This is a genomic window from Streptomyces sp. NPDC091271 (genome assembly GCF_044757505.1).
In the GTDB taxonomy this organism is placed as follows: domain Bacteria; phylum Actinomycetota; class Actinomycetes; order Streptomycetales; family Streptomycetaceae; genus Streptomyces.
Window position 1 is genome coordinate 227,876 of the sequence record NZ_JBIVVD010000008.1, and the last position, 224,613, is coordinate 452,488.

207 protein-coding genes, 7 tRNA genes, 5 pseudogenes and 1 riboswitch (2 of these 220 only partly in view) are annotated in these 224,613 nt (G+C 71.0%); of the genes and pseudogenes, 151 read left to right on the top strand and 68 right to left on the bottom strand.

The features are described from left to right. The 4 genes and pseudogenes from ACIQM3_RS30830 to ACIQM3_RS30845 form a co-directional block, all read right to left on the bottom strand. A protein-coding gene (locus tag ACIQM3_RS30830; protein ID WP_401630619.1) for an SPW repeat protein crosses the window boundary here: on the bottom strand, window positions 1-176 show its start. Its footprint begins 211 nt before the window's first position; the window shows 176 of its 387 coding nt (coding positions 1-176); its start codon is at window positions 174-176; its stop codon lies off the left edge, out of view. 192 nt (window positions 177-368) lie between these two features. Beyond that, window positions 369-1,372 (bottom strand): annotated as a pseudogene (locus ACIQM3_RS30835) (ADP-ribosylglycohydrolase family protein). Window positions 1,373-1,400: 28 nt separating this feature from the next. Then, window positions 1,401-2,042 carry a fasciclin domain-containing protein gene (locus tag ACIQM3_RS30840; protein WP_401630170.1) on the bottom strand — a complete coding sequence of 214 codons (642 nt, stop codon included), beginning with the start codon at window positions 2,040-2,042 and terminating at the stop codon, window positions 1,401-1,403. A gap of 58 nt (window positions 2,043-2,100) precedes the next feature. Next, window positions 2,101-3,639 carry a molybdopterin-dependent oxidoreductase gene (locus ACIQM3_RS30845; protein ID WP_401630621.1) on the bottom strand — a complete coding sequence of 513 codons (1,539 nt, stop codon included), beginning with the start codon at window positions 3,637-3,639 and terminating at the stop codon, window positions 2,101-2,103. A 213-nt stretch (window positions 3,640-3,852) separates the two neighbouring features. Between ACIQM3_RS30845 and ACIQM3_RS30850 the strand changes: the two are divergent. Continuing rightward, window positions 3,853-4,065 (top strand): annotated as a pseudogene (locus ACIQM3_RS30850) (amine oxidase); the annotation flags it as partial. Window positions 4,066-4,104: 39 nt separating this feature from the next. Here the strand turns inward: ACIQM3_RS30850 and ACIQM3_RS30855 are convergent. The 4 genes from ACIQM3_RS30855 to ACIQM3_RS30870 form a co-directional block, all read right to left on the bottom strand. Beyond that, on the bottom strand, window positions 4,105-4,860 hold the full coding sequence (locus ACIQM3_RS30855) for an anti-sigma factor domain-containing protein (protein ID WP_401630172.1): 756 nt from the start codon (window positions 4,858-4,860) through the stop codon (window positions 4,105-4,107). Further along, a complete protein-coding gene (locus tag ACIQM3_RS30860) occupies window positions 4,857-5,441 on the bottom strand; it encodes a sigma-70 family RNA polymerase sigma factor (RefSeq protein WP_401630174.1) in 585 nt (194 codons plus the stop codon). Before ACIQM3_RS30860 ends, ACIQM3_RS30855 begins: the two co-directional genes overlap by 4 nt. 77 nt (window positions 5,442-5,518) lie before the next feature. Further along, window positions 5,519-5,989 (bottom strand): ABA4-like family protein, encoded by a 471-nt coding sequence (locus tag ACIQM3_RS30865; RefSeq protein WP_401630176.1) that lies wholly within the window; start codon window positions 5,987-5,989, stop codon window positions 5,519-5,521. Then, on the bottom strand, window positions 5,986-6,948 hold the full coding sequence (locus ACIQM3_RS30870) for a hypothetical protein (RefSeq protein ID WP_401630178.1): 963 nt from the start codon (window positions 6,946-6,948) through the stop codon (window positions 5,986-5,988). Before ACIQM3_RS30870 ends, ACIQM3_RS30865 begins: the two co-directional genes overlap by 4 nt. A 143-nt stretch (window positions 6,949-7,091) precedes the next feature. Between ACIQM3_RS30870 and ACIQM3_RS30875 the strand changes: the two genes are divergently transcribed. Then, complete coding sequence (locus tag ACIQM3_RS30875) at window positions 7,092-7,718, top strand: MerR family transcriptional regulator (protein WP_401630180.1); 627 nt, start codon at window positions 7,092-7,094, stop codon at window positions 7,716-7,718. A 64-nt stretch (window positions 7,719-7,782) separates the two neighbouring features. On the opposite strand, the gene ACIQM3_RS30880 is transcribed toward ACIQM3_RS30875, so the two are convergent. Further along, window positions 7,783-8,625: a siderophore-interacting protein gene (locus ACIQM3_RS30880; RefSeq protein WP_401630182.1), complete on the bottom strand. Its 843-nt coding sequence runs from the start codon at window positions 8,623-8,625 to the stop codon at window positions 7,783-7,785. A gap of 82 nt (window positions 8,626-8,707) precedes the next feature. Continuing rightward, the gene (locus tag ACIQM3_RS30885; RefSeq protein ID WP_401630623.1) at window positions 8,708-9,616 is read right to left on the bottom strand and encodes a 5'-3' exonuclease H3TH domain-containing protein; all 909 of its coding nucleotides are present in this window, start codon (window positions 9,614-9,616) and stop codon (window positions 8,708-8,710) included. 264 nt (window positions 9,617-9,880) lie between these two features. Between ACIQM3_RS30885 and ACIQM3_RS30890 the strand changes: the two genes are divergently transcribed. From ACIQM3_RS30890 to ACIQM3_RS30905, 4 genes are all read left to right on the top strand, one after another. After that, window positions 9,881-10,984, top strand: a complete 1,104-nt coding sequence (locus ACIQM3_RS30890) for a glycine betaine/L-proline ABC transporter ATP-binding protein (RefSeq protein ID WP_401630184.1) — start codon at window positions 9,881-9,883, stop codon at window positions 10,982-10,984. After that, window positions 10,977-13,604: an ABC transporter permease/substrate binding protein gene (locus ACIQM3_RS30895; protein ID WP_401630186.1), complete on the top strand. Its 2,628-nt coding sequence runs from the start codon at window positions 10,977-10,979 to the stop codon at window positions 13,602-13,604. Before ACIQM3_RS30890 ends, ACIQM3_RS30895 begins: the two co-directional genes overlap by 8 nt. A gap of 186 nt (window positions 13,605-13,790) precedes the next feature. Continuing rightward, entirely contained in the window at window positions 13,791-14,336 is a 546-nt protein-coding gene (locus ACIQM3_RS30900; protein ID WP_401630188.1) for a helix-turn-helix domain-containing protein, read from the top strand. A gap of 13 nt (window positions 14,337-14,349) precedes the next feature. Next, on the top strand, window positions 14,350-15,054 hold the full coding sequence (locus ACIQM3_RS30905; RefSeq protein ID WP_401630190.1) for a helical backbone metal receptor: 705 nt from the start codon (window positions 14,350-14,352) through the stop codon (window positions 15,052-15,054). Here the strand turns inward: ACIQM3_RS30905 and ACIQM3_RS30910 are convergent. After that, window positions 14,993-16,147 (bottom strand): TDT family transporter, encoded by a 1,155-nt coding sequence (locus ACIQM3_RS30910; protein ID WP_401630192.1) that lies wholly within the window; start codon window positions 16,145-16,147, stop codon window positions 14,993-14,995. The two genes, ACIQM3_RS30905 and ACIQM3_RS30910, sit on opposite strands and share 62 nt — an antisense overlap. Before the next feature lie 70 nt (window positions 16,148-16,217). Between ACIQM3_RS30910 and ACIQM3_RS30915 the strand changes: the two genes are divergently transcribed. Beyond that, window positions 16,218-17,153, top strand: a complete 936-nt coding sequence (locus ACIQM3_RS30915) for a LysR family transcriptional regulator (protein WP_401630193.1) — start codon at window positions 16,218-16,220, stop codon at window positions 17,151-17,153. A 29-nt stretch (window positions 17,154-17,182) separates the two neighbouring features. On the opposite strand, the gene ACIQM3_RS30920 is transcribed toward ACIQM3_RS30915, so the two are convergent. Both ACIQM3_RS30920 and ACIQM3_RS30925 read right to left on the bottom strand, forming a co-directional pair. After that, window positions 17,183-17,896 carry a gamma-glutamyl-gamma-aminobutyrate hydrolase family protein gene (locus ACIQM3_RS30920; RefSeq protein ID WP_401630195.1) on the bottom strand — a complete coding sequence of 238 codons (714 nt, stop codon included), beginning with the start codon at window positions 17,894-17,896 and terminating at the stop codon, window positions 17,183-17,185. A gap of 112 nt (window positions 17,897-18,008) precedes the next feature. Then, window positions 18,009-18,782 carry a FadR/GntR family transcriptional regulator gene (locus tag ACIQM3_RS30925; protein ID WP_401630197.1) on the bottom strand — a complete coding sequence of 258 codons (774 nt, stop codon included), beginning with the start codon at window positions 18,780-18,782 and terminating at the stop codon, window positions 18,009-18,011. A gap of 38 nt (window positions 18,783-18,820) precedes the next feature. Between ACIQM3_RS30925 and ACIQM3_RS30930 the strand changes: the two genes are divergently transcribed. From ACIQM3_RS30930 to ACIQM3_RS30945, 4 genes are read left to right on the top strand one after another with little or no spacing between them, the layout of a single operon-like run. Then, entirely contained in the window at window positions 18,821-20,182 is a 1,362-nt protein-coding gene (locus ACIQM3_RS30930) for a glutamine synthetase family protein (protein ID WP_401630199.1), read from the top strand. 8 nt (window positions 20,183-20,190) lie between these two features. Then, the gene (locus tag ACIQM3_RS30935; RefSeq protein WP_401630200.1) at window positions 20,191-21,555 is read left to right on the top strand and encodes an aldehyde dehydrogenase family protein; all 1,365 of its coding nucleotides are present in this window, start codon (window positions 20,191-20,193) and stop codon (window positions 21,553-21,555) included. 6 nt (window positions 21,556-21,561) lie between these two features. After that, the gene (locus ACIQM3_RS30940) at window positions 21,562-22,353 is read left to right on the top strand and encodes a 3-oxoacyl-ACP reductase (protein WP_393758201.1); all 792 of its coding nucleotides are present in this window, start codon (window positions 21,562-21,564) and stop codon (window positions 22,351-22,353) included. Window positions 22,354-22,371: 18 nt separating this feature from the next. After that, window positions 22,372-23,280 carry a DUF2510 domain-containing protein gene (locus ACIQM3_RS30945; protein WP_401630203.1) on the top strand — a complete coding sequence of 303 codons (909 nt, stop codon included), beginning with the start codon at window positions 22,372-22,374 and terminating at the stop codon, window positions 23,278-23,280. A gap of 7 nt (window positions 23,281-23,287) precedes the next feature. On the opposite strand, the gene ACIQM3_RS30950 is transcribed toward ACIQM3_RS30945, so the two are convergent. Then, window positions 23,288-24,490 carry an amino acid deaminase/aldolase gene (locus ACIQM3_RS30950; protein ID WP_401630205.1) on the bottom strand — a complete coding sequence of 401 codons (1,203 nt, stop codon included), beginning with the start codon at window positions 24,488-24,490 and terminating at the stop codon, window positions 23,288-23,290. Window positions 24,491-24,948: 458 nt separating this feature from the next. Between ACIQM3_RS30950 and ACIQM3_RS30955 the strand changes: the two genes are divergently transcribed. Together ACIQM3_RS30955 and mycP are read left to right on the top strand one after the other, a co-directional pair. Further along, a complete protein-coding gene (locus tag ACIQM3_RS30955; protein ID WP_401630625.1) occupies window positions 24,949-25,812 on the top strand; it encodes a hypothetical protein in 864 nt (287 codons plus the stop codon). After that, a complete protein-coding gene (gene mycP / locus ACIQM3_RS30960; protein WP_401630207.1) occupies window positions 25,809-27,035 on the top strand; it encodes a type VII secretion-associated serine protease mycosin in 1,227 nt (408 codons plus the stop codon). Before ACIQM3_RS30955 ends, mycP begins: the two co-directional genes overlap by 4 nt. Window positions 27,036-27,053: 18 nt before the next feature. Here the strand turns inward: mycP and ACIQM3_RS30965 are convergent, their stop codons facing one another. Further along, complete coding sequence (locus ACIQM3_RS30965; RefSeq protein WP_401630209.1) at window positions 27,054-27,959, bottom strand: serine hydrolase; 906 nt, start codon at window positions 27,957-27,959, stop codon at window positions 27,054-27,056. Window positions 27,960-28,045: 86 nt separating this feature from the next. Between ACIQM3_RS30965 and ACIQM3_RS30970 the strand changes: the two genes are divergently transcribed. Next, the gene (locus tag ACIQM3_RS30970; RefSeq protein WP_401630211.1) at window positions 28,046-28,774 is read left to right on the top strand and encodes an SseB family protein; all 729 of its coding nucleotides are present in this window, start codon (window positions 28,046-28,048) and stop codon (window positions 28,772-28,774) included. 57 nt (window positions 28,775-28,831) lie between these two features. Here ACIQM3_RS30970 and ACIQM3_RS30975 read toward each other — a convergent pair whose 3' ends face one another. Further along, on the bottom strand, window positions 28,832-29,197 hold the full coding sequence (locus ACIQM3_RS30975; protein WP_031097477.1) for a DUF1844 domain-containing protein: 366 nt from the start codon (window positions 29,195-29,197) through the stop codon (window positions 28,832-28,834). A gap of 329 nt (window positions 29,198-29,526) precedes the next feature. Here ACIQM3_RS30975 and infC point away from each other — a divergent pair, with 329 nt between their 5' ends. The 9 genes from infC to ACIQM3_RS31020 all read left to right on the top strand — a co-directional run bounded on the left by infC (window position 29,527) and on the right by ACIQM3_RS31020 (window position 39,414). Next, a complete protein-coding gene (gene infC, locus ACIQM3_RS30980) occupies window positions 29,527-30,246 on the top strand; it encodes a translation initiation factor IF-3 (RefSeq protein ID WP_401630627.1) in 720 nt (239 codons plus the stop codon). A gap of 120 nt (window positions 30,247-30,366) precedes the next feature. After that, on the top strand, window positions 30,367-30,561 hold the full coding sequence (gene rpmI, locus ACIQM3_RS30985; protein ID WP_099176763.1) for a 50S ribosomal protein L35: 195 nt from the start codon (window positions 30,367-30,369) through the stop codon (window positions 30,559-30,561). 114 nt (window positions 30,562-30,675) lie between these two features. Continuing rightward, window positions 30,676-31,059 (top strand): 50S ribosomal protein L20, encoded by a 384-nt coding sequence (rplT, locus tag ACIQM3_RS30990; protein ID WP_003970214.1) that lies wholly within the window; start codon window positions 30,676-30,678, stop codon window positions 31,057-31,059. A gap of 162 nt (window positions 31,060-31,221) precedes the next feature. Next, entirely contained in the window at window positions 31,222-32,058 is an 837-nt protein-coding gene (locus tag ACIQM3_RS30995) for a TrmH family RNA methyltransferase (RefSeq protein ID WP_401630214.1), read from the top strand. A 136-nt stretch (window positions 32,059-32,194) separates the two neighbouring features. Continuing rightward, window positions 32,195-33,349, top strand: a complete 1,155-nt coding sequence (locus tag ACIQM3_RS31000) for an ATP-binding protein (protein ID WP_401630216.1) — start codon at window positions 32,195-32,197, stop codon at window positions 33,347-33,349. Window positions 33,350-33,462: 113 nt separating this feature from the next. Next, window positions 33,463-34,590, top strand: coding sequence for a phenylalanine--tRNA ligase subunit alpha (pheS, locus tag ACIQM3_RS31005; protein ID WP_033304472.1), 1,128 nt, complete (start codon window positions 33,463-33,465; stop codon window positions 34,588-34,590). Beyond that, complete coding sequence (gene pheT / locus ACIQM3_RS31010) at window positions 34,590-37,100, top strand: phenylalanine--tRNA ligase subunit beta (protein ID WP_401630218.1); 2,511 nt, start codon at window positions 34,590-34,592, stop codon at window positions 37,098-37,100. The genes pheS and pheT overlap by 1 nt, the downstream gene beginning before the upstream one ends. A gap of 358 nt (window positions 37,101-37,458) precedes the next feature. Next, window positions 37,459-38,796, top strand: coding sequence for a transcriptional regulator (locus tag ACIQM3_RS31015; RefSeq protein WP_401630219.1), 1,338 nt, complete (start codon window positions 37,459-37,461; stop codon window positions 38,794-38,796). 87 nt (window positions 38,797-38,883) lie between these two features. Continuing rightward, window positions 38,884-39,414, top strand: coding sequence for an NUDIX domain-containing protein (locus ACIQM3_RS31020; protein ID WP_401630221.1), 531 nt, complete (start codon window positions 38,884-38,886; stop codon window positions 39,412-39,414). Window positions 39,415-39,480: 66 nt separating this feature from the next. Here the strand turns inward: ACIQM3_RS31020 and ACIQM3_RS31025 are convergent, their stop codons facing one another. Further along, the gene (locus ACIQM3_RS31025; RefSeq protein WP_401630222.1) at window positions 39,481-40,341 is read right to left on the bottom strand and encodes a 3-hydroxybutyryl-CoA dehydrogenase; all 861 of its coding nucleotides are present in this window, start codon (window positions 40,339-40,341) and stop codon (window positions 39,481-39,483) included. Between the two features lie 196 nt (window positions 40,342-40,537). Here ACIQM3_RS31025 and ACIQM3_RS31030 point away from each other — a divergent pair, with 196 nt between their 5' ends. Beyond that, on the top strand, window positions 40,538-41,800 hold the full coding sequence (locus ACIQM3_RS31030) for a glycoside hydrolase family 10 protein (RefSeq protein ID WP_401630224.1): 1,263 nt from the start codon (window positions 40,538-40,540) through the stop codon (window positions 41,798-41,800). 79 nt (window positions 41,801-41,879) lie between these two features. Here ACIQM3_RS31030 and ACIQM3_RS31035 read toward each other — a convergent pair whose 3' ends face one another. Both ACIQM3_RS31035 and ACIQM3_RS31040 read right to left on the bottom strand, forming a co-directional pair. After that, complete coding sequence (locus ACIQM3_RS31035) at window positions 41,880-42,083, bottom strand: DUF1918 domain-containing protein (RefSeq protein ID WP_401630226.1); 204 nt, start codon at window positions 42,081-42,083, stop codon at window positions 41,880-41,882. Between the two features lie 42 nt (window positions 42,084-42,125). Then, complete coding sequence (locus ACIQM3_RS31040; RefSeq protein ID WP_401630227.1) at window positions 42,126-43,097, bottom strand: DMT family transporter; 972 nt, start codon at window positions 43,095-43,097, stop codon at window positions 42,126-42,128. Here ACIQM3_RS31040 and ACIQM3_RS31045 point away from each other — a divergent pair. From ACIQM3_RS31045 to ACIQM3_RS31060, 4 genes are all read left to right on the top strand, one after another. Continuing rightward, window positions 43,096-44,556, top strand: coding sequence for a PLP-dependent aminotransferase family protein (locus ACIQM3_RS31045; RefSeq protein ID WP_401630229.1), 1,461 nt, complete (start codon window positions 43,096-43,098; stop codon window positions 44,554-44,556). The genes ACIQM3_RS31040 and ACIQM3_RS31045 overlap by 2 nt on opposite strands. Further along, window positions 44,553-44,990, top strand: coding sequence for a GNAT family N-acetyltransferase (locus ACIQM3_RS31050; RefSeq protein WP_401630231.1), 438 nt, complete (start codon window positions 44,553-44,555; stop codon window positions 44,988-44,990). The genes ACIQM3_RS31045 and ACIQM3_RS31050 overlap by 4 nt, the downstream gene beginning before the upstream one ends. Before the next feature lie 70 nt (window positions 44,991-45,060). Then, window positions 45,061-45,636, top strand: a complete 576-nt coding sequence (locus tag ACIQM3_RS31055) for a histidine phosphatase family protein (protein WP_401630233.1) — start codon at window positions 45,061-45,063, stop codon at window positions 45,634-45,636. A 96-nt stretch (window positions 45,637-45,732) separates the two neighbouring features. Next, window positions 45,733-46,884, top strand: coding sequence for a serine hydrolase domain-containing protein (locus tag ACIQM3_RS31060; RefSeq protein WP_401630235.1), 1,152 nt, complete (start codon window positions 45,733-45,735; stop codon window positions 46,882-46,884). A 393-nt stretch (window positions 46,885-47,277) separates the two neighbouring features. On the opposite strand, the gene ACIQM3_RS31065 is transcribed toward ACIQM3_RS31060, so the two are convergent. Continuing rightward, window positions 47,278-48,057 carry a LysR family substrate-binding domain-containing protein gene (locus ACIQM3_RS31065; RefSeq protein WP_401630237.1) on the bottom strand — a complete coding sequence of 260 codons (780 nt, stop codon included), beginning with the start codon at window positions 48,055-48,057 and terminating at the stop codon, window positions 47,278-47,280. Between the two features lie 58 nt (window positions 48,058-48,115). Here ACIQM3_RS31065 and ACIQM3_RS31070 point away from each other — a divergent pair, with 58 nt between their 5' ends. Together ACIQM3_RS31070 and ACIQM3_RS31075 are read left to right on the top strand one after the other, a co-directional pair. Then, window positions 48,116-48,517 carry a DUF5997 family protein gene (locus ACIQM3_RS31070; protein ID WP_401630239.1) on the top strand — a complete coding sequence of 134 codons (402 nt, stop codon included), beginning with the start codon at window positions 48,116-48,118 and terminating at the stop codon, window positions 48,515-48,517. Window positions 48,518-48,576: 59 nt separating this feature from the next. Next, entirely contained in the window at window positions 48,577-48,858 is a 282-nt protein-coding gene (locus ACIQM3_RS31075; RefSeq protein WP_401630241.1) for a hypothetical protein, read from the top strand. 7 nt (window positions 48,859-48,865) lie between these two features. Here the strand turns inward: ACIQM3_RS31075 and ACIQM3_RS31080 are convergent, their stop codons facing one another. Together ACIQM3_RS31080 and ACIQM3_RS31085 are read right to left on the bottom strand one after the other, a co-directional pair. Continuing rightward, window positions 48,866-49,498, bottom strand: a complete 633-nt coding sequence (locus tag ACIQM3_RS31080; RefSeq protein WP_401630243.1) for an SRPBCC family protein — start codon at window positions 49,496-49,498, stop codon at window positions 48,866-48,868. A gap of 175 nt (window positions 49,499-49,673) precedes the next feature. Further along, entirely contained in the window at window positions 49,674-50,279 is a 606-nt protein-coding gene (locus ACIQM3_RS31085; protein ID WP_401630245.1) for a dihydrofolate reductase family protein, read from the bottom strand. Between the two features lie 163 nt (window positions 50,280-50,442). Here ACIQM3_RS31085 and argC point away from each other — a divergent pair, with 163 nt between their 5' ends. The 5 genes from argC to ACIQM3_RS31110 are packed head-to-tail and all read left to right on the top strand — an operon-like array spanning window position 50,443 to window position 55,312. Beyond that, entirely contained in the window at window positions 50,443-51,471 is a 1,029-nt protein-coding gene (argC, locus tag ACIQM3_RS31090) for an N-acetyl-gamma-glutamyl-phosphate reductase (RefSeq protein ID WP_401630247.1), read from the top strand. Continuing rightward, entirely contained in the window at window positions 51,468-52,622 is a 1,155-nt protein-coding gene (argJ, locus tag ACIQM3_RS31095) for a bifunctional glutamate N-acetyltransferase/amino-acid acetyltransferase ArgJ (protein ID WP_401630249.1), read from the top strand. The genes argC and argJ overlap by 4 nt, the downstream gene beginning before the upstream one ends. Further along, window positions 52,619-53,545 carry an acetylglutamate kinase gene (gene argB, locus ACIQM3_RS31100; RefSeq protein WP_401630251.1) on the top strand — a complete coding sequence of 309 codons (927 nt, stop codon included), beginning with the start codon at window positions 52,619-52,621 and terminating at the stop codon, window positions 53,543-53,545. The genes argJ and argB overlap by 4 nt, the downstream gene beginning before the upstream one ends. Continuing rightward, window positions 53,542-54,741 carry an acetylornithine transaminase gene (locus ACIQM3_RS31105; RefSeq protein WP_401630253.1) on the top strand — a complete coding sequence of 400 codons (1,200 nt, stop codon included), beginning with the start codon at window positions 53,542-53,544 and terminating at the stop codon, window positions 54,739-54,741. Before argB ends, ACIQM3_RS31105 begins: the two co-directional genes overlap by 4 nt. Before the next feature lie 25 nt (window positions 54,742-54,766). Then, complete coding sequence (locus ACIQM3_RS31110) at window positions 54,767-55,312, top strand: arginine repressor (RefSeq protein ID WP_362929380.1); 546 nt, start codon at window positions 54,767-54,769, stop codon at window positions 55,310-55,312. Here the strand turns inward: ACIQM3_RS31110 and ACIQM3_RS31115 are convergent. The 3 genes from ACIQM3_RS31115 to ACIQM3_RS31125 all read right to left on the bottom strand — a co-directional run bounded on the left by ACIQM3_RS31115 (window position 55,306) and on the right by ACIQM3_RS31125 (window position 57,936). Further along, the gene (locus ACIQM3_RS31115; RefSeq protein WP_401630255.1) at window positions 55,306-56,007 is read right to left on the bottom strand and encodes a L,D-transpeptidase; all 702 of its coding nucleotides are present in this window, start codon (window positions 56,005-56,007) and stop codon (window positions 55,306-55,308) included. The two genes, ACIQM3_RS31110 and ACIQM3_RS31115, sit on opposite strands and share 7 nt — an antisense overlap. 64 nt (window positions 56,008-56,071) lie before the next feature. Next, window positions 56,072-56,671: a pyridoxamine 5'-phosphate oxidase family protein gene (locus ACIQM3_RS31120; protein ID WP_401630257.1), complete on the bottom strand. Its 600-nt coding sequence runs from the start codon at window positions 56,669-56,671 to the stop codon at window positions 56,072-56,074. Between the two features lie 41 nt (window positions 56,672-56,712). Further along, window positions 56,713-57,936, bottom strand: coding sequence for a hypothetical protein (locus ACIQM3_RS31125; RefSeq protein WP_401630259.1), 1,224 nt, complete (start codon window positions 57,934-57,936; stop codon window positions 56,713-56,715). Window positions 57,937-58,144: 208 nt separating this feature from the next. On the opposite strand from ACIQM3_RS31125, the gene argH reads away from it, so the two are divergent. Next, window positions 58,145-59,578: an argininosuccinate lyase gene (argH, locus tag ACIQM3_RS31130; RefSeq protein WP_401630261.1), complete on the top strand. Its 1,434-nt coding sequence runs from the start codon at window positions 58,145-58,147 to the stop codon at window positions 59,576-59,578. Between the two features lie 63 nt (window positions 59,579-59,641). Further along, window positions 59,642-60,613 (top strand): aldo/keto reductase, encoded by a 972-nt coding sequence (locus ACIQM3_RS31135; RefSeq protein WP_401630263.1) that lies wholly within the window; start codon window positions 59,642-59,644, stop codon window positions 60,611-60,613. Between the two features lie 50 nt (window positions 60,614-60,663). Here the strand turns inward: ACIQM3_RS31135 and ACIQM3_RS31140 are convergent, their stop codons facing one another. After that, window positions 60,664-61,164: a hypothetical protein gene (locus tag ACIQM3_RS31140; RefSeq protein WP_401630265.1), complete on the bottom strand. Its 501-nt coding sequence runs from the start codon at window positions 61,162-61,164 to the stop codon at window positions 60,664-60,666. Between the two features lie 109 nt (window positions 61,165-61,273). Between ACIQM3_RS31140 and ACIQM3_RS31145 the strand changes: the two genes are divergently transcribed. Then, window positions 61,274-61,825 carry a TetR/AcrR family transcriptional regulator gene (locus ACIQM3_RS31145; protein ID WP_401630266.1) on the top strand — a complete coding sequence of 184 codons (552 nt, stop codon included), beginning with the start codon at window positions 61,274-61,276 and terminating at the stop codon, window positions 61,823-61,825. Further along, window positions 61,822-63,369: an MFS transporter gene (locus ACIQM3_RS31150; RefSeq protein ID WP_401630268.1), complete on the top strand. Its 1,548-nt coding sequence runs from the start codon at window positions 61,822-61,824 to the stop codon at window positions 63,367-63,369. Before ACIQM3_RS31145 ends, ACIQM3_RS31150 begins: the two co-directional genes overlap by 4 nt. Window positions 63,370-63,416: 47 nt before the next feature. Here the strand turns inward: ACIQM3_RS31150 and ACIQM3_RS31155 are convergent, their stop codons facing one another. Next, window positions 63,417-64,088, bottom strand: coding sequence for a lysophospholipid acyltransferase family protein (locus ACIQM3_RS31155; RefSeq protein ID WP_401630270.1), 672 nt, complete (start codon window positions 64,086-64,088; stop codon window positions 63,417-63,419). A gap of 233 nt (window positions 64,089-64,321) precedes the next feature. Between ACIQM3_RS31155 and ACIQM3_RS31160 the strand changes: the two genes are divergently transcribed. The 3 genes from ACIQM3_RS31160 (at window position 64,322) to ACIQM3_RS31170 (ending at window position 66,696) form a co-directional block, all read left to right on the top strand. Next, window positions 64,322-65,482, top strand: coding sequence for a glycerophosphodiester phosphodiesterase (locus ACIQM3_RS31160; RefSeq protein WP_401630272.1), 1,161 nt, complete (start codon window positions 64,322-64,324; stop codon window positions 65,480-65,482). A gap of 104 nt (window positions 65,483-65,586) precedes the next feature. Then, window positions 65,587-66,156: a sigma-70 family RNA polymerase sigma factor gene (locus ACIQM3_RS31165; protein WP_401630274.1), complete on the top strand. Its 570-nt coding sequence runs from the start codon at window positions 65,587-65,589 to the stop codon at window positions 66,154-66,156. 36 nt (window positions 66,157-66,192) lie between these two features. Continuing rightward, window positions 66,193-66,696, top strand: a complete 504-nt coding sequence (locus ACIQM3_RS31170; protein ID WP_401630276.1) for a GNAT family N-acetyltransferase — start codon at window positions 66,193-66,195, stop codon at window positions 66,694-66,696. Between the two features lie 33 nt (window positions 66,697-66,729). Here ACIQM3_RS31170 and ACIQM3_RS31175 read toward each other — a convergent pair whose 3' ends face one another. Together ACIQM3_RS31175 and ACIQM3_RS31180 are read right to left on the bottom strand one after the other, a co-directional pair. Then, complete coding sequence (locus ACIQM3_RS31175) at window positions 66,730-67,191, bottom strand: hypothetical protein (RefSeq protein ID WP_401630278.1); 462 nt, start codon at window positions 67,189-67,191, stop codon at window positions 66,730-66,732. 2 nt (window positions 67,192-67,193) lie between these two features. Further along, window positions 67,194-67,553, bottom strand: coding sequence for a hypothetical protein (locus tag ACIQM3_RS31180; RefSeq protein ID WP_401630280.1), 360 nt, complete (start codon window positions 67,551-67,553; stop codon window positions 67,194-67,196). A 575-nt stretch (window positions 67,554-68,128) separates the two neighbouring features. On the opposite strand from ACIQM3_RS31180, the gene ACIQM3_RS31185 reads away from it, so the two are divergent. From ACIQM3_RS31185 to ACIQM3_RS31220, 8 genes are all read left to right on the top strand, one after another. Next, window positions 68,129-69,199: a methionine ABC transporter ATP-binding protein gene (locus tag ACIQM3_RS31185; protein WP_401630282.1), complete on the top strand. Its 1,071-nt coding sequence runs from the start codon at window positions 68,129-68,131 to the stop codon at window positions 69,197-69,199. Next, window positions 69,196-69,867, top strand: a complete 672-nt coding sequence (locus tag ACIQM3_RS31190) for a methionine ABC transporter permease (RefSeq protein WP_104790347.1) — start codon at window positions 69,196-69,198, stop codon at window positions 69,865-69,867. Before ACIQM3_RS31185 ends, ACIQM3_RS31190 begins: the two co-directional genes overlap by 4 nt. Window positions 69,868-69,933: 66 nt before the next feature. Beyond that, a complete protein-coding gene (locus ACIQM3_RS31195) occupies window positions 69,934-70,800 on the top strand; it encodes a MetQ/NlpA family ABC transporter substrate-binding protein (RefSeq protein WP_401630284.1) in 867 nt (288 codons plus the stop codon). 142 nt (window positions 70,801-70,942) lie between these two features. Beyond that, window positions 70,943-71,581: a GNAT family N-acetyltransferase gene (locus ACIQM3_RS31200; protein WP_401630286.1), complete on the top strand. Its 639-nt coding sequence runs from the start codon at window positions 70,943-70,945 to the stop codon at window positions 71,579-71,581. A 145-nt stretch (window positions 71,582-71,726) separates the two neighbouring features. Beyond that, on the top strand, window positions 71,727-72,941 hold the full coding sequence (gene cbiE, locus ACIQM3_RS31205) for a precorrin-6y C5,15-methyltransferase (decarboxylating) subunit CbiE (protein ID WP_401630288.1): 1,215 nt from the start codon (window positions 71,727-71,729) through the stop codon (window positions 72,939-72,941). Window positions 72,942-73,273: 332 nt separating this feature from the next. Further along, the gene (cobT, locus tag ACIQM3_RS31210) at window positions 73,274-76,516 is read left to right on the top strand and encodes a nicotinate-nucleotide--dimethylbenzimidazole phosphoribosyltransferase (protein WP_401630290.1); all 3,243 of its coding nucleotides are present in this window, start codon (window positions 73,274-73,276) and stop codon (window positions 76,514-76,516) included. Between the two features lie 256 nt (window positions 76,517-76,772). Next, the gene (gene cobA / locus ACIQM3_RS31215) at window positions 76,773-78,026 is read left to right on the top strand and encodes a uroporphyrinogen-III C-methyltransferase (RefSeq protein WP_401630292.1); all 1,254 of its coding nucleotides are present in this window, start codon (window positions 76,773-76,775) and stop codon (window positions 78,024-78,026) included. A 63-nt stretch (window positions 78,027-78,089) separates the two neighbouring features. Then, window positions 78,090-78,914 (top strand): TrmH family RNA methyltransferase, encoded by an 825-nt coding sequence (locus ACIQM3_RS31220; protein WP_401630294.1) that lies wholly within the window; start codon window positions 78,090-78,092, stop codon window positions 78,912-78,914. On the opposite strand, the gene ACIQM3_RS31225 is transcribed toward ACIQM3_RS31220, so the two are convergent. Continuing rightward, window positions 78,887-80,233, bottom strand: a complete 1,347-nt coding sequence (locus tag ACIQM3_RS31225; RefSeq protein ID WP_401630296.1) for a serine/threonine-protein kinase — start codon at window positions 80,231-80,233, stop codon at window positions 78,887-78,889. The two genes, ACIQM3_RS31220 and ACIQM3_RS31225, sit on opposite strands and share 28 nt — an antisense overlap. 205 nt (window positions 80,234-80,438) lie before the next feature. Between ACIQM3_RS31225 and ACIQM3_RS31230 the strand changes: the two genes are divergently transcribed. The 5 genes from ACIQM3_RS31230 to ACIQM3_RS31250 all read left to right on the top strand — a co-directional run bounded on the left by ACIQM3_RS31230 (window position 80,439) and on the right by ACIQM3_RS31250 (window position 84,335). After that, window positions 80,439-80,684 carry a hypothetical protein gene (locus tag ACIQM3_RS31230; RefSeq protein WP_401630298.1) on the top strand — a complete coding sequence of 82 codons (246 nt, stop codon included), beginning with the start codon at window positions 80,439-80,441 and terminating at the stop codon, window positions 80,682-80,684. A gap of 389 nt (window positions 80,685-81,073) precedes the next feature. Continuing rightward, entirely contained in the window at window positions 81,074-81,280 is a 207-nt protein-coding gene (locus ACIQM3_RS31235; RefSeq protein WP_401630300.1) for a hypothetical protein, read from the top strand. Between the two features lie 241 nt (window positions 81,281-81,521). Continuing rightward, entirely contained in the window at window positions 81,522-82,484 is a 963-nt protein-coding gene (locus ACIQM3_RS31240; protein WP_401630302.1) for a phosphotransferase family protein, read from the top strand. 63 nt (window positions 82,485-82,547) lie between these two features. Further along, complete coding sequence (locus ACIQM3_RS31245; protein ID WP_362929328.1) at window positions 82,548-82,856, top strand: zf-TFIIB domain-containing protein; 309 nt, start codon at window positions 82,548-82,550, stop codon at window positions 82,854-82,856. Between the two features lie 129 nt (window positions 82,857-82,985). Next, the gene (locus tag ACIQM3_RS31250; protein WP_401630304.1) at window positions 82,986-84,335 is read left to right on the top strand and encodes an OFA family MFS transporter; all 1,350 of its coding nucleotides are present in this window, start codon (window positions 82,986-82,988) and stop codon (window positions 84,333-84,335) included. Between the two features lie 152 nt (window positions 84,336-84,487). Here the strand turns inward: ACIQM3_RS31250 and ACIQM3_RS31255 are convergent. From ACIQM3_RS31255 to ACIQM3_RS31275, 5 genes are all read right to left on the bottom strand, one after another. Further along, window positions 84,488-84,562: transfer RNA gene (locus ACIQM3_RS31255), tRNA-Val, on the bottom strand. 23 nt (window positions 84,563-84,585) lie between these two features. Further along, window positions 84,586-84,657, bottom strand: a tRNA-Val gene (locus tag ACIQM3_RS31260). Window positions 84,658-84,676: 19 nt separating this feature from the next. Next, window positions 84,677-84,748, bottom strand: a tRNA-Val gene (locus ACIQM3_RS31265). Window position 84,749: 1 nt separating this feature from the next. Next, a tRNA-Cys gene (locus ACIQM3_RS31270) sits at window positions 84,750-84,823 on the bottom strand. Between the two features lie 37 nt (window positions 84,824-84,860). Then, window positions 84,861-84,933, bottom strand: a tRNA-Gly gene (locus ACIQM3_RS31275). Between the two features lie 144 nt (window positions 84,934-85,077). Between ACIQM3_RS31275 and ACIQM3_RS31280 the strand changes: the two genes are divergently transcribed. From ACIQM3_RS31280 to ACIQM3_RS31290, 3 genes are read left to right on the top strand one after another with little or no spacing between them, the layout of a single operon-like run. Beyond that, the gene (locus tag ACIQM3_RS31280; RefSeq protein ID WP_401630306.1) at window positions 85,078-86,130 is read left to right on the top strand and encodes a chorismate-binding protein; all 1,053 of its coding nucleotides are present in this window, start codon (window positions 85,078-85,080) and stop codon (window positions 86,128-86,130) included. Beyond that, a complete protein-coding gene (locus tag ACIQM3_RS31285; RefSeq protein ID WP_401630308.1) occupies window positions 86,127-86,948 on the top strand; it encodes an aminotransferase class IV in 822 nt (273 codons plus the stop codon). The genes ACIQM3_RS31280 and ACIQM3_RS31285 overlap by 4 nt, the downstream gene beginning before the upstream one ends. A 60-nt stretch (window positions 86,949-87,008) precedes the next feature. Further along, the gene (locus ACIQM3_RS31290) at window positions 87,009-87,845 is read left to right on the top strand and encodes a GNAT family N-acetyltransferase (protein WP_401630310.1); all 837 of its coding nucleotides are present in this window, start codon (window positions 87,009-87,011) and stop codon (window positions 87,843-87,845) included. A gap of 38 nt (window positions 87,846-87,883) precedes the next feature. On the opposite strand, the gene ACIQM3_RS31295 is transcribed toward ACIQM3_RS31290, so the two are convergent. Further along, window positions 87,884-88,399, bottom strand: a complete 516-nt coding sequence (locus tag ACIQM3_RS31295; RefSeq protein WP_401630311.1) for a DsbA family protein — start codon at window positions 88,397-88,399, stop codon at window positions 87,884-87,886. Window positions 88,400-88,553: 154 nt separating this feature from the next. Between ACIQM3_RS31295 and ACIQM3_RS31300 the strand changes: the two genes are divergently transcribed. The 3 genes from ACIQM3_RS31300 (at window position 88,554) to ACIQM3_RS31310 (ending at window position 90,697) form a co-directional block, all read left to right on the top strand. Then, window positions 88,554-89,012 carry a hypothetical protein gene (locus ACIQM3_RS31300; RefSeq protein ID WP_401630313.1) on the top strand — a complete coding sequence of 153 codons (459 nt, stop codon included), beginning with the start codon at window positions 88,554-88,556 and terminating at the stop codon, window positions 89,010-89,012. A 322-nt stretch (window positions 89,013-89,334) separates the two neighbouring features. Further along, window positions 89,335-90,354, top strand: coding sequence for a LacI family DNA-binding transcriptional regulator (locus ACIQM3_RS31305; protein ID WP_401630315.1), 1,020 nt, complete (start codon window positions 89,335-89,337; stop codon window positions 90,352-90,354). A gap of 187 nt (window positions 90,355-90,541) precedes the next feature. After that, a complete protein-coding gene (locus ACIQM3_RS31310; protein ID WP_401630317.1) occupies window positions 90,542-90,697 on the top strand; it encodes a hypothetical protein in 156 nt (51 codons plus the stop codon). A gap of 109 nt (window positions 90,698-90,806) precedes the next feature. Here ACIQM3_RS31310 and ACIQM3_RS31315 read toward each other — a convergent pair whose 3' ends face one another. Together ACIQM3_RS31315 and ACIQM3_RS31320 are read right to left on the bottom strand one after the other, a co-directional pair. Next, window positions 90,807-91,364, bottom strand: coding sequence for a CGNR zinc finger domain-containing protein (locus tag ACIQM3_RS31315; RefSeq protein ID WP_401630318.1), 558 nt, complete (start codon window positions 91,362-91,364; stop codon window positions 90,807-90,809). 405 nt (window positions 91,365-91,769) lie between these two features. Then, complete coding sequence (locus ACIQM3_RS31320) at window positions 91,770-92,183, bottom strand: SsgA family sporulation/cell division regulator (RefSeq protein ID WP_003959770.1); 414 nt, start codon at window positions 92,181-92,183, stop codon at window positions 91,770-91,772. A 190-nt stretch (window positions 92,184-92,373) separates the two neighbouring features. Between ACIQM3_RS31320 and ACIQM3_RS31325 the strand changes: the two genes are divergently transcribed. From ACIQM3_RS31325 to ACIQM3_RS31355, 7 genes are all read left to right on the top strand, one after another. Further along, window positions 92,374-92,829: a TIGR02611 family protein gene (locus ACIQM3_RS31325; protein ID WP_401630320.1), complete on the top strand. Its 456-nt coding sequence runs from the start codon at window positions 92,374-92,376 to the stop codon at window positions 92,827-92,829. A gap of 54 nt (window positions 92,830-92,883) precedes the next feature. Beyond that, window positions 92,884-92,955, top strand: a tRNA-Val gene (locus tag ACIQM3_RS31330). Between the two features lie 209 nt (window positions 92,956-93,164). After that, window positions 93,165-94,451, top strand: a complete 1,287-nt coding sequence (locus ACIQM3_RS31335; RefSeq protein ID WP_401630322.1) for an ABC transporter substrate-binding protein — start codon at window positions 93,165-93,167, stop codon at window positions 94,449-94,451. 10 nt (window positions 94,452-94,461) lie between these two features. Continuing rightward, window positions 94,462-95,454, top strand: coding sequence for a carbohydrate ABC transporter permease (locus tag ACIQM3_RS31340; protein WP_401630324.1), 993 nt, complete (start codon window positions 94,462-94,464; stop codon window positions 95,452-95,454). Beyond that, entirely contained in the window at window positions 95,451-96,311 is an 861-nt protein-coding gene (locus tag ACIQM3_RS31345; protein WP_401630326.1) for a carbohydrate ABC transporter permease, read from the top strand. Before ACIQM3_RS31340 ends, ACIQM3_RS31345 begins: the two co-directional genes overlap by 4 nt. A 46-nt stretch (window positions 96,312-96,357) precedes the next feature. Then, a complete protein-coding gene (locus tag ACIQM3_RS31350) occupies window positions 96,358-96,906 on the top strand; it encodes a hypothetical protein (RefSeq protein ID WP_401630628.1) in 549 nt (182 codons plus the stop codon). A gap of 55 nt (window positions 96,907-96,961) precedes the next feature. Next, on the top strand, window positions 96,962-99,709 hold the full coding sequence (locus ACIQM3_RS31355; protein WP_401630328.1) for a Tat pathway signal sequence domain protein: 2,748 nt from the start codon (window positions 96,962-96,964) through the stop codon (window positions 99,707-99,709). Here ACIQM3_RS31355 and ACIQM3_RS31360 read toward each other — a convergent pair. Then, a complete protein-coding gene (locus ACIQM3_RS31360; protein ID WP_401630330.1) occupies window positions 99,706-102,129 on the bottom strand; it encodes an SCO7613 C-terminal domain-containing membrane protein in 2,424 nt (807 codons plus the stop codon). The two genes, ACIQM3_RS31355 and ACIQM3_RS31360, sit on opposite strands and share 4 nt — an antisense overlap. Window positions 102,130-102,220: 91 nt before the next feature. Here ACIQM3_RS31360 and ACIQM3_RS31365 point away from each other — a divergent pair, with 91 nt between their 5' ends. Both ACIQM3_RS31365 and ACIQM3_RS31370 read left to right on the top strand, forming a co-directional pair. Continuing rightward, the gene (locus ACIQM3_RS31365) at window positions 102,221-102,667 is read left to right on the top strand and encodes an SRPBCC family protein (RefSeq protein ID WP_401630332.1); all 447 of its coding nucleotides are present in this window, start codon (window positions 102,221-102,223) and stop codon (window positions 102,665-102,667) included. Between the two features lie 39 nt (window positions 102,668-102,706). After that, window positions 102,707-102,778 (top strand) — tRNA-Val (locus ACIQM3_RS31370). A gap of 61 nt (window positions 102,779-102,839) precedes the next feature. Here ACIQM3_RS31370 and ACIQM3_RS31375 read toward each other — a convergent pair. Next, window positions 102,840-103,565 (bottom strand): 3'-5' exonuclease, encoded by a 726-nt coding sequence (locus ACIQM3_RS31375; RefSeq protein WP_399234662.1) that lies wholly within the window; start codon window positions 103,563-103,565, stop codon window positions 102,840-102,842. 194 nt (window positions 103,566-103,759) lie between these two features. On the opposite strand from ACIQM3_RS31375, the gene ACIQM3_RS31380 reads away from it, so the two are divergent. From ACIQM3_RS31380 to thrS, 3 genes are all read left to right on the top strand, one after another. After that, on the top strand, window positions 103,760-104,359 hold the full coding sequence (locus ACIQM3_RS31380; RefSeq protein WP_401630334.1) for a DUF4365 domain-containing protein: 600 nt from the start codon (window positions 103,760-103,762) through the stop codon (window positions 104,357-104,359). Beyond that, a complete protein-coding gene (locus tag ACIQM3_RS31385; RefSeq protein WP_401630336.1) occupies window positions 104,359-105,600 on the top strand; it encodes a hypothetical protein in 1,242 nt (413 codons plus the stop codon). The genes ACIQM3_RS31380 and ACIQM3_RS31385 overlap by 1 nt, the downstream gene beginning before the upstream one ends. Before the next feature lie 101 nt (window positions 105,601-105,701). Further along, entirely contained in the window at window positions 105,702-107,678 is a 1,977-nt protein-coding gene (gene thrS / locus ACIQM3_RS31390) for a threonine--tRNA ligase (protein WP_401630338.1), read from the top strand. A 29-nt stretch (window positions 107,679-107,707) separates the two neighbouring features. On the opposite strand, the gene ACIQM3_RS31395 is transcribed toward thrS, so the two are convergent. Further along, the gene (locus tag ACIQM3_RS31395) at window positions 107,708-108,385 is read right to left on the bottom strand and encodes a potassium channel family protein (RefSeq protein ID WP_401630340.1); all 678 of its coding nucleotides are present in this window, start codon (window positions 108,383-108,385) and stop codon (window positions 107,708-107,710) included. Window positions 108,386-108,451: 66 nt separating this feature from the next. Here ACIQM3_RS31395 and ACIQM3_RS31400 point away from each other — a divergent pair, with 66 nt between their 5' ends. Then, a complete protein-coding gene (locus ACIQM3_RS31400; protein WP_401630342.1) occupies window positions 108,452-109,024 on the top strand; it encodes an HIT family protein in 573 nt (190 codons plus the stop codon). Window positions 109,025-109,051: 27 nt separating this feature from the next. On the opposite strand, the gene ACIQM3_RS31405 is transcribed toward ACIQM3_RS31400, so the two are convergent. Together ACIQM3_RS31405 and ACIQM3_RS31410 are read right to left on the bottom strand one after the other, a co-directional pair. Further along, complete coding sequence (locus ACIQM3_RS31405) at window positions 109,052-110,722, bottom strand: hypothetical protein (RefSeq protein WP_401630630.1); 1,671 nt, start codon at window positions 110,720-110,722, stop codon at window positions 109,052-109,054. Between the two features lie 156 nt (window positions 110,723-110,878). Further along, window positions 110,879-113,104, bottom strand: a complete 2,226-nt coding sequence (locus tag ACIQM3_RS31410; protein WP_401630344.1) for an elongation factor G-like protein EF-G2 — start codon at window positions 113,102-113,104, stop codon at window positions 110,879-110,881. Window positions 113,105-113,381: 277 nt separating this feature from the next. Here ACIQM3_RS31410 and pgsA point away from each other — a divergent pair, with 277 nt between their 5' ends. The 18 genes from pgsA (at window position 113,382) to ACIQM3_RS31500 (ending at window position 131,650) form a co-directional block, all read left to right on the top strand. Beyond that, a complete protein-coding gene (gene pgsA, locus ACIQM3_RS31415) occupies window positions 113,382-114,068 on the top strand; it encodes a phosphatidylinositol phosphate synthase (protein ID WP_401630346.1) in 687 nt (228 codons plus the stop codon). After that, window positions 114,065-114,988, top strand: coding sequence for a phosphatidylinositol mannoside acyltransferase (locus tag ACIQM3_RS31420; RefSeq protein ID WP_401630348.1), 924 nt, complete (start codon window positions 114,065-114,067; stop codon window positions 114,986-114,988). Before pgsA ends, ACIQM3_RS31420 begins: the two co-directional genes overlap by 4 nt. Next, on the top strand, window positions 114,985-116,145 hold the full coding sequence (locus ACIQM3_RS31425; protein ID WP_401630349.1) for a glycosyltransferase family 4 protein: 1,161 nt from the start codon (window positions 114,985-114,987) through the stop codon (window positions 116,143-116,145). Before ACIQM3_RS31420 ends, ACIQM3_RS31425 begins: the two co-directional genes overlap by 4 nt. A gap of 69 nt (window positions 116,146-116,214) precedes the next feature. Further along, entirely contained in the window at window positions 116,215-116,760 is a 546-nt protein-coding gene (locus tag ACIQM3_RS31430; protein WP_401630351.1) for a hypothetical protein, read from the top strand. A 184-nt stretch (window positions 116,761-116,944) separates the two neighbouring features. Then, window positions 116,945-117,865, top strand: a complete 921-nt coding sequence (gene pdxS, locus ACIQM3_RS31435; protein WP_104790385.1) for a pyridoxal 5'-phosphate synthase lyase subunit PdxS — start codon at window positions 116,945-116,947, stop codon at window positions 117,863-117,865. 6 nt (window positions 117,866-117,871) lie between these two features. Continuing rightward, window positions 117,872-118,465: a pyridoxal 5'-phosphate synthase glutaminase subunit PdxT gene (gene pdxT / locus ACIQM3_RS31440; RefSeq protein WP_401630353.1), complete on the top strand. Its 594-nt coding sequence runs from the start codon at window positions 117,872-117,874 to the stop codon at window positions 118,463-118,465. A gap of 61 nt (window positions 118,466-118,526) precedes the next feature. Next, entirely contained in the window at window positions 118,527-119,279 is a 753-nt protein-coding gene (locus tag ACIQM3_RS31445; protein ID WP_099176837.1) for a YebC/PmpR family DNA-binding transcriptional regulator, read from the top strand. Window positions 119,280-119,391: 112 nt separating this feature from the next. Beyond that, entirely contained in the window at window positions 119,392-119,925 is a 534-nt protein-coding gene (gene ruvC / locus ACIQM3_RS31450; protein WP_356712508.1) for a crossover junction endodeoxyribonuclease RuvC, read from the top strand. Next, a complete protein-coding gene (gene ruvA, locus ACIQM3_RS31455) occupies window positions 119,922-120,548 on the top strand; it encodes a Holliday junction branch migration protein RuvA (RefSeq protein WP_401630355.1) in 627 nt (208 codons plus the stop codon). Before ruvC ends, ruvA begins: the two co-directional genes overlap by 4 nt. 83 nt (window positions 120,549-120,631) lie before the next feature. After that, window positions 120,632-121,717: a Holliday junction branch migration DNA helicase RuvB gene (gene ruvB, locus ACIQM3_RS31460; RefSeq protein ID WP_401630357.1), complete on the top strand. Its 1,086-nt coding sequence runs from the start codon at window positions 120,632-120,634 to the stop codon at window positions 121,715-121,717. 168 nt (window positions 121,718-121,885) lie between these two features. Then, window positions 121,886-122,380 (top strand): preprotein translocase subunit YajC, encoded by a 495-nt coding sequence (gene yajC, locus ACIQM3_RS31465; RefSeq protein WP_401630359.1) that lies wholly within the window; start codon window positions 121,886-121,888, stop codon window positions 122,378-122,380. Window positions 122,381-122,527: 147 nt separating this feature from the next. Continuing rightward, window positions 122,528-124,282: a protein translocase subunit SecD gene (gene secD, locus ACIQM3_RS31470; RefSeq protein WP_401630361.1), complete on the top strand. Its 1,755-nt coding sequence runs from the start codon at window positions 122,528-122,530 to the stop codon at window positions 124,280-124,282. 1 nt (window position 124,283) lies between these two features. Beyond that, a complete protein-coding gene (gene secF / locus ACIQM3_RS31475) occupies window positions 124,284-125,405 on the top strand; it encodes a protein translocase subunit SecF (RefSeq protein WP_401630363.1) in 1,122 nt (373 codons plus the stop codon). Continuing rightward, a complete protein-coding gene (locus tag ACIQM3_RS31480) occupies window positions 125,402-125,956 on the top strand; it encodes an adenine phosphoribosyltransferase (RefSeq protein WP_401630365.1) in 555 nt (184 codons plus the stop codon). Before secF ends, ACIQM3_RS31480 begins: the two co-directional genes overlap by 4 nt. 168 nt (window positions 125,957-126,124) lie before the next feature. Then, window positions 126,125-128,791 (top strand): RelA/SpoT family protein, encoded by a 2,667-nt coding sequence (locus tag ACIQM3_RS31485; protein ID WP_401630367.1) that lies wholly within the window; start codon window positions 126,125-126,127, stop codon window positions 128,789-128,791. A 19-nt stretch (window positions 128,792-128,810) separates the two neighbouring features. After that, window positions 128,811-130,121 (top strand): serine/threonine-protein kinase, encoded by a 1,311-nt coding sequence (locus ACIQM3_RS31490; protein ID WP_401630369.1) that lies wholly within the window; start codon window positions 128,811-128,813, stop codon window positions 130,119-130,121. Then, window positions 130,114-130,524: a hypothetical protein gene (locus ACIQM3_RS31495; RefSeq protein ID WP_401630371.1), complete on the top strand. Its 411-nt coding sequence runs from the start codon at window positions 130,114-130,116 to the stop codon at window positions 130,522-130,524. Before ACIQM3_RS31490 ends, ACIQM3_RS31495 begins: the two co-directional genes overlap by 8 nt. Then, on the top strand, window positions 130,508-131,650 hold the full coding sequence (locus ACIQM3_RS31500; protein WP_401630372.1) for a caspase family protein: 1,143 nt from the start codon (window positions 130,508-130,510) through the stop codon (window positions 131,648-131,650). The genes ACIQM3_RS31495 and ACIQM3_RS31500 overlap by 17 nt, the downstream gene beginning before the upstream one ends. A gap of 125 nt (window positions 131,651-131,775) precedes the next feature. Here the strand turns inward: ACIQM3_RS31500 and ACIQM3_RS31505 are convergent, their stop codons facing one another. Further along, entirely contained in the window at window positions 131,776-133,005 is a 1,230-nt protein-coding gene (locus tag ACIQM3_RS31505; protein WP_401630374.1) for a DUF349 domain-containing protein, read from the bottom strand. 189 nt (window positions 133,006-133,194) lie between these two features. After that, window positions 133,195-133,983, bottom strand: a complete 789-nt coding sequence (locus tag ACIQM3_RS31510) for a peptidylprolyl isomerase (RefSeq protein ID WP_401630376.1) — start codon at window positions 133,981-133,983, stop codon at window positions 133,195-133,197. 147 nt (window positions 133,984-134,130) lie between these two features. On the opposite strand from ACIQM3_RS31510, the gene ACIQM3_RS31515 reads away from it, so the two are divergent. The 4 genes from ACIQM3_RS31515 (at window position 134,131) to ACIQM3_RS31530 (ending at window position 138,457) form a co-directional block, all read left to right on the top strand. Then, complete coding sequence (locus ACIQM3_RS31515) at window positions 134,131-134,817, top strand: MBL fold metallo-hydrolase (RefSeq protein WP_401630378.1); 687 nt, start codon at window positions 134,131-134,133, stop codon at window positions 134,815-134,817. A gap of 15 nt (window positions 134,818-134,832) precedes the next feature. After that, on the top strand, window positions 134,833-136,095 hold the full coding sequence (gene hisS, locus ACIQM3_RS31520; protein ID WP_401630380.1) for a histidine--tRNA ligase: 1,263 nt from the start codon (window positions 134,833-134,835) through the stop codon (window positions 136,093-136,095). A gap of 308 nt (window positions 136,096-136,403) precedes the next feature. Continuing rightward, complete coding sequence (locus ACIQM3_RS31525) at window positions 136,404-137,039, top strand: vitamin K epoxide reductase family protein (RefSeq protein WP_401630382.1); 636 nt, start codon at window positions 136,404-136,406, stop codon at window positions 137,037-137,039. Window positions 137,040-137,083: 44 nt separating this feature from the next. Further along, window positions 137,084-138,457 (top strand): replication-associated recombination protein A, encoded by a 1,374-nt coding sequence (locus ACIQM3_RS31530; RefSeq protein WP_401630384.1) that lies wholly within the window; start codon window positions 137,084-137,086, stop codon window positions 138,455-138,457. A 10-nt stretch (window positions 138,458-138,467) separates the two neighbouring features. On the opposite strand, the gene ACIQM3_RS31535 is transcribed toward ACIQM3_RS31530, so the two are convergent. After that, a complete protein-coding gene (locus ACIQM3_RS31535; RefSeq protein WP_401630386.1) occupies window positions 138,468-139,169 on the bottom strand; it encodes a DUF2470 domain-containing protein in 702 nt (233 codons plus the stop codon). 188 nt (window positions 139,170-139,357) lie between these two features. On the opposite strand from ACIQM3_RS31535, the gene rpsD reads away from it, so the two are divergent. Beyond that, window positions 139,358-139,972 (top strand): 30S ribosomal protein S4, encoded by a 615-nt coding sequence (gene rpsD / locus ACIQM3_RS31540; RefSeq protein ID WP_099176856.1) that lies wholly within the window; start codon window positions 139,358-139,360, stop codon window positions 139,970-139,972. A 14-nt stretch (window positions 139,973-139,986) separates the two neighbouring features. Here rpsD and ACIQM3_RS31545 read toward each other — a convergent pair whose 3' ends face one another. Continuing rightward, window positions 139,987-142,245, bottom strand: coding sequence for an ATP-binding protein (locus tag ACIQM3_RS31545; protein WP_401630388.1), 2,259 nt, complete (start codon window positions 142,243-142,245; stop codon window positions 139,987-139,989). Window positions 142,246-142,485: 240 nt separating this feature from the next. Between ACIQM3_RS31545 and ACIQM3_RS31550 the strand changes: the two genes are divergently transcribed. From ACIQM3_RS31550 to nusB, 13 genes are all read left to right on the top strand, one after another. Continuing rightward, window positions 142,486-142,941: a DUF948 domain-containing protein gene (locus tag ACIQM3_RS31550; RefSeq protein WP_401630632.1), complete on the top strand. Its 456-nt coding sequence runs from the start codon at window positions 142,486-142,488 to the stop codon at window positions 142,939-142,941. Window positions 142,942-142,948: 7 nt separating this feature from the next. Continuing rightward, complete coding sequence (locus tag ACIQM3_RS31555; RefSeq protein ID WP_401630390.1) at window positions 142,949-143,245, top strand: hypothetical protein; 297 nt, start codon at window positions 142,949-142,951, stop codon at window positions 143,243-143,245. Next, complete coding sequence (gene alaS / locus ACIQM3_RS31560) at window positions 143,245-145,914, top strand: alanine--tRNA ligase (protein WP_401630392.1); 2,670 nt, start codon at window positions 143,245-143,247, stop codon at window positions 145,912-145,914. Before ACIQM3_RS31555 ends, alaS begins: the two co-directional genes overlap by 1 nt. 8 nt (window positions 145,915-145,922) lie before the next feature. Further along, window positions 145,923-146,396 carry a Holliday junction resolvase RuvX gene (gene ruvX, locus ACIQM3_RS31565; protein WP_401630634.1) on the top strand — a complete coding sequence of 158 codons (474 nt, stop codon included), beginning with the start codon at window positions 145,923-145,925 and terminating at the stop codon, window positions 146,394-146,396. Window positions 146,397-146,496: 100 nt separating this feature from the next. Next, window positions 146,497-148,176: an endolytic transglycosylase MltG gene (gene mltG / locus ACIQM3_RS31570; RefSeq protein ID WP_401630393.1), complete on the top strand. Its 1,680-nt coding sequence runs from the start codon at window positions 146,497-146,499 to the stop codon at window positions 148,174-148,176. After that, window positions 148,163-149,005, top strand: coding sequence for a shikimate dehydrogenase (locus tag ACIQM3_RS31575; protein ID WP_401630394.1), 843 nt, complete (start codon window positions 148,163-148,165; stop codon window positions 149,003-149,005). The genes mltG and ACIQM3_RS31575 overlap by 14 nt, the downstream gene beginning before the upstream one ends. Window positions 149,006-149,152: 147 nt before the next feature. Further along, on the top strand, window positions 149,153-150,337 hold the full coding sequence (gene aroC, locus ACIQM3_RS31580) for a chorismate synthase (protein ID WP_393765791.1): 1,185 nt from the start codon (window positions 149,153-149,155) through the stop codon (window positions 150,335-150,337). Continuing rightward, window positions 150,334-151,980 carry a 3-dehydroquinate synthase gene (gene aroB, locus ACIQM3_RS31585; RefSeq protein WP_401630396.1) on the top strand — a complete coding sequence of 549 codons (1,647 nt, stop codon included), beginning with the start codon at window positions 150,334-150,336 and terminating at the stop codon, window positions 151,978-151,980. Before aroC ends, aroB begins: the two co-directional genes overlap by 4 nt. Beyond that, window positions 151,977-152,420: a type II 3-dehydroquinate dehydratase gene (gene aroQ / locus ACIQM3_RS31590; protein ID WP_401630398.1), complete on the top strand. Its 444-nt coding sequence runs from the start codon at window positions 151,977-151,979 to the stop codon at window positions 152,418-152,420. The genes aroB and aroQ overlap by 4 nt, the downstream gene beginning before the upstream one ends. 107 nt (window positions 152,421-152,527) lie before the next feature. Beyond that, a complete protein-coding gene (locus tag ACIQM3_RS31595) occupies window positions 152,528-153,349 on the top strand; it encodes a Pro-rich N-terminal domain-containing protein (protein WP_401630400.1) in 822 nt (273 codons plus the stop codon). A gap of 69 nt (window positions 153,350-153,418) precedes the next feature. Next, window positions 153,419-154,525 carry a M24 family metallopeptidase gene (locus ACIQM3_RS31600; protein WP_401630402.1) on the top strand — a complete coding sequence of 369 codons (1,107 nt, stop codon included), beginning with the start codon at window positions 153,419-153,421 and terminating at the stop codon, window positions 154,523-154,525. A gap of 75 nt (window positions 154,526-154,600) precedes the next feature. Then, complete coding sequence (gene efp / locus ACIQM3_RS31605; protein ID WP_014044814.1) at window positions 154,601-155,167, top strand: elongation factor P; 567 nt, start codon at window positions 154,601-154,603, stop codon at window positions 155,165-155,167. Between the two features lie 2 nt (window positions 155,168-155,169). After that, a complete protein-coding gene (nusB, locus tag ACIQM3_RS31610; protein WP_073751719.1) occupies window positions 155,170-155,601 on the top strand; it encodes a transcription antitermination factor NusB in 432 nt (143 codons plus the stop codon). A 167-nt stretch (window positions 155,602-155,768) separates the two neighbouring features. Here the strand turns inward: nusB and bldD are convergent, their stop codons facing one another. Further along, on the bottom strand, window positions 155,769-156,269 hold the full coding sequence (gene bldD, locus ACIQM3_RS31615) for a transcriptional regulator BldD (protein WP_014157378.1): 501 nt from the start codon (window positions 156,267-156,269) through the stop codon (window positions 155,769-155,771). Between the two features lie 221 nt (window positions 156,270-156,490). Here bldD and pyrR point away from each other — a divergent pair, with 221 nt between their 5' ends. The 14 genes from pyrR to ACIQM3_RS31685 all read left to right on the top strand — a co-directional run bounded on the left by pyrR (window position 156,491) and on the right by ACIQM3_RS31685 (window position 173,224). Then, window positions 156,491-157,075, top strand: coding sequence for a bifunctional pyr operon transcriptional regulator/uracil phosphoribosyltransferase PyrR (gene pyrR, locus ACIQM3_RS31620; protein ID WP_401630405.1), 585 nt, complete (start codon window positions 156,491-156,493; stop codon window positions 157,073-157,075). 90 nt (window positions 157,076-157,165) lie between these two features. After that, window positions 157,166-158,182: an aspartate carbamoyltransferase catalytic subunit gene (locus tag ACIQM3_RS31625; protein WP_401630406.1), complete on the top strand. Its 1,017-nt coding sequence runs from the start codon at window positions 157,166-157,168 to the stop codon at window positions 158,180-158,182. 2 nt (window positions 158,183-158,184) lie between these two features. After that, on the top strand, window positions 158,185-159,471 hold the full coding sequence (locus ACIQM3_RS31630) for a dihydroorotase (protein ID WP_401630408.1): 1,287 nt from the start codon (window positions 158,185-158,187) through the stop codon (window positions 159,469-159,471). Continuing rightward, on the top strand, window positions 159,468-160,082 hold the full coding sequence (locus tag ACIQM3_RS31635) for a hypothetical protein (RefSeq protein ID WP_401630410.1): 615 nt from the start codon (window positions 159,468-159,470) through the stop codon (window positions 160,080-160,082). The genes ACIQM3_RS31630 and ACIQM3_RS31635 overlap by 4 nt, the downstream gene beginning before the upstream one ends. Beyond that, window positions 160,079-161,221 (top strand): glutamine-hydrolyzing carbamoyl-phosphate synthase small subunit, encoded by a 1,143-nt coding sequence (carA, locus tag ACIQM3_RS31640; RefSeq protein WP_401630412.1) that lies wholly within the window; start codon window positions 160,079-160,081, stop codon window positions 161,219-161,221. The genes ACIQM3_RS31635 and carA overlap by 4 nt, the downstream gene beginning before the upstream one ends. Next, a complete protein-coding gene (carB, locus tag ACIQM3_RS31645; RefSeq protein WP_401630414.1) occupies window positions 161,214-164,522 on the top strand; it encodes a carbamoyl-phosphate synthase large subunit in 3,309 nt (1,102 codons plus the stop codon). The genes carA and carB overlap by 8 nt, the downstream gene beginning before the upstream one ends. A gap of 56 nt (window positions 164,523-164,578) precedes the next feature. Beyond that, a complete protein-coding gene (locus ACIQM3_RS31650; protein WP_401630416.1) occupies window positions 164,579-165,688 on the top strand; it encodes a quinone-dependent dihydroorotate dehydrogenase in 1,110 nt (369 codons plus the stop codon). Then, window positions 165,685-166,524, top strand: coding sequence for an orotidine-5'-phosphate decarboxylase (gene pyrF / locus ACIQM3_RS31655; RefSeq protein ID WP_401630418.1), 840 nt, complete (start codon window positions 165,685-165,687; stop codon window positions 166,522-166,524). The genes ACIQM3_RS31650 and pyrF overlap by 4 nt, the downstream gene beginning before the upstream one ends. A gap of 244 nt (window positions 166,525-166,768) precedes the next feature. Next, window positions 166,769-167,092 (top strand): integration host factor, encoded by a 324-nt coding sequence (locus tag ACIQM3_RS31660; RefSeq protein WP_014157387.1) that lies wholly within the window; start codon window positions 166,769-166,771, stop codon window positions 167,090-167,092. Window positions 167,093-167,130: 38 nt separating this feature from the next. Beyond that, the gene (gene gmk, locus ACIQM3_RS31665; RefSeq protein WP_104790425.1) at window positions 167,131-167,748 is read left to right on the top strand and encodes a guanylate kinase; all 618 of its coding nucleotides are present in this window, start codon (window positions 167,131-167,133) and stop codon (window positions 167,746-167,748) included. A 99-nt stretch (window positions 167,749-167,847) separates the two neighbouring features. Beyond that, window positions 167,848-168,120 (top strand): DNA-directed RNA polymerase subunit omega, encoded by a 273-nt coding sequence (gene rpoZ, locus ACIQM3_RS31670; protein WP_003970369.1) that lies wholly within the window; start codon window positions 167,848-167,850, stop codon window positions 168,118-168,120. A gap of 190 nt (window positions 168,121-168,310) precedes the next feature. Then, complete coding sequence (coaBC, locus tag ACIQM3_RS31675; RefSeq protein ID WP_401630420.1) at window positions 168,311-169,513, top strand: bifunctional phosphopantothenoylcysteine decarboxylase/phosphopantothenate--cysteine ligase CoaBC; 1,203 nt, start codon at window positions 168,311-168,313, stop codon at window positions 169,511-169,513. A gap of 238 nt (window positions 169,514-169,751) precedes the next feature. Beyond that, window positions 169,752-170,960, top strand: coding sequence for a methionine adenosyltransferase (metK, locus tag ACIQM3_RS31680; RefSeq protein ID WP_401630422.1), 1,209 nt, complete (start codon window positions 169,752-169,754; stop codon window positions 170,958-170,960). 119 nt (window positions 170,961-171,079) lie between these two features. Beyond that, a complete protein-coding gene (locus tag ACIQM3_RS31685; RefSeq protein WP_401630424.1) occupies window positions 171,080-173,224 on the top strand; it encodes a primosomal protein N' in 2,145 nt (714 codons plus the stop codon). A gap of 75 nt (window positions 173,225-173,299) precedes the next feature. On the opposite strand, the gene ACIQM3_RS31690 is transcribed toward ACIQM3_RS31685, so the two are convergent. Beyond that, complete coding sequence (locus ACIQM3_RS31690) at window positions 173,300-173,812, bottom strand: hypothetical protein (RefSeq protein WP_401630426.1); 513 nt, start codon at window positions 173,810-173,812, stop codon at window positions 173,300-173,302. A 259-nt stretch (window positions 173,813-174,071) separates the two neighbouring features. Between ACIQM3_RS31690 and fmt the strand changes: the two genes are divergently transcribed. Both fmt and ACIQM3_RS31700 read left to right on the top strand, forming a co-directional pair. Beyond that, entirely contained in the window at window positions 174,072-175,004 is a 933-nt protein-coding gene (fmt, locus tag ACIQM3_RS31695) for a methionyl-tRNA formyltransferase (RefSeq protein WP_401630428.1), read from the top strand. A 78-nt stretch (window positions 175,005-175,082) separates the two neighbouring features. After that, window positions 175,083-176,516: an RsmB/NOP family class I SAM-dependent RNA methyltransferase gene (locus tag ACIQM3_RS31700; RefSeq protein WP_401630430.1), complete on the top strand. Its 1,434-nt coding sequence runs from the start codon at window positions 175,083-175,085 to the stop codon at window positions 176,514-176,516. A gap of 65 nt (window positions 176,517-176,581) precedes the next feature. Here the strand turns inward: ACIQM3_RS31700 and ACIQM3_RS31705 are convergent, their stop codons facing one another. Beyond that, window positions 176,582-176,782, bottom strand: coding sequence for a hypothetical protein (locus ACIQM3_RS31705; protein ID WP_401630432.1), 201 nt, complete (start codon window positions 176,780-176,782; stop codon window positions 176,582-176,584). Between the two features lie 198 nt (window positions 176,783-176,980). Between ACIQM3_RS31705 and rpe the strand changes: the two genes are divergently transcribed. Beyond that, a complete protein-coding gene (gene rpe / locus ACIQM3_RS31710) occupies window positions 176,981-177,664 on the top strand; it encodes a ribulose-phosphate 3-epimerase (RefSeq protein WP_401630434.1) in 684 nt (227 codons plus the stop codon). 138 nt (window positions 177,665-177,802) lie between these two features. After that, window positions 177,803-178,789, top strand: a complete 987-nt coding sequence (locus tag ACIQM3_RS31715; protein ID WP_362929676.1) for a sugar-binding domain-containing protein — start codon at window positions 177,803-177,805, stop codon at window positions 178,787-178,789. A gap of 58 nt (window positions 178,790-178,847) precedes the next feature. Here the strand turns inward: ACIQM3_RS31715 and ACIQM3_RS31720 are convergent, their stop codons facing one another. Beyond that, on the bottom strand, window positions 178,848-179,900 hold the full coding sequence (locus ACIQM3_RS31720) for a terpene cyclase (RefSeq protein WP_401630436.1): 1,053 nt from the start codon (window positions 179,898-179,900) through the stop codon (window positions 178,848-178,850). Window positions 179,901-180,195: 295 nt separating this feature from the next. Here ACIQM3_RS31720 and ACIQM3_RS31725 point away from each other — a divergent pair, with 295 nt between their 5' ends. From ACIQM3_RS31725 to ACIQM3_RS31745, 5 genes are all read left to right on the top strand, one after another. Next, entirely contained in the window at window positions 180,196-181,662 is a 1,467-nt protein-coding gene (locus tag ACIQM3_RS31725) for a GuaB1 family IMP dehydrogenase-related protein (protein WP_401630438.1), read from the top strand. A gap of 204 nt (window positions 181,663-181,866) precedes the next feature. Further along, window positions 181,867-183,327, top strand: coding sequence for an aldehyde dehydrogenase family protein (locus ACIQM3_RS31730; protein WP_401630440.1), 1,461 nt, complete (start codon window positions 181,867-181,869; stop codon window positions 183,325-183,327). A gap of 121 nt (window positions 183,328-183,448) precedes the next feature. Further along, a complete protein-coding gene (locus ACIQM3_RS31735) occupies window positions 183,449-183,907 on the top strand; it encodes an Lrp/AsnC family transcriptional regulator (RefSeq protein WP_401630442.1) in 459 nt (152 codons plus the stop codon). A 232-nt stretch (window positions 183,908-184,139) separates the two neighbouring features. Further along, window positions 184,140-184,937, top strand: a complete 798-nt coding sequence (locus tag ACIQM3_RS31740; protein ID WP_401630443.1) for a carbon-nitrogen hydrolase family protein — start codon at window positions 184,140-184,142, stop codon at window positions 184,935-184,937. 47 nt (window positions 184,938-184,984) lie between these two features. Next, entirely contained in the window at window positions 184,985-186,676 is a 1,692-nt protein-coding gene (locus ACIQM3_RS31745; protein WP_401630445.1) for a flavin monoamine oxidase family protein, read from the top strand. Between the two features lie 12 nt (window positions 186,677-186,688). On the opposite strand, the gene ACIQM3_RS31750 is transcribed toward ACIQM3_RS31745, so the two are convergent. The 4 genes from ACIQM3_RS31750 to ACIQM3_RS31765 form a co-directional block, all read right to left on the bottom strand. Further along, window positions 186,689-187,399, bottom strand: a complete 711-nt coding sequence (locus ACIQM3_RS31750) for a DUF5995 family protein (protein WP_393765763.1) — start codon at window positions 187,397-187,399, stop codon at window positions 186,689-186,691. A gap of 198 nt (window positions 187,400-187,597) precedes the next feature. Continuing rightward, the gene (locus tag ACIQM3_RS31755; RefSeq protein WP_401630448.1) at window positions 187,598-189,862 is read right to left on the bottom strand and encodes a penicillin acylase family protein; all 2,265 of its coding nucleotides are present in this window, start codon (window positions 189,860-189,862) and stop codon (window positions 187,598-187,600) included. Window positions 189,863-190,175: 313 nt separating this feature from the next. Further along, entirely contained in the window at window positions 190,176-191,567 is a 1,392-nt protein-coding gene (locus ACIQM3_RS31760) for a uracil-xanthine permease family protein (RefSeq protein WP_401630450.1), read from the bottom strand. Window positions 191,568-191,718: 151 nt separating this feature from the next. Beyond that, window positions 191,719-192,948: an MFS transporter gene (locus ACIQM3_RS31765; RefSeq protein WP_401630452.1), complete on the bottom strand. Its 1,230-nt coding sequence runs from the start codon at window positions 192,946-192,948 to the stop codon at window positions 191,719-191,721. Between the two features lie 143 nt (window positions 192,949-193,091). Here ACIQM3_RS31765 and ACIQM3_RS31770 point away from each other — a divergent pair, with 143 nt between their 5' ends. After that, a complete protein-coding gene (locus tag ACIQM3_RS31770; RefSeq protein WP_401630454.1) occupies window positions 193,092-194,291 on the top strand; it encodes an ROK family transcriptional regulator in 1,200 nt (399 codons plus the stop codon). Between the two features lie 828 nt (window positions 194,292-195,119). Here ACIQM3_RS31770 and ACIQM3_RS31775 read toward each other — a convergent pair. The 6 genes and pseudogenes from ACIQM3_RS31775 to ACIQM3_RS31800 all read right to left on the bottom strand — a co-directional run. Beyond that, complete coding sequence (locus tag ACIQM3_RS31775) at window positions 195,120-195,560, bottom strand: hypothetical protein (RefSeq protein ID WP_401630456.1); 441 nt, start codon at window positions 195,558-195,560, stop codon at window positions 195,120-195,122. After that, a complete protein-coding gene (locus tag ACIQM3_RS31780) occupies window positions 195,557-200,167 on the bottom strand; it encodes a putative T7SS-secreted protein (RefSeq protein WP_401630458.1) in 4,611 nt (1,536 codons plus the stop codon). Before ACIQM3_RS31780 ends, ACIQM3_RS31775 begins: the two co-directional genes overlap by 4 nt. After that, window positions 200,167-200,814 (bottom strand): hypothetical protein, encoded by a 648-nt coding sequence (locus ACIQM3_RS31785; protein ID WP_401630460.1) that lies wholly within the window; start codon window positions 200,812-200,814, stop codon window positions 200,167-200,169. The genes ACIQM3_RS31780 and ACIQM3_RS31785 overlap by 1 nt, the downstream gene beginning before the upstream one ends. Then, window positions 200,811-201,314, bottom strand: coding sequence for an SseB family protein (locus ACIQM3_RS31790; protein WP_401630636.1), 504 nt, complete (start codon window positions 201,312-201,314; stop codon window positions 200,811-200,813). The genes ACIQM3_RS31785 and ACIQM3_RS31790 overlap by 4 nt, the downstream gene beginning before the upstream one ends. A gap of 36 nt (window positions 201,315-201,350) precedes the next feature. Then, window positions 201,351-201,836, bottom strand: coding sequence for an ATP-binding protein (locus ACIQM3_RS31795; RefSeq protein ID WP_401630462.1), 486 nt, complete (start codon window positions 201,834-201,836; stop codon window positions 201,351-201,353). A gap of 190 nt (window positions 201,837-202,026) precedes the next feature. Beyond that, window positions 202,027-202,265, bottom strand: a pseudogene (locus tag ACIQM3_RS31800) (VOC family protein); the annotation flags it as partial. Here ACIQM3_RS31800 and ACIQM3_RS31805 point away from each other — a divergent pair. Next, window positions 202,249-202,380 (top strand): hypothetical protein, encoded by a 132-nt coding sequence (locus ACIQM3_RS31805; protein ID WP_401630642.1) that lies wholly within the window; start codon window positions 202,249-202,251, stop codon window positions 202,378-202,380. The pseudogene ACIQM3_RS31800 and the gene ACIQM3_RS31805 overlap by 17 nt on opposite strands. Before the next feature lie 10 nt (window positions 202,381-202,390). Here ACIQM3_RS31805 and ACIQM3_RS31810 read toward each other — a convergent pair whose 3' ends face one another. Both ACIQM3_RS31810 and ACIQM3_RS31815 read right to left on the bottom strand, forming a co-directional pair. Continuing rightward, window positions 202,391-202,861, bottom strand: coding sequence for a hypothetical protein (locus ACIQM3_RS31810; protein WP_401630463.1), 471 nt, complete (start codon window positions 202,859-202,861; stop codon window positions 202,391-202,393). Window positions 202,862-203,310: 449 nt separating this feature from the next. Next, window positions 203,311-204,312 carry a MarR family transcriptional regulator gene (locus tag ACIQM3_RS31815; protein WP_401630465.1) on the bottom strand — a complete coding sequence of 334 codons (1,002 nt, stop codon included), beginning with the start codon at window positions 204,310-204,312 and terminating at the stop codon, window positions 203,311-203,313. A gap of 549 nt (window positions 204,313-204,861) precedes the next feature. Between ACIQM3_RS31815 and ACIQM3_RS31820 the strand changes: the two genes are divergently transcribed. The 12 genes from ACIQM3_RS31820 to ACIQM3_RS31875 all read left to right on the top strand — a co-directional run bounded on the left by ACIQM3_RS31820 (window position 204,862) and on the right by ACIQM3_RS31875 (window position 214,948). Further along, entirely contained in the window at window positions 204,862-205,731 is an 870-nt protein-coding gene (locus tag ACIQM3_RS31820) for a helix-turn-helix domain-containing protein (RefSeq protein ID WP_401630467.1), read from the top strand. 8 nt (window positions 205,732-205,739) lie between these two features. Next, on the top strand, window positions 205,740-205,985 hold the full coding sequence (locus tag ACIQM3_RS31825) for a DUF397 domain-containing protein (protein WP_401630469.1): 246 nt from the start codon (window positions 205,740-205,742) through the stop codon (window positions 205,983-205,985). Window positions 205,986-206,131: 146 nt separating this feature from the next. Beyond that, window positions 206,132-206,262, top strand: a riboswitch (FMN riboswitch). A 161-nt stretch (window positions 206,263-206,423) separates the two neighbouring features. Then, on the top strand, window positions 206,424-207,524 hold the full coding sequence (gene ribD / locus ACIQM3_RS31830) for a bifunctional diaminohydroxyphosphoribosylaminopyrimidine deaminase/5-amino-6-(5-phosphoribosylamino)uracil reductase RibD (protein ID WP_401630471.1): 1,101 nt from the start codon (window positions 206,424-206,426) through the stop codon (window positions 207,522-207,524). Continuing rightward, complete coding sequence (locus tag ACIQM3_RS31835) at window positions 207,525-208,145, top strand: riboflavin synthase (protein ID WP_401630473.1); 621 nt, start codon at window positions 207,525-207,527, stop codon at window positions 208,143-208,145. Beyond that, window positions 208,142-208,786, top strand: a complete 645-nt coding sequence (locus tag ACIQM3_RS31840; protein WP_401630475.1) for a nicotinamide riboside transporter PnuC — start codon at window positions 208,142-208,144, stop codon at window positions 208,784-208,786. The genes ACIQM3_RS31835 and ACIQM3_RS31840 overlap by 4 nt, the downstream gene beginning before the upstream one ends. Next, window positions 208,783-210,069: a bifunctional 3,4-dihydroxy-2-butanone-4-phosphate synthase/GTP cyclohydrolase II gene (locus ACIQM3_RS31845; RefSeq protein ID WP_401630476.1), complete on the top strand. Its 1,287-nt coding sequence runs from the start codon at window positions 208,783-208,785 to the stop codon at window positions 210,067-210,069. The genes ACIQM3_RS31840 and ACIQM3_RS31845 overlap by 4 nt, the downstream gene beginning before the upstream one ends. A gap of 25 nt (window positions 210,070-210,094) precedes the next feature. Beyond that, a complete protein-coding gene (ribH, locus tag ACIQM3_RS31850; protein WP_356712634.1) occupies window positions 210,095-210,580 on the top strand; it encodes a 6,7-dimethyl-8-ribityllumazine synthase in 486 nt (161 codons plus the stop codon). Between the two features lie 35 nt (window positions 210,581-210,615). Continuing rightward, window positions 210,616-210,888, top strand: coding sequence for a phosphoribosyl-ATP diphosphatase (locus tag ACIQM3_RS31855; protein ID WP_031097852.1), 273 nt, complete (start codon window positions 210,616-210,618; stop codon window positions 210,886-210,888). A gap of 54 nt (window positions 210,889-210,942) precedes the next feature. Continuing rightward, window positions 210,943-211,791: an ATP phosphoribosyltransferase gene (hisG, locus tag ACIQM3_RS31860; protein ID WP_104790454.1), complete on the top strand. Its 849-nt coding sequence runs from the start codon at window positions 210,943-210,945 to the stop codon at window positions 211,789-211,791. 40 nt (window positions 211,792-211,831) lie between these two features. Continuing rightward, window positions 211,832-212,311 carry a PH domain-containing protein gene (locus ACIQM3_RS31865; RefSeq protein WP_401630479.1) on the top strand — a complete coding sequence of 160 codons (480 nt, stop codon included), beginning with the start codon at window positions 211,832-211,834 and terminating at the stop codon, window positions 212,309-212,311. A gap of 187 nt (window positions 212,312-212,498) precedes the next feature. Next, window positions 212,499-213,866 carry a hemolysin family protein gene (locus tag ACIQM3_RS31870; protein WP_401630481.1) on the top strand — a complete coding sequence of 456 codons (1,368 nt, stop codon included), beginning with the start codon at window positions 212,499-212,501 and terminating at the stop codon, window positions 213,864-213,866. After that, window positions 213,863-214,948 carry a hemolysin family protein gene (locus tag ACIQM3_RS31875; RefSeq protein WP_401630483.1) on the top strand — a complete coding sequence of 362 codons (1,086 nt, stop codon included), beginning with the start codon at window positions 213,863-213,865 and terminating at the stop codon, window positions 214,946-214,948. The genes ACIQM3_RS31870 and ACIQM3_RS31875 overlap by 4 nt, the downstream gene beginning before the upstream one ends. 49 nt (window positions 214,949-214,997) lie before the next feature. Here the strand turns inward: ACIQM3_RS31875 and ACIQM3_RS31880 are convergent, their stop codons facing one another. Beyond that, window positions 214,998-216,905: an AAA family ATPase gene (locus ACIQM3_RS31880; protein WP_401630485.1), complete on the bottom strand. Its 1,908-nt coding sequence runs from the start codon at window positions 216,903-216,905 to the stop codon at window positions 214,998-215,000. A 373-nt stretch (window positions 216,906-217,278) separates the two neighbouring features. Then, window positions 217,279-217,887, bottom strand: a complete 609-nt coding sequence (locus ACIQM3_RS31885; protein ID WP_401630487.1) for a uridine kinase — start codon at window positions 217,885-217,887, stop codon at window positions 217,279-217,281. A 186-nt stretch (window positions 217,888-218,073) separates the two neighbouring features. Here ACIQM3_RS31885 and ACIQM3_RS31890 point away from each other — a divergent pair, with 186 nt between their 5' ends. Continuing rightward, window positions 218,074-219,435 (top strand): peptidase C39 family protein, encoded by a 1,362-nt coding sequence (locus ACIQM3_RS31890; RefSeq protein WP_401630489.1) that lies wholly within the window; start codon window positions 218,074-218,076, stop codon window positions 219,433-219,435. A gap of 98 nt (window positions 219,436-219,533) precedes the next feature. Beyond that, window positions 219,534-220,024 (top strand): annotated as a pseudogene (locus tag ACIQM3_RS31895) (SDR family oxidoreductase); the annotation flags it as partial. 20 nt (window positions 220,025-220,044) lie between these two features. Here ACIQM3_RS31895 and ACIQM3_RS31900 read toward each other — a convergent pair. The 3 genes from ACIQM3_RS31900 to ACIQM3_RS31910 are packed head-to-tail and all read right to left on the bottom strand — an operon-like array spanning window position 220,045 to window position 222,481. Then, window positions 220,045-220,398, bottom strand: a complete 354-nt coding sequence (locus tag ACIQM3_RS31900; RefSeq protein ID WP_401630491.1) for an STAS domain-containing protein — start codon at window positions 220,396-220,398, stop codon at window positions 220,045-220,047. Continuing rightward, on the bottom strand, window positions 220,395-221,681 hold the full coding sequence (locus tag ACIQM3_RS31905; protein ID WP_401630493.1) for a PP2C family protein-serine/threonine phosphatase: 1,287 nt from the start codon (window positions 221,679-221,681) through the stop codon (window positions 220,395-220,397). The genes ACIQM3_RS31900 and ACIQM3_RS31905 overlap by 4 nt, the downstream gene beginning before the upstream one ends. Continuing rightward, a complete protein-coding gene (locus tag ACIQM3_RS31910) occupies window positions 221,678-222,481 on the bottom strand; it encodes an alpha/beta fold hydrolase (protein WP_401630495.1) in 804 nt (267 codons plus the stop codon). Before ACIQM3_RS31910 ends, ACIQM3_RS31905 begins: the two co-directional genes overlap by 4 nt. A 614-nt stretch (window positions 222,482-223,095) precedes the next feature. Between ACIQM3_RS31910 and ACIQM3_RS31915 the strand changes: the two genes are divergently transcribed. Beyond that, entirely contained in the window at window positions 223,096-223,545 is a 450-nt protein-coding gene (locus ACIQM3_RS31915; RefSeq protein WP_401630497.1) for a hypothetical protein, read from the top strand. A gap of 741 nt (window positions 223,546-224,286) precedes the next feature. Beyond that, window positions 224,287-224,613, top strand: a pseudogene (gene ureA, locus ACIQM3_RS31920) (urease subunit gamma) (its annotated part continues 24 nt past the right edge of the window); the annotation flags it as partial.

Here is a 224,613-nt window from a genome sequence, read left to right on the forward strand (position 1 = left end):
AGCACGGCTATCGCGATGCCGATGACGAGGTTGTGCGTCACCAGGGAGGGCTGGCTCGCGGTGAAGTGAAGCACCCACGGCGAGACGGCGCAGTACAGACCGAGCAGGAACACCGGCGCGTCCGCGCCGGCCGTGGTGCGGCCGCCGCTCATCACGCGATCGTGGCGTGCCCGCATTTCATCGGCGTCGGGGTGCCCGGAGATGTCCCTTCCGGTGTGTCCGGAAACGTCTCTGGTGTTCCCGGAAACATCCCTTCCGGTGTGCGAGATGTTACTCATGAGGATGGTCTCCTTCGCACTTGCTGGAGCGACCGCGGTCAGAGGGTGCGGTCATCAGCTCTCCAGACCCAGTGTGCGCTTATATGCCCCTTATGTGTAGTTTTTCTGGCGGTCGAATCCTGCGGTTCCGTCGAGGCGGTGCGCCAGTGACACCAGGTCCGCCGTCCGCAGCACACGAGTCCCGTATCCCGGGAGCGGCACGTGCAGGGGGCGGGTCCAGCGTTCCGGGACGGCGTCGATCCCGTACACCGCGCCGGCCAGGCCGCCCGTGACCGCGGCCACCGTGTCGGTGTCCCCGCCCACGTCGACGGCCGCTCCCAGGGCGCGCTCGAAGTCGCCGGTGGTGCGCAGCGCCCAGAGTGCCGTACCGAGGCAGGGCCAGACCGCGCCGTTGAACTCCGTGGCGTCGTCCGGATGCCAGTCCGGGGCCAGAACGGCGGCCCAGCGGGCCCGATGGCCGGCGTGGACCAGGGCCAGTGTGTCCTCCACGGCCGCGAGCGGGTCGCCGCCTTCCAGCGCCACGCGTACGAGTTCATGGAAGACCGCGGTGCCTTCCCACGCCGCCCGGTCGCCATGCGTCAGGGCAGCGATCCGCCGGGCCGCGCCCATGGTGGCCGTCCGCCCCGCCCGGGCGAAGTAAACCGCCGACGTGGTGGCGCGCATCAGCGAACCGTTGCCCGCCGCACGCCCGTTGACCTGGAAATGGAGCGCGGCGGCCAGGTCCCACGGCGCACCGCTCGTGAGGACGTCCTCCGTCTGCAGACCGATGTCCTTCGGCTCGCCGCCCGCCCACCGGCGGAACCGGCCGAAGATGTCGGGGAGGTCCAGGCCCCGTTCTCCAGCAGTGATTCACCGACGAGGACGGCCATCTGCGTATCGTCCGTAGCCTCACCCGGATCCCAGCCGCCGCCCCCGCACATCGCGCCGACTCCGTCAGGGAACCGGGCGGAGTACACCCCTGGGAGACCGAACTCGAAGGGGGCGCCCAGGGCGTCACCCACCGCCGAGCCCACGACGGCGCCGACGGCGCGAGCCCCGCGGTCCGCGCCGCTCCGGTCGGGGCGGAGAGCGCGGTCCTCGGGGCTCGGTGTCATGCCGTCAGCGTACTGACGGGCTTTCGGCTCAGCTCGCCGGCATCAGGACGGTGTCCACGATGTAGACCGTCGCGTTGGCGGTCGGGACGTTGCCGCAGACGACCTTCGAGGAGTCGTTCACCGTGTAGGACATCTCCGACCCCGACGTCGTCAGCTTCGTCTTCGCCAGGGTGTCGAAGGAGCCCTTCTCCAGCTGCTTCGGCGTCAGCTTCTCGCCGACCACGTGCGAGGTGAGCACCTTCGTCAGTTCGGCCTTGTCCGCGAGCAGCTTGTCCAGGTCCGCCTTCGGGATCTTGGCGAAGGCGTCGTTGGTCGGGGCGAACACCGTGATGTTCTCCGCGCTGTTCAGGGTGTCGACGAGACCGGCCTGCTTGACCGCCGTCACCAGGGTGGACAGCGCCGGGTTGTTCGACGCGGCCGTGGCGACCGGGTCCTGCGCCATGCCGTCGAACGAGCCGGCGCCCTCCTTCGGGACCGTCGCGCAACCCGGGCCGAACGGCTCGTCCATGGGCTTGGTCTCCTTGGCCGGCGCGCTCGACGCGGCCTTGTCCGCACCGGAGTCGGAACCGGACGCGGAGGTGTCGTCGCTGGAGCAGGCGGTCAGCGCGAGCGGCAGCATGGCCGCGGCGGAGACGGTGACGGCGATGCGGCGAAGGTGACGGTTGTTCATGGTGTTCTCCTTGGTGGATCGTTGATCAAGGGATGGGAAGAGGGGGCGTTCTCGGTCGTCAGGTCACGTCGACCACCACCGAGTGCCACCCGGTCGCACCGTCGGGCACGGTGCCGACCCGCTTGTCGGTCTGAGTGGCGCCGGTGCGGTCCGTCGCGCGGACCTCGAGGGTGTGGTGGCCGGTCGTGGCGGGCCACTCCCACACCCACTGGCGCCAGGTGTCACGGCCGGCCTCCGCCGCCAGCCGCGCGGTGTGCCACTCCCCGCCGTCGACCCGCACCTCCACCCTGGCGATGCCCCGGTGCTGGGCCCAGGCGACACCGGCGACCGGCACGGTCCCCGCTCCGGGGGCGGCGAAGGGGCGCGGCGTGTCGATGCGGGACTGGGTCTTGACCGGGGCCTCGCGGGACCATTCGCGCTCGACCCAGTAGGCGTCGTACGCGTCGAACGTCGTGAGCTCGATGTCCTGGATCCACTTGCACGCCGAGACGTAGCCGTAGAGGCCGGGGACGACCATCCGGACCGGGAAGCCGTGGTCGAACGGCAGCGGTTCGCCGTTCATGCCGACCGCGAGCAGTGCCTCACGGCCGTCCATGACCTCCTCGACCGGAGTCCCGATCGTCATCCCGTCCACGGAGCGCGCCACGATCTGGTCCGCGGGCCCGCCCTTCGAAGGGGGCTTCACCCCGGCCTCACGCAGCAGATCGGCCAGTCGTACGCCGATCCACCGGGCCGTGCCCACATAGGGGCCGCCCACCTGGTTGGACACACACGTCAGCGTGATGTCCCGCTCCACGAGATCGCGGCCCAGGAGGTCCTGGAAGCCGAGGGTGACGGGTCGCGCCACCCCCTTGCCGTGGATCCGCAGCCGCCATGTGCCGGCGTCGACGCGCGGGACCACCAGAGCGGTGTCCACCCGGTAGAAGTCCTTGTTCGGGGTGGTGAAGGAGCTCAGGCCCCGGACGCCGAGATCGGCTCCGGTGGGTATCGGGGGTGCCGCCGAGGCCGGTGCCGGGAGGGCGATGTCGCCGCGTGAGGCGGAGACCCCGGCCAGCTGGGACGCCTGGAGCCGTCGGCCCAGGAGCCCCGCACCGGCCGAGGCCGCCGCGGCGGCGGTCGCCGCGATCACGAATCCGCGGCGGTCGAAGGCGCCTTGCGCCCCACCGTCCGTCTCCCCAGCCGCGGGAGACGGCGCGGTTTTCGGGACGCGCAGCCGTCCGGCCAGGAGATACAGCGCTCCTGCGGCCACCAGCGCGCCCACGACCGAGGGCAGTGCGTCACCCGGCCGGCCCTCCGGCCGGCCGGCCGCGGACACCGCCCCGACCACGCCGAAGACCAGGACGGCCGCAGCGCCGGTCCACCGGTGCCGCAGCGCGAGGACCCCCACCGCCATGGCGAAGACCGCCAGGAGGACGAGGATCCCGAGCTGCAGCACCAGCTTGTCGTCGGTGCCGAAGTTCCGTACGGCGAAGTCCTTGACGGCCGGGGGAGTGCGGTCGATGACCGCCCCGCCCACGGCCGTGACCGGACCCGCCTCGGGACGCACGGCAGCGGCGACGAGTTCGGCTACGCACAGGGCGGTGAACCCGGCGATCAGACCGCTGAGCGCGGCGAACGCGGCGCGTGCCCAGCGGGACCGCCGGGGCCCGGAGGCCCCCTGCTCCTGCGAAACATCTCGGTCTGTTCTCACACCAGGGGTTCGGCGCGGACCGCCCGGCGGATTGGTCGTTCACCCGATCGAAGTAATTCCGATCATCGGCCAATCCGTGGTGCCCGCTGCCCCGAATGACCTCTTAGGGGCATGCACCACCACCCGGCCCGCCACCTCTTCGCGTTCCTGGGACACCACGCGATGCTCACGATCGGCGACTCCCCGGTCTGGCGGACCGTCACCGGCGGATCGCGCGAGTACGTCGACCGCATCGCCGGGCAGGTGCACTCCGTGCGTACGTCCACCCCGGTCCGCACGGTGCGGCGGCTCGGCGGAGACGTGGAGATCGTCACCGAGGACGGCACCGCCGAGGCGCGCCCCCCGGCAAGGAGGCGCGCCCACTCGGGCATTTCAGGCGTCCTGGAACTCCATCAGGGCCACCGGGTCCGAGGTCGGCTGTTCGGATCCGCCCGCCGGTTCGACGGTGATGCCCATGCCGGACGCGCGGTCCACCGGACCGTCCAGGAGAACGGCGTCATCCGTGACGGCCGGGTTCATCAGACCGGCCGCACGCATGGTGCCCCCGTCGTCGAACCACAGCTGGTACACCTTGCCGCCGGGCGGCCGTGCCATGTCCGACGCGAGGAACACCGCCCGGTTCACGCTCTGCGAGACCACCACCGTGCCCCGAGCCCCGTCCCCGAGATCCGCGGCGCTGGTCCTGGCATCCGGTGCGGCCAGCACCCGCGCGACCTGCTCGTTGTGCTGTTCGGCCCGGGCGGTCTCCTGCCGGGCGTCCTGCGCGACCTGGTTCTGCCACACGGCGACCCCGCCGAAGGCGGCAGCGGCGGCGACGCAGGCGGCGAGGGCGTACGTCGACCAGCGGCCGGCCCGGCGCGCGGAGACCCCGGAGCCGGCGCTCCGGCCCCGGGCCGGCGGCTCCTGCCGTACGGTCGTGATGTCGCGCAGCACCCGGTCCCGGAGCCCCGGGGGAGGGGTGGCGGACACGGCGAGCCCGAGCCGGGCGGCGGTGGCGGACAGCTCCCGTACCTCCTGGGCACACGCCTCACAGGCACCCAGATGCCGTTCGAACGCGACGCGCTCCTCGTCCGGCAGCGCGTGCAGGGCATAGGCCCCGGTCAGTGTGTGCAGCTCGGCCGTGCTCATGCGTTCACCCCCAGGCAGTCGCGCAGCCGGATGAGCCCGTCGCGCAGCCGTGTCTTGATGGTTCCCAGTGGTACGGACAGCAGCTCGCCGACCTCGCGATAGGTCAGTCCGCGGTAGTACGCCAGCGTCACCGACTCCCGCTGGAGCTCGGAGAGCGTCCGCAGACAGCGCCGGACCTGTTCCTTCTCCAGCCGGCTCTCGACCTGCTCGGACACCTCGTCGAAGTCCGGGGTGCGGTCCAGCAGCGCCGCCTTGTGCTCCCGTGCCGCGGTCGCCTCGGCCGACCTGACCCGGTCCACCGCCCGGTGGTGGGCGAGCGTCAGCACCCAGTTCATGGCGCTGCCGCGGGACGCCTGGTAGCGGGGGGCGGTGCGCCACACCTCGACGAGGACCTCCTGGGCCACCTCCTCCGACTGGGCCGGGTCGCGGAGCACGCTCCGCACCAGGCCGAGGACCGGCCCGCTGACCTGGTCGTACACCTGGGTGAAGGCGGCCTGGTCGCCACGGGCGACCCGGCCGAGCAGCTCCTGCAGGCCGGGGCCCGACGAAGGGACCCCACTGATGTGTACGGCTTCTCTCACGCGGACGGTCCTCCCGGGGCACGCAACGGTTTCCTGGGTGATTCGGAGCCGGCGGCCCGGAGGATTGGTCGGACGCTTCAGGAATCGGCCGGTCCGCCCACCTTCTCGTACGCACGTCCGGCCGGCCGTGACCGGGTCCTCCTGGCCGCACGGACGACGAGGAGGACCACCAGCCCGATCGGTGAGAGCAGGATCGTCAGCACCAGGAGAGGCCCCGTCACCAGCGGGGACATCCCCAGCCTGCGCGACTCCAGGAACATCCACTGCCCCAGAAGCAGATCCCAGGCGATGATCTGTGCCCAGACGGCCCCGGCGCCGTTCGCCAGCGACGTCAGGTCGCGGAACGTGTCGATGTCCGGGCTGCTCACCGCGGCCCACAGCTCCGGGAACACCGGTGCGGCCATCACGGCCCAGAGGGTCAGCACCGGCAGGACGGTCAGCGGCGAGGACGCCGCGCGCGCGGTGGGGCGCCAGTTCGGCGCGAAGATCATGAGCAGCCAGAACGGGGCGGCCGCCATGAACGTCATCTCGAAGAGTGCACCGGTCATGACACGAGCTCCTTGTCCGGCGCGGAGGCCGATGAGGCGGGGGAGGCCGGGCGGAGTGCGGCGAGGACCCCGGCGGCCGTCGCGGTGACGATCAGCCCCGCGGCGGCGAGTGTCGGGCCGTCAGGGTGGACCAGTGGCAGGCCGCGCAGTGCCTGCCATGCCACCAGGGCGACGACCGCGGCGTACGCACCGGAGGTGACGAGCACCAGCCGCAGCCGCACACGCGGGTCGCGCAGCCGGGCGGCCCGGGGCGCGAGGAGGATCAGGGCGACCACGAACAGAGGGAGCGCCTGCAGGGCGTGCATGCCGACGAAGTGCGGGACGCGCAGGTCGCCGCCCGTCGTCGACCAGCCGGTCAGCGGCATCGAGGGCCCGCCGTCCGGCACACCGACCGCGTGGGCGCCGACCACGTCCGCGGTGTCGAGTCCGCCGGCCGCCCGCTGCCCGGCGGACGGCCGCGCCATCAGGAAGCCGAACCCCGCGCCCACCAGGGCGATCAGCACCCCCGAGCGCACGGCCCAGGCCGACGCGCGGTCGGCGATCCGTGCGCGGAGCAGCAGGAGCGCGATGACGAGCGTGCCGGCCCAGAGGACGACGACGGTGGCGGCCATCGCGTCGTACAGCGTCGAGTCGAGCGCGGTGCCGTGGTTGAAGTGGCTCCGCTTCCCCCTGATCACCTGGCCGGTGATGATCACCATCTCCCCCGCGCACGCCAGGGCGACCACGGTGCCGGCCCACCAGCCGACGCGCCGGCCCCGGGTCAGCAGCGTCAGCATCCACGCCAGGGCCAGCGCGTAGGCCACGAACGAGACGGCGAACTTGAACGGCTTCGCCCAGATCGGCGCACCCGCGAGGACCCGGCCGTCCACCAGGATCCCCACCGCTCCGACAAGGGACATCACGATCATCGAGGCGGCGAACAGAACTAACGGCCGGTGCCATGTGCGCCATGACTGCATAGGTCCCCCAGGGAAGATATGGATAGTGGAACTGCCTGCTATCCGATAGGGGAACTATCTATGATGGGAGTCGGCTCGGCAACCTCCTGGAGGGTGAACGCACAGTGCGCATCGGTGAATTGAGTCGCAGGTCCGGGGTCCCGGTGCCGACGATCAAGTACTACGTACGAGAGGGGCTGCTGCCCGCCGGCATTCTGACCAGCCCCAACCAGGCGCGCTACGACGACGGGCACGAGCGCAGGCTGCGGCTGATCCGCGCCCTCCTGGATGTCGGAGGGCTGTCGCTGTCCGCCATCGCGGAGGTCCTGGAGGCCGTCGACGATCCAGGCCAGCCGGTGCACAAGGTGCTCGGTGCGGCGGCCAGGCGCATCACGCCCGAGGAGCCCGAGAAGTACGAGGAGTCCGAGGAGGGGCCCGAGTCGGCCGAGGCGCGCGAGGAGGTCGCCGCGCTGCTGGCGCGGCGCGGCTGGTTCGTGCGCGCGGAGAGCCCGGCGGGACGGTCGCTGGCGGGTGTGCTGGCGGCCCTGCACAGGGCGGGACACGGCGGCTTCGTCGAACTGCTCGACGTCTACGCGGACGCGGCCGAGCCCATCGCCCACGCGGACCTCGACTACGTCCGGCGTCGGGTGGCGCGCGAGGACCTGGTGGAGAGCGTGGTGGTCGGCACGGTGCTCGGTGAGGCCATGTTCGGCGCCCTCAGGCGGCTCGCCCATGTGGACGCCTCCGCCCGCGCCTACGAGGGTGGAGCGGAGGAGGGGGCCGGGGAGTGAGGGCACACACGAAACCCGGTCACCGTCCGGGACGGCGACCGGGTCACGGGGAGGGCGGGGAGGATTACGAGGCGCTCTCCTGCTCGCGCTCCACCTGCTCGTTCCACTCGCGCTTGACCGCGCGCCACGCGTCGTCGTTCTGGCCGAGGCGCCAGTAGCCCGAGATCGACAGCTGCGGGAGCGGGATGCCGCGCTCCACGCGGAGGTGGCGCCGGATCTCCTTCACGAAGCCCGCCTCCCCGTGGACGAAGGCCTGCACCTCGCCGTCGGGGAACCGCAGCTCCTTCACCGCCGCGACGAGAGCCTCGCCGACCGGGCGGTCGCCGCGGTGCAGCCAGGTCACCGAGACGCCTTCCGGCTCCACGAGCTTCTGCTCCTCCGAGGCGTCGGACACCTCCACGAAGGCGTGCGCCACCGCGCCCTCGGGCAGGTGCTCCAGGGACGCGGCGATCGCGGGCAGGGCGCTCTCGTCGCCCGCCAGCAGATGCCAGTCGGCCGAGGCCTCCGGGACGTAACCGCCGCCGGGGCCCAGGAAGGTCACCTGGTCGCCGCGCTGTGCGCGCGCCGCCCAGGGGCCCGCCAGGCCCTCGTCGCCGTGCACCACGAAATCGACGGCGAGCTCGCGGGCGTCGGGGTCCCAGGAGCGCACGGTGTACGTCCGGGTGGTGGGCCACAGCTCGCGCGGGTACTCCTCGCGGATCCTGGCCATGTCGAAGGGGTGGCTGTAGTCCGCGCCCTCCGGGGCGAAGCACAGCTTGATGTAGTGGTCGGTGTACCCGGCGAGGGTGAAGCCGGCCAGGCCGTCGCCGCCGAGAATCACGCGCACCATGTGCGGGGTGATCTGCTCGGTGCGCAGGACCTGCGCCCCCTGCGCCTTCGGTGTCCGGCGTTGCGGCCGCTCTGCCACGGAGTGCTCCCTAGCTCTGGACCCGGATGTGGGCGGGTCCATATGAGGTTCTACGTACTTAGGCTTACCTAAGTTAGCACCTTCATGTCTGGAGTGTGAGGAGCAGGCGCTGCAGCGCGTTTCCCAGACCCCATCGGGTCGCGAGGGCCTCCAGGGCCGCGGGATCACGCGGTTCGCGGGGAAGCTCGGGGGTGAAATCGGGCAGCGGCACGTCATCGGCGACACGGACGACCTTCGGGGCGACCGCCACATAGTCCCGCGCCTCGTCGAGCCGCTTGCGCTGGGACGGGGTCAGCCGGGCCGCGGGATCGTCCACCGCGGCCATGATGCCGGCCAGATCGCCGAAGGCGTCCAGCAGCTTCGCCGCCGTCTTCTCGCCGATCCCGGGGACCCCGGGCAGCCCGTCGCTCGGATCGCCGCGCAGCAGGGCCAGGTCGACGTATCCGCTGCCGTCCACGCCGTACTTCCCGCGCAGCCAGGCCTCATCCGTCACCTGGAGCGTCCCCACGCCCTTCAGCGGGTAGAGCACCCGCACCCCGCGGGCGTCGTCGACCAGCTGATAGAGGTCGCGGTCCCCGGTCACGATGTCCACGGGGCCCGTGGCCCGCCCGGCCAGCGTGCCGATCACGTCGTCCGCCTCGTACGGCGCGACGCCCACCCGGGCGATCCCGAGCGCGTCCAGCACGGCCTCGATCACCGGGACCTGCGGGGAGAGGGTGTCCGGGACCTCCTCCTCGTCGGGGACGCCCTCGCTGGTCTCGACGGCCACCCGGTGCGCCTTGTAGGTCGGGATCAGGTCGACCCGCCACTGCGGGCGCCAGTCCGCGTCCATGCAGGCGACCAGGTCGTCCGGCCGGTGGTCCTGGACCAGCCTGGCGATGAAGTCGAGCAGTCCGCGCACGGCGTTGACCGGGGTGCCGTCCGGTGCGCGCACCGAGTCCGGAACGCCGAAGTAGGCGCGGAAGTAGAGGGAGGCGGTGTCGAGGAGCATCAGGCGTCGCGTCACACCCCGATGATGCCGTACCCCTGCGACAGTCGTGCCGGGTGGAGCGCGCGGTTCCCGCGACAGCGGTTTCTTATGAGTGATCTGAATCACACACGTGTTTGGGTCGCGTAAGTGAGGGCAGGCGCGGCATCGGAGCGGACCACGTCCATTTTTCAACAAAGTGCGCGTGCTCTGCGGACCGAATCCGCACCGCTCCACGGTCTGCCGACGGGGTGGCAGACCGTTTTCGGTTCAACGCGTGAGGTGTATGTGTCAAGGCTGCAAGCTGAGCACTTGTACAAGGTGTTCGGCAGACGACCCGATCAAGCTGTGCAGAAGCTCGAGGGCGGCACACACCGCGACGAGCTGCGCGCCGACGGAACGACCGCAGCGGTGATCGACGCCTCGTTCACCGTGGAACCTGGCCAGATCTTCGTCGTCATGGGACTCTCCGGTTCGGGGAAGTCCACATTGCTGCGGATGCTCAACGGCCTGCTGGAGCCCACCGCCGGCCGAGTGCTGTTCGACGGGCAGGACCTGACCGCCCTGAGCGCCCGTGACCTGCGCACCGTCCGCTCCAGGAAGATCAGCATGGTCTTCCAGCACTTCGCGCTCTTCCCCCACAGGAGCGTGCTCGAGAACGCCGCGTACGGCCTGGAGGTCCAGGGCGTCCCGCGTGCCGCGCGTGAGGCGCGCGCGGCCGAGGCGCTGGAGATGACCGGCCTCGCCGGCTGGGAGAAGTCCTGGCCCGACGAGCTGTCCGGCGGCATGCAGCAGCGTGTGGGGCTGGCCCGCGCGCTCGCCACCGACGCCGACCTGCTCCTGATGGACGAGTCCTTCAGCGCGCTCGACCCGCTGATCCGGCGAGACATGCAGGACCAGCTCCTCGAACTGCAGAAGCGTCTGAAGAAGACCATCGTCTTCATCACGCACGACCTCAACGAGGCCATGCGCCTCGGCGACCGTATCGCCGTGATGCGGGACGGCGAGATCGTCCAGCAGGGCACCGCCGAGGACATTCTCGTCCGGCCGTCCAACGACTACGTCGCGTCCTTCATCCAGGACGTCGACCGCTCCCGGGTGCTCACCGCCGGTTCGATCATGGAGGCGCCCGCGGCGGGCAGCTCCGACGCCGAGCTGAAGGCCGAGGCGCCCGCGACGGTGTCCGCCGAGACGCCCATCGCCGAGCTCTTCACCCCCTGCTCCACCAGCGGGGCGGCCGTCGCCGTCACCGATGAGGACGGCAAGGTCATAGGCATGGTCCCGCGCGCCAGGCTGCTCGCCGCGCTCGGCGAGGAACCGCAGGTCGACAGCCAGGCCGACGGCCAGGTCCCGGCCCCGCGTGAGGTCAAGAAGGTGATCGCCGGTGCCTAGGTTCACCTTCGGCGCGTGGGTCGAGGACGTGGTCGACTGGCTCCAGTCGAACCTCACCTGGATCTTCGACGCCATCAAGACGGTGCTGGGCGGGATGTACGACGGCGTCAACGCCGTGCTGAGCGGTGGTGAGCCGCTGCTGATGGCGGGTATCTTCGCCGTCCTCGCGTTCTGGCTGCGCGGGGTGGTGCCCGCCGTGCTCACCTTCGTAGGGTTCGCGCTCATCGACTCCCTCGCCCTCTGGGACGAGGCGATGGCCACCCTCTCGCTGGTCGTCGTGGCCGCGGTCATCACGATCGTCATCGCGGTGCCCATGGGTATCTGGGCGGCGCGCAACAACAGGGTCAGTGCCACGCTGCGGCCGGTGCTCGACGTCATGCAGACGATGCCCGCCTTCGTCTACCTGATCCCCGGCGTCATGTTCTTCGGCGTCGGCGTCACCCCCGGCGTGATCGCCACCATCGTCTTCGCGATGCCGCCCGGCGTCCGGATGACCGAGCTGGGCATCCGCCAGGTCGACGGCGAGCTGGTCGAGGCCGCAGCGGCCTTCGGCACCACGCCCAAGCACACCCTCACCCGGGTGCAGCTGCCGCTCGCGCTGCCGACGATCATGGCCGGAATCAACCAGGTCATCATGCTGTCCCTGTCGATGGTCGTCATCGGCGGCATGGCCGGCGCCGGCGGCCTCGGCGAGAAGGTGTACGCGGCCATCACGCAGCTCCAGGTCGGCCTCGCCGCCGAGAGCGGGATCGCCGTCGTCATCCTCGCCATGTACCTGGACCGGATGACCGGCGCGCTCAACGAGCGGGTCTCCCCGCTCGGCCGTCGCGCCGCCGCCAAGGTCGCCGCCGGTGCGCGTCGGCTGAGGTTCACCCACTACAAGCCGGGAACCGCCGTCGCGATGACCGGTGTCGTCGTCCTCGCGCTGGTCGCGGGCGGCCTCAACATCGTCGGTTCCGGCGACTCGAAGGCCGATCAGGCCGGCAGCGGGAACGTCGGCCAGGGCCAGAAGATCAACATGGGGTACATCCCCTGGGACGAGGGGATCGCCTCCACCTTCCTGTGGAAGGAGATCCTGGAGCAGCGCGGTTACGAGACCGGGATCACCCAGCTCGACGCCGGTCCGCTCTACTCCGGCGTCGCCCGCGGCGACATCGACTTCCAGACGGACTCCTGGCTGCCGACCACGCACAAGGACTACTGGGACAAGTACAGCGACCAGCTGGACGACCTGGGCTCCTGGTACGGGCCGACCTCGCTGGAGCTGACGGTTCCGTCGTACGTCAAGGGCATCGACTCGCTCGAGGACCTCAAGGGCCAGGGCAAGAAGTTCGACGGCAAGATCATCGGCATCGAGGCCAGCGCCGGGATGATGGGCACCCTGAACAAGAAGGTGCTCAAGGAGTACGGCCTGGAGGGCGAGTACGAGGTCGTCTCCTCCAGCACCTCCTCGATGCTCGCCGAGCTGAACGCCTCCATCAAGAAGAAGGAGCCGGTCGTGGTGACCCTGTGGTCGCCGCACTGGGCCTACGGCAAGCACGACCTGAAGAAGCTCAAGGACCCGAAGGGTGCCTGGGGCAAGGGTGAAGAGGTCCACACCGTCGCCCACAAGGGCTTCGCCGAGAAGGCTCCCGCCGTCTCCAAGTGGCTCAAGGACTTCAAGCTCACCGAGAAGCAGCTCACGAGCCTCGAGAACGAGATCCAGACCGCCGGCCAGGGCCAGGAGCAGGACGGCGTCCGTGCCTGGCTGAAGAAGAACCCCGGCCTGGTCGACAAGCTGGCCCCGGTGCCGGGCGGCGGCGGTGCGCAGCAGGGCAAGGACGCGGGCAAGACCGTCAACATGGGGTACTTCCCGTGGGACGAGGCCATCGCCTCCACCTACCTCTGGCAGAACATGCTGGAGGACCGGGGATACAAGACGACGGTCAAGCAGCTCGACCCGGGACCGCTCTACACGGGTCTCGCACAGGGGCAGCTCGACGTCCAGTTCGACTCCTGGCTGCCGACGACGCACAAGGACTACTGGGACCGGTACAAGGAGAACCTCGTCGATCTCGGCTCCTGGTACGGGCCGACCTCGCTGGAGCTGACGGTTCCGTCGTACGTCAAGGGCATCGACTCGCTCGAGGACCTCAAGGGCCAGGGCAAGAAGTTCAACGGCAAGATCATCGGCATCGAGTCGAGCGCCGGGATGATGGGCACCCTGAACAAGAAGGTGCTCAAGGAGTACGGCCTCGAAGGTGAGTACGAGGTGGTCTCCTCCAGCACCTCGTCGATGCTGGCCGAGCTGAACCGGTCGATCAAGAAGAAGGAGCCGGTCGTGGTGACCCTGTGGTCGCCGCACTGGGCCTACGGCAAGCACGACCTGAAGAAGCTCAAGGACCCGAAGGGTGCCTGGGGCAAGGGCGAGCAGATCCACACGGTCGCCAAGAAGGACTTCGCCAAGGACTTCCCGGAGCTGACCGGCTGGCTGAAGGACTTCAAGCTCACCGAGGCGCAGCTGGCCTCGCTCGAGGTGGAGCTCCAGAAGGGCGGCGCCGGCAAGGAGAAGGAGTCCGCCCGCCGCTGGATGGACGCCAACCCGGACGTGGTGGAGAAGCTGGCGCCCGTCGGCAGCTGATCCACTGGTCCACCCACGCGTCACCCTGAAGGGGACGGCCCCGGTCGCGAACCGGGACCGTCCCCTTCAGGCTGGTCGGAGGGGGTTCCCGAGGTTCTCTGTCCGTCGGTCTCCACTTCGTCGCGCAAACGACATGCGTAGGGTGCTGGCAACCGGGAGGATGGCGATCCGGGGAGGGAGCCGGACATGGACGACAAGGAAGCCCTTCGAGTGGGCGCGGCGGTCCGCCGACGCCGCAGGAGCCTCGGACTCACCCTGGCCGCGGTGGCCGGGCGCAGCGGTCTGTCCGTACCGTTCCTCAGCCAGATCGAGAACGAACGGGCCAGACCCAGCCCCCGCTCCCTGGACCGGGTGGCGGAGGCGCTGGAGACCACGACCGAGCGGCTGCGGGCCGCGGCGGACTCGGCGCGCGCCGTGGATGTCGTACGGGCGGACGACGAGGACGGCGTACGCAGGCTGGTGCGCGGAAGGCACCAGCTCAGCGCGCTGGAGTTCATCGGCGAGCAGGATCTCGGGCGCGAGTTCCAGCACCGCAACGACGAGGTGATGTACGTCGTGGAGGGTGCCGTCGAGGTCGAGGCCGAGGGCCGGGCCCACCGGCTGGGCCGGGGCGACACCCTCTTCCTCTCCGGCGGGGTGCGGCACCGGTGGCGGGCTACCGTGCCGGGCACCCGGCTGCTGGTCGTCTCGGTCGCCGAGCACATCGACGCCACGTACGACTCGCGCCGCTGACGGGGCGGTGCCGATGCGTGTCGTCTCCCTGGTCCCGTCGCTCACCGAGGCCGTCGCCGTCACCGCCCCCGGGCTGCTCGTCGGCGTCACCGACTGGTGCACCCGTCCCGCGGGGCTGACCGCCGCCCGGATCGGCGGCACGAAGAACCCCGACACCGCCGCCGTGGCGGCCCTGCGTCCCGACCTCGTCGTCGCCAACGAGGAGGAGAACCGGGAGGCGGACGTGGCCGCCCTTCGAGAGGCCGGGCTGAACGTCCTCGTCACCGAGGTCCGCACGCTCGGCCAGGCCTTCGCCGAAATGGAACGGGTCCTCACCGCCTGCGGGCTGCCCCGGCCGGACTGGCTGGAGGAGTCCCGGACCGCCTGGGCGGCGCTGCCGCCCCCTCCTGCCCCGCGCCCCGCGATCGTGCCGGTCTGGCGCAGGCCCTGGATGGTGCTGGGCCGCGACACCTTCGCCGGCGACCTGCTGGCCCGCCTCGGGGTACGGAACGTGTACGCCGGCCACCAGGACCGCTACCCCCGCGTCCCCCTGGCCGAGCTGAACGTGTCCGGTGCCGAGCTGGTCGTACTCCCGGACGAGCCGTACCGCTTCACCGCCGCCGACGGGCCCGAGGCCTTCCCCGGCCTGCCCGCCGTGCTCGTCGACGGGCGTCACCTCACGTGGTACGGACCGTCACTGGCCGAAGCGGCCGGGGCGCTGCGAGCAGCGCTCCGCTGAAGAGCCCGCCCAGCGTCCGGGCGCCGGCGACCGCCCAGGCGGTCACCAGCAGCGCGTAGAGCACCACGGCCAGCCAGGTGAACGCGTCCAGCCCGGTGTGCCGGGCCAGCCCCGCCGCGCCGGTGACACACGTGCCGACCGGGAAGGTGAACCCCCACCACGTCATCGTGAACCCCATGCCGCGCCGCATCGCGCGCACCACCAGCGCGACGGACAGGGCCAGCCACAGCAGGGCGAACCCCATCACCGGCACCCCGTACAGGACGGCGAACGCGCCGAACGCCGAGGCGTACGGCGCCGCGATCGCGCCCGGCGCCACATCGGCCAGCTGGTTCACGGCGGTCGTGGACTGGCCGAGCGGCCCGAGCACCAGGAACAGCGTCGGGGTCAGTGCCGGCGCCGGCGGGCCGTGGTGGACCAGCCGCGCGAAGACCAGCGGAACGACCACCAGGGTCGCCAGCAGGGACAGTCCGAACATCGCGTAACAGGCCAGCAGGAGCGCCTCTCGCGCCTGGCCGGGGGCCAGCTCGGGCACCAGCAGAGGCCCGACCGCGGCCGAGACCATCGGGGCCACCAGAGGCAGCAGCCAGACCGGCGACGCGGTGCCCGGGGCAGGACGGTGGCGTACGACCATGAGGTACGGGATCGCCACGGCGGCGGCGAGGCCCGCGACCGTGCCCGCCGTGAACAACAGCACGTCCACGGCGAGGGCGGCGGGACGGCCGATGACGTCCTGGCCCACCACGAGGGTGCCCGCCCCGACGGCGAGCAGCGCCATGGAGAGACAGCCGTGGAACGGGGCGACCGCGGGATCCAGGAGGTGGGCGCGGGCCTGGTCCCGGTGCAGGATCCAGTGCCCTGCACGGGCGGCCAGCACGGAGGCCAGTGCCACGGCGGACAGGGCCCACACCACGACGCAGACGGTCCGCAGACCCGGAACGTCCACGGGCAGCGCGGCGCCCGCCGTCGCGACGATGGCGGTCCCCATCACCGTCGCGTACCAGTTGGGGCCGAGGTACCGCAGGGCCGGGAGCCGGGGGACGACGGGCCGGGAGGGAGGGGTCCCGGTCTTGGTCTGCGGAAAGATGGCCATGCCACGATTCTCGCCGGGCGCACCGACGCCCACCAGGGAGCGCGCGGCTATGAGGTCATAGGCTGGGCTTATGTCCCGTCCTCTGTCCACGCCCTCCTCCCTGCCCCACCGCGTCCCCGACCTGGGAGCCATGGTGCTGCTGCTCGCCGTCGCGCGGCACGGGAGCCTGGGCAGGGCGGCGCGGGACGTCGGAATCAGCCAGCCCGCCGCCTCCGGCCGCATCCGGTCGATGGAGCGGCAGCTGGGCGTCGCGCTCCTGGACCGCTCACCGCGAGGCTCCCGGCTGACCGACGCGGGCGCCCTCGTCACCGACTGGGCGCGCAGGGTCGTCGAGGCCGCCGAGGCGTTCGACGCGGGAGCCCAGGCGCTGCGGGACCGGCGCGACTCCCGGCTGCGGGTCGCCGCGAGCATGACCATCGCGGAGTACCTGCTGCCAGGCTGGCTGATCGCCCTGCGGGCCGAACGCCCGGACACCGCCGTGTCCTTGCTCGCGGGCAACTCGGCGGCGGTCGCCCTGCGGCTGCTGGCCGGTGAGGCGGATCTGGGCTTCGTCGAGGGGCTCTCGATACCGGAAGGTCTCGACGGCACCGTCATCGCGCACGACCGGCTCGTCGTCGTGGTGGCGCCCTCCCATCCGTGGGCGGGCCGCGAGCGGCTGACGCCGGGGGAGCTCGCCGCGACGCCCCTGATCCTGCGTGAACACGGGTCCGGTACCCGCCAGGTCCTGGACGCCGCCCTCGCCGTGCACGGCGGGCTGGCGCGCCCCCTGCTCGAACTCTCCTCCACCACAGCGGTGAAGGGGGCCGCGGAGAGCGGAGCCGGCCCCTGCGTACTGAGCGAACTCGCGCTGGGCGAGGAGCTCTCCGCTCGGCGCCTGGTCAAGGTCCCGGTCGAGGGCGTACGGCTGCGCCGTCAGCTGCGCGCGGTCTGGCCGGCCGGCCACCGGCCCACCGGGCCGGCGCGCGACCTGCTCTCCCTGACCGCCCGCGAGGCCCGGGAGCGCTGACGCCCCCGGGCGCTGTCGGGTGGCGGGCCTCAGGCGGAGGGTACGGCCGCCCCCGCCCGGGCCGCCGCCACCAGGGCCCGCATGATCCGCAGGTCGTCGCCCATCTCCGGGTGCCACTGGACCCCGAGCACCCACCGGTCGCCCGGCAGCTCGATCGCCTCCACCGTGCCGTCCGCCGCGTGGGCGGAGGCGACCAGGCCCGGCGCGAGCCGGTCCACGGCCTGGTGGTGGTACGTGGGTACGGACGCCTCCTCGGGCACGAGCGAGGAGTACAGCGTCCCCGGGACCGGCGTCACCGGGTGCTCGCCGAGGATCCCGGCCTTGCCGAACGGCCCCGCGTGGCCGTCCAGATGCTGGGTCAGCGTGCCGCCCAGCGCCACGTTGAGCAGCTGCATGCCCCGGCAGATCCCGAGCACCGGAGTGCCGGCCTCCCTCGCCGCGCGGAGCAGGGCCACTTCCCAGGTGTCGCGCTCATGGGCCGGCGGCCCTGTCCTGAAGTCGCGCTCCGCGCCGTACAGTCCGGGGTCGACATCGGCGCCGCCCGCGATCACGAGGCCGTCCACCCGGGCCACGACGGCCGCGGCCTTCGACGGGTCGTCCGGCGGCAGCAGTGCGGCGAGCCCGCCGGAGCGCTGGACCAGCGCGGGGTAGGCGGCGGGGAGCACCGCCGCGGGGAGTTCCCAGACGCCCCAGCGAGCCGCCGGCTCCAGATAGGTCGTGACGCCGATGAGCGGTTCGTGCATGGTGCGGTCCCTCCGGCGGCCGGTCTGCCGGCCGGCCCGGTGCAATGGTGTTGCGTCATACCTTTGTTCGTACGGCGCCGTCACGCAAGAGCAGTGATCCGGAAGGGCTGGATCAAGCCAGGAAGCCGCGGAGCAGTGCGGCGGTCCCCGCGCAGTGCTCGCGCATCACCGCCCGTGCGCCCGTCTCGTCGCCGTCGAGCACCGCGGCGACGAGGGCCGTGTGCTGACGCTGCGAATGTTCGAGGTTCCGCACCAGCAGGGGGATGCAGTCCAGCAGGTCGTTGACGCCCGCCCTCACAGCCGCGTACCGGGCGGCCAGCGAGGGGGAGCCGGAGAGCTCGGCCAGCGTCAGATGGAAAAGGGTGTCGATCCTGCGGTAGTCGGGCAGAGGTGCCTCGTGTGTCGCCGCCAGAGCCGTACGCAGCCGGTCCGCCCCCTCGTCGTCGAGGCCGCGCGCCGCGCAGAGCCCGGCCGCCCCCGACTCCAGGACCTCGCGGAACAGCAGGATGTCCTCGATGTCGACGCCCCCCATCCGGCGGCGCAGCTCGTCACCGTCGGCAGGGCCGGTGCGGTGACGCACGAACGTACCGCCGTACCGGCCGCGCCGTGCCTCGATCAGACCCTGGTCCTGGAGGACCTTCAGGACCTCGCGCAGGGTGACGCGGCTGATCCCGAGGAGCCCGGCCAGCTCGCGCTCGGCCGGCAGCCGCCCGCCGCCGGGCACCAGGCCGAGCCGGACCACCTGGAGGATCTGCTCCAGCGCCTCCTCGAAACCGTTGCCCGCACGGACCGGCCGCAGTGCGGGCAGCAGCCGGCCGGAGGGCCAGGGCTCCCCGGTCTCTTCCGCCACGTCCCGATTCCCTTCCCCCCAATGGTTTTCTCCCATACCTTAAGCCTTCCGGCTGACCGAACGAGGAGCATCCCGTGGCAGACCGAACACCCCCGCTGGGGACCGACGAGCTGCGCGTGCTCGTCGAGCGCGGTGAGATCGACACCGTGGTCCTCGCCTTCACCGACATGCAGGGCAGGCTGCAGGGCAAACGGTTCGCGGCGTCCTTCTTCCTCGACGAGGTGCTGGAACACGGCACGGAGGGCTGCAACTACCTGCTCGCCGTCGACACGGACATGAACACCGTCGACGGGTTCGCCATGTCCTCCTGGTCCAACGGCTACGGCGACTTCGCGATGCGACCCGACCTCACGACCCTGCGCCTGATCCCCTGGCACGAGGGGACCGCCCTGGTCATGGCCGACCTCTCCTGGGACGACGGCTCGCCTGTCGTCGCCGCGCCCCGCCAGATCCTCCGGCGGCAGCTGGAGCGCCTCGCCGAGCACGGACTGACCGCCCACGTCGGCACGGAACTCGAATTCATCGTCTTCAAGGACACCTACGAGGAGGCGTGGGACCGCGACTACCGCGGCCTCACCCCGGCGAACCAGTACAACATCGACTACTCGGTCCTCGGCACGGGCCGCATCGAACCGCTGCTGCGCCGCATCCGCAACGAGATGGCGGCCGCCGGGCTGAGCGTCGAGTCCGCCAAGGGCGAGTGCAACCCCGGCCAGCACGAGATCGTCTTCCGCTACGACGAGGCCCTCGTCACCTGCGACCAGCACGCCGTCTACAAGACGGGCTCCAAGGAGATCGCCGCCCAGGAAGGCGTCTCGCTCACCTTCATGGCCAAGTTCAACGAGCGCGAGGGCAACTCCTGCCACATCCACCTCTCGCTCCAGGACACCGGAGGGCACAGCGTCATGGCGGGCGAGGGCGGCGCGATGTCCCCCGTGATGCGGCACTTCCTCGCCGGCCAGCTCTCCGCCCTGCGCGACTTCTCCCTGCTGTACGCGCCGAACATCAACTCCTACAAGCGATTCCAGCCCGGCTCCTTCGCGCCCACCGCCGTCGCCTGGGGCCACGACAACCGCACCTGCGCCCTGCGCGTCGTCGGCCACGGCCGCTCGATGCGCTTCGAGAACCGGCTGCCCGGCGGGGACGTCAACCCGTACCTCGCGGTCGCCGGCCTCGTCGCCGCAGGGCTCCACGGCATCGAGAACGAACTGGAACTCCCCGACGCCTGCGAGGGAAACGCCTACACCGCCGGATACGACCAGGTCCCCGCCAGTCTCCGCGAGGCCGCCGCCCTCTGGGAGGACAGCGAGGTGGCCCGGGAGGCCTTCGGCGACGACGTCGTCGCGCACTACCGCAACATGGCGCGCGTCGAACTGGAGGCCTTCGACGCAGCGGTGACCGACTGGGAGCTCCGCCGCTCCTTCGAACGTCTGTGAGGCACCCCGTGAACCACGAACACCGCGTCCTGAACCCGGCGACCGAGGAGCTCGTCGCCACCGTCCCCGCCACCACCGCCGCCGAGGTGGACACCGCAGTCACACGGGCCGCGGCCGCCCAGCGCACCTGGGCCGGCCTGGCGCCCGGCGACCGTGCCCGGCTGCTGCGCCGCTTCGCCGTCCTCGTCGACGAACACGCCGAGGAACTGGCCCTCCTGGAGGTCACCGAAGCGGGCCACACCCTGGGCAACGCGCGCTGGGAGGCCGCCAACGTCCGGGACCTGCTGGACTACGCGGCCGGGGGAGTGGAACGCCTGACGGGGCGCCAGATCCCCGTACCGGGCGGCATCGACCTCACGTTCCTCGAACCGCTGGGCGTCGTCGGCGTGATCGCCCCGTGGAACTTCCCCATGCCGGTCGCGGCCTGGGGCGCCGCCCCCGCCCTCGCCGCCGGCAACGCCGTCCTCCTCAAACCGGCCGAGACCACCCCGCTCACCGCCCTGCGGCTGGCCCGGCTCGGTCTCGACGCCGGCCTCCCCGAACACCTCTTCCAGGTACTGCCCGGCGCGGGGGACGTGGCGGGCAACGCCCTCGTCGAACACCCGGGCGTGGCCAAGATCGTCTTCACCGGGTCGACCCGCGTCGGCAAGCAGATCATGGCCAGGTGCGCGGACCGGGTGAAGCGGCTGACCCTCGAACTCGGCGGCAAGAGCCCCAACATCGTCTTCGCCGACGCCGACATCGAGGCCGCAGCGGCCGCCGCGCCCATGTCCTTCCTGGACAACGCGGGCCAGGACTGCTGCGCCCGCACCCGCATCCTGGTCCAGCGGTCCGCGTACGACCGCTTCCTGGAACTCCTCGTCCCGGCCGTGGCCTCCGTCGTCGTGGGGGACCCGTCGGACGAGAGGACGGCGATGGGCCCGCTGATCTCCCGGACCCAGCTGGAGCGCGTCCGCGCGTACGTACCCCCGGGCGCGGACGGCATCCGGGGCAGTGCGCCCACCGGCCCCGGCTTCTGGTTCCCCCCGACCGTCCTCACCGGGATCGCCCCCGACGCCCCCGTCGCCACCGAGGAGGTCTTCGGCCCGGTCGCCGTCGTCGTGCCCTTCGAGGACGAGGAGGACGCCGTACGGCTGGCCAACGCCACCGAACACGGACTGGCCGGCTCGATCTGGACCCGTGACGTGGGCCGCGCCCTGCGGGTCTCCCGGGCGGTCAGGGCCGGGAACCTCTCCGTCAACTCCCATTCAGCCGTCCGCTACTGGACCCCGTTCGGCGGGTACAAACAGTCCGGGCTCGGCCGTGAACTGGGGCCCGACGCCCTCGCGGCCTTCACCGAAACCAAGAACGTCTTCATCGGCACGGAGGCCTGAACACACATGACCACCGACACGGGGAACATCTGCCGCCGCCTGACCGGCCGCACCGCCGTCATCACCGGGGCGGGCAGCGGCATCGGCCTCGCCACCGCCCGCCGGCTGGCGTCGGAAGGGGCGCACGTCGTCTGCGGCGACATCGACGAGAGCGCGGGCAAGGCCGCCGCGAAGGAGGCGGGAGGCACCTTCGTACGCGTCGACGTCACCGACCCCGACCAGGTCGAGGCGCTCTTCGCCGCGGCGGACGACACCTACGGCTCCGTCGACATCGCCTTCAACAACGCGGGCATCTCGCCGCCCGACGACGACTCGATCCTCACCACCGGGCTGGAGGCCTGGAAACGCGTACAGGACGTCAACCTCACCTCCGTCTACCTCTGCTGCAAAGCCGCCCTCCCCTACATGAGGCGCCAGGGCCGCGGCTCGATCATCAACACCGCGTCCTTCGTGGCCCGGATGGGCGCGGCGACCTCCCAGATCTCGTACACCGCGTCCAAGGGCGGCGTCCTCGCCCTGTCCCGTGAACTCGGGGTGCAGTTCGCCCGCGAGGGGATCCGGGTCAACGCCCTGTGCCCCGGCCCGGTCAACACCCCTCTGCTCCAGGAGCTGTTCGCCACCGACCCGGAGCGTGCCGCCCGCAGGCTCGTCCACATTCCGCTCGGCCGGTTCGCCGAGGCCACGGAGATCGCGGCGGCCGTCGCGTTCCTGGCCAGCGACGACTCCTCGTTCGTCAACGCCACCGACTTCCTCGTCGACGGCGGAATCTCGGGGGCGTACGTGACCCCCCTCGACTGACACTTCTAGGGTGGCGGTATGAGCAACGCGACTCCGCCCGGCTGGTACCCGGACGTGCACGTGCCCGGCAGCGAGCGCTGGTGGGACGGCACGGCCTGGACCGGGTACACCCGCTCGACGGCCGTCACCCGGCCGGTCGGGCTCCAGCCGCAGGCCGCGCCCCGGGGAGCCGGCACCACCCGTGCCGTCGCCCTGACCGTGGCAGGCCTGCTCGTCGTCGCCGCCGCCGTCACCGGCTTCCTGGTGCTGGGCGATGACGGCGGTACGCAGCCGACGTCATCGCCCGGCACCAGCGCACCCCCCACCGCCACGGACAGCGCGAGCGCGCCCGGCCCGACGCCCGCCGAGGGCCCGGAGGACGACCCCACGGTGCTGGTCGACCAGCTCAACGGGGTCACGATCCCGGTTCCCGACGGCTGGGAGAAGCCGGAGAGCACCCTCGACGACGCCTCCACGATGCGTACGGTCGGCTCCTACAGCTGCCCGGGAGACTCGGGAAGCTTCTGCTACCACGGCACCGTCACGGTCCGGACGGCCGGCGGCACCGACCTCACGGACATGAAGGCGCTGGCCGAGGAGGACATCGGGACGGCGGCCGACCGCGCCTACGGCAAGGACGCCGTCGACGACCGCATCCACGGGGGCATCAGGTCCCACAAGGAGCTGGCGTCCAAGTCCGTGACCGTGGCGGGACGCACCGGATATCTGGTGCGCCGTCAGGTCACCACCGGGAAGGGCCCCGGCGGTTACGTGCAGTCGCTCGTCTTCCCCTCCGCGGTGGGCAGCGAGACGCCGGTCATCGTGCGCCTCGCGTTCGACGCGGGCCAGGACGACCTGCCGCTCTCCCTCATGGACACCATCACCCGGGGCATCCGCCCGATCGGCGACGCCACAAGCGGCGGCGTGGGCAGCACCGTCGGCCCCTGAGCGGGTACTACAGGAACGTGCGGCCCTCACCGCGGTACGTCGGCACGGTGGCCGTGATCCGGTCGCCCTCGATCAGCCGCAGTTCGTCGAAGCGCTCGCACAGCTCGCCCGCCTTGGCGTGGCGGAACCACACCTTGTCGCCGATCAGCAGATCGTCCGCCGGGGCGCCGAGCAACGGAGTCTGGACCTCGCCCGGGCCCTCCTGCGGGTCGTAGCGCAGGCCCTCGGGCAGATACGGCACCGGCAGGCGGTCCGCGCCCGCCGCCCCGGACGCCGGATAGCCGCCGCCGAGCACCGTCACCACGCCCACACCCGGCCGCCGCACCACGGGCTGCGCGAACAGCGCCGCCGGACGGCCCCTGAACGACGTGTAGTTGTCGAACAGCCTCGGCACGTAGAGGCCGGAACCCGCCGCGATCTCCGTCACCGCGGACTCGGCGGCGGTGTGCTGCACACTGCCGGTGCCGCCGCCGTTCACGAACTCCAGGCCGGGCGCCACCGCGCGGACCGCCCGCACGACCTCCGCGCGGCGGGCCGCCAGCTCCTTGCGGGCCGCCGCCTGCATCAGCCGGACCGCGCGCGAGCGCAGCGGCCGGCCGGCGATCGAGTCGCCCACCCCGGCGACGTGACCCTCGTACGCCATCAGGCCCACCAGCCGGAAGCCGGGCCTGCGGTCCACCGAGCGGGCCAGCTCGGCCAGTTGGGCGGAGGAGCGGAGAGGGGAGCGCAGAGCGCCGATCCTGACCCTGCCGCCGAGCAGCCGCAGCGAGGTGTCCAGCTCCAGGCAGACCCGGATCTCCTCGGTGCCGCCCGCCCGCGCCGCGTCGATCAGCTCCAGCTGCGCGGGATCGTCCACCATCACCGTCACGGCCGCCGCGAGCTTCGGATCGGCCGCCAGTTCGGCGTACGCGGACCGGTCGGCCGACGGATAGGCCAGCAGCACGTCGTCGAATCCGGCCCGGGCCAGCCACAGCGACTCCGCGAGCGTGAACGACATGATCCCCGCGAAGCCGGGACGCGCTAGCACCCGTTCCAGGAGGGTCCGGCAGCGTACCGACTTGCTCGCCACCCGGATGGGCTTCCCGGCCGCCCGGCGCACCAGGTCGTCGGCGTTGGCGTCGAAGGCATCGAGGTCGACGACGGCCACCGGGGCGTCGAGATGGGCGGTGGCCCGGTTGTAGCGGCTCCGGTCAGCGGTGCGGGCAGTCATGGCCGCAGCTTGCCAGACGGCCGTACCACTGGGTAGGGGACGTTCGGTGCAGATCGTCCCGCACCCTCCGTCCCGTTCCCACGGGGCGTCGTCCACCCCGTAGAGTGACCGTCACACGATCGACCGACGGGCCCGTGCGCAACGGCGGTCCGTGGGCGGTGCGGGGACGTGGACCAGGGGGACGGATGAGTACCGAGGCGCAGCGCGCTCCAGTGCCGCCCCGCCCGACCACCCCTCCGCCCGTACCCGGCCCCGCAGCCGCGCCGCCGGTCCCTGCACCGCCGACCCCGCGGGCCGAACCCGCGCCCCCGGCCCCGCGGGCCGGATCCGCACCGCCCGTGCCCGCCGGCCCGCCCGTGCCGCCGGTGGAGACGACCGCCCGGCTGCGCCCCGTCCCGCCCGCCCGCCCCGGTCCGCCGCCACCGCCCCCCGTCACCAGGCGCAGGCCCGTCGGCGCCGTGGACCTCACCCCGCGCCCCGGCGCCACCCCGGCCCCGCCCGGCGCCTACTACGCGTACGCCGAGACGCCCGCCGAGACCACCACCCGGCTCCGCCCGGTCAAGGCCAGGAACCCCGGCAGGACCGCGGCGGCCGCGGTCTGCGCCGTGCTCGGCCTCGGGCTCATCGGCGGCGCGATCACCGGCAGTTGGCTCACCGCTGACTCCGCCGCCGACCCCGGTGCCGGGAGTGCGTACTCCGTGGGCCGCTCCGCCTGGCACAGCGTGCCCGTCGACACCCTCTTCCCGGCCACCCTCAAGGGCGACGGCGCGGGCCCCGGAGCCACCGACCGCGTGTGGACCAGGGTCGCCGTCGCGAACGACAGCGGCTGCGGGGCGGGCCTGGACCCGCTGCTGCTCCAGACGCTCCGCCCCGTCGGCTGCGAACGCCTGGTGCGTGCCACCTACACCGACGCCACGCGCAGCAGCGTCACCACCGTCGGCATCGTCTTCACCGAGGGCGACACCGACGCCATGAGCGCGCTCGACACCCGGTTCACCACACAGCGCCTCGCCGGCCGCTCCGACCTGATGCCCCGCGCCTACCCGGTCAAGGGCACCGTCGCCGCGGGGTTCGGCGACCGGCAGCGCGCCAGCTGGACGGTCCACGTCCTGACCGAGCTGCCCGCCGTCGTGTTCGCCGTATCCGGCTTCGCCGACGGGCGCCCGGTCGCCGAGCCGCAGCCCGCCGCCGCGGCCATGGCCGCCGACGCCACGACCGCCCCGGCCCAGGCAGGTTTCGGCCACGAGGCGAAGGGCGTCGCCGACCGGGTCGAGCGCACCCTGCGCAGGACCGTCACCGACCTCACGGAGCAGCCGGAATGACCCGTCCCCGCCGGCTGCGGGCGCTCGCCGCCGTGGCCACGGCCACCGCCTTCGCGCTGCTGCCCGCCGTACCCGCCCAGGCGGACGCCATCCGCGACCAGCAGTGGGGCCTGGAGGCCCTCCACACCCGGACGGCGTGGGGGACCACCAAGGGCAAGGGCGTCACGGTCGCGGTCCTGGACACGGGGGTCGACGACGACCACCCCGACCTCGCCGGGCAGGTGCTTCCGGGCAAGGACCTCATCGGCTTCGGGGCCGAGCCTGGCGACCGCTCCTGGGCCCTGCACGGCACCGCCATGGCCGGCATCATCGCGGGCCGCGGAAACGGCCCCGGCCGGGGGGACGGCGTGCTCGGCGTCGCCCCGGAGGCGAAGATCCTGCCCGTGCGGGTGATCCTCGAATCCGGCGACCCGTCGCGCGCGAGGGCCCGCGAGTCACGCGGGACCGCGCTCGCCGACGGCATCCGCTGGGCGGCCGACCACGGCGCCGACGTCATCAACCTCTCCCTCGGCGACGACAGCGAGTCGGCACACCCGGAGCCCGGCGAGGACGCCGCCGTGCAGTACGCCCTCGGCAAGGGCGTCGCCGTCGTCGCCTCCGCCGGCAACAGCGGGGAGAAGGGCGACCGGATCTCCTACCCCGCCGCCTACCCCGGTGTGATCGCCGCGGCGGCCGTGGACGAGTACGGCACGCACGCCGCCTTCTCCACCCGCCGCTGGTACGCCACCGTCAGCGCGCCCGGCGTCGACATCGTCGTGGCCAACCCCGACCGGCACTACTACATCGAGTGGGGCACGTCCGCCGCGTCGGCGTTCGTCTCCGGCGCCGTCGCCCTCGTGCGCGCCGCGCACCCGGGCCTCTCGCCGGCACAGATCAAGACCCTGATCACCGACACCGCCGGCAACGCGCCCTCCGGCGGCCGCGACGACGCCAGGGGCTACGGCATGGTCGATCCCGCCGCGGCGATCGAGGCCGGCGCGAAGCTGCGCCCCGACGAGCTGAGCGCCCGGTCCGCGAAGGCCGGCTACCGCAAGGAGTACTTCGGCTCCGGGCCCGCCCCGCAGGGGGGCGACCAGGACCCCGCGGGCTGGCTGGCCCCCGCGGCGGGCGGCCTCGGAGCCGTGCTCCTCGCCCTGGCCGTCGTCCTGTGGCGCGGCAGGGGAGCCCGCGGCGGAGCGGCGTCTCCCGTGCGCAACCCGTTCCCCGCCCGGCCCCTCCGCTGAGCGAACGGCGGCCCGGTCTCATCCCGATCCGGTCACCGCACCGGTCACGCCCACCGCCTTCTTCGCGACGGACTCCACGAGAGCGATGCCCGCCTCCTTCGTGGCGTGTCCGCGCGACAGCACCGCCACCAGCACGGTGTGCCCGCCGTTCTCCACCCGCCCGATGCTGTTGACGTCCCACAGCCCGGTCGTCGTCCGGGGCATCCAGCCGTTCTTCAGCACCGCGTCGGTGCCCGCCGCGGACACCCCCCACCGCTGGTCCGCCTCGACCTGGCCCATCAGCTCCGTGATGTACGCCCGCGAGGCCGCCGACAGCTCCGAATCCGCCCTGGACACCGCCTCCAGCAGCCGCACCTGGTCGGCGGCGGTCGTCTGGGTCAGGCCCCACGCGTGAGCCGCCTCCGTCCCGGTCAGCCCCAGCCGCCCGTTGGCCGCGTCGAGGGCCCCCTCCCCGCCGATCACCTTGAGCAGCTCGGTGGCCGAGGTGTTGTCGCTGCGCCGGATCATGGCCTCCGCGTACGCCTGTTCGGCGCCGTTCAGCTCCCGGTCCTCGTCCTGCGCCTTGAGCAGCAGCGCCGCCAGGATGTCGACCTTCACGATGCTGGCGGCGTCGTACGCCCCGTCCCCGTACACGGCACCGGCGCCGCTCTCCGTGTCCAGCACGGCCACCGACACGTCGGCGCCGTCCGCCAGGGACGCCAGCGCCTCGGCCAGCTCCGCGTCGAGATCCACCTCGGGCTCCTCGCTCCGGCCCGCCGTGGCCGACGGGCTCGAGGCGGACGATACGGCGGCCACGGCCGCGTGCGCGTCATCCGGCGAGCGAGCCATGAGGTACGCACCTCCCGCGGTGGAACCGGCCAGCAGCACGACGGCTGCGGTCAGAAGGCCGGACAGCGCCGGCCCGCGCGTTCTGTGACGGGGCATGGCCCGGACGCTAGGCGGCCAGGCTGGCAGCAGCCTGTGCCCGACCTGTCGCCCAGGTGAGAGAGCCGACCCACTACGCTCGTCCTGTGGCGCTCAAGAACATCCCGGACCCCGGTTTCTCCGACGACGACGGCACTGCCTCGCCCGAACTGACGGCGGCCCTCGCGGCGTGGGCCGACGACAGGACGGCGGTCGGCCCGGTCCTCGCGGCGCTCCGCGGCGCCCGGCTCCTCGTGCCGGTCGTCGCCGTACTCGGCGAGGTCGAGGAGGACGAGAGGGGCCTGCGCCGTGAGAAGACCAGCGACATGGCGGTGCCGACCCTGCAGGCCGGGGACCGGCGCGCGCTGCCCGCCTTCACCTCCACCGCCTCGCTGGCCCGCTGGGACCCGCAGGCGCGCCCCGTCGCCGTACCCCTGCACCAGGCGCTGCAGGCCGCCGCGCACGAGAAGGCGGACACAGTGGTGCTCGACCTCGCGGGGCCCGTCGCCTTCGAGCTGACCGGCCCGGCACTGCTCGCTCTGGCCGAGAACCGCACCAGCACCGACCCGCTCGACGACCCGGCCGTCGTCGCCGCGGTGCGGGACGCGGTCGCCGCCGAGCCCGCGGTGCTGCGCGCCCACCTCGGTCCCGGCCGGGCCGACGGCACTCTCGCCCTGGTCCTCTCCCCGGACGCCGTGGTCGCCGACGCCGCCCGCCGGGTCGCCGACGCGTTGTCGGCCAGCGAGGTGCTGCGCGCCCGGCTGGTGCGCGGAATCGACCTGGCGCTGCTGCCGGCCGACGCCGACGCACCGGGCGAGCCGCTGTTCAGCCGCTGACGCACGCGAGCCCGCCGCCTGGGACAGGCGACGGGCCCGGAGAGGTGCAGAGGGGGACTAGCCGTAGACGGGACCGGTGTACTTCTCGCCCGGGCCCTGGCCCGGCTCGTCCGGCACGAGCGAGGCCTCACGGAAGGCCAGCTGGAGCGACTTCAGGCCGTCGCGCAGCGGCGAGGCGTGGAAGGTGCTGATCTCGGTGGCGCTCGCGTCGAGCAGCCCGGCCAGCGCCTGGACCAGCTTGCGCGCCTCGTCCAGGTCCTTGTGCTGCTCGCCCTCCTCGGTCAGGCCGAGCTTCACGGCTGCCGCGCTCATCAGATTGACGGCGACGGTCACGATCACCTCGACCGCGGGAACCTCCGCGATGTCGCGGGCCATGTCGTCGAAGCCGGGGTTCTCGGTGCTGGGAGTGGTCGCGTCGCTCATGCCCCACACGATAAGGCCACGTCCGCACGGCTCCTCCTGCGGGAGCCGTCCCGGCAGCGGGTTCGCCGTACCCCCGGGGAGCTGCTAACCTTGTGTAACGACCGGCCGGACACCTATGTGACCGGCCCACAAGTGGAGGCTCCGATCTCCCACCTGACCGTCCTCAGGGACGGCGGGTCACCGGTCAGGTGGCAACCATCGTTCCGTACGGACGATGGGGCCGCCCGATTGCGCCCCGCGGTTGCACGCGGCGGTGTTCCGGTAGTTCCTGGAGCCCCGCCTGTGTCCCGTCCGGGGCATTTCTGCTTTCCCGGCTCGGTTGGTCATACATAAGACGTTACGCGGCTGTCCGCCAGGCGGTCGCGTGGTGCTACCGAGGAGGATCCATCAGCGCCGAGCCCCGCATCAACGACCGGATTCGCGTTCCCGAGGTGCGACTTGTCGGTCCCAGCGGCGAGCAGGTCGGGATTGTTCCGCTTGCCAAGGCCCTGGAGCTCGCACAGGAGTACGACCTCGACCTGGTCGAGGTGGCGGCGACAGCCCGTCCCCCCGTGTGCAAGCTCATGGACTACGGGAAGTTCAAGTACGAGTCGGCCATGAAGGCCCGTGAGGCGCGCAAGAACCAGGCGCACACGGTCATCAAGGAAATGAAGCTCCGGCCGAAGATCGACCCGCACGACTACGACACCAAGAAGGGTCACGTCGTCCGGTTCCTCAAGCAGGGGGACAAGGTCAAGATCACGATCATGTTCCGTGGTCGTGAGCAGTCCCGCCCCGAACTGGGTTTCCGTCTGCTCCAGCGTCTCGCTTCGGACGTCGAGGACCTCGGGTTCATCGAGTCCAGCCCGAAGCAGGACGGCCGGAACATGATCATGGTTCTGGGCCCGCACAAGAAGAAGACCGAAGCCATGGCCGAAGCCCGCGAGGCCCAGGCCGCCCGCAAGGCGGAGCGTCAGGGATTCGCCCCCGACGCCGAGTCCGAGGGTGACACCGCTGAGGCCCCGGCCGCAGCGGCCGAGGCTCCGGCCGAGACACCTTCCGAGGCGTGACCTCCGGGGGCCGCCACCCAGGCGCCCCCGGGTCCCTCGGAAACCACCCAAAGATCTGACGCCCCTGCAGTCCGGTGCCCGCACCGAGAGGGGCGCCACTGACGAGGAGATAACGGCGCGATGCCGAAGAACAAGACGCACAGCGGTGCCAGCAAGCGCTTCAAGATCACGGGCTCCGGCAAGGTGCTGCGCGAGAAGGCCGGCAAGCGCCACCTGCTCGAGCACAAGTCCTCGAAGAAGACCCGCTCGCTGACCGGCACGGTCGTCGTGGCTCCGGCCGACGCCAAGAAGGTCAAGAAGCTTCTCGGCAAGTGAGGCGCCGCCTCCGGTGAACCCGGAGGCGCGACCTCGATCCGACCGGGACCAATTCGTTTCCGGGTCCGGTGAGTCCTCCCTTCGACCACCTGACCCCGCTGCAAGGAGTTAAAAGTGGCACGCGTCAAGCGGGCGGTAAACGCCCACAAGAAGCGCCGGGCGATCCTCGAGGCCGCCAGCGGTTACCGCGGTCAGCGTTCGCGCCTGTACCGCAAGGCCAAGGAGCAGGTCACCCACTCCCTGGTCTACAACTACAACGACCGCAAGAAGCGCAAGGGCGACTTCCGTCAGCTCTGGATCCAGCGCATCAACGCGGCCGCCCGCCAGAACGGCATGACGTACAACCGCCTCATCCAGGGTCTGAAGGCCGCCAACATCGAGGTGGACCGCAAGATCCTGGCCGAGCTCGCGGTCAACGACGCCAACGCGTTCGCCGCCCTCGTCGAGGTCGCCCAGAAGGCCCTCCCGAGCGACGTCAACGCCCCGAAGGCCGCCTGACCCAGGCAGCACTTCCGTCGTTCCAGCGTTTCGAGCCGGACCCGCAGGCGCGCGCCGTCTGCGGGTCCGGTGCGTTGCAGCACGTGTTGCGTACGTAGTCAGCCGTACGCAGAGAAACGTACGCAGAGAAGCTGACTTACGCAGAGAGGCTCGCCGCCGACCATGGGCACCCCCGAACTGATCTCCGCGCGGTCACCGCGAATCGCCGCCGCACGCCGGCTGGCCAGGCGCAACTTCCGCGGCAAGGAGCGCAGGTTCATCGCCGAGGGGCCGCAGGCCGTGCGGGAGGCCGCCGCGCACCGGGGTACCGACGGCGAACCCACGCTGACCGAGCTCTTCGCCACCGTCGAGGCGGCCGACCGGTACGCCGACATCATCGACGCCGCGCGCGGAGCCGGCGCCCGTGTGCACCTCGCGGACGGCGACGTGCTCGCCGACGTCTCGCAGACCGTCACCCCCCAGGGGCTGATCGGCGTCTGCCGGTTCCTGGACTCGCCCTTCGAGGACATCCTGGCGGCGAGGCCAACCCTGGTCGCCGTCCTCGCCCACGTACGCGACCCCGGGAACGCCGGCACGGTGCTGCGCTGCGCGGATGCCGCGGGCGCGGACGCGGTGGTGCTGACCGACGCCTCCGTGGACCTCTACAACCCCAAGTCGGTCCGTGCCTCCGTCGGCTCCCTCTTCCATCTGCCGGTGGCCGTAGGGGTGCCCGTGGAGCAGGCCGTGCAGGGGCTCCGGGACGCCGGTGTGCGCATCCTGGCGGCCGACGGCACGGGCGACGACCTCGACGACGAGCTCGACGCGGGCACCATGGGCGGGCCCACCGCCTGGGTGTTCGGCAACGAGGCGTGGGGCCTCCCCGAGGAGACCCGCGCACTGGCCGACGCCGTGGTCCGGGTCCCGATCCACGGAAAGGCCGAGAGCCTCAACCTCGCCACCGCCGCGGCCGTCTGCCTCTACGCCTCCGCGCGGGCCCAGCGCCCGCGGCGGGCCGGCTGACCCCCGGGACCCACCGGCCTGTACCGGCCACACCCCGCCGGCGGTGCCCCGGAGGGTGTCGCCCGGCCGCCACCGCCTAGTAGGGTGACGAACTCGGGGGCCCACTGCACCGGTTCGAGAGGTGGGGTACGGGAAGATGGCTGTCGGCATGAGCAGGCCGCGAGCGACACACACGGCCGCCGTGCGCGCCCTCTCCGACGGGGCCGGCGAAAGCCAGGCCGTCGGGGACCCCGCGACGGGCATCGACCCGGACGATCTGCCGGACGGTCTCGTCGTCGCCGACGAGAACCGCAAGGTCATCTGCTTCAACGCGGCCGCGGCCCGGATCACCGCCACACCCGCGGCCGAGGCGCTCGGCCGCTCCCTGGACCAGGCGCTGCCCCTCGAGGACCTCAAGGGACGCCGCTGGTGGGACCTGACCGACCCGTACGGCGGACTCGCCATCAGGGTCGGCCAGCCCGAGCAGAATCTGCTGCTCCCCGGCGGCCGTGAGGTCCTGGTCTCCGCGCGGTACGTGCGCGAGACCCCGACCGGACCCGTCCGCCGGTTCGTCGTGTCGCTGCGCGGCACCGAGGCGCGCCGCCGCACCGAGCTCAGCCACGCCGAGCTCATCGCCACCGTCGCCCATGAGCTGCGCTCCCCGCTGACCTCGGTCAAGGGCTTCACCGCCACACTGCTGGCCAAGTGGGAGAGGTTCACCGACGACCAGAAGCGGCTGATGCTGGAGACCGTCGACGCCGACGCCAACCGGGTCACCCGGCTCATCGCCGAGCTCCTCGACATCTCCCGTATCGACTCCGGCCGGCTCGAGCTGCGCCGCCAGCCCGTCGACATCGCCGCGGCCGTCGAGCGCCACATCCAGGCGCACACGGCGAACGGCCAGGCGCCCGACCGCTTCCTCGTGCGCACCCGGCAGCCGCTGCCCGCGCTCTGGGCGGACCCCGACAAGGTCGACCAGGTCCTGGGCAACCTCCTGGAAAACGCGGTGCGGCACGGCGAGGGAACCGTCACTATTGAGATCGCCCCTGCGCCCGCACCGGGCAAGGACGACGAGAGCGGAACGGCAGTCACCGTGAGCGACGAAGGCCCCGGCATCCCCGAGGAGTCGATGGGCCGCGTCTTCACCCGCTTCTGGCGGGGGAGCAAGCGCGGCGGGACCGGCCTGGGCCTGTACATCGTCAAGGGCATCGTCGAGGCGCACGGCGGGACGATCAGCGTCGCCCGGGCACCCGGCGGCGGCGCCGAATTCCGATTTATCCTGCCCGTGAGCATGCCGGCCTACCTGGTCTGAGCTGCCCACGGGCTTCTTCGCCTCCCGGCGGCCCGTAGACTCGACTTTTGGCACCTTTGCGTCCTCAGTCGTCGAGCCAGGTCGCCACCAGCCAATCGGAAGCACGGGAAGAGATGTCGGCACCGAACAAGTCGTACGACCCAGTCGAGGTCGAGGCACTGAAACCGGAAGAGATCGAGCGCATGCGGGACGAGGCGTTCGCCGCCTTCGCCGCCGCGGGCGACCTCGACGCGCTCGCCCAGGCGAAGACCGCGCACACCGGTGGTACCTCGCCCCTGTCGCTCGCCAACCGCGAGATCGGCGCCCTGCCGCCGCAGGCCAAGGCCGAGGCGGGCAAGCGCGTGGGCCAGGCCCGCGGCGCCGTGTCCAAGGCGCTGGCCGCCCGCCAGGCCGAGCTGGAGGCCGAGCGTGACGCCCGGGTGCTGGTCGAGGAGGCGGTGGACGTCACCCTGCCCTACGACCGCACCCCGGCCGGTGCGCGCCACCCTCTGACGACCATCATGGAGCGCGTCGCCGACGTCTTCGTCGCCATGGGCTACGAGATCGCCGAGGGCCCCGAGGTCGAGGCGGAGTGGTTCAACTTCGACGCCCTGAACTTCGTGCCGGACCACCCGGCGCGGCAGATGCAGGACACCTTCTTCGTCCAGGGCGCCGACGGCGCCAAGGGTGACGAGTCCGGTGTCGTGCTGCGGACGCACACCTCGCCCGTACAGGCCCGCTCGCTGCTCAGCCGTAAGCCCCCCGTCTACGTGGTCTGCCCCGGCCGGGTCTACCGCACCGACGAGCTCGACGCCACGCACACCCCGGTCTTCCACCAGATCGAGCTGCTCGCCGTCGACGAGGGCCTCACCATGGCCGACCTCAAGGGCACCCTCGACCACATGGTCCAGGCGCTCTTCGGCCCGGACATGAAGACCCGGCTGCGGCCGAACTTCTTCCCGTTCACCGAGCCGTCCGCCGAGATGGACATGGTCTGCTACGTCTGCCGCGGCGAGTCCGTCGGCAACCCGGACCGCCCCTGCCGCACCTGCGGCAGCGAGGGCTGGATCGAGCTCGGCGGCTGCGGCATGGTCAACCCCAAGGTGCTCGTCGCCTGTGGCGTCGACCCCGAGAAGTACAGCGGATTCGCCTTCGGGTTCGGCATCGAGCGGATGCTGATGTTCCGCCACAACGTAGAGGACATGCGAGACATGGTCGAGGGTGACGTCCGGTTCACCCGGCCGTTCGGGATGGAGATCTGATGCGCGTCCCGCTTTCCTGGCTGCGGGAATACGTCGACCTGCCGGCGACCGAGACCGGCCGTGACGTACAGGCCAAGCTCGTCACCGTCGGGCTCGAGGTCGAGACCGTGGAGCAGACCGGCGCCGGGCTCAAGGGCCCGCTGGTCGTCGGACAGGTCCTGACCATCGAGGAGCTGGAGGGCTTCAAGAAGCCCATCCGCTTCTGCACCGTCGACGTCGGCACCGCCAACGGCACCGGGGAGCCGCAGGAGATCGTCTGCGGCGCCCGTAACTTCTCCGTCGGCGACAAGGTCGTCGTGGTCCTCCCGGGCGCCGTGCTGCCCGGTGACTTCGCGATCGCCGCGCGCAAGACGTACGGCAAGACCTCGCACGGCATGATCTGCTCCACCGACGAGCTCGGCATGGGCGACGACGGCACGCACGGCATCATCGTGCTGCCGCCGGAGTTCGAGCCCGGCACCGACGCGATCGAGCTCCTCGAGCTCGTCGACGAGGTCCTCGACATCGCCGTCACGCCGGACCGGGGCTACTGCCTCTCGATGCGCGGCGTCGCCCGTGAGACCGCCATCGCGTACGGGCTCCCGCTGCGCGACCCGGCGCTCCTGGACGTGCCCCCGCCCAACGCGCACGGCTACCCGGTGAAGGTGTCCGACCCGTTCGGCTGCAGCAACTTCACCGCGCGTACGGTTACCGGCCTGCGGCCCGAGGCGCGCTCCCCGATCTGGATGCAGCGCAGGCTGCAGAAGGCCGGGATGCGCACCGTCTCGCTGGCCGTCGACATCACCAACTACGTGATGCTCGAGCTCGGCCAGCCGCTGCACGCCTACGACCGCACCCGCGTCGCGGGGACGATCGGGGTGCGCCGCGCGGAGCAGGGCGAGAAGCTCACCACGCTCGACGGCGCCAAGCGTGTCCTGGACGCCCAGGACCTGGTCATCACCGACGACCGCGGGCCGATCGGCCTCGCGGGCGTCATGGGCGGTGCCGACACGGAGATCGCGGACTCGGCCGAGGAGGCCGGGACCACCGAGGTCGTCATCGAGGCGGCGCACTTCGACGCGATCGCCATCGCCCGGACCGCACGTCGCCACAAGCTGAGCTCCGAGGCGTCCAAGCGCTTCGAGCGCGGGGTCGACCCGCAGGCCGCCGCCGCTGCCGCGCAGCGCACGGTCGACCTGCTGGTCCTCCTCGCGGGCGGTACGGCCGAGGCCGGCGTCACGGAGATCACCGCCCCGTCCGCCCCCCGCACCATCGCCATGCCGGCGAACCACCCGGACCGGGTGGCCGGTGTCGCGTACGGCCGCGAGACCGTCGTACGCCGTCTCCAGCAGGTCGGCTGCGACGTCTACGGTCAGGACGAGCTGATCGTCACGGTGCCGTCGTGGCGCCCCGACCTCGCCGAGCCGAACGACCTGGCCGAAGAGGTCATCCGGCTGGAGGGGTACGAGAACCTTCCGTCGACCCTGCCGACGCCTCCCTCCGGACGCGGGCTCACCGACCGCCAGCGGCTGCACCGCCGCGTCGGCCGTGCCCTCGCGGGCGCCGGTTACGTCGAGGCGCTGAGCTACCCGTTCATCGGCGACGCCGTCCTCGACCAGCTCGGCCTGGAGAAGGACGACGCCCGCCGCCGTACGGTCACCCTCGTCAACCCGCTCTCCGACGAGGAGCCCGCGCTGCGCACGACGCTGCTGCCGGGCCTGCTCGGCGCACTGCGGCGCAACGACGGCCGCGGCAGCCACGACCTGGCGCTCTTCGAGACCGGGCTGGTCTTCAGGCCGACCGGCGAGGAGACCAAGGCCGTCCGTCTGCCCGTCGACCGCCGGCCCACCGACGAGGAGATCGCCGGACTGGACGCGGCGCTCCCGCGTCAGCCGCGCCGTGCCGCCGTCGTCCTCGCGGGCGCCCGCGAGCAGGCCGGCTGGTGGGGCAAGGGCCGCCCCGCCGACTGGGCGGACTCCGTCGAGGCGGCGCGCTCCATCGCCCGTGAGGCGGGCGTCGAGGTGACGGTCCGCGCCGACCGGCACGCACCGTGGCACCCCGGCCGCTGCGCCGCGCTGTACGTCACGGTCGACGGCGAGGAGACCCTCTTCGGACACGCGGGCGAACTGCACCCGCGCGTCATCAAGGAGCTCCACCTGCCCGAGCGGACCTGTGCCATGGAGGTCGAGCTCGACGTCCTGGAGCAGGCGGTCGACGGTGCGCTCCAGGCGCCCCGCATCTCCACCTTCCCGGTGGCGACCCAGGACGTCGCGCTCGTCGTCGCCTCGGACGTGCCCGCCGACGCGGTGGAGAAGGCCCTGCGCGAAGGCGCCGGCGGTCTGCTCGAATCGCTGCGGCTGTTCGACGTCTTCACCGGCGAGCAGATCGGTGAGGGCAACAAGTCCCTGGCGTACGCGCTGCGGTTCCGTGCCCCGGACCGCACGCTGACCGTGGAGGAGGCCTCCGCGGCCCGCGACACCGCGGTCGCCCTGGCCACCGAGCGCACCGGCGCGGTGCTGCGCGGCGCGTAGGCGTACCGGAGTCGAGAAGGGGCGTATCCGGCCACCGGATACGCCCCTTCTGTGCTCGCCGGACGGCCCGGGGACCGCACACGGGCCTCCTGTCGTCGGGGCAGTGGGCTGTGCGGTCCGGCGCCGCCCGCCCTGCCACGGAGTGTCGGGCAGGCCGGCAGAACGAACGGCGCGGGGGCGGGTCGTCGAACTGTTACGAGGGGGAGCCGACGACCCGGCCGCCTCTTGCGAGGAGCTCATTCAACCGAGCGGCGCCCCGGCGCGGCAGAGCGCACAGCAGGATGGTTCGGGCATTCCGTTCACACCCCGTGTGAATCGTGCTCCACTAGGCTCATTGCGACGCGCACATGGGGGGGCAATGGAGCCCAACGTCCTGCTCGAATCCCTGATCGATGAGGCGGGTGTGTCCCGCGCCGGGCTCGCCGGTCATGTCAACCAGGCCGGCCGCGCCCGCGGGCTGTGCCTGCGCTACGAGCACACGGCGGTCGCCCGCTGGCTCAAGGGCCAGCGCCCCCGCGGGCAGGTCCCCGACCTGATCTGCGAAGTGCTGGCCGGCCGGCTGGGCCGGCCCGTCACGCTCGACGACATCGGCATGGGGGTCTCCGGCGTCAACACGGCGGCCCGCGCCGGCCTGTCCGGGTTCGTCGAGCACGCGACGGCCCTGTGGCGCTCCGACGAACAGCAGCGTCCCCACCTGACCACCGCCCCCGCCGTCACGGGCACGACAGCCGTGATGCCGGTCTGGGAGTGGGAGAACCCGCCCGAGGACACCGATGTCTCACGCCCCGGGCCGTCCCGCGTGAGCATGGCGGACATAGCGATGCTCCGCGCGGCCCGGGCGCACTACGAACAGATGTACCGAAAGGCGGGCGGCATCGCGACCAGGTCCCGCATCGTCGGCTTCCTCAACGCCGAGACCGCGCCGCTGCTGCGCGGCGGGTACAGCGACGCCATGGGCCGTCAGCTCCACCGCGCGACCGCAGGACTGGTGGCCGTCGCCGGCATCTGCGCCTACGACTCCGACGCCCATGGACTCGCCCAGCGCTACTTCCACCAGGCACTGCGCCTGGCCAAGGCCAGCGGGGACATCGGGCTCGGCGGCTATGTGATCGCGCTGCTCGTCAACCAGTCGCTGTACCTGGCCGAATTCCGCCGGTCCGTGGCCTTCGCCGAGGCCGCACTGCGCGCGGCGGGGTCGCACATCACCCCGGCGCTCGCCACCGATCTGCACGCGATGCAGGCCAAGGCCTACGCCCAGCTCGGCGACCACCGCAGCGCCCTGGAGTGCATCCGCCGGGCCGAGGCCGAGTCCGGCCGCATCCGCAGCGGAGGCGAGCCGGACGAGACGGGGTACGTCCAGCCGGGCCTCGTCAACGTCCAGGTGGCGGAGGCGCTCCTGTGCCTGGGGGATCTGGCAGGTGCCCGGGAGCACGCGGCGGCCGCCGTACGCTCCCCGGCGCACGACCGGGGGACCGTGCACCGGCTCGCCATGCTGACGCATCTCGAACTGCTCCAGGGCGAGGCGGACAAGGCGGCCTGCACCGCCTCGGAAATGGCGGAACGCGCCCGCGGCATGGAGTCCCAGCGGCTCCGGGACCGGCTCCGCTCCGTACGGAAACATCTGACCGCGAGCGGCAGCGCTGACGCCGCGGCGGCGGCCGGCCTCATCGACGGGGCGCTGCGCGTGCCCCTGTGAGCCTCGTCCCGGGAGCCTCCACACGTTCCCCTGCGGGGCGGACCCTGCTCCGATATTGCCATCGACCAGTCGGAAGGTGGCAGAACTGTGCAGTGGACGAACTTGAACGAACGAACTGTGTACGAGAACCGCTGGTTCCGGGTCAATCTGGCGGATGTCGTTCTCCCCGACGGCCGCCATCTCGACCACTTCCTCATCCGCCTCCGGGCCGTGGCCGCGGCGACCGTCGTCAACGAGGCCAATGAGGTCCTGCTCCTGTGGCGGCACCGGTTCATCACCGACAGCTGGGGCTGGGAGCTGGCCGCGGGTGTGGTCGAGGACGGCGAGGACATCGCCGCCGCGGCGGCACGGGAGATGGAGGAGGAGACCGGCTGGCGCCCCGGCGAGCTGCAACCGCTGATGACCGTGGAACCGGCCAACGGCCTCGTCGACGCCCGGCACCATCTCTTCTGGTCCCGGGAGGCGACGTACACCGGTCATCCGGCGGACGACTTCGAGTCCTCACGCCGCGAGTGGGTCCCGCTCAAGCTCGTGCCGGACATGGTCGCCCGCGGTGAGATACCGGCGGCCAACATGGCGGCCGGTCTGCTGATGCTCCATCACATGCGGCTGGGCTGACGCCACATGACGAAGCGGCGGGTGGTCCGGAAGGGCCCGGGCCACCCGCCGCTCCCACGAGGCGATTCACTCGTAGGGGTAGAACCCCGAGCCCGTCTTGCGGCCGAGCCGGCCCGCGTCGACCATGCGCTGGAGCAGCGGGGGAGCGGCGTACAGCGGCTCCTTGTACTCCGCGTACATCGAGTCGGCGACCGAGGCCACGGTGTCCAGGCCGATCAGGTCGGCGAGCTTGAGCGGCCCCATCGGGTGGGCGCAGCCCATCTCCATGCCGTTGTCGATGTCCTCGCGGCTGGCGATGCCCGACTCGAACATCCGGATCGCCGAGAGCAGATACGGGATCAGCAGGGCGTTGACGACGAAGCCCGACCGGTCCTGGGCGCGGATCGCGTGCTTGTCCAGCACGGTCTCCACGACGGCTTCCGCACGCTTTATGGTCTCGTCGGACGTCGTCAGCGCGGGGATCAGCTCGACGAGCCGCTGCACCGGGGCCGGGTTGAAGAAGTGGATGCCGATGACCTGGTCCGGCCGGGAGGTCGCCACGGCCAGCTTCACCAGCGGGATCGAGGAGGTGTTCGAGGCAAGGATCGCGTCCGGACGCGTCACCACCTGGTCGAGCACCTGGAAGATCTCCGTCTTGACCTGCTCGTTCTCGACGACGGCCTCGATCACGAGATCGCGGTCCGCGAATTCGCCGAGGTCCGTGGTGAAGCTGAGACGGGCGAGGGTCTCGTCGCGCTCCTCCGCGGTGATCTTGCCGCGTTCGGCGGCCTTGGAGAGGGAGTTGTGGAGCCGGGTGCGCCCTATCTCCAGGGCCTCACCGGTGGTCTCGGCCACCTTGACCTCGAGGCCGCTGCGAGCGCACACCTCCGCGATGCCTGCGCCCATCTGGCCACAGCCCACCACTCCGACGCGTGCAATGTCGGCCATAGAGTCCGTCACCTCGTGCCTTTCGCTGATCTTCGTGCGGCAGTCCCGTTTGATTCCGGTGCCCGCCTCGACCCCACGACGTTACTCCGCGATCCGCCTCCGGTGAGCTGCGGGTCCTGCGGTCCGTGAGCGGGCATGATCTGTGTCACGCACTGCCGACGTGACACACGGGAACAGAGAGACGAAAGGTACACAGATGCCTCGTATGGGCCGCAGGTCATTGGTGATGGGAGCGGTCGGCACGGCGGCCGCGCTGATGACAGGGGGTGATGCCGCCGCCGCGCGCGGACCCGGATCTCCCCGGCACGGAGGCCGGGGGCGCAGGGCGGGCGAGGGAGAGCTGCGCGGTGTGTGGATCGCCACGGTGGCCAACCTGGACTGGCCCTCGGCGCCGGGTCTGAGCGCCGCGGCCCAAAAGGCCGAGCTGATCGCCCACCTGGACCGAGCGGTCGCACTGCGGCTGAACGCCGTGGTCCTCCAGGTCCGGCCGAGCGCCGACGCCCTGTGGCCCTCGTCGTACGAGCCGTGGGCCCAGTGCCTCACCGGTGTCCAGGGCAAGGACCCCGGCTGGGACCCGCTGGGCACGGCGGTGCGCGAGGCGCACGCCCGCGGTCTGGAGCTGCACGCGTGGTTCAACCCGTACCGCGTCGCGAACCACACGGACCCCTCCCGTCTCGTCGCGTCCCACCCCGCACGGCTCCACCCGGACTGGGTCCTGCCGTACGGCGGGAAGCTCTACTACAACCCGGGGCTGCCCGAGGTCAGGGAGTTCGTCCAGGACGCGATGCTCGACGCGGTGAGCCGCTACGCCGTCGACGCGGTGCATTGGGACGACTACTTCTACCCCTACCCGGTGGCCGGCCAGGTCTTCGACGACGACGCCGCGTACGAGCGGTACGGCGAGGACTTCGCGGACAAGGCGGCCTGGCGCCGCGACAACACGGACCGGCTGGTGCGCGAGACGTCCGAGCGGATCAAGGAGGTCAGGAGCGGCGTCCGGTTCGGGATCAGCCCCTTCGCGGTGTGGCGCAACGCCGCGACCGATCCGCTGGGCTCCGACACCGCGGCCGGCGTGCAGACGTACGACGACCTGCACGCCGACACCCGGAAGTGGGTGAAGGAGGGCTGGATCGACTACATCTGCCCGCAGATCTACTGGAACATCGGCTTCTCCGCCGCCGACTACGCGAAGCTGCTGCCGTGGTGGGCCGAGACGGTCCGCGGCACCGGCGTCGGCCTGTACATCGGGGAGGCGCTCTACAAGGCCGGCGACCCCGCGCAGCCCGCCGCCTGGCAGGACCCCGCCGAGCTCTCCCGGCACCTCGACTTCGCCGCGGGCCATCCGGAGGTGGGCGGCCATGTCTACTTCTCGGCGCGGCAGGTGAAGTCGGACCCCATCGGGGCCATGGCCCGGGTGGTGGCCGACCACTACCAGGTCCGGGCCCGCACACCCCGCTGACCGGAACCTCCGGACTCGCGGACCGCACGGCCCGGACGCGTGGGCCGGGGACCACTCGTGCCCCCGGCCCACGCGCGCTCTAGCGGTCCCGGTCCTTTGGGGCGGTGTGCTGGACGACGCTGTCGGGTCCGGGGGATCTGATCGATTCGTGCCCGTCCTCGAAGCGCAGGCGGTACGGGGGACTGCCCCCGTCGCCGAGCACCTCGACGATCTCTGCGACCCGGTCGTGCTGTCCCACGGTCCTGCCGTGCGTCAGCAGCCGGTCGCCCGTGTGTGCCTCCATCGGGAGTGACCTCCTCACGGGTGGCGGTCCATGTCGACAAGTCTATGTCTCCATGGGTGCGTCGGTTCTGGCGCGGCCCGCCCTGCGGCTCCCCGCACGCTGGGTGACGGCGATGCAGACCAGGACGGCCACCGCAGCCACCGGTGCGGCGGCGGACACCCGCTCGCCGAGGGCGAGGAACGACCAGACCAGGGTGAGCAGGGGCTGCGCCAGCTGGAGCTGGCTGGCCCGCGGGACCCCGATCTCCGCCATCCCCCGGTACCAGACGTACAGCCCGAGGAAGGTCGACCCGGCTGCCACCCAGACCAGCCCGACGACTCCGTGCGTGGTGAGGTGCACCGGTTCGAAGGGCAGTGCCACGGCCGCGCCGGCCACCGCGAGCGGCAGACAGAGGACGAGGGCCCAGCCGATCACCTGCCAGCCCGGCATCACCCCGGCCAGCCTGCCGCCCTCGGTGTATCCCGCCGCGCAGACCAGCAGTGCCCCGAACAGATACAGGTCCCCGCCGGAGAGCATTCCGCCGCTCTGCTGGACCGTGAAGGCGATCACCACGGCCGCGCCGGCCAGTGCCGCGACCCAGAAGGCGCGCGGAGGGCGCGAGCCGGTGCGCAGGGCCGAGAAGAGCGCGGTCGTCAGCGGCAGCAGCCCCACCACGACGGCCGCGTGCGAACTGGTGGAGGTCTGCAGGGCCAGGGAGGTCAGCAGCGGGAATCCCACCACCACGCCGCCCGCGACGACCGCGAGCCCGGCCCAGTGGCGGCGCGCGGGCACCGGCACCCGGCCGGCGAGCAGTGCACATCCCGCGATCAGGGCCGCGAGCACGCTGCGCAGCGCGACGAGGGACCAGGGGCCGAAGCTCTCCAGGCCCCACATGGTCGAGGGGAAGGTCAGCGAGAAGGCGAGGACGCCGAGTCCGGCAAGCACGACGCCGCCTCCGGGGGAGCGGCGTACCAGGGGTGGTTCGACGGCGACCGCTATCGTCGTCTGCCCAGTAGCGCTATTCTGTGCTGTCATGCATGAGCGTAGCAGTGTGGCCGAACTGGTGACTTCCCTCAAGGGTGAGCTTGACCGCTACTCTCATGGTGGGAAGCTGCCGTCCAGCCGGGCACTCGTCGAGCGGTTCAAGGTGAGTCCGGTGACCGTCTCCCGGGCCGTCGCGCAACTCGCCGCCGAAGGTCTGGTCGTCACCCGCCCCGGATCCGGGGCCTTCCGGGCCGAGACCCGCACGGCCGCGCCCGCTCCGGGGGACACCTCCTGGCAGGAGGTCTCGCTGAGCGGGGACAGCGGACCCGAGGTCGTGCCGCGCACCGTCGACGCCTCCGGGGTGCTCGTGACCCTCGCCGCACCGCCGCCCGGCGTCATCGAATTCAACGGCGGTTACCTCCACCCCGGTCTCCAGCCCGAGCGGGCCCTGGCCGCCGCCCTGGCCCGCGCCGGCCGCCGGCCGGGGGCCTGGGGCAGGCCGCCCACCGACGGGCTGGCCGAGCTGCGCGCCTGGTTCGCCCGGGAGATCGGCGCCACGCTCACCGGGGCCGACGTCCTGATCACGGCGGGTGGGCAGAGCGCGCTGGCCACCGCGCTGCGGGCGCTCGCCCCGCCGGGAGCCCCCGTCCTCGTCGAATCACCCACCTACCCGGGCATGCTGGCCGCCGCCCGTGCCACCGGCCTGCGACCGGTACCCGTACCGGTGGATGGCGACGGAGTACGGCCCGACCTGCTGGAAGCGGCGTTCCGGGCCACCGGGGCCAGGGTCTTCGTCTGCCAGCCGCTCTTCCAGAACCCGACGGGCGTGACCCTGGCCCCGGAGCGGCGCGAACGGATCGTGCGGGCCGCCCGGGACGCGGGTGCCTTCGTCGTCGAGGACGACTTCGCCCGCCACCTCGTCCACGCGGACGCCGGCCCGCTGCCCGAGCCACTGGCGGCCCACGACCCGGACGGCGTCGTCGTCCATGTGCGCTCCCTCACCAAGATCACATCCCCCAGCCTCCGCGTCGGCGCGCTGGCCGCCCGTGGCCCCGTCCTGGAACGGCTGCGCGCCATCCAGGTCGTCGACAGCTTCTTCGTGCCCCGCCCGATCCAGGAGGCCGCGCTCGAACTCGTGGGCTCCCCGGCCTGGGAGCGCCATCTCCGTACCGTGGCCGCCGAGCTCGGCAGCCGCCGCACCGCGATGACGGCCGCCGTACGCGGCACGCTGCCCGAACTCGCCCTGACGCACGTGCCGTCGGGCGGTGGCATCATCTGGCTCCGGCTCCCCGGGCCGGGAGCCGAGGAGCCCGCCCTGGTCTCCGCCGCGCTGCGGGCCGGCGTCGCCGTCGCGCCCGGCCGCCCGTACCACTGCGCCGAGCCCCCCGCCGGTCACATCAGGCTGAGCTTCGCGGCCGTTTCGGGCCCGGCCGAGATCGCCGAGGGGATGCGCCGGCTGCGCACGGCCCTCGACGAACTGCCGATGCCTGGCGATAGCCTCCCCGGATGAATGACGACGACAACGCCGAGCAGCGCTACGAGATCTCCGACGACGCCTCGCGGCTGGACGCGGCCCGCATCCACCACTGGCTCTCCACGGACGCCTACTGGGCCCTGGGGCGCACCCGCGAACAGCAGGACCGGGCGATAGCGGGCTCACTCAACTTCGGTGCCTACGACCTCGCTTCGGGCGAGCAGACCGCCTACGCGCGCGTGGTCACCGACCACGCGTCCTTCGCGTGGGTGTGCGACGTGTACGTCGACCGAGCGGCCCGCGGCCACGGGCTCGGCACCCGGCTCGTCACCGCCGTCCGGGACGAGCTGGCCCCGCTGGGGGTGCGCAGGTTCCTCCTCGCCACCAAGGACGCCCACGGGGTGTACGCGAAGCTCGGATTCACCCCGCTCGCCGAACCGGACATGTGGATGTCCCTCCAGGTGGGCTGAGGCACAGACGTTCGCCCTGCGCCGCACCGCCCTCTTGACCGGCGCGGCGCAGGGCCCCACGATCGCGCGCATGAGTGTTCGGGTGTCCCTCGTCGCCGCAGCACGCAGCTCCGCCCTCCTCGCCGAGCGTTTCGACGACGACCGGCCGCTCGACCACGCCGGATGGCGCGAGGTCCACCTCGCCGCCCACACCCTGGTGCGGCTCGGCGCCGCCGAACTGCGCTACTGCTCACCCACCCCGCGCAGCCGCGCCACCGGCGACGCCCTGGGCTTCGCCCCACTCGTCCAGCCCGCGTTGCGCGACTGCGACATGGGCCGCTGGCGGGGGCTGACCCTGTCCGAGGTGGCCGCCCACGACCCGGCCGGTGTCGACGCCTGGCTCGCCGATCCGCGCTCCGCCCCGCACGGTGGCGAATCCCTTCTCGCCTTCATATCCCGCGTGGGGGGCTGGCTCGACACCCGTCCGGTCCGGGAGGGCGCCCTCGTAGCCGTCGCCGAACCCGCCGTCGTCCGCGCGGCCCTGGTGTACGCACTCAACGCCCCGCCGTCGACGTACTGGAACGTCGACGTCCGTCCGCTCGCCACCGTGACGATCACCGGGCTGCCCGGCCGCTGGAGCCTCAGCCTCGAAGCGGTTCCGCGCTGACCGGATCACCTGGTCGAAGGAATGCGGGGTACGGCGTCTTCCCGCCAGTCCGACCAGTCGGTATGGTGCGTGGCACCGAGACGAGGAGAGAGCCCCGTGCCGCAGATCCAAGGCCACTGTGACGACCGGTTCGCCGCGGTACGCGACGCGTTCGCGGCGAACTTCGCCGAGCGCGACGAGCTGGGCGCGGGGGTCACCGTCCTGCTCGACGGACACCCCGTGGTGGACCTCTGGGGCGGCTGGGCCGACGGGGAGCGGACCCGCCCGTGGCAGCGCGACACCGTGGTCAACGTCTGGTCCACGACGAAGGGCCCGACCGCGCTCTGCGCCCACATCCTGGTCGACCGAGGCCTCCTGGACCTGGACGCCCCGGTGGTCGCGTACTGGCCCGAATTCGCCGCCGCCGGCAAGGAGTCCGTGCGCGTACGCCACCTCCTCTCGCACCGCTCCGGGGTCGCCGGACTGCGCGACCCGCACACCCTGGCCGAGCTCTACGACTGGGAGCTGACAACGGCCCGCCTCGCGGCCACCGAGCCCTGGTGGGAGCCGGGCACCCGCTCCGGCTACCACGCGATCTCGTACGGATTCCTCGTCGGCGAGGTCGTCCGCCGGATCACCGGACTGCTGCCCGGGGAGTTCCTGCGGAAGGAGATCACCGGCCCGCTCTCCATCGACTTCACCGTGGGCCTCCCCGAGAAGGACGCCGGCCGGGTCGCCGAGCTCGTCCAGCCGAAGGCCGTGTCCCGCGAACAGGCCGCCCTGTTCGCCACGATGGAGCCGCTCGCCATCGCCTCCCTGCTCAACCCCGGCACGGGCACCGCCGCCGCCAACACCCCCGAGTGGCGCGCCGCCGAGATCCCCGCCGCCAACGGCCACGGCACCGCCCGCGCCGTCGCCTCCCTCTACGGCATCCTGGCCGGACGGGGCAGCCTCGACGGCCGCCGGATCCTCTCCGAGGAGGCGGCCGAGCGGGTCCGCGAGGGCCAGGGCGCCTGCCGGGACCTGGTGCTGGGAGCGGGCTTCGCCCATGAGACGGAGCTCGGTCTCGGCCTCTGGCTGAGCGGCCCGAACGCGTCGTACGGCCCCAACCCGCGCGCCGTCGGCCACGACGGGGCGGGCGGCTCCTGCGGTCTCGCCGACCCGGAGGCCGGGATCGCCCTCGGTTACGTCATGAACCGCATGGGCCCCCACATCGCCGACGACCCGCGCAAGACGGCGCTGGTCGACGCGGTGTACGGCGCACTGTGAGCCGCGGTCGGTAGCCTGCCGGGCGCACCAGCCCCGACTCGTAGAGACCTCCGCGCCAAGGCCGCCGTCACGCCCGTCGAACATCAGGAAGGTGCGCCCCTGGTCCGCCATCGCGGTGGGGGCGGCGGCCCGTCGCCGGTCGCGTACCTGGCCTGAAGCGCGGAGGGCCGCGCCCGACACCGGCAGCGCCACGGACGGACGCGGTGACGAGGGCGGCGAGCAGTGCGCGCCGGACGCGACTGTTCCGTGGGCGGGGCGCCATGGGGAGTCCTTCCGTACCGGGGGGCTCGTTGAATCCGGTACCGAAAATATGGACCGACCCGTGTGGTCGGCGTCCCGTTCGGGAGTGCCCCTGGCGCGTAGCTCCGTAGTACTACGGGTAGGGGGTGCCGCCTACCGCCCGCGGCGGGGCTTCCCGCGCTTGGCGCCGCCCTTGGGGTTCTTCGCGCCGCCGGAGCCGCCCCGGGAGGCCTTGCCCGCCGCCGGTTTGCGCGGGGCGCCGCCGCTCTTCCTGGCGGTCTTCTTCTCTGCGCGCTCGGCCTTGGGCTGCGGCGGCGTCGGGGCCCGGCCCCGGGTGCTGTTGACGGTCCGCCCACGGACGATCCCGATGAACTCCTCCACCAGGTCGGTCGTCTTCTCCTCCGGCCACGACAGGGCGATCCGTGACTCGGGGGCACCCGTCAGCGGCCGGTAGGTGAGGTCCTTGCGGTGGTGCAGCCGGGCCAGCGACTGCGGGACGACCAGCAGCCCCACCCCCGCCGCCACCAGCTCCACGGCGTCCGCGGTCGTGGCGGGCCGCTCGAACGCGGGCCTGCCGGGCGGACGCTCCCAGTCGAACGGGTCGTCGAGGGGGTGCAGCACGATCTCCTCGGCGAGATCCTCGGCCGACATCTCCTCGACGGCCGTCGCGGCGTGGTCCTTGGGGATCACGACCACGGTCGTCTCGGCGTAGAGGGGGATCGCGCTGAGGTCCGTACGGTCGACGGGCAGCCGCACGAAACCGGCGTCCGCGCCGCCCTCGCGCAGCAGAGCGGCGGCCTCGGCGGCGGGCACGCCGACAAGGGTCAGCGGGGTGTCGGGCAGCCGCTCGTTCCAGATCCGCACCCATTTGGTCGGGGTCACGCCCGGGACGTAGGCGAGCCGGAACGCAGGGGGTACTTCCGAGCCTGTCACCCCGCCAGGTTACCGGCCGTGGTCGGAGGCGGCGCACATGGTCGATACCCTGGACACCATGACGTCGCACCAGACCACCCAGACAATGAAGCCCGCCACCGCGGCGAAGAAGCTGGGTGTGTACCTCGAAGCCACCCCCGCCGAGTTCCAGGAGGGCGTCGTCTCGCGCGCCGAGCTGAACGCGCTGCAGACCGACCCGCCGGAGTGGCTGCAGGAGCTGCGCCGCAACGGCCCGCACCCCCGGCCGGTGGTCGCATCGAAGCTGGGCGTCTCCATCGCCGGTCTCGCGCGCGGCGGGGTCACGGAACCCCTCACCACCGAGCAGATCGACGCCCTGAAGCAGGACAGCCCCGAGTGGCTGCAGAAGGAGCGCGCCACCCAGGCCGACGTCCGCAAGGAAGCGGTCCGCATCAAGGAGCGGGACGCGGCCAGGGCTGCCGAGCAGGCCGACCGCGACTGACGTGCCCGCCGCGGGCTCCCGGCTCGTCGCCGCAGTGCGTCGACGGAACGGGTCCCGTCATGGACGCCGCCGCACACACGGAGCTCCTGGACCTTGCGCGGCAGTGGCACGGGACGGGCGCCGAGGCCGGACTCCGGGACCGGACGGGGGCCTCGGAACCCGTCGTGAGGGTCCAGGTCCGGGACGAGAACTACTTCCAGGACTACGAGCAGTTCACCCTCGGCGGTGTCACGGTGCGCGAAGGGCACGGGGAGATCCTCACCGGAGGAATGGCCCGACACCTGGACGGCGTCCGGCGGTACGAGGAGCGCCTACGGGACGGAACCGCACGGGAACTGTGAAGGCGGCCTATTCCCCTGTGTAGAACGCGATCGTCGCCACCGTCGTCGCGGTCACGGTCTCCGGGTCCGCGCCCGAAGCGGCGAACGCGTGTCCCCATTCCTCGCCGGAGCGGGCCACGAAGGCCTTCGCCTCGGGAGAGTTCTGCCACTCCACGGCGTCCTCCGGGCTGATCCCGCCACCCGTGAGGTGCCACCCGAGCCCCAGAAGAGCCAGGTCCCAGCCGATCCCGACCGCGCCCGGGCCGTACTGGCTCCGGAACTCCTCGGGAACGACGGACACGTGCTCCAGCTCGAACACCGTCCGGCTGGAGCCCTCCGGTGTGAGGCGGACCTCGACCTCGCTGAAGGCGGGGTCGGGACCGAACAGCCAGGACACACGCAGCCGCTCCGGGCGTACGCACTCCAGGATCTCGCCGCCGGCGTTCTCCTCCAGCTGGTAACCGCCGCCGACGTGGAAATCACCGGTCACCGGCAGGAACCACCGGGCGATCCGCTCCGGCGAGGTCACCGCGTCCCAGACCTCGTCGCGGCCCGCGTCGAAGGTGCGCCGCAACTGCACGGCGCCCGCCTCCTCGGACCCCACACGGCGTGTGCCGACCTCCCGGTGCACACGGCTGATCTCGTCGACGATCTCGCCCATGGCCGCTCACGTCCTTCCCTGTATCCGCGCTCCGTCGGCCCCGTGGACCATGTAACCGGTGTTCTGCCGCACCCGCCCACCGCGACCGAGCACTTCGGCCGGCCTCCGGGCGTGGATCCTCAGGCGGACTCAGCCGCCCCCACCGGCTTCCCACTTGCGCCGCCGCAGCACGTAGTCACGCAGGGACGCCGAGCGGCGGGTGATCGAGCACGCGGGGCTTGTACTCGACCAGCTGGATGCGGCCGTCGAAGGTGCGGTGCTCGATCATCTCGAGGGCAACGTCCGGATAGCCGTCGTAGATGCGTTCTTCGCCCGTGGCCCCGGTGATCACCGGGAACATCACGACCCGGAAGCGGTCGACGAGCCCGGCTCGTAGCAGGGACCGGCACAGGCTGAGGCTCCCGATCGTGCTGAGGAGCCCCGAGCCGCTCGACTTCATGGCGCGGACCGCCTCGACGGCGTCGTCGCGGACGAGCGTGGAGTTGGCCCACGTCAGTGGCTCCTCGAGTGAGGAGGAGAACACCACCTTGGACGCTTGCGTGAGCCCGTCGACGGACGCCTCTTCCTCCGGCCTGAACTCGTCCTGGCCATTCGGGACCTTGCCTGCGGCGAAGCCCGACATCTGGCGATAGGTGTTCGCTCCCATCAGGTGGGTGGCCTCGGGCTGCTCGCCGAGCCACGCGAGGTACTCCGGGCCCTCGAGGCCCCAGAACCCGGGCCACCCCTCGCTCGACGCATGGCCGTCGAGGGAGGTGATGAAGTCGACGAGAAGCTCCGACATGGCGGTCTCCTTTCCTCAGGTCTCACGAGTTCGGACCGGCCGGGAGCCACAAACTCATCGGCCGCGCTGTGGAGTACGGACATACGGCTCCTGAGCCGCCATGGTCTTTGCATAAAACTGCATAGCTGCGTATAGTCATGCCATCGATGAGGAGGAATTTCCGATGGTGGTACGTGCGGCAGTGGCAGGGGCGAGCGGATACGCCGGCGGGGAACTGCTCCGTCTGCTCCTCACCCACCCACAGGTCGAGATCGGGGCCCTCACCGGCCACTCCAACGCCGGGGAGAAGCTCGGCGCACTCCAGCCGCACCTGAGGCCGCTCGCGGACCGTGTTCTCCAGCCGACCACCGCGAAGGTCCTCGGCGGGCACGACGTCGTCTTCCTGGCCCTGCCGCACGGGCAGTCCGCCGCCGTGGCCGAACAGCTCGGTGACGAGGTGCTCGTGGTCGACATGGGCGCCGACTTCCGGCTCGAGAACGCCGCCGACTGGGAGAAGTTCTACGGATCGCCGCACGCCGGCACCTGGCCCTACGGCCTGCCCGAGCTCCCCGGGGCACGAGCGGCGCTGGAAGGCACCAAGCGTATCGCCGTGCCCGGCTGCTACCCGACCGCCGTCTCCCTCGCACTCTTCCCGGCGTACGCGGCCGGCCTCGCCGAACCCGAGGCCGTCGTCGTCGCCGCGTCCGGCACCTCCGGCGCGGGCAAGGCGGCCAAGCCGCACCTGCTCGGCTCCGAGGTCATGGGCAACATGTCCCCGTACGGCGTCGGCGGGGTCCACCGGCACACCCCCGAGATGATCCAGAACCTCGGTGCCGCCGCCGGCGAGCCCGTCTCCGTGTCCTTCACGCCGACCCTCGCACCCATGCCCCGCGGCATCCTCGCCACGTGCAGCGCCAAGGCGAAGCCCGGGGTCAGCGCCGAGGCGCTCCGGGCGGCGTACGAGAAGGCCTTCGCCGACGAGCCCTTCGTCGACCTGCTTCCCGAAGGACAGTGGCCCGCCACCGCGGCCGTATACGGGTCCAACGCCGTGCAGATCCAGGTCGCCCACGACGAGGCGGCCGGCCGGATCATCGTGATCAGCGCCATCGACAACCTCGCCAAGGGCACCGCCGGAGGCGCCCTGCAGAGCATGAACATCGCCCTCGGACTTCCCGAGGACACGGGTCTTTCCACGATCGGAGTCGCACCGTGAGCGTCACGGCAGCCAAGGGGTTCACGGCGGCGGGCATCGCCGCCGGGATCAAGGACAGCGGTAGTCCCGACCTGGCCCTGGTGGTCAACAACGGGCCCCGCCGCGCCGCCGCGGGCGTCTTCACCTCCAACCGCGTCAAGGCCGCACCCGTCCTCTGGTCGGAACAGGTGCTCAAGGGCGGCGAGGTGACCGCCGTCGTCCTCAACTCCGGTGGCGCCAACGCCTGTACGGGCCCTCAGGGGTTCCAGGACACCCATGCCACCGCGGAGAAGGCCGCCGAGGTCCTCGGCGGCCACAGCGCCGGGGAGATCGCGGTCGCGTCGACCGGGCTGATCGGCCTGCTCCTGCCCATGGACAAGCTCCTGCCCGGCATCGGGACGGCCGCCGCCGCCCTGAGCGAGCACGGCGGCGAGAAGGCCGCCATCGCGATCAAGACCACGGACACGGTCCACAAGACCGCCGTCGCGGGCGGCGAGGGCTGGTCCGTCGGCGGCATGGCCAAGGGCGCGGGCATGCTCGCCCCCGGCCTCGCCACCATGCTGGTCGTCCTCACCACCGACGCCGACGTCGAAGCGCCCGCGCTCGACTCCGCGCTGCGCGCCGCCACGCGCACCACCTTCGACCGGGTCGACTCCGACGGCTGCATGTCGACCAACGACACCGTGCTGCTGCTCGCCTCCGGAGCGAGCGGGATCACCCCCGCGCAGGCCGAGTTCGACCAGGCCGTGCAGAGCGTCTGCGCCGACCTCGCCCGGCAGCTGATCGGCGACGCCGAGGGCGCCTCCAAGGACATCCGGATCGAGGTGATCAACGCGGCCACCGAGGACGACGCCGTCGAGGTCGGCCGGTCCATCGCCCGTAACAACCTCCTCAAGTGCGCCATCCACGGTGAGGACCCCAACTGGGGCCGGGTCCTCTCCGCGATCGGCACCACGAAGGCCGCTTTCGAGCCCGACCGGCTGAACGTCGCCATCAACGACGTCTGGGTCTGCAAGAACGGCAGCGTCGGCGCTGACCGCGACCTGGTCGACATGCGCTACCGGGAGGTCAGGATCACCGCGGACCTCGCGGCAGGCGACGAGTCGGCCGTCATCTGGGCCAACGACCTGACCGCCGAGTACGTCCACGAGAACAGCGCGTACAGCTCATGAGCGCCGCGAGGAAGCACACCGCGCTGCCCAAGGCGCAGATCCTCATCGAGGCGCTGCCCTGGCTCACCCGGCACAACGGCAGGACCGTCGTCATCAAGTTCGGCGGCAACGCCATGATCGACGAGGAGTTGAAGGCCGCCTTCGCCCAGGACGTCGTCTTCCTGCGGCACGCCGGCCTCAAGCCGGTCGTGGTGCACGGCGGCGGCCCGCAGATCAGCGCCCAGCTCGACAAGCAGGGCCTGGTCAGCGAGTTCAAGGCCGGTCTCCGTGTCACCACGCCCGAGGCGATGGACGTCGTGCGGATGGTGCTGGCCGGACAGGTACAGCGCGAGCTCGTCGGGCTGCTGAACCAGCACGGACCGCTGGCCGTCGGCATGACCGGTGAGGACGCCCACACGATCACCGCCACCCAGCACCGCCCGATGATCGACGGTGAGGCGGTCGACATCGGCCGGGTCGGTGAGATCACCTCCATCGACACCGGGGCGATCCAGGCGCTGCTGGACGACGGCCGTATCCCGGTCATCTCCTCCATCGCCCGCTCCGCCGAGGACAACCACGTCTACAACGTCAACGCCGACACCGCGGCCGCCGCACTCGCGGCCGCGCTGAACGCCGAGACGCTGATGGTCCTCACCGACGTCGAGGGCCTCTACGAGGACTGGCCGAACAGCGACGACGTCATCAGCCGGCTCACGGCCACCGAGCTGGAGAAGCTGCTTCCCGACCTCTCCAGCGGCATGGTGCCGAAGATGCGGGGGTGCCTCCACGCCGTACGCAACGGTGTCGAGACCGCCCGCGTCATCGACGGCCGGGTCCAGCACTCGATCCTGCTGGAGATCTTCACCGACGAGGGAATCGGCACGATGGTCGTTCCCGACGCAACACCCGCCACGGAGTACGAGGCAGAGGGGGAGTCATGACCGGCAACGAGGAGTTCGCACAGCGCTGGCAGGGCGCGCTGATGGACAACTACGGCACCCCGCAGCTGCCTCTGGTACGCGGAGCGGGCGCCCGCGTGTGGGACGCGGACGGGAACGAGTACCTCGACTTCGTCGGCGGTATCGCGGTCAACGCGCTCGGCCACGCACACCCCGCGGTGGTCGAGGCCGTCTCCACGCAGATCGCCTCCCTCGGCCATGTCTCCAACCTCTACACCGCCGAGCCCCCCATCGCTCTCGCCGAGCGGCTCCTCCAGCTCTTCGGGCGGACGGGCAAGGTCTTCTTCTGCAACTCCGGCGCCGAGGCCAACGAGGCGGCTTTCAAGATCGGCCGGCTGACCGGGCGTACGCACATGGTCGCCACCGACGGCGGCTTCCACGGCCGGACCATGGGCAGCCTCGCCCTGACCGGACAGCCCGCGAAGCGCGAGCCGTTCCTGCCGCTGCCCGGCGACGTCACGCACGTGCCGTACGGCGACATCGAGGCGCTCCGGGCCGCGGTGACGACCGACACCGCGCTCCTGATCATCGAGCCCGTGCAGGGCGAGAACGGTGTCGTCGTACCGCCCAAGGGCTATCTGGAGGCGGCCAGGGAGATCACGCGGGCCACCGGCACGCTGCTCGTCCTGGACGAGGTGCAGACCGGTGTCGGCCGCTGCGGCCACTGGTTCGAGCACCAGGCCCACCAGGGCGTCGAGCCCGACCTGGTCACCCTCGCCAAGGGCCTGGGCGGCGGGCTGCCCATGGGTGCGACCGTGGCGTTCGGCGCCGCCGCCGACCTGCTGAAGCCCGGTCAGCACGGCACGACGTTCGGCGGCAACCCCGTCGCCTGCGCCGCCGGTCTCGCCGTGCTGGACACGCTCGCGGCCGACGGGGCCCTGGACACCGTGAAGCGGCTCGGTGAGAAGATCAGGGACGGCGTCGAGGGCCTCGGGCACCCGTTGGTCTCCCACGTCCGCGGCTCCGGACTGCTGCTGGGTATCGTGCTCACCGGGCCCCTCGCACCGAAGGTGCAGCAGGCGGCTCAGGGAGCCGGACTCCTGGTGAACGCGCCCGCCCCCGACGTCGTACGGCTCATGCCGCCGCTGATCATCGGTGACGCCGAGGTGGACGCGTTCCTGCGGATTCTGCCGGGAGCTCTCGACGCGGCTTACGGGGACGGACGATCCGGAGAGTGACCATCCGGAGAATGAGGCGACGACGATGACCGAGGCGCAGGAATCCGACCACGGAGGGCCGTCGGTGCCACAGACCCGCACGGCCCGCCACCGCAGGATCGTGGACATCCTGAACCGTCAGCCGGTGCGCTCGCAGAGCCAGCTGGCCAGGCTGCTGTCCGACGACGGGCTGAGCGTCACCCAGGCGACGCTCTCCCGCGACCTGGACGAGCTCGGCGCGGTGAAGATCCGCAACACCGGCGGCGAGCTGATCTACGCGGTGCCGAGCGAGGGCGGTTTCCGTACCCCGCAGGCGCCGCTGGGCGGGTCGGCCAAGGAGGAGCGGATGCGCCGGCTCTCCGCCGAGCTGCTCATCTCCGCGGAGGCCTCGGCCAACCTCGTGGTGCTGCGTACGCCTCCGGGCGCCGCCCAGTTCCTCGCCTCGGCCATCGACCAGGCCGAACTCCAGGCGATCCTCGGCACGATCGCGGGGGACGACACGCTGATGCTGATCAGCCGTGACCCGAACGGCGGGCAGGCGCTGGCCGACCATCTGCTGCGGCTGGCCCAGAACGACCGCGGTCCTCAGTAGCGGGTGATCGCGGTCGGGCCGGACTCCGTCCCGACCGCGATGTGCGGCCGGCGGGCCGGGTCCGCCCAGGCCAGGATCCGGTCCATGGCGGCCGCCGGCACGGACACACAGCCCGCGGTCGCGCCCTTGCCGTCCACGTGGAGGAAGATCCCGGCGCCCCTGCCGCGTACGGGCCGGTCGTAGTTGAAGCCGATGACGAGCGCACGGGCGTACTGGACGGTGTAGGTGACGAGGTGTTCGGCCTCGTCCGCGCGGCAGTCGGCGGGCCGCGGCTCCACCCAGCGGTTGTAGGCCCGGGACGCGTTGTCCTGGCACCACCACGCGTTCTCGCCGACCTCGCGGTACGGGTAGCGGGTCCCGGGCGGGGCCGCCTTGATGCCGAAGGCGTACGGCAGGCCGTACAGCCCGGTGGGCGTGGTGTTCGTGCCCTGGGTGCGTGTGGCGCCCTCGGCCAGTCCGTTCGCCCCGAAGCGCGCGGGCGCCGAACCCGCTGCCACCCAGCCGTCCGCGCGCCGGTCCCACCAGGTGACCGTGCCCCTGTCGGAGTCCGTGCCGGGGGCCTCGGCGGTGATCAGCTGCGTACCGCCGCCCGTGTCGGCCAGCCGCTCCGGAAGGGGCGACGGACCGGCGGGCCGCGCCGCGAGGGAACCGGCCAGGGCCAGCAGGACCGACGCGGTCACCAGGAATCTGCGCATGCTCCGGACCGTACGGCGCGCGGCCTCCCGCCCCCACCGCGCCTGCTCCGTACGGCCCAGTGGCTCACTCCGTGACGGGTGCGGGCAGCGCGGGCAACGGCAGGGGGAGCCCCGGCAGCCCGTCGATGCTGGTCGCGATGTGGTCCTTCTTCTCGAAGTACCTGCTCAGGCCTTCGTCGTCCTCGCGCCGGAAACGGCCGGCGTGCAGGGTGCGGTCCTCCTCGTACGACATGAACGGCACCGCGTAACCGCAGGAGTCCCGGATCAGATCGGCCGTCACCACGATGATCGCGCGCAGCCCGTGCGCGGTGGGGTCGATGCCCGGGAAGTGGCCCAGCAGCCCGGCGAAGCGCGCGTCGTCACGGAAGACCGGCTCACCACGCCCGTGCACACGGACGATGTTGGGCGGGCCCTGGAAGGCGCACCACATCAGTGTGATGCGCCCGTTCTCCCGGAGATGCGCGATGGTCTCGGCGGTGCTGCCGGCGAAGTCGAGGTAGGCCACGGTCCGTTCGTCGACGACGGCGAACGAGCCGCTCATCCCCTTGGGGGAGAGGTTGACCGTGCCGTCGCCGTCCAGGGGCGCGGTCGCGGTGAAGAAGAGGTGCTGTTCCTCGATGAAGGTCCTGAGCCGGCCGTCGATACGTTCGTACGTTTTTCCCATGTTCGCATTCTTGTGCCGCTCGCCGGTCGCCGCCGGGAATTTCACCGGACGACCGGCAGGCCTCGTGCCTGGGCGCGGTTCCGGACAGCCATGAGCCGCTGGGCCGCCAGACGTGTGGGGGCGGGAAGCCCCGGCGCCATCCGCGCCAGCAGCCAGTCCGATGGCAGCCCCGTGGCGTACGGCCGCAGAGCCCGGCCGGCGGCGCGGACCACAGGGGCGGCCTGATCGTCGATCAGCGGACGCATGCGTTCGGAACGTACGGCGTCGAGTGCGCACAGACCCGCCACGGCATGGGCGCGTACGGCGGGGACCGGATGAGCCGTCAGGGCCCACAGCGCTTCGGCGTCCGCACGCGAGCCGCACTCCCCGAGCCCCGCAGCCGCCGCCGGGTGTCTCGCGGGGTCGGCGCACATCGACCGGTACAGAGGAAGGGGGTCGGTGCCCGCCTGCCGCAGCACGTACCGGGCGCAGGCCCGCACCACGCCCGCCCGGTCCGCGAGGAACGCGGCCGCCTCGCTGTGCCGTCCGGCGCGCCTCAGCGCGGTCACGCCCGCGGAACGGACCTGGGGTGAGCGGGCGGCCAGCAGGGGATCCACCACGTCCTCGTGGTCGCCCTCGCCCATACCGGCGAGTGCCGCCTCCGCGCAGAGCGCCCGCACGCGTGTGTCGCCGGACGCGGTGGCGGCGGTGCGGGCGAGCTCGGCCGGGGTCAGCAGGCGCCGGTCGACGGCGATGCGGTAGCCGATTCGGCGTACCGCGCGGTCCTGACTCGTCAGCAAGGACTCGACGTCCGCCGCAGGCCCGTCACGCAGCGCACTGTCCAGCAGGCCCCGGGCGAAACCGCCTCGTTCACGCCGGGCCAGAAGCAGGATGAGCCCGGCCAGGGGGACCAGTCGCCGGCCGGAGACGTCCGCGAGCAGCTCCCGGGCCCTCAGACGCACCGGCGCGGCCCAGTCGGCGCAGCGCACCACCAGCAGCGGCCGCAGGGTGGCCACTCCGGACGCCGGCTCCAGGGCTGCTCCACGGACCCTTCCGTCGGGGTGGCAGAGGGCCAGGGCGATCCGGGCCACCTCGGTCGGGGTGGGCCCCCCGGCCGGTAGGCCCTGGAGCTCCTGGCGCGTCGGCAGCCGGCTCGCGGCGTGCGGTGCCAGGTCCCGGACCTCGGCATCCAACGCGACCCAGGACGCCGGAGAGTCGGTGTCGATCGTCTCGTGCACCGGCGCGCCGAGGGCGATCCGCCCGGCCGCCCCGTACCCGTCACTCATGCTGCCCCCCAGGAAGTCGCCCGTGCCCGATCATCGGGGGAGGTGCGGTGGATGCCGATCGTACGGGCGGGCCATGTTCGAGCCCAGCTATTTCAGGGACCCTGGCCAGCAGCTTTGACAAAACATACGGACCATTGCATAGTTATGCCATTCGTGATCGCGCGCCATGAGGCGGACGCACACCCCTTGCACTTCCGAGGAGCACGCAGTGAGCAACGGCACCGGCAACAGCGACGTACGCCTCTGGGGCGGCCGTTTCGCCGACGGCCCCGCCGAGGCGCTGGCCAAGCTGTCCGCCTCCGTCCACTTCGACTGGCGGCTCGCGCCGTACGACATCGCGGGCTCCCGCGCCCACGCCCGCGTGCTGAACAAGGCGGGGCTGCTCACCGACGACGAGCTCGCCCGCATGATCGAGGGCCTGGACTCGCTCGAAGCCGCGGTCGCCGACGGGTCGTTCACCGGCACCATCGCCGACGAGGACGTCCACACCGCACTGGAGCGGGGACTCCTGGAGCGCCTCGGTCCGGACCTCGGCGGGAAGCTGCGCGCCGGCCGGTCCCGCAACGACCAGGTGGCCACGCTCTTCCGCATGTACCTGCGCGACCACGCCCGGATCATCGGCGGACTGGTCGCCGAGCTCCAGGACGCCCTGGTCGGACTGGCCGAGGCGCACCCGGACGTGGCCATGCCCGGTCGTACGCACCTCCAGCACGCGCAGCCCGTCCTCTTCGCCCACCACGTCCTGGCGCACGCGCAGTCCCTGTCCAGGGACGCGGAGCGGCTGCGGCAGTGGGACGAGCGGACCGCGGTGTCGCCGTACGGCTCCGGCGCGCTGGCCGGGTCGTCCCTCGGGCTCGACCCGGAGGCGGTCGCGGCGGACCTCGGTTTCGAGCGCGGGTCGGTGGGCAACTCCATCGACGGCACCGCCTCGCGGGACTTCGTCGCCGAGTTCGCCTTCGTCACCGCGATGATCGGCGTCAACCTCTCCCGCATCGCCGAGGAGATCATCATCTGGAACACGAAGGAGTTCTCCTTCGTCACCCTCCACGACGCCTTCTCCACCGGCTCCTCGATCATGCCGCAGAAGAAGAACCCGGACATCGCCGAGCTGGCACGCGGCAAGTCCGGCCGCCTCATCGGCAACCTGACCGGTCTGATGGCGACCCTGAAGGCCCTCCCGCTCGCGTACAACCGTGACCTCCAGGAGGACAAGGAGCCGGTCTTCGACTCCTGCGACCAGCTCGAGGTCCTGCTCCCCGCCTTCACCGGCATGATGGCCACGCTCACCGTCAACCGGGAGCGCATGGAGGAGCTGGCCCCGGCCGGCTTCTCGCTCGCCACGGACATCGCCGAGTGGCTGGTCAAGCAGGGTGTCCCGTTCCGGGTGGCGCACGAGGTCGCGGGTGAGTGTGTGAAGGTGTGCGAGCAGCAGGGCATCGAGCTCGACGAGCTGACGGACGAGCAGTTCGCGAAGATCTCCGAGCATCTCACCCCGGAGGTGCGCACCGTCCTGAACGTGCCCGGCGCGCTCGCCTCCCGCGACGGCCGCGGCGGGACCGCCCCCTCGGCCGTCGCCGTCCAGCTGGCCGAGGTGAAGGCCGACCTGGTGACGCAGCACGCCTGGGCGACCGCGCGCGGGTGATTCGCAGGCATCGCGGGCTACGTTGACGGGAAGGCGTTCGGAACCGACCCAGAGGAGCCCGCGATGCCCTTCGCCCGCCTGAACCGAGCGACCACCCCGACCTACCGCATCGGGCTCGGCCTGGCCGCCGTCGGAAGGCCCGGCTACATCACCCCGCACCGTGACCGCGACCTGCCCGGCGACCGCGGCGTGGACGCCCTGCGCGCCCGCACCCACGAACTCCTGGACGCGGCCTATGCCCAGGGCGTGCGCTATTTCGACGCCGCCCGCTCCTACGGCCGCGCCGAGGAGTTCCTCGCCGAGTGGCTGACCGTCCGCCCCGATGTCACGGACGTGGTCATCGGGAGCAAATGGGGCTACACCTACACCGGCGACTGGCGTGTGGACGCCGAGGAGCACGAGGTCAAGGACCACTCACTCGCCACCTTCGAACGCCAGCACGCCGAGACGGCCGGGCTGCTCGGTGACCGGCTCGATCTCTACCAGATCCACTCCGTGACCGCCGACAGCCCGGTGCTCAGCGACAAGGACCTGCACGCGCGGCTCGCCGAGCTCGCCGCCGCAGGCACCACGGTCGGCTTCTCCACCAGCGGTCCGGACCAGGCCGGTGCCATCCGCGCCGCCCTCGCCCTGACCGTGGACGGCGAGCCCCTCTTCCGTACCGTCCAGGCCACCTACAACGCCCTGGAGACCTCCGCCGGAGCGGCGCTCGCCGACGCCCATGACGCCGGGGTGACCGTGATCGTCAAGGAGGCCATGGCCAACGGCCGGCTCGCCGGGACCGAGGCGCCCGCCGTCGTCCGGGAGATCGGCGCCGAAGCCGAACTGGACGCGGACGCCGTCGCCCTGGCGCTGGTGCTCCACCAGCCGTGGGCCGGAGTCGTCCTGTCCGGCGCGGCCACCGTCACCCAGCTGGCGGCGAACCTGCACGCGCCGCTGCTCGATCTGGACCCGGACAGGCTGGACCGGCTGGCCGCCCTGGTGGAGGAGCCGGAGGCGTACTGGCGCCACCGGGCGTCGCTGCCCTGGAGCTGAGCGGCCGGATCGCGGCGGCCGGTCCCCGCCGGACGCCGGCCGGAGCCCGTTCACGCCCAGTCGGCGAGCGCTTCGAAGTCCGCCCGCACCAGCCCCACCCAGGGGTCGACCCGCCGCAGCAGGGCCCGCCCCGGGTGGTGCGCGGCGACCCAGTCCGTGTCGAGGCCGGAGATCTCGTCGTCGATCCACGCGAACGGCCTGCCGTCCGCGTAGTCGACGACGTAGCGCGTCTTCCAGTACGTCCCGTCGGCCCTGGCCGCGTGCATCGCGGGCCAGTCGATGTACGGCAGCGGGGGCAGCCCGATGCGCGGGCCGACCCACTCGTTCGCCTCGTCCTTCCAGGTGGTCGCCCAGACGAGTTCGTACCGGTCGGCGAGGGCCAGCAGCTCGTCGCCGTGGCCGGGGCTGAGCAGGACGGGCAGCGGGATACCCGCCTTCCACCCCGTCGGCCGCATCCGATGGAGCGTATAGCCCTCCGGGACGGTGGGGCGGGACAACGCCGCATAGGGGTTGAGCGGACCGTCGATGTCGATCAGCAGCAGCGGCTTCATGGCGCCATGGTGCCCCTGGGCCGCCCGTCACCGGCGGACCGATTCCGGCTCCGTTCGAACGGGGCGAGTGAATGGGACGTCGATGTCTCATGTGAGTTAATGTTGTCTCATGACTCTCGATCGCGAGCAGGTTCTGCGGAGCGCGGCCGCCCTGCTGACCCGTAAATCCACGGCGACCATGGACGAGGTCGCCCGGGCGGCGGGCATCGGCCGCGCCACCCTGCACCGGCACTTCGCCGGGCGGGACGCCCTGGTCGGAGCGCTGGAGGACCTCGGGATCCGGGAGTTCGAGGCGGCCCTGGACTCGGCGGCGCTCGACGAGGGCACCGCGGAGGGCGGACTCCGGCGGCTGATCGCGGCCGTCGAGCCGAGCGCCGGGCTGCTGTCGTTCCTCGTCACCGAGAACCAGCTCTTCGAGGGCGACCACGTCAACGAGGGCTGGAGCCGCCTGGACGCCCGGGTCTCGGCCTTCTTCCGGCGCGGCCAGGAGCGAGGCGAGTTCCGGATCGACCTCACCCCCGCTTGGCTGACCGAGGCACTGTACGGCCTGATCGGGAGCTGCGCGTGGTCCGTGCAGACGGGCCGGGTGGCCGCGCAGGACTTCCCGTACATGATCGTCGAGTTGCTCCTGGGCGGAGCACGCCGGAGCGTGGAGAAATGAGCAGCACCTTTTCGAGGGCAGGCATCACGGGCGACGTGCGTCATCCCGGCCGGTGGATCGCCCTCACCGTCCTCGTCCTGGCCGTGCTGCTCGTCGCCGTCGACGCCACCGTCCTCGGGCTGGCGACACCGTTCCTCAGCGAGGACCTCGAACCGACCGGCACCCAGCTGCTCTGGATCGGCGATGTGTACTCCTTCGTCATCGCCGGACTCCTGGTCTCCATGGGCAGCCTCGGTGACCGCATCGGCCGGAAGAAGCTGCTGCTGACCGGCGCCGCCGCCTTCGGCGCGGTCTCCGTCCTGAACGCCTACGCGTCCAGCCCCGAGATGATGATCCTGGCCCGGGCGTTGCTCGGTGTCGCGGGCGCCACCCTGATGCCGTCCACGCTCGCCCTCATCCGCAACCTCTTCCACGACCCGCGCGAACGCAGCCTCGCCGTCGGTATCTGGGGCGCGATGGCCTCGGCGGGCGCCGCCGTCGGGCCGGTCGTGGGCGGACTCCTGCTGGAGCACTTCTGGTGGGGTTCGGTCTTCCTGATCAACCTGCCCGTGATGGCCGTCCTCGTCGTCGTGGGCATCAGGATGATCCCCGAGTCGAAGAACCCGGCACCCGGGCCCTGGGACCTGCTCAGTGTGGGACTCTCCCTGGTCGGCATGATCGGCGTCGTGTACGCCGTCAAGGAGGCCGCCGCACACGGCGTGAGCTGGGAGAACGGCGTGGCGGCCCTCGCTGGTGTGCTGGCACTCACCTGGTTCGTGCGCCGTCAGCTGAAGCTCCCCGCCCCACTGCTGGACATGCGGCTCTTCCACCACCGGGGGTTCTCCGGAGCGGTCCTCGCGGACCTGCTGACCATCCTCGGCCTGTCCGGGATCGTCTTCTTCCTCTCCCAGTTCCTGCAGCTGGTCCAGGGGCGGGGCCCGCTGGAGGCAGGCCTCGCCGAACTTCCCGCGGCCGTCGGCGCGGTGACCGCCGGCCTGCTGGCCGGGAGGGTGGCACGCCGCTACTCCGTGCGCTCCGTGGTCGCCGTCGGACTCGGTGCCATCGGCCTGTCGCTCGCCGTGGTCACGGTGATCCACAAGGAGACCGGCTATCCCCTGATCGGGGTCCTGCTCCTGGTGGTGGGCGTCGGCGCGGGATTCGCCTTCACCGTCACCTCCGACGTGATCCTCTCCAGCGTCCCGAAGGAACAGGCGGGCTCCGCGTCCGCGGTGTCCGAGACGGCGTACGAGCTCGGAGCGGCCCTCGGCATCGCGCTGCTCGGGTCCATCGTCACGGGCGTCTACAAGGGCTTCGGGACCCCAGTGGGCATCCCGGCCACCGCCGCGACGGCGGCACACGAGTCACTGGGCGGAGCCGTGGAGACCGCGGAGCACCTCCCGGCACACCAGGGGAGCGAGCTCGTCGTCGCGGCTCAGGAGGCCTTCGTCAACGGCCTGCGGGTGTCGGCGGCGGTCGGAGCCGTCGTGCTGCTCGCGACCGCGGTCGCCGCGTGGTTCCTGCTGCGCGGCCAGAAGCTGGAAGAGGGGATCATCCCCGACGAGTGAGTGGCCCGGCGCGCTCGCGCCGGGCCACTCGGATGCACTCGTACGGCTCAGGCGGCCTTCGCCTTGGTGGCGTACATGTCGACGTACTCCTGGCCGGACAGCTCCATCACCTCGGTCATCACGGAGTCCGTCACCGCCCGCAGGACGTAGCGGTCGCGGTCCATGCCCTCGTAGCGCGAGAACTCCAACGGCTCACCGAAGCGGACCGTGACCTTGCCCGGGCGGGGCAGGCCCGCGCCGCCCGGCTGCAGCTTGTCCGTGCCGATCATGGCGAACGGCACGACCGGCGCGCCGGTCATCAGGGTCAGCCTCGCGATGCCCGTACGGCCCCGGTAGAGCCGGCCGTCGGGGGAGCGGGTGCCTTCGGGGTAGATCGCGAAGGCCTTGCCCTCCTCCAGCACCCGGCGGCCCGTCATCAGCGCCGCGACACCGCCGCGGCCGCCGTCCCGGTCCACCGGGATCATGCCGCTGCCGGTGAAGAACCAGGCCATCAGCCGGCCCTTCAAGCCCTTGCCGGTGACGTACTCGTCCTTGCCGATGTAGAACACCGGCCGGTCGCAGCAGATCGGCATGATCATCGAGTCGATGAACGTCAGATGGTTCCCCGCGAGGATCACCGGGCCGTCACCCGGGATGTTCTCGGCGCCCTCCACCTGTGGCCGGAAGAGCAGGCGCAGGATCGGTCCGAGCACTGCCTTGATGACCGTGAGTCGGGACAACGCATCCTCCGGTGTCGTGGCCGGGCGGCCGGGGCGGGAATTCGCGAGGGTCTGTGCAGGTGAGGACGATACTCGCGGGTACCGCCTCTCCGCACATCGGGTTCACCCAGCGGATACGCAGTGTTGACGTGTGTTTCCGCCATGTTCGTCCACGGTCCGCCCCACCGATGGCGTAGCTGCCTACGATCAAGCCTCGCCCGAAGGTGCCGGACATCACATGCGAGGAGCATTTTATGACAGAGCGCGCGCAGACCGGGCCCGGCCGGCGGACACTCCTGGGGGCGGCCGTCCTCGGCGCCACGGCCCTCGGAGCCACCGGAACGGCGAACGCCGCCGGGCGTGGCGCCCCGGACGGGCGGGGCGGCAGAGGCGGCTACCGGGACCTGCCCGTGCCCACCGTCGTCGGCCACCGCGGTGCCAGCGGCTACCGCCCCGAGCACACCCTCGGCTCCTACCAGCTGGCCCTGGACATGGGCGCGCACATCGTCGAGCAGGACCTCGTGCCGACCAAGGACGGCCACCTGGTCTGCCGCCACGAGAACGACATCACCGGCACCACGGACGTGGCCGAGCACCCCGAGTTCGCGAGCCGCAAGGCCACCAAGCGGGTCGACGGCGTGTCGCTCACCGGCTGGTTCACCGAGGACTTCACCCTCGCCGAGCTGAAGACCCTCCGGGCCAAGGAGCGCATCCCCGGCAACCGCCAGGAGAACACGCTGTACGACGGCCGCTGGGAGATCCCCACCTTCGAAGAGGTCCTGCGCTGGGCGGACAAGGAGGGCCGCAGGCGGGGCGAGCCCGTCTGGCTCTACGTCGAGACCAAGCATCCCTCCTACTTCAGGGGACTCGGCCTCGGCCTGGAGGAGCCCCTGGCCAAGCTGCTGCGCCGCCACGGCCGGCACCGGGCGGAGTCCGCGCTGATCCTCCAGTCCTTCGAGCCCAGCTCGATGCAGCGGCTGTCGAAGCTCGTCGCCACCCCCCGTGTCGTCCTGCTGTCCGGCCCGAAGGAACGGCCGTGGGACTTCGTGGAGGCCGGCGACCCCCGTACGGTCGCCGACCTGGTGAAGCCCGCCGGGCTGAAGTGGATCGCGTCCTTCGCCCAGGGCATCGGCCCCACGCTGGACCTCGTCATCCCCAAGGACGGCGAAGGACGGCTGACGTCCCCCACCTCGCTGGTGGCGGACGCGCACGCGCGGGGCCTGGTCCTGCACCCGTACACGCTGCGCAACGAGAACACTTTCCTGCCGGCGGACTTCCGGCGCGGCACCGACCCGAACGCGTACGGCGACGCGTTCGGCGCTCTCCGGGCGTACTTCGAGACAGGGATCGACGGGATCTTCTCCGACAACCCGGACACCGCCCTGCTCGCGGCAGCCGACTTCGCCAAGGGCTGACGTACGGGGCCCGGGGGCGCGTCAGCCGCCCGGCCGTCATGCCCCGGTCGGGTGGAGCTCGCCGGGTGCGGCAACCCGCCGCGCACGGGGAGCGTTGACGGGGCATGACACTTCTTGATCATGTTCCGGCGGCCCCGGCCGAGACGGCGGGCGACGGCGGGCGGGCCCTGGTGCGTGCCCTGCACGCGCTGGTGCGCGCGGAGGCGGGGGCCGAGGCCCAGGCCGCCGGTGTCGAGGCCGCGGACCTGGAGCAGTCGGTGTGGCTGAAGCTGCTGGAACGCCGGCCCGGCCCGGGCGTGCCCGTCGACCGCGCCCGCTGGGTCCGCGCCGCCGTGCGGGCGGAAGCGCGCGTCGCCCGCCGCAGGATCCGGCGCGAGCGCGCCTACACCGCCGGTGAACCCCCGGGCGACTGGACGGACTGCCCCGAGCGGATCGCGGTGGGAGCCGACGAACGCCGGGCGCTGCGCACCGCGGTGAGCCGGCTGCCCGGCAGGTGCCCACGGTTACTCGAGGCGATGCTGGCTCCCCACGATCCGACGTACCGGGAAATCGCAGGGGAGTTGGGTATGTCACAGGGGAGTTTGGGCCCGATGCGTTCCCGATGCCTTGGATGTCTGCGCAGAATGCTGGCGGCGGAGGTTGCAGCTCCTGAACTGCGGGGAATGGAGCGGTAGACAACCGGCGGACAGGTGAGCGGGAGGCATGCACACATGGGCATGAGCGTGACCATCTCGGCGGCGACAGCACAGGACGTCGAGCAGATCTTCAGACTCCAGTACCTCTGTTTCCAGAGCGAGGCGGAGCTCTACGGCAACTACCGGATCGACCCACTCGTCCAGACGCTCGACTCGGTGCGGGACGAACTCGCCACGGACCTGGTGTTCGTGGCCCGGCTCGGCGACGAAGTCGTCGGCTCGGTACGCGGCTTCACCGACGCCGACGGCGCCGGCCGGATCGGCAAGCTCTGCGTCCACCCCCGGCTCCGCAACCACGGCCTCGGAACCCGTCTCCTGCGGGCCGCGGAATCCGGCCTTGCCGACGGGCGTTCGGCCACCCGCTTCCGTCTGCACACCGGGGAGCGCAGCGAAGGCAATCTGCGGCTCTACCGCAAGGCGGGCTATGCCCAGGTGGGCAACGCCACCGGAGGTGACGGCGTCCGGATGGTCCTGCTGGAGAAGGACGCCACCGCCCCCGCCTACGTGACCAGTGCCTGAACGAGGTGCCTGACGGCTCCCGTACGCCCCGTGTCAGGCGATGCGCGCACGGCGCAGCCAGATCATCCCGGTGACCGGCAGGATCACCGGGATGAGCAGGTAGCCCATGCCGAACCCCGACCACACCGTGCTGTCCGGGAAGGCGGAGGGCTCCAGGAGCGTCCAGGTGCCGACGATCAGCACACCGGCGAGCTCGGCGGCGCAGCACACCAGCGCCGCCCTGCGCGCCTTCTCCCCGCCCCGCACCAGCGAGTACGTGATGAAGCCGTACACGACGGCGGCGACCGCCGAGAGGACGTACGCGAGCGGTGCCTTGCCGAAGTCCAGGATCATCTCGACGATCGAGCGGGACGCGGCGGCCACGGTGAACACCCCGTAGAACCAGACCAGTACCCGGCCCGGCCCGGTGCCGAGGTCGAACTGCTGCTTCTGCTGCGGGGCGTTCCGCTGTGGGGCCGGGGACGCGGGCTTCCCCGCGCGGTCGGTGTCGCTCAAGGTCAGTTTCCCCAGATGTCGTAGAGCCGTACTTCGAGGACGGCGAGCACGACCGCGCCGGCCGCCACCGTCACCGAGCCCCAGCGGGTCCGCTCCGTCAGCGACAGGAAACCCGCCGCGGGCACGGCCGCGAAGGCGCCGATCAGATAGGCGATGAAGATCGTCATGCCCTGGTCGGGCCGCTCGCCACGCGCCAGCTGCACGATTCCCACGAGCAGCTGCGCGAGCGCCAGCGCGGACACGACCGCCATGCCGATGAAGTGCCAGTCCTTCGTGGGCTGGTCCCGGTAGGCGGCGAATCCGCACCAGGCGGCGAGGGCGAGCGCGGTCACGGCGACCGCGACCGTCAGGGCGTCGAGCATGAGGTGAGGGTATTACGGACGGGCGGAGCCGCCGCGTGGGGGCCCGGACGCCCCGCGGGCGCGGGCGGCTTCCGGGGAGCGTGGCCTTTGCCACAGGGTGCGCACAGCATGATCGTCCCGCCGACGGCGCGGCACGTGGCACTGTTCGCGTTTTTGCAGGTCAGGAAGGTGTGTGCGACGGTCCCGGCCGGGAGGGACACGTATCCACGGCCGTCCGCTATACGGACACGGGGGATCGCCGGAACGTTACGTCTGTTTTACTTGGGCCATGACCACGACGAGCTACCGCAGCCCTGCGACCGAGGCGATCCCGACGCCCGGTGCTCGTTGTATGTGTCGAATGCGCGCCTTCTGAGGGTCCCCGCCCGAGCCTCGCGCCCCGAAGCGAGACCGTGCCCGTGCCGTCCGCACCCAGCGGATCGAGCCGGCCCGCCCATGCCCCGCGCCCAGCGGCTCCGCCGCGGCCGGGCCATGCAGAGACTCCCACCGGTCGACCACTGAGAACAGTCTCATTCAGATGAATGCCCCGTGCCCGGCGGACACCGCGCCGTGCACTCGACAGTGACGGAAACCCTGTGATCACCACTTCGGGCCTCACGAAGGTCTACCAGTCACGCGGCCGAGAGGTCACCGCCCTGGACGGCGTGGACCTGCACGTCCGCGAAGGCGAGGTCTACGGCGTCATCGGACAGAGCGGCGCCGGCAAGTCCTCCCTCATCCGCTGCGTCAACCTCCTCGAACGCCCCACCTCGGGCACCGTGACGGTCGCCGGACAGGACCTCACCGCCCTCGCCGGCCGCGGCCGCCGCGCCGGCAAGGAACTCCGCCGGGCGCGCAACCGCATCGGCATGGTCTTCCAGCACTTCAACCTGCTGGACTCGCGCACCGTCCGCGACAACGTCGAGCTCCCCCTGGAGATCCTCGGGATCTCCGGACAGGAACGCACCCGCAAGGCGTTCGAACTCCTCGACCTCGTCGGTCTCGCCGACAAGGCGAAGGCCTACCCCGGCCAGCTGTCCGGGGGCCAGAAGCAGCGCGTCGGCATCGCCCGCGCCCTCGCGGGCGAACCGAAGGTGCTCCTCTCCGACGAGGCGACCTCCGCGCTCGACCCCGAGACCACCCGCTCCATCCTGCAGCTGCTGCGCGACCTCAACCAGGAGCTCGGACTCACCGTCCTGCTCATCACGCACGAGATGGACGTCGTCAAGACCGTCTGTGACTCCGCCGCGCTGATGAAGCAGGGCCGCATCGTCGAGTCGGGCACCGTCGGTGAACTGCTGTCCACCCCCGGCTCCGAGCTGGCCCACGAGCTGTTCCCCGTCGGAGGCATCGCCTCCGGCCCCGGCTCCACCGTCGTCGACGTCACCTTCCACGGCGAGGCCGCGGCCCAGCCGGTGATCTCGCAGCTCTCCCGGACGTACAACATCGACATCTCGATCCTCGGTGCCGCGATGGACACCGTCGGCGGCAAGCAGATCGGCCGCATGCGGATCGAGCTGCCCGGCCGCTTCGAGGAGAACGTCGTACCGATCGGCTTCCTGCGCGAGCAGGGCCTCCAGGCCGAGGTCGTGGACGGCGGCCCCGCCGGCGCCACCGACATCCCCTCCCAGACCCCCGCCGCGATCACCAAGGAGGTGGCGAAGTGACCTGGTCCGAAATGCAGCCGCTGCTCTCGCAGGGAACCATCGACACCCTCTACATGGTGCTCTGGTCCACGCTCGTCACCGTCGTCGGCGGACTGCCGCTCGGCATTCTGCTCGTCCTCACCGACAAGGGCGGACTGCTCCAGAACACGGTGGTGAACAAGGTCATCGGCGTGATCGTGAACATCGGCCGCTCGCTGCCGTTCATCATCCTGCTGATCGCCCTGATCCCCTTCACCACCTGGGTCGTCGGCACCTTCATCGGCCCGTCCGCGATGATCGTGCCGCTCGCCATCGGTGCCATCCCCTTCTTCGCGCGGCTCGTCGAGACGGCGGTGCGCGAGGTCGACCACGGGCTCGTCGAGGCCGTCCAGTCCATGGGCGGGTCCGTCCCGACGATCGTCCGCAAGGTCCTGCTGCCGCAGGCGCTGCCCTCGCTCGTCTCGGGCGTCACCACGACCGTGATCGTGCTCATCGGCTACTCCGCGATGGCGGGCGCGGTGGGCGGCGAAGGGCTCGGCTCCAAGGCCGTCACCTATGGATTCCAGCGCTTCGACAACCAGTTCATGCTCATCACCGTCGTGCTGCTGATCGTCATCGTGACCGTGGTCCAGCTGATCGGTGACGGAGCCGTACGCCTGCTGGCCCGCCGGGGCCGCACCTCCTCCTGACTTTCTCCTCCCCTGAAGCCCGAACTCCTTGTCCGGGCGCACCACCACCAGAAAGAGGCACTCTTCGTGCGTAAGAACATCAAGATCACCGCTGCCGCCGCCGCAGCCGCCGCCCTCGCTCTCGGCCTCAGCGCCTGCGGTACGGACTCCGACCCGGCCGCCAAGGGTGAGACCGGTGCCGACGCGGACACCTCCAAGGCCCTCGTCGTCGCCGCGTCCCCGACGCCGCACGCCGACATCCTGAACTACGTCAAGAAGAACCTGGCGGACAAGGCCGGCCTCAAGCTGGAGGTCAAGGAGTTCACGGACTACGTCCTGCCGAACACGGCCACCGAGAACGGCCAGGTCGACGCCAACTTCTTCCAGCACAAGCCCTACCTGGACGACTTCAACAAGAAGAACAAGACCCACATCGTCCCGGTGGTCGACGTCCACCTGGAGCCCCTCGGCCTCTACTCCAAGAAGGCCAAGGACGTGAAGGACATCAAGGCCGGCCAGACCGTCGCCGTCCCGAACGACACCACCAACGAGGGCCGCGCGCTCCAGCTCCTCGCCGAGAACGGGCTGATCACCATCAAGGACGGCGTGGGCACCAACGCCAAGCTCAGCGACATCACGGACAAGAAGGGCCTGGAGTTCAAGGAGATCGAGGCAGCAACCGTGCCCCGCGCCCTGGACGACGTCGACGCCGCCGTCATCAACGGCAACTACGCCATCGAGGCCGACCTCCAGCCGGGCAAGGACTCCCTGGTGCTGGAGAAGGCGGAGGGCAACCCGTACGCGAACATCCTGGCCGTCAAGGAGGGCAACGAGGAGGACCCCCGGGTCCAGAAGCTCGTGAAGCTCCTCAACTCCGACGAGGTCAAGAAGTTCATCGAGGACACCTACAAGGGCTCGATCGTTCCCGCCTTCGGCGAGCCCGCCAAGTCCTGACACCCAGGCACCACTTGTCCCACGAGCCCCGCACGCCCGCACCAGGGTGTGCGGGGCTCCGCCGTGCGGACCCGGCCATGCACATCCACGCCCCGATGCTGCATGCTGGTGGCTTTACACGGTCTTCGGCATGGAGCTGCGCATGACTACCACCTTCCCGTCCATCTCCATCAGCACGGACAGGTTGGTGCTGCGCCCCTTCGACATGGCGGACGTCCCGGCGTACGTCGAGATGATGAACGACGAGCTCGTCACCGCCTGGACCGAGGCCCCGTACCCCTACACCCAGGTCGACGCCGAACGCTGGGTCCGCAGGATCGCCCCGGCCGAACGCTCCCAGGGCAACGGCATCGTCTTCGCCGTCACCGAGTTCCTCACCCAGCGCCTCGTCGGCTCCGTGCGCCTCCTCAACACCGACCGGCGCACCCTGGCCACCGAGGTCCGCTACATCACCGCCCCCTGGGCGCGCGGCGAGGGATACGCAACCGAGTCCGTGCTGGCCCTCGCCGAGTGGCTCTTCCGTGACCAGGGCTTCGAACGGATCGAACTGCGCACCCCCGCCGGGAACACGGCCTCCCAGCAGGTCGCCCAGAAGCTGGGCTGCATCAGCGAGGGCGTCCTGCGGAACGCCCGCATAGCCAGGACCGCCACCGAGGACGGAGGCTGGACCGACATCAGGACCGACCTCATCGTGTGGGGACTCCTGCCCGAGGACCTGGAGGGCGTCGCCGAGCAGCTGGCCGACGCGGGCGGCTACGGCACGTACGACGACTGGAACTGACCTGGGGCCTGACCCGGATGAAAGACCCTGGCTCCCGGGGCGGGAGCCCCCGGCAGGGCGTTGGTACGGACCGGATACGCTCACCCTTGCTCCGCGCATCCCGCGGAGACACGCCGCCTGCTCACACCCCAGGAGACTGACGACGATGGCCGACCGGGTCACGGTGATCGGCTGGGACGGCTCGCCACTGACCGGCGCGGCCACAGCCGCGCTCTCGGCCGCCACGCTCGTCGCCGGCGCCGCGCACCACCTCGCGCTCCCCGAAGTGCCCGGGCGCGCGGAACGGATCCGTCTCGGCAGCGTCGACCTGGCCGCCCGCAGGATCGCCGGGCACCGAGGGAGCGCCGTGGTCCTCGCCGACGGCGACCCCGGCTTCTTCGGCGTCGTACGCACCCTGCGCAAGCCCGAACACGGGCTCGAGGTCGAGGTCGTCCCCGCCGTCTCGTCCGTCGCCACCGCGTTCGCCCGCGCCGGAATGCCGTGGGACGACGCGCAGATCGTCGTCGCCCACCCCCGCACCCTGCGCCGCGCGGTCAACGTCATCCGAGCCCACCACAAGGTGGCCGTACTCACATCCCCCGGAGCGGGCCCGGCCGAGCTCGCGCTGCTGCTCGAGAACGTCCACCGCACCTTCGTGATCTGCGAGGAGCTCGGCACCGTACGCGAGCGGGTCACCGTCCTCACCTCCGACAAGACGGCCGACCACACCTGGCGCGACCCCAATGTCGTCATCGTCATCGGCGGCGGTCCCGAGACGACCGCCGACAGTGCCTGGATCGCCGGCCGCCGTCCCGAGGGCCCCCGCGGCTGGGCCCTGCCGCCCGCGGTGTACGGCGGCGCGGGGGAGACCGGCGAAGGGGAGTTCCCCGGGCTGCGCGCAGCCCAGCTCGCCCGCCTCGGACCGCGCACCGGCGATCTCGTCTGGGACATCGGCTCCGGCAGCGGCGCACTCGCCGTGGAAGCGGCCCGCTTCGGCGCCGCGGTGCTCGCCGTGGACAGCGATCCGGACGCCTGCGCGCGTACGGCGGCCGCCGCCCGCGCCTTTCAGGTCGGCGTCCAGGTCGTCATGGGCACCGCCCCGCACGTCCTGGAAAGCCTGCCCGAACCCGACGTCGTACGGATCGGCGGCGGCGGGGTGCCCGTGGTCACGGCGGTCGCCGACCGGCGGCCGGAACGCATCGTCACCCATGCCTCGAACCGGGACGAGGCGGAGGCGCTGGGCGCGGCGCTCGGTGAGAACGGATACACGGTCGAATGCGCGCTGCTCCAGTCCGTCGAACTGGACACCTCCGTCTGGGCGGAACGCGAACGCTCCGTCGTGTTCATGCTCTCCGCGGTGCGTACCGACCTCGCCCCCTGAAGCGTTCGCGGGGGAGCGCGAGGTAGGCTGACCGATTGTTGTACCGCGCCTGGGTGTTCGACGGTTCGTTCGTCAATGTCCGGAAAAGTGGACCGTTTTGGTCCGCGATGTGGTACGGCGTAACCGGGGGACGCGCAACGTGGCGCAGTCCACAGCGAGCCGTGGCAGAAGTGTCTGTCGCGGCGGCGAACGGCCGCGAGAATGTATACCTCCGCGCGCGTTTCGTGCCGCGCGGGGAGCCCGCTCGTTCTTGTTGACGAGCACCGGCGTGCCGTGGTTCGGGCATCCCGGACGAAGGGCGAAGGAGCACTGACGATGGGCGAGGGGTACGCATGACTGACACCGGCCAGATCCCGGGCGAGGGACTGCCGGAGAACGCAGGCATGGTGGAGCAGCCGGGCGTCCCCGCCCCGGACGCCTACACCTACCTCGAACCCTCCGAGCACACACCAGAGGACGACGACCTCCTTCTGATGCCCGCGCCCCAGGGCGCCTGGAGCGACGCTCCGGCCGCACCGGCGGGCTTTCCCGAGCAGTTCCCGGCGTACGACGAGTCGGTGAACGGCACCCACGGGTCCGGCGCCGACCTCAACGGCGTACAGGTCCCGGCGCACGCACCCGCGCAGGTCCCGGTCGCGGCCGCGCCGGCCCGGCGCCCGCTGCACCGCGGTCCCGCTTCCACCGAGGCGCCCTCCTACGGGGGGTCGCCGACCGGGGGAGTCGTCCGCTCGCTCGCGGACCGGGGGCCGGCCGGCCCGCAGAACCCGATGCCCGTACGGCACGCGGGGCCGCCGACGACAGGACCCGAGTACTTCGACGTCCCGGCGGACGACGCTTCCATGCTGCCCGGCCCGCAGCTGGGTGAGATCCCGCCCCAGGGCGCGCCCGCGTGGGGCGCGCCGGAGCCCGCCGTGGCGCCCGAGACGGTGGTGGAGTCTCCGGTTGCGGAGCCTGTGGCACCCGCCGAGCAGCATGTCGCGCCTGCCGAACCGGTCGAACCCGACGAGGCTGTCGTGCCTGCCGAACCGGTCGAACCCGACGCTGCTGTCGCGCCTGCCGAACCGGTCGAACCCGTGGTGACTGCCGCCCCCGTCGCTTCCGTTGCTTTCGAAGAAACGGTCGCCCCGGATCCGGTGGCGGCCGTGCTTCCGGAGACTCCTGTCGAGCCGGTACCGCTGCCGGAGGCGACAGAGGAGCGTCCCGCGGAGGCCGAGGCCCCGGCCGCCGTACCGGTCGACGCTCCCGTCGAACTGCCCGTCGAGGCCGCCGCCCCGGCCGAGCCGGTGGGGCAGTTCGTGCCCGTGGAGGGCTCCGTACCGACGGCTCCGCACCTTGCCCCGACCCCCGCGGCCGGGACCGCCGTCCCCGTCGCCGAGCCCGAGCCGGCCATCGAGCCCGCGCCCCCCGTGGCGGAGCCAGCACCAGCCCTGCCCGAGGCCGTGGAGACGCCGGAGCCGGTCGCCGTCCAGCAGCCCGAGCCCGAGGCCGTGCCCGAGGCCGAGCGCGTCGCGGAACCCGAGGCAGCTGTCGAGCCCCTCGCCGTACCGCATGCCGGACCCCAGCTCCTGCCCGAGCCCGAGTCCGAGCCGGGCACCGGGCCCGAGATCATCGAGACCCCGGAAGCCGAGACCCCCGAGGCCGTGATCCCGGAGGCCCCGGAGCCCGGGGCTCCGGAGCCCGAGGCCCCGGAAGCTGAGCCCTTGGCGGCCCAGGCTCCGGCAGCCGAGGCCCCGGCCCCTGCCGAGGAAACCCTCCAGGAGACCCCGTCCCCTGTCCAGGCGCCGGAGGAGTCCGGAGAGGCCGTAGCCCCCACGGCTCCCGCCGAGGCCGAGGCCCCCGCCTCCCTCCCCGCCCCCGGCTACGACGACGCCGAGCGTGAAGCCGTCCTGCGGGTCATGCGTGAACGCCGCGACATCCGCAACGGTTTCCGCAGCGACCCGATCCCGCACGAGGTCCTCCTCCGCGTCCTGGAGGCCGCGCACACCGCGCCTAGCGTCGGCCACTCGCAGCCCTGGGACTTCGTCGTCATCCGCTCCGCGGAGACGCGCCGCTCCATGCACGAACTGGCCCAGCGTCAGCGTGAGGCGTACGCCAAGTCGCTGCCCAAGGCCCGGGCCAAGCAGTTCAAGGAACTGAAGATCGAGGCCATCCTCGACACGCCCGTGAACATCGTCGTCACCGCCGACCCCACCCGCGGCGGCCGCCACACCCTGGGGCGGCACACCCAGCCGCAGATGGCCCCGTACTCCTCGGCGCTCGCCGTGGAGAACCTGTGGCTGGCGGCCCGCGCGGAAGGCCTCGGTGTCGGCTGGGTCAGCTTCTTCGACGAGCGGGAGATGGTCCGGGCGCTCGGCCTGCCCGAACACCTCGAGGTCGTCGCCTACCTCTGCGTCGGATACGTCGACGAGTTCCCCGAGGAACCCGAACTGATGCAGGCGGGCTGGTCCAAGCGCCGCCCGCTGTCCTGGGTCGTCCACGAGGAGACGTACGGCCGCCGCGCCCTGCCGGGCGAGGAGCCGCACAACCTCCTCCAGGAGACCATCGCCGGCATCCGCCCGCTGGACGCGAAGGCGCTCGGAGAGGCGTGGGAACGCCAGAAGCGGATGACGAAGCCCGCCGGCGCGCTCGGCATGCTGGAGATCATCTCCGCGCAGCTCTCCGGGCTCTCCCGGCTCTGCCCTCCGCCGATCCCGGAGCCCGCCGCCGTCGCGATCTTCGCCGGTGACCACGGGGTGCACGCCCAGGGCGTCACGGCGTGGCCGCAGGAGGTCACCGGTCAGATGGTCGCCAACTTCCTCGGTGGCGGCGCCGTATGCAACGCCTTCGCCGCCCAGGTCGGCGCCGAGGTCTGCGTCGTCGACGTCGGTGTGGCGTCCGAACTCCCCGCGACGCCCGGCCTGCTGCCCAGGAAGGTCCGCGCCGGAACGGCCGACTTCACCACAGGCCCGGCCCTCACCCGCGAAGAGGTCCTCGCGGCCATCGAGGTGGGCATCGAGACCGCCCGCGACCTGGTGGCCGCAGGCAACAAGGGCCTGCTCACCGGCGAGATGGGCATCGCCAACACCACCGCGTCGGCCGCGCTGATCTGCGTCTACAGCGGCCTGGACCCGTCGGAGGTGACCGGGCGCGGCACCGGGATCAACGACGAGATGCACGCCCGCAAGGTCGATGTGGTGCGCCGCGCCCTGGACCTGCACCAGCCCGACCCGACGGACCCCATCGGCGTACTGGCAGCGGTCGGCGGTCTGGAGCACGCCGCCATGGCGGGCTTCCTGCTGGGCGGCGCCTCGCTCCGTACGCCGGTGATCCTGGACGGTGTGAGTGCCGGCGCCGCCGCGCTGGTCGCCCGGGCGATCGCCCCCGAGGCGCTCGCCGCGTGCATCGCGGGGCACCGCAGCGCGGAACCCGGCCATGTCGCCGCGCTCAACAAGCTGGGCCTGCGCCCGCTGGTCGACCTCGACCTCCGCCTCGGTGAGGGCACGGGCGCGCTGCTCGCGCTCCCCATCGTGCAGAGCGCCGCCCGCGCGATGCACGAGGTGGCGACGTTCGACTCCGCGGGCGTCACGGAGAAGTAGCCGCCACGTGCCCGGACGCGCCCGAACGGCCCGTCCGGGCACCACGCGGTCTCCCGCGCGGGCACAACCGGGCGCGGCGGTCCCACTCGGACCTCCGGGCCCGCCGAGGGCGGCCCGCCGCACAGCCCGGGTGCCGTGCCCACCACCCCGTATCGTGGTCCCACGCGTCACCGCCTCACCCAGCCCACGTCACAGCCGCTCCACCGCCGCAGCGGCCCGCAGCACACCGCACCCTGCACGAGGAGCCCCTACGACCATGGCCGAGCATGACGATCACCCTGCCTACCCCGTCGGACTGCGCCTGAACGGGCGCCGCGTCGTCGTCGTCGGCGGCGGCCAGGTCGCGCAGCGCCGGCTGCCCGCCCTCATCGCGGCCGGGGCCGACATCACCCTGGTGTCCCCGTCGGCTACGGCGTCCGTCGAGGCGATGGCCGACACCGGTGAGATCCGCTGGGAGCGCCGCAGGTACCAGGACGGCGACCTCGCCGACACCTGGTACGCCCTCGTCGCGTCGTCCGACGCCGCCGCCAACGACGCCGCGTCCGCCGAGGCCGAGCGCACCCGCACCTGGTGCGTGCGCAGCGACGACGCGGAGGCGGCCACCGCCTGGACACCGGCCACCGGCCGCAGCGAGGGCATCACGGTCGCCGTCCTCACCACCACCTCGCAGGGCCGGGACCCGCGGCACTCCGCCGCGGTCCGCGACGCGATCGTGGAGGGGCTGCGCGACGGCACCCTCGCCGCCCCGCACCACCGCACCCGCGCCCCCGGCGTCGCGCTGGTGGGCGGTGGCCCCGGCGACCCCGACCTGATCACGGTCCGCGGCCGCCGTCTCCTCGCCGAGGCCGACGTGGTCATCGCCGACCGGCTCGGCCCCCGCGACCTGCTCGACGAGCTCCCGCCGCACGTCGAGGTGATCGACGCCGCGAAGATCCCGTACGGCCGGTACATGGCGCAGGAGGCGATCAACCAGGCCCTGATCGACCACGCCAAGGCCGGCAGGTCCGTGGTCCGCCTCAAGGGCGGCGACCCGTTCGTCTTCGGCCGTGGCATGGAGGAGGCACAGGCGCTGGCCGCCGAGGGCATCGCCTGCACGGTCGTCCCCGGGATCTCCAGTTCGATCTCCGTGCCCGGCGCGGCCGGAATCCCCGTCACCCACCGAGGCGTCGCGCACGAGTTCACCGTGGTCAGCGGCCATGTGGCGCCCGACGACCCGCGCTCCCTGGTCGACTGGAAGGCGCTCGCCCAGCTGCGCGGCACCCTGGTCCTCCTGATGGCCGTCGACAAGATCGGCGCAATCTCCCAGGCCCTCATCGCCCACGGCAAGGCTCCCGACACCCCGGTGGCCCTGGTCCAGGAGGGCACCACGGCGGCCCAGCGCAGGGTCGACGCGACCCTCGCGGACGTCGGGGAGAGGGTCGTCGCGGAAGAGGTACGCCCCCCGGCCGTCATCGTCATCGGTGACGTCGTCGCCGTCGGCACGGACCCGGCCGGCCGGCTCGAAGGCTGAGCGGCCGAGCCTCCGCCGCACTCCCGCACCCCCACACCACCCCCGACAAGGCAGTAGCACCCCGTGGCTGAACTCATCACCGTCGACGACCCGGACGACCCGCGCCTGGGCGATTACACAGGCCTGACCGACGTCGAGCTCAGGCGACGGCGTGAACCCGCCGAGGGCCTCTTCATCGCCGAGGGCGAGAAGGTGATCAGGCGTGCCGGGAACGCCGGGTACGAGATGCGGTCCATGATGCTCTCCGCCAAGTGGACCGACGTCATGCGCGATGTGATCGACGAGGCCACCGCACCGGTCTACGCGGTCACACCGGCTCTCGCCGAGCGTGTCACCGGCTACCACGTGCACCGTGGGGCCCTCGCCTCCATGCAGCGCAAGCCGCTTGCCGACGTAGGCACGCTGCTGTCCCCGGAGCGGGGGGACCTGCGGCGGGTCGCCGTGTTCGAGGACATCGTCGACCACGCCAACGTCGGAGCGGCCTTCCGCAACGCCGCCGCACTCGGCGTCGACGCCGTCCTGCTCACTCCACGCTGCGCCGACCCGCTCTACCGGCGGGCGGTCAAGGTCTCCATGGGGTCCGTCTTCCACGTCCCCTGGACCCGCCTGACGTCGTGGCCCGACGACGTCGGCCTGTTGCGCGAGGCGGGCTTCACCACCGCCGCACTCTGCCTCAGCGACAGGTCGATCACCCTGGACGAGCTCGTCGCGCGGCAGCACGAGAAGCTGGCGCTCGTCCTCGGCACCGAGGGCGACGGCCTCACGCCCGGCGCGCTCGCCGCGGCCGACGCCCATGTACGTATCCCGATGGATGCCGGAGTCGACTCGCTCAACGTCGCCGCCGCCTCCGCCGTCGCCTTCTACGCGACCCGGGTCGGATCCGCCTGAGGCGGAGCCGCCCCGCGCGGGTGCGCGGGACCGGCCCCGTCGTACGTCTGTGACGGCGAGCCCCCGAGCCCGCGCGCCGGTCCCTGGCAGCCCTGGGCGGCCGCGATGCCCAGCGCGACGAGCAGCGTCACCACGACGAAGACGACGAGCCGCTGGCGCAGCAGCCGTGGGTTGGCCGGGCGCCGCTTCCCGCCCTTCCCCGCCGAGGTAGTCCGGACACCGGGCCTCGACGCCTGCCTGCCGTTCGTGCCCTTGGACCCGTTGGGGTGCTGACCGGAGCGCGGGCCGCCCCGCGCCGCCCGGGACTGCGATCCACCGGTGCGAGGGGCCGGGCGCGACGACGCGGGGCGCCGGACGCCCTGCGCGCGTGACTCCTGCGCGGGCCCCCCGGCCGTGTGCCGGGTCGCCTGTTCGGTGTACGGGCCCTCCATCCGGCCGGTCGGCCGGTCCAGCTCCTGCGCGCTCCGCTGAGCGGGAGGACGGCGTTCCTGCAGCCCCTGGGCCTCGCGGGCGGCGATCTCCTTGAGCCGCATGGAGAGCTGCAGGGTGCTCGGCCGCTCCTCCGGGTCCTTCGCCAGACAGGCCCGTACGAGGGGGGCGAGCGCGTCGTGCACATCGAACAGATGCGGTTCCTCGTGCACCACGCGGTAGAGCATCACCTCGGAACTTCCGTGCCCGAAGGGCGAGTCCGCCATCGCCGCGTAGGCGAGGGTGGCGCCCAGCGAGAACACGTCCGTCGCGGGGGTCACCGTCGCACCGCGCACCTGCTCGGGCGCCAGGAAGCCCGGCGAGCCGACAGCCGTCCCCACATGGGTGAGCGTGCTGGCCCCGGTCGCCCAGGCGATGCCGAAGTCGATGATCCGGGGGCCCTTGGGGGAGAGGAGGATGTTGGACGGCTTCAGGTCACGGTGGACGACCCCGGCCTCGTGCACCGCCACCAGGCCCTCCGAGAGCGCCGCCCCGATCGAGGCCACCTCGGCGGCCGACAGGGGGCCCTCCTCGACGACCTTGTCGTGCAGCGAGGGACCCGGCACGTACTGCGTCGCGAACCACGGGCGGTCCGCCTCCAGATCGGCGGCCACCAGCCGGGCAGTACAGCCGCCGCGGATCCTCCGGGCGGCGGACACCTCGCGCGCGAAACGCGAGCGGAACTCCTGGTCCTCCGCCAGATCAGGCCGGATCACCTTGAGGGCCACCCGCTGGCCCCGGCGGTCGGAACCCAGATAGACGACGCCCATGCCGCCCGCGCCCAGTCGCCGGTGCAGCCTGAACGAGCCGACGACACGCGGGTCCTCGCGCCGGAGCCGCATCATCGCCATCGTCTGCCCATCCCCGCTGCCGGTCCGCCTGACGAGGCACAGCTTACGTACCCGTGGCGCGGCGCGCTCAGAGGCCGCGCCCTCACCGGCCCATCGATTGTCAGTGCCCGGTGGGAGAATTGAGGAGTGGTCAGGGAGCCGGGGATCCAGGTTCCGTGGCCCGTGCGAGATCTCAAAGGGCCGTCGCATAAGGGGGATTGGATCAATGAAGGGCGATCGTGTGGAAATAGTCGTGGACGCGGGTGACACGACCAGGACGTACGAAGTGGTGGCCTCCAGGGCAGGCCGAAGGGTGGAGACAGCGGTCCGCCGGGGGGTGGTGGAAGTGAGTGAAGTCACCCGAAGTGGATCAGTTGTCCGTACCGCCCGGTTCATGGCGACCAGGGTGCTCGCCCTGGTGGAACAGCCGGTCCCTCGTGAGGACGCCTCCGAGCGCCCTCCGGACGCCTAGCGCGACGTTTCCGGGTCGTTCCGGCCCGGCCCCCCGCCTCCGGCCGGCCCGGACCGATGATCCTCTGTGTATCGCCCCGCAGCGCTGACCGCCCGGGAAGCGCGGCGGGGACACCAGGACCTCCGTCGTGTGAGCCGAGGCCTGACCCCGGAAAGCACCTCCGGCCGGAGCGAACCCCTAGGTGCCCGGTGCCGCGGCCATCACGGTTTCTCCACCCAGGGGAGTACACCGGAGGTGGTCGGCTCATCCTCCGGGAGGCCCGGCATTCGGTACGCGGGCATGACGCCGTGGGTCTTCCGCCTCCCTAATCTTGAAGTCAAGCGGCGGGCGTGGAACTCGTCCCCCGAGGCCAGACGCCCGCCGCTCCGGAACAGGTCAGGAGAGGAACCATGGCGGACACCGCTGCGCGGACGATCATCCGCACGCAGGGACGCAGGGCATACGCCTCGTTCGGCGTACGCACGTCCGGCACGCGCCACCCGCTGGTGGCGACAGCAATGGTTCTTCCCCTGGCGGCCCTGCTGGTCGTCGTCTTCGGCGGCTGGGACGCAGTGGTCACACAGGCGTCGTCCGTGGGCGTGATGCTGGGGCGCTGAGCGGCGCCCCGGGTCCGGAAGAGCGGTCCGGACCGGGACATCCGGCCAACAGCCCCGTGGGGACGGGGGTGCGGCGGACGGCAGCGTTTGTCCGGCCAGCTGGGGAGCTGGCCGGACATCGCGCTGTCCGGACCCGTTCCACCGCCGCAGCGGCCCGTCGCCCGCCACGGCACCGGCGGCCGCGTACGATCGCCGCCGGGACCGGCCGCGGGCCGGCCGATCACCTGCGGGAGCCGATCCGATGACCACCACCCCTGTCGTACGCGCGCTGGGCGAGCTCGCGCACGGCAGCGCCCACGCCGGCGCCACGCCATGCGTGTGCGCGCCGCCCCAGGTGCTCGCGGACCGGCCCGACGCCACGGTGGTCCGCAGCGGCCCGCACGTCGCCAAGGCGCACGCCCCGGACTCGGACCCCGCCGCCCTGGCGGCCCGCCTCTCCCTGGCCGCCTCACCCCGGCTGGCGGGGATCCTCCTCCCGCCGCTGCCCGCCCCGGGCGGGCCACCGGACGGGGCCGAGGGCCGCACCGTGAGCCTCTGGCCGTACGGCTCGCCCGTCGACCCCTCGGACCCCGACGCCGCCCCCTGGGAGGAAGCCGCCGCCCTCCTGGCCCGGCTGCACCGCACCCCGCCGCCCCATCGCCTCCCGCCGATGCGCGGACCGGTCAAGGCCGCCCGGGCCGTGGCGCGGCTACGCACCGCCCGCCCCGGCGACCCGGCTGCCGGCCCCGTGCTGGCCGCCTGGCGGGGGCTGCCCGGCTGGGCCCGCGCCGAGCAGCCGACGCCGGAGCACCGGGACGGCTTCCTCTGCCACGGCGATCTCCACCTCGGCCAGCTCGTGCGGCACCCCGCGCGGCGCGGCCCCTGGCTGCTGATCGACATCGACGACACGGGCCTGGGCGACCCCGCCTGGGACCTGGCGCGGCCCGCTGCCTGGTACGCCGCCGGGCTGCTGTCGCCCGAGATCTGGCTCCGCTTCCTCGACACCTACCGGGCGTCCGGCGGCCCCGCCGTACGGGCCGAAGGGGACCCGTGGCCCGAGCTGGACGTCGCGGCACGAGCGCTCACGGTGCAGACGGCGGCCCTCGCACTCGCCAAGTCCGCGGCGGAGGGCCGCAGTCCGGATGAGGTGGAACAGTTGATGATCGACGCATGTGTCCGAATTGCGTCCCTCCCGCCCGAGTTGGCGTCCGAATACGCGTCGTAGGGTGAAGCGTGCGCCGCCGGGCATGTATCCGGCGACGCCGCCACGACCTGAGGAGTCCACCCGATGATCCAGTGCCCCAAGTGTCATGCGCAGATGAACACGTACAACCGCAACGGCGTGCAGATCGAACAGTGCAGCGGCTGCCGCGGGATATTCCTCGACTACGGCGAGCTGGAGTCCCTGACCCGCCTGGAGTCGCAGTGGGCGCAGCAGGCCCCGCCCGCGCCGCCCGCCCCGCAGCAGGGTTACCCCGCCGCTCAGCAGCCGTACCCCGCGGCGCCGGCCCCCGCGTGGGGAGCGCCGCACCAGGGCGGTCACTACGGCGGCCACCACCGTCAGAAGAGCTTCGGCCGGATGCTGTTCAGCTCCTGACCGCGACTTCTGAGCGGGTAGTGCCGCAGGGCGGGCCCGGGCCGATGCCCGGGCCCGCATTGCATACGGTCGACCGACTTCCCCTCATGATCTAGTCATGGCCATGGCTGATGCCTAGAGTGCGGATCCATGAACTTCCTCGACAGGTCCCGGACTGTCGCGCCCCCGGGGTGGAGCCGCTGGCTCGTACCGCCCGCCGCGCTCGCCGTGCACCTCTCCATCGGACAGGCCTACGCCTGGAGCGTGTTCAAGCCCCCGCTCGAGTCCGCTCTCGACCTCTCGGGCACCGCCAGTGCTCTCCCGTTCCAGCTGGGCATCGTCATGCTCGGCCTCTCGGCCGCGTTCGGCGGCACCCTCGTCGAACGCAACGGCCCACGCTGGGCGATGTTCGTCTCCCTCGTCTGCTTCTCCTCCGGCTTCCTCGTCGCCGCGCTCGGCGCCTCCGCCGGCCAGTACTGGCTCGTCGTCCTCGGCTACGGATTCATAGGCGGCATAGGCCTCGGCATCGGCTACATCTCCCCGGTGTCCACCCTCATCAAGTGGTTCCCCGACCGCCCCGGCATGGCCACCGGCATCGCCATCATGGGATTCGGCGGCGGCGCTCTCATCGCCTCGCCCTGGTCCACCGGGATGCTGGAGAGCTTCGGGACGGACCGTTCCGGCATCGCCACGGCCTTCCTCGTCCACGGTGTCGTCTACGCCGCCTTCATGGCGCTCGGCGTCTTCCTCGTGCGGGTGCCGCCGGACGGCTGGCTCCCCGACGGCTGGGAGCCGAAGCAGGAGACCCGCAGGCTCGTCACCAACGCCCAGGTCTCCGCCCGCAACGCCCTGCGTACACCGCAGTTCTGGTGCCTGTGGGTGGTCCTCTGCATGAACGTCACCGCGGGCATCGGCATCCTCGAGAAGGCCGTGCCCATGATCCAGGACTTCTTCGCGGACACCTCCACCCCGGTCTCGGTCTCCGCGGCGGCGGGCTTCGTCGCCCTGCTCTCGCTGGCCAACATGGGCGGACGCCTCCTGTGGTCCTCCACCTCGGACCTGATCGGCCGTAAGAACATGTACCGGATCTACCTCGGCGTCGGCGCGCTCATGTACGTGGTCATCGCCCAGCTGGGCAACGACTCCAAGCCGCTCTTCATCTGCTGCGCCCTCGTGATCCTGTCCTTCTACGGCGGAGGCTTCGCGACCGCTCCCGCCTATCTGCGGGACCTCTTCGGCACGTACCAGGTGGGAGCCATCCACGGCCGCCTGCTCACCGCGTGGTCCACGGCCGGCGTCCTAGGCCCGCTGATCGTCAACCGGGTCGCCGACGCGGGGGAGCGTGCGGGGCACAGCGGACCCAGCCTCTACACGACCTCCCTGACGATCATGATCGGGCTGCTGATCGTCGGTTTCGTCGCCAACGAATGCATACGCCCGGTCAACGCGCGCTTCCACGAGGCACCGGAAGGGAGCCCCCGTGTCCACCAGCAGTCGTAAGCCCCTCATGGCGTTCGTCTGGCTCTGGGTCGCCCTGCCGTTCGCCTACGGACTGTACGAGCTCGTCCGCAAGGCCACCCAGCTCTTCACCGGCTGAACCCCCACCGCCCACGACGAAACCCCCGGTCGTCGAGACGACCGGGGGTTTCGGCTGGTGCGCGATACTGGGATTGAACCAGTGACCTCTTCCGTGTCAGGGAAGCGCTCTCCCGCTGAGCTAATCGCGCAGGGTGACCCTGCGTGTACTGCGTGCGCGATACTGGGATTGAACCAGTGACCTCTTCCGTGTCAGGGAAGCGCTCTCCCGCTGAGCTAATCGCGCGGGGGTCCTCGCGGACCGGTGGACGATACTGGGATTGAACCAGTGACCCCTTCCGTGTCAGGGAAGTGCTCTCCCGCTGAGCTAATCGTCCTTGGAGGTGGAGACGGGATTTGAACCCGTGTAGACGGCTTTGCAGGCCGTTGCCTCGCCTCTCGGCCACTCCACCAGGGATGGGGGTTCGGGAAGATCCCCCATCTACTGCGAGCGGACGACCAGGTTCGAACTGGCGACCTCAACCTTGGCAAGGTTGCGCTCTACCAACTGAGCTACGTCCGCTTGTCTTTCCCGGACCGCTTGCGCGTCCCGGCGACGTGTTGAACTCTAGCGGATTCCCGGGCCAGCACAAAAACGCGTTTGCGCAGCGTGCTGCGCCACCGCCACCCGCCGCAGGTCACCGCGTGCCGCCTTAGACTCGGTCACGTGCGCGACCTCACCCCCCTTGCCCGCTTCGGTGGCCTCGTCGCCTCCGGGCTGCTGGATGTCACTAGCGACCCAGCCGCTCTTGAATCGTCCGGTTTCTGGGCGGTATCTGTTGATTTCGAAGGCCGTCCGGTCTGTGCCCGCTTCGCCACGGTGCGGCCCGAAGAGGTTCCGCTCCCCGTGCGGGGGGCCTGGCGAGGCCCCTCCCCGGAGGAGTGGACGTCCTCACTCGACGAGCAGGCCTACATGGCCGGCGTGCGACGGATCCGTGAACACATCTCGGCCGGAGAGGTCTACCAGGCCAACCTCTGCCGGGTCCTGTCCGCGCCACTGCCCGGCCCCCGGACCGACGTGGACGCGCTCACGGCGCTGCTCGCCCGCGGCAACCCGGCGCCGTACGCGGGAACGATCCGGCTCCCGGAGCACGGCGTGGAGATCGCCACCGCCTCTCCAGAGCTCTTCCTCGCACGCGACGGCCGGAGCGTCGAATCCGGTCCGATCAAGGGCACCGGGCGCACCGAGGACGATCTGCTGGAGAAGGACCACGCGGAGAACGTCATGATCGTCGATCTGGTCCGCAACGACCTGGGCCGGGTCTGCGTACCCGGCAGCGTGAGCGTCCCCGACCTCTGCGCCGTGGAGAAGCACCCCGGCCTCGTCCACCTCGTCTCCACCGTGCGCGGACAGCTCGCCGACGGGGCCGGGTGGCCGGAGCTGCTCGCCGCCGCGTTCCCGCCCGGATCCGTCACCGGTGCGCCGAAGTCCAGCGCGCTGGGGATCATCGAAGCCCTGGAGACGGCACCCCGTGGCCCGTACTGCGGAGCGGTCGGCTGGGTGGACGCCGACCGGGGCACCGCGCAACTGGCCGTCGGCATACGGACCTTCTGGATCGACCGGACCGGGCCCGCCCCGCTTCTCCGCTTCGGCACCGGAGCCGGCATCACCTGGGGGTCCGACCCGGCGCGCGAATGGGCAGAGACCGAGCTCAAGGCATCCCGGCTGCTCGCTGTAGCGTCGGGAGCCTACGAGGAGACAGGGAGAACCGCGTCATGAGGATCTGGGTCAACGGCGGACTGCACGATGCCGATGACGCACGGCTGTCCGTGCTCGACCACGGGCTGACCGTGGGGGACGGCATCTTCGAGACCGTCAAGGTCGCCGGGGGCCGCCCCTTCGCCCTCACCCGGCATCTCGACCGGCTGACGCGCTCGGCCAGGGGCCTGGGCCTGGCAGACCCCGATCACGACGAGGTCCGCCACGCGGTGGCGGCGGTCGTCGAGGCGAACCCCATGGAGCTGAGCAGGCTCCGGATCACCTGCACCGGTGGTCTCTCACCGCTCGGCTCCGACCGCGGGGACGCCGGGCCCAGCCTGGTCGTCGCACTGAGTGAGGCGGCACGCCGCCCCGACAGCACCGCCGTGGTGACCGTCCCCTGGACGCGCAACGAACGCGGCGCGGTGACAGGGCTCAAGACCACCTCGTACGCCGAGAACGTCGTCGCTCTCGCGCGCGCCCACGAGGGGGGTGCCTCGGAGGCGCTCTTCCCCAACACCGTCGGGCAGCTCTGCGAGGGCACCGGCTCCAACGTCTTCGTCGTCCTCGACGGCCGGATCCACACGCCGCCCGTCACCTCGGGGTGCCTCGCGGGGATCACCCGCGCACTGGCCGTGGAGTGGACGGGTGCGCAGGAGACCGACCTCCCGCTGGACGTGCTCGAGCGGGCCGACGAGATCTTCCTGACCTCCACGCTCCGCGACATCCAGGCCGTCCACCGGGTCGACGCGCGTGAGCTGCCCGGGGCCCCGGGGCCCGTGACGGCGAAGGCCATGCGGGTCTTCGACGAGCGCGCGGCGGACGATCTCGACCCGTGAGTCCGGAACCGGAACCGAAAAAGGGGTGACGGCCCGCCGCCCAGCGGATAGAACGACCTGATGACCACGACCATCCGGCCGGCCGAGCCGGTCCAGCAAGGCGCCGACGGCGTGCGGACACGGACGTACGACGTGTGCGACAACGGGCGGCCCGTGGGCGCCGTCGCCATCTCCACCGACCCGGCGTTCGGCGCCTCGGCGGGCATACTCCGGTCGCTCGGCATCGACGAGGCGCACCGGAGGCGTGGCCGGGGGACCATCGCCGCGCTCGCCGCCGAGGAGGTGCTCCGCGGCTGGGGCTGTACGCAGGTCCGCCTGGTGGCCCCAGTGGACAACCATGCCGCCCGCGCCCTGGCGACCGTACTCGGCTACGACGAGCGCAGCCGCAACATGCTGAAGACCCTCCGGCGGACCGCCCCCGCACTGCCCGCCGGGGTCACCGGACGTCCCATGACGGAGCAGGAGTACGCCGCGTGGGCGGCGACCAGCGTCGACACGTACACGCAGGAGTGGGTGGAGCGCGGCGTCCCGGAGGAGCAGGCGCGGCGCAAGTCCGAGACGGACCACGCCACCAACCTGCCGGACGGCCTGGCCACCCCCGGCATGTACTTCCACGTCCTCGTCCACGACGGCGCCGTCCTCGGCTATGTCTGGGTGGCGCGGCGTGACGTGCCGGACGGTGACGACCTCGGATACGTCTTCGACGTGGAGGTGCGCGAGGAGTACCGGGGGCGCGGATACGGCCGGGCGCTGATGCACCTGGCGGAGGAGATCACGCTCGACGCCGGCCTCGGCCTCCTCGGCCTGCACGTCTTCGCGGACAACACACCCGCGCTGCGGCTGTACGAGTCGCTCGGTTACGAGGTGACGCAGTACAACCTGGCCAAGGCGCTGTGACCTAGCCGCAACGCCCGGCCGCCGACACCGCCGGCCTGTCAGCCCTGCCCGGCGAGCAGGCGGTCGGCGATCTCCTCGATGCGCGCGAGCAGCCCGTCCTGGCTCTTCCCGCCGTCCAGCCGCTCGTCACCGATGACGTACGTCGGGGTCCCCGTGACGCCGATCGCCTTGCCCTCGGCCTGGTCCGCGTCCACGATCAGCAGATGCCGTCCGTCGATCAGGGCGGTGTCGAACTCCTCGGCGTCCAGCCCCAGTTCGCCCGCCACCTCGAGCAGCAGGGGCTCGCCCGCGCGTGCGAGGTCGGCGGTGCGGGCCAGGACGGCCTCGATGTACGGCCATCCCTTCCCCTGGACGGCGGCCTCCTCGGCGGCCTGAGCCGCGGCGTACGCGTGCTTGTGCTTCTCCAGCGGGAAGTGGCGCAGCCGCACCTCCAGCCGGTCACCGTAGCGGGCGCGCAGCGCGTGGACGTCGGAGAGGGCCCGGTGGCAGTCGGGGCACTCGAGCTCGCACCAGAGGTCGAGGACGACCGGTGCGGCGGAGGGGGAATCGCTCATGAAACCAGTCTTCCAGGCCGGACCCGCGCTTCCCAATCGGGACCTGGGGAGGACCGCGGCCCTGAAATGTCCCTGATGTGGGCCCGCACCGTGGCCCGTGTGGCAGTGGCCGGTGCAGGATGGAAGGGACGTATCCCGATCGCTGGAGGCACCGATGCTTGCCGAGACCATCTGTTCCGCGGTGTCGGCGGCGGGTTTGGGCATCGCCGCGATCACCGCGTACCGAAAGCGGTTCCTCACGGCGACCCGGATCGCCGCCTACTCGCTCGTGCCCGTCGGGCTGGTGATGACCGGTGTCGTCGAGTGGGTGTCCGGCATCGTCTTCAAGCCGAGCGTCTGGATCGGCTTCGGGCTGCTGGCCGTGGCCTGGCTGCTCTTCGTGACCACGCGTGCGGTGGAGCGCCGAAGCGGCTCGACCCGCAAGGAGCGCAAGGCCGCGCGGGCGGCGGAGCAGGGTGCCGCGGTGGCACCGGGCGCGTCGTCACCCTCGCTGACCTCCGGGGCAGGGGCGACGGCCCCGCAGGCGCGGGAGAAGCAGAAGAAGCAGCAGGCCGCCGCGCCCGGTGAGGACTTCAGTGACATCGAGGCCATCCTGAAGAAGCACGGGATCTGACAGGCCGCCCGGGCCGTCCGTCCCGTCCGGAGAGGCCCGGTGGCATGCAGCCGGGGCACGCACGAGATCTGAATCGATTCATGGCCGACCCCGGGCGGCGGAATGCCGACGTCCGTCCCGGGTCTGGGTATTCTCGGGGTTGCGCCGCCCCGATCTTGACGGTATCCCGTGGATGCGGTTAGCGTCCCGAACGGATTGAAACAATTCAATCCGGTGGGCGCGGCCCGGGCGACGGCGCGACGGACCGTGCTGGACGTCCGTCCGAGGATCAGGGCCCGGCGCCGACGCGCGGCGGCCGGACGGCATCAGTGGGGCAGGGCAAGTGGGGCGTGTGGCAGGGATCAAGGATGTGGCCCGGCAGGCCGGAGTCTCGGTGGGCACGGTCTCCAATGTGATCAACCGTCCCGAGGCGGTGCTGCCCGACACCCGGGCCCGTGTGCTGGCGGCGATCGAGGAACTCGGATACGTACGCAGCGAGTCGGCCAGGCAGCTCCGGGCGGGCCGCAGCCGCATCATGGCCCTGCTCGTGCTGGACATGGGCAACCCGTTCTTCGTCGACGTCGCGCGCGGCGCCGAGCGCGCGGCCCGGGAGGCCGGTCTCGGCGTGATGGTCTGCAACAGCGGCCAGAGCCCGGAGGAGGAGGCCGAATATCTCGGGCTCTTCGCCGAGCAGCGGGTCTGCGGCGTGCTGGTCACCCCGGCCGACGCGACCGGCGGCAACCTCGAGGCCTTCGCCCGCCACCGGATCCCCTATGTGCTGGTCGACCGCGTGGCAGCCTCCACCGACAGCTGTGCCGTCTCCGTGGACGACGTGCGCGGCGGCACGCTCGCCGTGGGGCATCTGGTCTCGGCGGGCCACCGGTCCGTCGCCTATGTGAGCGGACCCGGTGATCTCCACCAGATCAGGGACCGCCGCGAAGGCGCCCTCGCGGCGCTCGCCGAGGCGGGGCTCGGCCCCGAGGCGCTCGTGGAGATCCCCTCCGACCGCCTGGACGTGGCGGCCGGCCGCGACGCGGGGGCCAGGCTGCTCGGCCTCGTGCCCAGGCCGACCGCCGTGTTCTGCGCCAACGACCTGCTGGCGCTCGGTGTCCTGCAGTCGCTGTACGCCGCCGGCGTGCGGGTGCCGCAGGACGTCGCCATCGTCGGCTACGACGACATCGAGTTCGCCGCGGCCGCCGCCGTGCCTCTCACCTCCGTCCGGCAGCCCGCCGTGGTGATGGGCAGGATGGCGGCGGAGCTCCTCCTGGAGGAGGCGGACGACGAGGGCGGCGGCCACCGGCACCGCAGCGTGGTCCTCCAGCCGGAACTCGTCGTACGCGCCTCCAGCGCCGCCCCGCGCTGACCCCGGGCACCGGGCCGGCGGCGTACGGGGCCGAGAAGTACACCGGCGTCGGGACGTGCGGAGCGAACGCATGCGGGATCTTCGGACGCGGGAGCGATTCCCGTTCATCCTGAAGTGTGTGAACTCGCCCTGCGAAAAGCTTTGTTGATCGCCAACAGGGTGCACTCTGCGTCATGATCACTACGAGATGGTGGACACATACCGGGGCGACGTCCCCGCACCCCCCGCCGAGGAGCCGCGTGGCTGCCTCTTCGCGCTTTCCCAGCCGCCGCTGATGATCTTCTTGACGGTCGTCGGCGGCCTGCTGCTGATGGCCGCACTGCACGATCTCTTCCTGCTGTGAGCGGCCGTCGCGCTCCTTGCGCCGGGGGCGGACACCGCGCCCGGGTGCCCACCGTCCCGCAGGGCCGCCCACCTCCCGGGGGCGCCCGGACGGCGCGCCTGCGGAGGGTTCAGCGGGCGGCTTCGCGGCGCCGGGCCCGGTACGCGGCGACGTGGAGCCGGTTGCCGCAGGTGCGGCTGGAGCAGTAGCGGCGGGAGCGGTTGCGCGACAGGTCTACGAAGGCGTCCCGGCAGTCCGGGGCCTCGCAGCGCCGCAGCCGGTCCTGCTCACCCGCCACGACGATGAAGGCCAGGGCCATGCCGCAGTCGGCCGCGAGGTGGTCCGCGATGGAGGCGTCCGGCGCGAAGTAGTGGACGTGCCAGTCGTAGCCGTCGTGATCCGTGAGCTGCGGGGTGGTGCCGGCGGCGGCCACCAGGCTGTTGACCAGGTCAGCGGCCGTGCGGGCGTCGGGCGCGGCGAATATCTCGGCGAACCGGTCCCGGACGTCCCGAACGGCACGCAGGTCCTTGTCGCCGAGGGTCCCGACGCCGCTGATGTGGTGGCGCTCCGCGAAGGCGTAGAGCGCGGTGAGCTCCGCGAGCCCGTCGCCCGATTCGCTCTCCGGCGCGGTGTTCACCAGATCGACCACCGTTTCGAGGGCGATCCGGGTGTCGTGTGGGATCAGCACGCTTCGCTCCCTGGCCTCCGGCGGACGGGCGTCCACCGATGCGGGCTGACTCTACTGGCTCGGTGAAGGTGCCCAGGGGCCGGTACGGGCCCGGCGGGGGAGGGCGGAGCCCGTTTTCCCGGCCGGGCGGCGCCGGGGAGCGCACGGGCCTCTTTGATGGCTCCGGAGGCGTTTCTGTGGCAGAGGTGAGGCGCCTGGTGCGGATGCCGCGGGTGTGGCGAGGGCCGCCCCCACCGCGCTCCGAGCCTGCTCCCCCCCGCTGTGCTGGTCCCGCCGCCCCCCGCGCACACCGGCGCCGCCGCCGCGGTGGGTTCCGCGGCGACGGCGCCGGTGCCTGCCCTATGAGGTTGTCCGCGCGACGCCGTCTCCCCGAGTCGGACGGCGTCCCGCAGCTCTCGGCCTGGCTCAGCTCTCGGCCAGGATGTGTGAGAGCTCCGTATCGAGGTCGAAGTGACGATGCTCGGTGCCGGGCGGGACCGCGGCGTCGGTCCTCTTCAGGAACGACTCCAGGGCCCGTGCCGGGGCTTCCAGCAGGGCTTCTCCCTCCGGGGAGCTCAGTGCGATGCAGACGACGCCTTGACCGTGACTACGTGATGGCCAGACGCGGACGTCTCCGGTGCCGGTGGGCCGGTGCAGCCCCTCGGCAAGGAGGTCACGGGCGAAAACCCATTCGACCGTCTCCTCCGCTCCGGTGTGGAAGGTGGCGTGCACGGCATAGGGATCGGCCGTGTCATACCGCAGGCCCGCGGGTACAGGCAGTGAGGACTCGCTCGACACAACGAGGCGCAGGTGCAGCTCGCAGCTGACCGTGGTGTTCATAAGCGCCAGGGCCTTTCGCTCAGTGTGCGCTCGGGGATTCGCACGTCGGCGAAATCGACATGCCACCTACGGTGCCGTTGTAAACCCCTCTGACCTATTTGTGATGCTTCGGGTCGCTCGTGCGGCGGTGTGTAACTTTGGGTCATGCGTCCATTCCGGTGACGATCGAGGTTCCGGTAGGTTGGGCTTCATGAACGCGGAGAGTGACGAGCGGAAAGAGGTCGCCGCGACGGTGGCCGACAGTTCCGCTGCGGGGGACGGACGGGCGGCGGAGCGTGAGCTGGGGTCGAGGGCGCCCGGGTTCATCAAGGGATCGAGGGTGCTCCACCTGAGCTGGCAGGTGGGGATCTTCGTCGTCGGTCTCGCCGTGGTCGGGGCGGGCATCGTGATGCTGCCGTTGCCGGGTCCGGGCTGGCTGGTGATCTTCGGCGGCATGGCTGTCTGGGCGACGGAATTCGTCTGGGCGCAGCTCGTCCTGCGCTGGACCCGGCGCAAGGTCACGGAGGCCGCGCAGCGTGCCCTCGACCCCAAGGTCCGGCGGCGCAACATCATCCTCACCACGGTGGGGCTCGTGATCATCGCGGTGCTGGTCGGGATCTACGTCTGGAAGTTCGGCATAGTGATGCCGTGGAAGATCGAGCAGTGACCCGGTAGTGGTCCGGAGGCGCCGCTGACATGGGGTAATGTTTGCGGTGCGCCGGGGCGATTAGCTCAGTGGGAGAGCGCTTCGTTCACACCGAAGAGGTCACTGGTTCGAACCCAGTATCGCCCACCCCGGACCGATGGCCCGGAAGCTTCTGAGAAGCTTCCGGGCCATCGGCGTTTCCGGGTGTGCCTGTCGCCGCCGCCCCGGCCGCTTGTTCGGCCCGTCGTCCGGGCGTCGAAATTTCGTCCTAACCGTTGACGCGCCCCCTGCCGCTCCCTACTTTGACCCAGCAAGCGCTTTCTAAAACGATTCAATGCGAACGGTGGGGGCGAGCTATGTCTCGGAACAACGGCATGGACCGGCGGCAGCTGCTGAAGCTGGCCGGCCTCTCTGCGGCCGGTCTCGGCCTGACCGCGGCCGGCTGCGGCTCGGGCAGCGGCGGTTCCGGTGGTCCGGTCACCATCCGGCACTCCTGGTGGGGCGCGGACGACCGCGCGAAGAAGGTCCAGCAGTGCGTCGCCCTCTTCGAGAAGAAGCACCCGAAGATCAAGGTGAAGACGGACTTCCAGCAGTACCCGGACTTCTGGAAGAAGTTCAACACCCAGGCGGCCGGCGGCAACCCCCCGGACGTCATCCAGAACGCCGTGACCTTCCTGCGCAAGTACGAGGCGAAGAACGTCCTCCTCGACCTCAAGCCCCAGGCGGAGAAGGGCAACCTCGACCTCGGCGGCTTCCGCTCCGGGCTGGAGAAGTTCGCCGAGATCGACGGCAAGCTGCTCGGCGTGCCGGTCGGCAGCAACTCGATGGCCCTGGTCATCGACGAGAAGGTGTACGAGAAGGCCGGCATCACCCCCGAGATCGGCTGGACGTGGGACGACTGGCTGGCCGGTCTGGAGAAGATCAAGCGCGGCCAGAAGATCGCCGGTGACGCCGGACCCCACGGCGTGATGTACCTGTACGACCTGATCCTCCGCCAGAACGGCAAGGCCTTCTTCACCGAGGACGGCATGGGCTTCGGCGAGGACGAACTGCTGCCGTACTGGACCGAGGCCCTCGAGCGGGTCAAGTCGGGGCTCTACGCCGACCCCAACAAGGTCGAGCAGATCAAGCCCGCGTCGGCCACCGCCAAGGGCCTGTCCGCCGGCGAGTTCACCTGGGACAACTTCTCGGTCCGTTACAGCGCCGAGGGCAAGAGCAGCTACGGTCTCGCGCCCATCCCGAGCACCGACGGCAAGAAGACCGGCCAGTACCTGGGCTCGCTGATGCTGAGCGGCACGGCGAGGACCAAGCACCCCGCCGAGGTGGCAACCTTCATCAGCTTCATGACCCATGACCCCGAGGTCGCCCGCATCATGGGATACGACCGCGGAGTGCCCGCCACCACCGCGCAGTTCGAGGCCTACGAGCCCGCCGACGCCCCCAGCAAGGCCATCGGCGCGTACGAGACCGCGATCGCCGACGCGGGTGTCCTGGAGCCGATCACCCCGCACCCGGCCGGCGCCGACGTCATCGAGGCGGCCTTCCTGCGCATCGGCGCCGACCTGTCCCTGGGCAAGACCTCGCCGAAGGACTCCGTGAAGCAGTTCTTCTCCGAGGCGAAGACCGCCCTCGGCTCGAACTGAGAGGACCGAGGTGACTCACATCCACACCTCCCCGGGCGTGCTCGCAGCCGGGGACGACCGCTCCGTCGCCAAGCGGAACGGTCCCGGAGGAATCGCGCCGCCCCCCGCACAGAAGCGGCGGGACCGAGGCGAGAACCTGGCCGGCTATCTGTTCATGTCGCCCTGGATCGCGGGCTTCCTGTTCCTGATCGCCGGGCCGATGGTGTTCTCGCTGTACCTGTCGTTCACCGAGTACAACCTGTTCGAGGCCCCGCGCTGGATCGGCCTCCAGAACTTCACCGACATGTTCGCGGACCCCCGCTGGCGCCAGTCGGTCAAGGTCACCTCCTGGTACGTGCTGATCGGCACCCCGGTCAAGCTGGCCGCGGCCCTCGCCGTCGCCATGCTGCTCGCGCAGAAGCGGTGGGGCCAGTCCTTCTACCGCGCGGCCTTCTACGCCCCGTCCCTCATCGGGGCGAGCGTCTCGGCGGCCATCGTCTGGCGCGCCCTGTTCTCGGACGACGCGATCGTCGACCGTACGCAGAAGGTGTTCGGCGTCGAGGTCGGCGGCTGGATCGGCGACCCCTCGATGATCATCTACGCGCTGATCGCCCTCACCGTCTGGCAGTTCGGCGCGCCGATGGTCATCTTCCTGGCCGGCCTCAAGCAGGTCCCGCGCGAACTGTACGAAGCGGCCGAGGTGGACGGAGCCGGCCCCTGGCGCCGGTTCTTCCACATCACGCTGCCGATGATCTCGCCGGTCCTGTTCTTCAACGTCCTGCTGGAGACCATCCACTCGTTCCAGATCTTCGGCTCGGCCTACATCGTCAGCAACGGCAGCTGCGGACCGGCCGACGCGACGCTCGTCTACACCTGTTACCTGTACGAACAAGGCTTCGTGAACAGCCGCATGGGCTTCGCCTCGGCCATGGGATGGCTGCTGCTGCTCGCCGTCGGCCTGGTCACCGCCGTGCTGTTCTGGTCCCAGAAGCGCTGGGTGCACTACGAGGAGGGCGGCCGATGAGTCTCCTGACAGCAGCCGTACGCCGCCGGGGACCCGGCGCACTCGCCTGGCACCTCGGTGCGCTCGTCATCCTGGCCGTGGTCCTCTACCCGGTGGTGTGGACGATCGGGGCCTCGTTCAAGCCCAGCGCCGACATCATCGGTGGCCTGGACCTGTTCCCGGCGGACCCCATCGGTGACAACTACGCCCGGCTCACCGAGGGCATCGCCGACATCCCGATCTCGACGTTCTTCCTGAACTCGGCCTACATAGCCGTCGGTTCCGTGGTCGGCGTGGTGCTGTCCTGCTCGCTGACCGCCTACGCCTTCGCGAAGGTGCGGTTCGCCGGACGCAACATCATGTTCGCCATCATGATCGGCACCCTCCTGCTGCCGTACCACGTACTGATCATTCCGCAGTACGTGCTGTTCCAGAAGCTGGAGCTGATCAACACCTTCACCCCGCTGCTGATCGGCAAGTACCTGGCCACCGACGCCTTCTTCGTCTTCCTGATGGTGCAGTTCATGCGCGGCCTGCCCAAGGAGCTCGACGAGGCGGCACGGCTGGACGGCTGCGGGCATCTGAGGACCTACTGGTCCATCGTCATGCCGCTCTGCCGGCCGGCGCTCGTCACCAGTGCGATCTTCACGTTCATCAACGCCTGGAACGACTTCATGGGCCCCCTGCTGTATCTCAACGAGCCGGACAAATACACCGTCTCCATGGGGCTGAAGATGTTCATCGACCAGGACGCGGTGGCGGACTACGGAGGCATGGTCGCCATGTCACTGGTGGCGCTGCTGCCGGTGCTGGCCTTCTTCGTGGCGTTCCAGCGGTACCTGATCGACGGCATGGCCACCTCGGGCCTGAAGGGCTGACACCGTGGCGACGAAGACCCGTACACAGGCCAGGCGTTCGCGCGTCATGAACCGCTTCGCCCTGTTCTCCGAATGTCTGCTCGTCGGCGTGTGGATCGCCGTCGCCGCCCTGCCGCTGTTCACGTTCCCCGCGGCCTTCGCCGCGGGGACCCGGCACCTGCGCCGCCATCTCGACGGTGTCCACGGCGGACTGCGTGAGTTCGCGGACGACGCCCGGGCCGCCGCCCGCGGCGGATGGCTCGTCGGCGTGGCCGTGTGGGCCGCCGGGGGCCTGCTCTGGCTCGACCTGGCGGCTGTCCGCGCCGGGCTGCCCGGCGGGCCCTTCGTGGGCGCGGTCGGCATCCTCGCCATGATCGGCTTCCTGGTCGCCGTCGTACGCGCCGCCTCCTGCTGGGAGCCCGGGGCCCTCTGGCGCCCCCTCCTGGCCGAGGCCGGCCGGAACACCGTCCGGGACCCGGCCGGCTCACTGCTGCTCGTCTGCGGGATGGCCGTCGTCGTGCTGTCCGGCGCCCTGGTGCTGCCCCTGGCCGTCCCCGTCGTCGGGGCCGTCGCAGCCGCGGCCACCGCGGTGCGGGCGCGGCGGCTCTCCCACTGACCCGTACCTGTTCGTCCGTTCCCTGTCCCGAATCCGCACGGAGAGAGGCACACCCATGTCCAGGATGCCCCGCAGAACGCTTCTGAAGGCCGCGGCAGCGGCCGGCGCGGCCGCACAGTTCAGCTGGTCCCTCGGCGCCACTCCCGCGTCGGCGGCGGCCCCGGGCGCGGAGCACACCGGCGAACCCGTCACCCTGACCTGGCTGGAGTCCGGCGGGCTCGGCGCGGCGCCCGGCGCCACGCTCGGCGTGCCCTGGCCCAAGGGGCGGTACCGCAAGGACCAGACCTTCGCGCTGACCACCGAGGACGGCAAGGACGTCCCCGTGCAGTCGTGGACGACCGCCACCTGGCCCGACGGTTCCGCGAAATGGACCGCGCACGCCGTGGGCCCCGAAGCCGCCGGCGCGAAGAAGTTCGCCCTCGGCCCGGGCACGCCCGCGGCTCCCGCCCACAAGGTCGCCGTCAAGAGCACCGGGTCCACCATCACCGTCTCCACCGGCGTCATCACCGCGAAGATCGGGAAGTCCGGCTCCTCGCTCATCACCTCCCTCACCCGTGGCTCCACCGAGATCGCCAAGGACGGACGGCTCGTCCTGATCCGGCAGGGCGAGATCGAGGACGGCGACCAGGGGCGCGAGGCGTACGAACGGTTCGAGAGCGCCGTCACCACCACCGAGGTCGAACAGAGCGGTCCGGTACGCGCCGTCGTCCGGATCGAGGGCAAGCACCGCAGAGGGAAGCGCTCCTGGCTGCCCTTCTCGGTGCGGCTCTACTTCTACGCCGGCGCCGAATCGTTCCGCATGGTGCACACCATCACCTTCGATGGCACCCAGGAACCCGGGAAGGCGAGCGGCGACTTCATCCGCGGCCTCGGCGTCCGCTTCACCGTCCCGATGCGGGACGAGGCCTACGACCGGCACGTCCGCATCGGCGGCGAAGGCACCGGCATGCTCCGGGAAGCCGTCAAGGGCATCACCGGTCTGCGCCGCGACCCCGGCGCCGCGGTCCAGGCAGCCCAGTTCGAGGGCACGAAGCTCCCCGACCCCGCCACCTGGGACCAGCGTGTCACCAGCCGACTCCACCTCATCCCCACCTGGGGCGACTACACCCTCAGCCAGCTGTCCGCCGACGGGTTCTCCCTCCGCAAGCGCACCAAGAAGGGCCACGGCTGGATCGCGGCGGGCGGCGGCCGGCGGGCCTCCGGCTTCGGATACGTCGGCGGGGCGAGCGGCGGACTCGCCTTCGGCCTGCGCGACTTCTGGGAGAAGTTCCCCGCCCAGCTCGACATCCGCGACGCCCACACCGACGCGGCCGAAGTCACCCTGTGGCTCTGGTCGCCCGAGGCCGAACCGATGGACCTGCGCTTCTACCACGACGGCCTGGGCCAGGACACGTACGCCGAACAGCTCGAGGGCCTCAACATCACCTACGAGGACTACGAACCCGGCTTCGGCACTCCGTACGGCATCGCCCGCACCAGCGAACTCCTCTTCTGGGCCCACGACTCCACCCCCGGCGCCACCGCCCTGGCCCAGCAGACCGAGGCCGTCCGCACCCTCCCGCAACTGGTCGCTCCGCCGTCCCAGCTGATCGGCGCGAAGGTGTTCGGCGGACTGTTCTCCCCGGTCGACCGCTCGACCCCGGCCAAGGCGAAGATCGAGGACCACCTCGACTTCCTCTTCACGTACTACAAGGACCAGGTCGACATGCGGCGCTGGTACGGCTTCTGGGACTACGGCGACGTCATGCACTCCTACGACCCCGCCCGCCACCAGTGGCGCTACGACGTCGGCGGCTACGCCTGGGACAACTCCGAGCTCTCACCCGACCTCTGGCTCTGGTACGCCTACCTGCGTTCCGGCCGCGCCGACATCTTCCGCTTCGCCGAGGCCATGACCCGCCACACCGGCGAGGTCGACGTCTACCACCTCGGCGAGTGGGCCGGCCTCGGGACCCGGCACGGCATCCAGCACTACGCGGACAGCGCCAAGCAGCAGCGCATCGCCAACACCACCTACCGGCGCTTCTACTACTTCCTCACCGCCGACGAACGCGTCGGCGACCTGATGCGCGCGAACGTCGACTCCGACGAGACCTTCCTCGCCCTCGACCCGCTCCGCAAGATCCGTACCGAGCCCTACACACCGGACCGGCACGCCCTGTCCATCGGCTTCGGAACGGACTGGAGCGGGCTGGTCTCCGCCTGGCTCACCGAATGGGAGCGGGGCGGCCCGCAGGCCGCGAAGGCCGAGGCCCGCATCCTCGGAACCATGGAGACCATCGCCGCCCAGCCCAACGGCTTCGTCCAGGGCAGCGGCCTGTACGACCTCGACACCGGGAAGTTCGCCGTCGGCACCGAACCCGTTGTCAGCGTCTCGCACCTCTCGGCGGTCTTCGGCCTGAACGAGCTGTGCGCCGAGCTCATCGACCTCGTGGGCGCCGACGTGCCGAAGTTCGAGGAGGCGTACCTCGACTACTGCCGGTACTTCAACGCGACCAAGGCCGAACAGAAGGCGCGCTACGGCTCCGACTTCGGCAGCCTCATCCTCTTCCAGGGCCACTCACGGCTGGACGCCTACGCCGCGGTCCGTACGGGCGACGAGAAGCTCGCCGCCCGCGCCTGGGAGAAGTTCTACAACAGCGACGGATACAAGGAATCGGCCCCCTGGAAGACCGAGGAGGTGACCGGCCCCGTCACGACCGTCCCCGGGACCGAGGCCAACTGGGTCTACACCAACGACACCGCGCTCTACGGACTCGCCGCCATCGAGAACCTCGCGCTCGTCGGGGACAAGATGCCCTAACGCATCCGGCCCAGGCTCTCCCGCACCCGGCGCGCGTCGCGCAGCCGCTGCTCGTAGGTCGCCCCGACCGCGAGCAGCAGCAGCCCGGCGAGCGCCGGGGGCGCCCAGCGGGGGAGGGCGTCGAGCACCTGCACCACATGCGGGGCCAACTCGTGCAGGCCGACCAGGGCGAGCACCGAACCGCCCAGCAGCAACGGGGCCCGGAGCCGGAGACGGGCGCCCACCAGCGTGACCACCAGGGCAGCCGCGCCCAGCAGCAGGGGCCGCGGCCAGCCGGTATCGGTCCACGCCACCACCAGGCTCGGCACCATCGTCATCGAGAGACCCGGGCCGTACGCCACCCAGGAGGAGACGGCCGGGTCCGTGCGTCCCCGCAGATACCCCACCGCGAACGCGGCCACCGACACGGGCAGCGTGTACGCCTCAGGTGCCGTCACCCCCGAAGCCCCGAGCCGCACCCACATCGCCGCCACGAACAACGCCGCCGCCAGATACCCCGCGGCCGGCCGGCGCTCGGCACGCACCGCGCTCCCCGCCGCCAGCACTCCGCACAGAGCCAGCACCAGCGCGAGGAACGGCGCGTCCGTGACCGCGAGCCCCACGGCCACCAGCGCACCGAACGCCCCGGCGGCCTCCAGCGACAACGCCACCGCCGCCACCCGCAGCCGGGCCCCGAGCAACACCGTCACCGCGGGGACGGCCAGCACCACCGGAGCCGACTGCGGCGCGCTCCACCCCAGCGACGCCCCCGCCGCCGTAGCCACCACGATCGCGCACAGCACCGACCCGACGGCGAGCACCGACCGCACCACCACCGCCTGCGACCGGGCAGCCGCACCGGCGAACAGCATGAGCAGGCCCCCGAACACCGCGTACGTGGCCGGCTCGGCGGCCAGGGCGAGCAGCCCCACGCTCACCGCACCCACGAGCGCGCACGCCGGAGCGGCCGACGTGGCGCCACCGGGCCCCCGCCGCAGGGCGAGCGCGAGCAGCCCGCCCACCAGCAGCAGCTCCACGCACACCGCCACCGTGTACGGCACATCCGCCACCGCGAGCAGCGCGAGCACCGCACCCCAGCCCAGGACCGTCGCCCCGGCCTCCACGGCGACCCGCCACCCCCGAGGAGGCGCCACGAACGTCCCCCGAGCCCATCCGAGACGCAGCGCCACGAGCACACCCGCCACCACCGCGAGCACCACCGGGGACGCGGCCGACGCCGGCCACGGCATCGACGGCCCCAGCGCACCCCGGAACCCCTCCGGCGCCCCGGACCAGACGTCCGCCAGCCCTGACACCGGACCCAGCAGCACCGCCGCCATCACAGGAAGCGCCCACACCAGCGCACCCGCCGTGACCGCGGCGGAGGCCCCCAGCACACCCCGGCGCACCGGCTGCGGGACCCGGAGCCGGTGCACCGGCGACAACGCGAGACCGCAGAGCAGATACACCACGACCGACCAGTTCCAGGGCAGCCCCGCACGCGGCACACCGCCGACCGCGGCCACCGAGGCCAGGCCCGCCACCGCACCCGCGGCGACGGCCCACTCCTTCGGCGCGCGCCACGCCCCCGCCAGGGCCACCCCCGCGCCCGCCAGCAGCAGCGCCCCCGGGCCCACGGCCGCGAGAGGCCCACCGGCCGACACGGACAGCCCCAGACCGATCAGCAGCGCGACCGGACCGGTGACGCCCGCCCCGACAGCCGCCGTGACCCGCACCGCGAGCCCCCTGCCCCACGCCGCCACCGCGACATCGGCCGCCGCCGTCACCAGGAGCGCCCAGCCGAAACCGGCCGCGGACGCCCCCGCCGCCCAGGCGGTCAGCACCAGCGGCAGCTGCCCGGCCACCACGGCCGCGGGCAGCGGCACCCGCAGCCGGCCGAGCAGCAGTCCGTACAGGACCCACACCGCCGCCAGCACCGCCGACGCGACCGCCGAGAACACGAGCCCGTCGGTCCCCGGAGCGGCGACCGCGTGCAGGGCGACCGCGTCCAGCACCGTCAGCACCAGCGCCAGAGCGGCCACCGCCTCCGCGGTCGAGGGCAGCTTGCGCGCCAGCAGCAGGGCCGGCGCCACCAGCGCACCCGCAGTCACCGCCGCCAGCACCGCCGAACGGCCCGCGATGCCCATCTCGCCCCAGCTGAACAAGGTGAAGGCGATCGCCGCGACCGTCAGCAGCAGACCACCGAGGACCAGCAGCACATTCTGCGTACCGTGCGCGGGCGCCGACGGGGCGTACGGAACGGCAGGGGCCTGCGGCCGGGCGGCAGGCGCCGCGAAGGGCGACGGGGCGGCGGCCGGCGCGCGCAACACGCTCACCAGCCAGGCACGGCGGTTCAGCAACTGCAGCCGGCGGGCGTCCAGCCGGGCCAGTTCATGATCGAGGAGCGCCAATTCCTCGGCGGGCGGCGGCACATGTCTCATGTACGGGAGTGTGGCGGCCGCCACATCCTCGTGCATGCGTTCCCCTACTCAGTTCTGCCTCTGAGTAGGGCCGGGCGCGCAGACTGGAACCATGGACTGGAATCACTACCGCTTCACGAGCGTCTGGGAACTCCCCGCGCCGCCCGACACCGTCTACGCCGCCCTGGAGCGTGTCGAGGACTACCCCCGGTGGTGGCCCCAGGTCCGGGGGATCAGCCGCGTCGACGACTCCACGGCCAGGGCACGCTTCCGCTCGTCCCTCCCGTACGACCTCGTCCTGACGCTGCGGCAGCGCCACAACGACCCCGCCGCCCGGACCCTCGAAGCGGCGATGAGCGGCGACCTCGAAGGCTGGGCACGCTGGACCGTCGCCCCGCACAAGGGCGGCAGCCGCATCGTGTACGAGCAGGAGGCCGAGGTGCGCAGGGTGCTGCTGCGCCGGCTCGCCGTCCCCTGCCGCCTCCTCTTCCGCGCCAACCACACGCTGATGATGCGCGCCGGACGCCGCGGACTGGGGGCATGGCTCCAAGCGGTTTGAACGGAGACCGCCGAGCCCTGTATGGTTCAACCCGTTCCCGGGCGATTAGCTCAGTGGGAGAGCGCTTCGTTCACACCGAAGAGGTCACTGGTTCGAACCCAGTATCGCCCACCCGGGAAAAGCCGGTCCGTCAGTGTCATCGACGGACCGGCTTTCGTGTGCCCGGCGCCGGTCAGGCCGCCGCGGGGAGCTCCGGACGCAACGGCCACGCCGGATCCACGGCCTCCGGTGCGCCGTTCTTCTCGAACCACGCCTGCAGCCCACGAGCCTGAGCCGCGTGCCACACCGCCTGCAGCGAGTGCACCTCGGCCGGTGACAGCCGCTCCAGCCGGGCGGAGAACCGCCGCCCCACCGCCCGCACCAGTTCGAGCGACGCCGCCGCGTCGGCCGCCGCGTCGTGCGCGCCGTCCAGCGTGACCCCGTACAGCTCGCACAGGTCCGTCAGCGTGCGACGGCCCTTGCGGTACCGGTCCAGGTGCTTGTCCAGCACCCGCGGGTCCAGCACGCACAGCGGCTTGTTCCGCAGATAGCCGGCCAGCGACGACGCCCGGTGGCGCCTCAGTTCCCGGTCCAGCAGCGTCAGATCGAACGGCGCGTTCATCACGACCAGCGGCCGTCCCGTAGCGCACTGCTCCGCCAGCGCCCGGGCTATCTCCTCGACGACCGGCGCGGGCCAACGGCCGTTGCGCTGCAGATGGTCGTCGGTCAGACCGTGGATCTCGGTGGCGCCGGGCGGCACCGGAATCCCCGGATTGACCAGCCAGCGGGTGACGCGGAGCCGCCCGCCCGCCGCGTCCTGGACGACGAGGGCGGCCGAGACGATCCGGTCCTCCTCGACATCCACGCCTGTTGTCTCGGTGTCAAAAGCCGCCAGCGGCCCCTCGAACCAATGCATCATCCCCGAACTCCTCGCGCCTGCTCGGCAGATGGCGGGATTCCTCTGCCCGGTTCGGTGATACCCGCGCCCTATGCCTGATACGCCGTTTACGGCCCGCCTCCTGCGGTGACAACACAAGGGACGGGCACGGAAGTTGACCAGCCCGCCAGCGGAGACCGGGCAACCGGTCGGCACAGCCCGGAAGGCACGGAGCCATGGCGCTCGCGCAGCCGAACCCAGGGAGTCCCGCCCGCACCGAGGACCACGGGGGAAAGCCGCCGCAGCAGCGGAACGCACCACCGCTGCGCGGCTCACTCGCCACCACCGCCTGCATGGAGACCCTCCAGGTGGGCTACCTCCACGCGGTAGCGGCCGCGGCGGGCTGCTCGCTCTCGCAGCCCTTTCCCGACAACGGCATCGACTGGCACGTCAGCCACGGCGCCCCCGACCACACCGTCGACGACGAGGTGACCATCAAGGTGCAGCTCAAATGCACCTACCAGATCCCCCCGCACCCACCCGGCGCCGCGTTCTCCTTCACCCTCGACAACGCCCATCTGGTGAAGCTCGCGCGCACCCCGGTGTCGGTGCACAAGATCCTGGTCGTGATGCTCGTGCCCCGCAGCCAGGACGACTGGCTGCGGGCCGGACACGACCGGCTGGACCTGCGGCACTGCTGTTACTGGACGAATCTGGCCGGCCACCCGGTGACAGGCCGGCACCGGACCACCGTGCGGATCCCGACCTCGCGGATCTTCGACGACCGCGCGCTCTGCGACATCATGGCCCGGGTCGGGGCAGGAGGGAGACCCTGATGCACCGGTCGATGGACGAGCCCACCGGAGGGACGGTCCCGGCGGGCAGCCGCGCGCACCCGTACGCCGACGGCCCCGGTTCCGGAGGGGCCCCCGACCCCGCACGCGTCGACCCCGCCGTCCTCGGCGCCCTGCTGCGGCGCCATGGCTGGCACCGGCGCGGAGGCGCGCACGGACGCTACAGCCGCTGGGTCCCGCCCGGCCCCGCCACCGGCGGCACCAGCCTGCTCGTGCCGGACAGCACCGCCTTCCCCGACGGCGAGGAACTGCTCGCCGAGGCCCTCACCGCGCTCACCCGCAGCGCCGCCCCCTCGGCCCGCGACATCCTGGTCGGCCTCACCGTGCCCAGTGACGAGATCCGCTGGTGGCGTGACGTCCCCGAAGGCGCCTCGGGAGCCGCCGACTGGACCGGGGCCGACCAGCTGCGTACGGCGGCCCGGCAGATCCTCCTCGCCGGATCCCTCGCCGTACGCGGCCCGGCCGGCTACCACGGGGCCCGGCACCGGGGGAAAGCGCGGAGGGCCCTGGACGGCACCCTGGTCGGGCCCGCCGCCGACGGCCGCTGCCTCACCGCGTTCGTCCCTGTCACCTCGGGGCGGGCCGTCGCCGTACAGCTCTACGCGGCGCTGCACGCGGCCCGGGAGGCCGTCGACTACCAGCGGGCCACCGGCGGTATGGAAGCCTTCGACACCGCCGTCGCCGCCGGCGTCAGCCGGGAACTGACGGACGCGGTCGTCGCTCTCGTCCGGGGAGCCGAGGGCGCCAGGATCACGCTGGCCTGGGCACCCGCCGCCGGAACACCCGAAGGGTGTCCCGCGAACCCCGAGCCCGTCGAGTTCTCCCCGGGCGATCTGCCCGCCCTCCGCATGGCGGGAGCACGCTACCTGCAGGACGAGCCCGCCGTGCCCGTACGGATCACCGGGGCCGTCGTGCGGCTGCGCCGCTCAGGGCCGCGCGGCCCCGGCGTCGTGCGGCTGCGGGTGCTGGCGGGAGCCGAGGTGGCGCACGTACGGATCGAGCTCGACGAGGAGGCCTACCGCATCGCGGGCCACGCGCACCTGGTCGGACTCCCGCTGCGGGTGGAGGGCAGACTGGAGAACCGGGGCGGCTTCCGCCGGCTCGGCGGCGCCTCCCAGGTCACACCGGTGCAGGTGGACGAGGCCGAGCGGGACCGGCTGATGAAGTCGCTCCACGAGAACGTGGACTTCTTCGAGGAGGCGTGCACGGGGGACGAGGAGTAGCCCGCCCGGTATCCCTTTCGCGTCGAGGCCCCCCGGCTCGGTACGATTCCTCTTGCGCGCGCCAGAGGAAAGCGACGCACCCCCTCAGTCAGGAGAGACCGGTGTCAGACGTCCGTGTGATCATCCAACGCGATTCCGAGCGGGAAGAGCACGTGGTGACGACGGGCACGACGGCCGCCGAGCTCTTCCCCGGGCAGCGCACCGTCGTCGCGGCCCGGGTCGACGGCGAGCTGCGGGACCTCGCGTACGAGCTCGGGGACGGCGAGGTCGTCGAGCCCGTCGAGATCTCCTCCGAGGACGGCCTGAACATCCTGCGGCACTCCACCGCACACGTGATGGCACAGGCCGTGCAGGAGCTGCACCCCGAGGCCAAGCTGGGTATCGGCCCGCCGGTGAAGGACGGCTTCTACTACGACTTCGACGTCGAGAAGCCGTTCACGCCCGAGGACCTCAAGGCCATCGAGAAGAAGATGCAGGAGATCCAGAAGCGGGGCCAGAGGTTCTCCCGCCGGGTCGTGACCGACGAGGCGGCCCGCGAGGAGCTCGCCGGCGAGCCGTACAAGCTGGAGCTCATCGGCATCAAGGGCTCCGCGTCCACGGATGACGGCGCGGACGTCGAGGTGGGCGGCGGCGAGCTGACCATCTACGACAACCTGGACGCCAAGACCGGCGAGCTGTGCTGGAAGGACCTCTGCCGGGGCCCGCACCTGCCCACCACCCGGTTCATCCCCGCGTTCAAGCTCATGCGGAACGCGGCGGCGTACTGGCGGGGCAGCGAGAAGAACCCGATGCTCCAGCGCATCTACGGCACCGCCTGGCCCACCAAGGACGAGCTCAAGGCGCACCTGCTCTTCCTGGAGGAGGCCGCCAAGCGCGACCACCGCAAGCTCGGCAACGAGCTGGACCTCTTCTCCTTCCCGGACGAGATCGGCCCCGGCCTCGCGGTCTTCCACCCCAAGGGCGGCGTCATCCGCCGGGCCATGGAGGACTACTCGCGGCGCCGCCACGAGGAGGAGGGCTACGAGTTCGTCTACAGCCCCCACGCCACCAAGGGCAAGCTCTTCGAGAAGTCCGGCCACCTCGACTGGTACGCCGACGGCATGTACCCGCCCATGCAGCTCGACGACGGGGTGGACTACTACCTCAAGCCGATGAACTGCCCCATGCACAACCTGATCTTCGACGCGCGTGGCCGTTCCTACCGTGAACTGCCGCTCCGCCTCTTCGAGTTCGGCACGGTATACCGGTACGAGAAGTCGGGTGTCGTCCACGGCCTGACCCGCTCGCGCGGCTTCACGCAGGACGACGCGCACATCTACTGCACCCGCGAGCAGATGGCCGAGGAGCTCGACCGGACGCTCACCTTCGTCCTGAACCTGCTCCGCGACTACGGCCTGACCGACTTCTACCTGGAGCTGTCCACCAAGGACCCCGAGAAGTTCGTCGGCTCGGACGAGGCATGGGAAGAGGCCACCGAGACGCTGCGTCAGGTCGCCGAGAAGCAGGGCCTCCCGCTGGTCCCGGACCCGGGCGGCGCCGCGTTCTACGGCCCGAAGATCTCGGTGCAGTGCAAGGACGCCATCGGCCGTACGTGGCAGATGTCGACCGTGCAGCTCGACTTCAACCTGCCGGAGCGCTTCGACCTGGAGTACACCGGCCCGGACGGCACCAAGCAGCGCCCGGTCATGATCCACCGCGCGCTGTTCGGCTCCATCGAGCGCTTCTTCGCGGTGCTGCTCGAGCACTACGCGGGCGCGTTCCCGGTCTGGCTGGCCCCGGTCCAGGCGGTCGGCATCCCGATCGGCGACACCCACATCCCGTACCTCCAGGAGTTCGCCGCCGAGGCGCGCAAGAAGGGGCTGCGGGTCGAGGTGGACGCTTCCTCGGACCGGATGCAGAAGAAGATCCGTAACCACCAGAAGGCCAAGGTCCCGTTCATGATCATCGTCGGGGACGACGACATGAACGCCGGCACGGTCTCCTTCCGCTACCGCGACGGTTCGCAGGAGAACGGCATCGCCCGTGACGAGGCGATCGCCAAGCTCGTCGACGTGGTGGAGCGTCGCGTACAGGTGTGATCCCCGCCTGAACGGAGGCCCCCGGGAAGCTACGCGCTTCCCGGGGGCCTCTTCTCGTCCTCCCGTTGGAACACCTCCACCAGCCACGACGAGAACGACCCCGTCACCGCCCCCAGCAGAGCCAGCCCGCACGCCATCAGGAAGGCCGCGATCACCCGGCCGACCGGCGTCACCGGCACCGCGTCGCCGTATCCCACCGTGGTGAGCGTCGCGCACGCCCACCACAGCGAGTCGCCGAAGGTGCGGATCGTGGAGCCGGGCGCCCCCTGCTCCTGGTGGTAGACCGCGAGCGCCGCGGAGAAGCCCAGGAGCGCGGCGGAGAGGCTCGCATACGTCATCACCCGGGCGTACAGACTCAGGCCGGGGCCGGCCCTGCGTTGTTGGACCGCCGTGTAGACCTTGACCATGCGCAGCGGGCGCAGCAGCGGCAGGAGCAGGACGGCCGTGTCCAGCCAGTGACGGTGCACGAATCGGATGCCCAGGCCGCTGAGCCGGAGCCGTACGCCGTAGTCCACGACGAAGAGCAGCCAGGTGGCGGCGACGAGCGCCAGGGCGATGTCGCGCCAGGGCTGGGCGCCGACGGGGGCGAGGACGCGGACCGCGTAACCGGTGAGGAAGACCAGCGCCGAGACGAAGAGAGGCACCTCGGTGCGCTGCTCCCATTCCTTGAGCCGGTCGGGGTCGGGGGCCGTGGGGCGGTCGCTCATGGCGTCAGCATCGCGGTGCCCCGGCGGGGTCGCCCCCGGCGACACGCGCGCCGGGAGTGACGCAATATGCTGACCGGCATGACGAGTGAGCCGGAACAGCAGATCGGAGTGGGGACGCCCGACGCGTTCCAGCGCCTGTGGACGCCCCACCGGATGGCCTACATCCAGGGTGAGAGCAAGCCGAGCGGCCCGGGAGCCGGGGACGGCTGTCCGTTCTGCGAGATTCCCTCGAAGTCCGACGAGGACGGGCTCATCGTCGCCAGGGGTGAGCGGGTCTACGCCGTGCTCAATCTGTACCCGTACAACGGCGGGCACCTGATGGTGGTGCCGTACCGGCACGTGGCCGACTACACCGAGCTCGACGGCGCGGAGACCGCGGAGCTGGCCGACTTCACCAAGCGGGCCATGGTGGCGCTGCGGGCCGCCTCCGGGGCGCACGGCTTCAACATCGGGATGAACCAGGGCGCCGAGGCCGGCGCGGGTATCGCCGCGCACCTCCACCAGCATGTGGTGCCCCGCTGGGGCGGGGACACCAACTTCATGCCGGTCGTCGGTCACACGAAGGTGCTTCCTCAGCTGCTGGGGGACACCCGGACGATGCTGGCCGGTGTGTGGCCGGCCGCACAGCCGTCCGCCTGAGCTGCGGGGTTCCCGTCCCGGGCGGGGTCAGGCGTCGTAGACGTCGGCCTTCCTCGGGGCGGGGTCCTGGACGAGTCCGCTGAGGATCATGGAGCGGTTGTCGAAGCGCTCGGTGTCGACGCCGTGTTCCTTGAGGACCCGCATCGTCGCGGAGTGGACGACGCGCAGGACGGGGGTGGCCGTCCGCATGGCGTCGTCGGCCATGAAGCGGTGGCCCCAGGGCTTGGCGGCCCAGGCGTGCCGCAGGCCGAAGGGCTCGGGCAGGACGATCTTGCCGCCCAGGTAGTCGAGCAGCGGCGGGTACCAGGTGAAGGGGGCGCGCAGGGCGAGCCTGACGACCTCGCTCGCCTTGATGAGGGGGAGCGTCACCTTGCGGGTCTCCCAGAACCTGACCGCCTTCTTGACCGTCTTGGTCGCCGCTTCCGGCTTGGTGAGGAAGAGCCCGTGGACGGGGCCCAGCGCGTGCCCGGTGACCTCGATGCGCAGGGTCTCGTGGAGCACGGTGACCGTGATCAGCATCGTGATCACGAGCTGGCCGTCCCAGAGGGTGAACTGCACGCCCAGGTAATGCCGGTTGCCACTGCCGAACTGCTGGTGGTTGCAGATGCGCTGTATCTCGTGGGGCTTGATCTGGAAGGTGGCGACGTCCTCGCCCTCGGGGCGGGAGACCGAGTCCGCGTTCTCGCCGACGGGGGCGACGATCCAGTGCTTGACCGACGGCGTGGGGAAGCCGCCGGTGTTCAGCGGGCCGCGCTCCAGCATCTTCAGCTGGTCGTGGATCGCCCGCACGACGTCCCAGCTCCGGAACTGGTGGATCTCCTTGGCGGGGTCCTCCGGAGTGAGTTCCTCCGCGAGCTGCCAGCTGCCCCAGCGGGTCCCCATGCCGAGGATGCCCTTGGGGCCCGCGTAGAAGACGGCGTTGGACTGCTGCTCGGCGGAGAGCTTCTCCAGACCCTGCCGCAGCGCCTCGCGGGCCGTCTCGTTGGGGTTCTTGGGCACGGCCTCGGGGATCTTGGCGCTGACGCCGCTGCCGGAGAGGAGCCCTTCCCAGCGGGCGCGCAGGTCCTTGACCGAGGTCTCCGCGATTCGTTTGGCGAGCAGCCAGCCGATCAGCGGTGCGATGGCTGCGGCCCGCAGGTAGAGGGCCAGGAAGCCGGTGAGCGGCATGGCGATCAGGAAGAACGCGGCGCCGGCGCCGAGCGCGATGAGCAGGATGGCGCCCAGGGCCTGGAAGAACTTGTCCTTGGACTTGTTGAGGAAGTCGCGCAGCCGGAAGGCGAGGACCCAGAGGACCAGGCCGGGCAGGAACACGAAGCCGAAGACCGCGGTGACCAGCGTCAGCTTCGAGTCGCGCGCCTTACGCAGCCGGGTCGCGGAGAGACAGTGCTCGACGACGGTCTGCGGGTCGGTGCCGAAGGACTGGATGAGCGCGTTGCGGCCGCCGCCGAGCATGCGTTCCTGGACGGCCCGGGAGAACGCCTCGCCAAGATTCGGCTTGAAATAGTCGGACTTGAACAGCTTGGACTCGCCCGGTTTCACCTCGGACTTGTGCCACTCGCTGTTGGCCTTCAGGATCTCGGTCACATCGCTGTCGCGGTACGCGGCGGAGGCGAGGGCGTTGGTCGCCACCGCCTGCCCTCCCAAACCCTGGAGCGGGATCTGCGCTCCGGGAGAGAAATCGAATCCGTCGTTGGCCACTGTCGCCCCCACTCGCCCGCACGGTCTGCTCCTGCGGCTGTTCCCAACTACCGTACGTCGCACACCTTCTGAGCTGGGCCCACAGAGTATCGCCCGGGCGCGCCGCCCGCCCGCCGATGTGGCCGGGGGCGGGCGTAAGGCGCCAGATCCAGTCAACTAGCTCACGTTTGTGCTGTTTTCCGGCGCTTCGCGGAGGCGGTCGGCGAGTTGGGGAGGCATCGGCTCGTGCCGGGCGTACGCCCGGTCGAACCGTCCGGTGCCGTGCGTCAGGGAGCGGAGGTCGACGGTGTACCTGCCGATCTCGATCTCCGGCACCTCCGCCCGTACGAGCGTGCGCTCATCGTTCTCCTGTTCGGTGCCGACGACCCGCCCGCGCCGCCCCGCGAGATCGCTCATGACGGCCCCCACGTAGCCGTCCGGAACGAGGACGCCGACCTCCGCGACCGGTTCGAGGAGCTGGATGCGGGTGTCGGCCGCGGCCTCGCGGAGCGCCAGGGCGCCCGCGGTCTGGAAGGCGGCGTCGGAGGAGTCCACCGAGTGGGACTTCCCGTCGAGCAGGGTGACGCGTACGTCGACGAGCGGGTGGCCGGCCGCGACACCGCGGGCCGCCTGGGCGCGTACACCCTTCTCCACGGATGCGATGAACTGCCGCGGCACCGAACCGCCCACCACCTTGTCGACGAACTCGATGCCCGCACCGGGCGGCAGCGGCTCGACCTCGATCTCGCAGATGGCGTACTGGCCGTGACCGCCGGACTGCTTGACGTGCCGGCCTCGCCCCAGGGTCCGGGAGGCGAACGTCTCGCGCAGCGGCACGCGGTGGGGTTCGGCGTCGACCTGGACGCCGTACCTGCTGCGCAGGCGTTCCAGCGCCACCTCCGCGTGCGCCTCGCCCATGCACCACAGGACGACCTGGTGGGTGTCCTGGTTCTGCTCCAGACGCATGGTCGGATCCTCGGCGACCAGGCGTGCCAGCCCTTGGGAGAGTCTGTCCTCGTCGGCCTTGCTGTGTGCGCGGACCGCCAGCGGGAGCAGCGGGTCCGGCATGGCCCACGGCTCCATCAGGAGCTGTTCGCCGCTGCCGGAGAGAGTGTCCCCGGTCTCCGCCCCGCCGAGCTTGGAGACGCTGGCCAGGTCTCCGGCGATGCAGCTGTTCAAGGGGCGCTGCTGCCTGCCGAAGGGCGCGGAGAGGGCCCCGACGCGTACGTCGGCCTCGTGGCAGGGGCGGGCGCCGCCTCCGGGTACGGTGAGCCCGTGGCCGCAGATGTGCACGGTGTCGTCGGGGCGCAGGGTGCCGGAGAAGACGCGGACGAGGGAGACCCGCCCCACGTAGGGGTCGGACGCGGTCTTCACGACCTCGGCCACCAGCGGCGCCGCCGGATCGCAGACCGGGGCGGGGCGCGGGGCGCCGTCCGGGGTGGTGACGGCGGGCAGGGTGCGTTCCCCGGGGGAGGGAAACCCTCGGGTGATCAGATCGAGGAGCTCCACGGTGCCGATGCCCTGGCGGGCGCCGTCGGCGGCGGGCGCGGCGGTGAGGACGGGGTGGAAAGAGCCACGCGCGACCGCGCGTTCCAGATCCTCGACGAGGGTCGTGACGCCTACCTCGCCGCCCCCGAGGTAGTGGTCCATCAGGGTCTCGTCCTCGCTCTCGGCGATGATCCCCTCGATGAGCCGGTCACGGGCCTCCTGGAGCGGTTCCCGCTGGTCACCGGCGGGCGGTACCTCCTGCCGTTCCCCCGAGGAGTAGTCGAAGATCCGCTGGGTGAGGAGTCCGGTGAGCCCGGTCAGCGGCGCGTGTCCGTCCGGGCCCTCCGGCCCCCGCACCGGCAGGTAGAGGGGGAGCACGGCGTCGGGGTCGTCGTGCCCGAAGATCCGGCCGCAGATCCGGGTCATCTCGTCGAAGGACGTACGCGCGGTGTCCAGGTGCGTGACGACGATCGCCCGGGGCATCCCGACGGCCGCGCACTCCTCCCAGACGGCGCGGGTGGTGCCTGCCACGGCGTCGGCCTCCTGGGCGGCCGAGACGACGAAGAGGGCCCCGTCCGCCGCGCGCAGACCGGCCCTGAGCTCCCCGACGAAGTCCGCGTAGCCGGGGGTGTCCAGCAGATTGATCTTGTAGCCGCCCCATTCGACGGGGACCAGCGAGAGCTGGACGGAACGCCGTCGGCGCTGTTCGATCTCGTCGTGGTCGGAGACGGTGGTGCCGTCCTCGACCCGGCCGGCCCGGTTCAGCGCCCCGGCCGTCAGCGCGAGTGCCTCGACCAGAGTGGTCTTGCCCGAGCCGCTGTGGCCGACCAGCACCACGTTCCGTACGGAAGCGGGCCGGTCGGCCGTCGCTGCCCTGCCGGCGGCTCCGGTGTGCGTGTGAGTCCTGTCGCCCATGATGCGTGCCTCCCGATCGGTTGGCGCAGTGCCGCAAGAGCTGGGGGAGTGGATGCACGGGCAGGGCGGAGCCGCCGCGGCGGCTTCGGCGACGCCCGCGGTCATTCGAGCTTTTCACTCGTACCGGACGCCGTCCATCCGTCGCACACGGCGAAGCGTGACTTCCGGGACATCCGGCGGGACGGGGTGCCCCGCCGTTGCGCGGCACGGCTCGTGACTACGATGGGCCAGCCGATGGCCGAAAGGGCCGCGGCGCCCACCGAACCTCGGGAAGGCCATGCTGAACAAGTACGCGCGTGCATTTTTTACGCGTGTCCTCACACCGTTCGCCGCTCTGCTGCTCCGCCTCGGGGTCAGTCCCGACGCGGTCACTCTCGTCGGTACGGCCGGAGTGATGGCAGGTGCGCTGGTCTTCTTCCCGATGGGGGAGTTCTTCTGGGGCACGATCGTGATCACGGTCTTCGTCTTCTCGGACCTGGTCGACGGCAACATGGCCCGGCAGGCCGGGATCTCCAGCCGGTGGGGCGCGTTCCTGGACTCGACGCTCGACCGGGTGGCGGACGGGGCGATCTTCGCCGGGTTCGCGCTCTGGTACGCGGGCAGCGGTGACGACAACGTGCTGTGCGCCGTCGCGATCTTCTGCCTGGCCAGCGGCCAGGTGGTCTCGTACACGAAGGCGCGCGGCGAGTCGATCGGCCTGCCGGTCGCGGTGAACGGGCTGGTGGAACGTGCCGAGCGGCTCGTCATCTCGCTGGTCGCGGCGGGCCTCGCCGGCCTGCACGGCTTCGGGGTGCCGGGCATCCAGGTCCTTCTGCCGATCGCGCTGTGGATCGTCGCCGCCGGCAGCCTGGTGACGCTGATCCAGCGGGTGGTGACCGTGCGCAGGGAGTCGGCCGAGGCCGACGCCGCCGCGGCCGCCGCCCAGGGCGGGACGGCGGAACAAGGGAGCGAGGCCGCCCAGTGAGCGGCACCGGATCCGATCTGAGGGGACGGCTGAGCGACGGGCTCTACGGCCTGGGCTGGGGCGCGGTCAAGAAGCTCCCCGAGCCGGTCGCGGCCGCGCTCTTCCGCACCCTGGCCGACCAGGTGTGGAAGCGGCGCGGGAAGTCCGTGCTGCGACTGGAGTCGAACCTCGCCAGGGTGGTGCCCGACGCGGACGCCGCCCGGCTCGCCGAGCTCTCCAAGGCCGGCATGCGCTCGTACATGCGCTACTGGATGGAGTCCTTCCGGCTTCCGACCTGGAGCCCGGAGCGCATCAGGGCGTCCATCGAGGTCCGCGACACCCACCAGCTCACGAAGGCGCTCGACGAGGGCCGGGGGGTCGTCGTCGCGCTGCCGCACCTGGGGAACTGGGACCTGGCGGGGGCGTGGGTCACCACGGACCTGAAGGTGCCGTTCACGACGGTCGCCGAGCGGCTCAAGCCGGAAACCCTCTACGACCGCTTCGTGGCCTACCGCCAGGGGCTCGGCATGGAGGTCCTGCCGCACAACGGAGGGGCCGCCTTCGGGACCCTCGCCCGGCGGTTGCGCGCGGGCGGGCTGGTCTGCCTCGTCGCCGACCGTGACCTGTCGGCCTCGGGCGTCGCGGTGGACTTCTTCGGTGACACCGCGCGCATGCCGGCCGGGCCGGCCCTGCTCGCCCAGCAGACCGGTGCGCTGCTGATGCCCGTCACCCTCTGGTACGACGGCACACCCGTGATGAAAGCACGGATCCATCCGCCCGTCGCCGTGCCGGAGACAGGCACCCGCGCCGAGAAGACGTCCTCCATGACACAGGCGCTGGCCGATGCCTTCGCCACCGGGATCGCCGAGCATCCGGAGGACTGGCACATGCTGCAGCGGCTCTGGCTCTCCGATCTGGACCCCCAGGGGGAAGCTCCGTGAAGATCGGCATCGTCTGCCCGTACTCCTGGGACGTTCCGGGCGGGGTGCAGTTCCACATCCGCGACCTGGCTGAGCACCTGATCCGCCTCGGCCACGACGTCTCCGTGCTCGCGCCCGCCGACGACGAGACACCGCTCCCGCCGTACGTCGTCTCCGCGGGCCGGGCCGTGCCCGTCCCGTACAACGGTTCGGTCGCCCGGCTGAATTTCGGGTTCCTGTCGGCTGCGCGCGTCCGGCGCTGGCTCAACGACGGCACCTTCGACGTCATCCACATCCACGAGCCCACCTCGCCCTCGCTCGGCCTGCTCACCTGCTGGGCGGCGCAGGGGCCGATCGTGGCCACGTTCCACACGTCCAACCCCCGCTCCAGGGCCATGATCGCGGCGTACCCGATCCTCCAGCCGGCGCTGGAGAAGATCAGCGCGCGGATCGCGGTGAGCGAGTACGCCCGGCGGACCCTGGTCGAGCACCTCGGCGGCGACGCCGTGGTCATCCCGAACGGCGTCGACGTGGACTTCTTCGCCCGGGCCGAGCCGAAGGCAGGGTGGCAGGGCGGCACGCTCGGCTTCATAGGGCGCATCGACGAGCCGCGCAAGGGACTGCCCGTCCTGATGAAGGCGCTGCCCACGATCCTCGCCGCCCGCCCGGAGACCCGGCTGCTCGTCGCGGGGCGCGGCGACGAGGAGGAGGCGGTCGCCTCGCTGCCCGAGGAGATGCGCTCGCGCGTCGAGTTCCTCGGCATGGTGAGCGACGAGGACAAGGCCCGGCTGCTGCGCAGCGTCGACGTGTACGTCGCACCCAACACCGGCGGGGAGAGCTTCGGCATCATCCTGGTCGAGGCACTGTCGGCCGGCGCGCCCGTCCTCGCCAGTGACCTGGACGCGTTCGCGCAGGTGCTCGACCAGGGAGCCGCCGGCGACCTGTTCGCCAACGAGGACGCGGACGCCCTGGCCTCGGCCGCGATCCGGCTGCTGGGCGACCCGGAGCGGCGTTCGGGGCTGCGGGAACGGGGCAGCGCGCATGTGCGCCGTTTCGACTGGACGACGGTCGGCGCGGACATCCTGGCGGTGTACGAGACGGTGACGGACGGGGCGGCGGCCGTGGACACCGACGAACGCACCGGGCTCCGCGCGCGCTTCGGCCTCGCCCGGGACTGAGCGGGCGGCCGCCGCCCCGGGCGCACCGGCGGGGCCGGGCGGTCCCCTCCGACGGTAGCCTTGCCGCCCGTGATCGAAATCCTCATCTGGACCGTCGTCGCGCTCTTCGCGATCGGCCTGTACCTCAGCTGGACCGCCGGGCGGCTCGACCGGCTCCACGCCCGCATCGACGCGGCCCGGGCGGCGCTCGACGCCCAGCTGCTGCGCCGCGCCTCGGTCACCCAGGAACTGGCTACCGCCGGGGTCCTGGACCCGGCCGCGTCGATCGTGCTCTACGAGGCCGCGCACGCGGCGCGGCAGGCCGAGGAGGAGCAGCGCGAGGTCGCCGAGAGCGAGCTGAGCACCGCCCTGCGGGCCGTGTTCGGAGAGACGGCGCAGGTCGAGGCCGTGAAGGAGTTCCCGGGCGGCGAGGACGCGGCGAAGGAACTGGCCGCCGCCGTACGCCGCGTACCGATGGCGCGCCGCTTCCACAACGACTCGGTGCGCGCCGCCCGCGCGCTGCGCAGACACCGGACCGTACGGCTGCTCCGGCTGGCTGGGCACGCCCCCTTCCCGCTCGCGTTCGAGATGGACGACGAGCCGCCGGTCGCCCTGGCGGACCGGCCCGGCAGCTGAGCGCGGACCGGCCCGGCAGCTGAGCGGCGGCCGTCCCGGCAGCTCAGCGGCGCCCGGCCGGGTGGCCCGGAGGCGTACAGAACGATCCACGGGGTGTTCATTGGCCCTTGCTGTGGACTGCTCCCGGAGCGTTTGCTCGGGTCTGCACCGTCCAGCGTCTCTCCACCCCCAGTGAGGTCGATCCGTGTCCACGCTTCCCACCACCCCGCAGTCCGCCGAGACCCCGGCCACCGGCACCGCCCGCGTCAAGCGCGGCATGGCCGAGCAGCTCAAGGGCGGCGTGATCATGGACGTCGTCAACGCCGAGCAGGCGAAGATCGCCGAGGACGCGGGCGCCGTGGCCGTCATGGCGCTGGAGCGGGTGCCGGCCGACATCCGCAAGGACGGCGGCGTGGCCCGGATGTCGGACCCCAACATGATCGAGGAGATCATCGAGGCCGTCTCCATCCCCGTCATGGCCAAGTCCCGTATCGGCCACTTCGTCGAGGCCCAGGTGCTCCAGTCCCTGGGCGTCGACTACATCGACGAGTCCGAGGTCCTCACCCCGGCCGACGAGGTCAACCACAGCGACAAGTTCGCCTTCACCACCCCCTTCGTCTGCGGTGCCACCAACCTGGGCGAGGCCCTGCGCCGCATCGCCGAGGGCGCCGCGATGATCCGCTCGAAGGGCGAGGCGGGCACGGGCAACGTCGTCGAGGCGGTCCGCCACCTGCGCCAGATCAAGAACGAGATCGCCCGCCTGCGCGGCTTCGACAACAACGAGCTGTACGCCGCCGCCAAGGACCTCCGCGCCCCCTACGAGCTGGTCAAGGAAGTCTCCGAGCTCGGCCGGCTGCCCGTCGTCCTGTTCTCGGCCGGCGGCGTGGCGACCCCGGCGGACGCGGCCCTGATGCGTCAGCTCGGCGCCGAGGGCGTCTTCGTGGGCTCCGGCATCTTCAAGTCCGGCGACCCGGCCAAGCGCGCCGCCGCCATCGTGAAGGCCACCACCTTCTACGACGACCCGAAGATCATCGCGGACGCCTCCCGCAACCTCGGCGAGGCCATGGTCGGCATCAACTGCGACACGCTGCCCGAGGGCGAGCGCTACGCCAACCGCGGCTGGTAAGCACCGATGACCGACAACCCTGTCATCGGAGTCCTGGCACTCCAGGGCGACGTACGGGAACACCTGATCGCTCTGGCCTCGGCGGACGCCGTGGCCAGGCCGGTCAGGCGGCCCGAGGAGCTCGCCGAGGTCGACGGGCTCGTCATACCCGGTGGCGAGTCCACCACGATGTCCAAGCTGGCCGTCCTCTTCGGCATGCTGGAACCGCTGCGCGAGCGGGTGGCCGCCGGGATGCCGGTCTACGGCACCTGTGCAGGCATGATCCTGCTCGCCGACAAGATCCTCGATCCCCGCTCCGGCCAGGAGACGGTCGGCGGCATCGACATGATCGTGCGCCGTAACGCTTTCGGGCGGCAGAACGAGTCCTTCGAGGCGGCCGTCGAGGTCGACGGCGTGCCCGGCGGACCCGTCGACGGCGTCTTCATCCGGGCCCCCTGGGTGGAGTCGGTCGGCGCCCGCGCGGAGGTCGTCGCGGTGCACGGCGGGCATATCGTGGCCGTACGCCAGGGAAACGCCCTCGCCACGTCTTTCCACCCGGAACTGACCGGCGACCACCGGGTGCACGCACTCTTCACCGACATGGTGCGCGCCGTGGGCTGATCCGACCCCGGTAGGATCTCTCGGGTTCGGATCGATTTTGGTGACGCGAAGGAGAAGGCAGATGTCCGGCCACTCTAAATGGGCTACGACGAAGCACAAGAAGGCCGTGATCGACGCCAAGCGCGGCAAGCTCTTCGCGAAGATGATCAAGAACATCGAGGTCGCGGCCCGCACGGGCGGTGCCGATGTGTCCGGCAACCCGACCCTCTTCGACGCCATCCAGAAGGCCAAGAAGAGCTCGGTCCCGAACAAGAACATCGACTCGGCGGTCAAGCGCGGTGCCGGTCTCGAGGCCGGTGGCGCCGACTACGAGACGATCATGTACGAGGGCTACGGGCCGAACGGCGTCGCGGTGCTCATCGAGTGCCTCACCGACAACCGCAACCGTGCCGCGTCCGACGTCCGTGTCGCCATGACCCGCAACGGCGGTTCGATGGCGGACCCGGGCTCGGTCTCGTACCTGTTCAACCGCAAGGGTGTCGTGATCGTCCCCAAGGGTGAGCTGGGCGAGGACGACGTGCTCGGTGCGGTGCTCGACGCCGGTGCCGAGGAGGTCAACGACCTCGGCGACACCTTCGAGGTGCTCAGCGAGGCCACCGACATGGTCGCGGTCCGCACCGCGCTGCAGGAGGCCGGCATCGACTACGACTCGGCCGAGGCCAACTTCGTCCCGACCATGCAGGTCGAGCTCGACGAAGAGGGCGCGCGCAAGATCTTCAAGCTGATCGACGCGCTGGAGGACAGCGACGACGTGCAGAACGTCTTCGCCAACTTCGACGTCTCGGACGAGGTCATGGAGAAGGTCGACGCCTGAGGCGGCGCAACCGCGACGGGCCGACGGGACACACCCCGTCGGCCCGTCGCATTGTCAGCGGGAGCCGATAGCCTGCGGGAACAGATGACCGAGCGGCGGAGGGGGCCCATTCATGCGGGTGTTGGGCGTGGACCCGGGGCTGACCCGGTGCGGTGTCGGAGTCGTCGAGGGAGTCGCCGGCCGGCCGCTCACCATGGTCGGCGTCGGCGTCGTCCGGACCCCGCCCGACGCGGAGCTCGGACACCGGCTCGTCGCCATCGAGCAGGGCATCGAGCGGTGGCTCGACGAGCACCGGCCCGAATTCGTCGCCGTGGAGCGGGTGTTCAGCCAGCACAACGTGAGTACGGTCATGGGCACCGCACAGGCCAGCGCCGTCGCCATGCTCTGCGCTTCGCGCCGCGGCATCCCGGTCGCCCTGCACACCCCGAGCGAGGTCAAGGCCGCCGTCACCGGATCGGGACGGGCCGACAAGGCACAGGTCGGCGCCATGGTGACCCGGCTGCTGAGGCTCGACGCGCCGCCGAAGCCCGCCGACGCCGCCGACGCCCTCGCCCTCGCCATCTGCCACATCTGGCGCGCGCCCGCGCAGAACCGACTGCAGCAGGCCGTCGCCGCCCACCGCACGCTGAAAGGCCGTACCGCATGATCGCCTTCGTCTCAGGCCCGGTGGCCGCCCTCGCCACGGCCACGGCCGTGATCGAGGTCGGCGGCATCGGCATGGCCGTCCAGTGCACCCCAGAGACCCTCGCCGGTCTGCGGATCGGCAAGGAAGCCAGACTGGCGACGTCCCTGGTCGTCCGGGAGGACTCGCTGACCCTCTACGGCTTCGCGGACGACGACGAGCGGCAGATCTTCGAGCTGCTCCAGACCGCCAGCGGTGTGGGTCCCCGGCTCGCCCAGGCCATGCTCGCCACCCACAGCCCGGACGCCCTGCGCATCGCCGTCGCCACCGGTGACGAGAAGGCGCTCACCGCCGTGTCCGGCATCGGCAAGAAGGGCGCCCAGAAGCTCCTCCTCGAGCTCAAGGACCGGCTCGGCGAACCGGTCGGCGCGCACATCGGGCAGCAGGGCATCGGCACCGCCGTCAGCAGCTCCTGGCGCGACCAGCTGCAGGCCGCCCTGATCGGCCTCGGCTACGCCACCCGCGAGGCCGACGAGGCGGTGACCGCGGTGGCACCGCAGGCCGAGGCCGCGATCGCCGACAGCGGCCAGGCCCCCGTGCCGCAGCTGCTGCGCGCAGCCCTGCAGACACTCAACCGCGCACGCTGACCCCAGGGGCCGCCACGCGCCCCGCACGCCGGCCGGAACACCGCACGCACCGGCACCGAAACACCCGAGGCGGGACTGACGAGATGAACTGGGACGAGACCGGGCCCGACACCGGCGAACTCACGGACGAGCGGCTGGACGACCGACTGGTGGACGCCGGGGCGGACGGCGAGGACACCGCCGTCGAGGCAGCCCTGCGCCCGAAGGACCTCCACGAATTCGTCGGCCAGGAAACGGTGCGGGAACAGCTCGACCTGGTCCTCAAGGCGGCCCGCGCCCGGGGCGCCACCGCCGACCACGTCCTGCTCTCCGGCGCCCCCGGCCTGGGCAAGACCACCCTCTCCATGATCATCGCGGCCGAGATGGGCGCGCCGATCCGGATCACCTCCGGCCCTGCCATCCAGCACGCCGGCGATCTCGCCGCGATCCTGTCCTCGCTCCAGGAGGGCGAGGTCCTCTTCCTCGACGAGATCCACCGCATGTCGCGGCCGGCCGAGGAGATGCTCTACATGGCGATGGAGGACTTCCGGGTCGACGTCATCGTCGGCAAGGGCCCGGGCGCCACCGCCATTCCGCTGGAGCTGCCGCCGTTCACCCTCGTCGGCGCCACCACCAGGGCGGGACTGCTGCCGCCCCCGCTGCGCGACCGCTTCGGCTTCACCGGTCACATGGAGTTCTACGCCCCCACCGAGCTGGAGCGGGTGATCCACCGCTCGGCCGGCCTGCTCGACGTGGCCATAGACACGGCGGGCGCCGCCGAGATCGCCGGACGCTCCCGGGGTACGCCCCGTATCGCCAACCGGCTGCTGCGCCGCGTCCGGGACTACGCCCAGGTCAAGGCCGAGGGACGGATCGACCGGGACATCGCCGCCGCGGCCCTGCGGGTGTACGAGGTCGACGCCCGGGGGCTCGACCGGCTGGACCGCGCGGTGCTCGGCGCCCTGCTGAAGCTCTTCGGGGGAGGCCCCGTCGGGCTCTCCACCCTCGCCGTGGCCGTCGGCGAGGAGCGCGAGACCGTCGAGGAGGTCGCCGAGCCCTTCCTCGTACGGGAAGGACTGCTCGCGAGGACCCCGCGGGGCAGGGTCGCGACCCCCGCGGCGTGGGCGCACCTCGGGCTCGTGCCTCCGCAGCACGGCGCAAAGGGACAACAGGGCCTGTTCGGGGCGTGACACAGGACGGGTTGGCCAGCAGGGGAACCACGGTGCCATGCTGGACGTTGTTCCAATGATGCGGACTCGCTTAGACTCCGCCGATGCCGCCCGTTCAGGTCGGTGTGCCCACCCCCGTAGACCAGGCCGCGTGAATCCAGCGTGGTCGTGCGAAGGAAGTTCCGTCCCGTGAGTCTCGTGACCCTCCTCCCCTTCATCGTGCTCATCGGGGCCATGTTCCTGATGACCCGGTCCGCCAAGAAGAAGCAGCAGGCGGCTGCGCAGATGCGCAACGACATGCAGCCCGGTACCGGCGTCCGGACGATCGGGGGCATGTACGCCACCGTCAAGGAGATTCAGGACGACACGGTTCTCCTCGAGATCGCGCCCGGCGTGCACGCCATCTTCGCGAAGAACGCCATCGGTGCCGTCCTCGACGACGCGGAGTACAACCGCATCGTCCACGGCGACGACGACGAGCTGGACGCCGATGGCACGGTCGTGCCCGACGACGCCTCCTCGCTCACCGCCGGCGAGTCCACGGACGAGGACGCGGCTGACGACGTCGCGAAGATCGACCTGGGCAAGAAGGCCGAGGACACCGCGCCGGAGGACGCCGGGACCAAGGGCTCCGAGGTCAAGAGCTCCGAGGCCAAGGCCGACGGCGAGGGCGACGCGAAGTAGTTCCACGACCCAGAGACGCCGGACACCCGAGGGTGTCCGGCGTCTCACGGGCCGTGCGGTCTTCTGCGGGGGCGGGTCCCCACAACACTTCGTGGCCGCTCGGGCGCGTACCCGGCGCGGGGCGGTTGGACAGGGAGAAACGAAAAGGTGGCAGCACCGAAGAAAGGCCGGGGTTCAACCGGTGGACAGGGCAAGCCGGGCCGTGCCCTGGTTCTGATCCTGATCGCCATGGTCGCCCTGACCGGCGGGATGTTCCTGTCCGGTCACACCACGCCCCGGCTCGGCATCGACCTGGCCGGCGGCACATCGATCACGCTCAAGGCGAAGAGCCAGCCCGGCAAGCCTGACGCGATCAACGAGACCAACATGAACACCGCGGTCAGCATCATCGAACGCCGTGTCAATGGTCTGGGTGTCTCCGAGGCCGAGGTTCAGACCCAGGGCCCCTCGAACATCATCGTCAACATCCCCAAGGGGACGAATTCGAAGCAGGCCCGGGAGCAGGTCGGCACGACCGCCCAGCTGTACTTCCGGCCCGTGCTCACGGTCACCGGCGGCACACCGACCCCCGAGGGTTCCGCGAGCCCGTCCGCGAGCGGTTCCGGGAAGCCGAGCGCCACGCCCAGTGCGAAGGCGAGCGACCCGGAAACAGCCTCCGATTCGAAGACGACGCCCTCGGCGAGCGCCACCACCCAGGGCCGCGCGGTCACCGACGCCCTGAAGAAGGACGCGACACCGACCCCGTCCGCGAGCACCTCCGGTGGATCGGAGACCCCCGCGGCGACCGGGACGCCCGACCCCGCCACCGCGGCGCTCGAGAAGAAGTTCACCGCGCTGGACTGCACCGACGCGGCCGCCCGCGCCAAGGCCGGCGACGGCGTCAAGCCCGAGGACCCCACGGTCGCGTGCAGCTCCGAGGGCGACGCCAAGTACCTCCTCGGCCCGGCCGAGGTCTCCGGTACGGACGTCGACGACGCGAAGGCCCAGTTCGACCAGCAGCGCGGCATCTGGCTCGTCTCGATGGAGTTCACCGACAAGGGCTCCAAGAAGTTCCAGACGATCACCAAGAAGCTGTCGTCGCAGCAGTCCCCGCAGAACCAGTTCGCGATCTCCCTCGACGGTGAGGTCGTCTCCGCGCCCCAGGTGAACGAGGCGCTCAGCGGCAGCGCCGAGATCTCCGGCAGCTTCACGCAGCAGTCGGCGGAGGACCTGGCCAACGTCCTGTCCTACGGCGCGCTCCCGCTGTCCTTCAGCGAGGACACCGTCACCACCGTCACCGCCGCCCTCGGCGGCGAGCAGCTGGAGGCCGGCCTCATCGCCGGTGCCATCGGGCTGGCCCTGGTCGTCATCTACCTGGTGGCCTACTACCGCGGCCTGGCGATCATCGCCCTTCTCAGCCTGCTGGCCTCGGGCATCCTGACGTACACGATCATGGCCCTGCTCGGCCCGGCCATCGGCTTCGCGCTGAACCTCCCGGCCGTCTGCGGTGCCATCGTGGCGATCGGAATCACAGCGGACTCGTTCATCGTCTACTTCGAACGCATCCGCGACGAGATCCGTGAGGGCCGCACGCTCCGTCCGGCCGTCGAGCGCGCCTGGCCCAGGGCCCGTCGCACCATCCTCGTGTCCGACTTCGTGTCGTTCCTCGCGGCGGCCGTGCTCTTCCTCGTCACCGTCGGCAAGGTCCAGGGCTTCGCGTTCACGCTCGGGCTCACGACCCTGCTCGACGTCGTCGTGGTGTTCCTCTTCACCAAGCCCGTCATGACGCTCATGGCCCGCACGAAGTTCTTCGCCAGCGGTCACCCGTGGTCCGGCCTGGACCCGAAGAGGCTCGGCGCCAAGCCGCCGCTGCGCCGCTCCCGCCGCGTCAACGCCCGCACCGACCACCCGAAGGAGGCGTGAGATGTCGCGACTCGGCAATCTCGGCGCCCGGCTCTACCGTGGCGAGGTCGGTTACGACTTCATCGGCAAGCGCAAGATCTGGTACGGCGTCTCGATCCTGATCACCATCACGGCCATCCTCGGCCTGGCGGTCAGCGGCCTGAACATGGGCATCGAGTTCAAGGGCGGTGCCGTCTTCACGACCGACACCAAGGCCAAGGTGTCCGTCTCCCAGGCCCACGAGGACGCGGTCGCGGCCTCCGGCCACGAGGCGATCGTCCAGGAGCTCGGCAACGGCGGACTCCGGATCCAGATCACCGAGGTCGACACCCAGAAGGCCGACCAGATCAAGGCCCAGCTCTCCGAGGACCTCGGTGTCCCGGAGGCGAAGATCAACGCGGACCTCGTCGGTCCCAGCTGGGGTGAGCAGATCGCCAACAAGGCCTGGACCGGCCTCGGCATCTTCATGGTCCTCGTCGTGGTCTACCTGGCCATCGCCTTCGAGTGGCGGATGGCCGTCGCCGCGCTGGTCGCGCTGATCCACGACATCACCATCACCGTCGGCATCTACGCCCTCGTCGGCTTCGAGGTCACCCCCGGCACCGTGATCGGTCTGCTGACCATCCTCGGTTACTCCCTCTACGACACCGTCGTCGTCTTCGACAGCCTCAAGGAGGGCACGAAGGGGATCACCAAGCAGACCCGCTGGACCTACAGCGAGATCGCCAACCGCTCCATCAACGGCACGCTGGTGCGCTCCATCAACACCACCGTCGTCGCCCTGCTGCCGGTCGCCGGTCTGCTGTTCATCGGTGGCGGCGTCCTCGGCGCGGGCATGCTGAACGACATCTCGCTGTCGCTCTTCGTCGGCCTCGCCGCCGGTGCGTACTCCTCGATCTTCATCGCCACCCCGCTGGTCGCCGACCTCAAGGAGCGCGAGCCGCAGATAAAGGCACTGAAGAAGCGGATCCTCGCCAAGCGCGCCGCCGCTGCGGCCAAGGGCGAGTCCGTCGAGGACGAGCGCGACGACCGGGCCGAGGAGTTCACCGACGGGACCGACGAGGACTCCCGGACGGCAGGGGCCGTCGTCGGCCCGCGCCGGCAGGCCGGTGGCCACGGCAGGACCCCGAGGAACCGCCGATGACCACGAACGTCACCGACGCCACCCGGGAGCTCCTGCTCAGCCGGATCCGTGACGTGCAGGACTATCCGAAGCCGGGAGTGCTGTTCAAGGACATCACCCCGCTGCTCGCGGACCCGGTCGCCTTCTCCGCGCTGACCGACTTCTTCGTGGAGCTGTGCGTCCGGCACGGTGCCACCAAGATCGTCGGCCTCGAGGCCCGCGGCTTCATCCTGGCCGCGCCGGTCGCGGTCCGGGCCGGGATCGGGTTCGTGCCCGTGCGGAAGGCCGGGAAGCTGCCCGGTGCGACGCTGGGGCAGACGTACGAGCTGGAGTACGGCACGGCGGAGATCGAGATCCACGCCGAGGACCTGGCCGCCGACGACCGGGTCATGGTCATCGACGACGTCCTGGCCACCGGCGGCACCGCCGAGGCCTCGCTGGAGCTCATCCGGCGGGCCGGTGCGCAGGTCGTGGGGGTGGCGGTCCTCATGGAACTCGGCTTCCTCGCCGGCCGCGCACGGCTGGAGGCAGGGCTGCGGGACGCCCCGCTGGAGGCCCTGATCACCCTCTGACCTGCACCGCGCCGCCGCGGCGCGCGTAGGGACGTACAGGACGGGTACCCGGGAACATCCGGGTGCCCGTTCCGCGTTGTGAGGGGTTCCACACTCCCCGGGCGAGGACCCGCCCGGAGGTCGATACCATGGGTTTTCCGGTAGCCCGGATCCGCACGAGGAGCGCTCTTGCCAGACGAGGCCCAGCCAGTCGCCGCCCCGCAGCCCGAAAGGCCCGCGGCGGCCTCCGCCACGCCCGGGAAGGCGCAGCCCGAAGGGACAGGCAAGCCCGGGCCCGCAGGCGGGCACACGCAGGGCCCCGCCGAGGCACCGGGCGACCGGACGCCCGCAGCACCGGCGAAGCCGACCCCGCCGCCCGGGGCGAAGCCGGCGCCCCCGCCCGGCACGAAGGCCGCGCCGTCCTCCGGGACGCCCGCGCCCCCGGAGACGCCCGCCTCCGGACCCGCGGAGCCGAAGCCCCCGGCTCCGGCTCCCGTCGCGAAGCCCCCGGCCCGGTCCGCCGCCACCCCGCCCGCCTCACCCGCGCGCTCCGGCGGCTCCTCCAACCGTGTCCGGGCCCGCCTCGCCCGTCTGGGCGTACAGCGCTCCAGTCCGTACAACCCGGTCCTCGAGCCCCTCCTGCGTACGGTCCGCGGCAACGACCCCAAGATCGAGTCCGCCACCCTGCGGCAGATCGAGAAGGCCTACCAGGTCGCCGAGCGCTGGCACCGCGGGCAGAAGCGCAAGAGCGGCGACCCCTACATCACCCATCCGCTCGCCGTGACGACGATCCTCGCCGAGCTCGGCATGGACCCGGCGACGCTGATGGCCGGGCTGCTGCACGACACGGTCGAGGACACCGAGTACGGCCTGGACACCCTGCGCAAGGACTTCGGCGACCAGGTCGCGCTGCTCGTCGACGGCGTCACCAAGCTCGACAAGGTCAAGTTCGGCGAGGCCGCCCAGGCGGAGACCGTACGCAAGATGGTCGTCGCCATGGCCAAGGACCCCCGGGTCCTCGTCATCAAGCTCGCCGACCGGCTGCACAACATGCGCACCATGCGCTACCTCAAGCGGGAGAAGCAGGAGAAGAAGGCCCGCGAGACCCTTGAGATCTACGCGCCGCTGGCCCACCGCCTGGGCATGAACACCATCAAATGGGAGCTGGAGGACCTCGCCTTCGCGATCCTCTACCCCAAGATGTACGACGAGATCGTCCGCCTCGTCGCCGAGCGCGCGCCCAAGCGCGACGAATATCTCGCCATAGTGACCGACGAGGTCCAGGCCGACCTGCGCTCCGCCCGGATCAAGGCCACCGTCACCGGCCGGCCGAAGCACTACTACAGCGTCTACCAGAAGATGATCGTGCGAGGCCGCGACTTCGCCGAGATCTACGACCTCGTGGGCATCCGCGTCCTCGTCGACACGGTCCGCGACTGCTACGCGGCGCTCGGAACCGTCCATGCCCGGTGGAATCCGGTGCCCGGGCGGTTCAAGGACTACATCGCGATGCCCAAGTTCAACATGTACCAGTCGCTGCACACCACGGTGATCGGTCCCAGCGGCAAGCCCGTCGAGCTCCAGATCCGCACGTTCGACATGCACCGCCGCGCGGAGTACGGCATCGCGGCGCACTGGAAGTACAAGCAGGAGGCCGTCGCGGGCGCCTCCAAGGTCCGCACCGACATCCCGAAGAACACGGGCGGCGGCCGCGGCCAGGACACCGTCAACGACATGGCGTGGCTGCGCCAGCTCCTGGACTGGCAGAAGGAGACCGAGGACCCCAGCGAGTTCCTGGAGTCCCTGCGCTTCGACCTGTCGCGCAACGAGGTCTTCGTCTTCACGCCGAAGGGCGACGTGATAGCGCTGCCCGCCGGTGCGACGCCGGTCGACTTCGCGTACGCCGTCCACACGGAGGTCGGCCACCGGACCATAGGAGCACGGGTCAACGGACGGCTCGTACCGCTGGAGTCCACGCTCGACAACGGCGACCTGGTGGAGGTCTTCACCTCCAAGGCGGCCGGCGCGGGGCCCTCCCGTGACTGGCTCCAGTTCGTCAAGTCGCCCCGGGCGCGCAACAAGATCCGCGCATGGTTCTCCAAGGAGCGGCGCGACGAGGCGATCGAGCAGGGCAAGGACTCCATCGCGCGGGCCATGCGCAAGCAGAACCTGCCGATCCAGCGGATCCTGACCGGCGACTCCCTGGTCACGCTGGCGCACGAGATGCGCTACCCCGACATCTCGTCGCTGTACGCGGCGATCGGCGAGGGCCATGTCGCCGCGGCCGGTGTCGTCCAGAAGCTCGTCCAGGCACTCGGCGGCGAGGACGCGGCCAACGAGGACCTGGCGGAGAGCTCACCGCCCTCGCACGGCCGCAACAAGCGCCGGGCCAAGGCGGATCCGGGCGTGGTCGTCAAGGGCGTCGAGGACGTCTGGGTCAAGCTGGCCCGCTGCTGTACGCCCGTGCCCGGCGACCCGATCATCGGATTCGTCACCCGGGGCAGCGGGGTCTCCGTGCACCGCGCGGACTGCGTCAACGTCGACTCGCTCTCGCAGCAGCCGGAGCGGATCCTCGACGTCGAGTGGGCGCCCACCCAGTCGTCGGTCTTCCTCGTCGCCATCCAGGTCGAGGCGCTGGACCGCTCGCGGCTCCTCTCGGACGTCACCCGGGTCCTGTCCGACCAGCACGTGAACATCTTGTCGGCCGCCGTGCAGACGTCCCGGGACCGGGTGGCCACCTCGCGCTTCACCTTCGAGATGGGCGACCCCAAGCATTTGGGACACGTCCTGAAGGCCGTACGCGGCGTGGAGGGCGTCTACGACGTCTACCGGGTCACCTCGGCGCGGCGGCCCTGACATCAGCGAGGGAGTGCGCGTGACCGATCTGGGCCTGATCGACGGGCGCTACCGGCTGGTGAGGCTTCTGGGGCGCGGGGCCATGGGCCTCGTCTACGAGGCCGAGGACGAGAGCCTTCAGCGCCGGGTCGCGCTGAAGAAGTTATCGGCCGTCGGTGGCCTGTCGGCGAACGACGAGGCGTTGGCGAGGTTCAACCGTGAGGCGGTGGCGCTGGCCCGTATCGACCATCCGGGTGTGGTGTCGCTGTACGACAGCGGGCTGGACGGGGACACGCCCTACTTCGTGATGCAGATCGTCGACGGCGTCGATCTCGCGACGTTGGTCGAGGCGGGAGCCCTCGCCCCCGGCGTGGCGTGCTCCGTCGGTCTCGGGATGGCACAGGCGCTGGCGGCGGCGCACGCGGCGGGCGTCCTCCACCGCGACGTCAAGCCGACGAACGTGGGAATCACCCGGCAAGGCAGCGTGGTGGTACACGACTTCGGCCTGGCCCGGCTGGCCGGTGAGTCGGCTATCACCCGCACGGGGGTCATGATGGGCACACCCCAGTTCATGGCCCCCGAAGTGATCATGGGGGCGTCGCCGGGGCCGACCGCGGACCTGTACGGGTTGGGTGTGTGTCTCCATCTGATGCTCACGGGCAATCTGCCCTTCGGCCCGGGCGCCGAGGTGGGCACCGTCGTGGACGGCGCGCTCGGGGCGGGTGTCCGACAACTGAGTACCGGGCTCTTTCCCTTCGCCCCCGGCGGGCTTGCCACTCTGGTCGACCAGCTGTGCGCACGGGAGGCATCCGCACGCCCGCAGACAGCAGCCGAGGTCGCTCAGCTCCTGGAACCGTTCGCGGAAGGCGACGGCCGGGCGGCCCTGGCGGAGCTGGTCGCGGAGAATGTGCGCGACACGGCGATCCGGCAGGTTTACGAACCCGAGTCGCCGAGCGGTTCCACGGCGGAGCCGGGTCCTGAGTACGACTGGGACGAGAACGCGGTGCCCAGCCAGCGCAGGTGGCGACGGGACGCGTTCAGGCCGCTGACGCTCAGCACCAAGACGCGGCGGCTGGTCCTCAGCAGTATGACCCCGCAGAACGCGGCGTCACGCCAGCGCGAAGCGGTGAGCCTCGTACTGCGCGGGGAGCTCCAGGAGGCGGTCCAGATGCTGTCGTCCATCACCCAGGTCTGCCTGTCCTCGCTCGGCCCGCACCATCCCACCACGCTGACCAGTCAGTTCTGGCAGGCTGTCTGCCTCGCACGGCTGGGCGCCGGCCCCGAGGCACTCGAACTGTTCTCGCGGGTCAACCGTCACACCGACTACAGGGGGGCCGAAGGCCATGGCTGAATACGACGTACGACTGGCCCCGGGCGGTCAGGAGGACGGCGCCGAGGAGCACCTGCGCTCGCTGCTGAGCTGGCTCCGGGAGGACGAGAACCTCGACCGTGCCGTGCACGGCAGCCTCAGCGGCACCGCTGCGCGCAGCACCGAGGACATGGGTACAGGCCTGGACCTGGTGGCCCTGGTCGCCGGCAGTGCGCTGTCCACAGGTTCCCTGGTCTTCTCCGTCCTGCAATGGCAGGCCGCTCGACGCCGAGCCCCGGCCCTGGTCGTCCGCAGGGGCTCCGTCGAGGTGCACCTTCCGGCAGGACGGACCGTCGATGCTGAGGAGCTGCGCCGCCTCGTGTCCATGCTCGGTGAGGACGACCGGCAGAGCCAGGAGCCCGCGGGCGATGACGGGACTTCCTGACCCCGGCGCCTCCAGGGCCGTGCTGATCGGCACCGCCTCCTACCGCCATCTGCACGCGCTGCCCGCGGTCGAGGCCAACCTGGCGGATCTCCGGGCGGAGCTCTGCGACGCGACCGTCTGGGGTCTGCCACCACAGCACTGCGCCGTCGTCGCCGATCCCCAGCACGCGGCGGCCATGCTCGACCCGGTGCGTCAGGCGGGGGAGGAGGCCACCGACACGCTGCTCGTCTACTACGCGGGCCACGGGATGCGTGACGCGGAGTCCGCGGATCTCTATCTGGGGCTGGGAGGATCACGGGAGAACGCCGGGTACACCGCCGTTGCCTACCAGCACGTACGGGCCGAGCTCCGGGCCTCCAGCGCTCGCCGCAAGATCGTCGTGCTGGACTGCTGCTTCAGCGGCAGGGCGGCCAGGACCCTGACCGCTGGTCAGAACGTACTCGCCGCCCAGGCGGCCGTCGACGGCGCATACGTCATCACGGCCTCTCCCCGCGACCGGATGGCGCTGGCTCCGGACGGCGAGCGGTACACCGCCTTCACCGGGGAATTGCTGACGCTGCTGCGCGAAGGGGTCGAGGATGGTCCTGAACTCCTCGATCTGGACACCGTCTTCCGAATCCTGGAGGAGCGGCTCAGGGGGAAGAACCGGCCGCTCCCTCAGCGTTCGCAGGAGAACGGCGTAGGCCGACTCGGACTCGTCCGGAACAAGGCCCGTGCCGCGCATCGTTCACCGGCCGGGCCTGTGGTCGCCGCCGATGTGAGAGCGGCGATGGTGGCGACCGGACTCGGCCTGGCTCGGATGCTGCGGGCAGGAGGGCGTGGCAGGGACGCGCTCCCGGTCCTGCGACTCGCACTCCAGGAGCGTGTGCCCGACGGCGAGGGCAGCCTGTTCGCCGTACAGCTGGAACTGGCCGACATGCTCGCGGAGGCGGGCCAGACCGGTGAAGCCATCGAGGTGCTCGAGCTGGCCTTCCAGCAGGCCCACAAGATCTACGGGCCCGAGGCCGTGCTGGTCTGCCGACGGCTCGCTGACCTGCTCCAGGAGTCCGGCAACCACATCCAGGCGTGCGAGGTGCTCAAACACGCGCTTGACCTGGCGGAGAACGGCATCCGCGCTCAGGCGTAGCTGCGGGTGACGCCCGGAACCTCCTGGCGTCCGCAGACGCGGAACCGTCCCGGGCGGCCCCGATGCCGTGGCTCCCGCACTGCTCGGGTGCGGGAGCCACGGCGAACGGGAGGCCGTCCGGAAGGTCAGCCGCCGAACTCCTCCAGGCCCTTCAGCGCCTGGTCCAGCAGCGCCTGCCGGCCCTCGAGCTCGCGCGAGAGCTTGTCCGCCCTGGCGTTGTTGCCCGAGGCGCGCGCCGTGTCGATCTGCTTGCGCAGCTTGTCGACGGCCGCCTGGAGCTGACCGGTCAGACCCGCGGCGCGTGCCCGCGCCTCCGGGTTCGTCCGGCGCCACTCGGACTCCTCGGCCTCCTGGAGCGCGCGCTCCACCGCCTGCACCCGACCCTCGACCTTCGGACGGGCGTCACGCGGGACATGGCCGATGGCCTCCCAGCGCTCGTTGATGGACCGGAACGCGGCCCTGGCCGCCTTCAGATCCCTCACCGGAACCAGCTTCTCGGCCTCGGCGGCGAGCTCCTCCTTGAGCTTGAGGTTCTCGCCCTGCTCCGCGTCCCGCTCCGCGAAGACGCCGCTGCGGGCAGCGAAGAAGACGTCCTGGGCTCCGCGGAAGCGGTTCCACAGCTCGTCCTCGGCCTCGCGCTGGGCGCGGCCCGCCGCCTTCCACTCGGTCATCAGGTCGCGGTAACGCGCGGCCGTCGCACCCCAGTCGGTCGAGTTGGAGAGCGACTCGGCCTCGGCGACCAGCCTCTCCTTGACCTTGCGGGCGTCCTCGCGCTGCGCGTCCAGCGCCGCGAAGTGGGCCTTGCGGCGCTTGGAGAAGGCGGAACGGGCATGCGAGAAGCGGTGCCACAGCTCGTCGTCGGACTTGCGGTCCAGACGGGGCAGCCCCTTCCACGTGTCGACGAGCGCCCTCAGGCGCTCACCCGCCGACCGCCACTGCTCGCTCTGCGCCAGCTCCTCGGCCTCGACGACGAGCGCCTCCTTGGCCTGACGGGCCTCGTCGGTCTGCTTCGCCTTCTGGGCCTTGCGCTCCTCGCGGCGCGAGTCGACCGTCGCGACGAGCGCGTCCAGCCGCTTGCCGAGCGCGGCGAGGTCACCGACGGCATGGTGCTCGTCGACCTGCTGACGCAGGTGCTCGATCGCCGCCGTGGCGTCCTTCGCCGAGAGGTCGGTGGTCTTCACCCGCCGCTCGAGGAGGCCGATCTCGACCACCAGGCCCTCGTACTTGCGCTCGAAATAGGCCAGAGCCTCCTCGGGGGAACCGGCCTGCCACGATCCGACGACCTGCTCGCCCTCGGCTGTACGCACGTACACGGTGCCCGTCTCGTCGACACGGCCCCACGGGTCGCTGCTCACAGCGCCTCCTCCACCTGATGCATCGAGAGGGTTCGCCCCCCGTGCATCGTCCACAGTTTCCTGGGGCGGGCAGCGCCCGCCCTGCACCACGCCAATCTAGGCGACCGGCCGCCCGGCTGTCCGCACTCAGCGCGGCTGAAATTCTCCGGTGCGCTCCAGGGACCTCGTGCCGGGCGGCCACGCGTACGGTCAGGCCTTGTCGACCGTCGCCTTCTCGACTGTGACGGTCTTCTTCGGGGCACCGTCGCCCGCCCCACCGGCGACACCCGCCTCGGCGACCTTCTTGACGGCCTTCAGACCCGCATCGTCCATGGTGCCGAACGGCGTGTAGCTGGGCGGCAGTTTGGTGTCCTTGTAGACGAGGAAGAACTGGCTGCCGCCGGTGCCCGGCTGGCCGGTGTTCGCCATCGCGACGGTGCCCGCCGGGTACGTCACCGAGCCGTCGTCGCCCGCCTTGCCGAGCGCGGTCAGATTCTCGTCCGGGATGGTGTAGCCGGGGCCACCCGTCCCGTCACCCTTCGGGTCACCGCACTGCAGGACGAAAATTCCCTCCGTGGTCAGGCGGTGACACTTCGTGTCGTCGAAGTACCCCTTGTCCGCGAGGGCCTTGAACGAATTCGTCGTGTGCGGAGTCTTCGCCGCGTCCATCGCGATGCCGATGTCGCCCTGGCTCGTCTTGAAGGACATCGAGTACTTGGCCTTCTTGTCGATCTTCATCGCCGGCTCGGGAGCACTGCTCTCGCTCGCCGAGGGCGATGCCGACGGGCTCTCGCTCGCCGCCGCGTCCGCCGAGGTCTTCGAGTCGTCGCCGTCGAGCGAGACGTACGCGCCCGCACCGATGACCGCCACCACGGCCACCGACGAAGCGATGATCACCGTGAGACGCCTCGTCCTCCGGCGCGCTTCCTCCCGGCGCTGCTGCTGCCGCTCGAACTTCTCCCGGGCGAGCTGCCGCCGCCGCTGATCGCTGCTGACCACCGGATGGTCTCCTTGTACGTCGTGTGATCGGTCCTGGAATGCCCGTACGGTATATGGGTTAGCTGTGGAATGAGGAGCGCCGGTAGTCTCTGGTCTGCCGCATTCCCCTCAGCGGCCCTCCTCGTCGGACGAACACTAAGGACGAACGTGCTCATTGCCGGGTTCCCCGCCGGGGCCTGGGGGACCAATTGCTACCTGGTCGCCCCCGCCGCCGGTGAGGAGTGCGTGATCATCGACCCGGGCCACCAGGCCGCCCAGGGCGTCGAGGACGCACTGAAGAAGCATCGGCTCAAGCCCGTCGCCGTCGTCCTCACCCACGGCCACATCGACCACGTCGCGTCGGTCGTCCCCGTGTGCGGTGCCCATGACGTCCCCGCCTGGATCCACCCGGAGGACCGCTACATGATGAGCGATCCCGAGAAGGCCCTGGGCCGCTCCATCGGGATGCCGCTGATGGGCGAGCTGACCGTGGGTGAGCCGGACGACGTCAAGGAGCTGACCGACGGCGCCCGGCTGGAGCTGGCGGGTCTGGAGTTCGGCGTCGCGCACGCGCCCGGCCATACCAGGGGGTCGGTGACGTTCAGGATGCCCGAGGCCGCGGATGTCCCGCAGGTCCTCTTCTCGGGCGACCTGCTCTTCGCCGGCTCCGTCGGACGCACCGACCTGCCCGGCGGCGACCACGCCGAGCTGCTCGAGTCGCTGGCCCGCGTGTGCCTGCCGCTCGACGACTCGACCGTGGTGCTGTCCGGCCACGGCCCCCAGACGACCATCGGCCGCGAGCGCGCCTCCAACCCGTACATGAACGGTCTGGCCGCGCCCCGCCGAGGAATGTGACGAGAGAGAACAACCGTGAGTACCTTCCAGGCCCCCAAGGGCACGTACGACCTGATTCCGCCGGACTCCGCGAAGTACCTCGCGGTGCGCGCCGCGCTCTCCGCACCCCTCAAGAACTCCGGCTACGGCTACATCGAGACGCCCGGCTTCGAGGACGTCGCACTGTTCGCGCGCGGAGTCGGTGAGTCCACCGACATCGTGTCCAAGGAGATGTACGCCTTCGAGACCAAGGGCGGCGACAAGCTCGCGCTGCGCCCCGAGGGCACCGCGTCCGTGCTGCGCGCGGCGCTGGAGGCCAACCTCCACAAGGGCGGCAACCTCCCCGTCAAGCTTTGGTACTCCGGCTCGTACTACCGCTACGAGCGCCCGCAGAAGGGCCGTTACAGGCACTTCTCGCAGGTCGGCGCCGAGGCCATCGGCACCGAGGACCCCGCGCTCGACGCCGAGTTGATCATCCTCGCCGACCAGGCGTACCGCTCGCTCGGGCTCAGTCAGTTCCGCATCCTGCTGAACTCGCTGGGCGACAAGGAGTGCCGCCCCGTCTACCGGGAGGCGCTCCAGACGTTCCTGCGCGACCTCGATCTCGACGAGGAGACCCGCAGGCGCATCGAGATCAACCCGCTCCGGGTGCTCGACGACAAGCGGGCCGACGTGCAGAAGCAGCTGACCGGTGCCCCGATGCTGCGCGACTTCCTCTGCGACGCCTGCAAGGCGTACCACGAGGAGGTCCGCGATCTGCTGACGGCGGCGGGCGTGGTGTACGAGGACGACGAGAAGCTGGTCCGCGGCCTCGACTACTACACCCGCACGACCTTCGAGTTCGTCCACGACGGTCTGGGCTCCCAGTCAGCGGTGGGCGGCGGCGGCCGTTACGACGGGCTGTCCGAGATGATCGGCGGCCCGGCGCTGCCGTCCGTCGGCTGGGCGCTCGGCGTGGACCGCACGGTGCTCGCGCTGGAGGCGGAGGGCGTCGAGCTCGACGTCCCCGCCACGACCAGCGTGTACGCGGTACCGCTCGGCGAGGAGGCCCGGCGGGTTCTCTTCGGTCTGGTCACCGAGTTGCGCAAGGCCGGTGTCGCCACCGACTTCGCGTTCGGCGGCCGGGGTCTCAAGGGTGCGATGAAGAGCGCGAACCGCTCCGGTGCCCGCTTCACGATCGTGGCCGGCGAGCGTGATCTCGCCGAGGGCGCGGTCCAGCTCAAGGACATGGAGTCGGGCGACCAGGAGCCGGTGGCCCTCGACGCGCTCGTGGCCACGGTGCGGGCCAAGCTGGTCTGAGCCGCACGTCCCACCTCTGTGCCCGTCCGGTCCGCCCGGGCGGGCACAGCGCGTTCCGGGGTGCCTTCGTCAACTCCGGGTGTGCGGATTCACCGTGCCGGGACATTCCCTTACGGGGTCAGGACGCCCGGAGCGCCCGCCCCGGCCCCGGACGTCCGCCGCGCGTCCGGCCAGGGACGCGGGCGGTCCGCGCACCTCCGGATGCGGGGCTGTCCTCGCACACTTTTATGCCGATCGAACGGCTGGCCACAACGGCGGTGCGGCACAATGACGATGCCCAGCCGGCTACTCAGTGATGGAACGGCGATATGACGATGGCAGCGGTAGACCACCCCTCCTCCCGGCAGGACGAGGACAACGGCGCGAAGACTCATGGCGGCAGCCGCGCGCTCGCACTGCTGCTGGTGATCACCGGCGCGGCCGGGCTGCTCGCCGCCTGGGTGATCACCATCGACAAGTTCAAACTGCTCGAGGACCCGAGCTTCACCCCGGGCTGCAGCCTGAACCCGGTGGTCGCGTGCGGCAACATCATGAAGAGCGAGCAGGCGTCCGCATTCGGCTTCCCCAACCCGATGCTCGGCATCGCCACCTACTCGGTGGTCATCGGCATCGGCCTGGCGCTCCTCGCCGGTGCCCGCTTCCGCGCCTGGTACTGGCTGGGCCTCAACGCGGGCACCCTCTTCGGCGTCGGCTTCTGCACCTGGCTGCAGTACCAGTCGCTCTACAACATCAACTCGCTCTGCCTGTGGTGCTGCCTGGCCTGGGTCGCCACGATCTTCATGTTCTGCTACGTCACCACGCACAACATCAAGCACGGCATCCTGCCCGCCCCCGCCTGGCTGCGGAACACCCTCACCGAGTTCCACTGGGTGCCGCCGGTCCTCTGGATCGGGATCATCGGCATGCTGATCCTGACCCGCTGGTGGGACTTCTGGACCAGCTGACGCGCCGGCTGGTCCTGTCAGTGGGGTGACATAGGCTTCGTGACGTGGAGCCCGACCTCTTTACCGCAGCAGCCGAAGACCGCCAGGAGAAGGACCCGTCCAGCAGCCCCCTCGCTGTCCGGATGCGTCCTCGTACGCTGGACGAGGTGGTCGGCCAGCAGCACCTGCTCAAGCCGGGTTCGCCGCTGCGGCGACTCGTCGGTGAGGGGAGCGGAGGGCCCGCGGGCCCCTCGTCGGTGATCCTCTGGGGCCCGCCAGGCACGGGAAAGACGACCCTGGCGTATGTGGTCAGCAAGGCCACCAACAAGCGCTTCGTCGAGCTCTCCGCGATCACCGCCGGCGTCAAGGAGGTCCGGGCCGTCATCGAGGGCGCGCGTCGCGCCACCGGCGGCTTCGGCAAGGAGACCGTCCTCTTCCTCGACGAGATCCACCGCTTCTCCAAGGCCCAGCAGGACTCCCTGCTCCCCGCCGTGGAGAACCGCTGGGTCACGCTGATCGCGGCCACCACGGAGAATCCGTACTTCTCGATCATCTCCCCGCTGCTGTCGCGCTCCCTGCTCCTCACCCTGGAGCCGCTGACCGACGAGGATCTGCGCGCGCTCCTGCGCCGGGCCCTGACCGACGAGAGGGGGCTGGGGGGCGCCGTCACCCTGCCCGAGGACGCCGAGGCGCACCTGCTGCGCATCGCCGGTGGCGACGCCCGGCGCGCGCTGACCGCGCTGGAGGCGGCGGCCGGAGCGGCCCTCACCACGCACGAGCGGGAGATCACGCTCACGACGCTCGAGGAGACCGTCGACCGCGCCGCCGTGAAGTACGACCGCGACGGCGACCAGCACTACGACGTGGCGAGCGCCCTGATCAAGTCGATCCGCGGCTCCGACGTGGACGCCGCCCTGCACTATCTGGCCCGGATGATCGAGGCGGGGGAGGACCCGCGCTTCATCGCCAGGCGGCTGATGATCTCCGCCAGCGAGGACATCGGGCTCGCCGATCCGACGGCACTGCCCACAGCGGTGGCGGCGGCCCAGGCCGTCGCCATGATCGGCTTTCCCGAGGCGGCGCTCACCCTCAGCCATGCCACGATCGCGCTGGCGCTCGCCCCGAAGTCGAACGCGGCGACACTGGCGATCTCCGCGGCGCAGGAGGACGTGCGCCGGGGTCTCGCGGGCCCGGTCCCGGCCCATCTGCGCGACGGCCACTACAAGGGCGCGGCCAAGCTGGGCCACGCCCAGGGATACGTCTACCCGCACGACGTCCCCGGCGGTATCGCCGCCCAGGAGTACGCCCCGGACGCCGTCCGCGGCAGGCGCTACTACGAACCCACGCGGTACGGCGCGGAGGCGCGCTACGCCGACGTGGTGGACCGGGTGCGCGAGCGGCTCGGCCGCGGGGAGCAGGGCGGTCCGGCGTCCTCGTGACGGCCGCCGCTCAGCAGGCCGCCGCTTCGAAGAGGGTGTGCATCGCGCGGCGCAGTCCGGTGATGTCGCGTACGGGCTCGGGAAATTCGAACCGGGCGTCGAAGCATGCGTCGCGGCCGTCGACGAACCGCACCCGGAGCCCGAAGCGGTCGAGCGCGACCGGGACGGCGCCCAGCCGGTGCTCCGCGCAGCCGCAGTCGGCCCGGTCACCGAGCAGCGCGGACAGAGTGGCCATCCGCTCGCTGTGCGCGGCGTGCAGATGCTGGAGCAGCTCGGCCTCATGGGCGACCAGCGGATCGGCGACGGCGTCGCGGAAGGCCTCCGGCTCCACCTCGTCGAACCCCCACAGGTCGTCGACCGACGCCTCCCCGGTCTCCAGCCGGAGCATCATCCGGCCGGGCTCCGCGAGCCCCGGCACGGCGGTGAGCCAGCCGCCGATCCGGACGCGGCCGCGGATCCGGTGCGGGACCGAGACCGGAGCCACATCGGTGATCTCCAGCACAGCGGTCAGCTCGTCGCCCTGGGCGCGCGTCGCGGCCCGTACGACCGGGGAATCCACGGGGAAGGCGAGGAAGAGATCCCCCTCGGGACCGATGCTCCTGTCGGCGGGCATCAGCTGGTCCGGGTGGATCACCGACAGCCCCGGTACGAGCAGCACCGCGGAGCAGGTACTCTGTACGAGAGTTCGTGTGCGCTCGGCTGCTGACGGCATCCGAGTGTTTTCAAGCCCGCTGGGACGCGGCTGACCACGATCAGATCGGCCTTCCGTCGTAGCAGCACCTTCTGGTGTGCTGCCGCTGTCTGTGCTGTCCGTGACGTGTGTGGTGTTCCCAGGGCGAGACATGCGATCTCCTTGAGTAAGGTAAGCCTAACCTAACCTACAACGGAGGTCTGGAGAACGTGCCTAACCAGTCGCGTCCCAAGGTCAAGAAGTCGCGTGCCCTCGGCATCGCCCTGACGCCGAAGGCTGTCAAGTACTTCGAAGCCCGCCCCTACCCGCCGGGCGAGCACGGCCGTGGCCGCAAGCAGAACTCGGACTACAAGGTCCGTCTGCTCGAGAAGCAGCGTCTGCGTGCGCAGTACGACATCAGCGAGCGCCAGATGGCGCGCGCCTACGACCGCGCCCGTAAGGCCGAGGGCAAGACGGGCGAGGCGCTGGTCGTCGAGCTCGAGCGCCGCCTCGACGCCCTGGTCCTGCGTTCGGGCATCGCCCGCACCATCTACCAGGCCCGTCAGATGGTCGTCCACGGCCACATCGAGGTCAACGGTGGCAAGGTCGACAAGCCGTCCTTCCGCGTGCGCCCCGACGACGTCGTGCAGGTCCGCGAGCGCAGCCGCGCCAAGGTACCCTTCCAGGTGGCCCGCGAGGGTGGCTACGACACCGACGGTGAGACCCCGCGCTACCTCCAGGTGAACCTGAAGGCCCTGGCCTTCCGCCTGGACCGGGACCCGAACCGCAAGGAAATCCCGGTCATCTGCGACGAGCAGCTCGTCGTCGAGTACTACGCCCGCTGACGCAGGCGTAGCTCTCAACCGAGCTCGGGCCCGCCCCTCCTTGTTGTCCGGGAGGCGGCGGGCCTTCGCTTTTCCCCGGCCGCCCCGGCACCGGACGTTCCCTCCGGGGCCGTGCCGTCGCCCTCCGGGGCCGCGCCGGGCTCGTCCGGAACCGCGCAGGCGTCCTCCAGGCCCGGGGCGTCGACCGCACCGGCCCCGAGAGCCCGTGTCACCGCCGCCGAGGCGTCCAGCCGGCGGCCCGAGCGCCGTTCCGCGTCGTACCGCTCGTCGCCGAGCTCGCCCCGCGCCCGCTCCTCGCACTCGGCCCGGGGCCTTCCGTAGTGGACGGAGCCGAAGAGCGGCAGGCCCACCGACGGCCAGATCCGGTCCGCCGCGCCCTGGAGCACCGCCGCCTCCGCCGCGTTCCCCTCGGCCACCGTGATGAGGGCCAGCAGCTCCAGGGAGAGGACCGTGCCGAGCAGATCGTGGAAGGCGTGCGCGATGGACAGGGACTCCCCGAGCATCCGGCGCGCCCGCCCGCTCGCCCCGGACTGGAGCGCCGCGAAGCCCAGGACGTACAGCGCGTAGGCCAGAGCCCACCGCTCACCGTGGTCCTCGCAGATCTCGCGGACCTCGTCACAGATCGCCGCGGCCGTGTCCAGGTCCCCGCGGAACGCCACGGCCATGCCCAGCTCGACCTGGGCCATCAGCACATTGCTGTTCAGTTCGCCGATCTTCCGGTAGCGCCCGAGCGCCTCGCGCAGCAGCTCCTCCGCCCGGACCGGGTCGTCCGTGACGATCGAGAGGCAGCCCGTGCGGTGCACGGCGTAGGCCACAGCGGTGGCGTCCCCCGAGTGCTCGCCCTCCTCGCGGCACTCCTGCAGCGCCGACACCGCGCCGACCGGATCTCCCTGCAGCACGGCGACGTACCCGAGCACCCAGAGGGCCTTCAGCCGCGAGTGGTCGTACGGGGACTCCGCCTCCAGGACGTGGTCCAGCCAGTGGCGGCCCTCCGAGAGGCGTCCGCAGCCCACCCAGTAGAACCAGAGCGTGCCCGCCAGATACTGCGCGAGATGGACCTCCTCCGGGCTCTCCATCGAGCACTCCATCGCGCGGCGGAGGTTGGGCAGTTCGCTGTCGACCCGGGCGGCGGCTTCCGCCTGCCGGGGGCTGAACCAGTCGAGCTCGCACCAGGTGGCGAGCCCCAGATACCAGTCCCGGTGCCGCCGGCGCAGCCGCTCGGCGTCCCCGGTCGCGCGCAGCCACTCGGCGCCGTACTCCCGCACGGTGTCCAGCAGCCGGTAGCGGCTGCCGACAGGCGAGTCCTCGCGCAGCACCACGGACTGCGCCAGCAGCTCGTCCAGCACGTCCAGCACGGAGTCGACCGGCAGGCAGGGGCCGCTGCAGATGTACTCGACCGCCTCCAGGTCGAACTGCCCCGCGAACACCGAGAGCCGCGCCCACAGCAGCCGTTGCTCGGGCGTGCACAGCTCATGGCTCCAGCCGATGGCCGTACGCAGCGTCCGGTGGCGGGGGAGTGCGCTCGGACTGCCGCCGGTCAGCAGCCGGAAACGGTCGTCCAGGCGGTGCAGCACCTGCTCCATCGTCAGGGCCCGCAGCCGCCCGGCGGCGAGCTCCAGCGCCAGCGGGATGCCGTCGAGGCGGCTGCAGAGCTCCCGCGCGGTCTCCAGATCGCCACCGGCCGGCCGGAACCCGGGGCGCACCGCGGCGGCGCGCCGGGTGAAGAGTTCCAGGGCGTCGTCGTCCGTCATCGGCAGCAGCGGAAACGCGAGTTCACCGTCCACCCGCAGGGGACGGCGCCCGGCGGCGAGCACCTGGAGCCGTGGAGCCCGGCGGAGCAGCTCCCGTACGAGTCCGGCGCAGGGGTCGGCGAGATGCTCGAAGCCGTCGATCACGAGCAGGAGCCGGCGCTCCGCGCAGTGCTCGATCAGCACGGTGCGGGGCGGCTTGCTGGTGTGGTCGGTGAGCCCCAACGCCTCGACGAGCGCGTGTTCGAGCAGCGCGGGGTCCTGGACAGCCGACAGCTCGGCGATCCAGACGCCATCGCAGTACCGTTTCTCCATCAGGATGGCCGCCCTGGTCACGAAGCGGGTCTTGCCGACCCCGGCCACCCCCGCCACGGTGACGAGCCTCGACTGCCGCAGGAGCGGCTCGAGTTCGGCCAGTTCGCTGTCACGTCCCACGAAGGTGTTCAGCTCGGCCGGGAGATTTCCGCGTACGGGGGCGGGCTCCGCGTCGTCGGGCGTAGGGCAGGGGCGCTGAGGGCGTCGCATGAAACACGCAGAGTACTGGCACATAAGCTCTCCGTACAATCTCCCCGCGTCCGGACCCGCGCCGCCCGCCCGTAATGCGGTACGGCGTGCGACGCCCGGCGCGATAGGCTCGGGGGACGACGATCGGCAGTGGTGGCGGCAGGCCGCCGGCCGAGCAGTGACAGGCAGATACCGGCCGGGAGAGAGTTCCGGCCGATGCGGGCGACGAGCAGAGAGCGGTGCACTGTGTCCGGTGGAGAGGTGGCCGGCATCCTGGTGGCTGTCTTCTGGGCGATCCTGGTTTCCTTCCTCGCCGTGGTACTGGTGAGACTGGCCCAGACGCTCAGGGCGACCACCGCGCTGGTGGCGGACGTGACGGAGCAGGCGGTTCCGCTGCTCGCCGACGCCTCGGCCACGCTGCGTTCCGCGCAGACCCAGCTGGACAAGGTCGACGCCATCGCGAGCGACGTGCAGGAGGTCACCTCCAACGCCTCGGCGCTCTCCACCACCGTCGCGTCGACCTTCGGCGGACCGCTCGTGAAGGTCGCCGCGTTCGGCTACGGCGTGCGGCAGGCGATCGGCCGCCGTACCGCCGCGGAGCCCGAGCCCGACCGGGCCCGCCGGACCTCCCGCCGCACCGTGATTGTCGGCCGTACCGTGCCGTCCGCCCGTGACAGGAAGCGGAACGGCCGAAGCTCCCGCGGACAGAAGGACTGATCCAGCGATGTTCCGCCGTACGTTCTGGTTCACCGCCGGCGCAGCCGCCGGTGTCTGGGCCACCACCAAGGTCAACCGCAAGATCCGGCAGCTGACCCCCGAGAGCCTCGCGGCGCAGGCCGCCGACAAGGCGATCGAGGCAGGTCACAAGCTGAAGGACTTCGCCCTCGACGTGCGTGAGGGCATGGTCAGGCGCGAGGCCGAACTGGGCGGGGCGCTGGGCATCGAGGCACCGGCCGACGCCGAACCCGCCCTCCACCGAACACTCCCCTACAACTCGAACAACCGGAATGAGGACCACTAATGGAGTCGGCTGAAATTCGCCGCCGCTGGCTGAGCTTCTTCGAGGAGCGCGGTCACACCGTCGTGCCTTCGGCGTCGCTCATCGCGGACGACCCGACTCTGCTGCTGGTCCCCGCGGGCATGGTTCCCTTCAAGCCCTACTTCCTCGGCGAGGTCAAGCCCCCCGCCCCGCGCGTCACCAGTGTGCAGAAGTGCGTGCGTACGCCGGACATCGAAGAGGTCGGCAAGACCACCAGGCACGGCACGTTCTTCCAGATGTGCGGCAACTTCTCCTTCGGTGACTACTTCAAGGAAGGGGCCATCCAGTTCGCCTGGGAGGCCCTCACCAACTCCGTGGCGGACGGCGGCTTCGGCCTCGACCCCGAGCGGCTGTGGATCACCGTCTACCTCGACGACGACGAGGCCGAGCAGATCTGGCGCGAGAAGATCGGCGTCCCGGCCGAGCGCATCCAGCGCCTGGGCAAGAAGGACAACTTCTGGTCCATGGGCGTCCCCGGCCCCTGCGGCCCGTGCTCCGAGATCAACTACGACCGCGGCCCGGAGTTCGGCGTCGAGGGCGGCCCCGCCGTCAACGACGAGCGCTACGTGGAGATCTGGAACCTGGTCTTCATGCAGTACGAGCGGGGCGCCGGCGACGGCAAGGAGGACTTCCCGATCCTCGGCGACCTCCCGTCGCAGAACATCGACACGGGGCTCGGCCTCGAACGCCTCGCCATGATCCTGCAGGACGTACAGAACATGTACGAGACCGACACCCTGCGCGTCGTCATGGACAAGGCCACCGAGCTCACCGGTGTGCGCTACGGCGCCGAGCAGGGCTCCGACGTCTCCCTCCGGGTCGTCGCCGACCACATCCGTACGTCGGTGATGCTCATCGGCGACGGCGTCACCCCGGGCAACGAGGGCCGTGGCTACGTCCTGCGCCGCATCATGCGCCGCGCCATCCGCAACATGCGGCTCATGGGCGCCACCGGCCCGGTCGTCCGTGAGCTCGTCGACGTCGTCGTCGACACCATGGGGCAGCAGTACCCGGAGCTGATCACCGACCGCAAGCGCATCGAGACCGTCGCCCTCGCCGAGGAAGCCGCCTTCCTCAAGGCCCTCAAGGGCGGCACGAACATCCTCGACACCGCCGTCACCGAGACCAAGGCCTCCGGTGGCAAGGTCCTGGCCGGCGACAAGGCGTTCCTGCTCCACGACACCTGGGGCTTCCCGATCGACCTCACGCTGGAGATGGCCGCCGAACAGGGCCTCTCGGTCGACGAGGACGGCTTCCGCCGCCTGATGAAGGAGCAGAGGGAGCGCGCCAAGGCCGACGCCAAGGCCAAGAAGACCGGGCACGCCGACCTGTCGGCCTACCGCGAGGTCGCCGACAACTCCGGCGTCACCGAATTCACCGGGTACACCTCCGTCGAGGGCGAGTCGAAGATCGTCGGCCTCCTCGTCGACGGCGTGCCCTCGCCCGCCGCCTCCGAGGGCGACGACGTCGAGGTCGTCCTCGACCGCACCCCCTTCTACGCCGAGGGCGGCGGCCAGCTCGCCGACCAGGGCCGCATCCGGCTCGACAGCGGCGCCGTCATCCAGATCCGCGACGTGCAGCAGCCGGTGCCCGGCGTCTCGGTCCACAAGGGCTCGGTCCAGGTCGGCGAGGTGACGGTCGGCGCCTCCGCCTTCGCCTCGATCGACAACACCCGCCGCCGCGCCATCGCCCGCGCCCACAGCGCCACGCACCTCACGCACCAGGCGCTGCGCGACGCGCTCGGGCCGACCGCCGCCCAGGCCGGCTCGGAGAACTCGCCGGGCCGCTTCCGCTTCGACTTCGGCTCGCCCGCCGCCGTACCCGGCACGGTCCTCACCGACGTCGAGCAGAAGATCAACGAGGTCCTCTCGCGGGAGCTCGACGTCCAGGCCGAGGTCATGTCCATCGACGACGCCAAGAAGCAGGGCGCCATCGCGGAGTTCGGCGAGAAGTACGGCGAGCGGGTCCGCGTCGTCACCATCGGCGACTTCTCCAAGGAGCTGTGCGGCGGTACGCACGTCGGCAACACCGCCCAGCTGGGCCTGGTGAAGCTGCTCGGCGAGTCCTCGATCGGCTCCGGGGTGCGCCGCATCGAGGCACTGGTCGGCGTGGACGCGTACAACTTCCTCGCCAGGGAGCACACGGTCGTCGCCCAGCTCCAGGAGCTGCTCAAGGGCCGCCCCGAGGAGCTCCCCGAGAAGATCTCCGGCATGCTCGGCAAGCTGAAGGATGCCGAGAAGGAGATCGAGAAGTTCCGCGCGGAGAAGGTGCTCGCCGCCGCCGCCGGGCTCGTGGAGTCGGCCAAGGACGTACGCGGCGTCGCCCTGGTCACCGGGCAGGTGCCGGACGGCACCACGGCCGACGACCTGCGCAAGCTGGTTCTCGACGTGCGTGGGCGCATCCAGGGCGGCCGGCCGGCCGTCGTGGCCCTGTTCACCACGGCAAACGGACGCCCGCTGACGGTCATCGCCACCAACGAGGCGGCCCGCGAGCGCGGCCTCAAGGCCGGTGAGCTGGTGCGCACCGCCGCCAAGACCCTCGGTGGCGGAGGCGGCGGCAAGCCGGACGTCGCCCAGGGCGGCGGCCAGAACCCGGACGCCATCGGCGACGCCGTCGCCGCTGTCGAACGCCTCGTCACCGAGACGGCGTGACGCCCGACATGTCGCAGATGCGCCGTGGACGCCGACTCGCCGTCGACGTCGGTGACGCCCGTATCGGGGTCGCCTCGTGCGACCCCGACGGGATCCTCGCCACGCCGGTGGAGACCGTGCCGGGACGCGACGTCCCGGCCGCCCACCGGCGGCTCGGGCAGATCGTCGAGGAGTACGAGCCGATCGAGGTCATCGTCGGGCTGCCCCGCTCCCTGGGCGGCGGTGAGGGCCCGGCTGCCGCCAAGGTGCGCGCTTTCGCGCAGGTGTTCGCCCGGGCGATCGCACCTATTCCTGTACGTCTTCTGGACGAGAGGATGACCACAGTGACGGCCACTCAGGGGCTACGCGCTTCGGGCGTGAAGTCCAAGAAGGGTCGGTCTGTCATCGACCAGGCTGCCGCTGTGGTGATCCTTCAGAACGCTCTGGAGTCCGAACGGGCGTCAGGCACCGCACCCGGCGAGGGCGTCGAGGTGGCTGTCTGATCGCGATACGGTAACGTTCCGCGCGATGCGCCGGTGTTCGAACAGACACCGCACAGCAAAGCGAAGAGACGGAGCGTCGTCTCGCGGCTCAAGGGGATCGATGACTGAGTATGGCCGGGGCTCCGGCTCCGAACCGTGGCATCCCGAGGACCCCTTGTACGGGGACCAGGGATGGGGAGGCCGTGAGGCTGCCCACGGCCAGGGCCAGTACGAAGGCCAGCAGCAGCCCTACGCCCAGGACCCGTACGCCCAGCAGGGCTACCAGCAGGATCCGTACGCACAGCAGCCGCAGCACCAGCACGACCCGTACGTGCAGCAGTACCAGCAGCCGTACGGCGCGCCACAGGATCCGTACGCCCAGCAGCAGCCGCAGTACGACGGCGGCTGGGACACCGGCCAGCAGGCGGCGATGCCGTACGGGGCGCAGCAGTCCCCGTACGGCAACAACCCCGGCTACGGCGAGCAGGGCGACTACTACGGCACCCCCGAGGCATACCCTCCGCCGCAGCCCCCGGGGCATCGCGAGGAGCCCGCGCAGCAGCAGAGTCCGGACTGGGATCCGGAGGTGCCGCAGGAGGAGACGCATCCCTTCTTCACAGGCGTGGACGCACCGGCCGACGCGCGCGGTTCCCGGGATGACGACGAGTACGACGACGACCCGCGCGAGTCCCGCCGGGGCGGCGGCGAGCGCCGTGGCAAGGGCAAGAAGAAGAGCCGCAACGGCTGCGCGTGCCTGGGCGTCGCGGCGGTTCTGGTCGGCGGTCTCGGGGGAGTGGGCTACTTCGGCTACTCGTACTACCAGGGTCAGTTCGGGGAGGCCCCGGACTACGCGGGGTCCGGCACGGGCACGGTCGAGGTGGAGATCCCCGAAGGCGCCCTGGGCAACGAGATCGCGAACATCCTGAAGAAGGCGGGCGTCGTCAAATCCGTCGACGCCTTCGTCTCGGCGCAGAACGGGAATCCCAAGGGGGGCTCCCTTCAGGCAGGCAGCTATCTCCTGAAGAAGGAGATGTCCGCCGACAGCGCCATCGAACTGATGCTGAACCCGAAGAGCCAGAACGGTCTGATGGTCCGCCCCGGCCAGCGCAACGACACCGTGTACTCGGACATCGACAAACGGCTTGGCCTGAAGGACGGAACGACCGCGGGGGTCGCCAAGACGAATGCGGGCAGTCTAGGGCTGCCCGACTGGGCGGACGACGACCCGGTCATAAAGGATCCGCTGGAAGGCTTCCTTTACCCCGCCACCTACGCGGTTGCGAAGGGAACGAAACCCGAGGCCGTCCTGAAGAAGATGGTCGGCCGGGCCAGTGCCGAGTACGAAAAACTCGATCTGGAAGCAACTGCCAGGAAGCATGACCTGGACGGCCCCTGGCAGGTGCTCACCGTCGCGAGTCTCGTCCAGGCCGAGGGCAAGACGCACGATGACTTCCGCAAGATGAGTGAAGTCGTCTACAACCGTCTCAAGCCCAGCAACACCGAGACGAACCAGTTGCTCCAGTTCGACTCGACGTTCAATTACCTCAAGAAGCAGAGCAAAATCGATATCAGCGTGTCCGAGATCCACAAGAACAAGGATCCGTACAACACCTATACGCAGCGGGGCCTCACCCCCGGGCCCATCAGCAACCCGGGCACCGACGCGCTGGCCGCGGCGCTGAACCCGACCGCGGACGGCTGGATCTACTTCGTGGCGACCGACGGGCAGCACAAGACCGAGTTCGCCAAGACCTACGACGAGTTCCTGAAGCTCAAGGAAAAGTTCGATGCACTCGAATGAGGCCCGGCGGGCAGCCGTCCTCGGCTCGCCCATCGCCCACTCCCTCTCGCCCGTCCTGCATCGCGCCGCGTACGCGGAGCTGGGGCTGGACAACTGGACGTACGAGCGCTTCGACGTGGACGAGGCGGCGCTCCCCGGCTTCGTCGAAGGGCTGGACCCGTCCTGGGCGGGGCTCTCCCTGACCATGCCGCTCAAGCGGGCGGTCATCCCGCTGCTGGACGGCATCAGCGACACGGCGGCGTCGGTCGAGACCGTCAACACGGTCGTCCTCACCGAGGACGGCCGCCGGACCGGCGACAACACGGACATCCCCGGCATGGTCGCCGCCCTGCACGAACGCGGGGTCGAGAAGGTCGAGTCCGCCGCCGTCCTCGGCGCCGGAGCCACGGCGTCCTCGGCGCTGGCCGCCCTCTCCGTGATCTGTACGGGCCCGGTCACCGCGTACGTGCGCAGTGCGGCACGGGCCGACGAGATGCGTGGCTGGGGCGAGCGTCTCGGTGTCGACGTCAGGCCGGCGGACTGGGCCAGGGCCGACGAGGCCCTGTACGCACCCCTGGTGATCGCCACCACGCCGGCCGGCACGACGGACGCCTTGGCCGGCGCCGTCCCGACCGCACCCGGCACCTTGTTCGACGTGCTGTACGAGCCCTGGCCGACGGCCCTCGCCTCACGCTGGTCGGCGGCCGGGGGAGCGGTCGTCGGAGGGCTCGACCTCCTCGTCCACCAGGCGGTTCTCCAGGTCGAGCAGATGACCGGACGGAGCCCCGGCCCGCTCAATGTCATGCGGGCGGCCGGCGAGCAGGCACTGGCGGCACGGGAACGCCGCTAGCCCCCTCCGAAACGGGCCGTGAAACGTCCGTCTGCTGGACCGGCGGCCGGTCGGCCCTCCCGATCGTGGGAGGATCGGGGGCGGCGGGCCAGGGCCGCGCACCCGGTCGCGCCGTTGCAGTTACAGGCGCGAGCATGAGGAGCACCGTTGAGCAGGTTGCGCTGGCTGACCGCCGGAGAGTCGCACGGCCCCGCACTGGTGGCGACGCTGGAGGGTCTTCCCGCCGGTATCCCCGTCACCACGGAGATGGTGGCGGACGCGCTCGCCAGGCGACGGCTCGGTTACGGGCGCGGCGCCCGGATGAAGTTCGAGCGAGATGAGGTCACCTTCCTCGGAGGTGTCCGGCACGGCCTGACCATGGGCTCGCCGGTCGCCGTCATGGTGGGCAACACCGAGTGGCCCAAGTGGGAGCAGGTCATGTCGGCCGACCCGGTCGACCCCGACGTGCTGGCCGCCCAGGCCCGTAACGCCCCGCTGACCCGTCCCAGGCCCGGTCACGCCGACCTGGCCGGGATGCAGAAGTACGGCTTCGACGAGGCCCGGCCGATCCTGGAGCGCGCCAGCGCCCGGGAGACCGCCGCTCGCGTCGCTCTCGGCGCCGTCGCCCGCTCCTACCTCAAGGAGACCGCGGGCATCGAGATCGTCTCCCACGTCGTCGAGCTGGCCGCGGCCAAGGCGCCCTACGGCGTCTACCCCAAGCCCTCCGACGTCGAGCGGCTCGACGCCGACCCCGTGCGTTGCCTGGACGCCGACGCGTCGAAGGCGATGGTCGCGGAGATCGACCAGGCCCACAAGGACGGCGACACCCTCGGGGGAGTCGTCGAGGTGCTGGCGTACGGCGTTCCGGTCGGCCTGGGCTCGCACGTGCACTGGGACCGCAGGCTCGACGCCCGTCTCGCCGCCGCGCTGATGGGCATCCAGGCCATCAAGGGCGTCGAGGTCGGCGACGGCTTCGACCTCGCCCGGGTGCCGGGCTCCAAGGCGCACGACGAGATCGTGGCCACCGAGGATGGGATCAGGCGCACCTCCGGCCGCTCCGGCGGCACCGAAGGCGGGCTGACCACCGGTGAGCTGTTGCGGGTCCGCGCCGCGATGAAGCCCATCGCCACCGTGCCCCGCGCACTCGCCACGGTCGACGTCGTCACCGGCGAGGCGGCCAAGGCCCACCACCAGCGTTCCGACGTGTGCGCCGTGCCGGCCGCCGGGATCGTCGCCGAGGCGATGGTCGCCCTGGTGCTGGCCGACGCGGTGGCGGAGAAGTTCGGCGGCGACAGCGTCGCCGAGACCCACCGCAACGTGCAGTCGTACCTCTCCCACCTCCAGATCCGGTGAGCGGCCCGCTGATCGTCCTCGTCGGCCCGATGGGGGTCGGCAAGTCCACGGTGGGGGAGCTGCTCGCCGAGCGGCTCGGCACCACCTACCGGGACACCGACGCCGATGTCGTGGCCACCGCCGGCAAGTCGATTCCCGAGATCTTCTTCGACGAGGGTGAGGAGCGCTTCCGGGCCCTGGAGCGCGAGGCCGTACGGGAGTCCGTCGCCGGTCACCGAGGCGTCCTCGCGCTCGGCGGCGGGTCCGTCCTCGACGAGTCGACGCGCGCGCTGCTCGCCGGCCACCGGGTCGTCTATCTCTCGATGGACGTGGACGAAGCGGTCAAGCGGGTCGGGCTGAACACCGCCCGTCCGCTGCTCGCCGTCAACCCGCGACGGCAGTGGCGCGAACTCATGGACGCCAGACGCCATCTGTACGAGGAAGTGGCGGGCGTGACCGTCGCCACCGACGAACGCGCTCCCGAAGAGGTCGCCCAGGCGATCCTCGACGCACTGGAACTGCCGGAGCGTACAGGCGGGCCCGTACCGTCCGACCAGGAGAAGACACGCATGACCGAGCAGGGCACCACACGCATCCAGATCGCCGGCACGGCAGGCACCGACCCGTACGAGGTGCTCGTCGGCCGCCAGCTCCTCGGCGAGCTGCCGAACCTCATCGGTGAGCGTGCCAAGCGGGTCGCCGTCCTGCACCCCGAGGCGCTCGCCGAGACCGGCGAGGCGGTCCGTGAGGACCTCGCCTCGCAGGGCTACGAGGCCATCGCGATCCAGCTGCCGAACGCCGAGGAGGCCAAGACCGTCGAGGTCGCCGCCTACTGCTGGAAGGCGCTCGGCCAGACGGGCTTCACCCGCACCGACGTCATCGTCGGCATCGGCGGCGGCGCCACCACCGACGTCGCCGGCTTCGTCGCCGCCTCCTGGCTGCGCGGGGTGCGCTGGATCGCCGTACCGACGACCGTGCTCGGCATGGTCGACGCGGCGGTCGGCGGCAAGACGGGCATCAACACAGCCGAGGGCAAGAACCTCGTGGGCGCCTTCCACCCGCCGGCCGGTGTGCTCTGCGACCTCGCCGCGCTGGACTCGCTGCCGGTCAACGACTACGTCTCCGGCATGGCCGAGATCATCAAGGCCGGCTTCATCGCCGACCCGGTCATCCTCGACCTCGTCGAGGCCGACCCCCAGGGCGCCCGTACGCCCGCGGGGCCGCACACCGCGGAGCTGATCGAGCGCTCCATCCGGGTCAAGGCCGAGGTCGTCTCCAGCGACCTCAAGGAGTCCGGCCTGAGGGAGATCCTCAACTACGGCCACACCCTCGCCCACGCCATCGAGAAGAACGAGCGCTACAAGTGGCGCCACGGGGCGGCCGTCTCGGTGGGCATGGTCTTCGCCGCGGAGCTGGGCCGGCTCGCGGGACGCCTCGACGACGCCACCGCCGACCGGCACCGCGCCGTCCTGGAGTCCGTCGGACTGCCGCTCACCTACCGCGGTGACCAGTGGCCCAAGCTGCTGGAGAACATGAAGGTCGACAAGAAGTCCCGCGGCGACCTGCTGCGCTTCATCGTCCTGGACGGCATCGGCAAGCCCACCGTGCTGGAGGGCCCCGACCCGGCCGTCCTGCTCGCCGCCTACGGGGAGGTCTCCGCATGACGACCCGCAGGGTCTTCGTGCTCAACGGCCCGAACCTCGGACGTCTCGGCTCCCGCGAGCCCGACGTGTACGGGGCGACGTCCTACGCCGGTCTGGTCGACACCTGCCAGGCCGTCGGCAAGGCACTCGGGTTCGATGTCGACGTCCGCGAGACAAACGACGAGGGCGAGCTCATCCGCTGGCTCCACGAGGCGGCGGACGGGTCGATTCCGGTCGTCCTCAACCCGGGTGCCTTCACGCACTATTCGTACGGAATGCGGGACGCGGCAGCCCAGCGCACCGCCCCGCTGATCGAGGTGCACATCTCGAATCCGTACGCACGGGAGGAATTCCGCCACACCTCGGTGGTCGCCCCGGTGGCCACCGGGACCGTGGCAGGCTTCGGGATCGGATCGTACCGGCTGGCCCTGCGGGCCCTGGCCGACGAACTGACGGACTGACACCGGGCACTTCGTACCTCCCCCGCCCGTTCACCGAGTGGCGGCCGGGGGAGGTACGGTTGCCGTCGACCAGCGCCAGTTGCCTGCACGAGACGGAGTGGCACCGGATGCAGCACGCAGTGGGGGCTCCGCTGCCGCCGCCCCAGGGTCCCGGTAACGGGCCGTGGACGCACCAGGCCCAGCACTCGGGCCAGCCCGGCCAGGCGGGGCCGCCTCCTCCTCCCATGGCCCCCGGGCCCCAGCCGCAGGCGCCTGCGCCTGCGCCCCAGCACGCCCCGGTGCCGCCCTCCCGGGAGACCACCGGGCACATCCAGCTCCCGCCCGGCGGTCCCGTCCCGCTGCCCGCGCCGCCCGCCGACGCGGGCACCGGGGCCGCGACCCTGGCCGTGCTCCTGATCGGACCCGCGGGAGCCGGCAAGACCACGGTCGCCAAGCTCTGGGCGGGCCGCCGCCGGGTCCCCACCGCGCACGTCTCGCTGGACGACGTCCGCGAATGGGTCTGCTCCGGCTTCGCCGACCCGCAGGCCGGGTGGAACGACCACTCCGAGGCGCAGTACCGCCTGGCCCGGCGCACCTGCGGCTTCGCCGCCCGTAATTTCCTGGCCAACGGCATCTCCTGCATCCTCGACGACGCCGTCTTCCCCGACCGGCCCGTCGTGGGCCTGGGCGGCTGGAAGCGCCACGTGGGCCCTGGGCTGCTGCCCGTGGTCCTCCTGCCCGGCCTGGAGGTCGTCCTGGAGCGCAACGCGGCACGCAGCGGGAACCGCAGGCTCTCCGACGAGGAAGTCGCCAGGATCCACGGCCGCATGGCCGGCTGGTACGGCTCCGGCCTGCCGATCATCGACAACTCCACCTACGACGTCGAGACGACCGCCCGGGTCCTCGACGACGTCCTGGCCCGCTCCATAGCCAGCCCGCCGGCCTGGTAGCGGCCGCGCGGTCCCCGGTCGGGTGCGCTGACCGGGCGGGGCCCGGCCCGCGCTCGTAGGCTCGGGAACATGTCAGAGGTGTACGCCGTCCGACGCGGGCAGCTGCGTGACCGGTACGCCGCCGCCGGATCCGCGGCCGCCCTGGTCTCCCGCCCCGCCAACGTCCGCTATCTCGCGGGCGGGGCCCCGCCGGGCGCCGTGCTGCTGCTCGGCCCCGGCGAGGATGTCCTGCTCTCCCCCCGCGCGCCGACCGGGGACCCCGCCCACGGGCGCCCCGACGAGGGGCTGCGACTGACCGTCCTCCCCGACGCCGACAGCGACCCGGTGGTCACGGCGGCCGAGCTCGCGGGCCGCCTGCACGCCGAGTCCCTGTCGGTCGAGGAACACGACCTGACGGTCTCCCGCCACCGCGCCATGAGTTCCGTCGCGCCACGCCTGCGCCTCGGCGACCTGGGCAGCACGGTGGAGCAGCTTCGTCTCGTGAAGGACGAGGAGGAGATCGCCTGTCTGCGGATCGCCGCGGAGATCACCGACCAGGCGCTGGGCGAACTCCTCGAATCCATCCTGGTGGGGCGCACGGAACGCCACCTCGCCCTTGAGCTGGAGCGCCGCCTGGTGGACCACGGTGCCGACGGCCCGGCCTTCGCCACCTCGGTGGGGACAGGCCCCCACTCCGGTCTGGGCCGCCACCGGCCCACCGATCGCAGGGTCGAGGAGGGTGATTTCCTCTCCGTCTGCCTGGGAGCGAACTATCGCGGCTACCGCTGCGAGATCGGCCGGACCTTCGTCATCGGGACCAGTCCCGCGGACTGGCAGATCGAGCTCTACGACCTTGTTTTCGCCGCTCAGAGGGCTGCACGGGAGGCTCTCACCCCCGGGGCCGCCTACCGCGACGTGGACCGCGCGGCCCGCCATCTCCTGGACTCCGCGGGTCACGCGGACTGCCTCCAGCCCAGCACCGGGCACGGGGTCGGACTCGAAATCGACGAGGACCCGCAGTTGGCACCGACAGCCATGGGTAAACTGGACGCTTGTGTGCCGGTCACCGTCGAACCGGGGGTCCACCTCCCGGGCCGGGGCGGTGTCCGGATCGATGACACGCTCGTCGTGCGCCCCGAGGCGGACGGCGGACCCGAGCTACTCACCATTACGACCAAGGAGCTGCTCGCGCTCTAGGGGAACTCCTCGCGGAGGACTCCGGGCGCGCATCCTTTGTCGTCCACCAGCTTCAGTCCAGGAGATTCCGCAACCGTGGCTTCCACGAACGACCTCAAGAACGGCCTGGTGCTCAAGCTCGACGGAGGCCAGCTCTGGTCCGTCGTCGAGTTCCAGCACGTCAAGCCCGGCAAGGGCCCCGCCTTCGTGCGCACCAAGCTCAAGAACGTGCTCTCCGGCAAGGTCGTCGACAAGACGTTCAACGCCGGTGTGAAGGTCGAAACGGCCACCATCGACCGCCGCGACATGCAGTTCTCGTACATGGACGGCGAGTACTTCGTCTTCATGGACATGGACACGTACGACCAGCTCATGGTCGACCGCAAGGCCGTCGGCGACGCCGCCAACTTCCTGATCGAGGGCTTCACCGCCTCCGTGGCGCAGCACGAGGGCGAGGTGCTCTACGTCGAGCTGCCCGCCGCGGTCGAGCTGACCATCCAGCACACCGACCCGGGCGTCCAGGGCGACCGTTCCACCGGTGGCTCCAAGCCCGCCACCCTGGAGACCGGTTACGAGATCGGTGTCCCGCTCTTCATCACCACCGGCGAGAAGATCAAGGTCGACACCCGTACGGGCGACTACCTCGGCCGGGTGAACAGCTAACCGTGGCTGCCCGGAACAAGGCCCGCAAGCGTGCCTTCCAGATCCTTTTCGAGGCCGACCAGCGCGGTGAGTCCGTGCAGACGGTCCTCGCGGACTGGGTACGGCTCTCGCGGACCGACGACCGTCAGCCGCCGGTCGGTGAATTCACGATGGAGCTGGTCGAGGGGTACGCGCAGTATGCGGACCGGATCGACGACCTCATCGTCACCTATGCCGTGGACTGGGAGATCGACCGCATGCCGGTCGTCGACCGGAGCATCCTGCGGCTCGGGGCGTACGAGCTGATCTGGATGGACTCGACCCCGGACGCCGTGGTGATCGACGAGGCGGTCCAGCTCGCCAAGGAGTTCTCCACGGACGATTCCCCGACCTTCGTGAACGGCCTGCTGGCCCGGTTCAAGGACCTCAAGCCGAATCTCCGCCGGGAGCAGTAGCCTCCGGCGGCGACAAGCCGAACGAAGGGCCCACGGTCGCACGCGACCGTGGGCCCTTCGGCGTGTCCGCCCCGCGGCGGACGGACCGGGACATGAGAACGCCGGGCCGGCGGGGTCCTGGGGACCCCGCCGGCCCGGCGGCACACTCTTCGTGGTGGTGCTGGTGGTCAGCCCTCGTCGTGGGCCACGGCGCGACGCGCGTCGGCGTCCAGCACGCCCCAGCTGATCAGCTGTTCCGTGAGCACGGACGGCGACTGGTCGTAGATCACGGCCAGGGTGCGCAGGTCGTCCTGGCGGATGGAGAGCACCTTGCCGTTGTAGTCGCCGCGCTGGCTCTGGATCGTCGCCGCGTAACGCTGCAGCGGTCCGGCCTTCTCCGGCGGCACGTGGGCGAGGCGCTCGAGGTCGAGAACCAGCTTCGGCGGCGGCTCGGCGGCACCGCCAGGAGTCGTACCGGGCAGGAGCTCCTGCACCGGCACGCCGTAGAAGTCGGCCAGCTCGGCAAGGCGCTGAACGGTCACGGCGCGGTCGCCGCGCTCGTAGGAACCGACCACGACGGCCTTCCAGCGGCCCTGCGACTTCTCCTCCACGCCGTGGAGGGAGAGGCCTTGCTGGGTGCGGATGGCGCGGAGCTTGGCCCCGAGCTGCTTTGCGTATTCGCTGGACATAAGGCTCCCCGGACGCTGGAACATTCTGCGGCTGGGCCGCGTGGCTGGTAACTCACTGTGAGGTTACGCAGCGTTACTTGGCTGCGTCAAGCCGAAAGGTCCGGACTGCGGCCTCCCGGGGGCGGGGCCAGGGCCTCGCACAAGCCCTGGTAACGTGGATGACGCAATTTCGACGTCCTTTAACGTCCGTCCAGTGAGGCGGAGAAGGAGGTCCGTTTCTTATGGACGCACAGCATGACCAGACCGGCAATGCGGCACGCCCCGTTCTCGAGGCTCCCGACATCGCCCGGGCACTGACCCGAATCGCCCACGAGATCGTCGAACGCGCCAAGGGCGCCGACGACGTGGTGCTCCTCGGCATCCCGACACGGGGGGTCTTCCTCGCCCGTCGGCTCGCCGGAAAGCTCGAAGAGATCACCGGCCGGAAGACGCCGGTCGGGTCACTCGACATCACGATGTACCGCGACGATCTGCGGATGCGCCCGGCGCGTGCTCTCGCACGCACCGAGATCCCCGGTGAGGGCATCGAGGGCAGCCTCGTCGTGCTCGTCGACGACGTGCTCTTCTCCGGCCGCACGATCCGCGCCGCACTCGACGCGCTCGGCGACATCGGCCGGCCCCGTGCCGTACAGCTCGCGGTCCTCGTCGACCGGGGCCACCGCGAGCTCCCGATCCGAGCCGACTACGTCGGCAAGAACCTCCCCACGTCGCTGCGGGAGACGGTCAAGGTCCAGCTCGCCGAGGAGGACGGCCGCGACGCCGTGCTGCTCGGTGTCAAGCAGACCGTCCCGGCAGGCGAGCAGTAGCCGAGTCCCGTCCCGTGCGCCCGAGAGGCCGCACGGCCGCTTCCGCACGCCCGCCTGCCTGATCCCTCCACCCTTCACGGAGACTCCCAGATGCTGCGCCCTCCCGGGGACAACCCCCGGACACCCCGCCACCTCATCTCGGCCGCAGACCTCACCCGCGACGACGCCGTCCTGATCCTCGACACCGCCGAGGAGATGGCGAGGGTCGCGGACCGGCCGATCAAGAAGCTTCCCACCCTGCGTGGACGAACGGTCGTCAACCTCTTCTTCGAGGACTCGACCCGGACGCGGATCTCGTTCGAGGCCGCGGCCAAGCGCCTCTCCGCCGACGTCATCAACTTCTCCGCGAAGGGCTCGTCCGTCTCCAAGGGCGAGTCGCTCAAGGACACCGCCCTGACCCTGGAGGCCATGGGCGCCGACGCCGTCGTCATCCGGCACGGCGCCTCCGGAGCCCCGTACCGCCTCGCGACCTCGGGCTGGATCGACAGCGCCGTCGTCAACGCGGGTGACGGCACGCACGAGCACCCCACCCAGGCACTGCTCGACGCGTTCACGATGCGCCGCCGACTGGTCGGCCCCGACGCGGGCATCGGCCGCGACCTCGAAGGCCGCCGGATCACGATCGTCGGCGACATCCTGCACAGCCGCGTGGCCCGCTCCAACGTGCACCTGCTGCACACGCTCGGTGCGCACGTCACCCTGGTGGCCCCGCCCACCCTCGTGCCCGTCGGCGTCGAGCAGTGGCCCTGCGACGTCAGCTACCGGCTCGACGACGTGCTGCCGAAGTCGGACGCGGTGATGATGCTCCGTGTGCAGCGCGAACGCATGAACGCCGCCTACTTCCCGACCGAGCGTGAGTACTCCCGCCGTTACGGCCTGGACGGCGAGCGCATGGCCAAGATGCCGGAGCACGCCATCGTGATGCACCCCGGCCCGATGGTCCGCGGCATGGAGATCACCGCCGAGGTCGCGGACTCCGACCGCTGCACCGCCGTCGAGCAGGTGGCGAACGGCGTCTCCACCCGCATGGCCGTCCTGTACCTGCTGCTGGGCGGTTCCGAGACCGCCCTGCCGTCCGCCTCCGCCCGTACCGAGGAGAACAAGTAACCATGAGCAAGATCCTGATCCGCGGTGCGAAGGTCCTCGGCGGCGAGCCGCTGGACGTCCTCATCGACGGCGAGACCGTCGCGGAGACCGGCACCGGCATCGAGGCGGGCGACGCCACCGTGATCGAGGCGGCAGGCCGGATCCTGCTGCCCGGCCTCGTCGACCTGCACACCCACCTGCGCGAGCCCGGCCGCGAGGACTCCGAGACCGTCCTCACCGGCACCAAGGCGGCCGCGGTCGGCGGCTTCACCGCCGTCCACGCCATGGCCAACACCTTCCCCGTAGCCGACACCGCCGGCGTCGTCGAGCAGGTCTGGCGGCTCGGCAGGGAGTCCGGCTACTGCGACGTGCAGCCCGTCGGCGCCGTCACCGTCGGCCTGGAGGGCAAGCAGCTCGCCGAGCTCGGCGCCATGCACGACTCCGCCGCCGGGGTGAAGGTCTTCTCCGACGACGGCAAGTGCGTCGACGACGCCGTGATCATGCGCCGCGCGCTGGAGTACGTGAAGGCCTTCGACGGTGTCGTCGCCCAGCACGCCCAGGAGCCCCGCCTCACCGAGGGCGCCCAGATGAACGAGGGCGTCGTCTCGGCCGAGCTCGGCCTCGGCGGCTGGCCCGCCGTCGCCGAGGAGTCGATCATCGCGCGCGACGTCCTCCTCGCCGCCCACGTCGGCTCCCGGGTCCACATCTGCCACCTGTCGACCGCCGGCTCCGTGGAGATCATCCGCTGGGCCAAGTCCAAGGGCTGGAACGTCACCGCCGAGGTCACCCCGCACCACCTGCTCCTCACCGACGAACTCGTACGGACCTACAACCCGGTCTACAAGGTGAACCCGCCGCTGCGCACCGAGGCCGACGTCATGGCCCTGCGCGAGGCCCTCGCCGACGGCACCATCGACTGCGTGGCCACCGACCACGCGCCGCACCCGCACGAGGACAAGGACTGCGAGTGGGCCGCCGCCGCCATGGGCATGGTGGGCCTGGAGACCGCGCTCTCCGTGGTCCAGCAGACGATGGTGGACACCGGTCTCCTCGACTGGGCGGGCGTCGCCGACCGCATGTCGTTCCGCCCTGCGGCCATCGGCAGGCTCGAAGGACACGGCCGGCCCGTCTCGGCGGGTGAGCCCGCCAACCTCACCCTGGTCGATCCGGCATACCGTGGAGCTGTGGACCCCGCGGGCTTCGCCTCCCGCAGCCGCAACACTCCGTACGAGGGTCGCGAGCTGCCCGGCCGAGTGACCCACACCTTCCTGCGGGGCCGTGCCACGGTCGTCGACGGGAAGCTCGCGTGACATCACTCAACCCCCTCCACCAGCTGGCCGCCGAAGAGAAGTCGGCCGAAGTGACGGACTGGTCCGCCCGCATCAGCTGGGTCCTCGGACTGGTCGTCCTCATCGCCTTCGTCTACTGGCTGATGCGCCAGGGATGGAAGTGGCGGGGGAGCCTGCAGTCCGGCCTGCCCGAGCTCACGACCACCCCCGACGGGTTCGCGGACGGCGAGAAGCTGCTCACGCTCACCGGCCGCTACCACGCCTCGACGACCGCCGGGCAGTGGCTCGACCGGATCGTGGCGCACGGCCTCGGCACCCGCAGCCGGGTCGAGCTCACCCTCACCGCGCAGGGCCTGGACGTCGTACGCCCCGGGGCGGCCGACTTCTTCGTACCGGCCGCCGCGCTGCGCGAGGCCAGGCTCGACAAGGCGCTCGCCGGCAAGGTCCTGCCCGAGGGCGGCCTCCTGGTCATCACCTGGGAGCACGGCGACCGGCTGATCGACTCCGGCTTCCGCTCCGACCACGCGGCCGAGCACCAGGCGTGGGTCGACGCCGTCAATCACCTCACCGGCCCAGCCGGTGACCACCTCACCAGCACCACCACCAGCACGACGGAAGGCACCGCACGATGACGATCTCCACCCGGGGAGCCGGAAAGGCTCCCGCCGTACTCGTGCTGGAGGACGGCCGCTCCTTCCGCGGCCGCGCCTACGGGGCCGTGGGGGAGACCTTCGGCGAGGCCGTGTTCTCCACCGGCATGACCGGATACCAGGAGACGCTGACCGACCCCTCGTACCACCGCCAGGTCGTCGTCATGACCGCCCCGCACGTCGGCAACACCGGCGTGAACGACGAGGACCCCGAGTCCAAGCGGATCTGGGTCTCCGGCTACGTCGTCCGCGACCCCGCGCGCGTGCCCTCGAACTGGCGCTCCCGCCGGACGCTGGACGAGGAGCTCGCGAGCCAGGGCGTCGTCGGCATCAGCGGCATCGACACCCGCGCGCTCACCCGCCATCTGCGGGAGCGCGGCGCGATGCGCGTCGGCATCTTCTCCGGCAACGCCGTCCAGGACGAGGGCGTGCTGCTCGCCAAGGTTCGCCAGGCCCCCGAGATGAGCGGAGCCGACCTCGCGGCCGAGGTCGCCACCAAGGAGGCGTACGTCGTCCCCGCCGTCGGCACCAAGAAGTTCACGGTCGCGGCGATCGACCTCGGCATCAAGGGCATGACCCCGAACCGCATGGCCGAGCGCGGCATCGAGGTGCACGTCCTGCCCGCCACCGCCACCCTCGACGAGGTGTACGCGGTGAAGCCCGACGGAGTCTTCTTCTCCAACGGCCCCGGCGACCCGTCCACCGCCGACCACCCCGTCGCCCTCATGCGGGGCGTCCTGGAGCGGAAGACCCCGCTCTTCGGCATCTGCTTCGGCAACCAGATCCTGGGCCGCTCACTCGGCTTCGGCACCTACAAGCTGAAGTACGGCCACCGGGGCATCAACCAGCCCGTGCAGGACCGCACGACCGGCAAGGTCGAGGTCACCGCGCACAACCACGGCTTCGCCGTCGACGCGCCCCTCGACAAGGTCTCGGACACGGCGTTCGGCCGCGCCGAGGTCTCCCACGTATGCCTGAACGACCAGGTCGTCGAAGGCCTCCAGCTGCTCGACCAGCCGGCCTTCAGCGTCCAGTACCACCCCGAAGCAGCCGCGGGCCCGCACGACGCCGCGTATCTCTTCGACCGTTTCGTCACCCTGATGGAGGGCCCGCGTGCCTAAGCGCTCCGATATCCAGTCCGTCCTGGTCATCGGCTCCGGTCCGATCGTCATCGGGCAGGCAGCCGAGTTCGACTACTCCGGCACCCAGGCCTGCCGCGTGCTCAAGGCCGAGGGCCTGCGCGTCATCCTGGTGAACTCCAACCCGGCGACGATCATGACCGACCCGGAGATCGCCGACGCCACGTACGTCGAGCCGATCACCCCCGAGTTCGTCGAGAAGATCATCGCCAAGGAGCGCCCCGACACGCTGCTCCCGACCCTGGGCGGCCAGACCGCGCTCAACACCGCGATCTCCATGCACGAGAACGGTGTCCTGGAGAAGTACGGCGTCGAGCTCATCGGCGCCAACGTCGAGGCCATCAACAAGGGCGAGGACCGCGACCTCTTCAAGGGAGTCGTCGAAGCCGTCAAGGCGAAGATCGGTTACGGCGAGTCCGCCCGCTCCGTCATCTGCCACACGATGGACGACGTCATCGCCGGCGTCGACACCCTCGGCGGCTACCCCGTAGTCGTCCGCCCCTCCTTCACCATGGGCGGCGCCGGCTCCGGCTTCGCCCACGACGAGGAGGAGCTGCGCCGCATCGCCGGACAGGGCCTCACGCTCTCGCCGACCACCGAGGTGCTCCTGGAGGAGTCCATCCTCGGCTGGAAGGAGTACGAGCTGGAGCTGATGCGCGACAAGAACGACAACGTCGTGGTCGTCTGCTCCATCGAGAACTTCGACCCGATGGGCGTCCACACCGGTGACTCGATCACCGTCGCCCCCTCGATGACGCTCACCGACCGTGAGTACCAGCGGCTGCGTGACATCGGCATCGCGATCATCCGCGAGGTCGGCGTCGACACCGGCGGCTGCAACATCCAGTTCGCGATCGACCCGGTCGACGGCCGGATCATCGTGATCGAGATGAACCCGCGCGTCTCCCGCTCCTCGGCGCTCGCCTCGAAGGCCACCGGCTTCCCGATCGCCAAGATCGCCGCCAAGCTGGCCGTCGGCTACACGCTCGACGAGATCCCCAACGACATCACCGAGAAGACGCCGGCCTCCTTCGAGCCGACCCTCGACTACGTCGTCGTCAAGGCCCCGCGCTTCGCCTTCGAGAAGTTCCCGTCCGCCGACTCCACCCTCACCACCACCATGAAGTCGGTGGGCGAGGCCATGGCGATCGGCCGTAACTTCACCGAGGCCCTCCAGAAGGCCCTGCGCTCCCTGGAGAAGAAGGGCTCGCAGTTCGCCTTCACCGGGGAGCCCGGCGACAAGGACGAGCTGCTCGCCGAGGCCGTCCGCCCCACCGACGGCCGCATCAACACCGTGATGCAGGCGATCCGCGCCGGCGCCACCCAGGAAGAGGTCTTCGACGCCACGAAGATCGACCCCTGGTTCGTCGACCAGCTCTTCCTGATCAAGGAGATCGCCGACGAGCTGGCCGCCGCCGAGCGCCTCGACACCGACCTCCTCGCCGAGGCCAAGCGGCACGGCTTCTCCGACACGCAGATCGGCGAGATCCGCGGCCTGCGCGAGGACGTCGTGCGGGAGGTCCGGCACGCGCTGGGGATCCGCCCGGTCTACAAGACGGTCGACACCTGTGCCGCCGAGTTCGCCGCGAAGACGCCGTACTTCTACTCCTCCTACGACGAGGAGAGCGAGGTCGCGCCGCGCGCAAAGCCCGCGGTGATCATCCTCGGCTCCGGCCCGAACCGCATCGGCCAGGGCATCGAGTTCGACTACTCCTGCGTCCACGCCTCCTTCGCCCTGAGCGACGCGGGCTACGAGACGGTGATGGTCAACTGCAACCCGGAGACCGTCTCCACGGACTACGACACCTCCGACCGGCTCTACTTCGAGCCGCTCACCCTCGAGGACGTCCTGGAGATCGTGCACGCCGAGTCGCTGGCCGGCCCGATCGCCGGTGTCATCGTGCAGCTCGGCGGCCAGACCCCGCTGGGCCTGGCGCAGGCGCTCAAGGACAACGGCGTGCCGGTCGTGGGGACGTCCCCCGAGGCCATCCACGCCGCCGAGGACCGCGGCGCCTTCGGCCGGGTGCTCGCCGAGGCCGGACTGCCGGCCCCGAAGCACGGCACCGCCACCACCTTCTCCGAGGCCAAGGCCATCGCCGACGAGATCGGCTACCCCGTCCTCGTGCGCCCGTCGTACGTGCTCGGCGGACGCGGCATGGAGATCGTCTACGACGAGACCCGGCTGTCCTCCTACATCTCCGAGTCCACCGAGATCAGCCCCACCCGGCCGGTCCTGGTCGACCGCTTCCTCGACGACGCGATCGAGATCGACGTCGACGCGCTCTACGACGGCACCGAGCTCTACCTCGGCGGCGTCATGGAGCACATCGAGGAGGCCGGTATCCACTCCGGCGACTCCGCCTGCGCGCTGCCCCCGATCACGCTCGGCGGCTACGACATCAAGCGGCTGCGGACCTCCACCGAGGGCATCGCCAAGGGCGTCGGCGTCCGCGGGCTGATCAACATCCAGTTCGCGCTCTCCGGCGACATCCTCTACGTCCTCGAAGCCAACCCGCGCGCCTCGCGGACCGTGCCCTTCACGTCGAAGGCGACCGCGGTCCCGCTCGCGAAGGCCGCCGCCCGCATCTCGCTGGGCGCGACCGTCGCGGAGCTGCGCGAGGAGGGTCTGCTGCCGAAGCACGGTGACGGCGGGACCCTGCCGCTCGACGCGCCGATCTCCGTCAAGGAGGCCGTCATGCCGTGGTCGCGCTTCCGCGACATCCAGGGCCGCGGCGTCGACACGGTCCTCGGCCCGGAGATGCGCTCCACCGGCGAGGTCATGGGCATCGACTCCGTCTTCGGCACGGCGTACGCCAAGTCACAGGCCGGCGCCTACGGACCGCTGCCCACCAAGGGCCGGGCCTTCATCTCGGTCGCCAACCGCGACAAGCGCACGATGATCTTCCCGGCCCGGGAACTGGTCGCCCACGGCTTCGAGCTGATGGCCACCTCCGGCACGGCCGAGGTCCTCAAGCGCAACGGGATCAACGCAACGGTCGTGCGCAAGCTCTCCGAGGGCGAGGGCCCCGACGGCGAGAAGACCATCGTCCAGCTGATCCACGACGGTGAGGTCGACCTCATCGTCAACACCCCGTACGGAACCGGCGGCCGGCTCGACGGCTACGAGATCCGCACCGCGGCCGTGGCCCGGTCCGTGCCGTGCCTCACCACGGTCCAGGCGCTCGCCGCCGCCGTCCAGGGCATCGACGCGCTGAACCACGGCGGCGTCGGCGTACGTTCCCTCCAGGAACACGCGGAACATCTGACCGCGGCCCGCGACTAGGAAGCCCAGCAGGGGGACACCGGAAACGGTGTCCCCCTCTTCATGAGGACACCGTGATGTACAAACTCTTCTTCCAGCTGGTCTTCAAGCGGATGGACCCGGAGCAGGCGCATCACCTCGCCTTCCGCTGGATCCGCCTCGCCGCCCGCACCCCGGTCCTGCGCACCTTCGTCGCCGCCGCGCTCGCCCCCCGCCACGAGGAGCTGCGCACCGAGGCCCTCGGCCTGCGGATGCACGGCCCGTTCGGGCTCGCCGCCGGCTTCGACAAGAACGCGATCGCCATCGACGGCATGTCCATGCTCGGCTTCGACCACATCGAGATCGGCACGGTCACCGGCGAGCCGCAGCCCGGCAACCCGAAGAAGCGGCTGTTCCGCCTCGTCGCGGACCGGGCGCTGATCAACCGCATGGGCTTCAACAACGAGGGCTCGGCGGCCGTGGCCGAGCGCCTCGCCGCCCGCACCCCGGTCTTCCGTACGACCGTCGGTGTCAACATCGGCAAGACCAAGGTCGTCCCCGAGGACGAGGCCGTGGGCGACTACGTGAAGTCCACCGAGCGGCTGGCCGCCCACGCCGACTACCTCGTCGTGAACGTCTCCTCGCCCAACACGCCCGGACTGCGCAACCTCCAGGCCACCGAGGCGCTCCGCCCGCTGCTCACCGCCGTGCGCGAGGCCGCCGACCGCACCGTCACCGGCCGGCGGGTCCCGCTGCTCGTCAAGATCGCCCCGGACCTCGCGGACGAGGACGTCGACGCCGTCGCCGACCTCGCCGTCGAGCTGGGTCTGGACGGCATCATCGCCACCAACACCACCATCGCCCGCGAGGGTCTCGGCCTGAGGTCGGACGCGTCCCTGGTCAAGGAGACCGGCGGACTCTCCGGCGCGCCCCTCAAGGAGCGCTCCCTGGAGGTCCTGAGCCGCCTGTACGCCCGTGTGGGGACCCGGATCACCCTGGTGGGCGTCGGGGGCATCGAGAACGCCGAGGATGCCTGGCAGCGCATCCTGGCCGGTGCCACGCTCGTCCAGGGCTACAGCGCCTTCATCTACGAGGGCCCGTTCTACGCCCGCGCGGTCCACAAGGGCCTGGCCGCCCGCCTGGCCGCATCCCCGTACGCCACCCTCGCGGAAGCCGTCGGCGCCGAGACACGGAAGGTCATGCAGTGACCCTTGAACCCTTCGGCGCGCGGCTGCGCCACGCCATGGACACCCGCGGGCCGCTCTGCGTCGGCATCGACCCGCACTCCTCCCTGCTCACCTCCTGGGGCCTGAACGACGACGTCGCGGGCCTGGAGCGTTTCACCCGCACGGTCGTCGAGGCACTGGCCGACCGGGTCGCCGTGCTCAAACCGCAGTCCGCGTTCTTCGAGCGCTTCGGATCGCGCGGGATCGCCGTCCTGGAGAAGGCCGTCGAAGAGGCCCGCGCGGCGGGGGCACTCGTGCTGATGGACGCCAAGCGCGGTGACATCGGATCGACCATGGGGGCCTACGCGGCCACCTACCTCGACAAGGACTCGCCGCTCTTCTCCGACGCGGTCACCGTCTCGCCGTACCTCGGCTTCGGTTCGCTGCGCCCCGCGCTGGAGGCCGCCGAGATCTCCGGCGCGGGAGTCTTCGTGCTCGCCCTCACCTCCAACCCGGAGGGCGCGGAGGTCCAGCGGGCCACCGCCGCGGACGGGCGGCCGCTGGCCCAGGTGATGCTCGACCACATGGCCGCCGAGAACGCGGGGGCGGCGCCGCTCGGCTCCATCGGCGCGGTGGTCGGTGCCACGCTCGGGGACGCGGGTGTGGATCTGGCGATCAACGGGCCGCTGCTCGCTCCCGGCATCGGCGCCCAGGGCGCGACCCCCGCGGATCTGCCCGGCGTGTTCGGCGCCTCGGTGGGCAACGTGGTGCCGAGCGTGAGCCGGGGCGTGCTCCGCCACGGGCCGGACGCGTCAGGGCTGCGCGAAGCCGCCGGACGGTTCGCGGACGAGGTCCGTACGGCCGTCTCGGAAAGCTGACCATGCCACGTAACAGCCTGTTGACGGAATTCTGACCAGAATTCCGGGTTGTTATGGCCGAAATGTCCGGGTCAGTTGAGGCTGACCAGGACTTTTCCGCTGTTCTCGCTGACTGAGGCGGCCTTGGCCGCTAGTCTCCGTCGAGAGCCAACGAGCACTCGTTGTTCGTTGCTCACCAGGTGTGGTGCCACCAGGTTCCTCACCGGTCCGTATCCGACAGATCGACATCCGAGGTGACGTAGGCGTGGCTCTTCCGCCCCTTACCCCTGAACAGCGCGCAGCCGCGCTCGAAAAGGCCGCCGCGGCTCGCCGGGAGCGGGCCGAGGTCAAGAATCGACTCAAGCACTCCGGCGCCTCGCTCCACGAGGTCATCAAGCAGGGCCAGGAGAACGACGTCATCGGCAAGATGAAGGTCTCCGCCCTTCTCGAGTCCCTGCCCGGCGTGGGCAAGGTCCGCGCCAAGCAGATCATGGAGCGTCTCGGTATCTCCGAGAGCCGCCGTGTCCGGGGTCTTGGCTCCAACCAGATCGCATCCTTGGAGCGTGAGTTCGGCGGCAGCGCCGCCTGACGTTCTCAGGCACTCCTGAGAACCTGGATAATCGCCCCATGGCTGCAACATCCCGGGGGACGTCCCCCGTACCCCCGGACGTACGTCCGCGGCTGACCGTGCTCTCCGGCCCCTCAGGGGTCGGCAAGAGCACGGTCGTCGCTCATATGCGCAAGGTTCACCCCGAGGTCTGGCTCTCGGTGTCCGCGACGACCCGTAAGCCACGCCCCGGTGAGCGCAACGGCGTCCACTACTTCTTCGTGGACGACGAGGAGTTCGACAAGCTGATCGCCAACGGCGAACTGCTTGAGTGGGCCGAGTTCGCCGGCAACCGGTACGGCACGCCGCGCCGGGCCGTGCTCGACCGCCTGGAGGCGGGCGAGCCGGTGCTGCTGGAGATCGACCTCCAGGGTGCCCGGCTGGTCCGCCAGTCGATGCCCGAGGCGCAGCTCGTCTTCCTGGCGCCGCCCGGCTGGGACGAGCTGGTGCGCCGGCTCACCGGCCGCGGAACGGAGTCGCAGGAAGTGATCGAGCGCAGGCTCGCCGCGGCGAAGGTCGAACTGGCCGCCGAGGCGGAGTTCGACACCACGCTCGTCAACACCTCGGTCGAGGACGTGGCACGCGAGCTGCTAACGTTGATGCTGCAGGCTTCCGGCCTCCGTGGTAGCGACGACTGACCCACCTGTCCTCACCGTCCACGGACGCAGAGCATCACCACTGCGGAACCAGCATGATCAAAGATCTCTTTGATCTCTATCCCCTTCGGAAGGCAGAGAGTGTCCTCTTCCATCACCACGCCCGAGGGCATCATCAACCCGCCGATTGATGAGCTCCTCGAGGCCACCGACTCGAAGTACAGCCTTGTGATCTACGCCGCCAAGCGCGCGCGCCAGATCAACGCGTACTACTCGCAGCTCGGTGAAGGCCTCCTCGAGTACGTCGGTCCGCTCGTCGACACCCACGTGCACGAGAAGCCGCTCTCGATCGCGCTCCGCGAGATCAACGCGGGCCTGCTGACCTCCGAGGCCATCGAGGGCCCCGCGCAGTAAGCAGGCGGCAGGAAACGCACCTTCACCACAGGCCCGGCGGTCGGTATCCGTCGGGCCTGTGGTGTGTCCCGCGCCACCCACGGGATCCGCCGTACCCGCCGGACCGCGTCCGGGGCGGTGAGGCAGCATGGGGTGCGTACGTCACGAGGCCGCACGCGAGTGCGCGGAGACACGAGTGCGGGGAGACGCAGTGGAGAAGCCGAGGGTCGTCCTGGGGGTCAGCGGAGGCATCGCCGCGTACAAGGCGTGCGAGCTGCTGCGCAGGCTGACCGAGTCCGGCCACGACGTACGGGTCGTCCCGACCGACGCGTCGCTGAACTTCGTCGGGGCGGCCACCTGGTCGGCCCTCTCCGGAAACCCCGTGTCGACCGAGGTCTGGGAGAGCGTGCACGAGGTGCCGCACGTGCGGATCGGCCAGGGGGCCGACCTCGTCGTGGTGGCCCCCGCCACCGCCGACATGCTCGCCAAGGCCGCCCACGGCCTCGCCGACGACCTCCTCACCAACACTCTGCTCACCGCGCGCTGTCCGGTCGTCTTCGCGCCCGCGATGCACACCGAGATGTGGGAGCACCCCGCCACCCAGGAGAACGTCGCCACCCTGCGCCGCCGCGGCGCCGTCGTCATCGAGCCCGCCGTCGGCCGGCTCACCGGCGTGGACACGGGCAAGGGCCGGCTGCCGGACCCGGGGGAGATCTTCGAGGTCTGCCGACGCGTCCTGGCCCGGGGCGTCGGCACCCCCGACCTGGCGGGCCGGCACGTGGTGATCAGCGCGGGCGGCACGCGTGAGCCGCTGGACCCGGTGCGCTACCTGGGCAACCGCTCCTCGGGCAAGCAGGGCTACGCCCTGGCCCGCACCGCCGTCGCCCGTGGCGCCCGGGTCACGCTGATCGAGGCGAACACCGGGCTGCCCGACCCCGCGGGCGCCGACGTCGTGCGCGCCGGGACCGCCGTACAACTGCGCGAGGCCGTGCTGAAGGCGGCGGCCGACGCAGACGTGGTGGTGATGGCCGCGGCCGTCGCCGACTTCCGGCCCGCCGCCTACGCGACCGGGAAGATCAAGAAGAAGGACGGCCAGGAGCCGGCCCCCGTCGCACTCGTCCGCAATCCGGACATCCTCGCCGAGGTCGCCGCCGACCGTGCCCGGGAGGGGCAGCTCGTCGTCGGATTCGCCGCGGAGACCGACGACGTCCTCCGTAACGGCCGCGAGAAGCTCCGCCGCAAGGGCTGTGACCTCCTCGTCGTGAACGAGGTGGGGGAGCGCAAGACCTTCGGGTCGGAGGAGAACGAAGCGGTCGTGCTCGGCGCCGACGGTGGCGAGACCCCCGTGCCGTACGGGCCGAAGGAAGCGCTTGCCGACACGGTTTGGGACCTGGTGACCGCGCGTTTCGACTAGATTGCACACACGCCGTCGCGGCGGAGAATCTCATGACATTCGGCCATATCTCGCACCCGGAAGGAGGGATTGTCGTACCGCTGTCAACAGTGCCGCAGGTCACAGACCTCCCAAGGGGCGAGACATGTGCCCCAATCACCGGAAGCGACCGATAAACTGGTCGACGGAATGTGCCGGGCGCAGCTCCCGGAGTTCCGACAATGATCAGCCAGCAGCCGCTGCAACCCCAGGGAGCGATGTGTCCCGCCGTCTCTTCACCTCGGAGTCCGTAACCGAGGGCCACCCCGACAAGATCGCTGACCAGATCAGCGACACGATTCTCGACGCCCTCCTGCGTGAGGACCCCTCCTCGCGCGTCGCCGTCGAGACCTTGATCACCACCGGTCTGGTGCATGTCGCGGGTGAGGTCACGACCAAGGCCTACGCCGACATCCCCAACCTCGTGCGCAACAAGGTGCTGGAGATCGGCTACGACTCCTCCAAGAAGGGCTTCGACGGAGCCTCCTGCGGCGTCTCGGTGTCCATCGGGGCGCAGTCCCCGGACATCGCCCAGGGCGTCGACACCGCGTACGAGAAGCGGGTCGAGGGCGACGAGGACGAGCTCGACAAGCAGGGCGCGGGCGACCAGGGGCTGATGTTCGGCTACGCCTGCGACGAGACGCCCGAGCTGATGCCTCTGCCGATCCACCTCGCGCACCGGCTGTCGCGCCGGCTCTCCGAGGTCCGCAAGAACGGGACCATCCCGTACCTGCGCCCCGACGGCAAGACCCAGGTCACCATCGAGTACGACGGCGACAAGGCCGTCCGCCTCGACACGGTCGTCGTCTCCTCGCAGCACGCCTCGGACATCGACCTGGACTCGCTGCTCGCGCCCGACATCCGCGAGTTCGTCGTCGAGCACGTCCTCAACCAGCTCATCGAGGACGGCATCAAGCTGGACACCGACGGCTACCGTCTCCTGGTGAACCCGACGGGACGCTTCGAGATCGGCGGCCCGATGGGCGACGCCGGCCTCACCGGCCGCAAGATCATCATCGACACCTACGGCGGCATGGCCCGCCACGGCGGTGGCGCGTTCTCCGGCAAGGACCCGTCCAAGGTCGACCGCTCGGCCGCGTACGCCATGCGCTGGGTCGCCAAGAACGTCGTGGCGGCCGGACTCGCCACCCGCTGCGAGGTCCAGGTCGCCTACGCGATCGGCAAGGCCGAGCCGGTGGGCCTGTTCGTCGAGACCTTCGGCACCGCCGCGGTCGACACGGAGAAGATCGAGCACGCGATCGGTGAGGTCTTCGACCTCCGCCCGGCCGCGATCATCCGCGACCTCGACCTGCTCCGCCCGATCTACGCCCAGACCGCGGCGTACGGGCACTTCGGCCGCGAGCTCCCCGACTTCACCTGGGAGCGCACCGACCGCGTGGACGCGCTGCGCCGGGCGGCGGGGATCTAGCACCGCTTGCCGTCCTGCACGACGGGGGCCCGGACACCGTACGAGGTGTCCGGGCCTCCGCGCGTGCGGCCCTTCCGGGCCGCCGGGGCGTGTCAGTGGTGTCTGGTAGGAATGTGGCTGTGAGCAGCGACGACGAGCGGTCCGACGAGCCCGGGTCCGGGGCACCGGAGCAGCTTGCGCTCATCCGGGAGACGGTGCGCCGGGCCAAGGTGCCGCGTGCCAAGCCGCGGACCTGGCGGGGTGCCCCGCTCGCCGAGAAGCTCCCGGTCGCCCGCGTCCTGGTGAACAAGGGCGCACTCCATCTCGACCAGTACTTCGACTACGCCGTCCCCGAGGAGCTCGACGCGGACGCGCAGCCCGGTGTCCGGGTGAGGGTGCGGTTCGGGGCCGGAGGACGTCAGGTGCGCGGCGGGCGACGCGAGGGCGGCGGGCTGATCGACGGCTTCCTGATCGAGCGCAGGGATTCGTCGGACTACCAGGGGGCCCTGGCGGCCCTCGCCTACGTCGTCTCGCCCGAGCCGGTGCTCGGACCGGAGCTGCTCGAGCTCTCGCGGGCCGTCGCCGACCGTTACGCCGGAAGCCTCGCGGACGTGCTTCAGCTCGCGGTGCCGCCGAGGAACGGCCGCGCCGAGTCCAAGCCCTCCCCCGATCCGCTGCCGCCGCCTCCCGCCCCGTCGCCCGGCACCTGGGAGCGGTACACCCAGGGCCCCGGATTCCTGCGGGCGCTGGCCGAGGGCGGGGCGCCCCGGGCCGTCTGGACCGCGCTGCCCGGACCGCACTGGCCCGAGGAGATCGCCCGCGCGATGGCCGCCACCCTGGCCTCGGGCCGGGGCGCGCTCGTGGTCGTACCGGACGGGCGGAGTGCCGGGCGGGTCGACGCCGCGCTCACCGCGGTGCTGGGGGAGGGGCGCCACGCGCTGCTGACCGCCGACTCCGGACCGGAGAAGCGCTACCGCCAGTGGCTGGCCGTCCGGCGCGGCTCCGTGCGCGCGGTGGTCGGGACCAGGGCCGCGATGTTCGCCCCGGTCGCCGACCTGGGCCTGGTGGCCCTCTGGGACGACGGAGACTCCAGCCACAGCGACGACAACGCCCCCTTCGCGCACGTCAGGGAAGTCCTGGAGCTGCGGGCGGCGCACGGCCGCTGCGCGTTCCTGCTCGGCGCCACGAGCTGCACGGTCGAGGCCGCCCAGCTGGTCGAGAGCGGCTGGGCGCTGCCCCTGCGAGCGGACCGGGACCAGCTGCGGGCCGCGGCCCCCCTCGTGCGTACCGTCGGCGACGGGGAGCTCGCGCGGGACGGCGCCGCCCGCTCCGCGCGGCTGCCCAGCCTGGCCTGGCAGACCGTACGGGACGGTCTGCGCAACGGCCCCGTGCTCGTCCAGGTGCCGCGCCGGGGCTACGCGCCCAGGCTGGCCTGCGAGCGCTGCCGCGAACCCGCCCGGTGCAGGCACTGCGCGGGGCCGCTGCAGGCACCCGACCAGCAGGATCTCAACTGCGCCTGGTGCGGGCGGGCCGAGACGGCCTGGAGCTGCGCCGCCTGCGGCGGCGTCCGGCTGCGGGCGCAGATCGTCGGCGCCCGCAGGACCGCCGAGGAGCTGGGGCGGGCGTTTCCCGCCGTCCCGGTGCGGACGTCCGGGCGGGACCATGTGCTGGACTCCGTGCCCGGTCAGCCCGCCCTGGTGGTCAGCACCCCCGGGGCGGAGCCGGTGGCCGAGGGCGGCTACGCGGCGGCGCTGCTGCTGGACGGCTGGGCGATGGTCGGCCGGCCCGACCTGCGGGCGGGCGAGGAGGCTCTGCGGCGCTGGACGGCCGCCGCCGCACTGGTCCGGGGGCAGCCGGAGGGCGGCACGGTGGTGATTGTGGCGGAGCCGACCCTGCGGCCCGTGCAGGCCCTGGTCCGCTGGGACCCGGTCGGTCACGCCCGACGTGAGCTCGCCGAACGCGCCGAGCTCGGCTTCCCGCCGGTGTCCCGGATGGCCTCGGTGACCGGCCCGCCGGAAGCGGTGGCCGCCTACCTCGCCGGAGCGGACCTGCCGGCCGAGGCGGAGGTGCTCGGCCCGGTCCCCGTGCCGGCCGCCACCCCCGGCAGGCCCCGCCGGCAGGGGGACGCACCCACCGGCGAGACCTGGGACCGTGCGCTGGTCCGGGTCCCGCCGGGGCGGGGAGCGGCGCTGGCGGCCGCCCTGAAGACGGCGCTGGCGGCGCGGACGGCCAAGGGCACCGGAGAACCCGTACGGATCAGGATCGATCCGCCGGACATCGGCTGAGGCGGCCGGGACGGGGCGGAGGTGGCGCCCGGCCGGGACGGGGCGGAGGTGCCGCCCCGCCTTCTGCGCCGTCCGTCAGCCGTTGCGCGGCCCGGGGAAGGCGCCCGGGCGGTCCGACGGCTGCGGCGGCATGGAGCGGGCCGTGGGCACGGTCGGCAGCACGGAGGAAGAACCCGGCGTCGCGGGCACCGCACGGGTCGCGTTCTCGGAGGCGACCTCCGCCGACCCGGGCTGCGGGGTCGTGCGGCGAGCGCCGTAACGCCGGTGCACCGCCTGCTTCGTGACCCCGAGGGCGGAACCCACCGCGTCCCACGAGAAGCCCAGTGAGCGGTCGAAGTCCACCGCCGCGGTGACCAGCGTCTCGACGCTGTCCCGCAGTTCCTGGGCGAGCCTGACCGTCGGGGCCGGCGCCCTGCCGTAGACGACGAAGCCCGCGGACGGGCCGGAGCGGCGCGGACGGTAGACGTTGCCCAGCTGCGCAGTGAGGGTACGCAGTGCGTCCACCTGCCGCCGGACCCGCTCGATGTCCCGCACCAACAGGTGCAGACTGGCACGCGCTTGGGCGTCGTGGGTTGCGTGGTCGGCCATGAACAAGCCTCTCGAACCGGCGTTGAAAGGGATCGGACCGCGCGGCGGCGGCCCACTTCGGTCAATCTCACTTGACCAACGCGTCACCCGGCCATGTGGTCACGCAATAGGGGCGTATGTGCATATGCGCGGGGCGCGCGGACCTGCGTACGCCCCCCGCCGGCCGGCCCGGGGAGGCCGGGCGGGACCAGGGGGTGACCCCCTAGACTGGTGTGCTGCTCGCCACGTACGTTCCGGCCCGAGAGGCAGTCCGCCACCCATGAAGCTCGTCTTCGCAGGCACCCCCGAGGTCGCCGTTCCCGCTCTGGACGCCCTGATCGCCTCCGACCGCCATGAGGTGGCCGCCGTGGTGACCCGCCCCGACGCCCCGGCCGGGCGGGGCCGCCGGCTGGTCGCCAGCCCGGTCGCCGAACGCGCCGAGGAGGCGGGCATCGAGGTGCTCAAGCCCGCCAGGCCGCGCGACGAGGACTTCCTGGCGCGGCTGCGCGAGATCGCACCGGACTGCTGCCCCGTCGTCGCGTACGGCGCCCTGCTGCCCAAGATCGCGCTCGACGTGCCTGCCAGGGGCTGGGTCAATCTGCACTTCTCGCTGCTGCCCGCCTGGCGCGGGGCCGCGCCCGTGCAGCACTCGGTGATGGCCGGCGACGAGGTCACCGGCGCGTCGACCTTCCTGATCGAGGAGGGGCTGGACTCCGGACCGGTCTACGGCGTCCTCACCGAGGAGGTCCGGCCCACCGACACCAGCGGAGACCTGCTCACCCGGCTGGCCTTCGCCGGCGCGGGGCTGCTCGCGGCGACCATGGACGGCATCGAGGACGGCACCCTGCACGCCGTACCGCAGCCCGCGGAGGGCGTCACCCTCGCACCCAAGATCACCGTCGAGGACGCCCAGGTGCGGTGGTCCGCCCCCGCTCTCAGGGTCGACCGCGTCGTGCGCGGCTGCACCCCCGCGCCGGGGGCATGGACGCTCTTCCGCGGGGAGCGCCTCAAGCTGGTCCAGGCGGCGCCCGTCCTGGACCGTACCGATCTCGCCCCCGGCGAGTTGTCCGCGGGCAAGAACAACGTGTACGTGGGCACCGGCTCGCACGCCGTCGAGCTCCTCTGGGTCCAGCCGCAGGGCAAGAAGCCGATGCGGGCCGCCGACTGGGCCCGCGGCGTACGCATCGCCCACGGGGAGCTCCTGGGGCTCTGAGGCCTCGGGGCAGGGGGCGGGCCCGGCGACGTACGCTGGACGGGTTCGTCCCCTCACCATCAGCGGAGCACCTTTCACGTGAACGACCAGCAGCGTCGCCGTCCCTCCACACCGCACCGGCGTCCCAAGAAGGACCCGGTCCGGTTCCTCGCCTTCGAGGTGCTCAGGGCCGTCGACGAGCGCGACGCCTACGCCAACCTCGTCCTTCCCCCGCTGCTGAAGAAGGCGCGCGCCAAGGGCGACTTCGAGGGCCGGGACGCGGCGCTGGCGACCGAGCTGGTCTACGGGACGCTGCGCCGGCAGGGCACCTACGACGCGATCGTCGCCGCCTGCATCGACCGGCCGCTGCGCGAGGTCGACCCGCCCGTGCTCGACGTGCTCAACATGGGTGTCCACCAGCTGCTCGGCACCCGCATCCCCACCCACGCCGCCGTCTCCGCCAGTGTGGAGCTGGCCCGGGTGGTGCTGGGCGAGGGCCGCGCCAAGTTCGTCAACGCCGTGCTGCGCAAGGTCTCCGCGCACGACCTCGACGGATGGGTGGAGCGCGTCGCGCCCGCGTACGACGAGGACGCCGAGGAACACCTCTCCGTCGTCCACTCGCACCCCCGGTGGATCGTGTCCGCCCTCTGGGACGCCCTGGGCGGCGGCCGCGCCGGGATCGAGGACCTGCTGGAGGCCGACAACGAACGGCCCGAGGTGACGCTAATCGCCCGTCCCGGCCGCTCGACCACCGAGGAGCTGCTGGACGCCCTCGGTGAGGAGAGCGGGCTTCCCGGCCGCTGGTCGCCGTACGCCGTGCGGATGGCCGAGGGCGGCGAGCCCGGCGCCCTGGCCGCCGTGCGGGACGGCAGCGCCGGTGTGCAGGACGAGGGCAGCCAGCTCGTCGCCACCGCCCTGGCCAACGCCCCCGTCGAGGGCGACGACACCCGGTGGCTGGACGGCTGCGCCGGCCCTGGCGGCAAGGCCGCGCTGCTGGCGGCGCTCGCCGCCGGACGCGGCGCCACCCTCCTCGCCGCGGAGAAGCAGCCGCACCGTGCCCGGCTCGTCGAGCGCTCACTGGCCGGCAATCCGGGGCCGTACCAGGTGATCACCGCCGACGGCACCCGGCCGCCGTGGCGGCCCGGTTCCTTCGACCGGGTCCTCATGGACGTCCCCTGCTCCGGCCTCGGCGCGCTGCGCAGGCGTCCGGAGTCCCGCTGGCGGCGCCGCGCGGAGGACCTGGAGGGCTTCGCCCCCCTGCAACGCGGTCTGCTGCGCGAGGCGTTGAAGGCCGTACGGGTCGGCGGGGTCGTCGGTTACGCGACCTGCTCACCGCACCTCGCGGAGACCAGGATCGTCGTCGAGGACGTGCTCAAGGGGCGCGGCGGGGAACCGTTCGAGGCGGAGTGGGTCGACGCGCGACCGCTGCTGCCCGGAGTCCCCGCCCTCGGGGACGGGCCCGACATCCAGCTGTGGCCGCACCTGCACGGCACCGACGCGATGTACCTCGCGCTGCTGCGCCGCACGGGCTGACCGGACCCGGCGGTTCAGCGGGCAGCGTCGCGTATGGCCGCTCCGATCTCGGCGTGCGGCGCGGCTTACCCAGGCAGCCCCCGCAGTCCGTCCAGGTCGCCATTTCCGGTGCGGGGCAGGGGAATCGGGATGTCCAGGGCGTCCGTACCCGGCCCGGCGCCCAGGACGACCGCTCGGGCACCGAGGAAGGCGGCCCCGTCCACGCTGTGCGTGACGAAGACCGAGGTGATCCCCGTCCGGCCCACGGACAAAGTTCTGAGGATCAAGCCGGCCCACCCGAGCGGCGGCCGGGAGGCGGGCGGACGACTCCGCACGGTTCTGGAAGCGCTCAGCCGCTGCCGGGCCGGTCGCTCCGCCCGCCGGGCCCGCCGAAAAGCCGCGAATGCGCGAACCGTGATGATCCCGTGAGGCTTTGAGGCGCACCGAGGCGGGGAAGTGGCGCCGGGCATGGCAGGCTTGGGTGCATGGCCCAGATCAACCCCAGCATCCTGTCCGCCGACTTCGCCCGTCTCGCCGAGGAGGCGAAGGCCGTGGAAGGCGCCGACTGGCTCCATGTAGATGTCATGGACAACCATTTCGTGCCCAATCTGACCCTCGGCGTGCCCATCGTGGAGGCGCTGAGCAAGGCGACGGACACCCCGCTGGACTGCCATCTGATGATCGAGGACGCTGACCGGTGGGCTCCGCAGTACGTCGAGGCCGGTGCGGGCTCGGTCACCTTCCACGCGGAGGCCGCCGCGGCGCCCGTGAGGCTGGCCCGGGAGATCAGGGCGAAGGGCGCCCGCGCCTCCATGGCGCTCAAGCCCGCGACACCCATCGAGCCGTACGAGGACCTGCTCCCCGAGCTCGACATGCTGCTGATCATGACGGTGGAGCCCGGCTTCGGCGGCCAGGCGTTCCTGGACATCATGCTGCCGAAGATCCGCCGTACGCGTGAGCTGATCTCCAAGCACGGTCTGGAGCTGTGGCTCCAGGTCGACGGCGGCGTCTCGGCCTCCACCATCGAGCGGTGCGCCGAGGCCGGCGCGGATGTGTTCGTCGCCGGCTCGGCGGTGTACGGGGCCGAGGACCCGGCCGAGGCGGTGCGCGCGCTGCGTGCACAGGCGGACACGGTCACGGCTTCCGCACCCTGGGCATGCGGCCACTGAACCAACCTCGGATGAACGCGGCCCGACGGGTCTGATCAGGCATCGCCGCATCTGACAGGATGAACGGTGTATCAGCGTGTGAACAGCAGTGAGGAGATCGCGGTGTCTGGCATCTCGGCGGGTCGGTCAGCCATGCGGATGGGACCCGCGGAGCTGGTGCAGGCGGCGGCCATGGCTCGCCGGTTCTACCTCGAGGGAAAGTCGAAGATCCAGATCGCCGAGGAGTTCGGCGTCAGCCGCTTCAAGGTGGCCCGGGTCCTGGAGACAGCCCTCGAGCGTGATCTCGTACGGATCGAGATCCGGGTACCGGCGGAGCTGGACGCGGAGCGCTCCGACGCGCTCCGGGCCCGCTACGGCCTGCGGCACGCCGTCGTGGTCGAGTCTCCCGCGGAGGAGCAGGACGACGCCGCCGATCCGGAGAATCTGGGTGAGGTGGCGGCTGAGCTGCTCGGCGAGCTGGTGAACGAGGGCGATGTGCTGGGCCTGGCCTGGGGCCGCTCCACCATCCACATGGCGGCGGCCCTCGACCGGCTGCCCCCGTGCACGGTCGTGCAGCTGACCGGTGTCTACGACGCGGGTACGGCCGAGCGCGGCTCGGTCGAGGCGGTCCGCCGTGCCGCGCAGGTGTCCGGCGGCGAGGCGCACCCGATCTACGCCCCGATGCTGCTGCCCGATCCGGCGACGGCGGCCGCGCTGCGCCACCAGACGGGTATCGCCCGCGCATTCGAGTACTTCGACAAGGTGACGGTCGCCGCGGTCTCCATCGGATCCTGGGAGCCCGGCATCTCCACCGTCCACGACATGCTCTCGGACGAGGAGCGGGCCCACTACGCCTCGCTCGGTGTGGCGGCGGAGATGTCCGCCCACCTCTTCGACGCGAACGGTCGCCGGGTCGGCCGGGACCTCGGCGAGCGGTGCATCACCGTGGAGGCCGACCGGCTGCGCCGGATCCCCGAGGTGGTGGCCATCGCCGGAGGACAGCGGAAGGCGGCGGCTATCGGTGCGGTGCTGCGCTCGGGGCTGGTCACCAGCCTCGTCACGGACACCGCCGCCGCCGACTACCTCCTTACGGAGTTCGCCGCGGGACAGCGCCCGGCGCTGGAGCGGGCCGACCCCGACGACTGACGGAGGACATGACGGAGGCCGGGCACCGTGTGGTGCCCGGCCTCCGTCATGTCCGGCCTCAGCCGCCCTCGCCCGCGCCCAGCCGCGCGTGGTCCGGGCTCACACCGAGCACGGACTCCTCCAGGTAGGCCCCGGGCTCGGCGTACTGGCTGACGTCCGCCGGGTTGTAGCGAGGGGTCTGCCGCGACCAGTCCAGATTTCCGCGCATCCAGCTCCGCATCCCGTCGAGATAGGGCACGAGCAGGCCCGCCAGTTCCGGATGGAGGCCGAGCAGCTCGGCCTCCGCGGCGAGGAAGCGTCTCGTCTCGTCGGCTATCTCCGCGCACACGTGCTCCAGCGCCTGGCGCTCACCGTAGCCGCGGTGGTGCCGGACCAGATGCACGAGATTGTGGATCTCGCCCAGCACCTGTTCCTTCTCGTAGGAATAGACGTCGTTCGCCCAGCACACGACGTTGCAGGCGGCTTCGAGCGCCGTGATGAACCGGGCGTCGTTGTGGATCGACTCGGGCGCCCCGATGCCGGCCACGATCTCTATCAGGTCCATGCACACATGGATGGCCCCGGTGTGCCGGCGCTTGGCGATGTACGTCGCCTCGGACGGCACGACCCCGTCGGCGCGGTTCCCCGCCTCCCAGGTGGTGGCGGTCGTCAGATACGTCATGAGGTGCCAGGTGAAGCGGGCACGCCAGTGCGGGGAGGCCCTCGGGATCGTACGTTCCCACAGGTCGGCCAGGGCGACGAGCGCGGCGGGGGCCTCCTCGTCCGGCAGGGGCCCGGGAGCCCCGCCCTCGATCACGGCGCGCATCCGCTCCACCACGTCGCGTACGCGTTCGGGGCTGCGGCCCAGGTGCCCGTCGTCCAGCTGGTCGTCGACGAGGAAGAGCCAGACGAACCAGTCGGCGACCAGGTCGAGGTGCTCGCTGTCGGCCGTGGGGTGGACCATGCCCACGAAGGCGCCGAAGTCGGCCTGCTCGAACCGCTTCCTGGCCGATTCCCGGTGCACCAGACCCGTGCGCCGCGTCCAGGCGTCGAGGTGCTCACGGGTGTGGGCCACGTGCGGATTGCTCCGCTGGGGGAACGGGCAGTAGATGTCGGGCAGTTCGCTCTCCACAGGCAGATCCCCATCCTCTCCGGCCAAACGCGTGGCAGGTGTTCCGGATTCGTGGGCGGTGTCGCGCCTACCGCATGGACCTGCGAATTTGAAGCTACCTGACCCCTCGTCACCCGGTCCAGGGATAGTGATCACGAAGGAGCGAATCGCGTTCGGGTAGGGTCCATGGGTAAGGCAGGCTTCCACTTGCCCGGCCCCCGGGCAGCCCTCCTTGGAGGAACTGACGAACGCGGGGGTCCATTGCTGTGTCTTCGTGGAAACGACCTGCACCGTTTCGTATGAAAAAATGGGTGTTATGCGTTTTCTTGAACCCGGCACCGGTCGCTACACGACTTCTCCCTCGGTCCCCTACGACCTCACGTACGACGATGTCTTCATGGTTCCCGGCCGCTCCGCGGTCGGTTCCCGGCAGGCTGTGGACCTCTCGTCGCCGGACGGGAGCGGCACCACCATCCCGCTCGTCGTCGCGAACATGACCGCCATCGCGGGCCGCCGGATGGCCGAAACCATCGCCCGTCGCGGGGGTCTGGTCGTGATCCCGCAGGACATTCCGATCGAGGTCGTCACCGAGGTCATCGGTTGGGTCAAGAAGCGCCACCTCGTGCTCGACACGCCCATCGTGCTGGCCCCCGGCCAGACCGTCGCCGACGCGCTGTCCCTCCTGCACAAGCGGGCCCACGGAGCCGGCGTCGTCGTCGACGCCGAGAACCGTCCGGTCGGTGTCGTCACCGACCACGACCTGACCGGCGTGGACCGCTTCACCCAGCTCTCCGAGGTCATGTCCAAGGACCTGGTCGTGCTCGACGCGGGCATCGACCCGCGCGAGGCCTTCAACAAGCTCGACGGCGCCAACCGCAAGCTCGCTCCGGCGGTCGACGCGGACGGCCGGCTCGTCGGCATCCTCACCCGTAAGGCCGCGCTGCGCGCGACGCTCTACACCCCCGCGACGGACGCGGACGGCAAGCTGCGGATCGCGGCGGCCGTCGGCATCAACGGCGATGTGGCGGGCAAGGCCAAGCAGCTCCTGGACGCGGGTGCCGACGTGCTCGTCGTGGACACCGCCCACGGTCACCAGGAATCCATGATCAGCGCGGTCGCCGCCGTCCGGGCGCTCGACCCGGCCGTGCCGATCGTCGCGGGCAACGTCGTGGCCGCCGAGGGTGTGCGTGACCTGATCGAGGCCGGCGCCGACATCATCAAGGTCGGTGTGGGCCCCGGCGCGATGTGCACCACCCGCATGATGACCGGCGTCGGCAGGCCGCAGTTCTCCGCCGTGCTGGAGTGCGCCGCCGAGGCGAAGAAGCACGGCAAGCACGTCTGGGCCGACGGAGGCGTCAGGCACCCGCGCGATGTGGCCATGGCTCTGGCCGCCGGCGCGTCCAACGTGATGATCGGTTCCTGGTTCGCCGGGACGTACGAGTCGCCCGGCGACCTCCAGCAGTCCGCCGACGGGCGGTACTACAAGGAGTCGTTCGGGATGGCCTCGGCGCGCGCGGTCAAGAACCGCACCTCGGAGGAGTCCGCCTACGACCGGGCCCGCAAGGGACTGTTCGAGGAGGGCATCTCCACCTCGCGGATGTTCCTCGACCCCACCCGGCCCGGTGTGGAGGACCTGATCGACTCGATCATCGCCGGTGTCCGTTCCTCCTGCACCTACGCGGGCGCCTCCTCGCTCGAGGAGTTCGCCGAGAAGGCGATCGTGGGTGTGCAGAGCGCCGCGGGCTACGCGGAGGGCAAGCCGCTCCACGCCAGCTGGAGCTGATGCGAGGCGCCCCCGGCGGTCCTGTCGCACGAGTGCCTCTCCCCGCCGTTCGCGCGGGGAGGGGCACTTTTCGCATGTGCACCCGAGGTCATGGGCGCCCGACCGCTTTCACAGGTGAGCACTCCCGTCTCCCCTTCAACATGGTTGAAGGATAAGTAATATGAGCCGCAATCAGCTGCCCGCCCCTCTGCGGTAAGGGATTCCATGAGCTCCTTCTTCACCGACCTGGCCCAGCAGTACATCGACGGCGAGTGGAGGCCGGGGAAGGGGTCCTGGGACATCATCGACTTCAACCCGTACAGCGGGGAGAAGCTCGCCTCGGTCACCGTCGCGACGGCCGGCGAGGTCGACCAGGCCTACCGCGCCGCCGAGCGGGCCCAGCCGGAGTGGGCCGACACCAACCCGTACGCCCGGCGGGCGGTGCTGGAGAAGGCACTGCGGGTCGTCGAGGAGCGCGAGGCCGAGATCAGCGAGGCGATCGTCGCGGAGCTCGGGGGCACCCGGCTCAAAGCGGGCTTCGAGCTGCACCTGGCCAAGGAGTTCCTGCGCGAGGCGGCCCAGCTCACGCTGCGGTCCACCGGGCAGATACTCCCCTCGCCGACCGAGGGCAAGGAGAACCGCGTCTACCGGCTGCCGGTAGGGGTCGTGGGTGTCATCAGCCCCTTCAACTTCCCCTTCCTGCTGTCGCTCAAGTCGGTCGCGCCCGCCCTGGCCCTCGGCAACGCCGTGGTCCTCAAGCCGCACCAGAACACCCCGGTCTGCGGTGGCACACTGATCGCCAAGGTGTTCGAGGAGGCGGGGCTCCCCGCCGGACTGCTGAACGTCGTGGTCACCGACATCGCCGAGATCGGCGACGCCCTGCTGGAACACCCCGTCCCGCAGGTCATCTCCTTCACCGGCTCGGACAGGATCGGCCGCCACGTCGCGACGGTCTGCGCGGCCAACCTCAAGCGCGCGGTGCTCGAACTCGGGGGCAACAGCGCGCTGATCGTCCTGGACGACGCCGATGTGGACTACGCCGTCGACGCGGCCGTCTTCAGCCGCTACATCCACCAGGGCCAGGTCTGCATGGCGGCCAACCGCATCCTGGTGGACCGCTCGGTGGAGCAGGAGTTCACCGAGAAGTTCGTCGCCAAGGTCGCCTCCCTCCGCGTCGGCGACCCGGCCGACCCCGCGACCCACATCGGCCCGCTGATCAGCTCCTCGCAGGCCGACGCCGTGTCCAGGCTCGTCGACGAGACCGTGGCGGCGGGCGCCACGGCACTGCTGCACGGCCGGACCGAGGGCAATGTGGTGAGCCCGTCCGTCCTGACCGGCCTCGCCGCCGACTCTCCCGTCCTGCAGCAGGAGATATTCGGGCCGGTGGCCCTGCTCGTCCCCTTCGACGGGGAGGACGAGGCCGTACGGATAGCCAACGACACCCCGTACGGCCTGAGCGGCGCGGTCCACACCGGCAACATCGAGCGCGGCGTACGGGTGGGGCAGCGGATCCGCACCGGCATGATCCACATCAACGACGGCACGGTCCACGACGAGCCCATCGTCCCCTTCGGCGGGGAGAAGAACTCCGGCCTCGGGCGCCTGAACGGTGAGTCGATGCTCGAGGCGTTCACCACACAGAAGTGGATCTCGGTCCAGCACGGCCGCTCGGAGTTCCCTTTCTGACCGGCCGTTCCCCGCGGTGAGCGCGCCCCTCGCGGGGCTCGCGTGGTCTACTTCGGGGGGCGGCCGAAGACCCCGGCCGCCCCCCCGAAACGCCCCACCGCAGAGAAGTGATCCACCCGAAGTGCGCCTGAACGACCTCGACGAACGCATCGTCCACGCCCTCGCCGAGGACGCCCGCCGCTCCTACGCGGACATCGGCGCCCTCATCGGCCTCTCGGCACCCGCGGTGAAGCGCCGCGTGGACCGGCTGCGCGCCGAGGGGGCCATCACGGGCTTCACCGTGCGCGTCGACCCTGCCGCTCTCGGCTGGGAGACCGAGGGGTTCATCGAGATCTACTGCAGCCGCAACACCGCCCCCGAGGCGATCAAGCGGGGCCTCTCCACGTATCCGGAGATCGCGGCAGCGTCCACGGTGACGGGCGACGCCGACGCGGTCGTGCAGGTCTTCGCCGCCGACATGCGCCACTTCGAACAGGTGCTGGAGCGGATCGCGGGCGAGCCGTACGTCGAGCGGACCAAGTCGGTCCTCGTGCTCTCCCCGCTGCTGCGGCGGTACTCCTCCTCCGGCCCGCCCGCCTGACCTCGTACGGGCGTCGCGGGAGCCGGGCCCCAGGCCTGCGGGCGCGTGCGGGGGAGACCGAAATCACTCGCCCGGCCTGTGAGGACGCCCCACGCAACAAATCACCGCAGCGGCTGCTTTCCACGCAACGGATCGACGGTACACGCGCAACAATCGCGCCTTGTCGGCCGTGATCCCCGCGCCGTACCTTCAATACGTCTCCCCACCCCGCCCGTCCCGCCCGAGGTCAGCCATGCCGCCGTTGCGTACCGCCCTGCTCCAGAGCTCCGGACGAGCCGGCTCCGTGGACGACAACCTCGCGGCGCTCGACGAGGCCGCCGCACGGGCCGCCGCCGCGGGTGCCCGGCTGCTGGTCTGCCCGGAGCTGTTCCTCACCGGATACGCGATCGGTGACGCCGTCCCCGATCTGGCCGAACCCGCGGACGGACCCGCCGCGCGAGCCGTCGCCGGCATCTGCGTACGCCACGGCATCGCCGTCCACTACGGGTACCCGGAGCGGGCGGGCGAGGCGGTCTTCAACGCGGCACAGCTCATCGGCCCCGACGGGGCGCCGCTCGCCAACTACCGCAAGACCCACCTCTACGGCGGCTTCGAGGAGGAGTGGTTCACCCCCGGCGAGCAGCCGGTGGTGCAGGCCGAGCTGGACGGCGTACGGGTCGGGCTGCTGATCTGCTATGACGTCGAGTTCCCGGAGAACGTACGCGCGCACGCCCTCGCCGGCACCGAGCTGCTGCTGGTCCCGACCGCGCTGATGCACCCCTTCACGTTCGTCGCCGAATCCGTCGTGCCGGTCCGCGCCTTCGAGAACCAGCTCTACATCGCGTACGTCAACAGGGCAGGCAGCGAGGGCGAGTTCGACTTCACCGGGCTGAGCTGCCTGACCGGCCCCGACGGCACGGTCCGCGTCCGCGCCGGCCGCGGCGAGGAACTCCTCGTCGGCGAGGTCGACCCCGGACTGCTCGCCGGGTCGCGCGCCGCCAACCCGTACATCGAGGACCGGCGGCCGGGCCTGTACGGCTCCCTGGTCTGAGCACCCGCCCCCCGTCCCGCGCTTCCCCCGCAAGGAGTCCGTACCCCATGACGTCCACGGTGCCCAACGCCGTCCAGCACACCGACGCGCAGCCGCCGATCACCATGTTCGGGCCGGACTTCCCGTACGCCTACGACGACTTCCTCGCCCACCCAGCGGGCATCGGGCAGATACCGGCCACCGAACACGGCAGCGAGGTCGCCGTCATCGGCGGAGGGCTCTCCGGCATCATCACCGCGTACGAACTCATGAAGATGGGCCTGAAGCCCGTCGTCTACGAGGCGGACCGGATCGGGGGCCGGCTGCGCACCGTCGGCTTCGACGGCTGCGACCCCTCGCTGACCGCCGAGATGGGCGCCATGCGCTTCCCGCCCTCGTCCACGGCGCTCCAGCACTACATCGACCTGGTGGGGCTGGAGACCGAACCGTTCCCCAACCCCCTCTCGGCGGCCACCCCGTCGACCGTCGTCGACCTCAAGGGTGAGTCCCACTACGCGCGGACCATCGACGACCTGCCCCAGGTGTACCGCGACGTGATGGACGCTTGGAACTCCTGCCTGGAGGAGGGGGCCGACTTCTCCGACATGAACCGCGCGATGCGTGAGCGTGACATACCGCGCATCCGGGAGATCTGGGCGAAGCTCGTCGAGAAGCTGGACGACCAGACCTTCTACGGCTTCCTCTGCGGCTCCGAGGCCTTCGCCTCCTTCCGGCACCGCGAGATCTTCGGCCAGGTCGGCTTCGGCACCGGTGGCTGGGACACCGACTTCCCCAACTCCATCCTGGAGATCCTCCGCGTCGTCTACACCGAGGCCGACGACCACCACCGGGGGATCGTCGGCGGCAGCCAGCAGCTGCCGCTGCGCCTGTGGGACCGGGAACCGCAGAAGACGGTGCACTGGCCGCTCGGGACGTCGCTGTCCTCCCTGCACGGCGGGGAGCCGCGCACGGCCGTGACGCGGCTCGACCGCACGGCGGGGAACCGGATCACGGTCACCGACGCCACCGGTGACATCCGCACCTACCGGGCGGCCGTCTTCACCGGACAGTCCTGGCTGCTGCTCTCCAAGATCGCCTGCGACGACGCGCTCTTCCCGATCGACCACTGGACGGCGATGGAGCGCACCCACTACATGGAGTCGTCCAAGCTGTTCGTGCCCGTCGACCGGCCGTTCTGGCTCGACAAGGACGCGTCGACCGGCCGGGACACGATGTCCATGACGCTCACGGACCGGATGACCCGGGGGACGTACCTCCTGGACGACGGGCCCGACAAGCCGGCCGTCATCTGTCTCTCCTACACGTGGTGCGACGACAGCCTGAAGTGGCTGCCGCTCTCCCCGAACGAGCGCATGGACGTCATGCTCAAGTCGCTCGGCGAGATCTATCCGGGCGTCGACATCCGCAAGCACATCATCGGCAACCCGGTCACCGTCTCCTGGGAGAACGAGCCGTACTTCATGGGCGCGTTCAAGGCGAACCTGCCCGGCCACTACCGCTACCAGCGCCGCCTCTTCACCCACTTCATGCAGGACCGGCTGCCCGCCGACAAGCGCGGCCTGTTCCTCGCGGGCGACGACATCTCGTGGACGGCGGGCTGGGCCGAGGGAGCCGTGCAGACCGCGCTGAACGCCGTCTGGGGCGTGATGGCACAGTTCGGGGGGACCACCGACCCGGCGAACCCCGGTCCGGGCGACGTCTTCGACGAGATCGCGCCGGTCGAACTCCCGGAGGGCTGAGGCGGGCCCTCCTCAGCGGCACGGAGTGAGCAGGAAGCGCCCCACCAGGCCGGCTCCGGCATCCATCCGTGCCCGGAACTCCTCGGCCAGAGGCGGCACTCCACGCAGCTGCCAGAGCATCCGGGCCGCCGACCAGGACGCCTCACGGGCCCGCTCCAGACTCCAGGCTCCCGCGAGATGGATGAGGGGATCGGCGACCTGAAGCAGATCGGGGCCGGGCATCAGATCCTCGCGGATCTGCTCCTCCAGCAACACGAGGAGATCGCCCACCCGGTCGAACTCCTCCTTGAGGTCCGGCGGAGCGCAGTCGAGCGTACGGCAGGTGTCCACGACGGCCAGTGCGAGATCGTGCCCGATGTGCGCGTTGATACCGGCGAGCGCGAACTGCAGCGGACGTACGCCCGGATGGCGGCGGTACTGGAACAGCGGGCGCCAGCACTCGGGCGGACGGTCGCCCGAAACGGCTGTGTCGACCGCCGCCAGATAGTGCTCGGCGAACCGCACGTCCAGTGCGGACACGGCCTCCCGGTCCGTGAACCCGCCGTCCTCGATGTGCCGGCCGACCGCCTCCGTCACCGTCAGATAGACCTGGTTGAAGACCGCCACACCGTCCCCGGGCGGCCAGTCGGAGCGGAACGCACGCATCCGCTCGATCACCGCGCCGACATCGGTCACCGCGCCGGCCGCGCCGGCCGGGATTGCGAACTGCTCGATCCGGTCCATGCGGGCAGCGTCCCAGCCATGGGCTCGCCACGGCGCCGACGGGCCGGAGACTTCATCGGAACGGACGAACACCGGGCGCCGGGGGAGGGACGGGCAGTGCCGGGCGTTGGCGCGGAAGGCGGGACCGAGGCCAGGCACCGGCGACGTGTGGCCCCCCGGGACAGCTCTCAGGGCCGGGCCGTCCCGGTCTGCGGGCTCTCACTCGCCGGGCCGGTACCTCCGCTCCACGTGCCCCTCCAGCTCGTCGGGGTAGAAGTAGACACGCCGCAGGTCGCCGCTCGCGTAGCGTTCGACCTGGTCGTCGAAGTGCGGGGAGCCGGGATGGCCGCTCACGCCGCCCGCCGTGACCGCCCAGGCGCGCAGTCGCGGCCCGAACTCCACCACCGCGACGAAGGAGTTTCCGCTGGTGCCGTAGTAGCGCTTCGTACCCGGGTAGGCCTTCGCACCGAACGACGCGAGCGAACCCCAGCGCGAGGAGGCGAAGGGGACCGGAACGCTCGGCTTGTCGTCGTCGAACTCCTGGACGATCGCGCCGTCGTTGCGCTGGTAGCGGTTGATCTCGCCCCACTCCACGTACCGGCTGCCGAAGTCCCGCTCCAGTCGCGCCACCGCCGTGCCGAGTGCCTCGACGCGCTCGGCGTCGGTGGCGCGGTCGGCCATGTAGTCCCATCCCGAGAGTCCGGCGTCCGCGGCCGCCTGCGCGGTCATCGCCCACAGGTCCTCACCCCAGAACACGGCCACCGACATGGCCGTCGACCGCGCCGACCAGCGACAGTCCCAGTGGCGCAGCAGGGCGATCGGGCCGGAGAGCCGCTTCCTCCGCACGCTGCCACGGGGAAGCCCGTCCCACGCGGCGACGAGGCCGGGGAGCAACCGGGCGAAGGCCGTGAGGTACGGGTCGAAGGCGGCCTCGATCAGCGTCCGAGGGGTGAAGTCCTTGCGCGCGGTGAGGACCCGGATCGCCTGAGGCCCGCGCGGATTCTCGCCGGCCTTGTCGAAGTAACGCGGGTAGTCGGCGGCGTCGGGGCTCTCGTCACCGGCGGCGGTCCAGGGCCAGTTGTTGGTGTTGAAGGCCCAGCCGTTCCTGGGATTCACGGCCTGCGGCATGCTCGCCAGGCTGTGCAGTCCGTTCCAGTCGGTGGCGGGGTCGCTGCCGTCGACGTTCTTGAGATAGTCGAAACGGTCGTCGCGCTTCGGCATGAACTGCGGCATCAGAAAGGCGATGTCACCCCTGGAATCCGCGAAGAGGGTGTTGTTGGAGCTGTTCGCCTTGAGTTCCGCGACCCGGATGTACTCCTCGTAGTTCTTCGTCGTGGTCCGCAGGAAGCTCTGTTTGAGCGCGTCGACGGGCTTGTTCATCAGCGCGCACGCGATCCACTTGCCGTCCTCCTCGCGCACGACGGGGCCGTGGTGGGTGGCGAAGGTGGTGAAGCTCCGCTCCTCCTGGCCGCCGTCCTCGGTGCGGCAGGACAGCGTGACCGTCCTGGTGGTGACGGAGCGCAGCTCGTCGCCGTAACGGTAGAAGTACTTTCCGTCCTCCCCGTCCGGGCCGTTCACGATCGTCTCGGCGAAGTTGTCGATGTTGTCGACCCCGGCCGTCGTGTGCATCCATCCGGTGTCGGCGTTGAAGCCCTGGTAGATGAAGAACTGGCCCCAGGTGGCGGCCCCGTAGACGTCGAGCCCCTGCTTGCTCGTCACGTGCTGCTCGGCGCGGAAGAAGAAGCTGGTATGGGGGTTGATGAGGAGCAGGGCGTGGCCGTCGCGGGTGTGGCTCGGCGCGATGGCCATGCCGTTCGATCCGGTCGGCTCGCGGAACGTCAGGCCGAGCTCGTCGTCGGTCATCGGCACTTCGCGCCCGGCGTAGAAGGCTTCGAGCCGGCTGAGCGGGATCGACTCGATGTCGCCGCCGATGCTGCCCTCCGAGAAGCTCAGCGGCATCCACGGCTCGAAGCGGTCGAGTGCGCGCGGGCGTACGTCGGGGTGGGTGGCGAGGTAGTAGTTGAGGCCGTCCGCCCAGGCCCGCATCAGGGTGCGCAGCCAGGCGGGGGATCTGGCGTAGTCCTTCTTGAGCTCCTCGTGGTCGAGATAGAGCCGCTGGCGCAGGTCCTGCCATATCGCGCTCTCGCCCTCGGCCTCGGCGAGCCGGCCGAGGGCTGTCAGGTAATTGGTCTCGACCCGGTTGAAGTCGTCCTCGGCCTGGCTGTACATCATCCCGAACACCGCGTCGGCGTCACTCTCGCCGACCACGTGCGGGACGCCCCAGTCGTCGCGGGTGATCGTCACACGCGCGGAGTGTCGTCGCCAGCGGGCCGTCTCCGACGCCGTGGCCGACGCCGCGAGCGCACTGCCGGCCGGCAGGCCCGCCGCGACGGCGGCCAGCCCGGCGGCACCGCCCAGGACGCGGCGTCGGCTCAATCCTCCGTGCTGTTCCGGGGTCTGCCCTGTGCTGTGCGCGTCGGTCATCAAATGCTCCCCATCGGCTGTCGCGGCAGGACGCGTGGATTCCGGTGATCATCCACGTGGACAGTCCTATCCATGACATGACGCGTTGACAAGATCCTCGCCACGCCCCGGGCAGCCGAAAGCGGGCGAAGGGCTCCCGCTGTACCTTTCCCGCAGCCTTGTCCGCACCGCGTGCCTCTGGGGGAAACCGCCGGGTGAGTCCGACGGCTGCGACGGCTCGGCCGGCTCGTCCACCCCGGGCCATGCCAACAAGCCGGCCACCGGCTGAGCGGTGGTACTGCCGGGGAGTGGGGTCCCCGCCGGCACGGACCCGTCAGGCCTTCCCGGCCGGGGGCTCCTCGTCGTACTGGGACGTGCCCGAGTCCAGCAGGGGCTCCTGCGTCTTCAGGTGCGCCGGGGCGAACGCCCGGAGCGCGTGGTAGCCCGTGATGACGACGAGCGTGCCGAGCGCGATGCCGCTCAGCTCGAAGTTGTCGGTGATCTTCAGGCTGACACCGCCGACGCCGATGATGATGCCCGCGGCGGCCGGTACGAGGTTGAGGGGGTTACGCAGGTCGACCTTGGCGTTCAGCCAGATCTGGGCGCCCAGCAGGCCGATCATGCCGTACAGGATCACGGTGATGCCGCCGAGCACCCCGCCGGGGATCGCGGCGACCACCGCGCCGAACTTGGGGCAGAGGCCGAACAGCAGCGCGAAGAAGGCCGCCGCCCAGTAGGCCGCGGTGGAGTACACCCGGGTCGCCGCCATCACGCCGATGTTCTCGGAGTACGTGGTGTTGGGCGGGCCACCGACGGCCGTGGACAGCATCGAGGCGGCGCCGTCCGCGGCGATCGCGGTGCCCAGCTTGTCGTCGAGGGAGTCGCCGGTCATCTCGCCGACGGCCTTCACGTGCCCGGCGTTCTCGGCGATCAGGGCGATCACGACCGGCAGCGCGACCAGGATCGCGGACCACTCGAAGCTCGGCGCGTGGAAGGACGGCAGCCCGATCCAGTCCGCGTCCGCCACGGCCGACAGGTCCAGCCGCCAGTGGTCCACGGCCTCCGCGCCGCCGGCCGGGGAGTGGATCTTCCCGAAGACCAGGTCGAGGACCCAGGACAGGACATAGCCGAAGACGAGCCCGAGGAAGATCGCGATACGCGAGAAGAACCCGCGCAGACAGACCACGGCCAGTCCGGTGAACAGCATCACCAGCAGGGCCGTCCACTGGTCCTGCGGCCAGTACGTCGACGCGGTGACGGGTGCCAGGTTGAAGCCGATCAGCATCACGACGGCGCCGGTCACCACCGGAGGCATCGCCGCGTGGATGATCCGTGCGCCGAACCGCTGCACCACGAGCCCCACCAGGAACAGCACGGCGCCGACCACCAGGACCGCGCCGGTGACGGTGGCACTGGTGCCGCCACTGGCCCGGATCGTGGCTGCCACGCCCACGAAGGAGAGCGAGCACCCCAGGTAGCTGGGCACCCTGCCCTTCGTCGCCAGCAGGAAGATGGCGGTGGCGACGCCGGACATCATGATGGCGAGGTTCGGGTCGAGGCCCATCAGGACGGGCGCCACGAAGGACGCGCCGAACATGGCCACCACGTGCTGGGCGCCGAGCCCGAACGTACGGGGCCAGGAGAGCCGCTCGTCGGGGCGCACCACGGCGCCCGGCGCGGGCGTCTTTCCGTCGCCGTGCAAGGTCCAGCGCACGCCGAGGCCCATGGTCGCTCCCTGATTGGTGTGTGCGGTGCCCCCTGGGGGTCCACCCGCGGAAAAGATCAGAGCCATGTTAGTGCCGAGGCGGCGTGGCCTCGCGCTCGGCCCCGCCGCCGGTGGAATCCGTCAATCCGCTCCGCCCGCGCGCCGCCGGCCGTCAGCCGCCCGCCGGGCTCCTGTCCTGCGCAGGCCGCGGGACGCCGCCCTCCGCGACCTTGCGGTCGCCGGCCCGAAGCACCCCGGCTCCCAGGACCAGGCCGAACGCCAGCACCGTCACCAGGCCGAACGACACGAGCAGCGAGGTCGCCTCGGCCAGCGAGCCGATCGCGGACGGGGCGATGAGCCCGGAGGTGTACGTGATGGTGGCGACGCCCGCGATGGCCCGGCTCGGGTTCGTGCCGCTGCGCCCGGCCGCGGCGAAGGCCAGCGGAACGACGACCGCCACGCCGAGACCCAGCAGCCCGAAGCCGGTGAGCGCCAGGGCGGCACCGGGCGCCAGGACCACGAGCAGTCCGCCGACCGTGGCCAGCGCGCCTCCGACCCGTACGGTCCGCACCGCACCGAAACGGTCGACGATCCTGTCGCCGGCGATCCGGGCGATGGCCATCATGAGGGCGAAGGCCGTGGTCGACGCCGCGGCGAGCCCGGCGGAGCTGCCCATGATGTCCCGGAGGTAGACCGCCGACCAGTCCATGCTGGCCCCCTCGGCGAACACCGCGCAGAAGCCCACCGCCCCGATGACCAGCGCCGACTTCGGCGGCAGGGTGAAGCGCGGCGGCGGCTCCTCGTCGGGCGGGCTGCGCAGGTCCAGGACCCCCTGGCAGGCGGCCAGGCCGAGCGCCGTCAGCACCAGCGCGGCCAGGGTGTGGTGCAGCCGGGCGTCGGCGCCGATGTGCGCCGCGACCGTGCCCGCCGCCGAACCGACCAGGGCGCCCACGCTCCACATGCCGTGCAGCCCGGACATGATCGACTTGTCGAGCCGGTTCTCCACCTCGACGCCGAGGGCGTTCATGGCGACGTCCGACATCCCCGCGGCGGCCCCGTAGACGAACAGTGCGAGGCAGAGCGTCAGCAGATTCGGGGCCAGGGCGGGCAGGATCAGCGCCAGCGTCCAGAGCGCCAGCAGACCGCGCAGAGCCGTCCGCGCCCCGAAGCGGTGACTGACGCTGCCGGCCAGCGGCATGGCCAGCGAGGCGCCGATGGCGGGGAAGGCGAGTGCCAGACCGAGCTGGCCCGCACTCACCGAGGCATGGTCCTGGATCCACGGGACCCGGGTCGCGAAGCTGCCGGTCACCGCTCCGTGTACGGCGAAGACCGCGGCGACCGCGTATCTGGCCCGCCTGATCTGCTCCGTGCCGAAGACCGGGACCGCTTGATCCTTTTTCATATGCTGTGCCCTCCCCTGGAAAATCGCGGTCCGCCGGTGCCCCCGGCGCCGCATTGCGCGGTGCGGAGCGTAAACTATCAGGAACCCTGCCTGATAAATAACCCCACGGCGTCGCTGCCTCAGCGATCTGGAAGGATCCCGGCATGCCCGCATCCCCGAGCACCGCCCGGGCCATCAACGACCGGCTCGCCCTGCGACTCCTCCAGCAGGACGGCCCGCTGACGGCCACTCAGCTGAAGACCCTGACCGGCCTGTCCCGCCCCACGGTCGCCGATCTGGTGGACCGGCTCCAGGACGCCGGCCTGGTCCGGGTCGTCGGGGAGAGCGGCTCGGACCGCCGGGGGCCCAATGCCCGGCTGTACGGGATCGTGGCCGACCGCGCGCACCTGGCCGCCCTCGACGTACGTACGGACAGCGTCGCCGTGGTCGTCGCGGACCTGCTCGGCGTCACGCTCGCCGAGGACACGCTGCCGATCGGCGGCGACACCGGGACACGGCCCGCCGTCGAACGCGCCGTGGCGATGCTGGAGCGCACCGCACGCACCGCGGGCACGGCCCCGCTGCACAGCGTCGGCATCGGTGCCCCGGGCCTGATCGACCCGGTCACCGGCGAACTCAGGAACACCGCCGGGCTCCCCGCCTGGCACGGCGGCCTGGTCAAGGAGCTCCAGCAGCGGCTCTCCGCCACCGTCCTCGTGGAGAACGAGACCAATCTCGCCGCCGTCGCGGAACACCGCATCGGGGCCGCCCAGGACCGCGACACCTTCGTGCTGCTCTGGCTCGGCCACGGCATCGGTGCCGCCGTCATGCTCGACGGGAAGCTGCGCCGTGGCGCGTCGGGTGGAGCGGGAGAGATCGGTTTCCTCCCGGTGCCAGGAACCTCGGGGGTCCCGTCGGCGGTCAACTGCGACGGGGGCTTTCACTCCCTGGTGGGCTCGGCCGCAGTCTGCGACCTGGCCGCGGACCACGGGATCAGGACGTGGGGCCCCGTGGCGGACGGGGAGCAGGAGCAGGACCCCGCCGCCGCGTTCGCCATCCGGGCCGCGCTGCGTGCGGGCGACGGGAACGGTGAGGCCTTCCTGGCGGCGCTCGCCGACCGCCTCGCGCTGGGAGCCGCCTCCGTGGTCTCCGTCCTCGACCCCGGCTGCCTCGTCCTGGCCGGCGAGGTCGGCCGCGCCGGAGGCGACGCGCTCGCCGCGCGGGTGGAGGAGCGATTGGCCCGGATGTCACCGCTGCGTACGGAGGTCAGGGCCGGGACGCTCGGCGGCGGCGCGGTGCTGCGCGGCGCGCTGTTCGCCGCCCGGGACGCGGCGCAGGAGGCGCTGTTCGGCGCGGGGGGATGAGGAAGGCCTGGCGTCCGAGTCAGGCCCGGGACGGCTCCTCAACTTGGGTGCGGGACGTGATGGCTGATGGCCCCCGTTTCCACCAGGAACTCGCTCGGCTCGCCCCAGCGCTGCATGTACAGATTGCCCCGCGCGGGTGCAGGCGACGAACAGCGTTCTGCCAGAAGGTCCGCCTCGTGCTGCAGCCGATCGACGTCTACCGGGGTCGCGGCCCGTGGATACGGCAGGGAGCTGTTGCTCACGCCTGTGACGGCAACGCACCAAAAATTCTGCCCATGGGGGCGCTGCGTTCCCCTCGGCGCGCAGAGAACCAGCCTCCATGCCCGCCGAGGGGAATCTCGCTACGCTCGTCACGAAACGGTGTGCTCGATTCGAATTGAATCACCCGAATGTCTGACCGGGCAGAGTCTGCGTTCAGATAATATGAGGGTAGATGTCTATGTCATCGGCGATGATTTTTACAACCGCTCCGGATTGAAAGTGCTCTGCGTTTGCTGGGACATCGATCAACATTACGTCTGTGCCGATCCGGATTCCAGCAACGCCGTCCTAATCCAGAGACTCCAACTTGCCGCGGATGAGGATCGAGCTATTCTGGTAGTCGCCGATGATCGCAGAGTTCCCCCTTGCCTGCGACAGGGATTCAATGTCTCCTGGGATGTCGAACTCAACCAAATGAGTTCCTAGGGCAGGCATGGCCTTTCCGCGCCACCTACCCCAGGCCCTGCCGAGCGGGCAGACGAACGTAACGAAAGTCCCAGGTGTGTCAATTAGTTCTTCGACCCTGATATCCATTATTTCAACCCGTCCTGGATTCCCCCGTTGTTCTCACGCTACTTTCGCGCGAACCTCCTGTACGGCTGAAAGATAATCACTTCTCACGGGGTCCCCCGCCGGAAGATTCGACAGGTTTCCATCAGCGAGCTCCTGAGCCGGACGGAGGACCGCGTGGGCAAGATCCTCCAGGCTGGACTTCCCAATCAATTCGCCCTGCGCCGATACCGATACGAATCCCTTTTTTTCACGCTTGAAATCCAGGCGGAACGACGTGTCGGAACCCGTAAATGAGACAGCTTTCCTCTCTCCTGCGATGAGCGCCCTGATGGAATCAAGCAGGAGGGTGACGGATAGATAGATCATCATCCCCTGGTCGGGAATATGGCCGACCGACTCTGCCGCGCCGCTGTCCCCCTCGCAGAAAATGTCCCCTAGATCAAACCCGCTTGGCTCTCCCTGTCCGGGGCGTACCAAAAACTTCATTGTAATCATGGGGTGTAACTCTTTCCTACCGGGAAGAAGGTGATAATTCGATTTCCGTCCGAAGAATCTACAACAAGGCGGTAGACGGCTCGCATGCCATTGACCTTCATTCGCTTCTCCAGCGTCTGAATGGTGCGATTCGGGTCTGATACTCGCGTGCCCTTTTCGATGATCTTGTCCGCCGCCGCCTCTACCTGTGCACGGGTCGTAGTCGGGGGCATGAGATCGCCGTGTCCACCCGCAGCAGTACCGCCGATATGGCGCTCATAGATGTGCTGCCACCCCTGCTTCGGATTGCCATCCTCCAATCTCGGCTTTATTCGACACAGCGCCAATCCCAGTGGATCCATCCACGTGTACGGATTGGGTCCGTACCAGCGCGGGTTCGGACCGCCTTCCAAGCCGATCGGGTCCGAGCTGATGTAGCGGGAAACGTCGGGGTCGTAGTACCGGAGATAGTTATAGTGCAGCAAACTTTCCGGATCGAAGTACTGTCCCGGGAAGCGCAACGGCGTATAAGCCGTACTGTCCTTATTCCACGCAGTGGCTCCCCATGCTGTACGGCGAGTGCGCCAAGACAGCTCTCCAGACTCCGCGATGAGCTCATTGGGGCTTCCTACCAGGTCGGTGACGATAGCAAAGAAACGCTCGTCGATCGTATCCTGCGGAGCATCTGCAGCAGCGATGCGCTCCATTTGGACAAGAGGACGGAGATCATCATGATCCCAGGTGAGGGTGACCACGTTGGGCATCGCGGCGCCTTGGCTCACCTCCTCACACAATGTGATGCCGTCCCAGATGAAGGTGACCTGTTCCAGCACGGTTTCCCCGTCATCGGAAAGGCGTTGCTTCGTGATACGACGACCTAGTGCGTCGTACTCGTATCGCCATAGAGCGCCATCCGGTGTTGTCAACGAGACGAGCCGGTCTTCGGCGTCCCATTGGTAGTGCCACGTGTCGGCCTTACGTGAAACACGTTTTTTCTGACGCAGGGTAACCCGCCCCTGTGCGTCGTGTTCGTATCGGACGTCACCTGCTCGGCGGATCAGAGTGCCGGAGTAGCTGCGAGGACCAACGGCTTCCTGGCCCGGGTGCGCCTCCGGCCAGGAAGCCGAACACTGGTTCCCTGCCTTGTCGTAGGTGTACCGCTCGGTCCAGTGCGCTGAGTGCACCGCCGTCACCCGGCCGACCGAATCGAGGTCAAAGCGACTGCTGCCAGAAAGTCGGTCGTTGATGCCGACCAGCCCGCCGTCCCTTCGATACTCGTATCCGCGCCGTTGAAGGATACGGTCACCGTCATTGACACGTTGGTCCGTGAGGCGGCCCATGACGTCGAAGGAGTGCCTGAGCGTGATGTCTTCGCCGATGTGCCGGGCCAGTTCCTGTCCTGCGGCGTCGTAATCGAAGGAAAGCGTGCGCCCCGACGTAGTGAGCGAGGCCCGGCGCCCCGCTGAGTCGTACGTCCACGTGCTGACGGTTCCGGCGGGGGTTGTCCTCCCAGTTCGGCGGCCTAGTTCGTCATACTCAAAGGTGATCGTGCGACCGTTGACAGTTTCAGACCTGAGTAGTCCGTAACGGTCGCGTATACGCGTAAGAGTAGCGTTGCCACTGGTCGCCAAGGCTAGCTCGTCGAAGACGTCATACTCGAACGTGGTGACCCCACCCTCGATGTCCTTGCGCACTACCTGGCCCAGGTCATTGTGTTCGAATCGAATGGTCTGCCCGAGGCCGTTCGTCTGGGCCGTGAGCCGGCCGGCGGGGTCGTACGCGTGGACAATCGTCCGATGGTCAAAATCGGTCTCACGAATGATTCGGCCGACTGGGTCGTACGCGTACGTCCAGGTCAGGCCCTGCGGATTGGCGACCTGGGTCAGTCGGAGGTTCGAGTCATAGCGGAACTCATAGCGTGCTCCGTCCGGGTCGGTCCGGCCCACCAGCAGGTCGAAATCCGTGTACTCGAATCCGGTGACTCCGCCCAGGGCATCGGTGTGGCTGACGCAATTGCCCTCCCCATCGTAGGACCAGCACTGTTCGCTCCCGTCTGCGTCCCAGCGGCGTGCGATTTTCCCTTCCACCGTCCACTCGAAGCGGGTGACTGCTCCGAGCTCGTCCACAACTGACACCGGGCGGCCGAATGCATCACGCCTGTAGCGGGTGATTGCACCGAGGGGGTCGGTGATCGAAATGTGCAACCCAGCTTTGTCGCACCGGATAGCGGAACTGTTGCCCGAGGAGTCGGTCACACGCAGTAGGTGGCCCGCTTTGTCGTGCGTGTAGTACGTCGTTGCTCCGGTGGGACCGGTGACGGCCGCGCGGTTGCCGCGCATGTCGAAGCTCTGCCGTGTGACGTTGCCGTCAGTGCCGATGATGCGTACTGGGAGACCGAGCACGTCGTATTCGGCTCGCGTCTGCCGGCCGTCCGGCCGCTCCACCACGGTTGGACGGCCGGCCTCGTCGTACTCGGACCGGCTGACGTGACCCAGTGGGTCGGTGGTGGAGAGCAGTCGGTGGTAGCGGTCGTGCTCGTAGCGGGTGACCGCGCCCAGAGGGTCGATCTCGCTGACGACTTGGGCGCGAGCGTTGATCACATATCGCGTGGTGTGGCCGAGGCTGTCCGTCATGGACGTCATGCGTAGGCCGGTGGCGGGGTCGGTGTCGTCCCAGGTGAAGTGGGCTTCCAAGTGGCCGTTGGTGCCGGTTTGGTAGATGCATCGATCGTGTTCGTCGTAGACGTACTCGTACCGGCTGCCGTTGGTGTCCGTCCACGCGGTGATGCGGCCCAACTCGTCGCAGTCAAAGCGAAGGGGCTTGCCTGAGGAGTTGGTGACTGTGGTGAGGTGACCGTCGGTGTAGCCGTAGCGGAGGATCTCCTGGTCGGTGCCGTCGGGGGCGGCGCCTGCCAGGTGCAGGGCGGTGACCCTGCCTTCCTGCGTGGTGAGCTTCAGGTGGTAGCCGCCGTGGTGCACGATCGAGGTCGGAGCGCCTGCCTCGTCGTACTCGAAGGCGATCCAGCGGCCGTTGTGGTCATCGATCTGAGCCAGAAGCGCCAGCTCCCCGGAGGGCTGGTCGACGAAGTGCCGGACCTGGCCGGTCTCCGGGTCGGTGATCGTGTAGCCGTCCTGCACCCTGTCCAAAGGCCAGCGGCGGCCGTGCGTGGGCATGACGGGCGCGCCAGTCGCCGGGTGCGGGTACGCGAGCAGGCTGCCCTCGTTGCAGCTGTAGACCACGCCTTCCGCGTCGATCTCCAGGCGCTGGTCGACCGTGCTCGACCAGCCGGTGCCGAACCAGCGGCCGGCGCGGTGCGAGGAGTCGAAGACGCGCTCGAACACCAGGGGCAGTGATCCCGGCAGCACGATGTCCGTCTGCGGGAGCAGCATGCGCCCGGTCGCGACGTCGATCGGGTCGTTGGCGCACTTGACCTTGCTGCACTGCTGCCCGTTGGAGTCGGGGCTGTTCTCGTGGCCCTGGCGGTTCGGGCCCTTGGGGCGTTCGGGGAGGTCCTTCATCCCGGCCCGCAGGCCGCCCTTGATCAGGCCCCCGCCCTTGGTACCGAACAGCTCGGGAATCAGTCGGCCGATGAATTCCGAGGGGTCGCCCTTGGCCGCGTCCCAGGCGTTCTTCAGTGCGCGGTCGGGGTTGGCGGCGGTGGAGACGAGGCCGGCGAGCGTCATGTTGACGCCCTTGTAGTACTCGGCCGGGTGCGTCAGGTTGTACGGGTCGGTCGGGTTGACCGAGCGGACGAAGTTCACCAGTCCCGCGGAGGCTTTGATGACACCGCCGCCGACGTGGGCCAGCTCGATGGACTGGCCGATGCCGTAGTCGATGAGCTCCTGCTTGGCCCGGTCCAGGCCGGTGGGCTCCTTCGGCGCGTGTGCCAATGCTGCGGTGATCGCGCCCTTGGCCGTTTCGGCCGCGTCGTTACGTGTCCGGCGGGCGCGCTGGAGGATTTCCTGCGCGTGCTGGCGCTTGGCCGCACCGGGGTCGGAGAACTTTCCGGGATGCGGGAGGGGATGGTCGGTGTTGCGGACCGCGTTGTACGCCTCCGCCTTTTCCTTGAAAGCGGCAGCGGCCGTTTCGTAGTCCTGCTTGCCCTCCTTGTAGAGAGCGATCGCCTCACCTGCCTTGGCCTGCGCGCTGGTGACCGTCCCGGCGTACGTCTCCAACGCCTTGGCCGCGTCCTCGAACGCGTTCGCCGCGCGCAGCCAGTCGGTGGGCAGCGTCTGGAACTTGGCGCGGAACGCGTTGGCGGCCTCGCCCTTCCAGTGACCGGAGTCGAGCTTCTTCATCCCGCCACCGACGAGATCGAACGCCTTCTGGAAGTCGCGGAGGTTCTTCACCGCCGCACTGATCTTCTCCGGCCTGCCGTGGATCAGCTCGTTCGCTTCCTCGGTCTGACCGAGCTGCTGCTCCCCGACGTTCGCACCCAGAGAGGACGCGGTCTCATCGCCCCAGTCCTCGACCGCATCCGCCCACTCATCGGCACCGACCTTCTCCAGACCCGAGCCGAGCACATCGGTGCCCTTGTCGATCCCGGTGCCGACGATCTCCTTGCCCTTGTCGACCAGGTTGCCCGCCCCGTCGTACAGGGCGTCGCCCCACTTCCCCCAGTCCGGCATCAGCGACTCTCCCCCCACCGCGGCTGCTCAGCCTGATCGATCGTCTCCTGCGACGGATCCAACTGGTCACGTAGCCGCTCGTCCGCCGCTGCCCGCACCTCCGGGTCCATCAGCCCGTTGCGCTCCATCGAGTCGAGCGCGGCGTCCTCCACGTCGTACGCGGTGTTCTTCCAGGTCTGGTTCACCTCACCCTGGGCCTGGCTCATCGACTCCCAGCTCCAGTCCGGGTTGTCGTACGCGGACTGGGTGCTGATCGTGTCCCAGCTCATCGTCTTGACCTCGTCCTCGGACGCATGCGGATTCCCGTTCAAGGAGTTCACACCGATCTTGATCGAGTCCTTGACGTACTGCTCCTGCTCCGCATACGAACCCGCCGACAGCCCCACCCCCAGGGCGAAACCGTTCCCCTTCTGCGTCAGAGCCCGCACGCCCCACTCCCAGCGGTTGCAGAACGTCTCGAACTCCGACGTCAGCCCTCCATGCCCCAACTCCAGCCCGGACAACGCCAAATCCGAGAACCCCCGGCCCGTCGACGCTTCCCCGATCATGCCGAGCTCCTTCAGCTCCGCATGCGCCAGGTTGATCCCCTTCGCAATCTCCGCCAAGGCCTCCGGCGGCACCTGAAGATCCGCGTTCTCCCCGCTCACTGCATCCCCCCGAGATCCACCGCAGCCGCGTCCGGCACGATGCCCGCCACCGGCGGGAACAACATGCCGTCCGTACTGCCCGCATCCAGCGCCACCCCAGCCGGCCCCGGCAGCAACGGCACCATCACATCCAGCAACCGCGCCCCCAGAACGGCCTGATACGTCCACTCCCGCCCGGCCTCCCCACGGGCCAACGCGAATCGGGCCAACGCCTCCTCGTCCGAGAAGGCACAGATCCAGCGCACGCCGTTCTGCTCTGCCGACCACAGATCACCGGCCTCATCCAGCGGCACCAGCACCGCCGTACGCCGGAACTCACCCAGCAACTCTGCAAATTCTCGGCGGGCCGTACGCAACTGGTTCTCTTCGGCCTCCACCGACGTGGCAGCGGGTGTCCGCTCGGGAGGCGGCCCCGAAAGATCATCCAGGTCCGCCAGTCGTGACCGCCTGCGCTGCTGCTCCGGTATCTCGTCCCCACCCGTGGTCATGCGCAGGATCATCACACGCACGGATTTTCGAGTGCAACGTGACATCGCCTACTGGCTGGAATCCTGCTGCTTCGGGCACGGGGAGACTTCGAGGACCGCCCACACCGTCTTGCCCGGCCCGTCCGCGCAGGGGTACCAGCCCCAGCGGTCGGCCAGAGCGGCGACCAACAAGAGGCCGCGTCCGCCCTCCTGATCGGGCGAGGCCGGATCCGCGGGGGTGGGGAGGCATTCGCCCCGGGTGTCGGTGACCTCGACGCGGATTGCCGTGCCCTCGGCGGACAGGCGGAGCCGGAAGTCGCGGCCGGATACGTGACCGTGGCGTACGGCGTTGCTGCTGAGCTCGCCGACGGTCAACAGCAACGCATCGTGCGCGTCGCTCCCGTACGGGACACCCCAGGCGTCGAGGCGCTCGCCGGCCAGGCGCCGGGCGAGACGGGCACCGCGCGGGGTGGAGCTGAAACGCATCGTGAAGTCGTGCCAGGGAAAATGGGTGCGGGTGGTGCGTACGGGGAGGGGCGGTTGCCTGCTGGTCATGCCTCAACGCTGACGCACCGTGGCTGAACGTGACCAGGGGTGACGCGCTGTCGCGACCCGGATGTACGCGGTGTGCTCAGGCCCTGTACGCAGGAGGAGCAGGTCGGCGGCGACCCATCCGGGTGCCCCCGCCCCGCCCCTGCTCCCGGTTCTCAGCCCTTCGGCTGGGTGAAGCGGAGGTGGTTGCCGAAGCGCCCTTCGTCAGCAGTTCGCGGACCTGTTCGGCCGTTTCCTCGGACATCGCCGGAGGACCCGGCTTCTCCAGCAGGACCTGGCGGTCGGCTGCCCGGGGAGGTTTACCGTGAGCCAGCGCATGAAGCCCATGTCGACGTCGGCGTTGACCTCCATGCCGAGCTTGCCGACGTAGAAGTCGAGGGCCTGGTCCTGGTCGAGGACCTAGATCTGTGAGTGCGTGATCGCGTTGAACATGTGCATCACGCATCTGCACATGGACGACCTCGACGTTCCGTGGGACAAGACGGAGGGCTACGCCTTCCCCGGTATGCGCGATCCGGACCTCGCTGCCGAGCTGGGCGGCCTCTGAGCTCCGGGAGCTAAGGAGTCCTGTCCTGGCCGGACTTCCGGTACCCGCGCACTTCCGTCACTGCCTCCGCTGCCTCCCTGCGCACTTCGGGATGATCGTGGTGGCGGAATCGCTCGATGATTGGCAGCGCCGCGTGATCGTGAGTACCGCCGAGGATGATCAGGATGTAGGCGAGGAGGAGGGGTTCGAAGCCGTCAGACCCGGCAGCGAGTGGCTCCACCACCCCATAGGGGAGCTCGTAGCGCGTCGAGGTGGTACAGATCGCGTTCAGCGCTGACTCCTGCACCGCGTGGTCCTCGGCCGAGAGCGCAACGATGACGAGGCGATCCACGGCGCGCTCGGCGTCGTCCTGCGTCAGGCGGCCAGTCTCCAGGAGGTCGCCGATAGCATCGAGGCCGAGGTGTCGGCTGCGCGCGTCGGTGCCTTCCAGCTCCTCCCAGGCCGCTTCGATCAATGGGGTCAGGCTCTGGTCTGCGTCCACGGGGGAGAGGATAGGCGGCAGCGCAGGGGCGAGCGGCGGCCCGCCGGTGCGGGTCTGGTCCTCTACGGCCGGTGTCACCCCAAAACTCACCCTCACGGCGTTCGTCGTTCTACAGGGACCGAGAGGCGACTACGTGTCACCACAGGGGGTGTATGAGCACGACAGCCGGATAGCGCTGTCCGCGTGACTGATCAACGCAGCTTCGCCCGTACCGTCATCGCGCTCTCCCTGGCCATGACCGCTTGCTGTGCGCTTACTTCCACCATCATGCTGCTGACCGGGAGCCCCGCCGTGCAGCCGCAGCGCGTGCTGGATCAGGACGCGCTGGCGCGGGCTGTGCTCAGGATCCCGAGGGCAACAAGTTCGACGTCGTTTGAGGGGCGTTGCGACGGTGTCGCTCACCGCCACTCGTTCCCAGCCACCCTCGCAGTGGACGGACATGCCTCTGGTCAGGGCAGACGTGTCAGGTCGCGTAGCTGTCCGACCAGTGCGTGAACGTCGCGTTCGGCAGGCGCAGTGGAGGGCGTCTCCGGCGGTGTAGTGCGGCACGGGCGGCAGAGGCCGTCGGGGAGTGCTTCGGGCGAGCCGGGGCGGCCGCATTCGGTGCACTCCGCGAGGAGACGGCGCTTCGGGGCGGCGGTCGTGGCGGGGGCCGGGCTGCTGGTCACCTGCGGCGGCAACTTGTCGGTGAGGCGGCGGCGTACGAGGCCGACGGGGGAGCCGACCTGCGCGGGGAGGCCTGCGGTGAGGGCCTGGGTGAGGTAGTCGGCGTCCACGCCGCGTGCGAACCAGTCGGCGGCCAGGGGCTCCAGGGCGCGGCAGTCGGCTGCCGAGAGTGCCAGGCGCGTGTCCCGGCGGCCGAGTTGGGCCAGGGCGAGGTACGCGGGGGAGGCTGTGACCGGTGGACTCACCGGTGTGCGCTGCTTGGGCAATGCGGGCGTGGCGGGAGGAGGCGCGGAGGGTACGGGCGCGGTGGCAGGTGGTGCGGTCGCTCGCGGGGCCGTGTCGGTGAGCGGGGGAGTGGGTGTCGCTTCCGGCGCGGAGCGGCTGCCCTCGCTGGTCAGGAAGGCGTCCCACCACTCGTTGTCCCGGGCGGTACGCGACCAGTAGGTGCGGGAGACCCAGCGGACCTGGTCGCCCTCCCCGGCCAGGCAACGTACGCGCCGTAGATGTCCGGCCACTCCGAGGGCCTTCAGCGCGCTGGAGACGGCCATCTGGCCGTACAGCGGGAGGCTCTTGGCCAGTGACTTGATGTCCATGGCCGCGCCGTCGGGGAGCCGGTCGACGTATCCGGCGATGTGCCGCTCGCGTTCCGGCATCAGGGCGAAGTCGTCGACCCGGGAGGCGCGTTGACCTGTTGCGGTTCGCTTGCCGTAACCGGGGCGGGCTTTCGCGTACGGGCGCGAGGATGCGGGTGCGCGAAGGGCAGGGCTAAGGTGCTCGGTAGCCACGAGATCGCCTACTTCGATCTTGGGGTGAGACCCCGGCCTGGTGTTTGCGCACCGCGCCGGGGTCGATTCGTTGGGGGCACCGTAAGCAGGCGTGACGGTGCGCCGCAAGCTGATCACAGTTAGTCATATCGGCTGGCCGTGACGGGGTGGGGAGGGTGGGGAGGTTTCCCCAAAACCCTTCTTCTACCAACCGGTTGAACAACATCGCTCGGGTCTCGAAGCTCGCATCCCGACCCCCGAATCCTGAAGCTCAAGCGTCGGGCCCGGCGCTCTGGTGGCGTCATTCCAACGAGTGAACAAACCCCTTCCGGCGCTCGAAGCTCGGCTCTTGGGTGCCGAGCGTCGGGCCACTCCTTCGATGGAACGCGGCGGGAACGGTGTGCGTGCAAGAGGGCGGGTCGTTACGGTGCCCGAGTGGGACGAGCCGGGGCGGGCGCTGCCTCCCGGGGCCGGTGCCGTCGGTGCGACGGGACCTTGAAGAGCCGTCCCTCGCGAGCTGGTTGTACGCGATGGGCCGAGGCGTGTACGTACGTGGGACAGGCGGTGGCGATGACGCAGGACGAGGCGGCGGCCATGGACGCGGGGGCGGGGGTCTCGCCGGGGACGCATCCGGAGGGCAAGTCGGAGAACGGCGTGGCGGTCGCGTTCGGGCGGCAGCTGAAGCTGTTGCGGCTGCGGGCGGGGCTGGATCGGGCGGAGTTCGGCAAGCAGGTGGGGTACGCGGCGCAGTCCATCGCGTCATTCGAGCAGGGGCGGCGCATTCCGCAGCCCGAGTTCGTCGACAAGGCGGACAGGCTGCTGGACGCCGGGGGACTGCTGATGGCGTTGAAGGAGGAGCTTGCGCGGTCGCAGTACCCGGCGTTCTTCCGGGATATGGCGCGCTTGGAGGCCGAGGCCGTCACGCTTCATGTCTATGCGACGCTGGCCGTGCCAGGCCTGCTGCAGACGGAAGCGTACGCACGCGCTGTCTTCGCGATGCGACGCCCGCTCCTTGATGAGGAGACGATTGAGCAGCGTGTTTCTGCACGTATGGCACGCCAGGCGATCTTCGCTCGCAAGCCCATGCCAACTCTGAGCTTCGTCATCGAGGAGTCGGTGTTGCATCGGCCTGTCGGAGGACGATCTGTGTTGCGGGGACAACTGGAACAGATCATCCTCCACGGACATCTGCGCAACGTGGAGGTTCAGTTGATGCCAACTGAGCGGACGGAGCACTGCGGCCTCGCCGGCCCGTTCACCTTGATCGAGAAACACGACGGGCGGAGGATGGCTTACGTTGAGGTTCAGCGAGACAGCCGTCTGCACACCGACTGGGCGGTGGTACGGGATGTCGAGGAGCAGTACGGGATCATCCGAGCTCAGGCTCTGACACCACGTGAATCGCTGGACGCCGTCGAGGGACTCCTGGGAGAAGGATGATGAGCCGGATGAGTGCGTCGAGCCTGCCCGAACCGGCTTGGTTCAAGAGCAGCTACAGCAGTGGCGAGGGCGGCGAGTGCGTTGAGGTCGGCTGGCGTAAGAGCAGCTACAGCACAGGCGACGGTGGCGAGTGCGTGGAGTTTGCCGCCGAAGCCACTCGCGTGCACATCCGCGACTCCAAGCAGGTCGGCGGCCCTGTGCTGAGCGTCGGGCCAGATGTGTGGGCGGGGTTCATCAGGCTCGCCGCCAGCTGAGCAACGTGCGTGGCAGGGCCCCGCGACGGCTCAGGCATGCCCCCGACCACTATCCGCACGGCCGCATCCACGCTCTGTGAGCCGTCCCACAGAAGTCACCCATATGGACCGCTCCCCGACGTGGCACAATGACCGTGTACCAGCAGCAGCGCACTCCGGGGTCGGTGTAATTCCGAACCGGCGGTTATAGTCCGCGACCCGTCCGCATCCAGCGGCCGGTTGACCAGGTGAGATTCCTGGACCGACGGTGAAAGTCCGGATGGGAGGCAGTGCGCGGCGGGCCGTCACAGGTACGCCGCCGTCGGCGGATGTGTTCCGGGAGGTTCCGGGACGCCCACATCCGTGTCTTCGGTTTTCGGCGTTCCCCTGTTGCGTTCCGCTTCATCTGTCGTCATCGACAGGCCCCGGAGTCCGTGCCCGAAGAGGCAGGAGGACCCGGTGGCCACCGCAGCCGAAAGAACCGCCATGCGGCGGGCGATCACGCTCGCAGCCCGCGGACTCGGCGCCACCAGCCCGAATCCGGTCGTCGGATGCGTCATCCTCGACGCCGCCGGAGAACAGGCCGGCGAAGGCTTCCACCAGCGCGCCGGAGGGCCGCACGCTGAGGTCCACGCCCTGCGCGAGGCCGGTGAGCGGGCCCGGGGCGGCACCGCCCTGGTCACCCTCGAACCCTGTAACCACACCGGACGCACCGGGCCCTGCGCCCAGGCGCTCGTCGAGGCCGGCGTCAGCCGTGTCGTGTACGCGGTGAGCGACCCGAACCCGCAGGCCACCGGCGGCGCCGACACCCTGCGCGCCGCAGGCGTCCAGGTGGAGCAGGGACTCCTCGTCGACGAGGCCGAGGCCGGCAACACCGCCTGGCTCACCTCGGTCCGCCTCGGCCGCCCGTACGTCCTCTGGAAGTACGCGGCGACCCTCGACGGCCGGATCGCCGCCGCCGACGCCACCAGCCGCTGGATCACCTCCCCCGAGGCCCGCGCCGACGTCCACCGGCTCCGCGCCGAGGCCGACGCCGTGGTGGTCGGCTCCGGAACCGCCCGGGCCGACGACCCGCAGCTGGGCGTACGCGGCATCGAGGGCGCCGTCCAGCCGCTCCGGGTGGTCGTCGACACCGGCGCCACCGCCGTCCGGCCCGGAGCGAGGGTCCTCGACGAGTCCGCGCCCACCCTGATCGCGGTCGCCGACGACGCCGAGGCCGGCCACCTCCCCGAGGACGCCGTGCTGCGCCTGCCGCGCGCCGCCACCGGGCCCGGCCTGGACATCGACGCGCTGCTCGCCGCCCTCCACGGCCGCGGCATCCGTTCCGTACTCCTCGAAGGCGGGCCGGTCCTGGCCGGCTCCTTCGTCGCCGCGGGGGCGGTCGACACCGTCGTCGGCTACCTCGCTCCGGTGCTCCTCGGCGCGGGCCCCGCAGCCCTCGCGGACGCCGGAATCTCCACCATCTCCCAGGCGTTGCGCCTCGATGTGACCGAGACCGTCCGTATCGGGCCCGATCTGCGCATCACCGCCGTCCCCGTTCCTGCTCGGAAGGGAAACTGAGTGTTCACCGGAATTGTCGAAGAACTGGGTGAGGTCACCGCCGTCGAGAAGCTCGACGACGCCTCCCGCTTCCGACTGCGCGGCCCCGTCGTGACCGAGGGCGCCAAACACGGCGACTCCATCGCCGTCAACGGCGTCTGCCTCACCGTCGTGGACCTCGGGGAGAACGAGTTCACCGCCGACGTCATGGCCGAGACGCTGAACCGCTCCAGCCTCGGCGCGCTCGCCGCCGGCTCCCGGGTCAACCTGGAGCGCCCCATGGCCCTCGGCGGCCGCCTCGGCGGCCACATCGTCCAGGGGCACGTGGACGGCACCGGGCACATCGTCGAGCGACGGGTTTCCGAGAACTGGGAGCTCGTCAAGATCTCCCTGCCCGACGGACTGGCCCGCTACGTGGTGGAGAAGGGCTCGATCACCGTCGACGGCGTGAGCCTGACCGTCGTCGATGCGGCCCCTGACCACTTCACCATCAGCCTCATCCCCACCACCCTCGCGCTGACCACGCTCGGCATCAAGGAGCCCGGCGACCCGGTCAACCTCGAGGTGGACGTCCTCGCGAAGTACGTCGAACGGCTGCTCGGCCACGGTGCCGCGCCCGAGTCCGGGGAGCCGGTCGCATGAGCGCCCTGGACTGGCTGAACTCGGAGGCGTTCACCGCCTTCGGGCAGCACATCATCTGGTCGGACATGCTCGGCAACACGATCGGCCTGATAGCCCTGGCCCTCGGCTGGCTCCGCTCGGTCTGGACCTGGCCGGCCCAGCTCCTGTCCGGCGTCGTCCTGGTCGCCGCCAACGTCTCCGTGCAGCAGGCGGGCAGCGTCGGCAAGCAGCTGATCGTCATCGCCGTCGCCGTGTGGGGCTGGCAGCAGTGGACCCGCGGCCGGCAGCAGGCGCAGGACGGATCCATCGCCGTGCGCTTCGCCACCTGGCGCGAGCGCGCGTACCTGCTGGGCGGAGCCGTCGTCGGCACCCTCGCGGTCGGCGGCCTCTTCACCGCCTTCCCCTCGCTCTCCTGGAGCCCGTGGGCCGACGCGTACATCTTCGCGGGCACCCTCGTCGCGATGCTGGCCCAGGCCCGCGGCATGGTCGAGTTCTGGTTCGCCTGGCTGCTCGTCGACCTCGTCGGCGTACCGCTGAACTTCCACAGCGGACTCGCCTTCTCCGGTCTCATCTACGTCGTCTACGGCGCCCTCGTCCTGTGGGGCATGCGCGACTGGTGGCTGCGTACGCGGTCACCCGCTCTGGAAGGAGCCACGGCATGACTGCCCAGCCCACCTGGTTGCACGACCGCACCCTCGATGACCTCTCGCTCGACCCCGTCGAACAGGCGATCCGCGACATCGCCGCCGGACGGCCCGTCGTGGTCGTCGACGACGAGGACCGGGAGAACGAGGGCGACCTCGTCATCGCCGCCGAGAAGGCGACCCCCGAGATCATCGCGTTCATGATGAGCGAGTGCCGCGGTCTGATCTGCGCGCCCATGGAGAGCGACGAGCTCGACCGCCTCGAACTCCCGCAGATGGTCACGCACAACACCGAGTCGATGCAGACGGCCTTCACCGTCTCCGTGGACGCCTCCGCGGCCCATGGCGTGACGACCGGGATCTCCGCTGCCGACCGCGCCACCACGCTCCGGATGCTGGCGGGCGGCAGGGCGGGCCCCGGTGACTTCGTGCGCCCCGGCCACGTCTTCCCGCTCCGTGCCCGCTCCGGCGGAGTCCTCGTCCGTAACGGCCACACCGAGGCGGCCGTCGACCTGGCCAGGCTCGCGGGGCTGCGCCCCGCGGGCGCCATCGTCGAGATCGCGGGCGAGGACGGCGTCATGCTGAGGCTCCCCGAACTCGTCCCGTTCGCCCGCAAGCACGGCCTCACGATCATCTCCATCGAGGACCTGATCACCTACCGCCGCAGCGCCGAGCCCACCGTGCGCCGGGAGGCCGAGGTCCGGCTGCCCACGACCTTCGGCCCGTTCACCGCGTACGGCTACCGCTCCATCGTCGACGGCGTCGAGCACGTCGCGCTCGTCCACGGCGACATCGGTGACGGCGAGGACGTCCTCGTCCGGGTCCACTCCGAATGCCTGACCGGGGACATCTTCCAGTCCCAGCGCTGCGACTGCGGTCCCCAGCTGCACACCTCCATGGAACGCGTCACCGCCGAGGGCCGCGGGGTCGTCGTCTACCTCCGCGGGCACGAGGGCCGCGGCATCGGACTGCTGTCCAAGCTGCGTGCGTACGAACTCCAGGAGCGCGGTTCCGACACCCTGGACGCCAATCTCGAACTCGGGCTGCCCGCCGACGCCCGGGACTACGCCGCCGGCGCCCAGATCCTGAGCGACCTCGGTGTGCGGACCCTGCGGCTGATGACGAACAACCCGGACAAGACCGCCGCCCTCGTACGGCACGGGCTCAAGATCACCGGACGTGAACCGATGCCCGTCCAGGCCGGTGAGCACAACCTGCGGTACCTGCGCACCAAGCGGGACCGGATGGGGCACGACCTGCCCTGGCTCGACGCCGCGGCGTCGGCCTGCGGCAACCAGTAAGCACCGACGAACACACAGGAGAGACATGAGCGGCAAGGGCGCACCCGAACTGTCCGTACGCAACTGCGGAGACCTGCGGGTGGCGGTGATCGCCGCCCAGTGGCACGAGAAGGTCATGGACGGGCTCGTCGACGGGGCCCTGCGCGCCCTGCGCGACCTCGGCATCGACGAGCCGACGCTGCTCCGGGTCCCCGGCAGCTTCGAGCTCCCGGTGGTGGCCAAGGTCCTCGCCGGCCGGGGCTACGACGCGATCGTCGCCCTCGGGGTGATCATCCGCGGTGGCACTCCCCACTTCGAATACGTGTCCCAGGGCGTGACCAACGGCCTCACCCAGGTCACGGTCGACACCGGCGTACCCGTCGGATTCGGCGTGCTCACCTGTGACGACGAGGAACAGGCCCTGGACCGGGCCGGACTCGAGGGCTCCAACGAGGACAAGGGGCACGAAGCGGTCACGGCCGCCGTGGCCACCGCCGCCACACTGCGCACCGTCAGCGAACCCTGGCGCTGAGCAGCGCTCCCGGACCCCGTATTCTTAGGACCATCATGGCCAACAAAACCTTCGAAGAGCTCTTCGCCGAGCTGCAGCTCAAGGCCGCCGACGGCGACCCCTCCACCTCCCGCACCGCCGAGCTGGTGGACAAGGGTGTGCATGCCATCGGCAAGAAGGTCGTCGAGGAGGCCGCCGAGGTCTGGATGGCCGCCGAATACGAGGGCAAGGAAGCCGCCGCCGAGGAGATCTCGCAGCTGCTCTACCACGTCCAGGTGATGATGGTCGCCCGCGGGATCTCCCTCGACGACGTCTACGCCCACCTCTGAGCCACGCCCCGCACGTCCCCCGAACATCCCTCCGCACAAAGGAAACCCGACTTCATGCTGCGCATCGCCGTCCCCAACAAGGGTTCACTCTCCGGGCCTGCGATGGCGATGCTCCATGAGGCCGGCTACCAGCAGCGCAAGGAGTCGAAGGAACTCGTCCTGGTCGACCCGACCAACGAGGTCGAGTTCTTCTACCTGCGGCCGCGCGACATCGCGATCTACGTCAGCTCCGGCCGCCTCGACATCGGCATCACCGGTCGCGACCTGCTGCTGGACTCCGGGGCCGAGGCCGAGGAGATCCTCCAGCTCGGCTTCGCGCGCTCGACCTTCCGCTACGCCACCAAGCCCGGCACGGCCACCGGCCCCAAGGACTTCGGCGGCATGACGATCGCCACGTCCTACGAGGGCATCGTCGCGGCGCACCTCGCCGACGCCGGCGTGGAGGCCTCCGTCGTGCACCTCGACGGCGCGGTCGAGACCGCCATCGAACTCGGTGTCGCCCAGGTCATCGCCGATGTCGTCGAGACCGGCACCAGCCTGCGCAACGCCGGACTCGAGGTCATCGGCGAGCCCATCATGACGTCGGAAGCGGTCGTCATCCGCCGCAAGGGCGCCGACGCCGAGGACCCCAAGGTGCAGCAGTTCCTGCGCCGCCTCCAGGGCGTCCTGGTCGCCCGCACCTACGTGATGATGGACTACGACTGCCGGGTCGAGCACCTGGAGCGCGCCGTCGCCCTCACCCCGGGCCTGGAGTCGCCGACCATCTCCCCGCTGCACCACGAGGGCTGGGTCGCCGTCCGCTCCATGGTCGCCTCCAAGGAGGCTCAGCGGATCATGGACGACCTCTACGAGCTGGGCGCCCGCGCCATCCTCACGACGGCCATCCACGCCTGCCGCCTCTGACGGCCGGACCACCAGCACACCGAAGGACGACAGCGCCGCCATGTCCGCCCCCGCGCCCCGGCCGACCGAACTCCCCGCTCTTCCGGCCACCTTCAGGCCCACCCTCACCCGAGTGGTCCTGCTGGCCGTGGGGGCGGCGATGTTCGTCGTCATCACCGCGGTCGCGCTGATACTGGAGAACCTCAGCGCGGGGGAGCGGACCAGCTTCGTCTTCGTCGCCCTGCTCTTCTTCGGTGTCCTCGCCATGCTGAGCAGGCCCCGCGTCACCGCCGACGAGACGGGGATCACGGTGGTCAACATCACCCGCACCCGCCGACTGGCCTGGGCCGAGATCCTCCGCGTCAATCTGCGCGCCGGAGACCCGTGGGTCTTCCTCGACCTCAGCGACGGCACCAGCTTGCCCGCCCTCGGCATCCAGCCCGGAATCGCCCGGGAACGGGCCATCAGCGACGCCCGGACACTCCGCGCTCTCGCCGAATTCCACGGCAGCGGAGTGAACGACGCCACGGAGAACGGCTGAGCCCCCTGCCCCGTACGTCCCGATCCCGATTATTCTGGATCCGGCGGCGCACCGGGTGCGCCCCGCCCCGCACCACAAGGCCCCCGAGGCCGCGGGGCACATTCCTGCGACCCAAGGAGTGACTCCCTCCAGCAATGGACGGATCGTCCGGTAGTACCTGCGCCGCCCCCTCCCCGGAGGCGGCGGCATGACCACCCCCCTGTTGCTGCTCCTCGCGGCATTCCTTCTCATCCTCGCCAACGGGTTCTTCGTGGCAGCCGAATTCGGGCTCGTCACGGTGGAACGGCCGGACGCCGAACGCGCCGCCGCCGAAGGCGACCGCCGGGCCCGTACCGTCGTCGCCGCCCTGCGTGAACTCTCCTTCCAGCTCTCCGGCACCCAGCTCGGCATCACCATCACCTCGCTGGTCGTCGGCATGCTCGCCGAACCGGCGCTCGCCCAGCTGCTGGCCGGACCACTCACCGCCACCGGACTGCCCGAAGGGGCCGTACCAGGGGTGAGCGTTGTGATCGGCATGCTGTTCGCCTCCGCCGTCCAGATGGTGATCGGCGAGCTCGTGCCCAAGAACTGGGCGGTCTCCCGGCCGCTCCAGGTCGCCCGGTTCGTCGCCGGGCCCCAGCACCGCTTCTCCACGGTCCTGCGCCCGGTGATCACCGCGCTGAACACCGTCGCGAACCGGCTGGTCAGGCTGCTGGGGGTCGAACCCACCGACGAGCTCGCCTCTGCCAGGACCCCGGGCGAACTCGTCTCGCTGGCCCGGCACTCCGCCGAGGCCGGCACCCTGGAGCAGGACACCGCCGATCTCTTCGTGCGGACCCTGTCCCTCGCCGGGCTCACCACGCAGCACGTCATGACCCCGCGCGTGAAGGTCAGCGCGCTCCAGACGTCGGCCACCGCGGCGGACGTCCTCAACCTCACCCGGGCCACCGGCCTGTCCCGCTTCCCCGTCTACCAGGACCGCATCGACGAGGTCGTCGGCATGGTCCACCTCAAGAACGCCCTGGCCGTCCCCTCCCAGGACCGGCTGCGCACCCCGGTGAGCCGGATCGCCGTGGCACCGCTCCTGGTGCCGGAGACCCTGCCCGTCGAACAGCTGCTCCAGCGGCTCCGCAGCGAGCAGCCGATCGCCGTCGTGGTCGACGAGTACGGCGGCACCGCCGGTGTCGTCACCCTTGAGGACATCATCGAGGAACTCGTCGGAGAGGTCAGGGACGAGCACGACGCGGAGGGCGCCGACCGTCCCGAGCTGACACCCGTCGTCGCCGACGACGGCCGGGCCGGCTGGGACGTGGAGGGCAGCACCCGGGTGCTGACCCTGCGGCGGATAGGCCTCGACGTACCCGAAGGGCCGTACGAGACCGTGGCGGGGCTGGTCGCCGACCTGCTGGGACGCATCCCCGCCCCCGGTGACCGGGCCGAACTCCCCGGCTGGCGTATCTCCGTCCGCCAGGTCGGCCACTACCGCGCCGAGCAGGTCCGCTTCGTCCGGCTTACGGACATACCGCAGGCTCCGGCCGGGCCGCTCACCCAGGACCTGCTGGAGGCCGTGCGATGAGCCTCGTACAGTTGGTCTTCGCCGGGCTCCTGGTGCTGGCGAACGGATTCTTCGTCGGCGCCGAGTTCGCACTCGTCTCCGTACGGCGCAGCCAGGTCGAACCCCTCGCGGCAGGCGGGTCGAGCCGGGCCAGACAGGTCCTCCACGGCCTGGAGAACCTGCCGCAGATGATGGCCGCCGCGCAGTTCGGCATCACCATCTGCTCCCTCACGCTCGGCGCCGTCGCGGAGCCGACCGTGGCCCACCTCCTGGAGCCGGTCTTCCACGCGGCACACGTGCCCGAAGGGCTCGTCCATCCGCTCGGCTTCGCGGTGGCCCTCGTCTCCGTGGTCTTCCTCCACCTCGTCATCGGCGAGATGGTCCCGAAGAACCTGGCGATGGCCGCACCCGAGAAGACCGCGATGTGGCTCAGCCCCGGCCTGGTCGGCTTCGCCCGGGTCTGCAGGCCCGTCACCTCCGCGCTCGGAGCCTGCGCCAACCTCGTCCTGCGGCTCTTCAAGGTCGAGCCGAAGGACGAGGTCGAGGCCGTCTTCACCAGTGAGCAGCTCAACCGTCTGGTGGAGGACGCCGGCATGGCCGGTCTGCTGGAACCGGAGGCGCGGGACCGCCTCGGGGACGCCCTCGAACTGGGCAGCAGGCCCGTCACCGAAGTGCTGCTCGACCGGGCCTCCCTGGTGACGGTCGACCCCTCCGTCACCCCGCGCCGCATAGAGGAGCTCACCGTACGGACCGGCTACTCGCGCTTTCCGGTCTGCGCCGAGGGCGGCGGCCCGTTCATGGGCTATCTGCACGTCAAGGACGTCCTGGACCTGGAGGACGGCGAGAGGGCCGTGCCCCAGCAGATCTGGCGCCCGATGGCGACCGTACGGGCGGAGCTCCCGCTGGACGACGCCCTGACGGTCATGCGCCGCGCGGCCACGCATCTCGCCCAGGTCGCCGACGCGTCCGGCAGGGTGCTCGGCCTGGTCGCCATGGAGGACGTCCTGGAGATGCTCGTGGGCGAGGTCCGCGACCCGGCCCACCACGTCTCCGTACCCCGCCGCACGGTGGAGGTGCCGAAGGTTATGGCGCCGCTGGGCTGACCCCCGTCGCCGGACGGCCCCTCGCCGGGGCCGTCCGGCGGACGGCGCCCTACAGGCTGCCGGGCTCCTGCTTCCCCCGGTCCGCCGGGCCCCGGCCCGACAGCACCTCGCCGTACGCCTGCATCAGGTCCGGCAGCCGCAGCGTGGACAGATCGTCCCGGGTCGGCACGGCGGTGTAACCGGACAGCCGCAGATCACGGTAGGCGCAGCTCTTCTCGTACAGGGTGCGGAGGAAGCGGCCGTTGCCCAGCTCGTCGATCCAGCCCTGGTCGACCACGTGCCCGCTGATGCTGCGCAGCTCGTCGAGGGACTCCTCGTCCCACACATCGCCGTTCTCGGCGGCCAGCACCCCGCCGATCGCGGTGAGTTCGAGGGGGCGGTAGCTCGGGAAGTCGACCCGGGTGGTGAACCGTGAGGAGAGCCCCGGGTTGGTGGAGAGCAGCCGGTCCATGCCCTCCGGATAGCCGGCGAGGATCACGACCAGGTGGTCCCTGTTGTCCTCGGCCCGCTTGAGGAGGACCTGCAGGGCCTCGTCGCCGTACGCGTCGCCCTTGCTGTATCCGGAGTTGGAGAGGCTGTAGGCCTCGTCCACGAAGAGCACCCCGCCGAGCGCCGAGTCGATCAGCTCGTTGGCCTTCACCGCTGTCTGCCCGAGGAACTCGCCGACCAGATCGGACCGTTGGGCCTCCACCAGATGGTCGCCGCCGAGGAGACCGAGGGCGTAGAACACCCGGCCCAGGATGCGGGCGACCGTGGTCTTGCCCGTCCCGGACGGCCCGGAGAAGACGAAGTGGCGCTTGGGCGGCTGCACCGGAAGTCCCTGCTCCGCACGGAGACGTGCCATGTTCAGCTGCGCGGACAGGGCCTTGACCTGGCGTTTCACAGGTTCGAGGCCGACCATGCGCTCGAGCTCCGCCAAGGCCTCCGCGAGCATCACCGGGTCGCTCGGCCCCGCGGGGAAGGAGGCGGCCCGCGGCGCTCCGGGCTTCTGCCGTGCCCCGGCGGTGCCGGAAGCGGGCGGTGGCACCACGGCCCCGGGCAGGACCTGCGGGTCACCGCCGAGCCATGGCTCACGGCCGTCCACCAGGTCGGTGCCGAGCGCCAGGTCGCCGTCCACCCGGCCCTCCACGCCCGTGCCGTCCGAACCGAAGCCGGCCAGTGAGACCGCCGCGAGATCGGCGGCCTCGTCGTAGCCGTCCCCCTCGGAGATCGCGGCGAGCCTGGCCGAGGTGTCCATGAAGGCCGGGTCCACGCGGTGTACAGCTCGGTACAGCGGCAGGGCCGCCGCGCTGCGGCCGGTGCCCTCGTGGGCGCGGGCCAGCCAGTAGCGCAGCTCCTTGCGCTGCGGCTGCTCGCTGCGGCAGCGCATCAGCGCGGCGGACAGCAGAGGCTCCGCCTGCCCGTACATCTCCAGGCGCACCCTCGCCATGCCGCCGAAGAGACCCGCCTCGATACCGAGCAGCGGATCGTCGATGAGCTGCTCCGTGGTGCGTACGAGCTGGTCCCAGTCCTTGACCAGGTAGGAGCGGCAGGCGTGCAGGAAGCGGACCTGGGAGTCGGCGTCGACCGGCGGCAGCCCCGCCAACGCCCGGTCCAGCTCCGGAACATGGCGGCCGTCCAGCCAGTGCGAGGCGTGCGCGAGGAGCAGATCGCGCGGGCTCTCCAGCACGGGCTGGACCCACCACCCCAGCCAGTACCACGAGTTGAGCGTGCGGCGATGACGGGTGCGCTGCTCGCCGAAGCGGTCGCGGTGGCGGTACATGCGTAACAGCGCCGTGGTGGTGTCGATCCGCAGCGCGTGCAGGCCCAGCCAGCCGTCCGCCATGCCGGGGTCGAGACGCACCGCCGCTCTGAACTCCTCCTCGGCCTGCGGGTACGCGCCCATGGTGTAGGCGTCCACCCCACGCAGCCAGGCAAGGTCGGCCGGGGCCTGCGTGCCCGGCGTGCCGATGTCCATCAGGTCCCCCACAAACCGTGCCCCCAGAATGTCCCGCCCGCACAGCATGCCCAGCCAGGCGCCCCTAATCACCGTGCCGGGGACGGGAATTGACCACACCCGAGAGGCATCGTACCTGTACGGGGAGTGAGCGGTTAAGTGCGTAACCGGCGCTTCGTCGGCAGTGACCGAGGGTGAGGGAATGGCCCGGTCCGGCGAGGTGTGAGGGCAGAACGAAGCCCCCGGTCACGGGGGAACAACCGGGGGCTTCGCGTCTGTGGGGGCTTCGAAAAGCCGCACATTGAGAACGTAAGACCTGTACGGTCCCTCGGTCAAGCCGAGTTGGGGCGGCTTCGGGGCTTTTTCCTACTGACCGGTATGGCGGCCCTCACGTTTAACTGTCCGTGACGATTTGACTCGTCACCGCTGTCGGATGAGGGCCATCCAGCCACGTGTATCCCGTGGGCATCCGCCGTATCACCGCATCGGCGAAGGGATATGAGGGATCGTCGGCGAAATGGCGGTGCTCCGCGACGGTCCAGCCGTCCCAGAAGTCCGAGAGCCCGGGGCCGTCGCGCAGTCGTCCCTGCTCCCAGGACGCCTCACTCTCCCCCTCGATCCACAAAAGCCCCGCGAGAAACGGCCGCACCGCGGCGCGCCCGGCCCCCACCCCCTCGATCAGGATCACGGGGGCGGGGTCCAGCGTCCTCGGCGGTCCGAAGCGCCGCGCCGTCCAGTCGTACGGGGCATACCGTGCGGGTTCTCCCCGCGAGAGCGGAGCGAGGACCTGCGCCCGCAGCCTGTCCGTCCAGGCGAAGAGCTCCTCGTGCGTGGCCAGGTCGTCCAGGCGCAGTACGGGGGTGTCGCCGAGCGCCGCGGCCAGGCGGTCGGCGAAGGTGCTCTTGCCGGACCCCGCGTGCCCGTCGACGGCGATCAGCCGCACGGGCCCGCAGGACGGGGGCAGGAAGCGCAGCCGGCGCGCGTGGTCCGCCAGGTCGTTCATGTCCCCACCCTACGAGAGCCTGCGGCGCCTCTCGCGGCCCTGCCCAGGTCACGCCAGTGGACCAGACCAATATTGCTGACGCGGCACGGGGCGAATCACTGGCCGGATCCGTCCTCGACCCGCAATAGTTGGCGCACCGATCGGCACCCGCAGCCCCAATCCGCTCAACGACCGGGGGTCTCGCCCATGACCAGACCGACTTCACGCAGGACCGTGCTCACCGCCGCGCTCGCGGCAGCGGCAGGGGCAGGCACCGTGGCCTCCGCCGGCCCCGCGAGCGCCGCCCCCTCCCGCACCTCCTCATCACCGGCGGCAGCCTCGCTCGTGGACAACCGTTTCTGGACGACGTACACCGACTGGCGCTGCGGCACGTCCGCCGGGACCCGCGCAGTCGCCGGACGCCGGCCGGGCCTGGAGATCTCGGCCCCCGCCGGGAGCACCGACTACACCGACCCTCACACCGGCAGGACCAGCACCTGGGAGTACGCGACCTGGACCTCTCCGGTCCACCGCTCGGCCGTCCCCGCCACCGAGGTGATCGCCTCCTGGAACGCCCACACCCCGCAGGGCACCTGGATCCAGGTCGAGCTGCGTGGCAGCTACTCGGACGGGACGGACACGCCCTGGTACGTGATGGGCCGCTGGGCAGCGGGCGACACGGACATCCGCCGCACCTCCGTGGACGACCAGACCGACGGCAGGAGCTCCGTCTGGACCGACACCTTCTCCGTGGACGACGCGGCGAGCGGTCTGCGGCTGTCCTCCTACCGCCTGCGGCTCACCCTCCACCGCACCCCCGGCACCGGCCTCACGCCCACGGTCCACCGGGTCGGCGCCATGGCCTCGGACATCCCCGACCGCTTCACCGTCCCCGCCACGGAACCCGGCACCGCCCGGGAACTGGAGGTGCCCCGCTACTCGCAGAACGTCCATGTGGGGGAGTACCCGGAGTACGACAACGGGGGCGAGGCCTGGTGCAGTCCCACCTCCTCGCAGATGATCATCGAGTACTGGGGCCGCACCCCCACCCCCGAGGACCTGGCCTGGGTCAAGCCCGGCATCCCCGACCCACAGGTGTGCCACGCGGCGCGCTACACCTTCGACTACCAGTACGACGGATGTGGCAACTGGCCCTTCAACGCCGCCTACGCCGCGACGTACAAGGACATGAACGCCGTGGTCACCCGGCTGGGCTCACTGTCCGACGTGGAGAAGCTGATCGCCGCGGGCATCCCGGTCATAACGTCCCAGTCGTTCCTCAAGGGTGAGCTGACAGGGGCGGGCTACGGGACATCGGGCCACCTGATGACCGTCATCGGTTTCACGCCCGACGGCGACGTGATCGCCAACGACCCCGCGTCCCCGTCCAACGACGCGGTGCGCCGTGTCTACCGGCGGCGCGAGTGGGAGAACATCTGGCTCCGCACGAAGCGCTACGACGCGAACGGCGCGGTCAGGAGCGGCACGGGAGGGGTCTGCTACGTGTACTGGCCGGCTGTCCCCACGGCAGGGCAGCGCCGTGCCCTCCGGGCGCTGCGCCTGATGTGACCGTGTGAGGCCCGCGCGGCGACCTCGACGAGATGGCGGCAGCGCTCCTGGCCGTCCTGGGCGAGGTCGCCGTGCCGGTCCACGGTGCCCTTGATCGGGTGCGCGCGGTGGCCTACGAGGCGGACGTCTCGCAGGAGACCCAGGTGGCCGCGATGGTGGACCGGACGGTCCAGTCTTTCGGGACCGTGGACATCCTGGTCGCCAACGCCGGCATGCAGCGTGATGCCAAGTTCACCGAGATGACTCTCGCCCAGTGGCAGAAGGTCCTCGACGTCAACCTCACGGGCCAGTTTCTGTGCGCACGGGAGGCGGTCAAGGAGTTTCGTCGGCGCGGAGTGGTCCCTGAGGTGTCCCGGGCGGCCGGGAAGATCATCTGTATGAGCTCGGTGCACCAGCTCATGCCTCGGAGACGCCGGCGGCCCGGGAGGAACTTCTGCGTCTGATCCCCTACGACCGGATCGGTGACCCCGAGGACATCGCCCACGCCGTTGTCCTGCTGGCGTCCGACCTCATGGACTACGTGGTGGGGACGACCCTCTACGTCGACGGCGGGATGACGCTCTTCCCCGGGTTCGCGACCGGCGGCTGACCTCATTCCCGGGGGCAGGATCAGCGTGCGGCGGAGCTGCGGGCGGTGGCCGTCGAGACGTCCGGGTGGATGGCGAAGACGCGGTCCAGGCCGACGATGCCGAGGATGCGCGCGGTGTTGGCGGGGACCGCGGCCAAGGCGATGTCGCCGCCCTGTTCGCCGGCCAGGTTCCGGGCCGTCAGCAGAGCGCTGATCCCGCTGGAGTCGCAGAATTCGAGGTCGGCCAGATCCAGGACCAGCAGTTGTCCCGCGGCCAGGGTGAGACCGTCCAAGGCCTGGCGCAGTTCGGGCGCCGTCTCATGGTCGAGGTCGCCGGCGATCTGGAGTACGGGGCCGCTGGCGGCATCTCGGGTGGTGACTTTCAGTGGGCTCATGTCAGATTTTCGGTCGCGGTGGCGGGAAGCGGGGAGGGCACGCCGAGGGCGAGCAGCGCGGTGTCGTCGTCGAGCCCGTCGCCGAACCCGGCGAGCAGCCCCGTCAGGGCGGTGATCAGTGCCTGCGGCCCGGCGGGAGGCCGGCCGGTGGTGAAGGCGCGCAGGGCGTCCTCGCCGTACAGCTCGCGGCCGGGTCCCGTACGGGCCTCGGTCAGGCCGTCGGTGTAGAGGAGCAGGGTGTCGCCGGGCAGCAGCCGGGCGCGGACGGCGGTGAACTGTGCCTGAGGCAGGACGCCGATGAGCATTCCACCCGGGGTGGGCAGGTAGTCGGCGGTGCCGTCCGCGCGCTGGATCAGTGCCGAGGGGTGTCCGCCGGAGGCCAGGTGCACGCTGACATGCCCGTCGCCGGGTTCCAGGACACCGAATATGGCGGTGCAGTAGCGGGTGTCGCCGCTGGCGTACCGCTCGTGCAGCACCGTGTTCAACGTGGTCAGCACGGTGACCGGGTCGGCGTCGTGCAGGGCGGCGGCGCGCAGGGTGTAGCGCGTCAGGGAGGTGACGGCGGCGGCCTGGGGGCCCTTGCCGCACACGTCGCCGAGGAAGAACGCCCACCGGCCGGTGCCCAGGGGGAACAGGTCGTAGAAGTCTCCGCCCAGCAGATCCGGGGAGGCGGTGTGGTAGTAGGAGGCGGCCTCCAGCCCTGGGACTGTGGGCAGCTCGGCGGGCAGCAGGCTCTGTTGCAGGACGGCGAGCGCCTCCTGGAGCCGCTCACGGTCGGCCTCGGCCTGTCGACGTGCTTCCTCGGCCGCCCGACGGCTGCGCAGCAGCTCGGTCTCGTAGGCGCGGCGGTCCCGGGCGTCGAAGACCGTGGTGCGGATCAGTAGCGGCTCGCCGTCCCTGCTGGTCTTCACCTTCGAGGTGACCAGCACCGGGATCCGTTGACCGGCGGCGGCCTTGATGTCCAGGGCGATGCCACTGACCTCGCCCTTCATCTGCAACAGCGGCGCGAAGTGCGTCTCGTGGTAGAGCTTGCCGCCCACGGTCAGCAGATCGGCGAACCGCATGCGCCCCACCACTCGGGACTGATCCAGGCCCAGCCAGTCCAGCAACGTCGTGTTGATCTTCGCGATGGTGCCGTCCATCAGCGTCGACAGATATCCGCACGGCGCCTGCTCGTACAGCTCCTCGGCACTGTCCTCCAGCAGCGAGGTGAACACCGCGTCCGTGGCGTCCACGTCCTGTCCCTCGCCCGGCTCCGGTGCCTGGTCGGTACGGCACATCATCGAAGGGATCCGAGGAAGTCGGTGATCGCCCCGGTGGTGGCCTGCGGTGCACTCAGCTGCGGGCAGTGCCCTGTCGCCTCGAGGGTGACCAGCCGGCTGCCGGGGATCGCGTCCCTGACGTAGGCCCCGACCTCGCGGGGGGCGATCACGTCCTGCCTGCACTCCAGGATCAGCGTCGGCACCGTGATCGTCCTGAGGTCCTCGCGGCTGTCGGAGAGAAACGTCGTGCGGGCGAAGACCCGGGCCATGTCCGGGTCGGTCGCGCAGAACGAGGTGGTCAGCTCCTGGCCGAGTTCCGGCCGGTCCGCGTTGCCCATGATGACCGGGGCCATCGCCGCCGACCAGCCCAGATAGTTCGACTCCAACGACTCCAGCAGCTCGTCGATGTCCTCGGAGCTGAACCCGCCCCGGTAGCCGTCGTCATCGATGTAGCGGGGCGAGGGTGCGACCATGACCAGACGGGAGATGCGCTGCGGCGCCTTCGCCGCCGCGAGCACTCCGACCATCGCGCTGACCGAGTGCCCCACGAACGTCACGTCCCGCAGGTCCAGTTCCTCACAGACCTCCAGCACATCCTGCGCGTAGCCCTCCAGCGAGCTGTAGCGCCGCTCATCCCATGCCGAAGGGTCCGCCCGGCCCGAGCCCACGTAGTCGAAGAGCACCACGCTGTAACGCTCGGCCAGGGCGGGGACCAGCAGACGCCACATGTTCTGATCACAGCCGAACCCGTGCGCCAGCAGAAGCACCGGCCCGTCCGCACGGCCGGTGACGGTGACGTTGTTCCTGCGACGGATATCCATACCCGCCAGCTTCCCACCCTCCTCCCCACGCGAAGCAGGGGGCTGGCACTCCGTGGATCTCCTGGCGCCTGCGAAGGCGTCCAGTGGCGCGGCCGCGTCGGTGATCGTGGCAGTTGGATGAGCGGTGACGTCTTGAGTCTCTCTGCGTGCGCAGGCCACGGTCGGGGCAGCGCGGTGCGCTGCCGTGCGACCTACGGGGTATGGGAGAGCTGTCGACACCCGCTCCTTCCCCCTGAATCCTGTGCGGCATCGGACAGGAGGAGATCTGTGATGGCGCCGGTGAGTTCGGTGACGGGCTGGAGGGCGGCTCTGGGGAAGTCGCCGGCGAGCCCGGTGGACGGCGGCGAGGTGGTCGGTAGCAGGCGGCCCCCAGTCGAAGAGATCTGCTGCCTGTTCGGGGGCCGCCAGGATGCGGGTGTAGGTGTGTCCTGTGGCCGGATGAGGCCGTGGAGGGGCGACGTCGGTGAGTGCTGGGGCGTAGCGCACGTATGCGCGCCGTCCTGCGGGATCGGTGACGTGTCCGAGGAGCAAGGCTTTTGAGCCGGGCCGCTGCCTCCTCGTCGGCTTCGCGGCGCAGGGTGGACACGGGGTCGTCCTGGTCCTGCTCCTCGGGCTTGCCGCTGATCAGACAGATTCCTCAGCGGCTGAATGACTTCCGGGACCACCTTAATGAGCTTTTCAGCGACGAGGCGGGGCCCTTCGTTCCCGCGCACGGGATGGTGGCAGGGACCCGGCAGTACAAACACGCCAGTTACGCAATTTTCGAAGGATACGCGGGGACCTCGGCGTCAGGCCTCGCCGACGAGGTCGAAGCCGACAAAGCCACAGCCAAGCTCGACTACGTCGAAGACCTCTACCACTACTGGAACGAAGGAGGTCAGCCGGCCGGCGGCGCCACCCCACGCATTGAGGCCGAGTTCGACCGCATCCGGGCAGAACTCGGCGACCTGCCCGGAACGGCGGCAAGCCCTGAGCGTCTGCGCACGATGCTGCGGCACCTGACCCGCACCCTGCACCCCGGCGTCCTCAACGACTGCTTCCACCAACCAGCCACAACCGTGTGAGGAAGCGACCGGGGGCACAGTCCGGCCCATCCGCCCGCGCCATGAACCCTGACACCGGTCCACCAGCAGGCACACACCAGATGCCGGTTGTGTAGCCCACAGCTGCACTGGCCCGGCAGACCGAGGCGATGGCGGCCGTCTTCATGAGAGGAGGCCACCGGCGAGATGGGGCACAGCGCCTGCCCGAACCTCTGGGATGGCTGCGGAACCCCACGAGGCGCCACTCGCTACTGCGGTGACCGACCTCGTCCCTCCCGCTCCTGGCTGCGGTGCTTCCAAAGGGTGTTGCAGAAGGCCGTGATCCCGCAGGTCGGAGCGATGTGCGGGCCTGTGTGGACATGAGGCGAGGGCGAGGTTGTGCATCCGGGCGACGGCGTCCGGAACCTTTCGAGGATCACTGGAAGGCGTAGTGAGGGGGCCTGCGTAGACCCGCAATTCCGGCATCTCCGCAGGCTGTCACAGCTGCCTTGCCGGAGTCCCGTGAGTGTCCCGCCCAGCGCCTGTAGCACCGCAGCCAGCGTTTGCGGGTCAGCCTCTTGTCCTGCGGGCCGCTGCCCGCACTACTCGATGAGGGGGCGACGCCGGAGGCTCGCCGATCAAGCTACATCCGAAAGCATGAATGGAAGCACTGCTTCCGCTTCTATTCCCACCTGGGTCGTTGAGCCAATGAGTGGCGTCCGCACCGGGTTCTCTTCGGGTGACTCGCCGCACGTCACGCCGAACACAGGAAGGAGAACCCGCATGCACCTGACGCCCCATGAGCAGGAGCGGCTCATGATCCGTGTCGCGGCGGATCTGGCCGAACGGCGACTCAGGCGCCAGCCTGATCTCGCACTGAACTACCCGGAGGTCATGGCGCTGTTGGCGGCCTATGTGCTGGAGGAGGCCCGCCACGACACGAAGACGGTCGCCGAGCTCATGGATACCAAGCTGAGCGATGTGGCGAAGACGCTCAAGATCCCCAGCAAGACCGCCGGCGTCGACTTGACGGACTTCGAGGTCATGGACGGCGTGCGGGAAATGATCCGCGACGTGCAGGTCGAAGCGACGTTCAAGGACGGCACGAAG

What these genes read in the sequence shown, in the direction of transcription:
- ACIQM3_RS30840 (WP_401630170.1), bottom strand. Translation starts at nt 2,042, where the DNA reads ATGAACAACCGTCACCTTCGCCGCATCGCCGTCACCGTCTCCGCCGCG.
- ACIQM3_RS30855 (WP_401630172.1), bottom strand. Translation starts at nt 4,860, where the DNA reads ATGAGCACGGCCGAGCTGCACACACTGACCGGGGCCTATGCCCTGCAC.
- ACIQM3_RS30865 (WP_401630176.1), bottom strand. Translation starts at nt 5,989, where the DNA reads ATGACCGGTGCACTCTTCGAGATGACGTTCATGGCGGCCGCCCCGTTC.
- ACIQM3_RS30870 (WP_401630178.1), bottom strand. Translation starts at nt 6,948, where the DNA reads ATGCAGTCATGGCGCACATGGCACCGGCCGTTAGTTCTGTTCGCCGCC.
- ACIQM3_RS30885 (WP_401630623.1), bottom strand. Translation starts at nt 9,616, where the DNA reads ATGCTCCTCGACACCGCCTCCCTCTACTTCCGCGCCTACTTCGGCGTT.
- ACIQM3_RS30900 (WP_401630188.1), top strand. Translation starts at nt 13,791, where the DNA reads ATGGACGACAAGGAAGCCCTTCGAGTGGGCGCGGCGGTCCGCCGACGC.
- ACIQM3_RS30905 (WP_401630190.1), top strand. Translation starts at nt 14,350, where the DNA reads ATGCGTGTCGTCTCCCTGGTCCCGTCGCTCACCGAGGCCGTCGCCGTC.
- ACIQM3_RS30910 (WP_401630192.1), bottom strand. Translation starts at nt 16,147, where the DNA reads ATGGCCATCTTTCCGCAGACCAAGACCGGGACCCCTCCCTCCCGGCCC.
- ACIQM3_RS30915 (WP_401630193.1), top strand. Translation starts at nt 16,218, where the DNA reads ATGTCCCGTCCTCTGTCCACGCCCTCCTCCCTGCCCCACCGCGTCCCC.
- ACIQM3_RS30920 (WP_401630195.1), bottom strand. Translation starts at nt 17,896, where the DNA reads ATGCACGAACCGCTCATCGGCGTCACGACCTATCTGGAGCCGGCGGCT.
- ACIQM3_RS30925 (WP_401630197.1), bottom strand. Translation starts at nt 18,782, where the DNA reads ATGGGAGAAAACCATTGGGGGGAAGGGAATCGGGACGTGGCGGAAGAG.
- ACIQM3_RS30940 (WP_393758201.1), top strand. Translation starts at nt 21,562, where the DNA reads ATGACCACCGACACGGGGAACATCTGCCGCCGCCTGACCGGCCGCACC.
- ACIQM3_RS30945 (WP_401630203.1), top strand. Translation starts at nt 22,372, where the DNA reads ATGAGCAACGCGACTCCGCCCGGCTGGTACCCGGACGTGCACGTGCCC.
- ACIQM3_RS30950 (WP_401630205.1), bottom strand. Translation starts at nt 24,490, where the DNA reads ATGACTGCCCGCACCGCTGACCGGAGCCGCTACAACCGGGCCACCGCC.
- mycP (WP_401630207.1), top strand. Translation starts at nt 25,809, where the DNA reads ATGACCCGTCCCCGCCGGCTGCGGGCGCTCGCCGCCGTGGCCACGGCC.
- ACIQM3_RS30965 (WP_401630209.1), bottom strand. Translation starts at nt 27,959, where the DNA reads ATGCCCCGTCACAGAACGCGCGGGCCGGCGCTGTCCGGCCTTCTGACC.
- ACIQM3_RS30975 (WP_031097477.1), bottom strand. Translation starts at nt 29,197, where the DNA reads ATGAGCGACGCGACCACTCCCAGCACCGAGAACCCCGGCTTCGACGAC.
- rpmI (WP_099176763.1), top strand. Translation starts at nt 30,367, where the DNA reads ATGCCGAAGAACAAGACGCACAGCGGTGCCAGCAAGCGCTTCAAGATC.
- ACIQM3_RS30995 (WP_401630214.1), top strand. Translation starts at nt 31,222, where the DNA reads ATGGGCACCCCCGAACTGATCTCCGCGCGGTCACCGCGAATCGCCGCC.
- ACIQM3_RS31000 (WP_401630216.1), top strand. Translation starts at nt 32,195, where the DNA reads ATGGCTGTCGGCATGAGCAGGCCGCGAGCGACACACACGGCCGCCGTG.
- pheS (WP_033304472.1), top strand. Translation starts at nt 33,463, where the DNA reads ATGTCGGCACCGAACAAGTCGTACGACCCAGTCGAGGTCGAGGCACTG.
- pheT (WP_401630218.1), top strand. Translation starts at nt 34,590, where the DNA reads ATGCGCGTCCCGCTTTCCTGGCTGCGGGAATACGTCGACCTGCCGGCG.
- ACIQM3_RS31015 (WP_401630219.1), top strand. Translation starts at nt 37,459, where the DNA reads ATGGAGCCCAACGTCCTGCTCGAATCCCTGATCGATGAGGCGGGTGTG.
- ACIQM3_RS31025 (WP_401630222.1), bottom strand. Translation starts at nt 40,341, where the DNA reads ATGGCCGACATTGCACGCGTCGGAGTGGTGGGCTGTGGCCAGATGGGC.
- ACIQM3_RS31030 (WP_401630224.1), top strand. Translation starts at nt 40,538, where the DNA reads ATGCCTCGTATGGGCCGCAGGTCATTGGTGATGGGAGCGGTCGGCACG.
- ACIQM3_RS31035 (WP_401630226.1), bottom strand. Translation starts at nt 42,083, where the DNA reads ATGGAGGCACACACGGGCGACCGGCTGCTGACGCACGGCAGGACCGTG.
- ACIQM3_RS31045 (WP_401630229.1), top strand. Translation starts at nt 43,096, where the DNA reads ATGCATGAGCGTAGCAGTGTGGCCGAACTGGTGACTTCCCTCAAGGGT.
- ACIQM3_RS31040 (WP_401630227.1), bottom strand. Translation starts at nt 43,097, where the DNA reads ATGACAGCACAGAATAGCGCTACTGGGCAGACGACGATAGCGGTCGCC.
- ACIQM3_RS31050 (WP_401630231.1), top strand. Translation starts at nt 44,553, where the DNA reads ATGAATGACGACGACAACGCCGAGCAGCGCTACGAGATCTCCGACGAC.
- ACIQM3_RS31055 (WP_401630233.1), top strand. Translation starts at nt 45,061, where the DNA reads ATGAGTGTTCGGGTGTCCCTCGTCGCCGCAGCACGCAGCTCCGCCCTC.
- ACIQM3_RS31070 (WP_401630239.1), top strand. Translation starts at nt 48,116, where the DNA reads ATGACGTCGCACCAGACCACCCAGACAATGAAGCCCGCCACCGCGGCG.
- ACIQM3_RS31075 (WP_401630241.1), top strand. Translation starts at nt 48,577, where the DNA reads ATGGACGCCGCCGCACACACGGAGCTCCTGGACCTTGCGCGGCAGTGG.
- ACIQM3_RS31080 (WP_401630243.1), bottom strand. Translation starts at nt 49,498, where the DNA reads ATGGGCGAGATCGTCGACGAGATCAGCCGTGTGCACCGGGAGGTCGGC.
- ACIQM3_RS31085 (WP_401630245.1), bottom strand. Translation starts at nt 50,279, where the DNA reads ATGTCGGAGCTTCTCGTCGACTTCATCACCTCCCTCGACGGCCATGCG.
- argC (WP_401630247.1), top strand. Translation starts at nt 50,443, where the DNA reads ATGGTGGTACGTGCGGCAGTGGCAGGGGCGAGCGGATACGCCGGCGGG.
- argB (WP_401630251.1), top strand. Translation starts at nt 52,619, where the DNA reads ATGAGCGCCGCGAGGAAGCACACCGCGCTGCCCAAGGCGCAGATCCTC.
- ACIQM3_RS31105 (WP_401630253.1), top strand. Translation starts at nt 53,542, where the DNA reads ATGACCGGCAACGAGGAGTTCGCACAGCGCTGGCAGGGCGCGCTGATG.
- ACIQM3_RS31110 (WP_362929380.1), top strand. Translation starts at nt 54,767, where the DNA reads ATGACCGAGGCGCAGGAATCCGACCACGGAGGGCCGTCGGTGCCACAG.
- ACIQM3_RS31115 (WP_401630255.1), bottom strand. Translation starts at nt 56,007, where the DNA reads ATGCGCAGATTCCTGGTGACCGCGTCGGTCCTGCTGGCCCTGGCCGGT.
- ACIQM3_RS31120 (WP_401630257.1), bottom strand. Translation starts at nt 56,671, where the DNA reads ATGGGAAAAACGTACGAACGTATCGACGGCCGGCTCAGGACCTTCATC.
- ACIQM3_RS31125 (WP_401630259.1), bottom strand. Translation starts at nt 57,936, where the DNA reads ATGAGTGACGGGTACGGGGCGGCCGGGCGGATCGCCCTCGGCGCGCCG.
- ACIQM3_RS31135 (WP_401630263.1), top strand. Translation starts at nt 59,642, where the DNA reads ATGCCCTTCGCCCGCCTGAACCGAGCGACCACCCCGACCTACCGCATC.
- ACIQM3_RS31140 (WP_401630265.1), bottom strand. Translation starts at nt 61,164, where the DNA reads ATGAAGCCGCTGCTGCTGATCGACATCGACGGTCCGCTCAACCCCTAT.
- ACIQM3_RS31145 (WP_401630266.1), top strand. Translation starts at nt 61,274, where the DNA reads ATGACTCTCGATCGCGAGCAGGTTCTGCGGAGCGCGGCCGCCCTGCTG.
- ACIQM3_RS31150 (WP_401630268.1), top strand. Translation starts at nt 61,822, where the DNA reads ATGAGCAGCACCTTTTCGAGGGCAGGCATCACGGGCGACGTGCGTCAT.
- ACIQM3_RS31160 (WP_401630272.1), top strand. Translation starts at nt 64,322, where the DNA reads ATGACAGAGCGCGCGCAGACCGGGCCCGGCCGGCGGACACTCCTGGGG.
- ACIQM3_RS31165 (WP_401630274.1), top strand. Translation starts at nt 65,587, where the DNA reads ATGACACTTCTTGATCATGTTCCGGCGGCCCCGGCCGAGACGGCGGGC.
- ACIQM3_RS31170 (WP_401630276.1), top strand. Translation starts at nt 66,193, where the DNA reads ATGGGCATGAGCGTGACCATCTCGGCGGCGACAGCACAGGACGTCGAG.
- ACIQM3_RS31180 (WP_401630280.1), bottom strand. Translation starts at nt 67,553, where the DNA reads ATGCTCGACGCCCTGACGGTCGCGGTCGCCGTGACCGCGCTCGCCCTC.
- ACIQM3_RS31200 (WP_401630286.1), top strand. Translation starts at nt 70,943, where the DNA reads ATGACTACCACCTTCCCGTCCATCTCCATCAGCACGGACAGGTTGGTG.
- cbiE (WP_401630288.1), top strand. Translation starts at nt 71,727, where the DNA reads ATGGCCGACCGGGTCACGGTGATCGGCTGGGACGGCTCGCCACTGACC.
- cobT (WP_401630290.1), top strand. Translation starts at nt 73,274, where the DNA reads ATGACTGACACCGGCCAGATCCCGGGCGAGGGACTGCCGGAGAACGCA.
- cobA (WP_401630292.1), top strand. Translation starts at nt 76,773, where the DNA reads ATGGCCGAGCATGACGATCACCCTGCCTACCCCGTCGGACTGCGCCTG.
- ACIQM3_RS31225 (WP_401630296.1), bottom strand. Translation starts at nt 80,233, where the DNA reads ATGGCGATGATGCGGCTCCGGCGCGAGGACCCGCGTGTCGTCGGCTCG.
- ACIQM3_RS31230 (WP_401630298.1), top strand. Translation starts at nt 80,439, where the DNA reads ATGAAGGGCGATCGTGTGGAAATAGTCGTGGACGCGGGTGACACGACC.
- ACIQM3_RS31235 (WP_401630300.1), top strand. Translation starts at nt 81,074, where the DNA reads ATGGCGGACACCGCTGCGCGGACGATCATCCGCACGCAGGGACGCAGG.
- ACIQM3_RS31240 (WP_401630302.1), top strand. Translation starts at nt 81,522, where the DNA reads ATGACCACCACCCCTGTCGTACGCGCGCTGGGCGAGCTCGCGCACGGC.
- ACIQM3_RS31245 (WP_362929328.1), top strand. Translation starts at nt 82,548, where the DNA reads ATGATCCAGTGCCCCAAGTGTCATGCGCAGATGAACACGTACAACCGC.
- ACIQM3_RS31250 (WP_401630304.1), top strand. Translation starts at nt 82,986, where the DNA reads ATGAACTTCCTCGACAGGTCCCGGACTGTCGCGCCCCCGGGGTGGAGC.
- ACIQM3_RS31285 (WP_401630308.1), top strand. Translation starts at nt 86,127, where the DNA reads ATGAGGATCTGGGTCAACGGCGGACTGCACGATGCCGATGACGCACGG.
- ACIQM3_RS31290 (WP_401630310.1), top strand. Translation starts at nt 87,009, where the DNA reads ATGACCACGACCATCCGGCCGGCCGAGCCGGTCCAGCAAGGCGCCGAC.
- ACIQM3_RS31295 (WP_401630311.1), bottom strand. Translation starts at nt 88,399, where the DNA reads ATGAGCGATTCCCCCTCCGCCGCACCGGTCGTCCTCGACCTCTGGTGC.
- ACIQM3_RS31300 (WP_401630313.1), top strand. Translation starts at nt 88,554, where the DNA reads ATGCTTGCCGAGACCATCTGTTCCGCGGTGTCGGCGGCGGGTTTGGGC.
- ACIQM3_RS31310 (WP_401630317.1), top strand. Translation starts at nt 90,542, where the DNA reads ATGGTGGACACATACCGGGGCGACGTCCCCGCACCCCCCGCCGAGGAG.
- ACIQM3_RS31320 (WP_003959770.1), bottom strand. Translation starts at nt 92,183, where the DNA reads ATGAACACCACGGTCAGCTGCGAGCTGCACCTGCGCCTCGTTGTGTCG.
- ACIQM3_RS31325 (WP_401630320.1), top strand. Translation starts at nt 92,374, where the DNA reads ATGAACGCGGAGAGTGACGAGCGGAAAGAGGTCGCCGCGACGGTGGCC.
- ACIQM3_RS31335 (WP_401630322.1), top strand. Translation starts at nt 93,165, where the DNA reads ATGTCTCGGAACAACGGCATGGACCGGCGGCAGCTGCTGAAGCTGGCC.
- ACIQM3_RS31345 (WP_401630326.1), top strand. Translation starts at nt 95,451, where the DNA reads ATGAGTCTCCTGACAGCAGCCGTACGCCGCCGGGGACCCGGCGCACTC.
- ACIQM3_RS31350 (WP_401630628.1), top strand. Translation starts at nt 96,358, where the DNA reads ATGAACCGCTTCGCCCTGTTCTCCGAATGTCTGCTCGTCGGCGTGTGG.
- ACIQM3_RS31355 (WP_401630328.1), top strand. Translation starts at nt 96,962, where the DNA reads ATGTCCAGGATGCCCCGCAGAACGCTTCTGAAGGCCGCGGCAGCGGCC.
- ACIQM3_RS31360 (WP_401630330.1), bottom strand. Translation starts at nt 102,129, where the DNA reads ATGAGACATGTGCCGCCGCCCGCCGAGGAATTGGCGCTCCTCGATCAT.
- ACIQM3_RS31365 (WP_401630332.1), top strand. Translation starts at nt 102,221, where the DNA reads ATGGACTGGAATCACTACCGCTTCACGAGCGTCTGGGAACTCCCCGCG.
- ACIQM3_RS31375 (WP_399234662.1), bottom strand. Translation starts at nt 103,565, where the DNA reads ATGATGCATTGGTTCGAGGGGCCGCTGGCGGCTTTTGACACCGAGACA.
- ACIQM3_RS31380 (WP_401630334.1), top strand. Translation starts at nt 103,760, where the DNA reads ATGGCGCTCGCGCAGCCGAACCCAGGGAGTCCCGCCCGCACCGAGGAC.
- ACIQM3_RS31385 (WP_401630336.1), top strand. Translation starts at nt 104,359, where the DNA reads ATGCACCGGTCGATGGACGAGCCCACCGGAGGGACGGTCCCGGCGGGC.
- ACIQM3_RS31395 (WP_401630340.1), bottom strand. Translation starts at nt 108,385, where the DNA reads ATGAGCGACCGCCCCACGGCCCCCGACCCCGACCGGCTCAAGGAATGG.
- ACIQM3_RS31400 (WP_401630342.1), top strand. Translation starts at nt 108,452, where the DNA reads ATGCTGACCGGCATGACGAGTGAGCCGGAACAGCAGATCGGAGTGGGG.
- ACIQM3_RS31410 (WP_401630344.1), bottom strand. Translation starts at nt 113,104, where the DNA reads ATGGGCGACAGGACTCACACGCACACCGGAGCCGCCGGCAGGGCAGCG.
- pgsA (WP_401630346.1), top strand. Translation starts at nt 113,382, where the DNA reads ATGCTGAACAAGTACGCGCGTGCATTTTTTACGCGTGTCCTCACACCG.
- pdxT (WP_401630353.1), top strand. Translation starts at nt 117,872, where the DNA reads ATGACCGACAACCCTGTCATCGGAGTCCTGGCACTCCAGGGCGACGTA.
- ACIQM3_RS31445 (WP_099176837.1), top strand. Translation starts at nt 118,527, where the DNA reads ATGTCCGGCCACTCTAAATGGGCTACGACGAAGCACAAGAAGGCCGTG.
- ruvC (WP_356712508.1), top strand. Translation starts at nt 119,392, where the DNA reads ATGCGGGTGTTGGGCGTGGACCCGGGGCTGACCCGGTGCGGTGTCGGA.
- ruvA (WP_401630355.1), top strand. Translation starts at nt 119,922, where the DNA reads ATGATCGCCTTCGTCTCAGGCCCGGTGGCCGCCCTCGCCACGGCCACG.
- ruvB (WP_401630357.1), top strand. Translation starts at nt 120,632, where the DNA reads ATGAACTGGGACGAGACCGGGCCCGACACCGGCGAACTCACGGACGAG.
- secF (WP_401630363.1), top strand. Translation starts at nt 124,284, where the DNA reads ATGTCGCGACTCGGCAATCTCGGCGCCCGGCTCTACCGTGGCGAGGTC.
- ACIQM3_RS31480 (WP_401630365.1), top strand. Translation starts at nt 125,402, where the DNA reads ATGACCACGAACGTCACCGACGCCACCCGGGAGCTCCTGCTCAGCCGG.
- ACIQM3_RS31495 (WP_401630371.1), top strand. Translation starts at nt 130,114, where the DNA reads ATGGCTGAATACGACGTACGACTGGCCCCGGGCGGTCAGGAGGACGGC.
- ACIQM3_RS31500 (WP_401630372.1), top strand. Translation starts at nt 130,508, where the DNA reads ATGACGGGACTTCCTGACCCCGGCGCCTCCAGGGCCGTGCTGATCGGC.
- ACIQM3_RS31525 (WP_401630382.1), top strand. Translation starts at nt 136,404, where the DNA reads ATGACGATGGCAGCGGTAGACCACCCCTCCTCCCGGCAGGACGAGGAC.
- ACIQM3_RS31535 (WP_401630386.1), bottom strand. Translation starts at nt 139,169, where the DNA reads ATGCCGTCAGCAGCCGAGCGCACACGAACTCTCGTACAGAGTACCTGC.
- ACIQM3_RS31545 (WP_401630388.1), bottom strand. Translation starts at nt 142,245, where the DNA reads ATGCGACGCCCTCAGCGCCCCTGCCCTACGCCCGACGACGCGGAGCCC.
- ACIQM3_RS31555 (WP_401630390.1), top strand. Translation starts at nt 142,949, where the DNA reads ATGTTCCGCCGTACGTTCTGGTTCACCGCCGGCGCAGCCGCCGGTGTC.
- alaS (WP_401630392.1), top strand. Translation starts at nt 143,245, where the DNA reads ATGGAGTCGGCTGAAATTCGCCGCCGCTGGCTGAGCTTCTTCGAGGAG.
- ruvX (WP_401630634.1), top strand. Translation starts at nt 145,923, where the DNA reads ATGTCGCAGATGCGCCGTGGACGCCGACTCGCCGTCGACGTCGGTGAC.
- mltG (WP_401630393.1), top strand. Translation starts at nt 146,497, where the DNA reads ATGACTGAGTATGGCCGGGGCTCCGGCTCCGAACCGTGGCATCCCGAG.
- ACIQM3_RS31575 (WP_401630394.1), top strand. Translation starts at nt 148,163, where the DNA reads ATGCACTCGAATGAGGCCCGGCGGGCAGCCGTCCTCGGCTCGCCCATC.
- aroQ (WP_401630398.1), top strand. Translation starts at nt 151,977, where the DNA reads ATGACGACCCGCAGGGTCTTCGTGCTCAACGGCCCGAACCTCGGACGT.
- ACIQM3_RS31595 (WP_401630400.1), top strand. Translation starts at nt 152,528, where the DNA reads ATGCAGCACGCAGTGGGGGCTCCGCTGCCGCCGCCCCAGGGTCCCGGT.
- ACIQM3_RS31600 (WP_401630402.1), top strand. Translation starts at nt 153,419, where the DNA reads ATGTCAGAGGTGTACGCCGTCCGACGCGGGCAGCTGCGTGACCGGTAC.
- bldD (WP_014157378.1), bottom strand. Translation starts at nt 156,269, where the DNA reads ATGTCCAGCGAATACGCAAAGCAGCTCGGGGCCAAGCTCCGCGCCATC.
- pyrR (WP_401630405.1), top strand. Translation starts at nt 156,491, where the DNA reads ATGGACGCACAGCATGACCAGACCGGCAATGCGGCACGCCCCGTTCTC.
- ACIQM3_RS31625 (WP_401630406.1), top strand. Translation starts at nt 157,166, where the DNA reads ATGCTGCGCCCTCCCGGGGACAACCCCCGGACACCCCGCCACCTCATC.
- ACIQM3_RS31630 (WP_401630408.1), top strand. Translation starts at nt 158,185, where the DNA reads ATGAGCAAGATCCTGATCCGCGGTGCGAAGGTCCTCGGCGGCGAGCCG.
- carA (WP_401630412.1), top strand. Translation starts at nt 160,079, where the DNA reads ATGACGATCTCCACCCGGGGAGCCGGAAAGGCTCCCGCCGTACTCGTG.
- ACIQM3_RS31650 (WP_401630416.1), top strand. Translation starts at nt 164,579, where the DNA reads ATGTACAAACTCTTCTTCCAGCTGGTCTTCAAGCGGATGGACCCGGAG.
- gmk (WP_104790425.1), top strand. Translation starts at nt 167,131, where the DNA reads ATGGCTGCAACATCCCGGGGGACGTCCCCCGTACCCCCGGACGTACGT.
- ACIQM3_RS31690 (WP_401630426.1), bottom strand. Translation starts at nt 173,812, where the DNA reads ATGGCCGACCACGCAACCCACGACGCCCAAGCGCGTGCCAGTCTGCAC.
- fmt (WP_401630428.1), top strand. Translation starts at nt 174,072, where the DNA reads ATGAAGCTCGTCTTCGCAGGCACCCCCGAGGTCGCCGTTCCCGCTCTG.
- rpe (WP_401630434.1), top strand. Translation starts at nt 176,981, where the DNA reads ATGGCCCAGATCAACCCCAGCATCCTGTCCGCCGACTTCGCCCGTCTC.
- ACIQM3_RS31715 (WP_362929676.1), top strand. Translation starts at nt 177,803, where the DNA reads ATGGGACCCGCGGAGCTGGTGCAGGCGGCGGCCATGGCTCGCCGGTTC.
- ACIQM3_RS31725 (WP_401630438.1), top strand. Translation starts at nt 180,196, where the DNA reads ATGCGTTTTCTTGAACCCGGCACCGGTCGCTACACGACTTCTCCCTCG.
- ACIQM3_RS31730 (WP_401630440.1), top strand. Translation starts at nt 181,867, where the DNA reads ATGAGCTCCTTCTTCACCGACCTGGCCCAGCAGTACATCGACGGCGAG.
- ACIQM3_RS31740 (WP_401630443.1), top strand. Translation starts at nt 184,140, where the DNA reads ATGCCGCCGTTGCGTACCGCCCTGCTCCAGAGCTCCGGACGAGCCGGC.
- ACIQM3_RS31745 (WP_401630445.1), top strand. Translation starts at nt 184,985, where the DNA reads ATGACGTCCACGGTGCCCAACGCCGTCCAGCACACCGACGCGCAGCCG.
- ACIQM3_RS31750 (WP_393765763.1), bottom strand. Translation starts at nt 187,399, where the DNA reads ATGGACCGGATCGAGCAGTTCGCAATCCCGGCCGGCGCGGCCGGCGCG.
- ACIQM3_RS31755 (WP_401630448.1), bottom strand. Translation starts at nt 189,862, where the DNA reads ATGACCGACGCGCACAGCACAGGGCAGACCCCGGAACAGCACGGAGGA.
- ACIQM3_RS31760 (WP_401630450.1), bottom strand. Translation starts at nt 191,567, where the DNA reads ATGGGCCTCGGCGTGCGCTGGACCTTGCACGGCGACGGAAAGACGCCC.
- ACIQM3_RS31765 (WP_401630452.1), bottom strand. Translation starts at nt 192,948, where the DNA reads ATGAAAAAGGATCAAGCGGTCCCGGTCTTCGGCACGGAGCAGATCAGG.
- ACIQM3_RS31770 (WP_401630454.1), top strand. Translation starts at nt 193,092, where the DNA reads ATGCCCGCATCCCCGAGCACCGCCCGGGCCATCAACGACCGGCTCGCC.
- ACIQM3_RS31775 (WP_401630456.1), bottom strand. Translation starts at nt 195,560, where the DNA reads ATGATTACAATGAAGTTTTTGGTACGCCCCGGACAGGGAGAGCCAAGC.
- ACIQM3_RS31780 (WP_401630458.1), bottom strand. Translation starts at nt 200,167, where the DNA reads ATGCCGGACTGGGGGAAGTGGGGCGACGCCCTGTACGACGGGGCGGGC.
- ACIQM3_RS31790 (WP_401630636.1), bottom strand. Translation starts at nt 201,314, where the DNA reads ATGATCCTGCGCATGACCACGGGTGGGGACGAGATACCGGAGCAGCAG.
- ACIQM3_RS31795 (WP_401630462.1), bottom strand. Translation starts at nt 201,836, where the DNA reads ATGACCAGCAGGCAACCGCCCCTCCCCGTACGCACCACCCGCACCCAT.
- ACIQM3_RS31820 (WP_401630467.1), top strand. Translation starts at nt 204,862, where the DNA reads ATGACGCAGGACGAGGCGGCGGCCATGGACGCGGGGGCGGGGGTCTCG.
- ACIQM3_RS31825 (WP_401630469.1), top strand. Translation starts at nt 205,740, where the DNA reads ATGAGTGCGTCGAGCCTGCCCGAACCGGCTTGGTTCAAGAGCAGCTAC.
- ACIQM3_RS31840 (WP_401630475.1), top strand. Translation starts at nt 208,142, where the DNA reads ATGAGCGCCCTGGACTGGCTGAACTCGGAGGCGTTCACCGCCTTCGGG.
- ACIQM3_RS31845 (WP_401630476.1), top strand. Translation starts at nt 208,783, where the DNA reads ATGACTGCCCAGCCCACCTGGTTGCACGACCGCACCCTCGATGACCTC.
- ribH (WP_356712634.1), top strand. Translation starts at nt 210,095, where the DNA reads ATGAGCGGCAAGGGCGCACCCGAACTGTCCGTACGCAACTGCGGAGAC.
- ACIQM3_RS31855 (WP_031097852.1), top strand. Translation starts at nt 210,616, where the DNA reads ATGGCCAACAAAACCTTCGAAGAGCTCTTCGCCGAGCTGCAGCTCAAG.
- hisG (WP_104790454.1), top strand. Translation starts at nt 210,943, where the DNA reads ATGCTGCGCATCGCCGTCCCCAACAAGGGTTCACTCTCCGGGCCTGCG.
- ACIQM3_RS31865 (WP_401630479.1), top strand. Translation starts at nt 211,832, where the DNA reads ATGTCCGCCCCCGCGCCCCGGCCGACCGAACTCCCCGCTCTTCCGGCC.
- ACIQM3_RS31870 (WP_401630481.1), top strand. Translation starts at nt 212,499, where the DNA reads ATGACCACCCCCCTGTTGCTGCTCCTCGCGGCATTCCTTCTCATCCTC.
- ACIQM3_RS31875 (WP_401630483.1), top strand. Translation starts at nt 213,863, where the DNA reads ATGAGCCTCGTACAGTTGGTCTTCGCCGGGCTCCTGGTGCTGGCGAAC.
- ACIQM3_RS31880 (WP_401630485.1), bottom strand. Translation starts at nt 216,905, where the DNA reads ATGGACATCGGCACGCCGGGCACGCAGGCCCCGGCCGACCTTGCCTGG.
- ACIQM3_RS31885 (WP_401630487.1), bottom strand. Translation starts at nt 217,887, where the DNA reads ATGAACGACCTGGCGGACCACGCGCGCCGGCTGCGCTTCCTGCCCCCG.
- ACIQM3_RS31890 (WP_401630489.1), top strand. Translation starts at nt 218,074, where the DNA reads ATGACCAGACCGACTTCACGCAGGACCGTGCTCACCGCCGCGCTCGCG.
- ACIQM3_RS31900 (WP_401630491.1), bottom strand. Translation starts at nt 220,398, where the DNA reads ATGAGCCCACTGAAAGTCACCACCCGAGATGCCGCCAGCGGCCCCGTA.
- ACIQM3_RS31905 (WP_401630493.1), bottom strand. Translation starts at nt 221,681, where the DNA reads ATGATGTGCCGTACCGACCAGGCACCGGAGCCGGGCGAGGGACAGGAC.
- ACIQM3_RS31910 (WP_401630495.1), bottom strand. Translation starts at nt 222,481, where the DNA reads ATGGATATCCGTCGCAGGAACAACGTCACCGTCACCGGCCGTGCGGAC.